The 230686-nt window shown below is 55.6% G+C and carries 193 protein-coding genes and 6 pseudogenes (2 of these 199 only partly in view); 79 read left to right on the top strand and 120 right to left on the bottom strand.

All coding sequences use genetic code 11. From position 1 onward, the window contains the following. The 3 genes in view from LH86_RS15305 to LH86_RS15295 are tightly spaced (each overlapping or abutting the next) and all read left to right on the top strand, a layout consistent with a single transcriptional unit that may run on beyond the window. Positions 1–39, top strand: the 3' portion of a protein-coding gene (locus LH86_RS15305) for a dipeptide ABC transporter ATP-binding protein (protein WP_039302986.1). Its footprint begins 1581 nt before the window's first position; the window shows 39 of its 1620 coding nt (coding positions 1582–1620); its start codon lies off the left edge, out of view; the stop codon is at positions 37–39. Further along, a complete protein-coding gene (locus tag LH86_RS15300) occupies positions 36–1082 on the top strand; it encodes a putative FMN-dependent luciferase-like monooxygenase (RefSeq protein ID WP_039302984.1) in 1047 nt (348 codons plus the stop codon). The genes LH86_RS15305 and LH86_RS15300 overlap by 4 nt, the downstream gene beginning before the upstream one ends. Next, the gene (locus LH86_RS15295) at positions 1079–2170 is read left to right on the top strand and encodes an alkylhydroperoxidase domain protein (protein WP_039302982.1); all 1092 of its coding nucleotides are present in this window, start codon (positions 1079–1081) and stop codon (positions 2168–2170) included. Before LH86_RS15300 ends, LH86_RS15295 begins: the two co-directional genes overlap by 4 nt. Positions 2171–2238: 68 nt before the next feature. On the opposite strand, the gene paaK is transcribed toward LH86_RS15295, so the two are convergent. The 11 genes from paaK to paaA are packed head-to-tail and all read right to left on the bottom strand — an operon-like array spanning position 2239 to position 11753. Continuing rightward, positions 2239–3555: a phenylacetate--CoA ligase PaaK gene (paaK, locus tag LH86_RS15290; protein ID WP_156107030.1), complete on the bottom strand. Its 1317-nt coding sequence runs from the start codon at positions 3553–3555 to the stop codon at positions 2239–2241. Positions 3556–3578: 23 nt separating this feature from the next. Next, a complete protein-coding gene (gene pcaF / locus LH86_RS15285) occupies positions 3579–4787 on the bottom strand; it encodes a 3-oxoadipyl-CoA thiolase (protein ID WP_039302981.1) in 1209 nt (402 codons plus the stop codon). Beyond that, positions 4784–5209, bottom strand: a complete 426-nt coding sequence (paaI, locus tag LH86_RS15280; RefSeq protein ID WP_039302978.1) for a hydroxyphenylacetyl-CoA thioesterase PaaI — start codon at positions 5207–5209, stop codon at positions 4784–4786. Before paaI ends, pcaF begins: the two co-directional genes overlap by 4 nt. Beyond that, the gene (locus LH86_RS15275; RefSeq protein WP_039302977.1) at positions 5199–6623 is read right to left on the bottom strand and encodes a 3-hydroxyacyl-CoA dehydrogenase; all 1425 of its coding nucleotides are present in this window, start codon (positions 6621–6623) and stop codon (positions 5199–5201) included. Before LH86_RS15275 ends, paaI begins: the two co-directional genes overlap by 11 nt. A gap of 2 nt (positions 6624–6625) precedes the next feature. Next, complete coding sequence (paaG, locus tag LH86_RS15270) at positions 6626–7414, bottom strand: 2-(1,2-epoxy-1,2-dihydrophenyl)acetyl-CoA isomerase PaaG (protein WP_039302975.1); 789 nt, start codon at positions 7412–7414, stop codon at positions 6626–6628. Continuing rightward, the gene (gene paaF, locus LH86_RS15265; protein ID WP_039302974.1) at positions 7414–8181 is read right to left on the bottom strand and encodes a 2,3-dehydroadipyl-CoA hydratase PaaF; all 768 of its coding nucleotides are present in this window, start codon (positions 8179–8181) and stop codon (positions 7414–7416) included. Before paaF ends, paaG begins: the two co-directional genes overlap by 1 nt. Beyond that, entirely contained in the window at positions 8181–9248 is a 1068-nt protein-coding gene (gene paaE / locus LH86_RS15260) for a 1,2-phenylacetyl-CoA epoxidase subunit PaaE (protein WP_039302972.1), read from the bottom strand. The genes paaF and paaE overlap by 1 nt, the downstream gene beginning before the upstream one ends. A gap of 7 nt (positions 9249–9255) precedes the next feature. Then, on the bottom strand, positions 9256–9750 hold the full coding sequence (gene paaD / locus LH86_RS15255; RefSeq protein WP_039302969.1) for a 1,2-phenylacetyl-CoA epoxidase subunit PaaD: 495 nt from the start codon (positions 9748–9750) through the stop codon (positions 9256–9258). 10 nt (positions 9751–9760) lie between these two features. Further along, a complete protein-coding gene (gene paaC / locus LH86_RS15250; RefSeq protein ID WP_039302964.1) occupies positions 9761–10516 on the bottom strand; it encodes a 1,2-phenylacetyl-CoA epoxidase subunit PaaC in 756 nt (251 codons plus the stop codon). Positions 10517–10524: 8 nt separating this feature from the next. Beyond that, positions 10525–10812 carry a 1,2-phenylacetyl-CoA epoxidase subunit PaaB gene (gene paaB / locus LH86_RS15245; RefSeq protein WP_008461407.1) on the bottom strand — a complete coding sequence of 96 codons (288 nt, stop codon included), beginning with the start codon at positions 10810–10812 and terminating at the stop codon, positions 10525–10527. A gap of 11 nt (positions 10813–10823) precedes the next feature. After that, a complete protein-coding gene (paaA, locus tag LH86_RS15240; RefSeq protein WP_039302962.1) occupies positions 10824–11753 on the bottom strand; it encodes a 1,2-phenylacetyl-CoA epoxidase subunit PaaA in 930 nt (309 codons plus the stop codon). Positions 11754–12037: 284 nt separating this feature from the next. Here paaA and paaZ point away from each other — a divergent pair, with 284 nt between their 5' ends. Both paaZ and tynA read left to right on the top strand, forming a co-directional pair. Beyond that, entirely contained in the window at positions 12038–14083 is a 2046-nt protein-coding gene (paaZ, locus tag LH86_RS15235) for a phenylacetic acid degradation bifunctional protein PaaZ (RefSeq protein ID WP_039302960.1), read from the top strand. A 311-nt stretch (positions 14084–14394) separates the two neighbouring features. Next, positions 14395–16668, top strand: coding sequence for a primary-amine oxidase (gene tynA / locus LH86_RS15230; RefSeq protein ID WP_039302959.1), 2274 nt, complete (start codon positions 14395–14397; stop codon positions 16666–16668). Positions 16669–16712: 44 nt separating this feature from the next. Here tynA and LH86_RS15225 read toward each other — a convergent pair whose 3' ends face one another. Further along, positions 16713–17402 carry a class I SAM-dependent methyltransferase gene (locus LH86_RS15225; RefSeq protein ID WP_039302956.1) on the bottom strand — a complete coding sequence of 230 codons (690 nt, stop codon included), beginning with the start codon at positions 17400–17402 and terminating at the stop codon, positions 16713–16715. A gap of 454 nt (positions 17403–17856) precedes the next feature. Between LH86_RS15225 and LH86_RS15220 the strand changes: the two genes are divergently transcribed. Continuing rightward, the gene (locus LH86_RS15220; protein WP_039302955.1) at positions 17857–18708 is read left to right on the top strand and encodes a hypothetical protein; all 852 of its coding nucleotides are present in this window, start codon (positions 17857–17859) and stop codon (positions 18706–18708) included. A 34-nt stretch (positions 18709–18742) separates the two neighbouring features. Here LH86_RS15220 and LH86_RS15215 read toward each other — a convergent pair whose 3' ends face one another. From LH86_RS15215 to LH86_RS15195, 5 genes and pseudogenes are all read right to left on the bottom strand, one after another. Next, positions 18743–19918 carry an HlyD family type I secretion periplasmic adaptor subunit gene (locus LH86_RS15215; RefSeq protein ID WP_039302953.1) on the bottom strand — a complete coding sequence of 392 codons (1176 nt, stop codon included), beginning with the start codon at positions 19916–19918 and terminating at the stop codon, positions 18743–18745. Then, a pseudogene (locus LH86_RS15210) lies at positions 19915–22094 on the bottom strand (type I secretion system permease/ATPase). Before LH86_RS15210 ends, LH86_RS15215 begins: the two are co-directional and overlap by 4 nt. Before the next feature lie 140 nt (positions 22095–22234). Next, complete coding sequence (locus tag LH86_RS15205; protein ID WP_039302951.1) at positions 22235–38464, bottom strand: Ig-like domain-containing protein; 16230 nt, start codon at positions 38462–38464, stop codon at positions 22235–22237. A gap of 137 nt (positions 38465–38601) precedes the next feature. Next, positions 38602–39945: a TolC family outer membrane protein gene (locus tag LH86_RS15200; protein WP_039302950.1), complete on the bottom strand. Its 1344-nt coding sequence runs from the start codon at positions 39943–39945 to the stop codon at positions 38602–38604. Positions 39946–40789: 844 nt separating this feature from the next. Beyond that, positions 40790–42292 carry an aldehyde dehydrogenase family protein gene (locus LH86_RS15195; protein WP_039302948.1) on the bottom strand — a complete coding sequence of 501 codons (1503 nt, stop codon included), beginning with the start codon at positions 42290–42292 and terminating at the stop codon, positions 40790–40792. 190 nt (positions 42293–42482) lie between these two features. Here LH86_RS15195 and feaR point away from each other — a divergent pair, with 190 nt between their 5' ends. Continuing rightward, positions 42483–43397 (top strand): transcriptional regulator FeaR, encoded by a 915-nt coding sequence (gene feaR / locus LH86_RS15190; RefSeq protein ID WP_039302946.1) that lies wholly within the window; start codon positions 42483–42485, stop codon positions 43395–43397. A 98-nt stretch (positions 43398–43495) separates the two neighbouring features. Here feaR and LH86_RS15185 read toward each other — a convergent pair whose 3' ends face one another. From LH86_RS15185 to LH86_RS15175, 3 genes are read right to left on the bottom strand one after another with little or no spacing between them, the layout of a single operon-like run. Continuing rightward, the gene (locus LH86_RS15185; protein ID WP_039302944.1) at positions 43496–43819 is read right to left on the bottom strand and encodes a YdbL family protein; all 324 of its coding nucleotides are present in this window, start codon (positions 43817–43819) and stop codon (positions 43496–43498) included. 14 nt (positions 43820–43833) lie between these two features. Continuing rightward, positions 43834–44025, bottom strand: coding sequence for a YnbE family lipoprotein (locus LH86_RS15180; RefSeq protein WP_039302942.1), 192 nt, complete (start codon positions 44023–44025; stop codon positions 43834–43836). Next, complete coding sequence (locus LH86_RS15175) at positions 44022–46667, bottom strand: YdbH family protein (RefSeq protein WP_039302938.1); 2646 nt, start codon at positions 46665–46667, stop codon at positions 44022–44024. Before LH86_RS15175 ends, LH86_RS15180 begins: the two co-directional genes overlap by 4 nt. Before the next feature lie 212 nt (positions 46668–46879). Between LH86_RS15175 and LH86_RS15170 the strand changes: the two genes are divergently transcribed. Both LH86_RS15170 and hslJ read left to right on the top strand, forming a co-directional pair. Beyond that, a complete protein-coding gene (locus LH86_RS15170) occupies positions 46880–47869 on the top strand; it encodes a 2-hydroxyacid dehydrogenase (protein ID WP_039302935.1) in 990 nt (329 codons plus the stop codon). Between the two features lie 120 nt (positions 47870–47989). Continuing rightward, on the top strand, positions 47990–48421 hold the full coding sequence (gene hslJ / locus LH86_RS15165) for a heat shock protein HslJ (protein ID WP_039302931.1): 432 nt from the start codon (positions 47990–47992) through the stop codon (positions 48419–48421). Here the strand turns inward: hslJ and LH86_RS15160 are convergent, their stop codons facing one another. Beyond that, a complete protein-coding gene (locus tag LH86_RS15160) occupies positions 48422–48688 on the bottom strand; it encodes a DUF333 domain-containing protein (RefSeq protein WP_008461385.1) in 267 nt (88 codons plus the stop codon). Positions 48689–49023: 335 nt separating this feature from the next. Here LH86_RS15160 and nifJ point away from each other — a divergent pair, with 335 nt between their 5' ends. Beyond that, entirely contained in the window at positions 49024–52557 is a 3534-nt protein-coding gene (gene nifJ, locus LH86_RS15155; protein WP_039302928.1) for a pyruvate:ferredoxin (flavodoxin) oxidoreductase, read from the top strand. A gap of 159 nt (positions 52558–52716) precedes the next feature. On the opposite strand, the gene LH86_RS15150 is transcribed toward nifJ, so the two are convergent. Continuing rightward, a complete protein-coding gene (locus LH86_RS15150) occupies positions 52717–53397 on the bottom strand; it encodes an ArsR/SmtB family transcription factor (protein ID WP_039302926.1) in 681 nt (226 codons plus the stop codon). A gap of 75 nt (positions 53398–53472) precedes the next feature. Here LH86_RS15150 and LH86_RS15145 point away from each other — a divergent pair, with 75 nt between their 5' ends. Beyond that, positions 53473–53832, top strand: a complete 360-nt coding sequence (locus LH86_RS15145) for an antibiotic biosynthesis monooxygenase family protein (RefSeq protein WP_039302923.1) — start codon at positions 53473–53475, stop codon at positions 53830–53832. Continuing rightward, positions 53825–54568: a sulfite exporter TauE/SafE family protein gene (locus LH86_RS15140; RefSeq protein ID WP_039302920.1), complete on the top strand. Its 744-nt coding sequence runs from the start codon at positions 53825–53827 to the stop codon at positions 54566–54568. The genes LH86_RS15145 and LH86_RS15140 overlap by 8 nt, the downstream gene beginning before the upstream one ends. Here the strand turns inward: LH86_RS15140 and LH86_RS15135 are convergent. Then, entirely contained in the window at positions 54565–54954 is a 390-nt protein-coding gene (locus LH86_RS15135) for a rhodanese-like domain-containing protein (RefSeq protein ID WP_039302917.1), read from the bottom strand. The genes LH86_RS15140 and LH86_RS15135 overlap by 4 nt on opposite strands. A 65-nt stretch (positions 54955–55019) precedes the next feature. On the opposite strand from LH86_RS15135, the gene ftrA reads away from it, so the two are divergent. The 3 genes from ftrA to LH86_RS15120 all read left to right on the top strand — a co-directional run bounded on the left by ftrA (position 55020) and on the right by LH86_RS15120 (position 56793). Continuing rightward, positions 55020–56024 carry a transcriptional regulator FtrA gene (gene ftrA, locus LH86_RS15130; RefSeq protein WP_156107029.1) on the top strand — a complete coding sequence of 335 codons (1005 nt, stop codon included), beginning with the start codon at positions 55020–55022 and terminating at the stop codon, positions 56022–56024. A gap of 121 nt (positions 56025–56145) precedes the next feature. Next, on the top strand, positions 56146–56241 hold the full coding sequence (gene mgtS, locus LH86_RS22605) for a protein MgtS (protein ID WP_039302915.1): 96 nt from the start codon (positions 56146–56148) through the stop codon (positions 56239–56241). Between the two features lie 192 nt (positions 56242–56433). Next, complete coding sequence (locus LH86_RS15120) at positions 56434–56793, top strand: RcnB family protein (protein WP_008459111.1); 360 nt, start codon at positions 56434–56436, stop codon at positions 56791–56793. Between the two features lie 45 nt (positions 56794–56838). Here the strand turns inward: LH86_RS15120 and LH86_RS15115 are convergent, their stop codons facing one another. Together LH86_RS15115 and LH86_RS15110 are read right to left on the bottom strand one after the other, a co-directional pair. Next, positions 56839–57096 carry a MafI family immunity protein gene (locus LH86_RS15115; protein ID WP_039293162.1) on the bottom strand — a complete coding sequence of 86 codons (258 nt, stop codon included), beginning with the start codon at positions 57094–57096 and terminating at the stop codon, positions 56839–56841. A gap of 148 nt (positions 57097–57244) precedes the next feature. Further along, the gene (locus LH86_RS15110) at positions 57245–58147 is read right to left on the bottom strand and encodes an alpha/beta hydrolase (RefSeq protein ID WP_039302912.1); all 903 of its coding nucleotides are present in this window, start codon (positions 58145–58147) and stop codon (positions 57245–57247) included. Between the two features lie 270 nt (positions 58148–58417). Between LH86_RS15110 and ydfZ the strand changes: the two genes are divergently transcribed. Then, positions 58418–58621, top strand: a complete 204-nt coding sequence (gene ydfZ / locus LH86_RS15105; protein ID WP_039296773.1) for a putative selenium delivery protein YdfZ — start codon at positions 58418–58420, stop codon at positions 58619–58621. Positions 58622–58660: 39 nt separating this feature from the next. Here ydfZ and LH86_RS15100 read toward each other — a convergent pair whose 3' ends face one another. Beyond that, on the bottom strand, positions 58661–58951 hold the full coding sequence (locus tag LH86_RS15100) for a hypothetical protein (RefSeq protein ID WP_039293158.1): 291 nt from the start codon (positions 58949–58951) through the stop codon (positions 58661–58663). Positions 58952–59017: 66 nt separating this feature from the next. Here LH86_RS15100 and tam point away from each other — a divergent pair, with 66 nt between their 5' ends. Then, positions 59018–59776: a trans-aconitate 2-methyltransferase gene (gene tam, locus LH86_RS15095; RefSeq protein ID WP_039302909.1), complete on the top strand. Its 759-nt coding sequence runs from the start codon at positions 59018–59020 to the stop codon at positions 59774–59776. Here tam and LH86_RS15090 read toward each other — a convergent pair. The 3 genes from LH86_RS15090 to LH86_RS15080 all read right to left on the bottom strand — a co-directional run bounded on the left by LH86_RS15090 (position 59773) and on the right by LH86_RS15080 (position 62678). After that, the gene (locus LH86_RS15090; protein WP_039302905.1) at positions 59773–60702 is read right to left on the bottom strand and encodes an AraC family transcriptional regulator; all 930 of its coding nucleotides are present in this window, start codon (positions 60700–60702) and stop codon (positions 59773–59775) included. The genes tam and LH86_RS15090 overlap by 4 nt on opposite strands. A gap of 1 nt (position 60703) precedes the next feature. Further along, positions 60704–62122, bottom strand: a complete 1419-nt coding sequence (locus tag LH86_RS15085; protein WP_039302903.1) for an aldehyde dehydrogenase family protein — start codon at positions 62120–62122, stop codon at positions 60704–60706. 100 nt (positions 62123–62222) lie between these two features. Further along, positions 62223–62678, bottom strand: coding sequence for a multidrug/biocide efflux PACE transporter (locus tag LH86_RS15080; protein ID WP_039302900.1), 456 nt, complete (start codon positions 62676–62678; stop codon positions 62223–62225). An 88-nt stretch (positions 62679–62766) separates the two neighbouring features. Between LH86_RS15080 and LH86_RS15075 the strand changes: the two genes are divergently transcribed. After that, on the top strand, positions 62767–63630 hold the full coding sequence (locus tag LH86_RS15075) for a LysR family transcriptional regulator (protein ID WP_039302897.1): 864 nt from the start codon (positions 62767–62769) through the stop codon (positions 63628–63630). 80 nt (positions 63631–63710) lie between these two features. Continuing rightward, on the top strand, positions 63711–64334 hold the full coding sequence (locus LH86_RS15070; RefSeq protein WP_039302895.1) for a LysE family translocator: 624 nt from the start codon (positions 63711–63713) through the stop codon (positions 64332–64334). A gap of 57 nt (positions 64335–64391) precedes the next feature. Here LH86_RS15070 and LH86_RS15065 read toward each other — a convergent pair whose 3' ends face one another. Further along, the gene (locus tag LH86_RS15065) at positions 64392–64580 is read right to left on the bottom strand and encodes a YdiH family protein (protein ID WP_008459131.1); all 189 of its coding nucleotides are present in this window, start codon (positions 64578–64580) and stop codon (positions 64392–64394) included. 117 nt (positions 64581–64697) lie between these two features. On the opposite strand from LH86_RS15065, the gene LH86_RS15060 reads away from it, so the two are divergent. Then, the gene (locus LH86_RS15060) at positions 64698–65087 is read left to right on the top strand and encodes an acyl-CoA thioesterase (protein WP_039302894.1); all 390 of its coding nucleotides are present in this window, start codon (positions 64698–64700) and stop codon (positions 65085–65087) included. A 32-nt stretch (positions 65088–65119) separates the two neighbouring features. Here the strand turns inward: LH86_RS15060 and LH86_RS15055 are convergent, their stop codons facing one another. After that, entirely contained in the window at positions 65120–65671 is a 552-nt protein-coding gene (locus tag LH86_RS15055) for an AAA family ATPase (protein WP_039306230.1), read from the bottom strand. 103 nt (positions 65672–65774) lie between these two features. On the opposite strand from LH86_RS15055, the gene LH86_RS15050 reads away from it, so the two are divergent. Continuing rightward, entirely contained in the window at positions 65775–66443 is a 669-nt protein-coding gene (locus LH86_RS15050; RefSeq protein WP_039302893.1) for an epoxyqueuosine reductase QueH, read from the top strand. 242 nt (positions 66444–66685) lie between these two features. On the opposite strand, the pseudogene LH86_RS15045 reads toward LH86_RS15050, so the two are convergent. Further along, positions 66686–66883, bottom strand: a pseudogene (locus LH86_RS15045) (M3 family metallopeptidase); the annotation flags it as partial. 113 nt (positions 66884–66996) lie between these two features. On the opposite strand from LH86_RS15045, the gene LH86_RS15040 reads away from it, so the two are divergent. After that, positions 66997–68073: a GmrSD restriction endonuclease domain-containing protein gene (locus LH86_RS15040; protein ID WP_039302889.1), complete on the top strand. Its 1077-nt coding sequence runs from the start codon at positions 66997–66999 to the stop codon at positions 68071–68073. Further along, positions 68066–68833 (top strand): HEPN domain-containing protein, encoded by a 768-nt coding sequence (locus LH86_RS21720; RefSeq protein WP_052045592.1) that lies wholly within the window; start codon positions 68066–68068, stop codon positions 68831–68833. Before LH86_RS15040 ends, LH86_RS21720 begins: the two co-directional genes overlap by 8 nt. Before the next feature lie 49 nt (positions 68834–68882). Here the strand turns inward: LH86_RS21720 and dcp are convergent, their stop codons facing one another. Then, positions 68883–70931: a peptidyl-dipeptidase Dcp gene (dcp, locus tag LH86_RS15030; protein ID WP_039302886.1), complete on the bottom strand. Its 2049-nt coding sequence runs from the start codon at positions 70929–70931 to the stop codon at positions 68883–68885. A 135-nt stretch (positions 70932–71066) separates the two neighbouring features. Here dcp and ydfG point away from each other — a divergent pair, with 135 nt between their 5' ends. Continuing rightward, a complete protein-coding gene (gene ydfG / locus LH86_RS15025) occupies positions 71067–71816 on the top strand; it encodes a bifunctional NADP-dependent 3-hydroxy acid dehydrogenase/3-hydroxypropionate dehydrogenase YdfG (protein ID WP_039302884.1) in 750 nt (249 codons plus the stop codon). A gap of 65 nt (positions 71817–71881) precedes the next feature. Here the strand turns inward: ydfG and LH86_RS15020 are convergent, their stop codons facing one another. Next, entirely contained in the window at positions 71882–72208 is a 327-nt protein-coding gene (locus tag LH86_RS15020; protein WP_039302881.1) for a YnfA family protein, read from the bottom strand. A 103-nt stretch (positions 72209–72311) separates the two neighbouring features. On the opposite strand from LH86_RS15020, the gene LH86_RS15015 reads away from it, so the two are divergent. The 3 genes from LH86_RS15015 (at position 72312) to katG (ending at position 75767) form a co-directional block, all read left to right on the top strand. Beyond that, complete coding sequence (locus LH86_RS15015) at positions 72312–72710, top strand: DUF1283 domain-containing protein (protein WP_039302878.1); 399 nt, start codon at positions 72312–72314, stop codon at positions 72708–72710. A 61-nt stretch (positions 72711–72771) separates the two neighbouring features. Next, positions 72772–73329, top strand: coding sequence for a spermidine N1-acetyltransferase (gene speG / locus LH86_RS15010; protein ID WP_039293119.1), 558 nt, complete (start codon positions 72772–72774; stop codon positions 73327–73329). A 263-nt stretch (positions 73330–73592) separates the two neighbouring features. After that, the gene (gene katG, locus LH86_RS15005; protein ID WP_039302875.1) at positions 73593–75767 is read left to right on the top strand and encodes a catalase/peroxidase HPI; all 2175 of its coding nucleotides are present in this window, start codon (positions 73593–73595) and stop codon (positions 75765–75767) included. A gap of 74 nt (positions 75768–75841) precedes the next feature. Here katG and LH86_RS15000 read toward each other — a convergent pair whose 3' ends face one another. Further along, positions 75842–76960: an S-(hydroxymethyl)glutathione dehydrogenase/class III alcohol dehydrogenase gene (locus LH86_RS15000; RefSeq protein ID WP_039293112.1), complete on the bottom strand. Its 1119-nt coding sequence runs from the start codon at positions 76958–76960 to the stop codon at positions 75842–75844. A gap of 28 nt (positions 76961–76988) precedes the next feature. Further along, positions 76989–77264: a metal/formaldehyde-sensitive transcriptional repressor gene (locus LH86_RS14995; protein WP_008459160.1), complete on the bottom strand. Its 276-nt coding sequence runs from the start codon at positions 77262–77264 to the stop codon at positions 76989–76991. A gap of 555 nt (positions 77265–77819) precedes the next feature. On the opposite strand from LH86_RS14995, the gene LH86_RS14990 reads away from it, so the two are divergent. Then, positions 77820–78578 (top strand): hypothetical protein, encoded by a 759-nt coding sequence (locus LH86_RS14990; RefSeq protein WP_039302872.1) that lies wholly within the window; start codon positions 77820–77822, stop codon positions 78576–78578. Between the two features lie 253 nt (positions 78579–78831). On the opposite strand, the gene LH86_RS14985 is transcribed toward LH86_RS14990, so the two are convergent. The 3 genes from LH86_RS14985 to LH86_RS14975 form a co-directional block, all read right to left on the bottom strand. Continuing rightward, the gene (locus tag LH86_RS14985) at positions 78832–79224 is read right to left on the bottom strand and encodes a tautomerase family protein (protein ID WP_039302869.1); all 393 of its coding nucleotides are present in this window, start codon (positions 79222–79224) and stop codon (positions 78832–78834) included. A gap of 202 nt (positions 79225–79426) precedes the next feature. Next, complete coding sequence (locus LH86_RS14980) at positions 79427–79978, bottom strand: dihydrofolate reductase family protein (protein WP_039302865.1); 552 nt, start codon at positions 79976–79978, stop codon at positions 79427–79429. A gap of 69 nt (positions 79979–80047) precedes the next feature. Then, the gene (locus LH86_RS14975; protein WP_039302862.1) at positions 80048–80992 is read right to left on the bottom strand and encodes a GlxA family transcriptional regulator; all 945 of its coding nucleotides are present in this window, start codon (positions 80990–80992) and stop codon (positions 80048–80050) included. Positions 80993–81109: 117 nt separating this feature from the next. Here LH86_RS14975 and LH86_RS14970 point away from each other — a divergent pair, with 117 nt between their 5' ends. From LH86_RS14970 to LH86_RS14950, 5 genes and pseudogenes are all read left to right on the top strand, one after another. After that, a complete protein-coding gene (locus LH86_RS14970) occupies positions 81110–81907 on the top strand; it encodes an SDR family NAD(P)-dependent oxidoreductase (RefSeq protein ID WP_039302859.1) in 798 nt (265 codons plus the stop codon). 209 nt (positions 81908–82116) lie between these two features. Then, the gene (locus tag LH86_RS14965) at positions 82117–82989 is read left to right on the top strand and encodes a ChaN family lipoprotein (protein ID WP_039302856.1); all 873 of its coding nucleotides are present in this window, start codon (positions 82117–82119) and stop codon (positions 82987–82989) included. Positions 82990–82995: 6 nt separating this feature from the next. Further along, positions 82996–83784: a cell envelope integrity protein TolA gene (locus LH86_RS14960; protein ID WP_039302853.1), complete on the top strand. Its 789-nt coding sequence runs from the start codon at positions 82996–82998 to the stop codon at positions 83782–83784. An 81-nt stretch (positions 83785–83865) separates the two neighbouring features. Then, positions 83866–85974, top strand: a complete 2109-nt coding sequence (locus LH86_RS14955; RefSeq protein ID WP_156107028.1) for a S9 family peptidase — start codon at positions 83866–83868, stop codon at positions 85972–85974. Between the two features lie 87 nt (positions 85975–86061). Beyond that, positions 86062–88328, top strand: a pseudogene (locus tag LH86_RS14950) (TonB-dependent receptor domain-containing protein). Between the two features lie 39 nt (positions 88329–88367). On the opposite strand, the gene LH86_RS14945 reads toward LH86_RS14950, so the two are convergent. Next, complete coding sequence (locus tag LH86_RS14945) at positions 88368–89255, bottom strand: SDR family oxidoreductase (RefSeq protein WP_039306223.1); 888 nt, start codon at positions 89253–89255, stop codon at positions 88368–88370. A gap of 124 nt (positions 89256–89379) precedes the next feature. Here LH86_RS14945 and LH86_RS14940 point away from each other — a divergent pair, with 124 nt between their 5' ends. After that, positions 89380–90228, top strand: coding sequence for an AraC family transcriptional regulator (locus LH86_RS14940; protein WP_039302850.1), 849 nt, complete (start codon positions 89380–89382; stop codon positions 90226–90228). 10 nt (positions 90229–90238) lie between these two features. Here the strand turns inward: LH86_RS14940 and cybB are convergent, their stop codons facing one another. The 29 genes and pseudogenes from cybB to LH86_RS14805 all read right to left on the bottom strand — a co-directional run bounded on the left by cybB (position 90239) and on the right by LH86_RS14805 (position 126335). Then, positions 90239–90775: a cytochrome b561 gene (gene cybB / locus LH86_RS14935; protein WP_039302847.1), complete on the bottom strand. Its 537-nt coding sequence runs from the start codon at positions 90773–90775 to the stop codon at positions 90239–90241. A gap of 144 nt (positions 90776–90919) precedes the next feature. After that, positions 90920–91713 (bottom strand): annotated as a pseudogene (locus LH86_RS14930) (YdcF family protein). Positions 91714–91799: 86 nt separating this feature from the next. Beyond that, positions 91800–92255, bottom strand: coding sequence for an N-acetyltransferase family protein (locus tag LH86_RS22460; RefSeq protein WP_419657185.1), 456 nt, complete (start codon positions 92253–92255; stop codon positions 91800–91802). Next, positions 92247–92645, bottom strand: a pseudogene (fos, locus tag LH86_RS14925) (fosfomycin resistance glutathione transferase); the annotation flags it as partial. The gene LH86_RS22460 and the pseudogene fos, both read right to left, overlap by 9 nt. A gap of 2 nt (positions 92646–92647) precedes the next feature. Further along, on the bottom strand, positions 92648–92926 hold the full coding sequence (locus LH86_RS14920) for a VF530 family DNA-binding protein (protein ID WP_039302845.1): 279 nt from the start codon (positions 92924–92926) through the stop codon (positions 92648–92650). Between the two features lie 124 nt (positions 92927–93050). After that, a complete protein-coding gene (locus LH86_RS14915; RefSeq protein ID WP_039302841.1) occupies positions 93051–94745 on the bottom strand; it encodes a methyl-accepting chemotaxis protein in 1695 nt (564 codons plus the stop codon). Between the two features lie 146 nt (positions 94746–94891). Then, on the bottom strand, positions 94892–96106 hold the full coding sequence (locus tag LH86_RS14910; RefSeq protein ID WP_039302838.1) for a VasL domain-containing protein: 1215 nt from the start codon (positions 96104–96106) through the stop codon (positions 94892–94894). Between the two features lie 44 nt (positions 96107–96150). Then, entirely contained in the window at positions 96151–96606 is a 456-nt protein-coding gene (gene tssE / locus LH86_RS14905) for a type VI secretion system baseplate subunit TssE (protein ID WP_039302834.1), read from the bottom strand. Between the two features lie 2 nt (positions 96607–96608). Continuing rightward, positions 96609–97151, bottom strand: coding sequence for a type VI secretion system lipoprotein TssJ (tssJ, locus tag LH86_RS14900; RefSeq protein ID WP_039302831.1), 543 nt, complete (start codon positions 97149–97151; stop codon positions 96609–96611). Next, positions 97129–98214 (bottom strand): type VI secretion system baseplate subunit TssG, encoded by a 1086-nt coding sequence (gene tssG / locus LH86_RS14895; protein ID WP_039302828.1) that lies wholly within the window; start codon positions 98212–98214, stop codon positions 97129–97131. The genes tssJ and tssG overlap by 23 nt, the downstream gene beginning before the upstream one ends. Further along, positions 98178–99932: a type VI secretion system baseplate subunit TssF gene (tssF, locus tag LH86_RS14890; protein ID WP_039302824.1), complete on the bottom strand. Its 1755-nt coding sequence runs from the start codon at positions 99930–99932 to the stop codon at positions 98178–98180. The genes tssG and tssF overlap by 37 nt, the downstream gene beginning before the upstream one ends. A 60-nt stretch (positions 99933–99992) precedes the next feature. Continuing rightward, positions 99993–101594 (bottom strand): type VI secretion system protein TssA, encoded by a 1602-nt coding sequence (tssA, locus tag LH86_RS14885; RefSeq protein WP_039302821.1) that lies wholly within the window; start codon positions 101592–101594, stop codon positions 99993–99995. Continuing rightward, the gene (locus LH86_RS14880; protein WP_071842838.1) at positions 101594–105052 is read right to left on the bottom strand and encodes an ImcF-related family protein; all 3459 of its coding nucleotides are present in this window, start codon (positions 105050–105052) and stop codon (positions 101594–101596) included. The genes tssA and LH86_RS14880 overlap by 1 nt, the downstream gene beginning before the upstream one ends. Before the next feature lie 78 nt (positions 105053–105130). Next, a complete protein-coding gene (locus LH86_RS14875) occupies positions 105131–106351 on the bottom strand; it encodes a hypothetical protein (RefSeq protein ID WP_039302815.1) in 1221 nt (406 codons plus the stop codon). Then, entirely contained in the window at positions 106351–106617 is a 267-nt protein-coding gene (locus LH86_RS22155) for a PAAR domain-containing protein (protein WP_071842837.1), read from the bottom strand. Before LH86_RS22155 ends, LH86_RS14875 begins: the two co-directional genes overlap by 1 nt. Further along, entirely contained in the window at positions 106614–107657 is a 1044-nt protein-coding gene (locus LH86_RS14870; protein ID WP_039302812.1) for a DUF6708 domain-containing protein, read from the bottom strand. The genes LH86_RS22155 and LH86_RS14870 overlap by 4 nt, the downstream gene beginning before the upstream one ends. Further along, positions 107658–110249 (bottom strand): T6SS effector BTH_I2691 family protein, encoded by a 2592-nt coding sequence (locus tag LH86_RS14865; RefSeq protein WP_039302809.1) that lies wholly within the window; start codon positions 110247–110249, stop codon positions 107658–107660. 25 nt (positions 110250–110274) lie between these two features. Further along, positions 110275–111111, bottom strand: coding sequence for a DUF4123 domain-containing protein (locus tag LH86_RS14860; protein ID WP_039302806.1), 837 nt, complete (start codon positions 111109–111111; stop codon positions 110275–110277). Between the two features lie 9 nt (positions 111112–111120). Beyond that, positions 111121–113493 carry a type VI secretion system Vgr family protein gene (locus tag LH86_RS14855; RefSeq protein ID WP_071842836.1) on the bottom strand — a complete coding sequence of 791 codons (2373 nt, stop codon included), beginning with the start codon at positions 113491–113493 and terminating at the stop codon, positions 111121–111123. Further along, complete coding sequence (tssH, locus tag LH86_RS14850) at positions 113490–116144, bottom strand: type VI secretion system ATPase TssH (RefSeq protein ID WP_039302803.1); 2655 nt, start codon at positions 116142–116144, stop codon at positions 113490–113492. The genes LH86_RS14855 and tssH overlap by 4 nt, the downstream gene beginning before the upstream one ends. 300 nt (positions 116145–116444) lie before the next feature. Next, positions 116445–116936: an Hcp family type VI secretion system effector gene (locus tag LH86_RS14845; RefSeq protein ID WP_039293006.1), complete on the bottom strand. Its 492-nt coding sequence runs from the start codon at positions 116934–116936 to the stop codon at positions 116445–116447. A gap of 3 nt (positions 116937–116939) precedes the next feature. Then, a pseudogene (locus LH86_RS14840) lies at positions 116940–118651 on the bottom strand (OmpA family protein). Continuing rightward, a complete protein-coding gene (gene tssL, locus LH86_RS14835) occupies positions 118648–119337 on the bottom strand; it encodes a type VI secretion system protein TssL, short form (RefSeq protein WP_039302800.1) in 690 nt (229 codons plus the stop codon). Before tssL ends, LH86_RS14840 begins: the two are co-directional and overlap by 4 nt. Further along, the gene (gene tssK / locus LH86_RS14830; protein ID WP_039302798.1) at positions 119334–120674 is read right to left on the bottom strand and encodes a type VI secretion system baseplate subunit TssK; all 1341 of its coding nucleotides are present in this window, start codon (positions 120672–120674) and stop codon (positions 119334–119336) included. The genes tssL and tssK overlap by 4 nt, the downstream gene beginning before the upstream one ends. A gap of 21 nt (positions 120675–120695) precedes the next feature. After that, complete coding sequence (gene tssC, locus LH86_RS14825; protein ID WP_039302794.1) at positions 120696–122243, bottom strand: type VI secretion system contractile sheath large subunit; 1548 nt, start codon at positions 122241–122243, stop codon at positions 120696–120698. A gap of 32 nt (positions 122244–122275) precedes the next feature. Then, the gene (gene tssB, locus LH86_RS14820; protein WP_039302791.1) at positions 122276–122773 is read right to left on the bottom strand and encodes a type VI secretion system contractile sheath small subunit; all 498 of its coding nucleotides are present in this window, start codon (positions 122771–122773) and stop codon (positions 122276–122278) included. 600 nt (positions 122774–123373) lie between these two features. Then, positions 123374–125023 (bottom strand): putative bifunctional diguanylate cyclase/phosphodiesterase, encoded by a 1650-nt coding sequence (locus LH86_RS14815; protein ID WP_039302788.1) that lies wholly within the window; start codon positions 125021–125023, stop codon positions 123374–123376. 106 nt (positions 125024–125129) lie between these two features. After that, positions 125130–125381: an HTH domain-containing protein gene (locus LH86_RS14810; RefSeq protein WP_039302785.1), complete on the bottom strand. Its 252-nt coding sequence runs from the start codon at positions 125379–125381 to the stop codon at positions 125130–125132. 396 nt (positions 125382–125777) lie between these two features. Continuing rightward, complete coding sequence (locus tag LH86_RS14805; protein WP_231562695.1) at positions 125778–126335, bottom strand: GNAT family N-acetyltransferase; 558 nt, start codon at positions 126333–126335, stop codon at positions 125778–125780. 171 nt (positions 126336–126506) lie between these two features. Here LH86_RS14805 and LH86_RS14800 point away from each other — a divergent pair, with 171 nt between their 5' ends. Both LH86_RS14800 and LH86_RS14795 read left to right on the top strand, forming a co-directional pair. Then, positions 126507–128804, top strand: a complete 2298-nt coding sequence (locus LH86_RS14800; RefSeq protein ID WP_039302779.1) for an FdhF/YdeP family oxidoreductase — start codon at positions 126507–126509, stop codon at positions 128802–128804. Positions 128805–128871: 67 nt separating this feature from the next. Further along, positions 128872–129528: an O-methyltransferase gene (locus tag LH86_RS14795; protein WP_039302776.1), complete on the top strand. Its 657-nt coding sequence runs from the start codon at positions 128872–128874 to the stop codon at positions 129526–129528. 33 nt (positions 129529–129561) lie between these two features. On the opposite strand, the gene hrpA is transcribed toward LH86_RS14795, so the two are convergent. Continuing rightward, on the bottom strand, positions 129562–133461 hold the full coding sequence (gene hrpA / locus LH86_RS14790) for an ATP-dependent RNA helicase HrpA (protein WP_039302774.1): 3900 nt from the start codon (positions 133459–133461) through the stop codon (positions 129562–129564). A gap of 213 nt (positions 133462–133674) precedes the next feature. Between hrpA and azoR the strand changes: the two genes are divergently transcribed. Then, entirely contained in the window at positions 133675–134280 is a 606-nt protein-coding gene (gene azoR / locus LH86_RS14785) for an FMN-dependent NADH-azoreductase (protein ID WP_008459208.1), read from the top strand. A 178-nt stretch (positions 134281–134458) separates the two neighbouring features. On the opposite strand, the gene paaY is transcribed toward azoR, so the two are convergent. The 8 genes from paaY to LH86_RS14745 form a co-directional block, all read right to left on the bottom strand. After that, on the bottom strand, positions 134459–135055 hold the full coding sequence (gene paaY / locus LH86_RS14780; RefSeq protein WP_008459210.1) for a phenylacetic acid degradation protein PaaY: 597 nt from the start codon (positions 135053–135055) through the stop codon (positions 134459–134461). 14 nt (positions 135056–135069) lie between these two features. Further along, positions 135070–135996, bottom strand: coding sequence for a phenylacetic acid degradation operon negative regulatory protein PaaX (paaX, locus tag LH86_RS14775; RefSeq protein WP_039302770.1), 927 nt, complete (start codon positions 135994–135996; stop codon positions 135070–135072). Between the two features lie 126 nt (positions 135997–136122). Next, entirely contained in the window at positions 136123–137310 is a 1188-nt protein-coding gene (locus LH86_RS14770) for a glycoside hydrolase family 5 protein (RefSeq protein ID WP_039302766.1), read from the bottom strand. A gap of 89 nt (positions 137311–137399) precedes the next feature. Next, entirely contained in the window at positions 137400–138218 is an 819-nt protein-coding gene (locus LH86_RS14765; protein WP_039302763.1) for a DUF2861 family protein, read from the bottom strand. After that, positions 138215–138877: a response regulator transcription factor gene (locus tag LH86_RS14760; protein ID WP_039302760.1), complete on the bottom strand. Its 663-nt coding sequence runs from the start codon at positions 138875–138877 to the stop codon at positions 138215–138217. The genes LH86_RS14765 and LH86_RS14760 overlap by 4 nt, the downstream gene beginning before the upstream one ends. Further along, entirely contained in the window at positions 138864–140282 is a 1419-nt protein-coding gene (locus LH86_RS14755) for a DUF3404 domain-containing protein (RefSeq protein WP_197061683.1), read from the bottom strand. Before LH86_RS14755 ends, LH86_RS14760 begins: the two co-directional genes overlap by 14 nt. Before the next feature lie 53 nt (positions 140283–140335). Further along, entirely contained in the window at positions 140336–141289 is a 954-nt protein-coding gene (locus tag LH86_RS14750) for a sugar kinase (protein WP_039302757.1), read from the bottom strand. 10 nt (positions 141290–141299) lie between these two features. Beyond that, positions 141300–142130, bottom strand: coding sequence for a DeoR/GlpR family DNA-binding transcription regulator (locus LH86_RS14745; protein WP_039302755.1), 831 nt, complete (start codon positions 142128–142130; stop codon positions 141300–141302). A gap of 316 nt (positions 142131–142446) precedes the next feature. Between LH86_RS14745 and LH86_RS14740 the strand changes: the two genes are divergently transcribed. Genes LH86_RS14740 through LH86_RS14725 form a run of 4 tightly spaced genes read left to right on the top strand, consistent with a single transcriptional unit; the run spans position 142447 to position 146450 of the window. Beyond that, positions 142447–143301, top strand: a complete 855-nt coding sequence (locus LH86_RS14740; protein WP_039302752.1) for a tagatose bisphosphate family class II aldolase — start codon at positions 142447–142449, stop codon at positions 143299–143301. A gap of 24 nt (positions 143302–143325) precedes the next feature. Then, the gene (gene pfkB, locus LH86_RS14735) at positions 143326–144240 is read left to right on the top strand and encodes a 1-phosphofructokinase (protein WP_039302749.1); all 915 of its coding nucleotides are present in this window, start codon (positions 143326–143328) and stop codon (positions 144238–144240) included. A 10-nt stretch (positions 144241–144250) separates the two neighbouring features. Further along, on the top strand, positions 144251–145675 hold the full coding sequence (locus LH86_RS14730; protein WP_039302746.1) for a PTS fructose transporter subunit IIC: 1425 nt from the start codon (positions 144251–144253) through the stop codon (positions 145673–145675). After that, positions 145662–146450: an HPr family phosphocarrier protein gene (locus tag LH86_RS14725; RefSeq protein WP_039302743.1), complete on the top strand. Its 789-nt coding sequence runs from the start codon at positions 145662–145664 to the stop codon at positions 146448–146450. Before LH86_RS14730 ends, LH86_RS14725 begins: the two co-directional genes overlap by 14 nt. A gap of 52 nt (positions 146451–146502) precedes the next feature. Here the strand turns inward: LH86_RS14725 and LH86_RS14720 are convergent, their stop codons facing one another. Next, positions 146503–147213 carry a YnfC family lipoprotein gene (locus LH86_RS14720; RefSeq protein ID WP_039302740.1) on the bottom strand — a complete coding sequence of 237 codons (711 nt, stop codon included), beginning with the start codon at positions 147211–147213 and terminating at the stop codon, positions 146503–146505. Positions 147214–147319: 106 nt separating this feature from the next. Between LH86_RS14720 and LH86_RS14715 the strand changes: the two genes are divergently transcribed. The 8 genes from LH86_RS14715 (at position 147320) to clcB (ending at position 156129) form a co-directional block, all read left to right on the top strand. Beyond that, positions 147320–147592 carry a DUF1161 domain-containing protein gene (locus tag LH86_RS14715; RefSeq protein WP_008459230.1) on the top strand — a complete coding sequence of 91 codons (273 nt, stop codon included), beginning with the start codon at positions 147320–147322 and terminating at the stop codon, positions 147590–147592. Positions 147593–147798: 206 nt separating this feature from the next. Continuing rightward, positions 147799–150240, top strand: a complete 2442-nt coding sequence (gene ynfE / locus LH86_RS14710) for a selenate/tellurate reductase subunit YnfE (RefSeq protein ID WP_039302737.1) — start codon at positions 147799–147801, stop codon at positions 150238–150240. A 90-nt stretch (positions 150241–150330) separates the two neighbouring features. After that, positions 150331–150957 carry a Tat proofreading chaperone DmsD gene (dmsD, locus tag LH86_RS14705; RefSeq protein WP_039302733.1) on the top strand — a complete coding sequence of 209 codons (627 nt, stop codon included), beginning with the start codon at positions 150331–150333 and terminating at the stop codon, positions 150955–150957. 312 nt (positions 150958–151269) lie between these two features. After that, entirely contained in the window at positions 151270–151986 is a 717-nt protein-coding gene (gene osmY / locus LH86_RS14700) for an osmoprotectant ABC transporter permease OsmY (RefSeq protein WP_039302731.1), read from the top strand. An 18-nt stretch (positions 151987–152004) separates the two neighbouring features. Next, the gene (locus LH86_RS14695; protein WP_039302728.1) at positions 152005–152910 is read left to right on the top strand and encodes a glycine betaine ABC transporter substrate-binding protein; all 906 of its coding nucleotides are present in this window, start codon (positions 152005–152007) and stop codon (positions 152908–152910) included. A 9-nt stretch (positions 152911–152919) separates the two neighbouring features. After that, a complete protein-coding gene (gene osmW / locus LH86_RS14690) occupies positions 152920–153558 on the top strand; it encodes an osmoprotectant ABC transporter permease OsmW (protein WP_039302725.1) in 639 nt (212 codons plus the stop codon). Positions 153559–153594: 36 nt separating this feature from the next. Further along, a complete protein-coding gene (osmV, locus tag LH86_RS14685; protein WP_039302722.1) occupies positions 153595–154740 on the top strand; it encodes an osmoprotectant ABC transporter ATP-binding protein OsmV in 1146 nt (381 codons plus the stop codon). A 96-nt stretch (positions 154741–154836) separates the two neighbouring features. Then, positions 154837–156129: a voltage-gated ClC-type chloride channel ClcB gene (gene clcB, locus LH86_RS14680; protein ID WP_039302720.1), complete on the top strand. Its 1293-nt coding sequence runs from the start codon at positions 154837–154839 to the stop codon at positions 156127–156129. Here the strand turns inward: clcB and bioD are convergent. The 3 genes from bioD to LH86_RS14665 all read right to left on the bottom strand — a co-directional run bounded on the left by bioD (position 156082) and on the right by LH86_RS14665 (position 159146). Beyond that, entirely contained in the window at positions 156082–156777 is a 696-nt protein-coding gene (gene bioD / locus LH86_RS14675) for a dethiobiotin synthase (protein WP_039302717.1), read from the bottom strand. The two genes, clcB and bioD, sit on opposite strands and share 48 nt — an antisense overlap. A 123-nt stretch (positions 156778–156900) precedes the next feature. Beyond that, positions 156901–158118: a sugar metabolism global transcriptional regulator Mlc gene (gene mlc, locus LH86_RS14670; RefSeq protein WP_039302714.1), complete on the bottom strand. Its 1218-nt coding sequence runs from the start codon at positions 158116–158118 to the stop codon at positions 156901–156903. A gap of 125 nt (positions 158119–158243) precedes the next feature. After that, positions 158244–159146 carry a LysR family transcriptional regulator gene (locus LH86_RS14665; RefSeq protein WP_039302712.1) on the bottom strand — a complete coding sequence of 301 codons (903 nt, stop codon included), beginning with the start codon at positions 159144–159146 and terminating at the stop codon, positions 158244–158246. A 99-nt stretch (positions 159147–159245) separates the two neighbouring features. On the opposite strand from LH86_RS14665, the gene LH86_RS14660 reads away from it, so the two are divergent. From LH86_RS14660 to LH86_RS14645, 4 genes are all read left to right on the top strand, one after another. Next, positions 159246–160496, top strand: a complete 1251-nt coding sequence (locus LH86_RS14660) for an MFS transporter (RefSeq protein ID WP_039302711.1) — start codon at positions 159246–159248, stop codon at positions 160494–160496. A 74-nt stretch (positions 160497–160570) separates the two neighbouring features. Further along, positions 160571–162055 (top strand): carboxypeptidase M32, encoded by a 1485-nt coding sequence (locus tag LH86_RS14655; RefSeq protein WP_039302708.1) that lies wholly within the window; start codon positions 160571–160573, stop codon positions 162053–162055. A gap of 152 nt (positions 162056–162207) precedes the next feature. Further along, the gene (gene asr / locus LH86_RS22150) at positions 162208–162633 is read left to right on the top strand and encodes an acid resistance repetitive basic protein Asr (RefSeq protein ID WP_008459254.1); all 426 of its coding nucleotides are present in this window, start codon (positions 162208–162210) and stop codon (positions 162631–162633) included. A gap of 294 nt (positions 162634–162927) precedes the next feature. Then, on the top strand, positions 162928–163734 hold the full coding sequence (locus tag LH86_RS14645) for a trypsin-like serine peptidase (RefSeq protein ID WP_008459256.1): 807 nt from the start codon (positions 162928–162930) through the stop codon (positions 163732–163734). Positions 163735–163737: 3 nt separating this feature from the next. On the opposite strand, the gene LH86_RS14640 is transcribed toward LH86_RS14645, so the two are convergent. The 4 genes from LH86_RS14640 to LH86_RS23030 form a co-directional block, all read right to left on the bottom strand. Next, positions 163738–165900: a bifunctional diguanylate cyclase/phosphodiesterase gene (locus LH86_RS14640; RefSeq protein ID WP_039302705.1), complete on the bottom strand. Its 2163-nt coding sequence runs from the start codon at positions 165898–165900 to the stop codon at positions 163738–163740. A gap of 133 nt (positions 165901–166033) precedes the next feature. Further along, on the bottom strand, positions 166034–166363 hold the full coding sequence (gene mdtI / locus LH86_RS14635) for a multidrug/spermidine efflux SMR transporter subunit MdtI (RefSeq protein WP_039302702.1): 330 nt from the start codon (positions 166361–166363) through the stop codon (positions 166034–166036). Then, a complete protein-coding gene (gene mdtJ, locus LH86_RS14630; protein WP_156107070.1) occupies positions 166350–166727 on the bottom strand; it encodes a multidrug/spermidine efflux SMR transporter subunit MdtJ in 378 nt (125 codons plus the stop codon). Before mdtJ ends, mdtI begins: the two co-directional genes overlap by 14 nt. Before the next feature lie 104 nt (positions 166728–166831). After that, complete coding sequence (locus LH86_RS23030) at positions 166832–166930, bottom strand: hypothetical protein (RefSeq protein ID WP_419655749.1); 99 nt, start codon at positions 166928–166930, stop codon at positions 166832–166834. A 254-nt stretch (positions 166931–167184) separates the two neighbouring features. Here LH86_RS23030 and LH86_RS14625 point away from each other — a divergent pair, with 254 nt between their 5' ends. Beyond that, entirely contained in the window at positions 167185–168219 is a 1035-nt protein-coding gene (locus LH86_RS14625) for an AI-2E family transporter (RefSeq protein ID WP_008459267.1), read from the top strand. 98 nt (positions 168220–168317) lie between these two features. On the opposite strand, the gene LH86_RS14620 is transcribed toward LH86_RS14625, so the two are convergent. Beyond that, the gene (locus tag LH86_RS14620; RefSeq protein WP_039302695.1) at positions 168318–168932 is read right to left on the bottom strand and encodes an alpha/beta hydrolase; all 615 of its coding nucleotides are present in this window, start codon (positions 168930–168932) and stop codon (positions 168318–168320) included. A gap of 187 nt (positions 168933–169119) precedes the next feature. On the opposite strand from LH86_RS14620, the gene LH86_RS14615 reads away from it, so the two are divergent. Together LH86_RS14615 and LH86_RS14610 are read left to right on the top strand one after the other, a co-directional pair. Beyond that, positions 169120–170625, top strand: a complete 1506-nt coding sequence (locus LH86_RS14615; protein ID WP_039302692.1) for an MFS transporter — start codon at positions 169120–169122, stop codon at positions 170623–170625. A 41-nt stretch (positions 170626–170666) separates the two neighbouring features. Further along, positions 170667–171248 (top strand): TetR/AcrR family transcriptional regulator, encoded by a 582-nt coding sequence (locus tag LH86_RS14610; protein WP_039302689.1) that lies wholly within the window; start codon positions 170667–170669, stop codon positions 171246–171248. Here the strand turns inward: LH86_RS14610 and LH86_RS14605 are convergent. From LH86_RS14605 to budA, 4 genes are all read right to left on the bottom strand, one after another. Then, positions 171245–173137 (bottom strand): potassium transporter Kup, encoded by a 1893-nt coding sequence (locus LH86_RS14605; protein ID WP_039302685.1) that lies wholly within the window; start codon positions 173135–173137, stop codon positions 171245–171247. The genes LH86_RS14610 and LH86_RS14605 overlap by 4 nt on opposite strands. A 143-nt stretch (positions 173138–173280) precedes the next feature. Then, entirely contained in the window at positions 173281–174051 is a 771-nt protein-coding gene (locus tag LH86_RS14600; protein ID WP_039302682.1) for a (S)-acetoin forming diacetyl reductase, read from the bottom strand. Positions 174052–174070: 19 nt separating this feature from the next. After that, entirely contained in the window at positions 174071–175750 is a 1680-nt protein-coding gene (alsS, locus tag LH86_RS14595) for an acetolactate synthase AlsS (RefSeq protein ID WP_039302681.1), read from the bottom strand. Between the two features lie 23 nt (positions 175751–175773). Then, a complete protein-coding gene (gene budA / locus LH86_RS14590) occupies positions 175774–176553 on the bottom strand; it encodes an acetolactate decarboxylase (protein WP_039302680.1) in 780 nt (259 codons plus the stop codon). A gap of 107 nt (positions 176554–176660) precedes the next feature. Here budA and LH86_RS14585 point away from each other — a divergent pair, with 107 nt between their 5' ends. Beyond that, the gene (locus LH86_RS14585; RefSeq protein ID WP_039302679.1) at positions 176661–177539 is read left to right on the top strand and encodes a LysR family transcriptional regulator; all 879 of its coding nucleotides are present in this window, start codon (positions 176661–176663) and stop codon (positions 177537–177539) included. A 114-nt stretch (positions 177540–177653) separates the two neighbouring features. On the opposite strand, the gene LH86_RS22145 is transcribed toward LH86_RS14585, so the two are convergent. Beyond that, positions 177654–177806, bottom strand: a complete 153-nt coding sequence (locus tag LH86_RS22145; protein ID WP_081943015.1) for a MerR family DNA-binding transcriptional regulator — start codon at positions 177804–177806, stop codon at positions 177654–177656. A 119-nt stretch (positions 177807–177925) separates the two neighbouring features. Between LH86_RS22145 and LH86_RS14575 the strand changes: the two genes are divergently transcribed. The 7 genes from LH86_RS14575 (at position 177926) to LH86_RS14545 (ending at position 186505) form a co-directional block, all read left to right on the top strand. Next, positions 177926–178543 (top strand): TetR/AcrR family transcriptional regulator, encoded by a 618-nt coding sequence (locus LH86_RS14575; protein WP_039302678.1) that lies wholly within the window; start codon positions 177926–177928, stop codon positions 178541–178543. Between the two features lie 77 nt (positions 178544–178620). Beyond that, positions 178621–179733, top strand: a complete 1113-nt coding sequence (locus tag LH86_RS14570) for an efflux RND transporter periplasmic adaptor subunit (RefSeq protein ID WP_039302677.1) — start codon at positions 178621–178623, stop codon at positions 179731–179733. Continuing rightward, positions 179733–182801 carry an efflux RND transporter permease subunit gene (locus LH86_RS14565; protein WP_039302674.1) on the top strand — a complete coding sequence of 1023 codons (3069 nt, stop codon included), beginning with the start codon at positions 179733–179735 and terminating at the stop codon, positions 182799–182801. The genes LH86_RS14570 and LH86_RS14565 overlap by 1 nt, the downstream gene beginning before the upstream one ends. A gap of 243 nt (positions 182802–183044) precedes the next feature. After that, entirely contained in the window at positions 183045–184022 is a 978-nt protein-coding gene (locus tag LH86_RS14560) for a DUF1852 domain-containing protein (protein WP_039302671.1), read from the top strand. A 25-nt stretch (positions 184023–184047) separates the two neighbouring features. After that, positions 184048–185079: a methionine synthase gene (locus tag LH86_RS14555; RefSeq protein WP_008459294.1), complete on the top strand. Its 1032-nt coding sequence runs from the start codon at positions 184048–184050 to the stop codon at positions 185077–185079. Between the two features lie 174 nt (positions 185080–185253). Further along, on the top strand, positions 185254–185547 hold the full coding sequence (locus LH86_RS14550; RefSeq protein WP_039292827.1) for a YciI family protein: 294 nt from the start codon (positions 185254–185256) through the stop codon (positions 185545–185547). A gap of 562 nt (positions 185548–186109) precedes the next feature. Next, a complete protein-coding gene (locus LH86_RS14545) occupies positions 186110–186505 on the top strand; it encodes an Imm63 family immunity protein (RefSeq protein WP_039302669.1) in 396 nt (131 codons plus the stop codon). A 207-nt stretch (positions 186506–186712) separates the two neighbouring features. On the opposite strand, the gene LH86_RS14540 is transcribed toward LH86_RS14545, so the two are convergent. Together LH86_RS14540 and LH86_RS14535 are read right to left on the bottom strand one after the other, a co-directional pair. Next, on the bottom strand, positions 186713–187195 hold the full coding sequence (locus tag LH86_RS14540; protein WP_039302666.1) for a glutathione peroxidase: 483 nt from the start codon (positions 187193–187195) through the stop codon (positions 186713–186715). Positions 187196–187275: 80 nt separating this feature from the next. Then, a complete protein-coding gene (locus LH86_RS14535; protein ID WP_039302662.1) occupies positions 187276–188178 on the bottom strand; it encodes a LysR substrate-binding domain-containing protein in 903 nt (300 codons plus the stop codon). A 245-nt stretch (positions 188179–188423) separates the two neighbouring features. On the opposite strand from LH86_RS14535, the gene LH86_RS14530 reads away from it, so the two are divergent. Then, positions 188424–189275: an MBL fold metallo-hydrolase gene (locus LH86_RS14530; RefSeq protein ID WP_039302659.1), complete on the top strand. Its 852-nt coding sequence runs from the start codon at positions 188424–188426 to the stop codon at positions 189273–189275. Here the strand turns inward: LH86_RS14530 and LH86_RS14525 are convergent. Continuing rightward, entirely contained in the window at positions 189251–190183 is a 933-nt protein-coding gene (locus LH86_RS14525) for a LysR family transcriptional regulator (protein ID WP_039302656.1), read from the bottom strand. The two genes, LH86_RS14530 and LH86_RS14525, sit on opposite strands and share 25 nt — an antisense overlap. A gap of 92 nt (positions 190184–190275) precedes the next feature. On the opposite strand from LH86_RS14525, the gene LH86_RS14520 reads away from it, so the two are divergent. Continuing rightward, positions 190276–191415, top strand: a complete 1140-nt coding sequence (locus LH86_RS14520) for a DSD1 family PLP-dependent enzyme (RefSeq protein WP_039302654.1) — start codon at positions 190276–190278, stop codon at positions 191413–191415. A 7-nt stretch (positions 191416–191422) separates the two neighbouring features. Here LH86_RS14520 and LH86_RS14515 read toward each other — a convergent pair whose 3' ends face one another. Then, the gene (locus tag LH86_RS14515; RefSeq protein ID WP_039302651.1) at positions 191423–192034 is read right to left on the bottom strand and encodes a TetR/AcrR family transcriptional regulator; all 612 of its coding nucleotides are present in this window, start codon (positions 192032–192034) and stop codon (positions 191423–191425) included. A 191-nt stretch (positions 192035–192225) separates the two neighbouring features. Between LH86_RS14515 and LH86_RS14510 the strand changes: the two genes are divergently transcribed. Further along, on the top strand, positions 192226–193314 hold the full coding sequence (locus tag LH86_RS14510) for an AbrB family transcriptional regulator (RefSeq protein WP_052045590.1): 1089 nt from the start codon (positions 192226–192228) through the stop codon (positions 193312–193314). Positions 193315–193321: 7 nt separating this feature from the next. Here the strand turns inward: LH86_RS14510 and LH86_RS14505 are convergent, their stop codons facing one another. Next, positions 193322–193939: a LysE family translocator gene (locus tag LH86_RS14505; protein WP_039302649.1), complete on the bottom strand. Its 618-nt coding sequence runs from the start codon at positions 193937–193939 to the stop codon at positions 193322–193324. A 119-nt stretch (positions 193940–194058) separates the two neighbouring features. On the opposite strand from LH86_RS14505, the gene LH86_RS14500 reads away from it, so the two are divergent. Continuing rightward, positions 194059–194964, top strand: a complete 906-nt coding sequence (locus LH86_RS14500) for a LysR substrate-binding domain-containing protein (protein WP_039302646.1) — start codon at positions 194059–194061, stop codon at positions 194962–194964. A 43-nt stretch (positions 194965–195007) separates the two neighbouring features. Here the strand turns inward: LH86_RS14500 and pgaD are convergent, their stop codons facing one another. Genes pgaD through pgaA form a run of 4 tightly spaced genes read right to left on the bottom strand, consistent with a single transcriptional unit; the run spans position 195008 to position 201249 of the window. Further along, a complete protein-coding gene (gene pgaD / locus LH86_RS14495; RefSeq protein WP_039302643.1) occupies positions 195008–195463 on the bottom strand; it encodes a poly-beta-1,6-N-acetyl-D-glucosamine biosynthesis protein PgaD in 456 nt (151 codons plus the stop codon). Further along, positions 195463–196791: a poly-beta-1,6-N-acetyl-D-glucosamine synthase gene (gene pgaC, locus LH86_RS14490; RefSeq protein ID WP_039302640.1), complete on the bottom strand. Its 1329-nt coding sequence runs from the start codon at positions 196789–196791 to the stop codon at positions 195463–195465. The genes pgaD and pgaC overlap by 1 nt, the downstream gene beginning before the upstream one ends. After that, entirely contained in the window at positions 196784–198799 is a 2016-nt protein-coding gene (gene pgaB, locus LH86_RS14485) for a poly-beta-1,6-N-acetyl-D-glucosamine N-deacetylase PgaB (RefSeq protein WP_039302637.1), read from the bottom strand. Before pgaB ends, pgaC begins: the two co-directional genes overlap by 8 nt. A gap of 8 nt (positions 198800–198807) precedes the next feature. After that, positions 198808–201249, bottom strand: coding sequence for a poly-beta-1,6 N-acetyl-D-glucosamine export porin PgaA (gene pgaA, locus LH86_RS14480; RefSeq protein ID WP_039302634.1), 2442 nt, complete (start codon positions 201247–201249; stop codon positions 198808–198810). Between the two features lie 706 nt (positions 201250–201955). Here pgaA and LH86_RS14475 point away from each other — a divergent pair. Next, complete coding sequence (locus tag LH86_RS14475; protein WP_231562694.1) at positions 201956–202504, top strand: helix-turn-helix transcriptional regulator; 549 nt, start codon at positions 201956–201958, stop codon at positions 202502–202504. Between the two features lie 42 nt (positions 202505–202546). Here the strand turns inward: LH86_RS14475 and cueP are convergent, their stop codons facing one another. After that, the gene (gene cueP / locus LH86_RS14470) at positions 202547–203095 is read right to left on the bottom strand and encodes a copper-binding periplasmic metallochaperone CueP (protein WP_039302629.1); all 549 of its coding nucleotides are present in this window, start codon (positions 203093–203095) and stop codon (positions 202547–202549) included. Positions 203096–203556: 461 nt separating this feature from the next. Here cueP and LH86_RS14465 point away from each other — a divergent pair, with 461 nt between their 5' ends. Genes LH86_RS14465 through yjiA form a run of 3 tightly spaced genes read left to right on the top strand, consistent with a single transcriptional unit; the run spans position 203557 to position 206949 of the window. Next, positions 203557–205710 carry a carbon starvation CstA family protein gene (locus LH86_RS14465; protein ID WP_039302626.1) on the top strand — a complete coding sequence of 718 codons (2154 nt, stop codon included), beginning with the start codon at positions 203557–203559 and terminating at the stop codon, positions 205708–205710. A 56-nt stretch (positions 205711–205766) separates the two neighbouring features. Beyond that, positions 205767–205970: a YbdD/YjiX family protein gene (locus tag LH86_RS14460; RefSeq protein WP_039302623.1), complete on the top strand. Its 204-nt coding sequence runs from the start codon at positions 205767–205769 to the stop codon at positions 205968–205970. A gap of 13 nt (positions 205971–205983) precedes the next feature. After that, positions 205984–206949, top strand: coding sequence for a GTPase (gene yjiA, locus LH86_RS14455; protein ID WP_039302620.1), 966 nt, complete (start codon positions 205984–205986; stop codon positions 206947–206949). Positions 206950–206959: 10 nt separating this feature from the next. Here yjiA and btsR read toward each other — a convergent pair whose 3' ends face one another. Continuing rightward, on the bottom strand, positions 206960–207679 hold the full coding sequence (gene btsR / locus LH86_RS14450; RefSeq protein ID WP_039302617.1) for a two-component system response regulator BtsR: 720 nt from the start codon (positions 207677–207679) through the stop codon (positions 206960–206962). Beyond that, positions 207673–209361 (bottom strand): sensor histidine kinase, encoded by a 1689-nt coding sequence (locus LH86_RS14445; RefSeq protein WP_039302615.1) that lies wholly within the window; start codon positions 209359–209361, stop codon positions 207673–207675. The genes btsR and LH86_RS14445 overlap by 7 nt, the downstream gene beginning before the upstream one ends. A gap of 502 nt (positions 209362–209863) precedes the next feature. On the opposite strand from LH86_RS14445, the gene LH86_RS14440 reads away from it, so the two are divergent. From LH86_RS14440 to LH86_RS14430, 3 genes are all read left to right on the top strand, one after another. After that, positions 209864–210886: a methionine ABC transporter ATP-binding protein gene (locus LH86_RS14440; RefSeq protein WP_039302612.1), complete on the top strand. Its 1023-nt coding sequence runs from the start codon at positions 209864–209866 to the stop codon at positions 210884–210886. Next, complete coding sequence (locus LH86_RS14435) at positions 210879–211547, top strand: methionine ABC transporter permease (protein ID WP_039302609.1); 669 nt, start codon at positions 210879–210881, stop codon at positions 211545–211547. The genes LH86_RS14440 and LH86_RS14435 overlap by 8 nt, the downstream gene beginning before the upstream one ends. Before the next feature lie 95 nt (positions 211548–211642). Next, entirely contained in the window at positions 211643–212458 is an 816-nt protein-coding gene (locus LH86_RS14430; protein ID WP_039302606.1) for a MetQ/NlpA family ABC transporter substrate-binding protein, read from the top strand. A 31-nt stretch (positions 212459–212489) separates the two neighbouring features. Here LH86_RS14430 and LH86_RS14425 read toward each other — a convergent pair whose 3' ends face one another. Beyond that, positions 212490–212918 carry a hypothetical protein gene (locus LH86_RS14425; RefSeq protein ID WP_039302603.1) on the bottom strand — a complete coding sequence of 143 codons (429 nt, stop codon included), beginning with the start codon at positions 212916–212918 and terminating at the stop codon, positions 212490–212492. 116 nt (positions 212919–213034) lie between these two features. On the opposite strand from LH86_RS14425, the gene LH86_RS14420 reads away from it, so the two are divergent. Together LH86_RS14420 and LH86_RS14415 are read left to right on the top strand one after the other, a co-directional pair. After that, on the top strand, positions 213035–213955 hold the full coding sequence (locus LH86_RS14420) for a LysR substrate-binding domain-containing protein (RefSeq protein WP_039302600.1): 921 nt from the start codon (positions 213035–213037) through the stop codon (positions 213953–213955). A 10-nt stretch (positions 213956–213965) separates the two neighbouring features. Continuing rightward, complete coding sequence (locus tag LH86_RS14415) at positions 213966–214505, top strand: shikimate kinase (RefSeq protein ID WP_052045588.1); 540 nt, start codon at positions 213966–213968, stop codon at positions 214503–214505. 27 nt (positions 214506–214532) lie between these two features. Here LH86_RS14415 and LH86_RS14410 read toward each other — a convergent pair whose 3' ends face one another. From LH86_RS14410 to LH86_RS14360, 11 genes are all read right to left on the bottom strand, one after another. Next, on the bottom strand, positions 214533–214775 hold the full coding sequence (locus tag LH86_RS14410; RefSeq protein ID WP_039302597.1) for a DUF2164 domain-containing protein: 243 nt from the start codon (positions 214773–214775) through the stop codon (positions 214533–214535). Further along, a complete protein-coding gene (locus LH86_RS14405; protein ID WP_039302593.1) occupies positions 214772–215359 on the bottom strand; it encodes a flavin reductase family protein in 588 nt (195 codons plus the stop codon). The genes LH86_RS14410 and LH86_RS14405 overlap by 4 nt, the downstream gene beginning before the upstream one ends. Before the next feature lie 55 nt (positions 215360–215414). Then, positions 215415–215810 (bottom strand): 4-amino-4-deoxy-L-arabinose-phosphoundecaprenol flippase subunit ArnF, encoded by a 396-nt coding sequence (gene arnF / locus LH86_RS14400; RefSeq protein ID WP_039302590.1) that lies wholly within the window; start codon positions 215808–215810, stop codon positions 215415–215417. Continuing rightward, on the bottom strand, positions 215810–216133 hold the full coding sequence (gene arnE / locus LH86_RS14395; protein WP_039302587.1) for a 4-amino-4-deoxy-L-arabinose-phosphoundecaprenol flippase subunit ArnE: 324 nt from the start codon (positions 216131–216133) through the stop codon (positions 215810–215812). Before arnE ends, arnF begins: the two co-directional genes overlap by 1 nt. Continuing rightward, the gene (gene arnT / locus LH86_RS14390) at positions 216130–217791 is read right to left on the bottom strand and encodes a lipid IV(A) 4-amino-4-deoxy-L-arabinosyltransferase (RefSeq protein ID WP_039302584.1); all 1662 of its coding nucleotides are present in this window, start codon (positions 217789–217791) and stop codon (positions 216130–216132) included. The genes arnE and arnT overlap by 4 nt, the downstream gene beginning before the upstream one ends. A 4-nt stretch (positions 217792–217795) precedes the next feature. Further along, positions 217796–218692: a 4-deoxy-4-formamido-L-arabinose-phosphoundecaprenol deformylase gene (gene arnD / locus LH86_RS14385; RefSeq protein WP_039302580.1), complete on the bottom strand. Its 897-nt coding sequence runs from the start codon at positions 218690–218692 to the stop codon at positions 217796–217798. Continuing rightward, positions 218689–220671 (bottom strand): bifunctional UDP-4-amino-4-deoxy-L-arabinose formyltransferase/UDP-glucuronic acid oxidase ArnA, encoded by a 1983-nt coding sequence (gene arnA / locus LH86_RS14380; protein ID WP_039302577.1) that lies wholly within the window; start codon positions 220669–220671, stop codon positions 218689–218691. The genes arnD and arnA overlap by 4 nt, the downstream gene beginning before the upstream one ends. Beyond that, positions 220671–221651, bottom strand: a complete 981-nt coding sequence (gene arnC, locus LH86_RS14375; RefSeq protein WP_039302574.1) for an undecaprenyl-phosphate 4-deoxy-4-formamido-L-arabinose transferase — start codon at positions 221649–221651, stop codon at positions 220671–220673. The genes arnA and arnC overlap by 1 nt, the downstream gene beginning before the upstream one ends. A gap of 1 nt (position 221652) precedes the next feature. Continuing rightward, a complete protein-coding gene (gene arnB / locus LH86_RS14370) occupies positions 221653–222792 on the bottom strand; it encodes a UDP-4-amino-4-deoxy-L-arabinose aminotransferase (RefSeq protein ID WP_039302571.1) in 1140 nt (379 codons plus the stop codon). A 369-nt stretch (positions 222793–223161) separates the two neighbouring features. Then, on the bottom strand, positions 223162–225126 hold the full coding sequence (locus LH86_RS14365; RefSeq protein ID WP_039302568.1) for a peptidase U32 family protein: 1965 nt from the start codon (positions 225124–225126) through the stop codon (positions 223162–223164). Positions 225127–225197: 71 nt separating this feature from the next. Continuing rightward, positions 225198–225737 carry a helix-turn-helix domain-containing protein gene (locus tag LH86_RS14360; protein ID WP_039302565.1) on the bottom strand — a complete coding sequence of 180 codons (540 nt, stop codon included), beginning with the start codon at positions 225735–225737 and terminating at the stop codon, positions 225198–225200. A gap of 94 nt (positions 225738–225831) precedes the next feature. Here LH86_RS14360 and LH86_RS14355 point away from each other — a divergent pair, with 94 nt between their 5' ends. Continuing rightward, complete coding sequence (locus LH86_RS14355) at positions 225832–226998, top strand: benzoate/H(+) symporter BenE family transporter (RefSeq protein WP_039302562.1); 1167 nt, start codon at positions 225832–225834, stop codon at positions 226996–226998. On the opposite strand, the gene LH86_RS14350 is transcribed toward LH86_RS14355, so the two are convergent. After that, on the bottom strand, positions 226978–227850 hold the full coding sequence (locus LH86_RS14350; protein ID WP_039302559.1) for a helix-turn-helix domain-containing protein: 873 nt from the start codon (positions 227848–227850) through the stop codon (positions 226978–226980). The two genes, LH86_RS14355 and LH86_RS14350, sit on opposite strands and share 21 nt — an antisense overlap. 172 nt (positions 227851–228022) lie before the next feature. Between LH86_RS14350 and LH86_RS14345 the strand changes: the two genes are divergently transcribed. Beyond that, on the top strand, positions 228023–228922 hold the full coding sequence (locus LH86_RS14345) for a DMT family transporter (RefSeq protein WP_039302556.1): 900 nt from the start codon (positions 228023–228025) through the stop codon (positions 228920–228922). A gap of 50 nt (positions 228923–228972) precedes the next feature. On the opposite strand, the gene LH86_RS14340 is transcribed toward LH86_RS14345, so the two are convergent. The 3 genes from LH86_RS14340 to LH86_RS22135 form a co-directional block, all read right to left on the bottom strand. Continuing rightward, positions 228973–229641 carry a DUF3313 domain-containing protein gene (locus tag LH86_RS14340; protein WP_039302553.1) on the bottom strand — a complete coding sequence of 223 codons (669 nt, stop codon included), beginning with the start codon at positions 229639–229641 and terminating at the stop codon, positions 228973–228975. An 88-nt stretch (positions 229642–229729) separates the two neighbouring features. Further along, entirely contained in the window at positions 229730–230053 is a 324-nt protein-coding gene (locus LH86_RS22830; protein WP_231562693.1) for a hypothetical protein, read from the bottom strand. Continuing rightward, on the bottom strand, positions 230035–230686 hold the 3' portion of the coding sequence (locus LH86_RS22135) for a MurR/RpiR family transcriptional regulator (protein WP_052045586.1). It continues 158 nt past the right edge of the window; 652 of the gene's 810 nt are visible here — the last part of the coding sequence; its start codon lies beyond the right edge, outside the window; the stop codon is at positions 230035–230037. Before LH86_RS22135 ends, LH86_RS22830 begins: the two co-directional genes overlap by 19 nt.

Below are 230686 nucleotides of genomic sequence, written 5' to 3'. Positions count from 1 at the left end.
ATTCCCGATATTGGCTTTGGCCATAAGGACGTTGCATGACCATTAAACGACTGGGCTTTTTTACCCGCCTGCTTGACCACGCCCCGGCCGCCGAACGCTACCGGCTGGCTACGGAACAAATTATTCACGCCGAATGGCACGGCTTTGACGCCGCCTGGGTGGCGCAGCACCACTTCCACGAAGCCGAAGGCGGCCTGCCCGCCCCGCTGGTGTTTCTCAGCCACGTGGCGGCGCATACCCGGCGCATACGTCTTGGCACTGGGATTATTACCCTGCCGATGGAATCCGCGCTGCGCGTGGCCGAAGACGCGGTTGTCCTGGATCTGCTCAGCGGCGGGCGCTTTGAACTTGGCGTCGGCTCCGGCGGCACACCGGGCTCCTTTCCGGCATTTGGGCTACAAAGTGCGGAAAGGGGCAAAATTTACGCCGACAACCTCGCATTACTGCGCTCAGCACTCAACGACGAGCCTCTGGCAGGCACCGATAACCATCTTTATCCGGCCTCTCCGCAGTTAAAAAACCGCATCTGGCAGGCGACGTTTTCCGTTGACGGCGGCGCTCGGGCAGGCAAAGCGGGCGACGGGCTGATGCTGTCCCGCACTCAACCTCGCCCGGCTGACGCGCTGGATACCCCGCTGGATGAGATACAAAACCCGATCATCGATGCCTATCTGGACGCCTTGCCCGAGGGGGTTGAGCCTCGCATCCTGGGCTCCAGAACCGGTTTTGTCACCGACGACGGCGAGCTGGCAAGGCAACTGGCGGCCAAAGGGCTACGCCAGCAGGCAGAACAACACCGGGCGCAGGGGCATCCGGTGTTGGGCGATACGCTGGATAGCCATATTGCCTCATTTGACGTTCACCTGGGCACAGCGCAGCAGGTCATTGCCTCGCTGGCACGCGACAGCACGCTCCAGCGCGTGACCGATCTTTCGTTCCAGGTCCACTCCATCGATCCGCCGCATGCCTACATTTTGCGTTCTATTGAACTGCTGGCGCAGCAGGTTGCTCCGGCGCTCGGCTGGGTTCGAAGCAGCGCCCGCCCAACCTCTACCTCGTCATTGTCTAAGGAGTCATTATGAGTCACTCGGATTTGCTCAACCATCTGGCGGACGTCATTCCCGGCACAGCGCTTGCAGAAGCGCGGGAAACCCGCGAAGCCGCCACAGTCCACGCCCAGGGCAGCTATGAGGCGCTTTTCGGCGATGCCAGCTTAAGTGACCTGACCCTGGCAGAAAGGCTGCATCTCGCCAGGCAGGTGGCAGAATGGCACGACGATGCCCGGCTCACAGATCATTACACCCAGCGTCTGGCAGGCAAACCCGCCAGCGAACGCTTTAGCACCTTGCTCCATCACGCCGAAAGACTGAGTTTTCAGCCGGTGCAGGCAGGCCCGCAGGACATCCAGGCGCTGATTCAGGCGGGCTTTAGCGAAGAAGAAGTGGTGACACTGTCACAAATAATTGGTTTTGTGGCCTTTCAGAGCCGCCTGCTGCGAGGTCTGCGCCTGATTGGCAGCCAGCCGGTAGACGGCGAACAGGTCCGCATTCCCGCCGCCGGCGAGTGGCACCGCCAGCCGTTAACCGCCAGCGGCAAATCCGCTCCGGTGGCGTTTACTCAGGCCGAGCTTAACTGGGAGCCCTGGATAGCCGCCCTGCCTTACGCGGAATACGGCCCGGAACAGCAGGAAACCCTGAAACGTTTCGGGCATCAGGATTCGGATTATTTCCGCCTGCTGGGCCGTAATCTGCCGGTACTGGAGCAGCGCACGCTCACCGATAAAGGCATTTTCTATACGCCGGGCGGTTTGCCCCGCGCCGAACGCGAGCTTGCCGCCACCGTTGCCAGCAAGATCAACGGCTGCATTTACTGCGCCTCCGTTCACGCCCGCAAGGCCAGCCAGCTGTCAAAACATAACGAAGCGATAGAACGTCTGCTCGCCATTGAGCCGGGCGGGACGCTGAGCGACGGGCAGTCGCCCCGCTGGCAGGCGGAAATTAATTTTTCTGCGGCGCTATCCGCCACTCCGGCGAGCGCCAATGCGCAACAGATACAGGCCCTGAGGGAATTGGGATTAAGCGAGCTTGAGTTGCTGGATTTGGTGCAGTCCACGGCCTTTTTTGCCTGGGCCAACCGTCTGATGCTGACGCTGGGCGAGCCGTTTAACTGATTGCAGGAAAGCAAAACGTGCCGGGGAGGATGATCCCCCGGCACGCTGAGTGATGTCGCCACGGACGATTAATGATTCGCCGCCTGGCGAAGATCGCACACCCGGATAGCTTTCCCTTCGGAGCGCGGCAGGCTGCCGCAGTTCACAATGGTAATATCCGTTGAAATCCCCACCATCGACTTAATGCGGTGGCGCAGCTCGTGGCAAACGGCACAGCGCTGTTCGTGGCTGAGATACAGGCTACTTTCCTTCAGCTCCACCTTGATCGCCAGGGTATCCAGGTGACCACGACGATGCACCTCCAGCTGATAATGCGGTGCCAGGTGCTGGAATTTCAGGATCTCTTCTTCCAACTGGGACGGGAACACATTCACACCCCGGATAATCAGCATATCGTCTGAACGTCCCGTAATCTGATCCATACGGCGCATGGTACGAGCGCTGCCCGGCAGCAGGCGCGTTAAGTCACGGGTACGGTAGCGGATCACCGGCAGCGCCTCTTTGGTCAGCGTGGTGAACAACAGTTCGCCTTGCTCGCCGTCATCCAGCGAAACGCCGCTCTGCGGATCAACGATTTCCGGGTAGAAATGGTCTTCCCAAATCGTCGGCCCACCGCGTGACTCCAGGCACTCCATCGCCACGCCCGGCCCCATCACTTCCGACAGGCCGTAGATATCCAGCGCGGTAATGCCTAAGCGACGTTCGATCTCCGCCCGCATCGCTTTGGTCCACGGCTCCGCGCCAAAGACCCCGACGCGGAGCGAACAGCCGCTGGCGTCGCCCCCCATCTGGCGCTCCAGCTCTTCAATCAGGTTCAGACACCAGGACGGCGTAACCATGATCATGTCCGGTTTAAAATCACGGATCAGCTGCGCCTGTTTTTCCGTCTGGCCGCCGGACATCGGGATCACTGTCGCCCCGAGGCGTTCTGCACCGTAGTGCGCCCCCAGCCCGCCGGTAAACAGCCCATAGCCGTAGGAGACATGAATTTTGTCTTTCGGCGTGCCGCCTGCGGCACGCAGCGAGCGCGCCACGAGGTTAGCCCAGGTATCAATATCATTTTGGGTGTAACCCACAACCGTAGGTTTGCCCGTCGTACCGGAAGAAGCGTGAATACGAACTACCTGCTCCATCGGCACCGCAAAAGTATCGAAAGGATAGTTATCGCGCAGATCCTGCTTGGTGGTGCACGGGAACAGGCGAATGTCTTTCAGCTCTTTAAAATCGTCAGGGTGTACGCCCACGGCGTCAAATTTGCGCTTATACATCGGGACGTTGCTGTAGGCGTGATTCAGCGTCCATTTCAGGCGCTGCGTTTGCAGGGCCTGAAGCTCATCCAGCGATGCGGTTTCAATCGGTTCCAGCTTGGTTTCAGAGGTTATCATTATTAGGGTACTCGCAGGTTTGACTAGCTCACACGCTCAAGAACCAGGGCAATGCCCTGACCCACACCGATACACATGGTGCAAAGGGCATACCGCCCGCCGCGCCGGTGCAGCTCCAGGCTGGCCGTTAACGCCAGTCTGGCTCCGCTCATCCCCAGCGGGTGTCCTAAGGCAATCGCGCCGCCGTTAGGATTCACATGTGGGGCATCATCCGGGAGCCCCAGTTGACGAAGCACGCCGAGCGCCTGCGCGGCGAAGGCTTCGTTCAGTTCAATCAGATCCATGTCGTGGATGCTTAACCCGGTCATCTCCAGCACTTTACGTACCGCAGGCACCGGCCCCAGCCCCATCAGGCGAGGCTCCACGCCCGCTGTCGCCATCGCGACAATGCGCGCCTTAGGCGTCAGGCCGTGCTGCAGCGCGGCGGCTTCGCTGGCGATAATCAACGCCGCTGCCCCGTCGTTCACGCCGGAAGCATTACCCGCCGTCACGACACCGTTCGCGCGGAACGGCGTTTTTAGCGCCGCCAGTTGCTCCAGCGTGGTTTCCGCACGCGGATGTTCGTCTTCCCTTACTTCCGTCACCGTGCCTTTGCGGCCGCTTAGCGTGACCGGCACAATCTCTTCGGCCAGAATGCCCTTTTGCTGTGCGAGAGCGGTACGCTGCTGGCTGCGAAACGCAAACCGGTCCTGGTCTTCGCGGCTTATTTTTAACAATTCCGCTACATTCTCTGCCGTTTCCGGCATGCTGTCAGTACCAAATTGCGCTGCCATGAGCGGGTTCACAAAACGCCAGCCAATGGTGGTATCAAACATCTCGGCCTGGCGCTGGAACGGCGAGCTGGCTTTGCCCATCACAAACGGTGCCCGAGACATAGATTCCACCCCGCCCGCCAGCATTAGCTGAGCGTCACCGGCTTTGATAGCGCGAGCGGCAAAGCCCACGGCATCCAGACCGGAACCGCACAGGCGGTTGATTGTGGTGCCCGGCACAGTCTGTGGTAAACCGGCCAGCAGCGTCGCCATGCGCGCCACGTCGCGGTTGTCTTCCCCGGCCTGGTTCGCGCAGCCAAAAATCACGTCGTCCACGGCGCTCCAGTCGAGATTGGGGTAACGCGCCAGCAGCGCCTTTAGCGGCAGCGCGGCCAGGTCATCCGCACGCACGCTCGAAAGCGCACCGCCGTAGCGGCCAATCGGGGTACGTACGCCATCGCAAATAAAAGCCTGACTCATAATTTTTCTCCTGAAACCGTCGTACCTATGCGATGGGCGCGGCCGCGAAACAGCGCCAGCGTCTTCTCGTCCTGATTAATGATTTCAATGTCGTAGACGCCGGTCTGCCGCCCCTGCTGGCGCACTCTGGCCACCGCTTTCAGTCGGTCACCTGCCTTGCCGGGACGCAAAAATTCGATGCTGCAGCCGGAGGCCACCGCCGCCAGCCCCTGGCTGTTGCAGGCGTAGGCAAAGGCCGTATCGGCCAGAGTAAACAGCTGCCCTCCGTGGCAGGTCTGGTGCCCGTTGAGCATGGCTTCGGTGATGGTCATGGTGAGCAGCGCAAAGCCGTCGCCCATCTCAACCACTTCGATGCCCATCTGTCTGGCGCAGTTGTCTCGCGCATACATCACGTGGGCGTTATCCCAGGCGTTAGTGCTCATGTTGGTTCTCCAGCAGCGCGCGCTGACGCAGTAAAGAGGTCGGGCGGTAGCGTTCTTCGCCGTAATGGCGCTGCAGGTTTTCCAGCAGCGTCAGAATGTTTTGCCAGCCCAGGCGGGCTCCCCAGGCCAACGGCCCGTGCGGATAGTTCACGCCGAGCTGCATCGCGGTATCGATGTCGGCTTCCGCAGCCACCCCTTTTTGCAGCGCATCCAGCGCTTCGTTGGCGAGCATCGCCACGGTGCGCCAGGCCAGCATGCCGGGGTAGTCACCGATCACCAGCACTTGTTTGCCCTGCTGTTGGAAGTAATGAATGACCTTCGCCAGCTGCTGCGGCGTGACCGAAGCCGACGGCGCCAACACTTCCAGCGGAGAGTCGGCCAGCTTGTCCCGCAGCACCACGGGGCGTTTAAGCTCAGCCGACATGGCGGTGGCCGTCATGCCACTGGTTATGGCGACAACGATGCCGTCAATGTCGAGGGTTTTACCGGACTGCGTGACCTGTTTAGCCGCCAGTTCGGCCGGCACTTGAGGTTGATATTCCGGCTGCGCCTCAAGCGGCCAGCGGTAAACGCCCTGCCCGGTTTTCTTGCCCAGCCGCTTGCCAAGCACCAGTTCCTGCTGGGCGAGAGAAGGCAGGAACCGGCGCTCCTGCCAGAAGGCGTTAAACACCGAACAGGTGACGGCGAAGTTGACGTCCTGACCGATCAGATCCGTTAATGCCAGCGGCCCCATCGGGAAGCCAGCCCCGTCGCGCAACGCGGCATCGATAGCCGCTGCAGGGGCAACCTGCTCTTCCAGCGCGCGCCAGGCTTCGGCATAAAAAGGCCGCGCCACGCGATTGACGATAAAGCCAGGCGTGGAATGGCAGCGCACCGGCTGTTTTCCCCAGCGCAGCGCCAGCTCGCAAAGCCGCTCGGCAATCTCCGGCGAGGTTTCCAGGCCGCTGACCACTTCGACCAGTTTCATCACCGGTGCAGGGTTAAAGAAATGCAGCCCGACCACGCGCGCCGGGTGGCTGATGCCGCTGGCGATGGCGGTGATAGAAATGGATGAGGTATTGCTGGCAAAGACGGTATCAGGGGCGCACACCGCCGCTAAATCACGGAAAATGGCCTGCTTGACGTCAATTTGTTCGGCGGCGGCCTCAATCACCAGCGCGGCCTGAGCCAAATCAGCCAGCGTCTCCGCCGGACGCAGCCGGGCAAGCGTTGACTGGCGAAGCGCCCCGTCAAGTTTGCCTTTCGCTACGCGGGCGCTGAGCGCGGTATCAATCCCGTCTATCGCGCGTTTTGCCGCACCGGGCTGAATGTCGTACAGCCACACGGCATGGCCCGCGCTGGCGGCCACCTGGGCAATACCTGCGCCCATGGTGCCGCTGCCAATCACCGCAATCACGGCCTCAGGAGTTAACATGCTTATTTCCCCTTAAAGGTGGCCGGGCGCTTCGCCAGAAAAGCCGAAACCCCTTCACGGTAATCTTCGCTGCGGCCAGCCAGGCGCTGATAATCGCGCTCCAGGTCGAGCTGGGCGTCCAGGGTGTTGGTTTCCGAGGCATAAAGCGCCTGCTTGATAAGCCCCAGGCCAAAGGTCGGCTGAGTGGCAAAGTGTTGGGCCAGCTGGCGAGCGGTATCGCTGAGCTGTTCGTCGTCCACGACCTGCCAAATCATGCCCCAGTCGTGCGCCTGCCCGGCGGTTAACGTGTCGCCGAGTAACGCCAACCCCATTGCCCGCGCACGTCCGGTCTGGCGGGGCAAGAACCAGGTGCCGCCGCAGTCGGGCACCAGCCCCAGCTTGCTGAAAGACATAATGAATTTTGCTGAACGCGCGGCGATAACCATGTCGCAGCCCAGCGCCAGCGTGGCTCCGGCTCCGGCGGCCACGCCGTTAACAGCAGCAATCACCGGCTTCGGTAATTTCGCCAGGCGGCGCAGCAGCGGGTTATAAAACGTTTCAACCGAGTAACCGAGGTCCGGGGCGTCACCACTTGGGTCAATGTTGCGGTCGTTGAGATCCTGCCCGGCGCAGAAGCCGCGCCCTGCGCCCGTGATCAGCAGGCAGCGAATGGTTTCGTCCCGCTCGGCCTGGGTGAGGACTTCCGCCAGTTGACGATGCATTTCATCGTTGAAGCTGTTCAGCCGCTCCGGGCGGTTGAGGGTCAGGGTCATCACCCCGCTTTGCACATCGCTGATAATAAAACTCATGATTAACGTCCTTTGAATTCAGCAGGTCGTTTTTCCAGGAAAGCGGCGATGCCTTCCTGACGATCTTCGGTGGCGGCGAGCAGCGTAAACAGCTGACGTTCCTGCAACAGCCCCTGGCTCAGGCCCGTGTTCTGCGCCTGTTGAAGCGCATTTTTGGCGGCCTGCAGCGCCAGCGGGGCATGGCGAGCGATACTGGCGGCAAGCTTCTGCGCGTATTCCAGCGTTAAGGCTGCGGGATGCACTTCGGCAACCAGCCCGGCGCGTAAAGCCTGATCCGCGTCGATAGCTTCGCCGCTCAGCACCATGCGGTAAGCCAGCGCTTTGCCTACGCTACGAATCAGCCGCTGAGTGCCGCCCGCGCCGGGCATAATCCCGAGCGTGATTTCCGGCAGGCCGAAGCGCGCGTTATCCCCGGCCACGATGATGTCGCTCAGGAGCGCCAGCTCGCAGCCAGCCCCGAACGCATAGCCGTTCACGGCGGCGATCAGGGGTTTAGGGAAACGCTCGAGGCGTGCCCAAAGCTGGGGCCGCGGGTCGTTGAGCGTGGCGGGCATATCCCGGCTTGCCATCTCTTTGAGATCGGCTCCGGCAGCAAAAAAACGTTCGTTGCCGGTAATGACGACGGCACCGATGGCGGCGTCCTGCTGCGCAACTTCAAGCGCTTCGGCAATCAGCGTCAGCAGCGCGTTGTTGAGCGCATTCCGCGCCTGCGGACGGTTTAGCGTCAGGGTTAGCACCCGGCCGTTTTGCTGGCTAAGAAGTTCGCTCATCACAACCCCTGCGCATCAAAGTCGAGAACCACATCGTCGCCCTTTGGCAGCGCCTGGCAGCTCAGCACGTAGCCTGCGGCCAGCTGATCCGGCTCCAGGCTGTAGTTGACGCCCATGTCCACTTCCCCCTGCAGCACCTTGCAGCGGCAGGTGGCACAAACGCCGCCTTTGCAGGCATACGGCAGATCCGCGCCCTGCCGCAGGGCCGCGTCGAGAATGCTTTCGTCCCCGGCGGTCAGGGTAATCTGGCGATCCACGCCGTCCTGGCGCAGGGTGACGGTTTTACCCGCCGCCTGAGCACGGGAACGAGCACCCGGCGCAATCCCCGGCGTGTTGAAATGTTCGAGGTAGATATCCTGCGGCGCGACGCCCATCTCTTTTAGCGCGGCTTCGGTGGCCTGCATCATGCTTTGCGGGCCGCAAATAAACGTGCGGTCAAAGCCTTTGACGTCCAGCAGGTGGTCGCCAAGCTGCTTCAATTTTTCACCGTCCAGTCGGCCGCTGAGCAGCTCGCTGTCCGACCTTTCCTGGCTGAACAGGTAAATCAGCTGCAGGCGCTGCGGGTAGCGGTCTTTCAGGTCGGCCAGCGCCTGGCGGAACATCATGCTGGCGCTGCTGCGGTTGCCGTAAACCAGGGTCATGCTGCTTTCCGGCTCGGTGGCGAGCGTGGCGTTGATAATGGCCAGCATCGGCGTGATGCCAGAGCCAACGGCGAGCGCCAGATAGTTGCCGCGAGTTTCCGCTTCCGGCTGGTAGCCGAACGTCCCCTGCGGCACCATCACTTCGAGCGACATCCCGGCGGTTAAATCGCTGACCGCGTATTGTGAAAAACGGCCACCTTCAATGGCTTTTACCGCCACGCATATTTCACCGGGATTCTCAGAGCGGCAAATAGAGTAGCAGCGGCGCAGCTCTTCCCCGCCCAGCCGGGCTTTCAGCGTCAAATGCTGCCCTGGGCGAAAGCGATATTGCCCGCGCAGCGCGTCCGGCACCGAAAAGGTAATCGCCACCGCCTCGGCGGTTTCGGGTTCGATACGTGCCACTTTCAGGGAATGAAACATTGTCATGGCATCCTCAAATACATTTAAAGTAATCAAAGGGTTCCCGGCAGCTGTTGCAGCGGTATAGCGCTTTACAGGCCGTGGAGCCGAATTCACTGATGAGCGATGTGTGTTCGCTCCCGCAGCGTGGGCAGGTCACCTGGGCGGCGACCGTCGCATGGCAGGCATGCCCCTGCGGCGGGCTGATGCCGTATTCGCGCAGCCGGGTTTTGGCCTCCGGCGACATCCAGTCCGTCGTCCAGGCGGGATGCAAAACCTGCCTGATATGCACCGGGCTTAGCTTTGCGCCTTCCAGCGTTTCCCGAATGGCGGCCAGCAAAAATTCAGTGGCCGGGCAGCCGGAATAGGTTGGCGTAAAACCGATGTGCCAGCCGTCCGCGCGGTGCTCGACGCTGCGCACCATCCCGAGATCGGTGATGGTCAGCACCGGGATTTCCGGGTCACTGATTTCACTCAGCAGACGCCAGACGTCGCGGACGGCGGCGGGCTGAAGCGTGGCGGTTTGCATCCTCTCCTCCTTACCACTGCTGGTTCGGGTAAGCGCGCTGCAGGTACTGCATTTCAGCCAGCAGCGGGCCGAGGTGTTCGGTGTGTAAGCCTTGCTTACCGCCAGTGCGGTATGGCTGCTCTGCCGGGGCCTGCAGCGAGGCATCGCTCAGCCCGGCGGTCACTTCTTGCAGCCATTCGGCTTTGAGGCTAAGCGGATCGACGGCGATCCCCTGCTCCGCCAGCTCGGTTTCCAACTCATCAGCAACGAACATTTCGCCGCTGAAGCGCCACAGTTTGTTCACAGCGCTTTGCGCTTTTGCCTGCGACAGCTCAGTGCCGTTGCCCAGGCGAATCAGCCAGCCGCGGCTGAAGCGCAGGTGATAGCGCACTTCTTTAATCGCTTTAGCTGCAATGGCCGCCAGCTGCGGATCTTTGCTTTCAACCAGCCGACCGAACAGCGAGACGTGCCACGCATCCAGCAGGTACTGGCGCACCAGCGTTTCGGCGAAATCACCGTTGGGCTGTTCCGCCAGCAGCAGGTTGCGGTATTCGCGCTCGTCGCGGCCAAAGGCCAGCCGGTCTTCGTCGAGGTGTTCGCCTTCACGCTCGGCGGCATAGGTCAGGAAGTTGCGCGCCTGGCCGAGCAGGTCGAGGCCAATGTTGGCCAGCGCCAGGTCAATTTCCAGCTCCGGCGCATGGCCGCACCAGGCGCTCAGACGCTGGGCCAGCACAAGGCAGGTGTCGCCCAGGCGCAGGCTGTAGGTCGCTACAGGATCGAGTGTCATCGGCGGCCTCACATGTGCTCGATGCCGTCAGGCAGCGTGTAAAACGTTGGGTGGCGGTAGACTTTGCTGTCAGCCGGGTCGAAAAATTCCGGGCGCTCTTCCGGCTGTGAAGCGACGATCTCGCTCGCTTTGACTACCCAGATGGAGCAGCCTTCGCTGCGGCGGGTGTAGGCGTCGCGGGCGTTTTCCAGCGCCATCTGGTCGTCGGCGGCGTGCAGGCTGCCGACATGGCGATGGGACAGCCCTTTTTTATTGCGAATAAAAACTTCGTACAGCGGCCAGTAAATTTTGCTCATCTCATACTCCTTCAGGCGGCGGTGCGGGCCTGTTGTTTTTCGGCATACGCAAGGGCGGCTTCGCGCACCCATGCCCCCTCTTCCCAGGCTTTACGCTTGGCGGCGAGGCGCTCTTCGTTGCACAGGCCGCGCCCGGCCACCACTTCGTTGAATTCCTGCCAGTCGATGTCACCAAAACGGTAGTGGCCGGTAGCCTTATCAAGATGCAGGTCGGGATCCGGCACGGTCATGCCCAGCAGCTCAACCTGCGGCACGGTGTTGTCGACAAAGCGCTGGCGCAGCTCGTCATTGCCGAAGCGTTTGATTTTCCAGGCAAGGCTTTGGGCGCTGTTCGGCGAGTTGTCGTCGTTGGGCCCGAACATCATCAGCGCCGGCCACCAGAAGCGGTTAATGGCGTCCTGCAGCATCTGGCGCTGTTCGGGACTGCCGTTCGCCAGCACGGTGCAGGCTTCAAACCCCTGCCGCTGGTGGAAGCTTTCTTCTTTGCAAATTTTCACCATCGCCCGGGCGTACGGGCCGTAAGAAGTCCGGCACAGCGCGACCTGGTTGACGATGGCGGCCCCGTCGACCAGCCAGCCAATCACGCCGATGTCGGCCCAGTTAAGCGTCGGGTAGTTAAAGATGGAGGAGTACTTCATCTTGCCGTCGAGCATCTTCTGGTAGATATCTTCCCGGGCGCAGCCCAGGGTTTCCGCAGCGCTATAGAGATACAGCCCGTGTCCCGCTTCATCCTGCACTTTGGCCAGCAGGATGGCCTTGCGGCGCAGGCTGGGGGCGCGAGTTATCCAGTTACCTTCCGGCAGCATGCCGACGATTTCCGAGTGCGCATGCTGGCCTATCTGACGGATCAGCGTTTTGCGGTATGCCTCCGGCATCCAGTCCTGTGGTTCGATGGCGGTTTCCTGCTGGATGCGCTCATCAAAGCGTTCTTGTTCTGTCACGGCATCACCTTATGATTCAATTTAACTCAACACACTGCGATATTACGAATCACTTCATGATTAAAAGTTACAGATAAGTTAACGAAGATCGCAAAGATTACACCGTATGTTTGTGAGGTCTATCACGTAAAATATCGCAAAAACAAGACTTATCATTGAGATAAATCAATAACAAAAAACACAACCCATCACGATGTTAACAATTTATTAAATTACAGCTTGATTTTTATGATTCATAAAACAAACACTGTAATGATTAAATGCAGCATGTAATGGAGAGTGAGATGCAACAGTTAACCAGCTATTTGTCCGGGACGTGGTTTAGCGGCCAGGGAAAAGAAAGAACTATTTTTCATGCCGTTAGCGGCGAGCCGCTGTGGCAGGTGACCAGCGAAGGGGCGGATATGGCGGCGGCAAAACGCTTCGCCATTGCACAAGGCGGCAAAGCGTTGCAGGCGATGACGTTTATTCAGCGCGCCGCGATGTTAAAAGCGGTGGCGAAGCACCTGCTGGCGCAGAAAGAAGCGTTTTACGAAGTCTCTTATCAAACGGGCGCCACCCGCGCCGACAGCTGGGTAGACATTGAGGGCGGCATCAGCACGCTGTTTGCCTACGCCGGAATGGGTAACCGCGAACTGCCGGACGACACGTTATGGCCGGAAGATGAATTGATGCCGCTGTCAAAACAGGGAGGATTCGCCGCCCGCCACGTGCTCACCTCGAAGTCGGGCGTGGCGCTGCACATCAACGCCTTTAACTTCCCCTGCTGGGGGATGCTCGAAAAACTGGCACCAACCTGGCTGGCCGGAATGCCCGCGATTATCAAGCCCGGCACGGCGAGCGCGCAGTTAACGCAGGCGATGGTGAAAGCGATTGTTGAGTCAGGACTGGTGCCGGACGGGGCGATAAGCCTGATCTGCGGCGGCGTGGGCGATTTGTTCGAGTATCTGGATGAGCAGGACGTGGTGACCTTCACCGGCTCGGCCAGCACCGGACAAAAGTTACGTTGTCACTCAAATATCGTTGCCCGTTCAATTCCCTTCACCATGGAAGCGGACTCGCTTAACTGCTGCGTGCTGGCGGAAGATGTCACGCCTGAACAGCCTGAATTTGCGCTGTTCGTGCGGGAAGTCGTGCGCGAGATGACCGCCAAGTCCGGGCAAAAATGTACCGCCATTCGCCGGATTATCGTGCCGCAAAACCGGCTGGGTTCTGTGGTTGAAGCGCTGAAAGCGAAACTGGAAAAAATACAACCCGGCGACCCGGCGGCGGAAGGCGTGCGCATGGGGGCGCTGGTCAGCCTTGAACAGCGGGATGATGTACAGCGTAAAGTTGACCAGCTGATTGCCGCCGGGTGTGATGTCCTGCTGGGCGGGAAGGCCGATACTGCGCAACAGGGCGCGTTCTTCCCGCCTACTCTTTTGCTTTGCCAGCAGCCGGACGAAACGCCAGCGGTGCATGAGCTTGAGGCCTTCGGCCCGGTTGCCACCGTGATGCCTTACCGGGATGCGGAACATGCCATGGCGCTGGCTCGCGCTGGTCAGGGTAGCCTGGCGGGTACGCTGGTGACCGCCGATGAGCAAACGGCCCGTCACTTTATTCTCGGCGCGGCCCGTGCCCACGGACGCATTCAGGTGCTGAACCAGGAATCGTCGGTGGAGTCCACCGGGCACGGTTCTCCATTGCCGATGCTGGTGCACGGCGGCCCAGGCCGCGCGGGTGGTGGTGAAGAGCTCGGCGGCCTGCGGGCGGTCAAGCACTATATGCAGCGCACCGCTATTCAGGGCAGCCCGACGATGCTTGCCGCCGTTAGCGGGCAATGGAACTACGGCGCAAAAGTTCACGAAGACGCAGTGCATCCGTTCCGCAAACATTTTGAGGAGCTACGCATCGGGGAAAGTATTCTGACTGCCCGTCGCACCGTCACCGAAGCCGATATCACCAACTTCGCCAACCTGAGCGGCGACCGGTTCTACGCCCATACCGACAAAATTGGCGCGGCGGAGTCCTTCTTTGGCGAGCGCGTGGCGCACGGTTACTTTGTGGTGTCTGCCGCCGCCGGGCTGTTTGTCGATCCCGGCGTTGGGCCAGTGATTGCCAACTACGGCATGGAAAACCTGCGCTTTATCGAGCCGGTAAAAATCGACGATACCATTCAGGTGCGCCTGACCTGCAAACGTAAAACCGCCAAGCCGCAGAAAACGGCGGAAGATAAACCGGTTGGCGTGGTGGAATGGGCGGTGGATATCACCAACCAGCATCAGCAGATTGTTGCGCGCTACTCGATTCTGACGCTGGTGGCCCGTCTGCACGGTGATTTTGCCTCATAAGACTTCGTCACGGATTCTGGTTTTTTTACCCTCACCCTAACCCTCTCCCTAAAAGGGAGAGGGAATAAAAATCTTCCCATCGTTTATTTTCTCCTTCTCCCTCTGGGAGAGGGCCGGGTTGAGGGCTGAATTTAACCCGACGCTTATCAATCCGGAGCCACAATCCTCACCAATCCTACATTCTGGCAACCACAGCAAAACGCCTGGCAGGGAGCACAAGGGAAGCCCAGGCGGAAGTTGTTATGTTGAATCCGACAGTCTTTATCCAGCACGCACATAACAACACAACGCACTTTTAAGGTGAGAAAGCGATGACAATGAAAACTGGAAAAAAAGCGCTGGCGCTGGCTATTGCGCTCCTGATCTCGGCGGGAACTAACGCCCCCGCTTTTGCCCACGGCGGCGAGGCACATATGGTGCCGATGAAAAAAACGCTGACGGATTTTGGCGCCGACGTCCAGTGGGACGATTACGCGCAGATGTTTACCCTTGTTAAAGACGGTGCCTATGTGAAGGTGAAGCCTAACGCCACCTCCGCCATCGTTAACGGCAAAATCCTCAAGCTTGAAGTGCCGGTGATTTTTAAGGGCAAAACGGCGTTTATCTCCGAAGGGTTTATCAATGAAGTTTTCCAGTCCGGGCTGGATCAAACCTTTGCCGTTGAGAAAAAGCCGCATCCGCTTAACTCGCTAAGCGCGGATGAGATCAATAAAACCGTGTCGATTATTAAAGGCGCGCAGGATTATAAACCTAATATTCGCTTTACCGAGATTTCGCTGCGAGAACCGCCTAAAGAGCAGGTCTGGAAGTTTGTGATGGATGGCACCAGCGTCAGCCAGCCGCGCGAGGCGGACGTCATCATGCTGGATGGCCGCCATATTATTGAAGCCACGGTGGATCTGGCCGCTGGAAAGGTAAAAAGCTGGAAACCTATCGAAGGCGCACAGGGTATGGTGCTGCTGGACGATTTTGCCAGCGTGCAGTCAATCATCAACAACAGCAAAGAGTTCGCGGAAGCGGTGAAAAAACGCGGTATCAGCGATCCGTCAAAAGTGGTTACTACCCCGCTCACCGTCGGCTATTTCGACGGCAAGGACGGCCTGAAGCAGGATCAGCGCCTGCTGAAAGTGGTGAGCTATCTTGACGTTGGCGACGGTAACTACTGGGCACATCCGATTGAAAACCTGGTCGCGGTGGTAGATCTCGAGCAGAAAAAAATCATCAAAATTGAGGAAGGCCCGGTCATTCCTGTGCCAATGACGCCCCGCCCTTATGATGGCCGCGACCGGCAGGCCGCCAACCTCAAGCCGCTGGATATCATTGAGCCGGAAGGGAAAAACTACACCATTACCGGCGACACGATTCACTGGCAAAACTGGGATTTGCACCTGCGCCTGAATTCCCGCGTTGGCCCGATTATTTCCACCGTGACCTACAACGACAACGGCACTAAACGGAAGATCATGTATGAAGGGTCGCTCGGCGGGATGATTGTGCCGTATGGCGACCCGGATATTGGCTGGTATTTTAAAGCTTACCTGGACGCCGGGGATTACGGCATGGGCACGCTCACGTCCCCTATCGTGCGCGGCAAAGATGCACCGGCTAACGCCGTCCTGCTGGACGAAACCCTGGCCGATTACACCGGTAAACCCACCACCATTCCGCGAGCTATCGCCATTTTCGAGCGCTACGCCGGGCCGGAATACAAACATCAGGAAATGGGGCAGCCGAACGTCAGCAGCGAACGTCGCGAGCTGGTGATCCGCTGGATAAGCACCGTCGGCAACTACGACTACATCTTTGACTGGGTCTTCCACCAGAACGGCACCATCGGTATTGATGCGGGCGCAACCGGGATTGAGGCAGTAAAAGGCGTGAAGGCCAAGACCATGCACGATGCCACGGCGAAAGAAGATACCCGCTACGGGACGCTGATCGACCACAATATTGTCGGCACGACGCATCAGCATATTTATAACTTCCGTTTGGATCTCGACGTGGACGGCGAAAACAACAGTCTGACCGCGATTGACCCGGTGGTGAAACCAAATACCAGCGGCGGCCCGCGCACCAGCACCATGCAAACCAATGAATACGCAATAAAAAACGAGCAGGGCGCAGCCCAGAAATTCGATCCGGGTACCGTTCGCCTGCTGAGCAATCCGAACAAAGAAAACCGCATGGGCAACCCGGTGTCCTACCAGTTGATTCCTTACGCTGGCGGAACGCATCCGGTCGCTACCGGCGCGAAGTTTGCCCCGGACGAGTGGATATACCATCGCCTGAGCTTTATGGATAAGCAGCTGTGGGTGACCCGCTACAACCCGGATGAGCGCTATTCCGAAGGGAAATACCCGAACCGCTCCGCGCACGACACCGGTTTAGGGGCTTACAGCAAAGACAATCAGTCGCTTGAAAACACGGATAACGTTGTCTGGTTAACTACCGGCACCACGCATATCGCCCGCGCCGAAGAGTGGCCCATCATGCCGACCGAGTGGGTTCACGCTCTGCTGAAACCGTGGAACTTCTTTAACGAAACGCCAACGCTTGTGAAGTCAGAAGATAAAGAGAGTAAATAGTACAGTTTGCGGCGTGCTGTTCCGGTACGCCGCAGTTCTTTCATTTAAGACTTAATCGCCTGCCAGCCGTGGATCAGCAGCGACTGGAAGAACGGTTGCGCACTGGCAAACCCGGCTTCGCGCAGCAGAGCTTCGGTCTGGCGAGGCGGCAACAAGAGCAGCCGCTGGTTGAGCTCAGCTTTCACCTCGGCAATATCCCGCTGGCGTTGGGTATAAGCCTGCTGCAGCGCAACCCAGTTTCTTAATTGCCCGTCAAAATCGGGATCCGCCATATCTCCCGCTATTTCAGCGGCGATCAGCTGCCCCGCAGGTTTTAGCCTGTCGGCGATGTGCTGGTAGATACCTCCGCGCTGCGGATGCTGAATAAAATGCGCCACCAACAGGCAGAGCGCAGCATCGAATGGATGCTGCTCCGGCACGTCAACGACGTGACCTTCAATCAGCGTGCAGCGGTCACTCAGCCCTTCCCGCTCAAGTTTTTCTGCGCAAACGGCCAGCATATCGGGGGAAGGATCGACCCCGGTAAAACGCCATTCAGGATGCTGCTTTGCCAGCCGGACGATTTCGGTGCCGGTCCCTACGCCAACGCAAAGCACTTTCGCCTCCGCCGGAAGATCCCTGAGAAGCAATGACAGCAAGGCGTGCAGGTTGTTAGATATCTCTTTCAGACGTTCGCTGCTGGCATCGTACTGGCGGGAAAATTCGGCGTTAAAGATATCGTTTGTGTTGGTCATGATTTCACCTTTTGAGGGCGAATGAGCTCTAATTTCGGCCATCCGCGAAAGACAATCGAGCAAAAATCGCCCATATCACGTAACTTACAATATAACATGATATTACCAATGAAAAGACATTTCTTTTCTTCCCTTCAATCTATCATCCGATTGCTTTTTATTCAGTTCATGCCGCTGCGACAAGGAAATAACCCCTCCTCTTAACGGAAGTATTATTTCCACTACATGTAGAAAACGCCAAATGAGAAAAATAAGCATTTTTGGTTAATACAAATTAAAAACAAGAAAAACACAGGATGTTATTTTTAACTTTGAAATAAACAGTGATATACTCAAAAATGATATCAACTTGCAATTACCAAATAAAAAGCACGTATAACGTGTATTTTATCTCTGCCTTTAGCACTCGTTTTATGGGGCATTTGCGCCATAGCTGAATACCGAGAAAAACAATATGACACGACACCAACTCCAAGACACCATCGAAAGATACAGCCAACAAGTAAAAAAACATCCTCGTTTTCGAGAAGCTATACAGCATCATTATGATCACCTGTTAATTACCTATAAAAAACAGCCGCTTTTTTATAAAACCATTCTGCAAAGCTCCCGCTTTCATGTGGTTCTGGCCCTGCTTTGTTTTCACTACGGCGATCGCCGGGCAGTACTCGCAGACATCAAAGAGTTTTGCGTTAAAATGGAGTTGACCAGCCTGAACACCGTGAACTCTCTGGTCACGCTCCTGCGTATCACCGGCAGAATGTCGCTTGAAAAAAGTGAGGATGACCGCCGGGTACTGTTGTATTCCCCGAGCGTAAAGGGCCTCAATGAAACCCGCAGCTATATGCAAATATCCATCCCTTCATTGAAATTTTTACTACCGGAAAATACCCTTCCGTTTCATGCTCTGGAGGATGAAAAAACATTTTCGAATTTTTTCCGGCGCAGCGGCAACCTTCTTTTTGACGAAGTCATTTTAAGCCGACTGGTACCCAACAGCGCCATGTTTGTTGACAAAGACGCCGGGCATATCATTATGTTGAGAATATACCTGGGGGCAAAAATGGATGACGATGGCCGCTGGTTCCTGAAGCCTAATTATAATAAAACGTCCAAAGATCTTTTTGTGTCGAGAATGCATCTGAGACGCATTGTTAATTGCGGCATTATGGCCGGATTATTCAGTGAAGACAGTGAAGGCACACTGGAAATACATAAGACTTTTATGGAAACGGCAGAGTCTTATTTTGGATATTATTTTTCCTTTATCATGTATGGTCTGGATATCGACCCGACGATATTTTAAGCAACATTAAGCCGGCATTCGCCGGCTTTTTTGATTATCGTTCTCTGAGCGCTTCCTTCGTTTTATTCAGTGGTTTCAGCAGGTAATCGAGCACCGATTTGCTACCGGTTTTGATATCCACCGTGGCGATCATCCCAGGGAAAATAGGGAACGTTTTGCCTGCCTCGTTTTCAAGCTGGCTGACATCGGTGCGGATATAGACCCGGTAATAATAAACATCACGCTTGACCTCATCCTGAAGGGTATCCGGTGAAATTGTGGTCACCACGCCCTTGAGCCCACCATAGATGGAGTAGTCGTAAGCGGTGATTTTCACCAACGCCTTTTGGCCGGGATGAATAAACGCCACGTCGCGAGGTGAAATCTTTGCCTCAATCAGCATTTGATCGTCGAGCGGTACCAGCGTCATTAATTTTCCATTGGGCGGGATAACGCCGCCAACGGTGGTGACCTCAATGCCCTTCACTATTGCCCTGACCGGCGCGGTAAATTTGAGCCGGGTTAACGAGTCTTCCCGCCCGCGCATTACCGAACGCTGGGTTTCTATTTCCTCGTTAGTTTTCGCCAACTCTTCACGCGCGCGCACGTAATACTGGTTCTGCATTTCGGTGATTTTGTTTTCCAGCTCGTTTTTTTGTCTCTGTAGCCGTAAAACTTCCACGCTGCTGGCCGCCCCCTGTTTAACCAACGGCTGCGTCATCGCCAGTTCGCGCTGCACCAGCGAGATGGCTTCCCGTAGCCCGGCAACCCCTTTCTCCAGGCTACTGCGGCGCGAGTTATAAAGCGCCGTCTCCTGCCGAACAAGTTCGCCATCGCCGGGTAACATGTCGGGGAAAACCAGCGGCGTGGCCCCCACTTCCGCCTTCAGGCGGGCTGCGGTGGCCATAGCGGCATGCAGTCTAGATTCACTTTCCTGCACGCCAGACTCGGTTTTCGTGCGATCCAACTGGGCAAGGATTTGCCCTTTTTCCACGATGTCCCCTTCATGCACGTCCAGCTTATAGAGGATCCCACCTTCCAGAGACTGAATGACCTGCTCACGAGAGGACGGCACAACTTTGCCAGCGCCAGTCGTCACTTCATCCAGGGTAGAAAAGTTAGCCCACAGTACAAAAGCGAGCAGCATCAGTCCAAGTGCCCACGCCACAAGGCTTGCGCGCGGCAGTGCCGGCTCTTTCAATCGGCTGTTATAGCGCGTGATATCGTTCATGCCCGAACCTCCGTGTTACCTGCCGGTTTTAAGGTCGCGGTTCTGCGAGGGGCAGCTTTTTTTTCCATAAGGCCGTGCTGCTGCAAGATCTGGTCCCTTGGGCCGTCCATCACGATGCGGCCGTTATCCAGCACGATGATGCGGTTAACCAACTGCAAAATTGGGATGCGATGCGTGGCCACCACCAGCGTGCGGTTGCCGAGCCACGGGCCAAGCTGCTGGATAAGCTGCTGCTCGCTGACCTCATCCAGCCACGCAGTAGGCTCATCCAGTAATAAAATTTGCGGCTGCAGGATTAGCGTTCTGGCCAGCAAAAGTGCCTGCCGCTGGCCCCCCGATAAGCCACTGCCGCCTTCGCTGATCGTGTAGTTGAGGCCGTTTTTCTGTTTTTGCACAAATTCCAGCGCCCCGCTTAGCGTCAGCGCCCGGTGGATTTCTTCGTCCGTGGCTAACGGGCGCCCCATGGTGAGGTTGTCACGTATTGAGCCGAAGAACAGCCGCGCCTGCTGACCGAGCAGATTCATGTCGCGTCTCAAATCGGCAGTGTCTATTTGTCCGAGGCTGGTGTCGTCCAGCAAAATCTGGCCGTGCTGCGGCGTTTGCATCCCCGCCAAAAGCTGTAGCAGCGTGCTTTTACCCGAACCGTTTCGCCCGAGCAGCGCAATTTTTTCCCCGGCGCGGATCGTCAGGCTGGCAATGTCCAGATCGTTGACCTTCTCTTCTTCATCGTAATAAAACGCCGCGTAATTGAGCTGGTAGTTCCCCTGCAGATGGGCTTTATGCACTTTTTTGCCCTGCTCTGGGTCGTCCAGCGGGCGCTGCATCAGGTCGTCCAACCCTTTGCGTGCCACCTTCGCCTGCTGCCAGCGCGAAAGCACGCCAGAAATCTGCGCCAGCGGCGCGATGGTTCGTGAAGCCAGAATCGAGGTACCCACCAGGGCACCGGTGGTCATGTCACCGTTAATTACCAGATAACAGCCGACGAGCAGCACCACGGCGTAAACTATGGACTGCACTTCCTGTGTCCAGGTCATGAGCAGGCTGGTCAGCCAGCGCTGTTTCATTCCAACTGCCGCGGCAACATCGTTGGTGTTGTTCCACTGGTTCTGGAACCGCTGTTCAGCGCGCAGCAGTTTAATGTCTTCGATGGACTGCACGGCTTCTACCAGCGTGGCGTTACGAATGGCGGACTCGCGCATCCCCTCATTCGAAAGGTGCGCCAGCGGACGCTGTACCAGTAAACCAGGGATCAGCAACAGCGGGATGGCCAGCAGCACGACGAATACCAGCGGGCCGCCTATCAGCCAGAGAATAAAAACAAACAGCAGGAAGAACGGGATATCCGATACGGTGCTGATGGTGGTGGAGGTGATCAGTTCGCGAACCGACTCCAGCTCACGAATTTGCGAGATAAAAGAGCCGGTGGATTTTGGCCTGGCGCTATTTTTAATGCGCAACGCCCTGGCGAAAACCCTGTCGGAGATGCGCAGGTCGGCCCGCTTGCCGACCACATCGGCAATATGCACGCGCAGCATACGCATCGTAAACTCAAAGAGAATAGCCAGCATGACGCCGCCAAACAGCACCCACAAAGTGGGAACCGACTGCGACGGCACCACGCGGTCATACACCTGCATGGAAAAGATCATCCCGGCCAACGCCAGCACGTTGGCTGCCATCGCCACCAACATGATGTCGCCGTAGCGTTTCCAGTCTTTCAGCGCCAGCGTCCAGAACCAGTTTTTCTGGTAGGGCTTAACGTAATCATCGACGCGCGCATCGGGAATTGAATTCAGCGGGCGCAGCACAACCAGGCTTTTTAGCCTTTTGGCCAGCACATCCCGAGTGACCACCGTCTCCAGACCGCCATCGCCGCTGAGCTGCAAGCTTAGTTGCCCGTGATTATCCATATGGGTAACCACCGCTATTTGGCCCCCTCAAGCTCGGCCACCAGCGGCAAGCGCCACGGGTCGATAAGCGAGACGTCAGCCGGGGCGCGGCGCATCGCCAGGCCAAGCTGGCGAGCCATATCTTCCAGGACCAGCTGCTGCGGGCTTTGATTCTCCTGATTAACCACCACGCGGACATGCTCTTCCGAGAAATCCAGCCGATAGTGGCGCGCGACGGCCAGCATGGCCTGCAGCCAGGGCTCGTAGCTTGTATTCGTTGAAGTCATGGTGTTTCACATCCTGCGAAAATGGCAATAAACGCCTGTGTTGTCCTTTCCGCGGCTTGTTTCATAAACATGTTTTGTACCGGGTAATAAAAGTTAAGCGGCTGATACTCCGCCGGACTTAAGGCCCGGCGGAATAACGGCTAGATAACTAACAGTTGGTGATTAGCCAGCAGCGTGGCGAGATCGGTTTGTACCCCGTTGAGCGTGACTACCGTGGTCGGGTCAAAGACGCCGCCCTTGCCGTCGCGGTCAATTTGAATCTCAGTGCTGCTGCCGTTTTGCACCACTTTGATGAAGTCGCCGATATTGCCCGCCCCGGCCCCCAGCTGCGCAACGCCATTGATATAGTGCGCCGACGCATCCCCGGTGTAGCCGCTGCCCTGCAGCAGTTCGCGAAGGTCAATGCGATCGCTGTCCGCCGTGCCTTCCCAGGTCCCCACGCTGAAGCCGTTCACCACATCATGGCCGTTGCCGCCGGTAGCATCCGAGCTGTTCAACAGCTTGTAGAGCAGCGTATCGTGGCCACCGCTGCCGATATTGAAGGTGTCGTTGCCGCCGCCACCTTCAAAGGTGTTGTTCCCGATATTGCCGGTGATCACGTCATCATGGCTCGACCCGACTATCCCTTCGATGTTGGTGAAGGTTGCCGTATTAAAACCGGTGTTTTGCGCCCCGGTTTTGCCCAGATCAACGGTGATGCCTACCCCGGAGTTACGGAAGTCAACCACGTCCATCCCGCCCGTCGCGCTCCACGTCTGGTGGTCTGAAGACGTTTCCCAGCCACCGCCGCCGTTGTAGACGTAAGTTCCCTGCTCGGCGATAAACGTATCGTTATAGCCAGTGCCGTTCAGCGTGCCGCCGTGAACGCCGGTCGCCGCCTCCGCTGTCAGGGCATAACTTTCTTTACCGTCTCCGGCGGTCAGCCCGTTCCAGGTCACATTGCTCGAAACGCCGTTGATCGCCCTGACCAGCTCGGCATGGTAGGTTTCATTCGGGTTGAGGCCATAGAAGCTCACCAGCGCCGAAGCGTCGTTCGCGCCAATGCCCGACTGGGCGTTGATAATCTGCGTTGACACCAGCTTCCCGGCAGAGTCGTACAGCCTGACGGTATTGCCGTAGAAGACGTTGATCCCTTCACTGTCGACAATGCGCAGGTGCATCGCGGTACCCGGTGCGATGGTGTTGGTGTTGGCAACCAACACCACTTTCCCATTTTGCTGAGAAACCAGCAGATCCTGAGTGCCGTTCCAGTCGTAGTCAGCCACCGCGACACCCGTGACGTTAACCAGCCCTTTCGCCAGTTGGCTTTCGGTCCAGTTCTTGCCCGTCCCGTCGTTGCTGAACAGACGTGCCGTCTGGCTGGTGCCGTAGGTGGAAAACTTCACAATGTCCATGTCGCCATCGCCATCCCAGTCCACGGCCACGGACATATAGCCCGCGTTAGCTGCCGTAGACGTGGACTCCACGCTGGTGTAGTTGCTGTTCAGCTGGCCATTGCCATCGTTATAGAAAATCTTCCCGCTGTAATTCACCGTCGCGGAGGTCACGCTCCGGCCGGTGGCGATATAGAGATCCAGATAGCCATCACCGTTGAAGTCGGCCCACGTCATGGAGGCTGCCGTCGTGGTATTCGCGGCGTTATCGACAAACACGTTGGCAATAGACTGCAGCGTCGTCAGCTTGCTGCCGTCGTTTGAAATCACGCTCAGGGCGCTGGTCCCGTTGCTGTTGGTGTGCTGAACAATGTCGACGTTACCGTCATTGTTGATGTCCACCCCGGAAAGCTCGCGGTAGCTGACGCCGGTCAATCCACCGTTGCCGTTGGTCCCGTCGGCCACCATGCTACCTTTGTTGTTAATCAGGTAGGTTCTGGAATCGCCCCCGGCATCACCGTAGGCCAGGTCGACATAACCATCACCGTTTTTGTCATAAGCAATGACGCCGCCGTACCAGATCGTGGTGCCGTTGGCCTGGGTACTGGTGGTATAGGTGCCGTTGGCGTTGGCAATCCACATTGTCTGTACCGCATTGCCATAAGTCGTTTCCGTGCCGTAGATATCCACGGTGCCGTTACGGTCAAAGTCCAGCGCGGTGTAGCTGACGGTATTCGCACGCGTATTAGGCAGCGACGTCTGGGTGTAACTGTTCAGATCCGTGCCGTTATAGACCGAGGTATTGGTCACCAGCGTCCACAGGCCATTGTTGTTAAGCATTAACGTGCTGGCGCTGTTGTTCGCATTCCCCGCCGTGCTCGCCCAGCTGGTGTCATTGGCCGTTTCGGCATGCACGACCAGCGATCCGGTCTGGATCCCGGTGTTGTTGCCGTTACCCGCACTGCTCTTCACTTGAGCGGTCACGTTGTAGCTGCTCAGCCCCAGCAGATCGCTGTCAGGGATTTGCAGATACCAGCGGTTAGACGAAGGATCGACCACCACCGGGCCACCACGTTCGGAGCTGTACGTTTTGCCATTCACGGTGACGACCACGAATTCGCCGTTAACCAGTTTCGCACTAACATCACCGGTAAGGATCGGAGTGGTGTCCGAAGTCGATACCGCATCTACGTGGGCAATTGTCGTCGGCACCGAAGTATCCACCGTCAGCGTGAAGTCGTTCGACTCGGTGTAGTTCCCCGCTTTGTCCGTGACACGCAGGACATAGTGGTAATTCCCGTCCAGCAGGCCAGAGTCGGCAAAGGTCCAGCTTGTACCGCCGGTGAGAGTCACCTTGCCCACCAGCACGCCATCGCGGAAGATCTGGGCAATTTCACCGTCGGCCAGCGCCTGGTTCAGCGTGCCGTTCAGCACCGGCGAGGTATCGTCGGTGGAATAGCTGCTGTCGAAATTACCGGTACGCTCGCCGTCATTATCCGTATAGCTGACGATGGTACCGACGGTATCCGGCGCCACGGTGTCGACGGTAACAATCTGGCTTGCTTTGGAGCCAATATTGCCGGCCTGGTCGATAATGCGAACCTGATAAACATAATCGCCGTCAGCCAGTTGGCGACCATCGACGTAGTGCCAGGCGGTACCGTTTACCACGGCATCAATCCATTTGTTGCCACCGTCGAGGCTGATTTGCACACGTTCGTCGCTGGCAAGAGCGTGACCCAGCGTGCCGTTGATCGTCAGCGTGGTGTCCATGGTGATGAAGTCGCTGGCGCTTTGCCCGGTATCATCCGAAATACTGTCGATGGTGATGCCGTAGTCCGGTGCGATGGTGTCTATCGTCACCGTTTGACTGGTTTTAGCGCCCTCGTTTCCGGCCAGATCGACCACGCGAACCAGATAAGTGTGGTTGCCGTCCGCCAGTTGACGACCATCGGTGTAGCTCCAGCTGGTGCCGTTAACCGAGGTGGCGTATTGCCAGCTAACGCCGCCGTCAAAGCTAATCTGAACGAATTCATTTTTACCCAGCACCGCCCCCAGGGAGCCGTTCAGCGTCAGCGTATTATCGTTGGTGATAAAGTCGCTGTTGCTGAAGCCGCTGTCGTTGGTGATGCTATCCACGGTCACGGTGATAGCCGCATCCGGCGGCGTGGTATCTACCGTCACCGTCTGAGAAGCGCTCTGGCTGGAGTTGCCCGCATCGTCAACAACGCGGACATAATATTGATACGTCCCGTCGGTTAAAGTTCGTCCGTCAGTAAAGTACCAGGTGGTGCCTACCGTGGTGACCGTTTTCCAGGTCACGCCACCATCCAGGCTTATCTGCACGTATTCGCCGTCCAGCAGTGAAGCGCCCAGAGAACCGTGGATCGTCAGCGAAGTGTCGCTGGTGACAAAGTCGCTATTGCTCAGGCCAGTGTCATCGGTGATGCGATCGATAGTGACAGTTTTGCTCGCATCCGGTGCCACGGTATCCACGGTGACCAGCTGGCTGGTGGTTGCTCCGATATTGCCCGCATCATCAACCACGCGCAGCTGATAAAGATGATCCCCGTCCGCCAGCGTGCGACCGTCAACGTAGCTCCATGTCGTGCCGCTAATACTCACGTCACTCCAGGTTTTCCCGCCGTCAATGCTGATCTGGGCATGTTCACCGGCCGCCAGAGGCGCACCTAATTTGCCGCTGATCGTCAGGGTATTGTCGCTGGTAATAAAGTCGTGATCGCTTAAGCCCGTGTCGCGGGAAATCCCCTCTACGGTGATGCTCTTGCTGGCGTCCGGCGCGACGGTATCAATGGTGACGTTTTGGCTGGCCGTCGAGCCGACGTTGCCGGCGTTATCCACGACCCGAACGTGATATGTCACGGTCCCATCCTGCAGAGGGCCGTCCGCATAGGACCAGGACGTCCCCACCACCACCAGATCGACCCAGGTTTTTCCTCCGTCCAGGCTAATCTGTGCCTTTTCGTTATTGCCCAACGCCGCGCTCAGAGAGCCTTTCACCACCACCTGATTATCTGCGGTAATGAAGTCAGTCTGGCTCAGCCCGGTATCGTTTTGCAGAGCGTCAATGGTAATGGTCATCTGCGGCGGCGTGGTATCCACGGTGACCGTACGGTCTGCTCCCGCGCTGTTGCCGATGCTGTTGTTGACGCTGGCATGAATCACATACGAGCCACCATCAACCAGCGAGGAAACCGCACCGCTGCCCAGGGTATAGCTCCAGGTACCGTCGCTATTGACCGTGGTGGTGTAGGTCTGGTTATTCAGGGTAATTGTCACCGTTTGGCCCGCAGGCGCATTGGTCACGCCGCTGATCACCAGCGGAGTGCCGTGTTCAGCGGCGCTGATAATGTTGTCCTGCGCGAAGTCATTGACGCTGATGGTCGGCACTTCGCCGTTCAGGGCCACCTGCTTATTCGCACTGTTGCTGTTCCCGGCTTTATCGCTAACGCTGGCGGAAATCTGGTAATTGCCGTCTGCCGCGCCCAGGAAGTCCTGGGCCGGAACCATCACGGACCATGTTCCGGTGTCGCTCACTACCGCTTTATAAGAGTGATTATTGAAGGTGACGGTCACCATCTGCCCAGGCTGAGCGTCAGTGGTGCCGCTAATTACCTGGCCCGCCTGCTGCTCGGCGCTGTTGATGATGTCGTCCCCCGCCACTTTGTTAAAAGTGATGGTTGGCGGGGTGGTGTCTACCGTCAAAATACGATCCGCGCTACCCGGGTTCCCGGCCTTATCGTTAACGGAGGCGCTAACCTTGAAATCACCGTCGGCAAGCTTCGCCAGATCTTCGGCCGCAACGGTCACGCTCCAGGAACCATCCGCCTGAACGGTAGCTTCGTAGCTCCCACTGCCCAGCTTAACGGTCACTTTTTGCCCGGCTTCCGCGCTGCTGGTGCCGCGAAGGGTTAACGGCTGCTGTTGTTCGGCCGCGTTGATCACGTTGTCGCCGGAGATATCGGCGAGGGTGACTACCGGCGCAACGGTGTCGATGGTGATGTTATGGCTTACCGACGTGGCGTTATTGGCACTGTCTGTCGCCGATGCCACGACCGCGTAGCCGTTGCCATGCACCAGGTTTTGCACTTGACCTGCTGGCACGGTAACGCTCCAGCCGCCGCCTTGCTGAACAGTGGCGTGGTACTGTGCGCCGTTCAGCGTAACGGTCACCTGAGTGCCTACGGCCAGCGCGGTGCTGCTGCCGTTTATCACCAGGTCCTGACCCGCCTCAGCGGCGTTGATCACATTGTCATCGCTGATGGTGTCGATGGTCAGGCCAATACGAGTGGCATTTACCTCGACGTTATGCGAGGCATATCCTTCGTTGCCTGCGCTGTCGGTAAGGGTAGCCGTCACGGTCGTGGTTCCGTTTTTCAACGCGGAAACGGCCGTGGCGGGCACGCCAATGCTCCAGTTGCCGTTCGCATCGATCTGCGTACTGTATTGCACCCCATCCAGGGTAATAACTATTTTACTCCCTGCTGACGCGCCACTGCTGGATCCGGAGATGATCTGCGCCTGAGCGTGCTCCTCCAGGTTGATGATGTCATCCCCGGCAATCGCGTGGAAGGTAATGGTTGGGGCGGTCGTATCCAGAGTGATGGTTTTGCTGCTGGCGGCGCCGTTACCTGCGGCATCACTCACGCTAACGTTCAGCTGATACAAGTTATCCGCAAGACCTGCCAGAGTCGCAGCATCCAGCGTGATGCTCCAGGTACCGTCGGCTTTGACTTCGGCGAAATAATCCTGATTGTTGAGCGTCAGCGTGACGCGCTGCCCGGCTTCCGCGTTTGATGTCCCGGTCACGATCACGCCGGTGCCGGCCTCAGCGGCATTGATCACATCGTCTTTCGCGATGAGGTCAATGGTCAACGTTGGCGCGGTAGTATCCACGCTGAACGAATGTTCAGCTTCAGCCCCGTTGCCGTTGACGTTGGTCACGCTGACTTTTACCGTGGCGTCGCCGTCTTTCAGGCCGGCCATATCGCCCGCAGGCACCGTGTACTGCCAGCTGCCGTCATCGCCAACCTGGGCGGTGTATTTATGCCCGGCAAAAAAGACAGTGACGGTTTGCCCCGCCTCAACGTTCTGGGTCTTCCCGGAAAGTACCAGGTCCGCCCCTTTTTCCTGGGCATTCAGCACGTTGTCTGCGGTGATATTCTCTACGCTGACGGCAACCGGGCTCAGGTCTACGGTAACAATGCGGTCAATGGAGACCGGGTTTCCCGTACTGCTGCTGCCCGCGGCGGTAACAGTGATATCGCCCGCTGGCCACTGGCTCACCACATCGGCCTGAACTGCCGCAGTCCACGTCCCGTCTGCGCCTACGGTCGCCAGGTAGTTTGCGCCGTTAATGGTGACGGTGACGGTGCTGCCTTCGCTCATGCCGCTGGCGCTGCCGCTGATAATCAGGTTCTGCTGGTGCTCAATGGCATTGATGACATCGTCACCCGCAATGCTGTTAATGCGGATCCCCGGCAGGCTGGCGTCAATGGAAAACGCATGATCCACCGACCCGCTATTACCGTGGCCGTTGGTAACCGAAACCGTGGCGGTCAGTTTGCCGTTTCCGAGCGCCGTCAGGACATCAGCAGGCAGAGAAAGGCTCCAGCTCAGGTCGCTTTGGACTTTGACGGTATACTCTACGCCGCCAAGATGTACGGTCACTGTGTCGCCTGCTGCGGCATTACTCACTTTACCGCTCAAGGTTTGCCCCGCCGCGACTTCCGCCGCATTCAGGACGTTATCTGCCGTGACCGGATTGACGGTCACGGTCGGCAGCGCTGTGTCCACCAGCAGATTCGTGCTGGTGCTGGCGCTGTTGCCGATGGCGCTTTCTGCCGTCGCGGTCAGCGTATAGCTAGCTTCGCCCAGGCCCGCGAGGTCTGCAGGCTGAACATCCACGCTCCAGTTGCCTTGATCGTCAGTAATGGCGGTGTAACTTTTATTGTTGAGCATAATCGTGACGCGAGTGCCCGGAGCCAGATTGGTGCTGGTTCCGCTCAGGGTTAATACTTCCCCTTTTTCACTGGCGTTAAGCACGTTGTCTCCGCTTAACGGATTGAATCCGATCGACGGTAACCCCGTATTGACCACGATCTCATGGCTGCCGAGCCCCGTATTACCTGCGGCATCAGTCAGGCTCGCGTGAATGGTGACGCTGCCGTCCGCCAGTTGGCTGACGACGTTTTTCGGCACGCCAATACTCCAGTTGCCGGAGGCATCAACGGTAGTTGTCCAGCTGTTGGAGCCAATGGTCACGGTGATTTTGTCGCCTGCCGCTGCCCCGTGGCTGGAGCCAGAGACAATCTGCGCCTGGCCGTGCTCCGTCAGGTTGATGACATCATCCCCCGCGACGATTTCAAATGAGATCGTGGGTACGGTGACATCAACGTTGAGATTATGGCTGGCAGAACTGCCGTTGCCTGCCGCATCGTTAACGCTTGCCGTGACGGTATAGACGCCGTCGCCCAGGGCTGAAGCTTTGTCAGCCGGAACGGTGACGCTCCACGTCCCGTCCGCCTGCACTTCTGCAGTGTACGTTTCGTTGTTCAGCTTAACGGTGACCGTTTGCCCGGCTTCGGCGTTACTGGTCCCGGTAATGGCGAGCGGCTGCCCGGCCTCGGCGGCATTAAGCACGTCATCCCCGGCAATGATATTAATTTGCAGGGTTGGTGCTGCGGTATCCACGCTAATTTCACGCCCGGCAGATGCCCCGTTGCCGCTCACGTTAGCCACGCTGACTTCCACAGAGGTATCGCCGTCTTTCAGCCCTTTCATATCATTCGCCGGGACGGTGAATGTCCAGCTGCCGTCGCTTTCTACCTGAGCGGTATAAGTTTTCCCCGCAAAAGTGATGGTGATGGTCTGCCCGGCTTCCACATTCTGCGTCATCCCGGAGAGCAGCAAATCAGCGCCTTTTTCGGCGGCATTCAGCACATCGTCCCCGGCTATCTGGCCGATGGTAATCGCCACCGCGCTGAGATCGACCTTGACAGTGTGATCGATGGCAATCGGGTTACCTGAACTGCTGGCCCCTTCTGCCGAAACGGTAATATCCCCGGCCTGCCACTGGCTAACTTCGTCGCCCGGCACCACGGTCTGCCAACTACCATCGGCTCGAACCGTCGCCTCATAAGTTTTATTGTTCACCGTGACGGTGACCGTGCTGCCCACGCTAAGACCGCTGCTGGTGCCGCTCACGATCAGGTTCAGGCTATGCTCAATGGCATTGACCACATCATCGCCGGCAATGGTGTTGATCCGGATCCCCGGCAGTGCGGCGTCGATAGCGATATCCCGCGAGCCGGTGCCTGTGTTGCCCGCGCTGTCGGTGACTGAAGCCACAATTTTCAGCGAACCATCGCCCAGGCCGGTCAATACATCCTGGCCCAGCGTCAGGCTCCAGGTCAGGTCACCCTGAACCTTAGCGGTATAGTTCACGCCGCCAATGTTAATAGTTACGTCTGTCCCGGCCTGCACACCGGTCACGCGCCCGGTAATCGTCTGGCCTGCGGCCAGCTCTGCGGCATTGATAATGTCGTCAGTCGCGACAGCGTTGATGGTCACGCCCGGCAGCGTGGAGGATACTTCCAGCGTACTGGCTTCGCTTGCACTGTTACCCACGCCATTGCTGGCGCTGACGGAAACCTCATAGAACGCTTCCCCAAGTTTGCCAACGTCGCCTGCAGGAACGCTGGTGGACCATTTGCCGTCATCGCCCACGGTGGCCGTGTAGTTTTTACCGTTCAGATGCACGGTGACGGTGACCCCACTCGCCAGCCCGGTAGAGGAACCGCTGATGATGACATCCCCGGTTTTCTCATCGGCATTAAGGATGTTGTCACCCGCTATGATGTCGATAGTCAGGGTTGGTGCAGCCGTGTCTACGCTCACGCCGCGAGAAGCATCCCCGGTATTGCCTGCTTTGTCGGTGATGGAGGCGGTTACGGTGTAGGTGTTATCGCCCAGCGCGCTGATATCTGCCCGAGGTACGCCGACGCTCCAGTTCCCGTTCGCGTCCACCACGCCGGTATAGTTTTTATTGCCCAGCGTGACGGTGACAATGTCGCCTGCCTGCGCGCCGGTGCTCGTGCCGGAAATCACCTGCGCCTGGCCGTGTTCGGTCTGGTTAATCACATCGTCAGTAGCAATGGTGCCGATGGTGACCGTGGGAACGGTAATGTCCACCAGCATGTCCCGGCTGCCGCTGCCCGGGTTGCCCGCGCGGTCCTCGACGCTTGCCGTCACTGTGACGTTGCCGTCCGTCAGCTTACCGACGTCCAGCGCAGGAACGATGAGGCTCCAGCTACCGTCCGCATTAACGGTGGTTTCATAGCGCTGATTGTTGAGCATCACCACGACCGTTTGCCCCGCTTCAGCGGTTGTGGTGCCGCTGACGGTCAAATCCTGCTGCGCTTCAGCAGCATTAAGCAGGTTATCCTGGCTTAACGGGTTAAGCGTTAACGCCGGAGATTGTGTATCCACGCTGACGCCTTGCTCAGCCCCGGCGCTGTTCCCGTTTTTGTTGGTGACGCTGACCTGAACGCTGGTTTGCCCTTCTTTCAGGTTAACCATATCGGCGGCCGGCACGGTATAGCTCCAGCTACCGTCCGCTTGCACGGTGGCGGTATAGGTGTTGCCGCCGAAGGTAATCTGCACCTTCTGGCCCGCTTCGACGTTCTCTGTTTTCCCGGAAAGCTCGAGATCGGCCCCTTTTTCAGCGGCATTAAGCACGTTATCGCCGCTGACCGCGTTAAGGCTTATCACCACTTCGCTGAGATCAACGGTCACCTGATGTTGGATAGCGACGTCGTTGCCCGCACTGCTGCTGCCCTTCACCTCAATGGTGACCGCACCTTCCGCCCAGTGGCTGACATCTTCCCCCGGAACGGCAGCCTGCCACGAGCCATCCGCACGAACGGTTGCCGGGTAGTCGTTGCCATTAATCGTCACGATTACCGGGCTGCCCGCTTTTAATCCCGTACTGGTGCCGTTGATAATCAGGTTCTGGCTGTGTTCAATCGCGTTGATGATGTCGTCACCGGCGACGGTTGCCACGCGCAGCCCCGGGAGATTCGCGTCGATGGCGATCTCGCGGCTGCCGCTGCCCGTGTTGCCGTGCCCGTTGGTGACGGAGGCGGTAATGGTCAGGTCGCCGTTACCCAGGGCGGTCAAAATGTCTTTCGATACCGCCAGGCTCCAGCTCAGATCGTCCTGTACGTAGACCTTATAGAGCGTCCCGCCCAGATCAATAGTGACAACGTCACCTTTTACCGCGCCTGAAACGGTGCCGCTCAGCGTCTGGCCGCTGTTGATTTCGGTGATATTAAGAATATTGTCGCTGGTCACGCTATTGATGGTGACGGTGGGCAGTGCGCTGTCTACCAGCACGGTGTGGCTGTCGCTGTTGCTGTTGCCATAGATATCCGTGACCGAGGCAACAACCGTATAGCTGGCCTCGCCCAGCGTGCTGACGACGGATGCCGGGATCGTTGTGCTCCAGCTGCCATCGCTTTCGGTAATGGCGTGGTAATCGATGCCGTTCAGCGTCACGGTAATCACCGTGCCTGCAGGCCGATCGCTGGTTCCGCTCAGAACCAGGTCCTGGCCTTTTTCCGTGGCGTTAATAACATCATCCACCGCAATATCAGCAATGGTGATAGTCGGCAGCGCAGTATTGACGCTGAGGCCGCGATCGACGCTGCCGCTGTTGCCTGCGGCATCGGTCACGCTGGCAGTCAGGGTGTAGCTGCCGTCCGACAGGCCATTAATAACCGACGCAGGAAGACCGACGTTCCAGTTACCGTTGCTGTCCAGCGTTGTGGTGGTCGAGAAAATTTGCCCCTGGGCATTGGTGATGAAAACAGTCACCACATCGCCCACCGCCGCACCTGTGCTGGTGCCGCTCACGGTATGAGCCTGATGATGCTCACTGGCGTTGATGGTGTCGTCCACGGCAACGGGGGCAATGGTCAATGTCGGTACGGTGATATCAACCAGCATGCCTCGATCGGCATTAGCCGGGTTACCCGCTTTGTCTTCAACGGTGGCGTGCACATTCACTGTGCCATCGTTCAGCGCGGCAAGTGAGTCCGCCGGCACGCTAACGCTCCAGCGGCCATCCACGCCAACCTTCGCCGTGTAACTGACGTTATTTAGCGTTACCGTGACTTCCTGCCCCGGCTCTGCGCTGCTGCTGCCGCTGATAATCAGCGGCTGTTTTGCCTCGGCCGCATTCAGAATGTTGTTGCCGCTGAGCGGATCAATGGTCAGCCCAGGCGCGCTGGTATCGACGCTGTATTGTTGGCCGGCATCCGCCGCATTGCCGTTCACGTTGCTGACGCTGACGGTAATCTGGGCATCGCCGTCCTTCAGTTTGGCCATATCCGAAGCGGGCACGGTATAACTCCAGCTCCCGTCGTCATTCACAGTGGTGGTATAGCGATGCCCGGCGAAGGTAATGGTGACGGTCTGGCCTGGCTCAACGTTAGTCGTGTGGCCGGAAAGTAGCAGATCGTTGCCCTTTTCCGCCGCGTTAAGCACGTTGTCTGCGGTGACGCTGTTCACGCTGATGGAAACAGGCGATAAATCGACGTCCACGATGCTGTCGATGCTCACCGGGTTACCTGCGCTGTCTTTTGACGAAGCCGTCACCGTCAGCACGCCGTCCGGCCAATGGCTGACATCCACGCCCGGTACGGCGGCGCTCCAGCTCCCGTCGGCGTTAACCGTCGCCAGATAGTCTTTGCCGTTCAGCGTCAATGTCACCACGCTGCCTGCGTTGAGGCCGCTGCTGGTGCCGCTGACGATAAGATCCTGACTATGCTCCGCGAGGTTGATAACGTCATCGCCCGCGATAGTATTGATGCGCAAGCCTGGCAGTTGGGCATCGATCGTGATGTCATGCTCCGTGCTGCCGGTGTTGCCGCGCCCGTTGGTGGCGGAGACGTGAACGGTAAGTTCACCATCGCCCAGCGCAGTGAGCATCTCTTTGCTCAGCGGCAGATTCCAGCTCAGGTCGCTCTGTACGGTAACCGTATAGCTTTTGCCGCCAAGAATGACGGTAACTTCATCACCTGCCGCCGCGTTGATCACACTGCCGCTGAGCACCTGCCCGGCGTTAACCTCGGCCAGATTAATGATATTGTCACCCGCGACGGTATTAATAGTGATGATTGGCAGAGAGCTGTCCACCAGCACGTTATGGTGAGCCGTATTACTGTTGCCGTGAGCATCCGTTACGGAAGCGCTGACGGTGTAATTGGCTTCGCCCAGTTTCGCAACATCCTCAGCCGGCACCGTGACGCTCCAGACGTTACCGTTGACGGTGGCCGTATAGTTCACATTATTCAACGTCACGATGATTTGCGTACCGTCTGGCGTGTCGCTGGTACCGCCAAGGGTTAAAGATGCGCTTTTTTCTGCCGCGTTGATCACGTCATCCTGCGCAATAACATTGAGGGTGATTTGTGGCAGGCCAGTCGCTACGTCAAACGCCAGCGAGCCGCTGCCGATGTTGCCAGCTTTGTCGGTGACGGTGACGGTTGCGGTATATTTTCCGTCCGCCAGATTGCTGATGACGTCCGCAGAAAGGCCAAGACTCCAGTTTCCGCTGGCGTCCAGGACCGTTGAATACTCAACATTGTTGATAATGATTTTAACGCTGTCGCCTGCGGCTGCGCCGGTGACATTGCCCGACAGTACCTGCGCCTGAGCATGCTCAGACAGGTTGATCACGTTGTCGCCGGCAAACGGATTCAGGCTGACAACAGGTACCGTAGTGTCAACAAGCATGCCGTGGCTTGTGCTTGCCGGGTTACCTGCTACGTCACTGACGCTGGCGCTGACTGACCAGCTCCCGTCGGTCAGATTAGCCAGATCGGCGACCGGCACGGTGATGCTCCAGGTGCCATCGGCCAGAACCTGCCCGGTGTAGCTCTGGTTGTTGAGGTTAACTGTGACCTTTTGCCCAGCCTGTGCGGTACTGGTCCCGGTTATCGTCAGGTCTTGTGTCACTTCGGCATGATTAAGAATATTGTCAGCCGTGACGCTGTGGAGCGTGATTGACGGGGGCTGGGTATCGACCAGCACTTCCCTTGCCCCGCTGGCGCTATTGCCACTGGCGTTGGTAACGTTTACGGACACTTCGGCGCGGCCATCGATCATGTCACGCATATCCGCCGCTGGCACGATATACGTCCATTCGCCATTGTCATCGACGCTTGCCGTGTAGGTATGCCCGGCAAACTTAATGACCACTTTTTGCCCGGCTTCCACACCCTGCGTTTTTCCGCTCAGCGTGAGATCGGCCGCTTTCTCAACGGCATTCAGCATATCGTCGCCGCTCACGCTGTTGACAGAGATCGCCACGGCGTTCAGGTCCACGTCCACCGGACGGGAAGCTGCCACCGGGTTGCCCCATTCGTCAGCAGAACTGGCGCTAATTTCCAGCTTACCGTTCGGCCAGTTGGCCAGATCGCCTGCCGGAATCCCGATTTGCCAGGTGCCGGTAGCGCTTACGGCCGCCGGATAATCCACGCCATTCACGCGCACGGTAATAACAGTACCTACGCTGAGGTGCGAGCTGGAGCCATTAACCGTCAAATCCTGGTGCTGCTCGATGGCATTAATCACGTCATCACCGGATACGGTATTGATGCGTAGCCCCGGTAACTGAGCGTTGATATTAAAACTACTGTCACCGCGGCCGGTGTTACCGTGGCCGTTGGTCACGGACGCAACCACGGATACATCGCCATCCCCCAGAGCCTGCAGATCGGTCGCAGGTACAGTGATGCTCCAGGTCAAATCGCTTTGAACTTTGGCCGTGTAGTTTTTACCCCCTACGTTGAGAGTAACCGTGTCGCCTTCATGGGCACCGGTCACTCGCCCGCTTAGAGTCTGGTCGTTGGCAATTTCACTGTTATTGACGCGGTTATCGCCCGCGAAGGCAGAAACGATGACCGTCGGCAGCGCCGTATCAACCAGCAGCGTTGCGTTCGCCGTCCCTGTATTTCCGGTGCTATCCGTGCCGCTGACGCTCAACGTATAGGTGGTATCGCCCAGTTTGACCACATCCTCAACCGGCACCTGAACCTGCCAGACGCCGCCCTGAACGTCCGCGGTATAATCGACGTTGTTCAGCCTGACGGTAACGGTGCTGCCGTCCGGCAAATTGCTGGTGCCGCTCAGCGTTAACGGCTGAGTCGCCTCAATGGCGTTCAGCACGTTGTCCTGACTTATCGGATGGAATGCTACGGCTGGCGGCGTGGAACTGACAGTAATGTCATGCTCTACAAGACCGCTGTTTCCCGCCGTATCTGTGATAGTCACGGTGACGGTATTTCTGCCTTCCGGCAGCGATGAAATGACTTCTTTTGGTACGCCGACGCTCCAGCTGCCGTCCTGCTGCACGGTCGTATGGTAGGTTTCCCCCCCAAGAGACACGGTGACTTTATCCCCTGGGGATGCGCCCCGGCTGGTGCCGGAAATCACCTGTGCCTGGCCCTGTTCGCTGACGCTAAGGATGTTGTCATCGGCGATGTTATTAACGCTGGCCTCAGGCGGCGTGGTGTCGACCAGCAGAGAGGTGTTAGTGGTGGTGGTGTTACCGGCTTTATCGTTGACGCTCAAGTTCAGCGTATAGTTATTGTCCGCCATCGCCTGCACATCATCCGCCGGCACCGTCATGCTCCAGCTGCCGTCGGCGCCTACCGTTGCAGTATAGGTTTTGCCGTTCAGCTTAAGCGTGACCACCTGCCCGGCTTCGGCGTCGGTTTTACCGCCGATAATCACCGCCGCGCCATGCTCGGCCGCATTGATGATGTTGTCGTCGGCGATAGCATTCACCGTTAGCGCAGGCGCTTTCGTGTCCACCACCAGCGTTTCGCTGGCAGAGATCATGTTGCCTGCGGCATCTTTTCCGCTCACTGCCACCGTCCAGCTCCCGTCGGCCAGGTTTTTGGCATCAGCCGCCGGGAGGGTTACGCTCCAGCTACCGTCGCTGCCTACGGTGGTGTTATAGGTTTTCCCGTTCAGCGTGACAGTTAACGCCGTGCCGCTGGCCAGCGCCTGCGAACTGCCGCCAATGACGACGTCACTGGCCTGCTCAGCCGCGTTGAGCATATTGTCGCCTGCCGTCGTCGCGACGGTCAGTGAAGCCTGGGCGGTAACGACGTTGAGGGTGATATCCCCCGCAGAGGTGATTTTATTGCCGTCGATTTGTACCACGCTGTAGGTGTGCGTCCCGTCCGGCTGCTCGCTCAGCAACACTTTCCAGTTGCCGTTGCTGTCGACCATGGTGCTGGCAATGGTGTTCCCGTTGCTGTCTTTGACCTGAATGGTGGCTCCCGGCTGCCCGGAGCCGCTAAAGGTTGGCGTTGCATCATCGGTCACGGCGTTGCTGCTCAGCAGCCCCTGGCTGTCGCCTTTGTTGTCGGTCACCGTGAAGGTTGGCCGGGCGCTTTCGACCTCTTTGGTATTGTCGATAACGCTGGTGTGTGACTTCCCGCCGTCGTGCGCCAGCAATGCGCCAATCCCTACGCCCCCGGCCACGGCGCCTGCAACCCAACCCCACGGCATATCGCCGAGCACTGAGCCGTCGATGAACGGTTCAATGGATTCGATAGGCGTGACGGTTGCCGTTAACGCTGTGCCTTGCGTGCCAACAGCGGTGCCAGCTTCATCAAAAGTGATATGTGTCAGTGCCTTGCCGTCATCAAACACCAGTTCTGAATGGTGTCCCGACCGCCCTTCTTCCTCGACGAAATAGCCATTGCAGCGAATAACGCTGCCGTCTTTCATGTACACCAGCAGATCGTTGCCCTGACGCACGTAATGCGTCACCTCTTTGGCGCTGCCGTGAATCTGAATGATTGAGGGGGATGAAAGCGAAACAGAGAGATTCCCATCGCCTGTCACCAGGGTTTTCTCTGCGTCCTTGCGGGAAATAACTTCAAGAATCTTACTCATAGCACTTCTCCTTATATATGCCGGAACGAGGCATACGGTATTAATTTTTGGATGTGGACATCCCTGAGAATTCCAGCTCTCATTTCACATCGGCTTATTTTTCAGGTAGCGGGGCTAAGCCTCTACTCTCACACTGTTTATTTCAAATCTGGCAATTTCGAGGCGGCATTTTTTTCGACTCCTGTCAGGGGCAATAAATTATCAACGGCGGCAGCGTAATTGATCGCCGCCTGCCAGCCGTCGAAGTCCGCATTAATTTGTGCATAAGCCGCCTGGAACACATCCTGTTCCACGCTTAATAAGTCGTTCAGGCTGCGCTTGCTTAATTTATATTCATTTTTATAAACTTCTCGCGCGCGACGGGCATTTTCCAGCTGGAGTTTTCCCGCCGTTTCACGGCCTCTGGCCCCGCTCCAGTCAGCCATTGCCACAGACGCTTTTTGCAGCACGTCGAATTTCGCCTGCTCCACCTGAGAAGCGGCGATACGCCTGGCTCCCTGAGCCTGCTCAACCTGAGCGGAGACCGCGCCGCCCTGGTAGATAGGCGCATCCACGCTCAGCTGAATCTGGTCATCCCAGTAAGCGCTGTTGTTGGACTGGTAACGAGTACGCCCGCCTTTCAGGCTCAAGGTTGGCCAGTGGCCCGATTTCGCTTTATCTACCGCATACCCTGAAGACTCACGCATAGCCTCCGCCGCCAGCACGCTCGGGATCAGCGAATAATCAATGTTGTCCAGCGGTTCCTGTTCAAGCGCCAGACGTTCCGGCATGGACTGATATTGCGCGGCGCTGATCCCGGTTAATACCGCCAGCCTTGCTTTCGCGCTTTGTAGGGCCGCTTGATACTGCTCAAGCGTTGAGCGCATACCTGCGATGCGCGTCTGGGTTTGCAGCACGTCCGAACTCGAACTGAGCCCGGCATCCGCCCGCAGCTTTGCCATGGTGTTAACAGTTTGCAGCGCGGCAATACTCTCTGTCGTTGCCGTGACCAGCGCCTGGTTACGTTTCACATCGACATAGGCCTGTGCCGTTTTTTCTGCCACACCGGTCAACGTCGCCATCAGCTGGTAGCGATAGCTCTCGCGCTGGCTCTCCTGCTGGCTGATGTTGCTGCTGGTCTTGCCAAAGTCATACACCAGCTGCGTCAGGCTAAGCCCATAGGCAGCCGAGTTCTTAAGAGAACCGCTGGAGTCCGTAGTACGCGAATGCCCGGTGCTGCCGTTGAGGGAAACCTGCGGCATCCAGGCGCTGCGGGCTTGATCAATCTGTGCCTGGCCGATGCCGAACTGGGCTGCCTGCTGAGAGACAGAGGGATCCCGGTCAAGCGCGAACAGAATGCTTTCACCCAGCGTCAGGGTTGCCGTTTGTGCAATACCCGGTGCTGTAGCCCAGGCCGGTACTGGCGCGGCATTCACCCGCATGCCGCTGCCGAAAAAAATAACGGCTAGCATCACGACCGGCAGGGAATAAAACTGAGGCATAAACGGCGATATCCTTATCCATAAAATAATCAGGATGATGTGGTACCGTCCTGTATTTATAATAAACAGGCACGGAGGAGTCACTAATGTATTTAAACGACTGTAATAGTTAAATTAAAACGCCAGCGTTATAAGGCCCCATTTATTTCTGGAGCAAAACGTTCTGACTATAAAGAGGTAGAAAACTGTCTGTCGCTTTCGTTTCTTCTTAATAAATGAAGGTCATAATTTAACGCCATCTTTTATATAAAGACGTCACGCAATATGACTTATTTAATTCTGGGAATCAAACTGGTCACATCCTTTTCCCGAAATGTTTGTAAGAAAAATCCTACCAAAGAAAAATTAACCTCACCAATCATTTATTGTTAATGACATGTTACCCAAAAGAAAAGGCACTGGGGAAATAGATCGATTGACCCCGTAAATAACGCCATCATGATAAATAGCGAATAGTTATAATTCATAAACTTATGGCATAAGCATTGATTTACATCAATTTTACATTCCAGCGAAATCCTTCAGTAAATCCGGGCTGCTCATTTTTGGTTGTTTTTCCATAAATGTTACATTGTCGCAAGTTTTACGCAAAATAAGGACGTCGGACAGGTGTTAAATCAGGAGTGATAGTCACCGAAACAAATCATTTCATGACTAAAATAATGTCTTCTTGACAAAAAAATGCAAAAAAAAGACCGGGGGAAGCCCGGTCTGAAGGTAGCAACATTTCTTATCAAGATTAATGGTCAAGATCGGACAACGATCTTCCCTCGCGGGAGGGGACCTGCAGATTACCAGCCGCAAACCATTCCGGGACGTGATAGCTACCGAAATGTGCCAACGTTTAGTAACGCACGCACACGGTTTTGGTTTCGGTATAGGCATCAAGCCAGTCCGGGCCAAAATCACGCCCTGTGCCCGACTGCTTCATGCCGCCAAACGGCATATTCGCGTCGATCAGCGTATGGCTGTTCACCCAGACCGTGCCCGCCTGCATTCGCCCGGTGTACTGCATTGCCGCCTGCAGATTGTTGGTCCACAGACTTGCCGTCAGCCCGTAGTCGCTGTCGTTGGCCTGTCTCAAGGCTTCTTCCGCATCCGCGACGCGGACCAGGTTAACCACCGGGCCAAAGACCTCTTCTCTGGCAAGGCGCAGCGAAGCGGCAGGGTTCACCACCAGCGTTGGCGCAATATAGTAGCCGCTGCCCTGCGGGCCTGAATTCCCGGAGATTATCTCCGCGCGCTGCTCTTGCGCCTGGGCCAGATATCCGGCCACTTTTTCCTGTTGTACTTTCGATACCAGCGGGTTGATGTGGGCCGCTGGGTTCATCCCTGCCCCCACCTGCAGCGACTTCACCGCTTGCTCAAAGCCGCTCACCAGCGTGTCAAACAGCGGGGCTTCGATATAGATCCGCGAACTGGCGGCGCATACTTGCCCCTGATTGAGGAAACTGCCCGCCATTAAGCCTGCAATGACCATCGCCGGATCGGCGTCTTTCAGTACGATGGCCGGGTTTTTACCCCCCAGCTCCAGCGTCACGCGCGTTAACCTGTCCGCAGCTGATTTGGCAATGCCTTTGCCGGTCGCCGTCGAGCCGGTGAAGCTAACTTTGGCAATCAGCGGATGTTCGGTCAGGGCTTTACCGCAGCCTGAGCCGCTGCCAGTGACAACGTTAAATACGCCGTCCGGCACGCCTGCTTCTGTGGCTAGCTCAGCCATACGCAGCAGCGTTAGCGGCGTCGTTTCTGAAGGTTTGACGACTATCGAGCAGCCAGCCGCCAGCGCCGGCATCACTTTCCACATGCCAATCAGCAGCGGGAAGTTCCACGGCACGATCCCGGCCACGACGCCAACGGGTTCTTTGCGCGTCCAGGCCTGATAGCACGCCCCTTCCGGCATCGGGATAGATACATCCAGCGTCTTGCCGCTGATTTTCGTAGTCAGGCCTGCGGTATAGCGCATCCAGTTCAGCGTGCAGCCCACTTCAAATGCACGGGAGATGTTAATGGACTTACCCTGCTCCAGCGTTTCAAGCTGCGCCAGTTCTTCCGTGTTTTGCTCAAGCAAGTCGGCAAAACGCAGCAGGATCCGCTCCCGCCCGGCAGGCAGCATGTTGGCCCATACGCCGCTGCTGAAGGCACGCCATGCAGACGTTACCGCGAGGTCCACATCTGCAGCGCTGGCGTCGGCGCTGCTGGAAATTTGCTGCCCGTCTGCCGGGTTAAAGACCGGCAGTCGCCCTTCGCTGTCTGACGTCTGCCAGCGGCCGTCAATGTACAGCCCATGTGAACGCTGAAGAAACTGTCGCACACTGCCCAGCACGCTTACCGTTTCTGGCTCAGTCATAGCATCTCCTTATCAAGGTCATTATCGTGTAGCCCACCTTCATTCTAGGCGCTATGTTGAGGTTAGGGTTTTCTGCAGCTGACATTCGCTTTGCTGGCTGTGACACGCTACACAAATGTTGATGATGATTCTTTTTTTGAATCACGTTTACCTATAGTTATTGGCTTCTGGCAGCGATAAGTGAGGATGTATGGCAGAAAAACAGTACAACGAGCGATTCGAAAAATGGCTTGACCAGGTGAATCGCGCATGTGGTCGTTTTTCAGGTGCGGCGCTGGAGCAAGGATTTTACGGCAGCCTGAGAGAGCATCTTGCCCATGCTATCAAGCTCAGCGTGGTGGAGATTAACCAGGCACGTCTGCTGAGAACAAACCGTGAAGTCGCCCAAAGCAACGACGCCTGGTTCTATACCGTCTTCCAGTTGGAGGGCAAAGCCGTGATGGAGCAAGGCGAAAATCAGGCCGTTCTCGGCCAGGGAGATATCACTCTTATCGACGCCTCACGCCCCAGCTGTTTTACCTATACCCACAGCGCGAAGCAGGTTTCACTGTTACTGCCCCGCCATCTGCTGGAGCAGCACCTGCGGATGGGTGAAATTCCCTGTGCGCAAAGACTCCCTGCCGATATGCCCATGGTTCGCCTCAGCCAGGGTTTGCTGCGCGAAAGTATGGGCAGCGACAGTTTGACCGGCGGAGAAAGTGAAGCCACGCTGGAGGCGATAGCCTGCCTGCTTGCCCCGGCGCTCATTCGGCACAGCCTGCCGACCTCAAAGCGCGACCGCCACCTGCAGAAAGTTATGACGCTGATTGATGAGCATATTCAGTCTGAAACGCTGCGACCGGAGTGGATCGCCGCCGAGTCCGGGATGTCAGTGCGCAGTCTTTACCGCCTGTTTGCCGATAAAGGCCTGGTTGTGGCGCAATACATTAAAAACCGTCGGCTTGATCTCTGCGCCCAGGCATTGCGCACGGCCAGCCATAGCGAGAAGCTGGCGGGGATTGGTTACAACTGGGGATTTGCCGATCACAGCCATTTTTCAACGGCGTTTAAGGGCAGGTTTGGCGTGTCGCCGGGGGAGTACCGCAAGCGTTTTCAGTCTGCCTGAAAGATAACCCTCACCCCAGCCCTCTCCCAGAGGGAGAGGGGGAAAACAGCCGAAGGGGAATCTTGTTTACGCCCTATCGCAGAGAGAGAAGGACAAAGCTATTTCTTCATCCACTGCCCGTTTAGCCCGCGGACGTATTCCCCGGCAGGCGCTCTGTCCACCAGCTTCTGTCCCGCCAGGCGAGCAACATCATCGAGTGAGACATTGTTGGTGTCTGCCAGTTGCTGATAGTGCTGCGCGCGGCCTTCATTAATGCTTTTCACCAGCGCCAGCGTTTCCGGATCCTGCTTTATCGGCGCAATATAGCCGCTTAGCGTTTCGCCCACTCGCCCCTGCTCACGCGCTTCGCTCAGGGTCAGCGCCATCACGGATGTGCTGAACAACAGGCCAGCCAGCAGCACGCCTTTAATCATAGAGTTCATCGCCGTTCCCCTTCTCAGAACAGATCGCTACGGTTTTTAAGCAGGCTTTCAACGTCTTTATCCACTTTGATGTGGATTTCGTGTTCGATTTTGACGTTCATATTGATGGTGATCGGCTCTTTAGGGGCGGCCACTTCAATACGCGGCGTGCAGCCTGTCAGCAGCAGCGCCGCAGATGCCAGCAGCACAGGGATAAAATAGTTCATTTGGGTTCCTCACAGGCTTCGCCGGGTTGGGTGCAGCGAGCCTTTGGCAGCGCGGCGTTCTCTTCCAGCCAGGTTTGTAAATTATCGCCAAAGCGCAAACTGCGCCACAGGGTAAACAGGTTTTCCTGATGGGTATAGTTGAGATTGACGGTATTCGTTTTGCCCTCAACGTGGCTGATGCCGGTCACGCTGGAGCGCATTCTGACCACGCCCAGGTTGTCGAGGTCGATTTGTGTCCAGGAGCGCGAAATCTCCATATAGCGCAGCCAGTTGATTGCCGCGCCAGCCGCCATGTTGTTGTCCACGATGGCATCCGCCATATCTTTGTCCATGCGGAACGTCATTGGGCCAGGGTTGGTCAGCCAGCCGTCTTTGATAATCCACTGTGGGTGGTTGAGCCACAGCGGCAGCGCACCGTTAAAACGCCCGGACATACTGAACTGTTTCGGGTTGATGGCGGTGACGAGCTGGCTGGAGGAGAGCCCCTGCAGCCGTACAAGCGCCGCGTCCCGCTGGGGCATCCGCAATTGCTGCATAGAGATCTTGCCGCCCAGCACATCCGCATTGACGTTGGTCAGCAGCAGCGGCTGCTGCTCGCTCCAGGGGTACCAGCCTTCCAGATCGGCGGTAATGTTTTGCGCCGCTATCTGGTTGCGAACTTCAGCAATACGCAGCGTGACCGGCCTGCGCCTGCCAAAGTGCCAGGTTGAATCGCTAAAGCGGAACGGCAGCACAAAGTCGACGCCGTTAATCTGGTTATCCGGCATCCACAGGCTGCCGCTTTTGACCACGCCGTGGCCCCCGGCTTCAAAGCCCTGACCGGCCGCCGCGGAGAAGGCCACCTGGGCGTAGAGATCGCCCCCTTTCAAATCCATTTTCCAGTCAGGAGGCAGCAGCGGCTGGAACACGGTGAGCGTCTGTTTTGGCCACCACGCGTTGCCTCTCAGGCGCTCCCCGTCCCAGCGCCCGACCACTCGCACCGGGCCAATCTTCCCGGCGTGCAAATTGCCTTTGAACAGGAAAGCGGTCGGGTTTTGCCCATCCACGCTAAATTTAAGCGTCGAGGGCGGCAAGGTGCTGCCGCCGCTAAAAGTGGTCGCCCCCGCGTCCAGGGAGAAATTGCCTGTGAAGACCTCTTTTTGTTCGTTCCGCTCCCAGCGCAGCGGGTTGTCCAGGCTAAGACGAGGCTTCGACATCAGCATCGAGCCGTATTCAAGCTTGTCGAAACCGGTGGACAGCGAACTCAGTTCAATGGCGCTGTCACGCCATTCGCCCACGCCGCGAACGTCCCATTTCGCCTGCATCGGCGTAAAGCTGCCTTTGCCCCAGTAGCGCCATTGCCACAGCCCGGCGTCCGGCAGGAAGTCATTGGCTTTACCGTCCAGATGCAGTTCCACAGCGCCCATTTCATTGTCGTGGGCACGTAAGATCGCCTGCAGCCTGCCGTCGATGCCTTTACTGGAGACTCGCACCCCGGCCAGCGGCCAGCGCACATCGTCAATATTCAGCGTTTCAATCAGGCGGCCACGGGACCGCAGCAAGGCCCCCGGATGGAACAGCAGCGTCGGGTCGGTCAAGGCGCCCGTCAGTTCACCGGGCAGCACTGCATAGAAAATCAGCTGGTCCTGCTTCGCCTCTCCGGTGAGCTGCAGCGGCAAAGCGCTGTCGGTCAGGCTGAGTTTGCCGGGGCCGATGTTAAGCACGGCGTTGCCCTTCCCGGCTTCACCCTGAGTCAACACGTTCAGCCGCCCGGTGAAGATGGCGTTATCCAGCCCGCTCTGCCAGTTATCCACCTTCAGCGACACCCCGCCACCCAGCGGGAAACCTTCATAAGGCCAGCGCCACTGCCCGGCGTTAATCTCAAGGGTGTTTTCGCTCAGGCGCCAGGGAATGCTCAGCAGCGGGGCCTCGTCGCCTGATAATTTTTTCACCGTCAGGTTGCCGGCATTAGTGTGCCAGTTCAGGGCCACGTGCAGTCTGTCCGGCTCCTGCGGAATTTGCACCTGCGTGGCCACTTGCCCGTCCGTCGGCAGGCCATCCGGCACCAGCGGGAGCGTTAAGTCACCCACCAGCTCGAGCGGCGGAAGCCCTTCGAATGCCCCGACTTTCAGGTCGCTAATTTTCAGGTTTTGCCCTTTAAGCGTGGCGGAAAGCGTGAGCAATTTCCCCTGATAATCCAGCTGTTGCTGCTGCGGGGTGAGCGAGAGATGCAGCGCGCCCGCATACTGCAGCCACGGCGTGACGTTAAGCTGGTCGATAGTCAGCCAGGTGTTCGGCAGCATTTTCTGCCATTCTTCAAGGGTGCGCGGTGCGGCGGGAGCCACATCATCGGCGGGGATCTTGCTGATGCAGTCCGGGTTGAGATTCAGCTCCGCGAGGTGAAGCCGCCAGCGGCTCTGATGGCTGAGGCTTGCATCTTTGAGGCTCGCAAGCTCGCACTCCCCGGCGAGATAACGAAGATCGGGGATAATAATCGCCCCGTTGTGTAGACGCGGGCTGGCCTCCAGCGCAATACGGGTGCCCTGTGGCAGCCAGATCCCGGCGAGCGTCGGCAGCCAGTACGCCACCGTGAGCAGCAGCGACAGTGGCAGCAGAATCAATGCAAGTATCAGCGCAAGCGCGGCTTTATATTTACCCTTCATGGGTGGTTAATATCCTGATTCAGCGACAATTTAAGCCGAAATATGTCATTATTCTGGCACGATTCAGGCCGGGCGTGAAGGCGGCGGCTGTAGTAAGCATAGCCTGCCCGGAAAGTGAAATAGTCACCTGCCGTTAAAATTTCAGTTTATAAATTGTATGATTATTTTAAGCATGATAGTTTTGGAACCAACCCTTTCTGGAGATAAGTCTTATGAAACTTGCGGTTTATAGCACAAAACAGTACGACAAAAAGTATCTGGAGCAGGTTAACCAGGAATATGGCTTTGATCTTGAATTTTTTGACTTCCTGCTAAGCGAAAAAACGGCCAAAACCGCCAACGGCTGCGACGGCGTGTGTATTTTCGTTAATGATGATGGTAGTCGCCCGGTGCTGGAAGAGCTAAAAAAACATGGCGTTAAGTTTATCGCGCTGCGCTGTGCCGGCTTTAACAACGTCGATTTAGACGCAGCGAAAGAGCTTGGCATGCCGGTGGTTCGCGTTCCCGCTTATTCGCCGGAAGCCGTGGCCGAACACGCTATCGGGATGATGATGTGCCTTAATCGTCGCATTCATCGCGCCTACCAGCGCACGCGTGACGCCAACTTCTCGTTGGAAGGCTTAACCGGCTTCACCATGTACGGCAAAACGGCAGGCGTGATCGGCACCGGGAAAATCGGCATTGCCGCGCTGCGTATCCTGAAAGGGTTTGGCCTGCGTCTGCTGGCGTTTGATCCGTATCCGAGCGCAGCGGCGCTGGATTTAGGCGTGGAATATGTCGATCTCGAAACGCTGTTTGCGCAGTCCGACATTATTTCCCTGCACTGCCCGCTCACCCCGGAAAACTACCACCTGCTGAACCAGACCGCCTTTGATCAAATGAAAGACGGCGTGATGGTGATTAATACCAGCCGCGGCGGGCTGATTGATTCCCAGGCCGCAATCGACGCCCTCAAGCACCAGAAAATCGGCGCGCTGGGCATGGATGTGTACGAGAACGAACGAGATCTGTTCTTTGAAGATAAGTCTAACGACGTGATTCAGGACGACGTGTTCCGCCGCCTTTCAGCCTGCCACAACGTGCTGTTCACCGGTCACCAGGCATTCCTGACGGCGGAGGCGCTGACCAGCATTTCTGAGACGACGCTTGAGAACCTTCGTCAGCTGGAAAAAGGCGAGCCTTGCCCGAACCAGTTGAATTGATTTTCCGCCCGTCTCTCGCAGGGGCGGGCTAATTTTAAGAATATCCTTACTGATTCATGCGCCACATCCTGCGAAAGTGGCGCGCTTTCATTGATGACACATAAACCTTAGGGAGAAGAGATGAAAAAGTTTGCTTCACTGATGCTGGCAAGCGTTGTGCTGGCGGGCTGTGCCCAGCCGGCGGATAAAGGCAGCGTGACTGCACAAGATTTGCAGCACCACCGCTTTGTGCTGGAGAGCGTGGACGGTAAACCTCTGGACGTGAAAAACAGCAAGCGCGCGCCTGAGCTTAGCTTCGGTGAGAACATGCATATTTCTGGCGCGATGTGTAATCGCTTTATGGGCCAGGCAACACTCGAGAACAATACGCTGAAGGTGAAAGGCCTGGGCATGACGATGATGCTTTGCGTTGAGCCGCAGCTGAACGACCTGGATCACCGCATTAATGACATGCTGACCAGCGGAGCCAAGGTTTCTCTGGCTAACCAGCAGCTGGTGCTGAAGAGCGGCCAGCATACGCTGACGTACAAACTGGCCGATCTCGTTAATTAATCAGTAGCTTCCACAGGTGCCAGCGGCAAGCGAGTTTTCGTTACAGCGCTTGCCGTTCGGCATGGCACACATGCCAATCGCGCTGCCATCCAGCTGACGCGCCACGCTCATGGTGCCGCCAATCATCGCACAGTTCGCTTCGCCCTGGCTGGACATTGCCGCCCTGAGCCCTGGCGGTACGTGGGCCGCAGTGGCCTGTTGAGGGGGTTCATTACTGCAAGCTGATAATAACAGTGCGGCACAACCGGCTAAAAACGCAGCGCGCATGGCTTCTCTCTCCCGTCTGAATATGCAAAACCTTTGCATAATGGCGCATGGCTCCTGCTGCGTCGAGTCCACAAAGCAATAAAATGTGTTGTTTTTTGTGGCAAAGATCACCTTTCAAGCCAAAACATCGGAGTTTTCTGAGCGTCTTTAATTCCCTTTATGATTCAGCGCAGTGCGTGACCAGGTTATTTCACTGTTAATCGTGGATCAATTTGTGCACTCGGCAGGCCCATAACTTCTAATGCCTAAGGTGGACACACTATAATTGAGGAATTACAACGGGGCTCCAGGTTTTCAGACGAGTCCCTTTATTTTGCGCAATGTAAGGGTGTCTTATGATCACTATCGACGGCAACGGCGCAGTCGCCTCCGTGGCGTTTCGTGCCAGCGAAGTAATTGCCATCTACCCCATTACTCCCAGCTCGACAATGGCAGAACAGGCGGATGCCTGGTCCGGTGACGGCAGGAAGAACGTGTGGGGAGATGTTCCTCGCGTAGTCGAGATGCAGTCAGAAGCAGGCGCGATTGGGGCGGTGCACGGCGCGCTGCAAACCGGGGCGCTTTCCACATCGTTTACGTCATCGCAGGGCTTACTGCTAATGATCCCGACGCTGTACAAGCTTGCAGGCCAGCTGACGCCATTTGTTCTCCACGTTGCCGCGCGCACCGTGGCCACCCATGCACTTTCCATTTTTGGCGATCATTCCGACGTGATGGCCGTACGCCAGACCGGCTGCGCGATGCTATGCGCCAGCAGCGTCCAGGAGGCGCAAGACTTCGCGCTGATTTCCCATATTGCGACCCTGAAAAGCCGCGTGCCGTTTATTCACTTCTTCGACGGCTTCCGCACCTCGCACGAAATCAACAAAATTGTGCCGCTGGCGGACGATACCCTTCGCAGCCTGCTGCCGCAAAAAGAGATCGATGAGCATCGCGCCCGCGCCCTGAACCCGGAACACCCGGTGATTCGCGGCACGTCGGCCAACCCGGACACTTACTTCCAGTCCCGAGAAGCGACCAATCCGTGGTACAACGCGGTTTACGCGCACGTTGAACAGGCGATGAACGACTTTGCCGCCACCACCGGCCGCAGCTATCGTCCGTTTGAGTATTACGGCCACCCGGAAGCGGACCGCGTGATCATCGTGATGGGCTCCGCCGTCGGCACCTGCGAAGAAGTTGTCGATGAATTGCTGACCCGCGGCGAAAAAGTCGGCGTGCTGAAAGTTCGTCTGTACCGCCCCTTCTCCGCCGAACACTTGCTGGAAGTTCTGCCGCAAACCGCGCGCCAGGTGGCGGTGCTTGACCGTACCAAAGAGCCGGGCGCCCTTGCCGAACCACTGTATCTCGACGTGATGACCGCGCTTGCCGAAGCCGTGAGCCGCGGCGATCGCGAAACGCTGCCTCGCGTGATTGGGGGCCGCTACGGGCTGTCATCCAAAGAGTTTGGCCCGGAATGCGTCCTGGCTATTTTCAACGAGCTACGCGAAGCCAAACCGCGCCCGCGCTTTACCGTGGGCATTTACGACGACGTGACCAACCTGTCGCTGCCGCTGCCGGAAAACACCCTGCCGAACCGCGCCAAACTCGAAGCGCTGTTTTATGGTCTGGGCAGCGACGGCAGTGTTTCTGCGACCAAAAACAATATCAAAATTATCGGTAACTCCACGCCGTGGTTTACCCAGGGTTATTTCGTTTATGACTCTAAAAAAGCTGGAGGGCTGACGGTTTCTCACCTGCGCGTGAGCGAGCAGCCGATCAACTCCACCTACCTGATCGAGAAAGCCGATTTTGTTGGCTGTCACCAGCTGCAGTTTATCGACAAGTACCAGATGGCTGAGCGCCTGAAGCCCGGCGGTATTTTCCTGCTGAACACGCCTTACGCCGCCGACGAGGTGTGGAGCCGCCTGCCGCAGGAAGTTCAGGCGGTGCTCAACCAGAAACAGGCTCGCCTGTACGTCATTAATGCGGCGAAGATCGCCCGTGAATGTCATCTGGGTGCCCGGATCAACACCGTGATGCAGATGGCGTTCTTCCACCTGACGCAGGTCCTGCCTGGCGACACCGCGCTGGCAGAGCTGCAGGGCGCGATTGCCAAAAGCTACAGCAGCAAAGGGACGGAAATCGTCGAGCGCAACTGGCAGGCGCTGGCGCTGGCTCGTGACTCCCTCGCCGAAGTGCCTCTGCAGGACGTTAACCCGGCAAGTACGATGCGTCCGCCGGTCGTCTCCGACGCTGCACCTGATTTTGTGAAAACCGTCACCGCCGCGATGCTCGCTGGCCTCGGCGATGCCCTTCCGGTTTCCGCTTTGCCGCCGGACGGAACCTGGCCGATGGGCACCACCCGCTGGGAAAAACGCAACATCGCCGAAGAAATTCCTATCTGGAAGCCGGACATTTGCACCCAGTGCAACCACTGCGTTGCCGCCTGCCCGCATTCGGCTATTCGTGCCAAAGTGGTTCAGCCTGAGGCAATGGAAGGCGCCCCGGAAGCCCTGCAGTCGCTGGACGTGAAGTCCCGGGATATGCGCGGCCAGAAATACGTGCTGCAGGTGGCACCTGAGGATTGCACCGGCTGTAATCTCTGCGTAGAAGTCTGCCCGGCTAAAGATCGCCAGAACCCGGAAATCAAGGCGATTAATATGCTGTCTCGCCTTGAACACGTTGAAGAAGAGAAAGAGAACTATGACTTCTTCCTCAATCTGCCGGAAATCGATCGCACCAGCCTGGAGCGTATCGACATCCGTACTTCGCAGCTGTTAACGCCGCTGTTTGAGTACTCCGGGGCCTGCTCCGGCTGCGGCGAAACGCCGTACATTAAAATCCTCACCCAACTGTTCGGCGACCGCATGCTGATTGCTAACGCCACCGGCTGTTCGTCTATTTACGGCGGTAACCTGCCGTCCACGCCGTACACCACCGACGCTAACGGCCGCGGGCCAGCCTGGGCCAACTCGCTGTTTGAGGATAACGCCGAATTTGGACTGGGCTTCCGCCTGACGGTGGATCAGCACCGCGCCCGCGTCATGCGTTTACTGGGACAGTTTGCCGATAAACTTCCAGCCGAGCTTAATGAGCAGCTTCACGCGGAAGCGACGCCAGAAGTTCGCCGCGAACAGGTTGCCGAGCTGCGTAAACATCTGGCGGACATTGACGATGCCGATGCCGATGCCCGTCAACTGGTGACCGATGCCGACGCGCTGGTGGAGAAATCTATCTGGCTGATTGGCGGTGACGGCTGGGCCTATGACATCGGTTTCGGCGGCCTCGACCACGTACTGAGCCTGACCGAAAACGTCAATATTCTGGTGCTGGATACGCAGTGTTACTCCAATACCGGCGGCCAGGCGTCTAAAGCCACGCCGCTGGGCGCCGTCACCAAGTTTGGCGAGCACGGCAAGCGTAAAGCACGTAAAGACCTGGGCGTCAGCATGATGATGTACGGCCATGTTTACGTCGCGCAGATTTCGCTGGGGGCACAGCTTAACCAGACGATGAAGGCCATTCAGGAGGCGGAGGCCTATCCTGGCCCGTCGCTGATCATCGCCTACAGCCCTTGCGAAGAGCACGGTTACGATCTGGCGCTGAGCCACGATCAGATGCGCCAGCTGACCGCCACCGGCTTCTGGCCGCTCTATCGCTTCGACCCGCGCCGCGCGGACGAAGGCAAAGTGCCGCTGGCGCTGGATTCCCGTCCACCGTCAGATGCACTGGCCGATACGCTAATGAAGGAGCAACGTTTCCGCCGCCTGAACGCCCAGCAGCCGGAAGTCGCCGAGCAGCTGTGGAAAGACGCCGCCGCCGATTTGCAGAAGCGGTATGACTTCCTGGCACAGCTGGCGGGTAAAGCGGAAAAGGTTAGCGAGTAATCGGGAGAGTCACCCTCACCCCGGCCCTCTCCCTGAGAAGGGAGAGGGCGAAAACAAACAGTGGAGCATTTTTTATCCCCTCTCTCTTTTAGGGAGAGGGGCCACCTGAGTTGAAGGAGATATCCAGTGGTTACAGCTTAAATCACCTCAGTTCTCTCTCTAAAATACCACTCCAAATAGCCCCGCCAGCTTGCGTTTGCCGCTTTCGGACACGTGCAGCTCACGGCTGACCAGATCCCGCCGCATCCACCCTTTTTGCTCGCAGGTGTGCAGCAACGATTTGCCTAACTGCCCGCCCAGGTGCTCGCGTCTTTCGCTCCAGTCCAGACAGCCGCAGGCATAACGACGGCGCGAGGCCCCGTTTTCTACGTTTACGCCCAGGAGCTGAAATTGTTCTTTACCGAGGGCAGTCACGGAATACTCTTCCCCTTCCAGCCAGCTCAGGCGAAATAATGCATCGTGCAGCGCCACGGCGATTTCCCCTGCCATATGGTCGTAGCAGGTTCTGGCGTAGCGAAGATTGCCGGGGGTTTTGGTGCGCATTGCGGCGTCATCGCGGCCTACTAAACCCATTAATCCTTCCAGCGCCCCGGCAATTTGGCTGCTGTAAAGCCGGTAGTAACGGTGTCGCCCCTGCTGCACGCAGGCAATCAGCGACTGCTCCATTAACTTTGCCAGATGGCTGCTGGCCGTGGATGGTGCCACATTAGCCATGATGCTCAGTTCGGTTGCCGTCCAGGCCCGGCCATCCATTAACGCGCACAGCATGCTGGCCCGGGTTTTGTCCGCAATGGCGGCGGCAACGGCGGCAAGCCGGGTTTCTAGAAAATCTGTTTCCATATTTCGATGCTCAGCGAAGCGTCCTGTCTGACGATGGATTAGGGTTAGCACGACAGAACAATAAGGAGCCACCTGATGATCGCCGTAATCTTTGAAGTCCTGCCTGCAGAAGAACACTATAGCCGCTATCTTGAACTGGCGGCAGAGTTAAAACCCCTGCTTACCGATATTGATGGGTTTATTTCCATTGAACGTTTTCAAAGTCTTAGCGAACCGGGAAAAATCCTGTCGCTTTCGTTCTGGCGCGATGAGGCCGCCGTGCAGCAATGGCGCAATCAGGAATTACACCGCAGTGTTCAGCATCAGGGGCGTCACTCGGTCTTCAACGATTACCGGCTCAGGGTGGCAGGCGTGATCCGGGATTACGGTATGTTTGATCGCGAACAGGCTCCGCAGGACAGCCGCAGCGCACATAAGGAAAACACGCATGAATGATCTCAGCCTGAGTCTTGCCATTGCCGCTACTTTTGTGCTTGCTGGCACCGTCAAGGGCGTCACGGGGATGGGGTTACCTACCGTCGCGATGGGGATTTTAGGATCACTGATCTCTCCGGTCGCAGCCGCTGGCATGCTGCTTTTACCCTCTTTTCTGACCAATATCTTTCAGCTTTATGAAGGGGGCAACCTGGCTGCATTGCTAAAACGCCTGTGGCCGATGATGCTTACCATTGTGCTGGGTACCCTGGGCAGCAGTAACCTGTTGGCTTCGGGCAGCAGTCACGCAACGACCGTTGCTCTGGGCATTGCCCTGATCGTTTATGCGTTATGGACGTTGTTTGCCAGGCCACTGCATGTTCCCGCCAGCCACGAACGCTGGCTTTCGCCGCTGATCGGTTTTCTCACCGGTTTGTTGACCGGCGGAACGGGCGTGTTTGTGATCCCCGCCGTGCCCTATATTCAGTCTCTGGGGCTTGAGCGCGATGAACTGGTGCAGGCGCTCGGGCTGTCTTTTACCTTCTCGACACTTGCACTCGCCGCCGGGCTTTGGTGGCACGGCGCGCTGCAGGAAATCGCCATCAGCACGTCGGTTATGGCGGTTATCGCCGCGCTTATCGGCCTGTTTGCGGGCCAGCGTATTCGCAAACGCATCAGCCCATTAGCCTTTAAGCGCGGCTTCCTGATCTGCCTCGTTCTGCTTGGCGGTGATATGGTGCTCCGCGCGCTGATTTAGGCGAAAGGCAGACCTTCATCTTCCCAGCCAGTGATGCCGCCGGGCATCACTTTCACTCGCCTGCCGATTTGCGCCAGTTTCAGGGCCGCCCGGTCGGCACCGTTGCAGTGCGGCCCGGCGCAGTACACCACAAACAGCGTGTCGTCGGGCCATTCGGCCATGCGGGATTCTGTGATGAATCTGTGTGGCAAATGAATAGCCCCCGGCAGATGCCGCCGGGCAAATGTTTCATCGGACCCCACCACGTGCAGCAGCACAAAATCAAGATCGCCGCTCTGGATCGCCGCGTTGACGTCGGCACAGTCAGTTTCAAGCGACAGTTTTTGCAAGTAATGGGCGGCGACAGTTTCTGGGGCAGCCGCAGGGTAATCAGTCACGTAGCTCATGTTTATCTCCTTTTGATGTGTGCTTTGATTCTGACGCCGCGACGGAGGCTTGACAGCTGGCACGAATGACGATTAGCGTAAATATCATGACAAAATCATTCGCCTTGCCTAAAAACCCTCTCGTTGTCGCGCTGGCTTACGACGGCCTTTGCACGTTCGAGTTCGGCGTGGCCGTAGAAATTTTCGGCCTGCCGCGCCCCGAACTGGGCGAGAGCTGGTACCGCTTTGCCGTCGCCGGTATTGAGCCCGGTGAGCTGCGGGCGATGGGCGGTATTCGTCTGGCGGTGGATGGCGGGCTGGATTTGCTGGCTGAAGCCAGTTTGATTGTTGTTCCTGGCTGGCGCGGCATCAATGAGCCCGTACCGGAATCACTTATTGCGGCATTGCGGGCGGCACATGCGGGTGGCGCACGCCTGATGTCCATTTGCTCCGGCGTGTTTGTGCTGGCGGCAACAGGCTTGCTTGATGGCCAGCGGGCAACCACCCACTGGCGCTATACCGAAGCGCTGCAGGCGCGTTATCCGAAGATCGAAGTGATCCCGGACGTGCTTTATCTGGATAACGGGAATATTTTGACCTCGGCGGGCAGCGCGGCGGGCATCGACCTCGGCCTGCATCTGGTACGCCGGGATTTTGGTGCCGCTGCAGCCAACAGCGTTGCCCGGCGCTTAGTCGTGCAGCCTCATCGCGAGGGCGGCCAGGCGCAGTTTATTGAACAGGCCGTTCCGGTCGAGTACGAAGGCGAGCGATTTGCGCCGCTGTTTGATCACCTGCAGCGCCATTTAAGCGAGCGGCACTCCGTGGCAAGCCTGGCCGCCTATGTCGGCATGAGCCCGAGGACTTTTTTACGCCGCTTCGAAGCCGCGACGGGCATCACGCCCGCCGCGTGGCTGCTGCAAACCCGCCTTAAACGCTGCCGGGAACTGCTGGAAAACAGCACGCTGCCGATAGAACATATTGCCGAACGGACGGGATTTGGCTCGGCGGCGACGCTGCGCCATCATTTCCGGAAACATCTTCGGACGTCACCCGGCACATACAGAAACTCATTTACTTCACAAAACGAATAATTTACCAGCGGTTAGGGATTGTTTAAGTTGTGTACGGTATGATAGCTCCACTCATCTGAGTAAACCCTTTTTTATCACGCGAGGTATTTCTATAGAAATGCAGTAACCTGGAGGATTAACTATGTTAGGGAACATTAACGTATTTATGGCAGTACTGGGATTCATCTTATTTTCCGGTTTTCTTGCCGCCTGGTTTAGCCACAAATGGGATGACTAATGAACGGTGACCTTCCCCCACCTACGACGCCTCTCGCGAAATAAAATTTCCGGGAGGCGTTTTCATTTCTGCGCCACCGCGGTGGAGGATTTGCTAACAAAAAAATACAGCGCGTAATGAGTAAATCGGCACAATTTGTTGTCTTCCTATACGGAATCAACAAAAGCAGACTGGATTCACTCTGGAGAATTTATGCGCAAGTCAACAAAAGTAGCGGTATTAACAGCGGTATGGCTCGCGGGCGCGCTGCCCTCTCTGGCCTTTGCCTATTCAGGGGATAAGCAGCTAAAAGCGACGGCCCCGGGCACGTCGGCACAGTCCTATGAACTGAAAGAATTCTCCTCAGATTTCAAAATGTACAAGATCGGCGACATTGCGCCCGACATCTACCGGACCGAACCCTATAACATCAAAAGCTGGCAGCTTCGCCATCTCCCTGCGCCACAGGCCGGTAGCCACTGGACCTACATGGGTGGCAATTATGTCTTAATTACCGACGCCGAAGGAAAAATCCTTCAGGCAATGGCTGGCGATATATTTTATCAGCATTAAGGATAATCCAACCCTGAGGCCGGATATCCCTAACACCGAAAGGGTTTAATTTAATAAATTTCTCAGGGGATCGATTTCAGCATATTGATTATCGATCTCCAGTAGCCCCGCAATATCCAATACCTGCCTGTACTCATCAGGGCTAATACGCACCTGATAATTTGCGATATGTCCACATAGCGTTTCAAAAGCCAGTACATTTTCTGAGAAGTCGATATATTCCAGCGCGAAGTCAATGAGTGACGAATCGAGCCGGTTTTTAAGAGCCTCACCAAAGGTTTTGATTTTCTCGTTGATATCCATATTGACCACGTAAAGTTAATTGTTATTTGCGTGCCATCATTGGGAATGGGAAACGGCATCCTGCCGAAATACATCCCTATGGATATCGGATTGCGGGGAAATTTCTTGAGGGGGCGACGTAATACTTATTTTAAATACCGATCCAGCACTAACTTTTCGCCAACCATTTCGCGTAATGCTCGGGCCATTTCACGGTCGGTGTGCCAGGTTTGCCCATGCCAAAACCGTGACCACCGCTACTGTAGCGATGCATTTCAACCGGGACATGCTGCTGCTCGCAGGCCGCGGCCATAATCAACGTATTCTGCGGGTCGGAAACCGGGTCGTCTTCGGCCTGGACCAGGAAAAACGGTGGCGAATGCGGGGTGACATAATTCTGCACGGACCAGGTGGCGTTCTCGGCAGAAGAAGCATCCTTCCCGACCAGAACTTTATGCGTGGAAGTATGTTCGTACGGCTTCTCCAGCGTAATAACCGGATAAATTAACGCCGCCCGATCGGCAAAGGCGGGTTTATCGTCTAAACGATCCTGCTTTGGATACGAACGGTAATCAGGGCGCGTGGCGGCCAGGCCAAGCAAATGCCCACCGGCGGAAAAGCCCAGCACGCTGACGTTATGTTCCCGATCGCGCACAATTCTTAACGCGCGCTGCGCGTCCTGCAAAGCAACCAGATTGCCGTCCGCCCATCCTTCCGACGGCAAACGGTAGCTCAGCACATACGCGGTGTACCCCCGCGCTACCAGCCATTCTGCCGCAGGCCACGCTTCTGAACCCATTTCAATGCGCTTATAGCCCCCACCCGCAGCCACCAGCACGGCCTGGCCATTAGGTGACTCGGGTTCAATCACGGTCAGAATCGGGAGCGCAATATTGCTCTGCGCCCCGCGCGCCGACGTCTGAATACTCCCTGTCGGCCCACCGCCGCCGGGAGGCGTACCTTTCCACAACGGAATAACCGAACGCTTCACCCCTGATGCAGCAAAAGAAACGCCCGCTTTAGCCACGAGCAGTCCGGCGGTAACACAGGTAATAAAATGGCGACGATCCATAGTAAGCTCCTGAGAATACAGGTTAATCACTATGCCAAAAGAGTGTGTCTAAAGTCATATTCTAAACCAGCAATACGTAACCAGCCGTTTCGCTTGAGTTAATTATGGAGAAAAATCACATCCTGGAAATCAGACCGTCCAGTTTATTGGCCGCAAAATAATTGCCAATTCATCATACAATTTGATTTTGATTAATGAATCCTGCCTCACATCGGCCTTAAATAGTCTCCGGTCAAACTGTTTCATTCGTTAAGAGGAGTGCTCAACATGATGATGACCTGGGACCGCAACCGTAACGCCATTACTACCGGCAGCCGAGTTTTGATTAACGGCACAGGCAAAACCGGGCTGATTAAAGCCATTCACGGTGAAGGTAAGAATGCTGAACAAATTCGCCGCAGTAAATGCGTGGAAGTGGAAGGTTGCGAAGGGCAATTTGAACCGACGGAATTATTCCGCCTGGGCTTACACTAATTGCTAAAAATTACCCGGCCTGCCGCCGGGTAACTGATGTTATTTGCGCAGCGCCCTGACCTGCGAAAATCCGTGTTCAAACACGCTGTCAGCGGCACAGATAATCACGATAACGTCACCACCGGAGGCTTCATCCAGCAAACGTGCCAGCTCGGCATCCAGCTCACGGTTCATTTTCGGCATAGCAAGGTGCATTTCCCCCGGATAATCCTCGTCTTCGTCAGGCGGCATGTCTTCGATGCGGCTGCCCTTCACCACATAAATCAGCAGGTCATTGTCGTTATGGGTGAGCTCTAGTCTCAAATATTTGCCAACCGGATGTTTAGCCATGCGTTACCTTCAATAGCGTATAAAATAATTTGTCGGCAATGTTAGCAAAGCAACGAGGATAAAACGATGCAGGACTGGAACCCCGCGCTCTATTTGCAGTTTGAAGCTGAACGTACCCGCCCGGCCGCTGAGTTGGTTGCCCGAATTAACCACCCTGGCGCAAACACTTTTACCGATTTGGGCTGCGGCCCCGGCAACTCCACGGCGCTGCTGCGCAACCTGGCACCAAAGGCCACGATTACCGGGCTGGATAACTCCCCCGCAATGCTTGCCAAAGCAAGCGCCGCGCTACCCGACTGCCGCTTTGAAGAGGCGGATATCGCTACCTGGCAGCCCGCCAGGAAGCAGGATGTGATCTTCGCCAATGCTTCGCTGCAGTGGATAGCCAACCATAAGCAGGTCTTCCCGCACCTGGCGGCACAGCTGGCAGACGGCGGCGTGCTGGCGGTGCAAATGCCCGATAACTGGCAGGAGCCCACGCATACCCTGATGCGCCAGGTGGCAGATGAACTGGGGATCTCGCGTTCAAGCCGCGAAGCCTTGCTGACGGCTCAGGAATATTACGATCTGCTGGCCGAAAGTGGCTGCACGGTGGATATCTGGCGCACGACGTATTTCCACGTCATGCCGTCAGCCCACGCCATCATTGAATGGTTAAGCTCGACGGGTCTGCGCCCTTACCTGCACGGGCTGGACGCCATTCAGCAGGAAGCGTTTCTGGAGCGCTACCACCAGTTGCTGCAGCGCGCCTACCGCAAGCAGCATGACGGCAACGTGCTGATGCCGTTCCCCCGCCTGTTTATTGTGGCACGGAAAACGACCTAGAACGAAGTGCCCTGCTGGCGCAGGGCATCAATGTCCTGCAGCGGTGACGCGCCAAATGCCCGGCGGTATTCACGGTTAAACTGGGAGGGGGAATCATAGCCCACCTTCCAGGCGATGCTGGCCACATCGCCTTCGCAGCTCAATAAACGCCGGCGAGCCTCCAGCAGGCGAAGCTGTTTTTGGTACTGCAGCGGGCTCATGATCGTCAGGGCTTTGAAGCGGTGATGCAGGCTGGAAGCGCTCATGCCGACGCGCTTCGCCAGCTCATCAATGACCAGCGGCTCGGCGTAATTCTGTTTGATCCAGTTAATGGCTTCTCCCACGCCTTTGCCCTGCGCCCAGCCCAGCGCCTGTTTCCAGAATGAAGCCCCGGCGGGAGCGATGACCAGCCGGTAAAGTATTTCTTGCTTGATGAGCGGCGCCAGGGCATGCAGATGCTGTGGGCTGTCCAGCAGCGTAACCAGGCGCAGAAAAGCGCTCTGGAGTTCTTCTTCCGCAGCGGCGACCCAGGCCCCGGTTTTCTCCCCGTTGCCGTCCGGCAGCACCACGTTCATGTTCATGATCAGGTCGGCAATTTCTTTCCCGTCGAGATCGATGCGCACGCCGTAGTAAGGCTCGGCTTCGCTGGCGCGGGTTACCTGCCCGGATACCGGCATATCCACGGCGGCCAGCGAATAGCTGCCGGGACCGTATTCCGTGACGTTGTCACCAATAAGCATTTTTTTGCTGCCCTGCAACACCATGCACATGGACGGGGAAAGCATTCCGCGATTGAGCAATGTCGGCTGTTCGATGCGAATAAAGCTGAGCCACGGCAGCTCGCAGCTCAGCTCTTTCACCCCGCTGCCGCCCTCCGGGTAACGACGGGCTACGCGCTGGTGTAGCTCTTCAATAATGCGGCCCGAAGGCCGCTCAGGTTGTTGCATATTACTGCCCCATAATGGCTTTGGGTTCAAGATACGCTTCCAGCCCGTAAGTGCCAAATTCACGGCCAAGACCAGACTGTTTAAAACCGCCGAACGGCGCGAGCGGCTCGTCATAAACGCCGTTGACGAACACACGCCCCGCGATGAGCTGACTGGCAACGGCCGCCGTGCGCGCAGCATCTTTCCCGCTGACGTAGGCCTGCAGGCCATAAACCGTATCGTTGGCGATCTGTACCGCCTCTGCGTCATCACGGTAGGTAATGACCGACAGCACCGGGCCAAAAATTTCCTGCTGGGCAATGGTCATATCATTGCGCACGTTCACAAACACCGTCGGTTTCACAAAGTAACCGCTTTCCAGCCCTTCCGGACGCCCTTCTCCGCCGCTAAGCAGCTCCGCACCTTCGGCAATCCCGCTACGAATATACTCCTGCACGCGCTGATACTGGCGGGCGGTCACGGCGGCTCCGATGTTGGTTTTCGGATCCCGCGGGTTGCCTGGTACCAGACCAGGCAGATATTTGAGGATTTGCGCTTTGACCTCCTCCAGCTTGCTTTCTGGCACCAGCAGGCGAGTTCCGGCGATACAGGCCTGGCCGCTGTTCCAGCTCATCACCTGCAGCGCCAGCGGAATGGCGGTGTCCAGGTCGGCATCGTCCAGCAGCACGTTGGCAGATTTGCCACCCAGCTCGAGCGTCACGCGCTTCATGGTTGCCGCCCCGTCGCGAGCAATCGTTTTGCCCACCGCCGTTGAGCCAGTGAACGAGATTTTAGCCACGTCCGGATGGCGCGTGATTTCCGCGCCAACCACATTGCCCAGGCCGGTAACGATATTAATCACGCCGTCAGGCAGCCCGGCTGCGTGCAAGCATTTGGTGATGATCGCCGTCTGGCGGGCACTCAGTTCGCTGGGTTTGATAACTGCGGTGCTGCCGGAGGCAATCACCATCGACAGTTTTCCGGCGATAAAGCCGTAGTTCGCGTTCCACGGGGTAATGAGCCCAACCACGCCCAGCGGCTCCATGACGACTTTCGCCATTCCCGCCTGGGTTTCAAAGGCATAGTCTTTCAGCAGATCGATAGCCTGCAGGAAGCTGTTGTACGAGCGAGTCACTGTGCTTTGGGCGAAAGCGATCGGACAGCCGTATTCATCCACCATGGTCTCAACCAGCTCTTCTTCACGCGCTTTCACGGCGTCGTGCAGCAGTTGCAGCCAAATCATTCTTTGCTCACGGCTGGAAAGGCGCATTTGCGGAAAAGCGGCTTTTGCGGCGGCGATGGCGAGGCGGGTGTCTTCTTCGTCTGCCAGGCGAACCTGAGCGACAGGTTGTTCGCTGACGGGATGAATTAAGGTCAGCACTTCAGTGCCGTGGGGCGTGACGTGCTGACCGTTAATATAGAGGGTGTCGATGGTTTTCATTTTTGCGCTCCAGGGAGTTGTGTTTGACGCTTAAAGTGTCGCTGTACACGCCCGTTTTCCTGTAGCGCAATCCTGTTTGATGCTTGCACAATCCTGCAAATCAGGACTGTTTTTTCATCTCTCTGCTGGCCACGTTCTGAAAGCGTTTGGCACGCAGCCAGTCGTAGCACCAGTTATAAACCACGGTGTATGGCAGGAAGAACAGGAAGAAGCCTATCTCCACCATCAGCGCCTGCAGCAGGGTGACATTCAGCATCCACGCGGCGAGCGGCAGGCCAATCAGAATAAAGCCCCCTTCAAAGCCTAGCGCGTGCGCAACACGTAATCCCATGCCACGCTTGCGTGACGGCGGGTAAAATTTATCAAACCCGGCGTTGTAAATAATGTTCCAGACCATCGCGACGGTGGAGAGCATGATGGCCAGCGCCCCCATCTGGAACAGCGGTTTGTTCATCAGCCAGGCGGCGGTTGGCGCGCAGATACCGATGGCGATGGCCTCGAAGCCGACGGCATGCACAATGCGCTCAGACAGGCTTCTGTTGTTTTGCGATTTCATTTTGATGACTCCTTTTTCACAAGGACGCCATTATCATCGTAATTATTGATATGATATAGCTAACAGCCATCGATAAAAGCGATAGTTTATGCGTTACTCCCCGGAATCACTGGAAGCCTTTTTGCAGGCCGTTGAAACGGGCTCTTTTTCCGCTGCCGCGCGTAAGCTGAAAAAGAGCCAGTCCACCATCAGCAGCGCCATTGCCAACCTCGAGGCCGATCTCAGCGTGACGCTGTTTGACCGCCACGCCAGGCAACCCACGCTCACCCCGCACGGGCAGCGCGTTTTGCCCTATGTGCAGGCGATTTTTGCCGCCAGCGAGCGGCTGGATGAAGTTTCCGTCAGGCTGGCAGACAACGTCGAGCCTCGCCTGACGTTTGTGCTTTCCGACATGTGGCAAACCGCCCACCACGAATCCATCCTGCAGCAGTTTTCCGAGCGTTACCCGGACATCGAATTTGAATGCATCATTGCCGAAGATGAAGACGTGATTGATAGCCTGCAGATTGGCCGGGCCCACGTCGGCGTCCTGCGGGTTCAGGAGAGTTACCCGCCGGATATCACCGTCGCCCGCCTTCAGGTCGGCGCAGAAATGACCATTTTTATTCATCGCGATCACCCGCTGGCGAAGCAGACAGAGGTGCGGATGGATGAGTTACATACCGTTAGGCAACTGGTGCTTAAAACCTTTGTGCGCCCCGGCAAGGTCGCCGCGCACGGCCCCATCTGGTCGTCTCCGTCTTTACTGCTGCTGCTTGAAATGGCGGAACAGGGATTTGGCTGGGGGATTTTGCCGAGCTGGCTGGTTAACCAGTTTGGGCACGGCGTGCTTAAGCCACTGAAGGTGGAGGGCTGGCCGCAAAATCTTGAGGTGGATGTCGCCTGGTCGAACAAAACGCCGCCTGGGCCAGCTGGGCGCTGGATGATCGACCGGCTACGCGAGCGGCGGTAATAAATCGGCACACACTTGCGGTTGTCACCCGCGCGGCTTTCAGGTTAAAAAAATGTTTTTCCACCAACAGGATCCCGTAAATGAGCGTTATCACGCCCCTTTTTGCTATTACCGCCACCATCGCGTTGGGCGCCATGAGCCCCGGCCCAAGCTTTGTTTATGTCGCCCAGAATGCCGTGGCCCGTTCCCGTGCGCATGGCCTGGTGACCGCACTGGGGACCGGTGTCGGCGCTGCCGCGTTTTCACTGATGGCGCTGCTGGGTCTGCAGGCTTTTCTGCTGGCGGTGCCGCTGGCTTATACCGGGATCAAGATAGCCGGCGGGCTTTATCTGCTGTGGCTGGCCTATAAAATCATCAAACACTCGCGCGAACCGCTGCACGTGGGTGCCGTGGGAAAAAGCGATAAAAGCATGATGGCCACCTTCCGCGACGGGCTGTTCACCCAGTTGAGCAACCCTAAAACCGCCGTCGTGTTTGCCAGTATTTTTACCGCGCTGCTGCCGCGCGAGATCCCGGCGTTCTACTACGTCGTACTGCCGGTGCTGTGCTTTGTGATTGATGCGGGATGGTATTCGATTGTCACGCTGGTGCTCTCTTCCGAGAAGCCGCGCAATGCCTACCTGCGCTTTAAAACCGTGATTGACCGCTTAGCGGGCGGCGTGATGGGAATTTTGGGGCTGAAGCTGATTTTCTTCTCACGCTAAAAAACATAAAGCCACCGCTTGCGGTGGCTCTTGTGCATTACTGCTGACAGAGAGGGATCAGTGAATCCCCAACCGGTGCGCATGGAAAATCTCTTCACGCAGCTCGAGGTGGGTTAAACCCAGCAGATCGGCAAACTCCAGCTTGAGCTGCTGCAGGCGGATCAGGAATTGCGCGGGGGTTAACTGCTCTTGTTCACGACGAAGAAATTCAAACGCTAAGGTGGTTGGGGTTATCTCGGTGTCCATGGTAATCCTCTGTTGGGTTGTGAAATCAGTAGTATTGTACCACCAACAAGCTGTGCAAAAAATAGCCAGGGCAGGATTTCTGGCACTTAACTTTTATAACAACATCAGGACTGAAACATGTTTTCTAAGCATTATGAAGTGGATGAAAGCCATATTGATTTTCAGGGCGTAGTCGACGGCCTGTACTATCCGTTTTACATGGAGTGGACTCGACACGCCTACATGCGCGAGGCGCTCGGCATTGATATCGAGGAAGAGTTCCGGCAGGGCAAGCTCTACATGGTGCTGGAGTATTCCCTGCGTTTTCGTAAGAGCCTGCAGAAAGGCGACAGCGTTGAGGTCACCTGCCAGCTTGAGCGCAACGAAAAACGCAACCGCGTGAACTTCACCCAGCAGATTAAAGTCGACGGCGTGGTCTATGCCGAAGCGACGTTTGTCGCTACCTGCCTGGCCAATGGCCGCCCTTCCATGCCGGAAGCCGTGCTGAACGCGCTGGAACAGCTCTAACGTCGATTAGCGAAGGGCTACCGCGCTCTTCGCTAACGCTTCTCCAGCGCCTGGAGGATAAAATCTGTTCTCCACTCCACGCTCCCTGCCGGCAAGGTAATGATTCGATAACCTAGTTTGCTGTAGGTATCCTCCATAATCTCGGCCGTCTGTACCGCCTCTTCCCAGCTCTGCTTTCTTTCTGCATCCCCGGCATAAATAGCCTTCCAGGGCGGCGCCAGGAAAATATCAGAATGGTAGGAAAACCGTTTAACGGCTTCCAACAGATGATCGGGAATGGGCAACTGCATTAGAGTGAGATAGCCCAGAATGTCCGGCACGCCGCGATCGTAGAAACAATAACGTTGTTTTTCGTCTGCCCCATGCCAGGAACGCATATCCCAGCCAAGCATCTGCTCAGCAAATGCCGCAGGATCCAGCCAGGGTAAGGCATGACCGCCAATTTGCTGCTGATGCTGAATAACGCTCCTCCCGGCCTCCGGCTGACAGTAAAAGCCCCGGCGCTCCAGCGCATTAATCACGGTACTTTTCCCGGAACCAGGCCCGCCGGTAATCACCACGCGTTTCACCTGAATGCTGTTCATAAACCTCCCAAACATTAGTATCTTTACTGATTTATGGTGTTTCCTCGCCCCCGTTCCTGCTACCCTCTGGCAAAAAAGTGAATAAGCTTTAGGATCACCTGCGATGCAAGAATTTACCCGGCCAGTTTTACAGCTGCCAAACAACGAGAAGAAACTCCTGCTGCACTCCTGCTGCGCGCCCTGCTCGGGCGAAGTTATGGAGGCTATACACGCGTCCGGTATCGAATACACCGTGTTCTTCTACAACCCAAACATTCACCCGCAGAAAGAGTATTTGCTGCGCAAGGATGAAAACATTCGCTTTGCGGAACAGCACGGCGTGCCGTTTGTGGATGCGGATTACGATACCGATAACTGGTTTGAGCGTGCGAAAGGTATGGAGTGGGAGCCGGAGCGTGGGGTCAGATGCACAATGTGCTTTGATATGCGTTTCGAGCGTACCGCACTTTACGCGCATGAGCACGGATTTAATGTCATCAGCAGCTCGCTGGGTATTTCCCGCTGGAAAAACATGCAGCAGATTAACGACTGTGGGCACCGTGCCGCCGCGCCTTATGAAGGTATGAGCTACTGGGATTACAACTGGCGTAAACAGGGCGGCTCCGCGCGCATGATTGAAATCAGCAAGCGCGAACAGTTCTATCAGCAAGAGTACTGCGGCTGCGTCTATTCCCTGCGCGATACCAACCTGCACCGGAAAGCCAATAACCGCCCGATGATTAAAATCGGTAAGCTGTTTTACGGGAAAGACGACGAGTCAACGGAAGCGTAAAGCGAAGGGTGAAAATCCGGGAGCCTGCCGACATCGCTCAGGCCCCGTAATCGTTCAAAATAACCCAGAAGTACCCTGCATTTTCCCGAGCAGGTTTGCAAGTTATAGCCAGCAACCCTGCACATTGCACGGATATATTCTGTTTGATTTTTAAGGCACTTAACGCAAATCAGGGCTTTGCAGTTTGCGTTAAGTGCGATTTCACTGCGGCTACACTAGTGAGAGCGCTTTCTTCACAGTTATTACTCCGCCAGCCCCCGGTTTTTCAGCATCGGTTCGCTATGCGGATCGTGCCCTCGCCAGTCACGGTATAACGCTTCCAGATCGCTGCTGTTGCCACGAGAAAGAATTGCCTCCCGGAAGCGTTGGCCGTTTTCGGCGCTGAGCCCGCCCTGCTCCACAAACCACTGATAGCCGTCGTCCGCTAACATTTGCGTCCAGGCTTGGTAATTGATATACAAAATTAATTCGAAAATTTTTCTAACATATCATTACACATTGTCGCAGATAAGTAATAAAATTAGTGACCAAAAAAAATCTGAAGGGATACACCATGAGCAATCAAAACGAAGAAATTAAAGAGATTGAAACGGAAGTTGAAGTTGACGATATTCCTTTTGTTGAATTTGACATATCTGTCACACCAACAGATTCTAGTCTTGCGTTATTGTCAGACCAACTTGAAAATGGAGATATAATAATTCCATTCTATCAAAGAAATTATGTCTGGAAAATAGAGCAAGCATCTAAACTAATTGAATCATTTATTATTGGCTTGCCTGTGCCTCAAATATTTCTATATGTTAATGACAACGAGGTTTTAGAAGTAATTGATGGGCAGCAGAGACTTAAATCCATAAAATATTTTATGGAAGGTTATTTTGGTGAAGCCAAAGGAGGAAAAAGGAATGTATTCAGACTTAAAGGGTTATCTGAAGCATCTTCACTTAATGGAAAAACATTTCTAGAGTTGGACTCCAAAGACCAGAGAAAACTAAGAAACTCAACTCTCAGAGCCATTCACATTAAACAGTTATCTCCATCAAAAAGGACAGACTGTGTATTTCACATTTTTGAGAGATTGAATACTGGCGGAACACAATTACGCCCTCAAGAAATCAGAAATGCTGTATACAGAGGAGAAATTGTTTCAAAACTCCAAGAGTTAAATCAGAATAACCACTGGAAAAACATACTCCGCGTAAGGGAAAGTGATAAGCACCTTAGAGATATGGAATTCATTTTGAGAATTTTCTCTCTATTTGAAACATGGGAGGATTATGAAAAACCGATGGTTAGATATCTCAATGTAAATATGAGTGAAAATAGAGAATTTAATTCACCTAGAGCCAACAGATTCTTTGAACGTTTTCCATATGTTGTAAAACAGATAGATGAGAACATCCCTGATGCATTCAGACCTAGAGGGAAAGTTAATATGGCTGTAATGGATTCAATCATAGTTACTTTGCTTGAAAGTGATAATTTTGATTACTCTTATCTTAACGAAAAATATCAATCCTTACTCGCAAATAGTGATTACCTTGAGTCCGCCTCTATGTCAACTGCAGATTCAATTGTTCTTAAGAAAAGATTTCTCCTGGCAAGGGAGCACTTTGCTAATGTATAAAAGCATAATAACAAATCACTTTACTGAGGTTGACAGACTTTATCATGAATTAGATAAAATCGCTCCCTTAGGTGATGTAAAATCGTCTGCATTGAGGAGTCAATTTGCTGGTTTTTATGTGGTGTGCTTAGCAGCTACTTATGAGAATTCAGTTCGTGATGTTTTAATAAACTATGCTGATTTATTTCATAAAAAATTCGCTTATCAAGTGGAGAAAAAATACGAACACCTAAATAGTAAAATAAAATTCAATGATTTAAATACAATCATTAGTCATTTTGGAGGAAATTCAAAATGGTTTTCAAAAAAAACAAAATGCATTTCTAAAAACATTTCAATTGAAATAAACAAATCATATGATCAAATACTCAATTGGCGTCATGCCGCTGCTCATGCTAATAAATGCACTACATCATTAGAAGATGCTTTCAAAAACCACTCCTATTCTAAGTATGTAATTTATGCATTTGAAGAATCTTTGTTAGGGTATGTACGACATCAAAACCTCATTAATGCATTCACCTTATGTCGGCAGTGTAAGGATATTAATTCCGCCACAAGAGTCTTTTTCGACCAAATAGAAGACCAGCCCTTTCCTGTTGGAATACTAGATATAATAAATGATGAGGTCACATCAATATTGCAGAAGGATCGTAGAGAGATAGAAAAACCAGAAACAGCAATTGATATAGTCCAAAAGGCCGCTGCGCTCCTTGAAAAAGCAAAACAAATAAACACCAAAGTTAAAAAAGTTGCATAAAATCAATAAACTATGCAACCTTTTGAATTTAAAATATGAACTCTTTACGTTATTGCTCCGCCAGCCCTCTGTTTTTCAGCATCGGTTCGCTGTGCGGATCGTGCCCTCGCCAGTCACGGTATAACGCTTCCAGATCGCTGCTGTTGCCACGAGAAAGAATTGCCTCCCGGAAGCGTTGGCCGTTTTCGGCGCTGAGCCCGCCCTGCTCCACGAACCACTGATAGCCATCGTCCGCCAGCATTTGCGTCCAGATGTAGGCGTAATACCCCGCCGCGTAACCGCCGCCAAAAATATGGGCAAAATAGCTGCTGCGGTAGCGAGGCGGGACTTCAGCCAGATTGATATGCTCTTTTTCCAGCGCTTCGGCTTCGAAACGCGTCACGTCTTCAATGGCCGTGTCTGGCGCCAGGCTGTGCCAGTTCATGTCCAGCAGCGCCGCCGCCAGCAGCTCGGTCATGTCGTAGCCTTTGTTGAACTGTGCGGCTCGGAACAACTTGCTGCGCAGCGACTCCGGCATTGGCTCGCCGGACTGATGATGCCGGGCATAATTGGCAAAGACCTCGGGCTGGCTTGCCCAGTGCTCGTTAATTTGCGAAGGGAATTCCACAAAATCTCGCGGCGTGTTGGTCCCCGAAAGACTCGCATAACGCTGCGTAGCAAACAGGCCGTGCAGCGTGTGGCCGAACTCGTGGAACAGCGTTATAACATCGTCCCAGGAAATCAATGCCGCCTCGCCGCTGGCCGGTTTGGTGTAGTTACAAACGTTATAGATCACCGGCATGGCGTCAAACAGAGTGGATTGCTCGACAAAGTTCCCCATCCACGCCCCGCCGCCTTTGCTGTCGCGGGCGAAGAAATCACCGTAGAACAGTGCCATGCCGCGGCCGTCGTTATCAAAAATCTCCCAGGTGCGTACATCCGGGTGGTAAGTCGGGATATCAAAACGTTCCACAAAACGCAGCCCGAAGAGCTGGCTGGCGGCCCAGAACACGCCGTTGGTCAGCACGCCATTCAGTTCGAAATATGGTTTAATCTGCCCTTCATCGAGATCGTACTTCGCGCTACGCACCTGCTCGGCGTAAAACTGCCAGTCCCATGCCGTGGCCTGGAAGCCGCCGTTTTGGGCATCAATCACGTCCTGAATATCTTTCAGCTCGCGACGTGCGCGCCCGGTTGCCGCAGGGACAATATTCCGCATAAAGCGCAGCGCCGCATCAGGGGTTTTCGCCATCTGGTCGGCCATTTTCCATGCTGCATAGTTTTCAAAGCCCAAAAGCTGAGCTTGTGCAGCCCTCAGCGTCGCCAGACGAGCGACGATGGCGCGGGTATCGTTCGCATCGTTGCGCTGAGAACGCGTCCAGCCAGCCTCAAAGAGTGCTTCTCGCGTGGCGCGGTTACTCAGGCTTTGTAAAGCAGGCTGTTGGGTGAAATTCAGCAACGGAAGTAGCCATTTGCCCTGAAGGCCTTTGTCAGCCGCTGCTTGAGCCGCTGCTGCAATTTCCGCGCGGGTCAGGCCCTGAAGCGCCTCAGCGTGGTCAACCACCAGGCCACCGGCTTTGTCCGCCGCATGAAGACGATTGTTGAACTGGCTGGTGAGCTGGGCGCTCTCTTTATTCAGAGCTTTCAGCTGCGTTTTATCCTGCTGGCTTAACGTGGCACCCGCCAGCTTGAATGACTGCCAGGTCACTTCCACCAACCGCAGGGATTCCGCATCCAGGGTAAGATCGTGGCGCTGCTGATAAACGCTATTCAGCCGGGCGAATAAGGTGTCGTTCAGGCGAATTTCATCGGCAAGCTCAGCCAGTTCGGTGGAGAACTCTTCGTCAAGCTGCTGGAGGAAATCGTTGGTGTGTGCCGACGTCATGGCATAGAACACGGTGGTTACGCGGCCCAGCATCGCACCAGTTTTTTCCAGCGCCAGGTAAGTATTTTCAAACGTAGGCGCTGCCGGGTTATCGGCAATGGCGGCGACTTCTTCGCGCTTAATGCGCTTACCTTCATCGAAAGCCGGTCGGTAATGGTCGTTAGTTATCTCGTCGAAATGCGGGGCCTGATAAGGCAATAAACTCGGCTGGAAAAACGGGTTGCTCTGCAACATCCTCTACTCCCGGTGACCTGAAATGTGGGTTAGTTATAGCGCATTTAACCTCGTTTCTTAAAAGAAAAACTAAGATTACCGAAGCTCTTTAGCGTGCTAAGGTAGTGCCGGACAAAAGCGTTGAGGAACAGAGAGATGATTGTACTGGTTACGGGTGCTACCGCGGGCTTTGGTGAAAGCATTACCCGCCGTTTCGTTAAGAATGGTCATAAGGTTATTGCCACCGGCCGCCGTCAGGAACGCCTGCTCGAACTGAAAGAAGAGCTGGGTGACAACCTGTTTACGCTGCAGCTGGATGTACGCAATCGCGCGGCAATTGAAGAAGCGCTCGCTTCTCTGCCGGCCGAATGGCAACAGATTGATATCCTGGTCAACAACGCCGGGCTGGCGTTAGGCATGGAGCCGGCGCATAAAGCCAACGTCGATGACTGGGAAAACATGATCGACACTAACAACAAAGGCCTGGTTTACATGACCCGCGCCGTGTTGCCGGGCATGGTCGAGCGCAATCGCGGCCACATTATTAACATCGGTTCCACCGCAGGCAGCTGGCCTTACGCCGGTGGCAACGTCTACGGGGCGACCAAAGCCTTCGTGCGCCAGTTCAGCCTGAACCTGCGTACCGACCTGCACAAAACTGCCGTTCGCGTGACCGATATCGAACCAGGCATGGTGGGCGGCACCGAGTTTTCCAACGTTCGCTTTAAAGGCGACGATGACAAAGCAGGCAAAACCTACGAAAACGCCAACGCGCTGACGCCGGAAGACGTTACCGAGGCCGTCTGGTGGGTGGCGACGCTGCCAAAACACGTCAATATCAACACCCTGGAAATGATGCCGGTCAGCCAGACATTTGCCGGGCTCAGTGTTCACCGCGAAGGGTAATTCTGTCGGAAGCCATACAGAAACGGGGCCTTTGCAGCCCCGTTTTTTATCTGACCCCGGATCGATCAGGCCCGGCCCCAGCCAGCAACGATGATCAGCATCCCACAGAAAGCAATGCCTGCCCCGGTCCAGTCATAGAGACTAAGTTTTACGCCATCCACAACGCGCAGCCAGAGCAATGCCGTCACCACATAAACCCCACCGTAGGCTGCATAGACCCGCCCGCTGGCCGCCGGATGCAGCGTCAAAAGCCAGACAAAAATCGCCAGCGATAGCGCAGCAGGCAGCAACAACAGCGGTGAGCCGTTGCGTTTAAGCCACAGCCAGGGCAGAAAGCAACCAATAATCTCCGCCAAAGCGGTGGCAAAAAATAGCAGCGTTGTTTTGATCATATTGTCTTTTCTTCAGTAATAATGATGCCCACTAACTCTGGCATTAGGCACGAATCAAGCCCAATGATATGATTAGTTTTATTAAACTAAAAAGGAAATATCAATGAACTCAATCCTTCGTAAGTCTTTGTCATGGATGCCGTTAGCCTTGCTGGGGGCTGCATTCATGGTTTCTATGCCAACCCACGCCGATACTAACGTGGTCGTTGTTCAGGGCGGGACTAACGGCGTCGGTGGCCAGGAAAATTCCCTGACCCGCCAGCGTGCAGCGGAAGAAAAAGAGCAGTGGAACGACACCCGTACCCTGCGCCAGAAGATCAACCGCCATAACGAAAAAGTATTCGACCGTGAAGCTGCGCGCGGGGACAAAGACTGGGCCAAACAAGATGCCGCCCAGGACACCTTCGACAAATGCCAGCAGAGCGCCAACGTGAACGCCTACTGGGAGCCGAACACCCTGCGCTGCCTGGATCGCCGCACCGGCCGCGCGATTAATCCGTAACAGCTCCCGCCCCAAACGAGGCTTCTCTAAAGAAGCCTCACCATCTGCGCAAGGATTTGCTATGAGTAACGAACTGCCTATTCGTCTTCGCCCGCTTGAACGCGAAGATCTCCGCTTCGTTCATCAACTGGACAATAACGCCAGCGTTATGCGCTACTGGTTTGAAGAGCCCTACGAAGCCTTCGTGGAGCTTTCTGACCTGTATGACAAACATATTCACGATCAGAGCGAGCGCCGCTTTGTCATCGACTGCAACGGCGTGAATGCCGGGCTGGTTGAGTTGGTGGAAATCGACCACATTCACCGCCGGGCGGAATTCCAGATAATCATCACGCCGGAGTTCCAGGGCAAAGGGCTCGCCTCGCGCGCGGCCAAACTGGCCATGGATTACGGCTTTACCGTGCTCAATCTCTACAAGCTCTACCTGATTGTCGATAAAGAGAACGAAAAAGCGGTACATATCTATAAAAAGCTGGGCTTTATCGTGGAAGGCGAGCTGATCCACGAGTTCTTCATTAACGGCCAGTACCGCGACGCCATCCGGATGTGCATCTTCCAGCAGCAGTTCCTGGCACAGAAAACCCCGGAAAAAACCCTGCTGAAGCCGACGGCTCAGTAACCGCATTTCACAGATGAATGCCGCCCTGCACGGGCGTTCATCTGTCTCTCCCCTGTATATCCCGCCTCCTTCTTGCCGCTTCGTCTATTTTCCAGACAATCAGACGGGTTTTTCCTGCAAACCACTCAATGAGAACTAAAATAATAGGGCTGTAAAATTTTGCGTTTAAAAGGCAACGGCTATCAAATTCGTAGGCCCATCCAGATATTAATTATCGATCGTAGAGATTATCGTTGTCGGGCATACATATAACGGAGAGCAAAATGAGCAATTCTACTGACTTACACAATGCTTCCTCAGCGAGCGCAGGAAAGTGCCCATTTAACCACGGCCAGAGCACGGACATCGCCGGCGAGGGAACCAGCAACCAGGACTGGTGGCCGCACCAGCTGCGCGTCGACCTGTTGAATCAACACTCCAACCGCTCTAACCCGCTGGACGAAAACTTCAGCTACCGCAAAGAATTTAGCAAACTCGATTATTACGCCCTGAAAGGCGACATCAAAGCGCTGTTAACAGATTCTCAATCCTGGTGGCCTGCCGACTGGGGCAGCTATATCGGTCTCTTTATCCGTATGGCGTGGCACAGTGCAGGGACCTATCGCTCCCGCGACGGTCGCGGTGGCTCCGGACGCGGTCAACAGCGTTTTGCGCCTCTTAACTCCTGGCCGGATAACGTCAGCCTCGATAAATCCCGCCGCCTGCTTTGGCCAATTAAACAAAAATATGGCCAGCAAATTTCCTGGGCAGACCTGATTATTCTCGCCGGTAACGTGGCGCTGGAAAATGCGGGCTTCCGCACCTTCGGTTTTGGTGCCGGGCGCGAAGATGTCTGGGAACCAGACCTCGACGTTAACTGGGGGGCTGAGAAAGAGTGGCTTGAGCACCGCCACCCGGAATCACTGGCACAGGCCCCGCTCGGTGCGACCGAAATGGGTCTGATTTACGTCAACCCGGAAGGCCCTGAGCACAGCGGCGACCCGCTTTCCGCAGCGCCTGCTATTCGCGCCACCTTCGGCAACATGGGGATGGACGACGAAGAGATTGTCGCCCTGATTGCCGGAGGCCACACGCTAGGTAAAACTCACGGTTCTGCGGCCGCCACTCACGTTGGCGCAGACCCGGAAGCTGCTCCGCTCGAAGCGCAGGGTCTTGGCTGGGCAAACAGCTACAAGAGCGGCGCCGGTGCAGATGCCATTACTTCCGGTCTCGAAGTGGTCTGGACGCAAACGCCAACCCAGTGGAGCAACTATTTCTTCGAAAACCTGTTCGGCTACGACTGGGTACAAACCCGCAGCCCGGCAGGCGCCATTCAGTTTGAGGCGACCAACGGCCCGGATATTATTCCTGACCCGTTTGATCCGTCCAAAAAACGCAAACCAACGATGCTGGTGACCGACCTGACGCTGCGTTTCGATCCAGAGTTCGAGAAAATTTCTCGTCGCTTCCTGAACGATCCGCAGGCCTTCAACGAAGCTTTCGCCCGCGCCTGGTATAAACTGACGCACCGCGATATGGGGCCAAAAGCGCGCTACATCGGCCCGGAAGTGCCAAAAGAAGATCTGATTTGGCAGGATCCGCTGCCGAAAGCCACTCACGCGCCGTCCAGCGCCGATATCGACGCGCTGAAAAAAGCTATTGCGGATTCCGGCCTGTCCGTCAGCGAGCTGGTCTCGGTGGCCTGGGCATCAGCCTCAACCTTCCGCGGCGGGGACAAACGCGGCGGTGCCAACGGAGCACGACTGGCTCTCGCTCCGCAGCGCGTCTGGGAAGTGAACGCCGTGGCGGCCCGAGCTCTGCCAGTGCTCGAGGCGATTCAAAAGGCATCGGGTAAAGCGTCTCTGGCGGACGTTATCGTGCTGGCCGGCGTAGTAGGTATCGAGAAAGCCAGCCACAGCAAAGTACCGTTCACGCCGGGGCGCGTGGATGCCACTCAGGAGCAGACCGACATCGAGTCCTTCGAGCTGCTGAAACCGGCCGCCGACGGCTTCCGAAACTATCGCCGCATTGCGAATGCAACCTCAACCGAAGCGTTGCTGATCGACAAGGCGCAGCAGCTGACGCTGACGGCACCTGAGCTTACGGTCTTAATCGGTGGTTTGCGCGCGCTGGGCGTTAACTACGATGAAAGCCAACACGGCGTGCTGACTTCTCGCCCAGGTGAGCTGACGAATGATTTCTTTGTCAATCTGCTGGATATGCGCACCGAGTGGAAAGCGGCTGACGCAGGCTCCGAAGTGTTTGAGGGCCGCGATCGCCTTAGCGGGGAAGTGAAGTACACCGGTACCCGCGCCGATCTGGTCTTTGGCTCTAACGCGGTGCTGCGCGCTCTGGCGGAAGTGTATGCCAGCCAGGATGCCAAAGAGAAGTTCGTCAAAGACTTTATTGCCGCGTGGACGAAGGTGATGAATCTCGACCGTTTCGACCTGCAGCAATAAAACGAAAGGGAGGCTTTTAGCCTCCCCTGATTTAGCGCTATACGGGAAGGCCTTTCGCCTTCCCTTTTTACTGCTTACTCTTCGCCGAAATGGATCACAGTTCGAATCGATTTGCCTTCATGCATCAGGTCAAACGCTTCGTTGATCTTGTCCAGCGGCATGCGGTGAGTAATGAACGGATCAAGATTGATTTTGCCCGCCATTGCGTCTTCCACCATACCCGGCAGCTGAGTGCGGCCTTTAACGCCCCCGAACGCCGAACCGCGCCAGACGCGGCCTGTCACCAGCTGGAATGGACGAGTTTTAATTTCCTGACCGGCCCCGGCCACGCCAATAATCACGCTTTCGCCCCAGCCTTTGTGGCAGCATTCCAGCGCGGAACGCATCACGTTCACGTTGCCGATACATTCGAAGCTGTAATCCACGCCGCCATCGGTCAGTTCAACGATCACATCCTGAATCGGCTTCTCGTGATCTTTCGGGTTAATGCAGTCTGTAGCGCCCATTTCGCGCGCGAGGGTGAATTTCTCCGGGTTGGTATCAATGGCAATGATTCGTCCGGCCTTAGCCTGCACCGCGCCCTGAATCACCGCCAGGCCGATCCCGCCGAGGCCAAATACCGCCACGGTATCGCCCTCTTTCACTTTTGCCGTGTTGTGCACCGCGCCGATGCCGGTGGTTACACCGCAGCCAAGCAGGCACACTTTATCCAGCGGTGCCTGAGGGTTGACCTTAGCCAGAGAGATCTCCGCCACCACGGTATATTCGCTGAAGGTGCTGGTGCCCATGTAGTGATAAATTGGCTCGCCATTGTAGGAGAAGCGAGTGGTACCATCCGGCATCAGACCTTTACCCTGCGTAGCGCGAACGGCCTGACAGAGGTTGGTTTTGCCGGATTTACAGAACTTACACTCGCGACATTCTGCGGTGTAGAGCGGAATAACGTGGTCGCCCGGCTTCAGGCTGGTCACTCCCTCGCCCACTTCCACCACGATGCCGCCGCCTTCGTGGCCCAGTACCGCCGGGAACACGCCTTCCGGGTCATCGCCGGACAGCGTGAAAGCATCGGTATGGCAAACGCCGGTGTGGGTGATTTTCACCAGCACTTCCCCTTTTTGCGGGGGTGCGACGTCGATTTCAACAATTTCTAAAGGTTTACCCGGCCCAAAGGCCACCGCAGCACGTGATTTCATTGTTTTGTTCCTTTTGGTGAGGGTGTTTTTATTTTAGATAAGAGCGCAGCAAATTCCCGACTTCCGCCATCCGCAGCGCGCGCTGCTCTTCGGACGTGTCGCCGGTAACCAGCTCGTCTTTAAGGTGAATTTCCATCATTTCGCCCATCAGGCCGTTGGCCGCTCCGCGAACGGCCGCGATCTGCTGCAATATGGCGAGGCACGGATCGCCGTTTTCTAGCGCGCGCTCAAGCGCCTCTGCCTGGCCACGGATGCGCCTGACGCGGGTCAATATGCGTTTTTTGTCTTCTGGAGAGTGTGGCATAACCGCCCCTTAGGTACTGTAGGGGGGTATAGTACCGTAATTTTTAGGTTATTGATAATTTTTATATTTTAATTATTATTAATTTGTTAAAAGAAAAAACAAACAGACGCTTGGGGACATATACAGTCGTTGATGTGCCCCCAAATCAGCCCTCAACGTGATTTTGTCCCCAAAGTTGCCCCAAAATCGGACCTAAATCAGGTTTAAAAAGGCACTTTATTGACAGGAAATTGACACCGGGATGATTTTTTTCGATAAGTACCGTGTGAGCCGGGATGGCAGCATAGGTTAATGCCGTGCCGAAACCTTTGCTGCCATTGGTTCAAATCCAACAATAATAAAAAGGGGGATAATCGCCGCCTTGTAGGAAATACTATCGATTCAGTTTACAGTGAAGGCCTATATCTGAACGTCGATTCTCATAATTATTATCTGGATTTAATGCCACAAACAAGTCTGTATAAAATAAACACAACCAGAAAACAGAAAACAAAATTACTATCAATAGTACGGGAATGGCGCTATCAGTAGATAGCAGGCTGGACTCAGCCAGTTATGCCCGAATTATTTATTGAATCACAAATCCAATATATAGGGCAGTTTCTCCAACTTAGAAATACTGACGATAATGCCAGAACAATACGCCGACCAGGATACAACCAAACCTTACTGAAGATAAAACCCGAAATGAAAAATGTATGCAATAAACTATTTGCCATGGGCACCATTTTCGATAATTACACTGGGATAAAGAGACTCACTATGTTAAGGAAGTTGAATTTATCTGCAGGTGCTGCCTGCGCAATGCTTGGTTTGCTGACTGGCTGCACCGAAGGGGTACCCAAGTACAAAGAGCCTCCGGTAGCTACGGTCGCGGTCAAAAATAGCCAAGCCCGCATAGTCTTCCGCTCGGCTGGCATGCCCATGACAGTGAATTATGCAGTTAACTCTTCAACGCCGATCAGCGAAGGTTTTACACCTATTGGCCGAGTCTTCCATAGCGGACGAGAGGTGCTTTTGCCCTGGATTGCCACTATGACTGAAAATGCTAGTAAAACTATTTCCGGCGTGGAGTTGCAGATTGAGAAAACCGTCGATGCAGAGCACCGTATTCGGATCAGGGGTATGTCTGCCTGGTCTGATTATGACCAACAAATTCATACCTCTGGCTCATGTGGCCCCCTCTACTCTCAATTCATCCCCGAGGGAGGTAGTACCTACCTGGTGGAGTTCCGCTTTAAGGGAACCGATAGTTGCTCACAACAAGTCTACAAAATAGGCGCCAGTGAAGAACGGTTACCAGTGTCCTCTTAATTCATCAGGCTTCCTCGCTGTAGTTCCAGCGGCTGACCATGTCCGGCGTTATCGTTACCGACGCCGGTTACTTGCCGCTGACTGTCATTCCATCGCCCGCTAGCAGGAAAAACCTGTATCCGCCGCTCGGCATACTGACGACACCGTATTGTTTTGCCAGTCTGCTTAGCAGCGCTGCATCAGACTCCCGGACCTGATCAATATGCGTGATATTAATGCTGCTTAACGAGGGCGTTTATATACACGCCCGACCTCATTGAGACATCGAGACAGGCGATGCTCTTCTCCCCCCGCCAAATGAACTATTCAGACGATCGACCTCGCTGAAAAGCACCATCAGATCATTGCAGTCCACCCCGATCAGACCAAGTTCGTGAACCAGAGATTCAAGGAGCAGATGCTTACGGGAATCAGGAGAACCAGAGGAGAGTACGGCCTCAATCAGCACGAAATTGGCACTCCGCGGATGTTCAAGATCGGGATACGTTGGGTCCACATAGAGCGACTCGTCATTAAGGCTGATAAAGCGCTGGAACAGATCGTTATGGGGATAGCCGGTTGCCACCGTGGCGGCGTGAATGGCGGTCGAAATTCTTTTTTTATCTAACGTACCGCTTTTTCGCAGTGTGATAGTAAATACGGGCATGGTTTGACTCCTCGAGGTAGTAAAAGCAGTCTACTGCCTTCCGCTCCAATAGATAGCCTGAAAACTGTTTCCCACTGTAACTACTGGCTATTTTAAGCCTGAAGTTCTTCATCTCCCCCACACCTGAGGGCGTATCACCTGCGGCGGCTTATTCTGTCCTGCCAATCTAATGGCGGGCTCAATTGAAAAATAAACCCGCAGCCTAAACGGCCTCAGATGTCATATTCACATCAGCAATTAACTCGATAGCCCCGCTCTTTAGCACCCGTTGTGTAACAGGCTTAAGGCTCAACGCCTTGCTCACCGGCAGAAGCGGGATCCCAACCCCGATAATGACCGGGATCTGGGTGATAAACAGGCGCTGCAGCTCCCCGGCTTCGGCAAACAGGGCGGCGGTTTTGCCTCCGCCAACCAGCCAGACATCTTTGCCTTTGGCGGCTGCGCGGGCCTGCGCTGCGATGTCAGCGGCCTCGCCCTGCACCAGCGTGATATTTTGCCCCTCAGGAACGGAGAGCAAACGATGCGTGACGATAAATGCCGGAACATCGGCATAGGGCCAGGCTTCGGCTGAGTTTTCAAGGATCCAGCTGTAGGTTTCCGCCCCCATGATCACCGCCCCGACGGTCTGATAGAACTCATCGTACGGCGTTGCGTCATCCCCCAGCGGGAAGTTCATGAGCCAGTCCAGCTGATGCTTCTGGTCGGCAATGTAACCATCCAGCGTCGCGGCTACGTAATAGACTAAATTCGCCATACTTTCCCTCTCTGAAAACAATTATTCGCCTGATAATACAGAGATAAAAATACATCACCACTGCCAGTTTTAGGCTTGCAGTTCTTCATCCCCTCGCGCCTGGCGGCGTATCACCTGCGGCGGCTGGCCGTAGGTGCGCAGAAACGCCCGGCGCATTCTGTCCCGCTCGCCAAACCCGGTCTGGCGCGCCACTTCGTCGATGGAGCGGGCGCTGGTTTCAAGCAGCATGCGGGCGGACTCCAGACGCAGATGCTCTATGGCGCGGGCGGGCGACTGGCCGGTTTCAGCCTGAAAACTGCGGCTAAACTGACGGGGAGATAAATTGGCCACCGCCGCCAGCTCTTCCACGCTCAACGCGTTTTCCAGGTGCGCACGGGCGTAAGTCATCACTTTTTGGATGCGGTCCGATTTAGGCTCCAGTTCAAGAAGGGAGGAAAACTGCGACTGACCGCCAGCCCGGCGATGATAGAGCACCAGCTTCCGGGCGATGGTTCTCGCGATATCCGCCCCCAGATCGTCCTCAATCAGCGCCAGCGCCAGATCGATGGCCGCCGTCATCCCTGCCGAGGTCCAGTAAGGCCCGTCGCAAATAAAAATTTTGTCTTCTTCCACGCTGATGCCCGGAAAGCGCTGCTGCAGGTCTCGCGCGTACATCCAGTGCGTGGTGGCTCGTCTGCCCTCCAGCAACCCGGCCTCGGCCAGTAAAAATGTTCCCAGACAAGCGGCAGCCACGCGGCGCGCATAGGCTGCAGCCTGACGCACAAAATGAATCGTCGTGGGGGAAGCCTGCTCCATCGTGGCGCCAAACAGCAGGAGATCGTACTGCGTATCCGCCATCGACTCGGTCATCACGTCAAACCCGGCTGACGTTGTTACCCTGCCGCCTTGCTCTGAAAGTAAATGCAGTTCATACACCGGCTCGCTCGCCATCAGGTTAGCGACTTCAAACGCCGTGATAACGGCAAAGCCCATGGTGGAATATCCCGGAGTAACAACAAAACCGACCTTTTGCATGGGGCAGACCGCCGTAATTGATAATGTCATAAAAAGACGGTTATATGACATTTGAGACACAAAAATCCAGTGTTAATGTTGCCTTCGTCAATTAATCCCCTTTTCAGGAGTCACACAATGAGCAACGTATCTAAAGGCACAGCCCTGGTCACTGGCGCATCCGGCGGGATCGGCGCTGTCTACGCGGCCCGTCTGGCCAAACGCGGTTATAACCTGATTCTGGTAGCCCGCAACACAGACCGCCTGAACCAGGTTGCCCGACGCATTCGCGAGGAAAGCGGGCAAGCGGTGGAGGTCATTACCGCCGATCTGGGTAACGCGGCTGAACTGCTGCAGATCGAAACGCGGCTAAAAAACGACGAGTCCATTTCGCTGCTGGTTAACAACGCGGGCTTCGGCTCAAAAGAAAGCGTGCTGGAAGCCAGCGTGGATGAAATGACCGCGATGATAGACCTCAACGTCACCGCGTTAACCCGCCTGACCTATGCGGCAGCCCCGGCAATGGCCGCCCGCCAGCACGGCACCATTATTAACATTGCCTCGATCGTCGCCATTGCGCCTGAATTGCTGAACGGCGTGTACGGCGCCAGCAAAGCGTTCGTGCTGGCATTGAGCCACTCTTTGCAGCAGGAGCTGACGGAGTCTGGCGTGCGTATTCAGGCCGTACTGCCTGGCGCCACGGCCACGGATTTCTGGAATATTGCCGGCGTGGGCGGGCACGAAAATCTGCCGCAAAGCTGGGTGATGAGTACCGAAGATATGGTGGACGCCGCGCTGGTCGGCCTTGATGCTGGTGAGAAAGTCACCATTCCTGCATTGCAGGAAGGCAGCGAATGGGATGAGTGGGAGGCAGAACGCCGGGTGATTAGCTCGCATCTGAGCGCTTCTCAGCCAGCGCCGCGTTACACCCGCTAACCGCTCACGCTACTTTGCCCTACAGATGCCGCCCTCAGGCGGCATTTTTGCTGCTATGAATGCGGTCTGCCGCTCAAATCACCTTCTGGTAAAAATATTTAAATGATAATGAGTATCATTTAAATTTTATATTTGTTAACATCCTGCCCGCGGTAAATTGATCGACATCAAGACTAACAGCCAGTGAAGGCTACCTCCGGGCAAAAGATATGCATAAAAAATTGATCCTTACGTCTTTGATAGCGTTAGCCAGCCTGGGCCTCAGCGCCTGCAGCCAAACCACTCACTCTCCTCAAGCAGCAAACCATGTCGCCGTCACGCATGGGCAAATCATTGCTTTGCAGAGCGGCGAAACGCTGACTGAAAGGCAGTTGCTGGCCAAACTCGCCAGCGCTCAACGGCTTATTGTCGGCGAAAAGCACGATAACGCCAACCATCATCAAATTGAACTTTGGCTGTTGCAAAATCTGCGAAAAGAGCGCCCTCAGGGCAGCGTCTTGCTGGAGATGCTAACCGCTGACCAGCAGCCACGTGTCAACCAGGTCAAAGCCTGGCTGAAAGAGGATCCGCAGGTGCGCGACAGCCGCATTCAGGAACTGCTTCACTGGCAAAAAGGCTGGCCGTGGGAGATGTACGGCAGTGTCGTGACCGAAGCCCTGCGCGCCCCCTCACCTTTGCTCAACGCCAATATCAACCGCGATGAGATAATGCGCCTTTATAAAGCCCCGCGCTTCCCGGAAGGAAGAAAATCAACCGCGCCCGCCGTCCAGGCTGCGCTGAAAGAAACGATCGTTGCCATGCACGGGGGCAATATCGAAGGCCAGCAACTGACGTCAATGCTGGCGATTCAGCAGCAGCGCGATCGCTATATGGCCCAACAATTGCTGAGCGCCCCAACGCCCGCTTTGCTGATTGCAGGCGGCTATCATGCGTCCAGAAGCATCGGCGTACCGCTGCATATGGAAGACTTGTCTCCGTCGTCGCAACCGGTTGTGTTGATGCTGGCGGAAAAAGGCATGAAAATCACGGCGGATCAGGCTGATTATGTCTGGTTTGTTACGCCTGCTCCGGCAAAACGGTAACCGTGGATGACAGACACGTTTACACCTTCTCTGGCGGGCAGACGCGGCACGGGCTTTACGCTGTCTCTGCTTCTCCACGGAGGTCTTTTTTTAGCGCTTATCTGGCAAGTCTCAGACACACCACCAGCCCTGCAGCCCGCGCCAGCCGTCATGCTGGAATGGGCGGAGGATATCGAAGCCCCACCTGCACCCATCCCGCTTCCGGTGGGTATTACTCAGCAGGAGTCAGCTGCGGCAGAGGAAAAGCAGCAGGCTGAAGACAAGCAACAGAGGGCGCTGCCGATAGCCAAAGATGCGGTGATTGAAGTCACTCGTCGGAAAAAAGCCGCCGAAGGTGAGAAGAAAAAACCGCGTCCACCTCGCAACGTCCGGGAGCAAACCAGCGACAACAGCCAGGCGGCCATCTCGACCAATGCAGCCCCTCCGCCCAGCGTGGTTTCATCGCGAATTGCCGCGCCTTACCACAGCGATGCCGAGAAGCAAAATAGCCAGCAGGACGCCTGGGAGAGCCGGGTCAAAGGCCATCTCAACCGCTTTAAACGCTACCCCGGAGACGCCCGCCAGCGCGCCAGAACGGGCATCGCGGTGGTGACATTTACCGTGGATGCTGCAGGCACAGTTATTGCGAGTTCGCTGATCGGATCATCAGGAACGCGCTCGTTGGATCGGGAGGCCGTGGCCGTTTTAGAACGCGCCCAGCCGCTGCCGAAACCGCCCGCCGAGCGCTTAAAGGGAGGCGTGTATAACGTCACAATGCCAATCAATTTCGACCTGACGGAACTTAGCCGAAGCTAGCGCTAAGCCCCACAACCTGAACGTTAACTTTATGCTGAATATTCGGCAGGGCGCCCCATCGCCCGACATTAAGGACGCATCATGGAAAAACTATGGAAAGCCACGCCGCTGCTCCTCATCTGCTCGCTGCCAGCCAGTTGGGCAATCGCCGACGTGCCACAGCCCCCGGCTACGCCCAAAATCCCCCATCAGCTTATTGAGCATGGTGACATCCGCGTGGATAACTATTTTTGGCTCAGGGACGACAGCCGCAGTGACGCGAAAGTGCTGCGCCACCTCGAGGTGGAAAATAACTACGCCCGCGAGGTATTGAAACCGTCTGCCGCGTTAACGGACACGTTGTATCAGGAAATGGTCGCGCGAATGAGCCCTGAAAACCGCTCGGTGCCCTTCCAGCGAAACGGCTATCGCTACCAGGATGTTTATCTGACCGGACAAGAATACGCCGTTAGCCAGCGGCAGCCCGTCGGGAACAAGGGTGACTGGCAAACGTTAGTGGACGGCAACCTGCGTGCCAAAGGCCAGGCCTATTACCAGCTAAATGGCCTGGTCGTCAGTCAGGATAACCAAATGATGGCGATTGCCGAGGACACGACGGGCCGCCGGCAGTATCGCCTTTCGCTTCGCGATTTAAAGAGCGGGCAATGGCTCCCCGATGCGCTCGAAAACACTTCCGGGAATATGGTCTGGTCTAATGACGGGCGCTACCTGTTTTATATTCGCAATAACCCGCAAACGCTGGTGCCCTCACAGGTCTGGCGGCACCGCCCTGGCACACCTGTTGCCGAGGATGTGCTGGTCTATCAAGAGGCTGACGGCGGCTATTATCTCGGGCTTTCCCGTTCGGCTTCGGATCGCTATTTAATTATCACGCTTAGCGCCAGTACATCATCGGAAGCTCGCCTGATCGACGCGGATAAGCCTGAAATTCCCCCGGTACTTTTTGCCACCCGCAGGCCTGGGGTTGAATATTATCTCGACCATTTTGAGGGGGAGTTCTACCTGCGTGCAAACCAGGAAAGTGCCAATTTTGGGCTGTATAAAAGCCACGCGCCCGGCGACAAGTGGCAGGCAGTGGTTGCGCCCAAACCCAATAAAATGGTGGAAGGGTTCACCTTGTTTAAAGACTGGCTGGTGGTGGCTGAACGCCAGGACGGGCTGAGCCAGATACGCAAGATTAACTGGCTGACCTGCCGAGTGCAAACGCTGAAATTCGATGACGCCAGCTATATGGCCTGGCTCGGCTATAACCCGGATCCTCAGTCCGGTAAGCTGCGCTATAGCTACTCTTCGATGACCACGCCCACCAGCACTTATGAATGGGATCTGGCCAGCGGCGAACGCACCCTGCTAAAACGCCAGGAGGTCAATAACACCTCGCCGGAGAATTACCACAGCGAGCGAATCTGGGTCACCGCGCGTGACGGCGTGAAGGTGCCCGTCTCGCTGGTCTATAACAAGAAAATGTTTAAACCGGCCCACAGCCCGCTGCTGGTTTACGGCTATGGTGCTTACGGGATGAGCATGGATCCGGCCTTCAGCGCAAACCGGCTTAGCCTGCTGGACCGCGGTTTTGTGTTCGCTATTGTGCACGTTCGCGGCGGCGGTGAGCTGGGCCAGCAGTGGTATCAGCAGGGGAAACTGGAAAACAAACCCAACAGCTTCAGTGATTTTCTCGATGCGACCCACGGCCTGGTTAAGCTGGGCTTCGGGCAGGCTGGCAGACTTTACGCCATGGGCGGAAGCGCCGGGGGCTTGTTGATGGGTAATGTCATTAACCAGCAACCCACGCTCTTCAATGCCGTGGTCGCGCAGGTGCCCTTTGTGGACGTGGTGACAACCATGCTGGACGAATCCCTGCCGCTCACCGTGGGCGAATATGACGAATGGGGCAACCCGCACCGTGAAACGGACTATTTGCGGCTCAAATCCTGGAGCCCCTACGACAACGTTAAGCCTTCTCACTACCCAAATCTGCTGGTGACCAGCGGCCTCAACGACTCGCAGGTGCAATACTGGGAGCCCGCAAAGTGGGTCGCGAAGCTACGTGAAAACCAGCGGGGGACGGGCAAAATCCTCCTGTTGACCGAGATGCAGGCCGGGCACGGCGGTAAATCAGGCCGAATAAAACGTCTGGAGAATACCGCCCTCGAATACAGTTTTATTCTGGAGGCAGATAAACAGCACTAACCTGGAAGCCTTCCCTTAATGGGAAGGCCAGCTCAGGTGAAATAATAAAAATAACTTTTATTTTATTACAATACTTCAAGGACACGTATGAACGTTAATAAACTGGCCGTAACTCTCGGCTCGGGCATGTTATTGCTCAGCGCCAGCGGATTGGCAAAAAATAATGATGAAATAACTAACGGGGACAAAAAAGGCTCGGCGGTATTTAGCCCACTGAATGTTTCCGCCGGAAATATTACCCCTGAGCAAGAGGCGCTGGAAAAACCTGGCGCAACCAGCTCCCGCGCCACGGATAAAAACCTGCAATCTCTGGATGCCACGCTCCGCAGCATGCCTGGCACCTATACCCAAATCGATCCCGGCCAGGGCACGGTTAGCGTGAATATTCGCGGGATGAGCGGCTTTGGCCGGGTTAACACCATGGTGGACGGCATTACCCAAAGTTTTTACGGCACTACTACATCAGGCACAACCGTTCACGGCTCCACTAACAACCAGGCTGGCGTACTTATCGACCCGAATTTCCTGGTCGGCGTAGACGTTACGCGCGGCGACAGCAGTGGCTCAGCGGGAATCAACGCTCTTGCAGGCAGCGCAAACATGCGCACTCTGGGCGTGGATGACGTGATCTTTAAGGGAAATGATTATGGGTTGCGGTCGCGCTTCTCGGTAGGCAGCAACGGGATCGGGCGCAGCGGGATGATTGCGGCGGCCGGCAGAACAGACGCCTTTACCGACACCGGGAGCTTTGGCGCAATGGCCGCCATCAGCGGCAGCTCTATTTATTCTAATTTCTCCAACGGCTCCGGCATTAATAGTGAAGAGTTCGGTTACGATAAATTCATGAAGCAGAACCCGAAATCCCAGCTTTATAAAATGGATATTAAGCCTGATGAATTTAATAGTTTCGAACTATCGGCCAGAACCTATGAAAATAGATTCTCCCGACGGGACATCACCAGCGACGATTATTATATTAAATATCACTATGCCCCTTTCTCTGAGCTGATTGATTTTAACGTCACGGCCAGCACCAGCCGTGGCGATCAGAAATACCGGGATGATTCGTTGTTTACTTTTTACAGCACATCCGCGCAAAACCGCTCTGATGCGCTGGATATAAACAACGTCAGCCGTTTTAGCCTGGGTGATAACGATCTGGCGTTTACGCTGGGCAGCAAGCTAATGCGTACCCGATATACCAAGGTTATTAACTCTGCCGCAGGCGATGAGAAAACCAATCAGGAGGCGATAGAAAATAACCCGTTCGCCCCTTCCGGGCGGCAGGACATTTCGGCGTTATATACCGGGCTTCAGGTGAAGCGCGGTATCTGGCAGGCAGACTTGAACCTCAACTACACGCAAAACAGAATCACCGGTCACAAGCCGCCCTGTGACGAGCGCGTTATCTGCGTCCCGCAGGGAAGTTACGACGTCGATGAGCGGGAAAGCGGCTTTAATCCGTCGGCACAGCTGTCGGCTCAGGTCACCCCCTGGCTTCAGCCGTTTGTCGGCTACAGTAAGTCGATGCGTGCGCCAAATATTCAGGAGATGTTTTTCTCCAACTCCGGCGGCGCGTCCATGAACCCGTTCTTAAAGCCTGAGCGCGCGGAAACCTGGCAGGCCGGTTTTAATATCGACACCAAAGATCTGCTCGTTCAGCAGGACTCTCTGCGCTTTAAGGCGCTGGCCTACCGCAGCAGGATCCAGAACTATATTTACAGCGAGTCTTACCAGGTCTGCTCCAGCGGACGAAAATGCAGCATGACCGAAGTACTTGGCAATGACTGGGCGGACATCAGCGACGAATACAGCGACAATATGTACATTTACGTGAACTCGGCCAGCGGCGTTAACGCCCATGGCGTGGAGCTGGAGATGGACTACGACGCAGGCTTCGCCTTTAGTCGCCTCTCCTTCAGCCAGCAGCAGACCGACCAGCCCACGTCCATCGCCAGCACCTACTTTGGCGCGGGGATATTACCGAGCTGCCAAGAAAGTACATGACGCTGGATGCCGGGGTGCGTTTCTTCGATGAATCTCTTACCCTCGGGACAATTGTCAAATACACCGGGAAAGCCCGTCGTCTGTCTCCTGATTTTGAAACCGATGAACGTACAGGCGCCATCGTTAAAGAGGATTTGCCGCAGATCCCAACGATTATCGATCTCTACGGCACCTACGAGGTGAACCGCAATCTGATGCTGAAGCTTACGGTGCAAAACCTGATGAACCGGGATTACTCCGAGGCGCTGAACAAGCTCAATATGATGCCTGGGCCGGGTGATGATGCGAGCCGGGCCAATACAGCACGCGGCAGAACCTGGATCTTTGGCGGCGAAGTTCGCTTCTGATCGTCACCGAATCGCCCGGATGCTTCCGGGCGATGTACGTTAGCGGTACTTCATGTGCCGCAAATCCTCAATCAGCCCGGGGCCAACGGGCCGCCAGCCTGTTTTCTGCTGCGTCTCAAGGCTTGAAGCCGACATATCATGCGCAGCAAAGTTACCGAGCCAGCCAAAATGATCGCTGGCTTTGTCGGCGGCAAGGCTGCATACCGGCACACCAAGCCCCTGCCCGATCGTTTCGGCGATGGTTTTAGTGGCGATCCCTTCTTCCGCCACGGCGTTGTAGCGCTCCCCGGCCATGCCTCTTTCTACCGCCTGAACATACAGTCGGGCGGCATCGCTCAGATGCACCGCCGACCAGCGGTTTTCTCCCTCGCCAAGATAAGCCGCCACGCCTTTGTCGCGCGCAAGCTCGATCAGCGGTGTAATAAGCCCCTGCCTGAAGGTGTCATGTACCTGCGACAGCCGTACAAACGAGGCGTTAACGCCCCGCTCAAGCTGGCTGACTCCGGCAATTTCCGTGGCCTTACGTGGGTTGGGCGTCAGAAGGTTATACCCCGCTTCCGTCGCCGGTTGGCCTGGTTCAGTCGCTCCCATTGCGACAAAAGAGGTAATCACCATCGGGCGAGTCGAGCCCACCAGCGCCTCCCCCATAGCGGCAATCACTTTTCCGTCAGCCTCACAGTTGGCGACAAAGTTAGAAAAATCATGATTAAAAGCGGTGTGAATCACCGCGTCAGCAAGATCCGCCCCGTGCTGCAGGCTGGCGAGATCATCCAGGTCGCCATAATGTGCTTTTGCCCCCAAGGCTGATAAAGCTTCGGCCCCACGCTGAGAACGCGTTAGCCCCAGTACCTGATGCCCGGCGGCAAGCAGCTGTTGCACGATGACAGAGCCAAGAAAACCGGTCGCACCGGTGACAAAAATACGCATAGTCATTACCCCAAACTACAACTGAGGACTGAGTTGCCGTCCGACGGGATTTACTGTAAACAGAGAAAGAAAGACGAACAATGTTCAAAAGTCGCCATTTTTGGTCTTATCGTCCGGAGTTATTATGGATCCTCTGTCTGAACTGCTTTCCCTGCTGAAACCCCAAAGCTATGCCTCCGGTGGCGTGGCGCTGCATGAAGAGATGGCTATTCAGTGGCCCGAGCATGCCGGCATCAAGTGCTATGCCGTGGTGTCAGGCCGCTGCTGGCTTTCGGTTGAAGGCATGAGTGAGCCGCAGTTGCTGCAGGCGGGCGACTGTTATCTTCTGCCCCCGGGGCCGCCTTTTTGCCTCGCGACCGGGCTTGATGCCGCACCTGTAGATTTCTACACGCTGCGCCAGGCGGGGAAGCTTGGGCCTGACGTTGTCCCTGGCCAGCAGGAAAGCTGTTTCCTGGTCGGCGGCCATTTTGTGCTGAGCGGGGAAGCGGCCGATCTGCTGCTGAATTCTTTGCCGCCGGTGGTCTGCATTCAGCAGCCTGAAAGTAAGGCCGCCATGCGCTGGGCGCTTATTATTCAGCAGCTCGCCTGGATGCTGTTGATTCAGGCTTTGAGGCTGCACTTAGCTCAACAACCCGCCGTGGGCTGGCTGTACGCGCTGGCGGATAAACAGCTCAGTCTGGCCCTGACCTGCATGCATAAAGAGCCCGCTTTCAACTGGACGCTGGAAAAACTGGCGGAGCGCGTGGGAATGTCGCGGTCGGCGTTTGCCGCCAGGTTCAAAACGGTGACGGGTGCGTCCGCTATCGATTACCTGACACGCTGGCGCATGATGCTGGCCTGCGACAGGCTGCGCCAGTCGGGTGATTCTCTGGCGCGTATTGCAGTGGCATTGGGGTATGAATCAGAAAGCGCGTTCGGGAAAGCTTTTAAGCGGGTGATGGGCTGCTCACCCCGGCAGTATTCCAAAGGCTAGCGGCAGGCGGTCAGGGCTGCTGGCGCTTGCCGGGCATCATTCGCAGCAGCGTGTTGTCTTTCCAGACGTAATGGTGAAACAGCGCGCCGAAGGCGTGGAGGCCAATCACGAAATAACCGGTGTTGGCGATAAGTTCATGCCAGGACTTGAGACTAAACTCCATGTCTTCGTCCGGTACCGCCGCCACCGGCATCTGTAGCCCAAAGGCCACCCAGTCGCTACCGCGATAGTACATTGCCAGGAAGCCCAGCACCGGCAGCGCAATAAACATCAGATAGACAATCGTATGGACCAGATGAGAGATGCCGGTTACCGCCGGATGCGGCTTTGGCACAATGGCCGGGGCGCGGTATTTGATGCGCACCAGTAGACGGGCAATCATCAGCACGAGCACGGAAATCCCGCAGGTGAAATGAATAGAATTAATGAGCGGCCGGTAGCTGCGTGGGGCAAAGCCACGCAGTTCCATAGCGCAATAAGCCCCCACGACCAGCAGAAAAACCAGCCAGTGGATCGAAATCTGTACCGAGGTGTATTTAGTCCGCATAAGAGACCCTGCCCTGAAATAACGTTGAATGCCAGGATAACGAAGAAACATTAAAAGAGCATTAACATCAACGAATTATGGACGTTAATTTGTTTCAGCGTGTAATTTTTTAGCCTTAACGTTTATCAGGGCAAGATCGGGGGATTACAGTCCCCGCTCGCGAATCAATGCGCTTAGCGCCATGTCCTGCTGGAGCGCATGCCAGGCGGCCATTACCTGCGGAGGAATATCGACGTGAACGATAAAGTCTCGCCCCTGCGGACCATAACCGGTTGCATCGTCACGTAAGCGAGGGATTTCACCCAGCGCCAGCGAAACATAGCGCTCAATCGGCCACAAACCTTCTGCCTGTCCGGCAAAAATAGTGCCCTGTTCTCCCTCGACTAACTCAGGAGTCACGCCAGGCCAGCTTAGCCATTCCGGTGCCTGCGCATTGCCCTGCCAGACGCGAGCAAAAGTCGCAACGGTGCGGCGCTGCATGGTCGGATCCTGAATAATCAGCACACGCTCGGGATCAGGCCAAGGTCGGCCATTTTCTCCACGCTAAAGCGCGCGTTTTCCCCGCAGTTGGTCGACTTCTCTTCGGTAATAATTTTCTCGTTCGGGACTTTCCAGAACTGGTGGGCAATGTCTTTGATGATCGCCGCTTCGGCACGGCCGGTGGTTGGAATCGTGTTGTAGCGCGGGTGGCGGGCGATTTCCGCGTAAAGATACGTTGTGGAATGGCCTATGCCACCAGTGATGAGCAGCGGTTTTTCGCTGTTGGCGGCAAACTCACACGCGGCTTCGAGGGTTGGGATCACGGCGTTACCGGCCAGGATAATCAGATCGGCATCCTGTGCCTGCGGCGCGCCTGCAAAATCGCTTTGCGCCAGCCACTGGCCGAGCGTATTAACGGCCTGAATTGTCGGCTGACTCAAGGTTGGGGATGTCATCATGAGTGGGATCCTCCCGATTAAAAACCAGCATGTAGCCTAACCTTGCCACGGTTACATACCTATCAGATGCGACTGAAAGGGCTGTTTCAGGCTGCCAGAGACTTTTGTAGCAACAGGCGGTAATCGTCCGGGTCGCCCTTCGGCTCAATCTCAATAAGCTGATAGCCGTTTTTAAGCAACATCATTAGCATGCCGCGAAATTTATTGCGGGTTTTCACGGTTAGCTTGCGGTAGCCCTGTTCCTTCGCCCATTTTTCCTGCTCGACCAGTAAAGCCTGAGCGACGCCGTCCCGCCTGAACTCAGGCAAAACGCCCCCGAGCCAGCTGTAAAACTCCGTCTCACCGAGCGCGTAGCCGAGTTTAAACCCGGCGGGAACGCCGTTGACACAGGCGATAAGTTGGCTGGTTTGGTTCGCTGCGAGACGAGTCTGAAGATCTGCCACAGTTCTACAATCTCCAAATTCGGGCAGGCGGTGATAAAGCGCGAGGATCTCCTCCAGCGAAGCATGGCGCACCGTCAGGCCATCGCCCTGAAAATCCATACCTTGATAAGGTTTTGCCCGGCAGGCCACAAGCCGACTGGCTAAATCCCCGACGTGCAGCTCAAGCTGGTGGTTATCCGGGTCAAGAAAGTAGAAGGAATGCCCTTCGCTGCGGTTGTCTTTCCAGACCCGCACGCCTTGCTGCTCCAGCGCCTTAACCGTTCGGGGAAATGCCTCCGCGCTTACGCTGAACGCGTAATGAGTATAATGCGCGGGCCGCTCACCGGCCTTTGCGTCCAGCGAAAGACAAAGCCATAAGTCACCGCAGGAAAGATAGGCCCCGCTGTCCCAGCGCGCATGCAGCCTGATGCCCGGCAGGCTTTGGTAAAACGCCAGGCTCCGCGCCAGATCGCGCACCGCAAGCGTCAGGTGATTCAGGCCGGTTAGCATGATTATTCCTTATTTTTGGCCTGCCAGTTAGCCCACGGGCTGTCCGCAGGTAAGTCGTTTTTGTTCTCAGGCTCATCCAGAGAGGCGATGTACATCTCTTCCACTTCTTTGCGCGCCCAGGGCGTGCGGCGCAGAAACTTCAGGCTGGACTTTATAGTGGGATCGCTTTTAAAGCAGTTGATATTTACCTGCCGCGCCATTTCGGCCCAGCCGTAGCGTTCAACCAGGGCGTTAAGCAACGCTTCAAGCGTCACGCCGTGCAGCGGATCTTTTGAACTCATGTTTTTTCCGGCTATTTCGTCAATTTGCGCACACCTTACTGATTCTGCAGATGAGGCGCAACAGCGTGCGGAGCGAAACTAAAAGAAGTGAGAGGCGGCCCATTGCTGAGCCGCTGGAGGTAAATCAGAAGGTTTCCCAGTTGTCGGCAGAGGCCGTCGCCGGGCGAACCGTAGCGGATGTTGGGGAAGAAATGGCGGGATGTTTTTGCGGCGCAGCGGCTAAGCTTGTTGCCAGCCGGAAGGTACCCACCGCCTCGGTCAGGCGAGCGGCCTGCTCTTCCAGAGAAACGGCGGCGGCGGACGCCTCTTCCACCAGCGAGGCATTTTGCTGCGTGACGTTATCCATTTCGTGTATCGCCTGCCCAACCTGCTGAATGCCCCGGCTTTGCTCATCCGAAGCGGCGGCAATTTCCAGCATAATATCGGTCACGCGGCGAACGGCTTCCACAATCCCGGTCACGGTGGTACCGGCCTGCGCCACCTGGCGGGAGCCGCTGTCGATCAGCGACACGGATTCGCTGATAAGCCCCTCAATTTCTTTCGCCGCCTGGGCGCTACGCTGCGCCAGCGTTCGCACCTCGCTTGCCACCACGGCGAAACCTCGCCCCTGCTCCCCCGCCCTTGCCGCTTCCACGGCGGCGTTCAGCGCCAGAATATTGGTCTGGAAAGCGATGCTGTTGATCACCGCGGTGATCTCAGAGATTTTCTTCGAACTGGCGGAGATGTTGTCCATTGTGCTGACCACGCCCGACACAATACGCCCGCCGTCGCTGGCCTTCTGGGAGGCATCTTCCGCAAGCTTTGTCGCGTGATGAGCGTTGTCGGCGTTTTGTTTCACCGTAGCGGTCAACTGCTCCATGCTGGCGGCAGTTTGTTCGATAGCGGCAGCCTGCTGCTCGGTGCGGGAAGAAAGATCGGTATTGCCAGCGGAAATTTCACTCGAGCCCTGATAAATCGCTTCGGCACCTTCGCGCACCGTGCTGACGGTGCTGACCAGTTGCTGCTGCATATGCTGCAGGTGCTGGCTGAGTTTGCCAATTTCGCTGTTGCCGGTCGCTTCCGCAGAAAGGGTCAAATCGCCCTCGGAGATATGCTCAATGCGCTTCGCGGCGCGCTGCAGCGGGCCAATCACCACACGACGCAGCATGATGAAGGTGAACACCGTCATAAACAGCGCAATCGCAAAGGCCCCGGCCATCAACGCCACGCTGGTACGGGTGCGGCTGTCGGCCTGCTGTCTAAGAGCGTTCGCCCGATCGGTACGAATATTGACAGCCTGCTGGAGTTTGGCATCGTAATCGCCATCCAGCTTGCGCACCACTTCGCTTTCATGGGTGATGATCGCCTCAAACATGCCGTTTTTGGCGAACTTCAGCATCGGTTTCATCCCTTTTTCGAGATAGGCCGCAAAATCATCCTGCAGCCCTTTGTCCAGCGCCTGGTCAGCTGGCGTTTTCACTTTTCTCGCCATGTAGGCACTGAAACCAGCCTGCGCCTGCATGATAAGCCCTTCGGCGTTGGCCACGTTCTGCTTCACTTGATCCATATCCGCCACGCGGCTTGCAGCCCCGGCGTTGATCAGGTTGATACGCGCCGTACGCAGGTGGTTTGCACTGTCCGCCAGCCCCATTCGCACCTGAATTTCTTCGGTAACGTCCTGAAGCGCGCGATCGCTCTGAATGAGAAAATAGCTCGCGAAACCGATGCATAGCGCAAACAGCAGCAGAATGCCGCCGAGAATAGAGGAAAACAGCGGCACCAGCCTGATGTGATGCCAGAAGCGCACGCCGTTTTGCGGGGTCAGAGTTTTTATCGACATGTCCGTGACTCTCTTTGTATGGGGAATTCCCTTCAAAGGTCATCGGCCCCGGCGCGAAAAAACATTACGCGCTACGTCACAGATTTGCGTTAATGACGCTAAAGAACTCCCGGAGAGTTAAGTGGATCACAGGTTTGTGCCAGCCGCTATTCTGCCTGACTTTTTATCAGCGCATAGCGGTTCAGTAATTGCCTGAACTGCATATCAGTTTGCGCCAGTTGTCCGTCTGGCAGCGGCTCGCCTGCCGGGACCTGGCTCAGTAAATAGAGGCGTTCTTCCAGAGGTACGCTACGTGAAAAATGCTGCGTAATCGTGAACACCATGGATTTTAGCTCGGAGCCGGTCAGGTATTTGCCCTTACGTTCATCCAGCGCATTCAGGCGGCGAGTCAGATTGCTCAGGCCGTCCATTCCCTGATGCCAGCCGCTAAGCGCCTCCCCGGTCAAGGCGTTGCCGCTTATCTGTCGGGTCCATTGCGCTTTCAGGCCTTCAACTTGTTCAGGCGTGCCCCGTTCTGCCAGCGCAAAGCCATAATCCTGCAGCCACAGTGGCGGAAGCTGGCTAAGTTTTTCCAGCGCGGCTTCATTGGGTACCAACGGCAGCGGGCTGAGCTGCCGCCAGCCCAGCAAACCTGCCGCGCCAATCAGCAACATAGTCAACATGCCCGCAGAGAAGCTTTTCCATACTTTGCGTGAAACAGAGTCTGGATTGACCACGGCAATGCGGGGCGAAGAGATCTTTTCGTGGGTGACATAGATCAGCGGTTCATGTCGCGCTGGCTCGCTGAGGCTTTGCGACAATGAAACAGGTAACACCACGGCGGGGCTTTCACCGTGCCCGACTTCAGCGTTTTCAAGCCTGACGGCGGCAGTCTGCATAAACCGGCAGGGTCCCTCCATCTGGCTGGCATTTTTCAGCTCCAGCCGCTGCAGGACGTCACGCAAAGCGTTCAGGTGCTGTTCCGCCTGGTAAACCTGAGGCAGATCGCTATATCGAAGGGCTAGCGTTCGCAGCTGCGCCTGCAGGCGATGGCTGAATCCGGCCAGAATTTCCATCCGGGCATGCACTGGCTGCGGCCACATGATCCCCCATTGATGCACGAGCAGCGCCTCCAGCAGCGCCAGTCCCTCATTCAGCCCCGCAAGCGCGTTCAGCCGAGTGCGCGCCAGCGTGTACCAGGCTGCCGTTTGCAGCTCAACGCCGTTCTGGCGGAAAAGCGACAGACTGAGCTGTTCCACCCGGTTCCAGTCCACGTCCGGCCTGGCGGGATGGGAAAGTTTAGCCAGTTCATCACGCAGCAGCGCATAGTCCGGCAAGGCGCGCGGATCGCCGCCGGTTTTAATTTGATGGGATTTATTCACGGGATTGTTCTTCTGGTGATTGACAGAAAATGACAGGTCGCAGCTCAGAGGCTGGTTTTGCTATCCAGATATTGCTGCTGTTTCAAATGGCGTAAAAGCACCCGGCCTTCCGGCATAAACTCGGTGCCGTAACGCACGAGACCGAGTCCTTTAAGTTCCGCGTCAATAGCGTAACGCAGTTCGCCGGGCTGGGTTTGATCAAGCAGCGCCACGTTGATGCTCTGCAACCGTGGCTCATATTTCAGCAATACGCTGGCAAGGGCGTTGATCAACTGGTGAGCCGTGCCCGGCATCCCCTGCAGGATTTTCGTCATGTCCGGCAGGCCGTAATCCGGCAGATGGGCCAGCGTCCCCGCGCGGCAGTTGAGAATGCGCTGCATGTTATCCAGCACGGACAAAATAACCTGGTTGTCTTCGCTGACCTGCTGGAGCGGGAGTTCACCGGAAAAGTTGCCGAGCAGCATGTCATACAGTGACGGCGTTCGATGAGACTGTGGCATAGCTACTCCTTCTCCGGGATCGGCGTCAGTTGGTTGCTCCCGGCTTCAATCACGCGGGGTTTATCAGGGTCCAGCGCCTCACGGTCGAGGATCAGTTTCCAGGTGTTTTTTTCCTGGTCCGGCTGACGGAACAACCCCACGATGCCAACAAAGCGGGTGTTTGTTTCCATAGGCATATCGAGGCTGACGCTCCCGCCCGGTTTGAGCACCACATTCCGGCTTGCCAGCAGATCGTCTTTGAGGAGAACATCGCCTTCTTTTACCAGCTGTTGATAAAGCATGTTTTCGAATATTTTGGTGTCTCTGAGCTGGTAAATACGCACCAGTACCGGGGCTGAAAATGCGTTGCTTTCGCGGGTATCCGTGTTCAATTCTTCACGGGCCACGAAGTCCAGATGCAGCACCTTAATTTTTTTGTAGAACACCGAGCTAAAGGCGGATGTTGTGCCGTCGCTGACGCTTTGTGTCAGGCCGCAGCCCGTGAGACTGAGCGCCAGCAGGGTTAGCGGCCAGCGCCGAATTTTAGTCAAACTGGTATCTAACACGCCGATTTCCTTGTTGTTGTTTCGCGGGCTGAAGGCCGCGGTAATAACCCAATTCCGTGGTAAAACTTTGGGGCATATCGTCCGGGATTGTTTCTCCGTCAGCACCCAGTACGCCGTTCATGCCCAGCCAGAAAGGCGCGTCGCCCAGCGGGGGCACGGCCAGCAGCCGGGTCGCGGTGGTCAGGGTAATTTTTGCTTTAAAACGCCAGCCGAGGTAAACCCGCAGCATCACGAGAAAATCCTGATAGAGCTGGCCGTCCGGTTTCCAGGCCCCGGACTCCAGTGCATTGTCGGTGGACAGCGCGATCAGAAGCTGACTACTGGCATCCTGCGCTTCATCCCCAAGCGGCGTGTTGCCGTCCAGCAGAAAGTCCTCATCGCCGTGAAACCCCAGCGGCTGGCTAATTTCCACCGGCCGCAGGCAATACGGGCTGACCCGAACCGTGGTATCGGGCGCCAGCAGTCTCACCAAAGCCTGAATACCTTCTTCTGTTTTTCCAGGCTGGCGCAGCACGCCGAGTAAGGCTAAAAACCGCGATACCGGCGTGGCGATATGGTTTGCCGTGCCGGGGATCCCCAGCCCAACCAGCCCCAGCAGCGACTGCGAGATCGTATCAGCCCCGACGGGTTCGAAGGTTGCCGGGTAAGAGTATTTCCGCCAGATGCGATAAAATTGCGTCAGAAAACGGTGGTTGAAGATATCCAGAAATCCCTGCAGCGCCTCATGCCCTTCCCGCCGCTGGGTAATGTCGTCGAGATAGGCGGTCGGCAGCGGGGAATCAACCCCGTACAGCCCCATAAATGTGGTACGGATGCGCGGCGGCTGGTTGATATCTTCCGCGTTATATTCAACGGATTTCAGCTCGCTGGTGGGAAAGCCCATTCCGGGATGAGGCGCAAAGCGCACCGGATCGTTAGCCGGATGGCTGGTCGACCCCAGCGGGAGTTTATCTGCATTGCGTTTCTCCAGCAGTTGGCAAAATCGGTAAAAATTGATCCGCTGTAAGTCGTCTTCCAGACGTGGGATCAGCCGGGGATGCGACGGCTGTGTTTCTCTTCCCATTCGAGACGCTCTCCGGTTGGCTGCAGAATAATAATCAGGCGGTTAAACAGATAGATATCGGTATACAGCGCAAAGAAGCGACTGAGCATTTCACCAAACAGGCAAACATCGCCTCGCCCGGCGAAGCCGTGGCTGTCAAGCGTCACCTCAATCTGCACGCCGCGCACCAGGAAGCCCTGCTCGAAGCGCTCGGTTTCGCCGTGCTTCACGTCGACAATTGCCTCCAGCCGGCGACGGTTCATTTCACTGTTCGTCCACTCATACAGTGCCAGCGTGCCGCGCAGCACTTCCGCATTGTCCATCATCGAAAGAAAACTGCTGGCGAGATGGCTGAGCACGCGCCAATGAAAGCGGTCCTGCACCGGGGGATAGCAGGGCTGCGTTGGCGCGCAGAGGTTACGCACCGTCATGCTGGTCGCGGGCGTTTTCATCACCGTGTCGAGCACCGTACTTTGTAACGCGCGCCGTGGAAGCTGGCCGTTGGTGCCCGTCAGCGTCAGCGACAGGCTTTCATTTTCCGGCACGGTGTGGTTATCAAACGCTTCACCGCCGAGCACAAGCCAGGTGTTGTGCAGCCCCGACGGGCCTCGGCGGATGCGGGTGTGGTAGTAATACTCCGGGGCTTCATGGCGCATCATGCCGCCTTTGTGGCGGAAGCTTGAGAACGGTACGTAGGTATGCTGGCTGGCGGACATTACCGAGTCCACGGCATAAATCTCGGTATGCCCATCCTGCACGCGCATCGGGCGCAGCAGATATTCCGTTTGCAGGGAATTCAGAGTCAGCGGGTCAGACTCCAGCGGGAACAGATTCACCACCGGGACACAGTTCAGCCGCAGATGTTTTTCGGTAAAACTGAAGTCATGCTCCCACCGCTCAGCCAGCACCACATCGATTTCAAACCACGCAAGACCGGCCGGGAGGACGATATTTTCCAGCCCGGACAGGCCGGTAAACATGAATTTTTCGCGGAAGGTAAAGTATTCCAGCAGCAGCTGGTAGCCGCTAAAACTGCTGTTGCCCTTCGGCCATAAAGTATCGCCTTCACTAAAACCCCGGGCGGTGAAATGCCCGTCAAAAGGTTTGCCATCCGTCTCTCCCGGTAGACGCAGACGCATTCGCTCGACGTTCAGGGTGAAGGCTTCATGCATCGCACAGGCCAGCGGGGCATCGGCGTTGAAGTACAGGGCAAGATCGCTGAGGTCGATGCGGCTCCAGTCCGCCAGGCTGCCGCAGTGAAAACGCAGCGTGATCACCGAGCGGCCCTCCGGGTCCGTCGCCAGCCGGACCTTCTCCAGCGAGAGCGGCTGAAGATGCATTTCCTGGGTGGTGGTGTAACGGCAGCGCGTGCCTTTTTCGCCGATTGGCCTGGAAAGGACCTCAAAACCTTTGGCAATGCGCACAGGTTCTTTCATTTCACGCCAGTCCGGCGAAAACTCTACCACCGACATCGACGGAATGGTGCGTAAGTAATGGGGCCACAGCAGGCTGACCAGTCCTTCCGTCAGCTCGGGCAGGTCGTCATCCAGTTTTTCGCGAAGTCGGCCCATCAGGAAGGCAAAGCCTTCAAACAGACGTTCCACGTACGGGTCGCGCGCGCCCGCTTTGTCGAGATTAAGCATCGCCGCCTGCTCGGGGTGAGCACGGGCAAATTCTTCCCCGGCTTCCAGCAGGTAGCGCATTTCGGCGTCGTAATAACGCAGGGTTAAGTCGTCCATAATTTTCTGTGCGGAGTAAGTGTTTTTTGATGAAAAATAGCCCAATCACCTGAAAGGTAATCAGATGCACAACACGGCAGAACTGGCCGGGTCGAGCGTAATAAGGCCGGAGAGAAGTTGGTCCATCTCCGGCTGAAGGCGTGATTTGTCGGTTTCACTGCGGGCGGCTTTCATGCGCAGCAGTCGGAGGCGGCGGGATTTGACTTCGTACAGTAGCGCGGGCGTCCAGTGCGCGAGCGTAATGGATTGTGCTGAAAAGTCCAGTTCCCCCAACAAATGCAGCGCCAGTTCGTTTTTACCTTTCTGTTCAGCCACGCGAGCCATCAACAGGCGAAGCAGCCATTTATCTCTGGCCGAATCCGTGCCCGGACGCGTCTGCAGCCACTGCAGCGAGGCCTCCAGACCTTCGCTGTCCGCTTTTTCCACCGCCTCTGGTTCAAGCGCCAGAATATCGCTGTCAACTGCACTGACGCCGCTGACCAGCTCATCTTTATAGCCAGCAACATCGGCCAGAACGTGCTGGTTAATCCAGTTCAGCGTCACCTCGTCGGCAAAGGGCGTGCCGTCATTAAACGCCAGCGTTTCTATCCCGGTGAGCCGGCGAAGAAACCCTTTCAAATCGGCAATAACGACGCCAGCCAGTACATCCTGCCCCGACTTCTCCAGTGCCTCATGGATATACCACTGCAGGTCAAGCCACAGGTGGTTAGCGCCTCGGGAGAAGTTGCTGTCGGCTTGCTCAAGGATTTCCGACCAGCTTTGCTGCAGGTAGAGACGCTTGAGCATTGCCCGCTGATCGGCGCGCGGCGGTTCGATGCGGGTATTCCCCTTTCCGTCGGGGGCCGGAATCTCTTGCAGCGTGTCGTGGCGAAGGCTTTTCATCAGCCGATGAGCCGCCAGCCAGCCCCCGGGTTGCTCGCGCAGATAGCTAGTCAGAATGCGGGCCTGAGCTAAAAGATCCTGCCCGGAAGTAATGCGGCTGAGTACTGGCGGCGGGTTGCCTGCCTTTTCGGCGTCATACGAGGTTTGCACCGCGTCGCTGGCGTTTTGCGGTACCACGGCGTCCACACCGCCGGCCTTCACCAGGCGTGATTCCAGCGCGCTGTATAACGCATTCAGCTCCGGGCGGGATTCATCCGCCCCGCCTTCGAGGCTGTCGGCAATCAAAAGTAACGCGCCGAGAGTACGCTGTGCATCTTCCCGCCCCACTTCCGGATAGAGTGAGAGGCTGGCAAGCACGCGAGAACCGGCCAGCCACTCCAGCGCGGCTTTTCGACTGCGATCGCGCTGTGGATAAAGCAGCAAACCAAAGCGTTGCAGCATCCCCGCCAGCAGCTCCAGCCCTTCGGCGAACCCGCCTTCCCCTTTCTGGTGCAAACGAGCCCAACAGTAATAGGTAGCAACCCGGATATCTTTGGCGGTAGTGGTCAGCAGTTTTTCGGCTAACGTGCAAATCAGGCCGGTATCAATACCCGAGAGCTGGTTAACCTCTTCCCGGATACGCTGAAAATCATCGTCATAGCCGGGATCCTCTCCTGTTAACGCGGCGTCATTGATTGGCGTCAGCCAGTGATTCCAGTGTTCGATTCGGGCCTGCGCCTGTTGCCGAAGTAAAGTTTCCTCCACCTGGCAGGCTGAAACGAGATTGTGTAGAGAATGCATTAGTTCAGTTCATCCATGTTATGGCTACCAGCGCCTCCCATCGGCGCCTGTGCCGCAGCGTTGTTCACGCTCAATATCCGATCCGGCAGCGTAAAATTGCGCAAATCCAGCAGCGCCAGCGGCCCTTTGCCCAGTTGGGAGCGCAGCACCCATTGCAGGGTTCGCCCGTCCTGGGCCGTAAAACTCATCATCCACCGGCTGCTATCCAGTTGCTGCCGCTTGCCCTCCTCCAGCCAACGGATAAAACCCCACGTCCCGCTGTAATCACCAAATAAGCGAGCCCCGCCGCTGGTTGAAGTCCAGGTCAGCGTGGTGCCGGGTTTATATGTGTCTCCCGGCCAGCGAAACATTTGCCAGTCGGCCATCTGGTTAAAGTAACGCAGCTTTTGCCCGTCGAGGGTCAGGAGCGTTTCCACCACCTGCTGGGTCGGGCGGGCTTGCAGTTCAAAATTGATCCCCTGGGTGCCGTCGGTAAATAAAATCTCCGACAGCTGGCTCAACTGGTTCACGGCGCGAAGGAAAGCTGGATTGAAGGTTAAGCCCTGGCCGTTGATTTTATCCGGTACCCACTGGCTGCCTTCTTTATGCAGCACCCCATTCAGCTGCGTAGTAAGAAAACGCTCGATGCGGCCGCTGTCCCGACGCACAAACTCAGCCAGCATGGGCAGAGACACTTCACTTTTGCTGACCGCAAACGGATAACGGCCATCGAAAGCCGTATGCCAGTTCGCCACCACCGAACGACGCCATTTGTCGTTCAGGCTGGCGGACGAGGGTTGCAGGACCGTTTCCCAGGCCTGAGTCAGCGGCTGTACAAACAGGGTTTGCCCAAAGCCGCTCCACTCTTCTCCGAGGCTGGCGGCCATGAGGCTGCCGTACTGCTGCGTGTCCGTCAGGTCGATACTTTTGCCCTGAAAAACGGTTTGAGCCAGGGTCTGCATCATCTCCTGAGGATCGGATGAACTGGCGACCTGCTGCAGACGCAGGCGAACGCGGGTGATTCGGGTCAGATAGGTTTGCAGGCTCAGGGTGCTGTCCGCTGACATCACGCTGCTGGCTTTATTTTTCCCCATCAGCGTTAACAGAGGCCCGAAGGTCTCATCCAGCGGCCCCTCTGCACCCGCCGCCCGCTGATCAATCAGCGGCTTATTTTTCCCGCCCACCAAATCTTTCGCCGACTTGATGATGGACTCAGAAAGCCCTTCAGCCTTCTGCCCCGTTTCCCCCTGCCAGGCCAGGGTGTTCATCAGGGCGATTAAAGGGGACTGGCGGACATCGCTCATCAGCGTCAGCTGGTCGGCCACATCGGTAATATTATTGGCCGGATTCAGTCGCAGGCTGTTGAGGAAATTCAGCCACGTCCCGGCAAAGTCGGTGAAATAGCGCCGGGTAAGACGTGCTTTCAGTGCCTCCGGGGAGAGATCGGCCCCCACGCTGTGCTGGCTGTCGCTCAGCACCCAGTCGATCTCTTCTCGGCGAGACTTAGCCGCTTTTTCAATCGCCTGCTGAATACCCCCTTCCCACGCCTGGCGGGTAAACATCCCCGGCACCACTTCATCCGTCGAGAAAAGACGACGCGCATCGGTGCCGCTGGTCATGTCCTCCAGAGTCACATCGGCAAAATTACGCCGCACGGACTTGAGCATATTTTCATACAGCGTGCTTTCGGCATTTCGACGCCCAATCTGCTGCAGCAGCACCTGGCGGCTTTGGCCGATCAGCTGTTGATTCGGGGTTATTTTCCAGTGGGGCTGGTTCGGCAGCTCGGTGATGTAGAACGCCCACAGATCCGGGGAAAGGCTTTGCCACAGCCCCGGAGATATTCCGGTCCGCGCCGGCTCGACCACCTTCATGGTCTGGGCGAAAAACGCGCCATCAGCTTTGTCCGGGTGAGTCATCATCAACCACGCTTTGAGCTGGTCATAACCCGTTTGAGACAGCACGGCTCGTTTACCGCTATTGGGCGCAGAGTTAACCAGCGAGGTCAGTTTTTGCGTTAGCGCCGCATTTGCCGGGTCGCGTATCAGGCGATTATTGGCAACGCCGTACCAGGGCAACATGGCGTCAAGCAATGGCCGGGAATGATCCAGCCCGAAGCGCTGGTACCAGGGCGCACCGTTCAGGACATGATGCTGCAGGCGGCCAGCGTCATTTCGCAGGTCATGCAGAGCCTCTAACTGAGCATCAGACACGCGGGTCTGCTCCGCCAGGCCGTGGGCTTTAGTCGCGACGGAAGTGATTTGGTTATAGTTCAGGCCAAAAGAGAGCAACATCCCGGCGGCCCAAATCCCCAGCACGGTGATGAGGCTTAACGCCAGTGCCTGCTCCCACGGCAGCCCTACGCGGCGACCACGTACCCGCCCGCAGTCTGCGACGATCCCCTGCCAGGTAACCGGGATCGTCAGCGCATGACGCCGCAACGCAGGTATGGAAACCTCAGCATCCATATTTTCTAAGGTGTTAGCGGGTTGATTCTGGGGAAGACTGAACATCAGCCCCCGCAGTGGTACGCGCTGCTGGCTGGCGTAGAGCCAGGGCGTGAGCCGATCAACCCAGCCGCTGATGCCTCCATTTTTCAGCTGTTGCCCAAGGCGCAGCAGGAAGTCGTGGTTATTGTTGTCGACAATCTGGCTGACGCCCTGCGTTGTCAGGGCCGATAACAGGTTCGTAATCTGGCGGGCTACATCATCTGAATTGGCACGAGGCGGGAAATTTGCCCCTACGGCCTGCTCGGGGCGTTTCGCCTGCGACCACTTGCTTTCGCAAAGTTGCCACAGCCAGACCGGCGCGGAATAACGCAACAGTTCGCTGATTTTCTCCAGTCCACGCAGGTCGCTATCGCTGAGCTGCGGCGTAAGCTCGAGCGAGTGAGGCAAGACGCGAATAATGCCGTCCAGCGGGCGGCTACGGCGCAGTTTACGCAGCGCGGTGTATTTTTCGCGGTCCGGCTCCACCGAAAGGCCGCCGCCATAAATCAGAACCGTGCGGTTACCTTCCAGCCACTGGTTTTTCTGCAGGCCGGGGACCAACTGTTCTATCGCGGTTTCGTCGCCGGTGATGAGTAGCAGGCGGACTTTGTTACGCCAGAAGGGGGTGTAGCGGGCATATAAATACTTTTTCAGCTTATTCATCAATCTAACCACAGAAGAATCGCGGCTTTTGATTTCTGGAACCACCGAAGATTTATTGACTGCCCTATTTTTTCCCTTTCGATAAGCTTTTTTTCCAAAGAAATAGGTTGTAATAAACAAAAGCAGAATAAAAAATAGCAACCCTCCAGTTAAAATAAAAACACTAGAAAACAAAACTGTTTGAGTAACAGAGTCAGCAGCAATGCCAAATTGCACTGGATCCTTTATGATAATCAGGCAAACGACAACCCCAAGAAATAAAATAACAAATAAAATTAACCACAACTGAAAGGTTGTATTCTTTAGTCCCTGTATTATTCGCTTCACTATTTTCTCCCAACACGAAACGACTGAACACAAAAGCACGAAAATTTTGTAGGCATGATGAATATTCAGCAAACAACGTTAAGCAATTTTTCCAGCCGGATGAACAACCACCCACCAGGGCCGGCTATCCTTTGATACACTCATAACCAACTGAGGAAATGATAATGAGCCTGGCTGACCAGCAGCCAGAGCAACCGCTAGCCAGGGTGAAGTCACGCCTGTCAATCCTACCTTCATGTCAATATCGGTTATCTGCGCACTCGCCTTTGCACGAGGGAAATGCAGATGGTTTTCAGAGAGAAAGGATGGTGTTTTATTTTCAGTTCCCATGCCAGCAAACCACAGAGATTCGATATGCTCTGTATCAGTACCCCCCCACACTAAAGCCTGTTTAGCTGAAGCGAGTAGCGTTACCGTATCTTTTGAGTATTCTGGTCTGTGGAAACGAGCAGTACTATTTCTGTCAGTTTCAACAGCATTTTCTGTATGTAATAATAATGCAATAGCAGCCTCCCCCTCACCATCAGAAATGGTGGCCCGTATACAGACAGAAAGGAGAAGCAATAAATCTATACTCTTAGGTTTGTCCAGCCAGCCATCAATATCCGACAGGCCAAAATGTGGTGATAGATGAATATCTTCCACAGCCACACACTTAGTTATCTGCTTTTTAAGTATTTCCTGTTCATTTGTTGAAAGATGAACACTTGGATCTATTTGCAATATAATTTGAATTGAATTCGTGGTTTTATGTCTGAACAGTGCTGCTTTCAATGCAGGATCACTTAAAAGCTCTTGAAGTCGGTTTTGAATACGTTTAACTGAAGGTAAGTTATTATCACTAAACTGAGCAATATAACTTATGGTGTGTGTTTCAACATCAACAACCGAAGGTAACTCAATGCCCTTTGGCAGCAAAAATTGCTCAGTAAGTGCCCCTGATGTCACAATATGGGGTAAGCGAACACTTGCTGCACCCAGCACCAGGAAAGATTGCCCGCGCCGAATTTCATTCTTGATATCCTGCTCACGCTCATCATCCCAACCATTTGCTGGCCATACTGTAGTTAGCCATACGATCCAGCGAATACCAAATAATGCAGCCCAAATAATCGCCGGTACGCTAATGGAGCAATGCCAGAATAACGCCTCGCGAGTAACCAGGTTTTCTGGCCACAACCAGGAGGTAAGAAAACTGCCAAAGACCATAAAAATAAGCAAAAGAAATAGCCAGCGTTTTATTGATGGAGGATGCGCTCTGCTGGCGACATCAGGTATTGCAGTAAGATCAACTGGCATTATTTACTCGTTGTCGCATCGTTCAGAGATGATATAAGCCTACAGCCGCAGGAACATTCATAATCATCAAAGGCAACGGGAGCCCCGAAATCCTTCATTGTGGGATGACCTTGTGAAATATATGATGGACTATGCCCGTCGATAGGGCAGCTGACACGGTCGTTTATTCTGGCAACGCCAAGACCTTTAAATTTCATTTTTGACGAACCGGACAAAACTTTCCCTCCGCCCGTTGTTTTATCACCAACACGAATAATACCTTTCATCTTTTACCTTCATACCTGGCATCGAGCCGGGCTTTGATCTTTTGGTTCGCCGACGCCAGTCGCTGATTTATGGCGTCATATACGTCCCGTGTTTCATTGGCTAATACGGTTCGCCAGCGATGTACGGGGTTGTTTTCAGCGCCAACCTTAATCGGGTCATCGGGGTCTACGGCACACGCCTCAATAACCTCCTGTGACCACTGAGGGATTTTACTGGTCTGCATCCCGATATAGCGGGCAATACTCTCTATCAGTGACAGCGGGAGTAATAACAGGTTGGGGAGCCACTCCAGTCGGGAATCCATTTTTATCAAGGTTTGTAACCCGGTGATATATCCCTCTTTGCGTTTTTCTACCGGCGGGCAATATAAAACGGTCTCAGCCAGTTCTGCCAGACAGTCCTCTTCCATATAGCAGCGAATAAATTCCCAGTAGAGCGACAACTCTGCCTTTTGACCGACATGGCCAAAGCTAAAGGTGTTCAGCACAGTTTCGTTATCTTCAGCAAGAAGATGCCCGACAATGCAATAGCTAATTTTTTGCTTGCTGGTTGTGAAGAAAATTTCATTCCAGGGTACCGTGATTATCTCACCGCTCACTTGGTAAATATGGACTAACTGTTTTTTTCGATTAAACCTTACAGGGTAATGGGTTTTATTGAACCAATCTTTTAAAAGTGGTCTTCCGCATAAAAAACCAAAAAAAAACACCGCAGAAAGAGGCAGCATAAAAGCCCAACCCCCACCTTTAAAGTATGGTGAAATCAATGCTCCATAGGAAAACCAGACCATAACACCAATAACAAATGTAATCATACACATCATCGGTCCGGCGATAACTCCTTTAACTGGATAGAACTTATCCACAACCTCCAGATAAGACGAGTTCATCCGTATAACCGTATCTAAATCGAGAACAGTAGCCTCACCAGAATTTCGTCTTCTTTTGCCCTGCACAAAACGACTTTGTTTTTCCTCCTTAGTCAAAGCTCTATTAAATTTAAATGGAATATATAATCCAAGCGTGTGTGAAATTGCCATTTATGAGTTATTTCCAACCAGTTTCTGAAGTTGAGACATTTCCATCTGCATCGTCGGCCAGATAGCGGGGGTTTCATTTTCCCCCTCGGGGATCTGACGCCATAATGTTGCCGCCAGCCATTTTTGAATTTCATCCCGACTTTGCATCGCAATATAAATCGCAGAGCCAAGAACAAAGGTAATCGCTATTGCAAGGCCAATAGGGCCCAGAGATAGCGAACTAAACATTGCTGAAATGACTAATGTTCCTCCAGAAAATGCAGATAAAAAATACGCTGCACTTAAGCCAAAATTGCCGTTGGAAAACTCTTGACCACCATGATATACATCCCACCCCACGGCCACAAAACCAAATGCTGCACACGCCCTCCCCGCAAATTGCAGTCCCTTTTCAAGGCCAACCGCACCGGCGCGCCCAAAACTCAGTCGAACCAACGGTTTCAGACGCAGGCTTTTAAATTTAAAAATAACCCTCTCCACGGCATCCAGCAGTGTGCCCCCAGCCCCGATGGTATCAGCGATTAATTTAGACATCTTCTCTGCCCCCACGAGCTGCCCCTGCATCAGGCTGCTGGCGGATTTGCTGACGGCTCCAACCTGCATAACCATTGCAAAAACACATCCGGCAAAGGGCAGGCTTTGCGCACCATCATGCGCCAGCGTGTTGATCGTGCTGCCTTTCGCCAGCGCCAGCTTTTCCCTCCACTGACGCGGGAATAACGTACTGCCGACTTCATCTGCTGAGCGCATTGTTTTTGCAGCGGCGCTGGCCCGTCCGGCCTCTGGCAGTATTCGCGTCTGCGTGGCTTCAGCAATATCAATCAGTACCAGTGATTTCTGTCGGTGAATGCCCACCATCGACACACCGGCAATTTCCATTCTGCGTACTTCAATGTCGACATAATGCCGCAGTCGGGATGCGGAGATACGGCCTTCAAGATCGGTCATCTCTCCAAGCTGTCTCACAATGGCGCTGAGGAAATGTTTACGTTCCCCCGTGCTACTTATCGCCCTGAGTCCCATGCCGCAGGATGCAGCCAGTGCCACCAGAGAGGGCAGTACTCTGTCGGCTGCTTTGTCCAGCACCCCCGCCATCGCGCTGCTGACAGCATTGAGGTAGCCTTCCAGCGAAAACTGCACACTCTTTACCGCTTTATCCGTCAGCTTCGTATAGACGTCGATTAACTTATCTTTCCAGGGGACACCGCTATAGTCTTTGTACACACTTACCGTTTCGTTAACCCTGAGGGTCCACTGCGCGTTATTCATCACCGTGGCACGGAGAAGAATATTTGTTGCCCCTATTGAGGGGCGGGACAGCTGCGCCAGGAACCAGTCCGCCACATCGGGTTTATCCTGCATATGCTGCACGCAGTGCATCACCGTCTGGGTGAACAATGCACCGCTGCCAATATCTTCCGGGTCAAAATGACTGTCCAGATAGTCCAGCAGGGCCTGACTTTTCAGCCACGCCAGGTACATCCTCACCATCGGGGATATCACCTGCTGGGCATAACCTGTGAGCGCCGCCTCGTATTCCTTCAGAAACGCCTGCTCTTTTGCCCGGTCAATGTATTTTTCGTACTGCGACCAGTACACCTGCACCTGCTGCGGCAGTGACTGATTATTATGGCCGTACAGCGTATTTTGATGCGCGCTCGCCAGAGTGGGTAACATCACCCCCGCCTTCACGGCAATTCCACTCCGGGCCTGCTCCTCCATACCCTGGTCGAGGGTCAACTGGTCCCGTTCAAACTGCGTGCAAAGCACATCCTGCAGCGCACTCAGCATGGATGACAGCGCCAGCCCCCGGGAGTACTTCGGGTTGTGCGAAAATTGGTTTTCAATTCGGTGACCGGACAGGGCTGAAATATCCTGGATGACCGCCACCGGGTCGGGCAGCACGAGAATTACGCCTTTTCCGGCATACAGTGTTTCGGCCGCCCGAATCAGATGCGACCCTTCCTGAGGTCTGGTCTTTTTGAAGGGTGCCGGTGACCACAATTTATGGGCACAGGACGCTGCCGCCGGACTGTATTCCGCCACCGTGGTGGCCAGCCCGGAAAGCGGCAATGCCTGCTCCCCACTGCTGCCATTGACCCAGGCATCCATATCAAACCGCTGCATGTACTGGCTGCGGTATCCCGCATCCTCATGCTTCTTACGCGTCGCCTCCGTCCATTCCACTTCTGACCACCCCAGCCAGAAAACGCCATTTTTCATCCCCGCCGGTTTGACCGGTAAGGTGATTAATGACGCCATGGCCAGCTCCGCCGGCTGACTGACGCAGGGTTTTCGTGCCCCGGACACGATATCGACAGGCACCTCCCCGGTCTCTGGCAGCGGATAGTAATAACCGTCCCCGGTCACATAATAATTAATCCACCGGGACCCGGCCTCAGACCAGATATTCAGGAATCCGGCCCGGAGCAGCCTGCCCGTATAAGCCGTCTGCCCCTGGGCCGGCACCGGGAGGGTAATGTCAGCCGGCAGCGCCGGCAGGCAATCATTATTCGCCATTACCGCGGGACGGACAGGAAGCACCGGCAGTCCGTAACGGCGGCAAAATTTACAGCCTTGTTCTGAAGTCATTTTTCGTTCCTTCAACTGATATAACTTAGCGCTGAGTCATGGCGTGCCAGCGTTTTTCATCCCATAACTGGGTTTCATCATGGAAAAAATTGGGTGTTTTTTTTGCCAAAAGCAGGAGGCTTGCCATTTGAGGTGATGTCCAGAATGCATCCCTTAGTCTGAGACCATGAAATGCAAACGCCACCTTGTCTTCATCCGTGGGTAATCCCAGCGCTGCTGCCTTCACCAACAGGGCATCTATTCGCTGACTCACAAGCTCTCGCTGGGCGAGATCGCGATAAAACTCGCATTTGCTCAGTACCTGATTAATTAACCCACAACGCTGTAGTTGGTGACGGGAGAGCGGATGAACGTCACCCGATAGCGGTATATTTGCAGAGGAAAAGCTTACCGTATGCCAATGGCCTTCAAGCCAAAAAGTCCAGTAGTCGATCGTCTGAGGAGAAAACGTTTGAACAAGCAATCCGGGCGACAGCATCCAGCACAAATGGAACAATACGCGCGGATCGTAATAACGAAGAATGTGGCCCTGATGTTTTTCATCAGTAAAATAAAGCGACCTGATGAGTTGGTTCCTAATTTCTGACGATGATTGCTCGCTGCGAAGTAACAGGCAGGATACCGGCCTCGTTTGAGGAGCATCAGCCTTTACCAACCCTTGCATTAACGCTTTCCACTCCCCCGCACTCAACTCTTTTAAGGGTAAAAGCCAGGGATAAAGATGAGCCTGCGGTTTAAGCATGGGTGAAACCAGCTCAAGCACGGGCCATGTTTTACTGATGTCCGGGTATTGCAGCCTGTCGATTAGGGCAAAATCATGCTCGCCGGGATCTATCGGTTTTTCCAGATAATAATGACTCATTATCTTTCCTCAACTGAGCGGTAAGGTTGCATCGCCCCTGGTCAGAGCTTCGGATGCAGCATTTTCACATGCGGAGAATTTGGGGAAAGGTGCTTCCTGCGTTGCCGGCCCGCCATAATCAAAGTCAGCACTTTTGACATAAAAATGTCCGCCCGTACCATTCTCAATTTTTGTCGGATCGATCGTGATATACGAACCACCACACTGAAGCGTTATTTTTTTCTTCGCACTGATAATGATTTCGTCATCAGTGCTCGTTATCGTCAAGGCGTTACTGGCGATAATATCCATTCCGTCACTCTGAGCCTGAATTTCAACCTTCCCTTTAGCTGCCACCAGCTTCATACCCAGCTCCTGAACAAATGCCACAAATCCTGTTTTGGCAGAAAGAACCATTCGCTTTAATGCACTAATTTCTGTAGTGCCTCCAGAAGTCAGCATCTGATTCTGGTTTGCACTAAGTTGGATATGTTGCGGGGTTGACAGGGCAATGCCGCCCGGTGCGCCAGCTACGATGACGGGCTGCTGCAGTTGCTCCACATTCTGTTGGAGAAACTGTTGCTGCGTCCTGTTATCCAGGCCTTCAATCTGTGCCGTTTGTAATAACCCAGATAAGGAGTCCGCCAGTGACAGGGCATCTGACAACTGACGTTTGATCTCCTCCATACTCAGTTGCTGATCCATTGCTTTCGGCTGAGCCTGTGCCGTTAGCAATAGCCCTTTACCGCCTCGAACAGCAACCCAGTTATCCGTTCTTAACTCGGCCCCCTCCCCGCGCGGCTGCCTTTCGCTGTCGACCAGATGGCCCAGATTCAGCTGGCTCTTGCCGCCGTACTCGGTGGAGACTTTGATGTGCTCTTTGCCGCGCTCATCGTCGAGGCGGATTTTGTTGTTCGCAGGCGTCCGCAGCACGTTCCGCCGGTAGTTGCGGATGGTGACGGGGTCCGGGTGGGCCGAGTCGTGCAGAACCCCGGCGATATAGGGCCTGTCCGGGTTGCCGTCTTCAAAGCCGATGGCCACTTCCGTGCCCGCCAGCAGCGGCAGGTGCAGGCCGTAAGTATCTCCGGCGTATGGGCGGGACTGGCGCACCCACAGGCTTTCAAACCCGCTTTCCCAGCTGGCGCGGTCAAACAACATACTGACGCGGTAGCGGCCGTCTTTGTCTATATGGCCGTAAGTGTCGTTTTCTGTCGTGCTGGTCACGCGCGCCGGAAGCGTGCCGGCCATCACCGGACGGTTGCCGGGGTCGGGGCGGAACCCAAAATCTGTACTGTCCGGGATGCCGTGAAAATTCACCACAAAACTTCTGTCACGGCGGGCATGGCTGGTCATCGCCGTGATGAGCACGCCCTGAGTGAACACCTCCGCCACCTCATAGCCGCCGGTGACGGTCAGCACCTGACCCGGCGAGAGCCCCGGGCTGCTGGTGAGGGCCTGGACCTGCGTCTGCGCGTTCAGGTAGCGTTCGTGGCGCATCCGGGCGTAAAACCCGCCCGATTCAGGCGCCGGATTCGGGTCGTAGGCGCTGCCTGCCGTCAGGTAGTTGTCGGCCCAGCGGTAGTGCTCCCCACAGGTGGTCGTGTCGCCCCGGGTCACATCCACCTGCGCGGCCATCTCTGCTGTGGCCTGCCGGTAGTTGTAATCCCGGGTGCTGACCTGCGCCGGCACCACGCGATGGTGGCACACCATCTCCCACACCGAGTCCATCCCCTGTGAATGCTGGCCCGACGGCGGCACCGAAGGCAGAGTCAGGCCTTTTTCATAGCCCTGCTGGCTGTCGTAAAACTCCACCACGTCGATGTTGAGCCGCGTGTCGGTGGTAAAGCAGAACCAGATGCCCACCCCGCCCAGCAGGCGGGTGATGAAGTGCAGGTCGTCCTCGCCGTACTGCATCACCTGCTCGCGGCGCGGGTACTCTTTTGCGAGTGAAAACAAAAAGTCCTGGCCGCGCATGTTGTGCCGCTCGCGCAGGATTTTTTCGACAATCTGCGGGACGGACATGTCCTGGTAGATGGCGTTCTGAACCGAGCGGTCGAGCAGCGCCAGCCGGGGCTGCAGCGTCAGGGCATAATGAGTCTCGTCTCTTGACGTGTTCAGGCGCTCAAAGCCGCTGACCACGCCCTGAATCACCCGCACCGGCTGCTGCATCTTAATGCCGTAGCCCTGGTCTACCGGGGCCAGAAGCGTCAGCGAGCCGGGCTGCATCAGCATCATTTCTTTACTGATGGCGTGGTTCTCGCTGGTGAATTCAATGCGGTAGCTGAACGGTTTGCTCAGGGCTTCTTCGCCGGTAAACGCCAGTACGTCGAGGGCCGGTTCGCAGCCCTTAACCGCGAGCTGATGGTGGTTGTGGCTGTATCCTGCCGGGGGATTATTGCTCATTCGTTGACTCCTGCCGTCCGGTCAAACTCCAGCGTAATGCCCTCTGCATCATCCCAACCAAACGTGAGATTTTTGGGCTTCTGCTGTACCGCCATATGCATCAATAACTGCTGGCTCAGCACCGGCAGGATCTGCTGGTTGAGCAAGCTGTCGACGTTGCGGGCGCCGGTGTCCGGCAGCAGGCAGGCAGCGGTTAGAGCGTCATACAAACTGTGTTCTATGTGCGTGGTCAGGCCATAGTGGCGGTGCAGGCGCTGGCTCACCTGCGCAAGTTTCATTTCCACAATGGTGCGCATTGCCGGAGAGCCTAGCGGGCGGTAAATCACGGTTTGGAAACGCGCCAGCAGCGCGGGCTGGAAGTGGTCACGCAGGACTGGCCGCAGCAATTCGTGCAGATCTCCTTCAGTGGCATCCGGCTTTTCGTCCAGCAGTTGCATCAGGCTGTCGCTACCGAGGTTGGATGTCATCAGAATGACGGTGTTACGGAAGTCGATTTCGCGGCCTTCACCGTCGCGCATAAAGCCACGGTCAAAAACCTGGTAAAACAGATTCATTACATCGCGGTGGGCTTTTTCTACTTCATCCAACAGCACAATGCTGTAAGGGCGCTTGCGCACGGCCTCGGTCAGGATCCCACCCTGCCCGTAACCCACGTAGCCCGGGGGCGATCCCTTGAGCTGTGAAACGGTGTGCGGCTCCTGATATTCGGACAGGTTGATGGTAATCAGGGATTTTTCACCGCCGTAGAGTACATCCGCGAGCGCCAGCGCCGTTTCGGTTTTCCCCACGCCGCTCGGCCCTACCAGTAGAAATACGCCCTGTGGTCCGTGTTCAGACGTTAGCCCCGTTTTGGCAGCTCGTAGCCGTTGAGCCAGCGCGTTAAGCGCCACGTCTTGCCCCACAACACGCTTGCCGATAGCGTCTTCCAGCATCAGCAGCTCAGCCTGTTCATCTTTCATCAACGAAGAAAGAGGGACGCCAGTCCAGTCGGCAATCACGTTTGCCACAGTGCGGGTATCGACGTCAATCTGCAGCAGCGGATTCCCCTGCTGCAGCGACGCAAGCTGCTGTTGCAGGCCAGCAAGCTCAGCCTGGCGACTGATGTCCTGACGACATTCCACAACCTGCAGCGCCAGTAACTTTTCCTGTTCAAAGCGGTTCTCCAGGGCCTCTAGCGTGCTTTCCAGTTGGCTAAGCTGCGTTTCGATAAGCTCAATCCGCCCGCCGTGGCGGTGGCAGCCGCTGGCAATGTCTTCCAGCAGCGCCTGCTCCTCCAGCTCAAGGGCGGTTCGCTGTGCTTTCAGAGCCACGATGTTTTCCGGGAGAGTATCCAGACTCATGCGAACTCGCGCCGCCGCGGTGTCCAACAAATCAACGGCTTTATCCGGCAACTGACGACCCGTGAGATATCGACGTGACAGCGTCACTGATGCACGAACGGCATCATCACTAATATGCACACCATGATGCTCCGCATAGCGGGATTTCAGGCCGCGCAGCATCAGGCTGGCGGTCTCATCATCCGGCTCATCCACTTTTACCATCTGGAAGCGGCGTTCCAGCGCGGCATCACGCTCAAAATACTGTTTGTATTCACTCCAGGTTGTTGCAGCGATAGTGCGCAGCTCGCCACGCGCCAGGGCCGGTTTCAGCAGGTTGGCAGCATCGGCTCCACCAGCCTGATTGCCAGCGCCGATAATGGTGTGTGCCTCATCGATAAACATCAAAATCGGCTCCGGTGACTGCTGCACGGCCTCAATTACGTTTTTCAGACGCTGCTCAAATTCACCCTTCACGCCCGCACCAGCCTGCAGTAGCCCAAGGTCGAGAGTACGCAACGTGACAGACTTGAGGCTTGTCGGGACGTTCCCTTCCGCGATACGCAGCGCCAGGCCTTCTACCAGCGCGGTTTTCCCCACGCCAGGTTCACCGACCAGGATCGGGTTGTTTTTGCGGCGTCTCGAGAGAATGTCCACCATCTGGCGGATTTCCGTGTCGCGCCCAAAAACCGGATCAATTTTTCCTTCCCGGGCTTTGGCGGTGACGTTGAGAGTAAATTTATCCAGCGCATTTTGCAGCGCAGGGCTAAGCCCGTCCTCTTTTATTTCTTCTTCCACCGGGCGACCGATAAACTCGACTTCGCTGCCGCGATTATGTGCCAGTTCAGCCTCAAGCTGAGCTTCCGGGCACTCGTCGGACTGCGCATCGAGCAAGGATCGCAGGCGGTCTAACTGGCTTCGACCCAGCGTCAGCAGCGGCCAAAGCCCGTCGCAGCGCAGCAAATTCTGTTTATCCACCAGCGCCATCAGCAGGTGTACGCTGCGAATATGCGTTTCTCCAGCAAGAGAGGCGATCAACCATGCATCCTGCATCAGTGCCTGAACACTTTCTGAGAGGCGTGGACGATGACGAACGGAACGAGGCTCCCTGTCCAGCCAGCCCAGCAGATCCTGCCAAATGGCGTCCATATTCCATTCATAGCGCCGCGCCAGCACCGTCAGATCGCCTTCGCCCTGCTCCAACAGCTTTAAAATCAAATGCTCGGGCAGAATTTCCGACTGTGCCCGGGTCTGGCACAGGGATGCAGCCCCTTCCATCGCCCGGGCACAGTAAGGGTTAAGACGACGTAGCAGGCTGGCTGGATTTTCCATATTCTATTCTCTCCTGAAGGGTGCCTGGACACGCTACCGCCCATCGCCATTTCCCTTAAAGGGGACCAAAGCGCATACGGTCGGGCTGGCAGATTGTGGGTTTCTTTGCTCAACGCCCGCGCGGACAGACGTTCAGCAAAAAAATAGCGGACAGAAAAACTCTGCCCGTCGGCAGTTGCTCTAAATAGTTCGTGCTGTAGCAAGGCGACAAGCGAGTGCAGCCCCGGGAGCTTACTGAAGTAAGTAACCGGGGTGCATGAACGCAGCCAACGCCGCTACAGCGCGAAATATGACGAGCAATTACGCGGTGGCGCGTTCGTTCCAACTATCGGAATGAATGATGTTGCCGTCTTTGTAGGTCCAGGTGATTTTTTCGTAGCGCAGCTCTACGCGCTCGAGATGGTTGTGTTTCTCTTTTGAAGGGTCTTTCACGTCGTACATTTCAGGGTTGACCTTCACCACTTTCACGTTTTCCAGTTTGGTGTTGAAGTACTCCACTTCCTGACCCGCATCGTTGATTTTGTACCACTTAAATTCAGCCGATTTCAGGGTTTGCCCGGTGGTGACCGCTTTGTACAGGTACGGGCTTGAGGAGTCGATTTCCTTGGTGAACCTGAACGGGGTGTGAATACGGGTCCCGGTCAGTTTGCCGGTGTTGTTATCGGTCGGGATGTACAGATTATGTTCCTGAGCAACAATTTCGATGCTGCCTTCGCGGTTCTCGACATCCACAGATCCTTTGATATCCGCACCGCCGTCGTCTTTCAGCCAAAGATAAACAGGAATTGCCATGGTTTACTTCTCCTTTTCATTGTGTAAAACGTCATCATCCTGCGATGACGCGGGGATTTCGCCGGGTAACTGGCAGGCCAATGCCTGCGGAACCAGACTGATTTCGACACGCCGGTTTAGCGCACGGCCTTCCGGGGTGTCATTCGTTGCAATCGGACGGTTTTGACCAAAGCCCTGCACCGCAAAACAGCTTTCCGGCACATCACCGGTGTCAAGCATCCAGTCACGAACAGCTTCTGCTCGTTGCAGGGACAGCGTCTGATTCAGTTTCGGGTTGCCGGTGTTATCGGTATGGCCGGACACGACAATCAACCAGCCTGGCTTCGCTTTAATGCCCACCAGCGAATTCACCAGCATTTTGGTAGAACCAGCCTTCAGTACTGATTGGCCAGAACCAAACAGGGACATGCTGTCGAGACGCACAGTTTTAGGCATCGATTTTGGCTTCGCTAACGGTTTGGTCGGTGGCGGTGGGACATAGGAACGGATAGCGTCCAGCACCGGGATCCGCAGGCGCTCTCCCTGGTACAGGCCCAGGCTTATACGAGCCGGGATGCCATTCCTGGCCCAGTCATCAAGCTGCGCGGCGTCTGTACGTAGAGCCGAGACAGCATTGGCCTTAGGCTCGTAATCGTTCATTGAGAGGGCATTGTACTGAGAGATATCAAACCCAACCTGCTGCAGAAGTTGCCGATTGTTCCAGCCGCTGCATAGCAGTGCCGCAGCGGCCGCCAGCGTGAAAAACACCAGCGCATATCGCCCCGCCCGGCCCGCGAAGTCAGCCCTTTCCCCTCAGGCAACAGCGGCAGGATAAAGTCCGGAAGGGGTGAAATGACCGAGCTGTCCGTGCCTGTCGGCTCCCAGCCTGCGGCCTGATGCATGGCCGTACGCCGAGAGAGCCATATCGACCAGACCGATGAGGCCAGGTTTCCGGCAAGTATCGGGCCGGCTCCCCACAGCACGGCAGAGGGCGTAATCGCCGGAAAATCAGGATTCTCATCCACAAATACCGCCTCAACGTGTTGACGGCACCAGCTCATCAGGCTGTTGATCAGCACCTGCTGATGCAGGGCTATAGCGCCGCCTGTGCTCACCCAGGCCGCAATCGAGCAAGGTGCAGCGGACTCGTGCCAGACTCTGATGCCGTCTCCCGGCATTGCCACCTGCCAGACCTGGTCACCCATCATCGCACTGCCTATATGCGCATTGAGCACCAACGGCAGCGTGTGGCCTGTGCTCTTACGCATCTGGCAGATTTGCCAGCGCAGGGTCAGCAAGGCGGTGGTTAGCCGTTCGCCGTCGGCGTGCTGCTGCGGGCAAATGTTGACCATGACCGACAGCTGACGCCCCCAGTCCGGGCGTTGGGCCAGTATCTGATCAACTGTCTGCGGCAGATCCTGATGGGGTTCAACCCTGATCCAGCAGCCATGAGGAACGATTAACACGGGTTCCTGGTGCGGCCAGACCCGAGGCAAGTCGCCACAGACCAGCACCACCGGCTGACTAAAAGTGGCTTCAGGAAGCTTATCCAGAAGCAGTGAGGCGTCATCCACGATGCGACGACTGGCCGCGTACCAAAACGCGCCAATAACGCCCAATGCAGCCAGAAAAACCAGCACAGAAAGCAGACGTGAGACAGGCAAAAAAACCAGGCACACCACCGCGCTTAACGCGGCGGCCCAAAGGGCCAGCATTCGCTGCTGGGCTGCACTCATTGCAACGCTCCCGGCAGCAATGTAGCCAATACCCGATCGAGCCCCCGATCCAGGCCCCACCACAGAGCAACAAGAACGAACACGCTCAGCCCAATACATAATGGCCACGATGCCAGCCAGCCTGCCAGTGCACTTCCGGCAGGGCTTTCCGCCAGCACGGGATGGGATTGCGGATAGCTGAATGGGGGGACATGCTCACCGAGAGCATTAATGAGCTTTTGACGTTCAGGATCGTTCAATGAACTGAAGCTGCCGCGAAAGCCCAGCATCATAACCCGCTGGAAACAGGTCACGACCGCACGGTCAGGTGACGGCTCACGCAGTACTTCCCACATTCTGTCGCACAGCGTATCACCGGCATCCATCGTGCCAAGAAAATGCCCTAGCAAGGGAATGTCATACCACTGCACGCAGGCATCATCTTCCTCACCGCGACTTTTAACCGCCTCATCAAGCAGTGCGCACTGTGCGGTGAGAATATGCTGGCAGCTGGCGTCACCAAGGCCGCAAGCCTTCAGCTCACGCTGGACGTGTTCTACATCAGCGACGCAGCGCTCCCACAGAGTTCGGCCTTCCCCTGGCTGAAATCGAGGGCCGTGCCGCAGGCTAATCACCTGCAGCCAGGTATCCTGCAGCAACAGATCAATATCAACTTCTACGGCGCGGCCGCGTTTTGGCTCATTCATGTTCTCAGTACCGCAAAGAGTTCAAGCTCTGGCTCACCGAGCATTCCCGGCACGTAAAACATGCAGGTGCCGCTCTGGAGCATGTCGATGGCCAGAGGATCGGAGACATTAAGGCTGAAGTATTGATTCTCCAGACGCAGCGGGATCGCCGCTGGCACATGGCGCAGCGGCGTCAACGGAACGCCCACGCGCGAGGAGTTCACCAGGCTTCTGACGAGATCCGGGCTGCCCACCTTGCACTGTCTCGGGAACTGCTCCTGCATTTGCGCCACCGGCAAAGATGAGCGGACGGAAAGGTAGTAATCCGCGTCCTCCCGCAGACGCGGGTCATGCAGGCGGGCCTGCCAGAAGCGAAGCCGGGGATCATATTCAAGCGTGATGGGCACCACTCTTGAAGGCAGGCTGGCTTCCAGCAGGTCGCCAAGTAAGTCAAACAGCGGCGGGAAAACGGCGTTCAGTCGATCATGTTGATAAGCCGGGATCGCGCTAACCTGATGCTCCAGCGAGAAAGTCAGCAAGCTGCCGGCCAGGCGTGCAAGTTCCGGATACAAGCGCTCTGGAGGACTTTGCTGATGGCGTTGAAGCTGCCCCAGCACGGGCTCTGCGCTGTTCAGGGCATTAAGAAGCCAGAAGAGCGAGACATCGGCAACCGCAAAGTCGGCCATGCGTTCATTACTTTCCCGGCGCATTGCCATCAGGCGGCCCAGTCTGGCTCGCAGCTGCGTCATCAATTGTTCGAGCTGGGTGACCAGCCAGCGGCTGCCCTGTAACGCCAGCAGCGGCGGCAGAAAAGTCTCGTCCAGCCCCCAGACGCCCTGGGAGTCCTGTCGCAGGCTAGCTACCGGGCAAGTCAGATAATCGCTATTGTCCTGGCTGGCAAAACGCAGCGTTAACTCCGGCTGTATCACCGCAATCTGGCGGGTGTCTTCCCCGAAGAGATTACGAACGTCCCGCCAGCGCTGGCGAAAACGTACCGGGCGCTCGGCAACTTCATCGGGTTTCAGGCAGTTACCGCCGTTGGATCTCAGCAGCGGGAGGGCCAGAACGATCTCCGTGCCCAGAGATTCACCTCCAAGAATGAGGGCTGGGGGCAGAGCGTCTGTGTTGTCCGTGTCAATCAGCGTGCCGTCCTGAAAACGGATGTGCAGATGGCGGGCCTGAAGCCGCCCCAGTTTCAGCATATCCGGTTCGAAAATGGCTTCAATAACGCCCCATGGATGGGAAAGGCCCTGTCGGGCAATACACTCCGCAGACCAGGCCGCATAAGCGACCTGTTGCTGGAAGTGCTGGGGAGAGACCATCTGGCCCCTGCCCCATAACGGTTGTTCCGTTTTCATCGGCTTCCTGCCTTAAGTACGTTACGCTTTCGCCTTCGGCATCTGGGAAACCAGTGACAAATTGACGTCCATGCCCTCGACCTGGAAATGCGGCACGGCATACAGCTTCACGCGGAAGAAACCCGGGTTATCCTCGATATCTTCCACCACCACTTTGGCATCGCGCAGCGGGTGGGAAGCCTGCAACTCGTCACCTGGATCGGTCATTTCGGTGACCAGACTGCGAACCCAGGTATTAAGCTCCAGCTCCAACAGGCGGCGGTCTTTGGTGGTGCCGATGTTTTCACGCTGAATAAGCTTCAGGTAGTGAGCAATGCGAGAAAGCAGGAAGATGTATGGCAATCGCGCATTGATACGACTGTTTGCCGTAGCATCGGCGGTGTCATACAGGGCCGGTTTCTGCGTGGAATTTGCCGAGAAGAAGCACGCGTAATCGCGATTTTTATAATAAGACAGTGGGATGAAACCGAGATTAGCGAACTCAAATTCCCGTGTTTCCGGGATCATGACTTCCGACGGAATTTTCACCTGATTGCCGGTGCCAAGATCGTACAAATGAATCGGCAGATCTTTTACTGCTCCCCCGGCCTGCGGGCCGCGAATTTGGACGCACCAGCCGTTATGGATAAAGCTGCGCACCATGTTGGCGGCAAAAGCAAACGATGCATTAGTCCACAGGTACTTATCATGGTCCGGGCCTTTTACTTCTTCCACATAGTTGAAGCTGCGCACCGGCACGGTATCCGGCCCATAAGGCAAGCGGCCAAGCACGCGAGGCATCACCAGGCCGATATAACGGCTGTCATCGGTATCCCGGAATGACTTCCACTTGATGTATTCGGCGCGATCGAAGTAGTTGCCAATATCTTTGATGGCGGCCACGTCTTCCATCGATTCTTTCAGGAAGAATTTTGGCCCGGCAGAGCCGATAAACGGCATGTGTGCTGCCGCAGAAACTTTGGAAATATTACGTAAAAGTGCCACATCCTGAGCAGAGGCATCGAACTCATAGGCCGAGACGAGTGCGGCTATCGGCTCACCGCCAGGCGTGTCGTACTCTGCCACATAGGTTTGCAGGTACAGCCCGCTCTGGATAATTTCCGGGGCATCCTCAAAATCCTGGCGCAGGTCGTCTTTGGAGAGATCGAGCAGCTCAATTTTGACGTTCTGGCGGAAATCGGTTTTATCCACCAGCGATTTAACTCCCCGCCACAGGGATTCCACGGCCTGAAACTCATCGTGATGCATGACTGCATCCAGCTGGCGGCTGATTTGGAAATCCAGCTCAGCAATGTGGTGATCGATAAGCGCTTTGTCGAGTTTATCAACCTTTGAGCCCGCCTTGCTCAGGCACTCAAGAAACACCTGCATCCCCGCCGTCAGTCGCTCATCAGCGGTGGCATCGGACATTGCCTGAGTGTCCTGCCAGATATCCAGGGCGCTTATGGCCGACACCGGGCTGAGGTTGATTTTTTCAAACAGAGAAGCATAAACGCGCCCAGCCTCAGGCTGTTCAAGTACGATACTTTCTGCGTTAGCAGTATTTTCATTTTTTACAGACATCAGCATTCCTCAATTAATCCATTAAATAACGCGATTGCTCATGCCTGTTTTGGCGCCAGAGCAGAAAGTTCCGCACGAAGCTCCGCGCTCAGCACCGGGTCAATCAGGATTTTTTCCAGTTCTTTTCGGAAAGACTGGTTATCCAGTAAATTGGCTTTTAAATCGCGCAGCAGATTACGCATGGCCAGCATCGCTTTTAGCTGGGGTATTTGGCGCGCAACCTCTTCCGGCGTGAAGTCTTTCATTTCACGAAAGACAAGATGGATATTTTCTTCGCCGCCGTCATCGGACAACATATTCTTAACGGAAAGATTAATTTTTGGGGAGTATTCAGAAAGAACGCTGTCAAAATTATTTTTATTAACGCTTGTTTTTACTCTTTCAGATAACGGGGCCGTTTCTTCCCCATGACTAAAATCGCCGGTAACCATGAGCTTTAGTGGAAGCTCCGTTTTCTTTTGCGCCCCCCCTGTGTGTAAATCCAGTTTTAAATTGATACGAGCCTTGGGCACCTCGCCCTGGAAACTGTCAGCCATCTTCTCATCCCTCTGTTTTCGCCGCATGGTATTTTTGGCGCTACGTTACACCGTGCAAAATAATAGAGCAATGAACAAAGTTGGATCAATTTTTTTTATTAAAAACAGATGAAAAATATTAATTATAGGAATTTTCATCACATTTAATCGCCAATGACGCTCATTCTATTTCAGCTGAAATTTAATTCCCCCCTCCTTAACTAATGAGTTAAAAAAACTATTTATCGACAGAGGGACGGATGAATACATTCTAAATCTTACAAAGTTGATTTGAATCAACGCAAACAAAAATAAACGCGCACTCAAATGAAAAGCCAAGGGTTTTTCATAAAGTTAGTGAGTTATTCTTAATTCAGAAGAAGAAATACCCTACATTTTTCTTCGCCATGGCCTTCACATTTTGGCACAACATTGAAGAAGCAAAGACGGCTCAATACAATAATAACGAAAGGATATTATCACTTTTAAAATCATCTGCTGAACAGCATTTTCCTGATGAAGAAACGCTAAACGCGCAGATCAACTCAGGACAACATCAATAAATATATCATGTATCCTGAGGAGATTACGGCAGCACAGTTTTTTGCGCTGCCGCCCTTTTTATCGATGGATGTTTTTAATATCTACCGGCTGACCAAACAAAAATCCCTGAATTTCAGTACATCCTTCTTCCTCCAGAATACGTAACTGCTCGTTGGTTTCCACTCCCTCGGCAATGAGCGGCGTATTGATGGAGTTACCGAGCGAAATGATCGCCCGCACGAAGGAACGTGCCTGGAAGTTACTTTCAACGTTCGTCAGGAAGCTACGATCCAGTTTAATAACGTCAAAATGGAACTCCCGCAGCGTGCTTAAAGAAGAATATCCGGTACCAAAATCATCCAGCGCGATGCTGATCCCCATTTTCTGGAACTGATGCAGGATATTAAACGTCAGCTTTTTATTAATGATGAACGCCGTCTCCGTCACCTCAAACTCAAGCAGAGTTATTGGCCACGCCGTTCGCATTAGAATGTCACGGACATTGTCGATAAAGCTGAGATTACGCAACTGCACTGGGGAAATATTGATCGAGATTTTTTTGTCCAGTTTGTTGGCAAGCGACTCTTTACATACTGTTTCAATCACCCAATAGCCCAGCGGAACAATGGCCCCGCTTTCCTCGGCAATAGGGATAAATTCATCAGGCGGAATCAGTCCTTGTTCAGGGTGATTCCAGCGAAGCAGCGCCTCATAACCGGTAATGGCCTTATCTTTCAGCGAGCGTTTCTCCTGGTAATGAATGAAGAACTGCCCTTCTTTGATGCCACGGCGAATATCCGCGGCCATCAGGTTCCGCAGCCGCGTTTTTTCGTCCATATCTTTTTCATACCAGCAGATCTTGTTATCCAGATTAGCTTTGGCACGGTACATCGCCAGATCGGAATTACTGATAAGCGTATTAATATCCGTGGCATCATCGGGGTAGATCGCCACGCCGATACTGGCGCTCACGGTGATTTCACTGTGGGCAAAAATCTGTTTGCCGACGAAACAGCCATGTAAGCGCTCGGTGAAATTACGCAACTCATCGTCGTGGTTGTAAGGCTTGGCTGCAACAAATTCGTCGCCACCGAAACGGGCAACAATCTCGTCTTTTTCCATCGCTTTAAGTACCGAGGACGACACCCGCTGCAGAAGCTGGTCGCCGACCAGATGCCCTTCGGTATCGTTGATCTCTTTGAATTTATCGAGATCAACCGTACAAATCGCGATGTGGTTATAATCAGACTCAGTGAACAATTTCTCCACGAAGCTAAAGAATTCGACTCGGTTAGGAAGCCCGGTCAGCGCATCGTAGCGGGCAAGCCATGAGATTTTATCGATCACGACCTTCTGCTCGCTGATATCGCGGGTAATTTTAGCGAACCCAAGCAGCGTTTGGTGTTCATCATAGATCGCATCAATTACCACGTGAGCCCAAAAACGGCTCCCGTCTTTGCGGTAGCGCCAGCCCTCCCCTTCAAATTTTCCGTTTTTCAGCGCGATATTCAGATTACGCTCGGGCAGGCCATTTTTTTGTTCAGCTTCACTGTAAAAAACGCCAAAGAACTGCCCCACAATCTCCTCGCGCAGATATCCCTTCGCTCGCAGCGCCCCCTCGTTCCAGGTGGCTACGGTGCCATCAATGTCCAGCATGTAGATCGCGTAATCTTTTACGCTCTCCACAAAGTGACGATAGGCGATATCAGTTAAGCTTTCAGTACGCATCTTACCCTTGAGTTAATTGTGGTTACTTTGTTAATAAAAAGAATAATTTATCGCATTATCGGCGGCGGAGCCACGAAGCTTTAAGTCCATTATCGCTGGCAGCCGATCATTTTCCCCGCTTCACTCGCTGCAGGTAACTTTCCAGTTGCTGGGTAACTTCCAGACTGAGGGCGTACTGATCGTCCCCCACATGATAAACATAGTTGCTTAGCCGCCGGAGATCCCGGTATATCGTCCGTTCACTTACGCCAAATTTACTGGCCAGTTGATGGCGGGACACGCGCTCACAGCTCAGCATTTCACAAAAAATACCGGCAATTCTGTTGGCAAGCTGCGTGCTTTTTTCGGGGGGGGTCATGAGTGTTTCTCCTGCAAGTCGGTGTCAGGAATGTTAGCGCGAACAAATGACAGGTCGTGTCAGCCATTGACAGAATATATCGCGCGTCTGCTGGGTAATTATTACGCAACATTATGACAAGACTAGATTTTTTTGAATGAAAATTAACCCCCGTGGAGATCGGACAACATATTGACGTCTTTGCAGGGTATAATCGCGCCTCACAATAAGTAGGCAGACTATGACCGTGAGTAAACATCGGGTAACAAGGCCAGATGAAATTGAGATGAAACAACGGCCTGGCATCAGGCACGACGGGCCATCCTGAGCGGCAGACCCGATGTTGCGCCGCTGACGCCTCCCTCGACGCTGTACGAAGAGCTGGCCATCGGCTACCACATCCGCCAGCTTACGCGGCTACAAAAATGGTTTACCGACCGGGGACTTCCCCTCCCCGAGTAAATACCGCATTGCGCAACGGGGTAAAATCATCAAGCCTTCTTCGCGCTGGTGTGCCAGGCAGCAGGTAAGCGCTGGCGTTAACTCCGCATCATTCATAACGACAAAACCGTGACGTCCGTACCACGGACCATTCCAGCTCACATCTCTGTATGTTGTCAGCGTGATTTGGCTTACGCCAAGCGCCTGCCCCATGCGTTTAACTTCAGCCAGCAGCATTGCGCCCACACCCTGACGCTGGAAATCCGGATGGGTGGATATCTCAGCCAGATAAAGCGAATCCTCGTACAGCTCGCAATAGCAAAAACCTTTGATCCTGCCATCACTCCCGGCCACTTTCCAGGCGAGCTTATTTTCGATGGCGGCGGCGTGAGTCTGCCTGTCCGTCACCCCTGCGCTGGCAAGAAAAGCAAGCTCGGGCACGGCAAGAAAACGGCGTGCAGCGGCTGTCTCAACGTGCTGCAGTTCTTCAATATCCCTAATATCACTGGCATACAACATCAGTATTCCCTTCATTTATTGGCATTCATGCCACGCAGTTTAGCAGCCTGCTTGCATACATCCCGGCCGTTTCGTTGACGGCCGATTGACGTTAGCGCTTCCACAAATGTTAATCAGGAGTAAACTAAAGGTAAGCAACTCATCTGTGTTATTGCGCAATCAACCATAACAAGTGACACCTGCCATATGAAATTCAAATCGGCGATTAAGCCTTACCAGGCCGCAGCGGGCGGCTGGGGTTCTCTCGAAGCGACCACCCGCTTCGTCATCGACAGCAAACATGCCCTGAAAAACCTGCGCAACCTGATGCGCATGAACAAAGCCAAAGGCTTTGATTGCCCGGGCTGTGCCTGGGGGGATGATAACAAAAGCACCTTTAGCTTCTGCGAAAATGGCGCCAAAGCGGTCACCTGGGAAGCGACCCGCCGCTTTATCGACAGCGACTTTTTTGCCCAGCACAGCGTCAGCAAACTCTATCAGCAAAGCGACTACTTTCTCGAATATCAGGGCCGCCTGACCGAACCGCTCAGCTACAACCCACAAACCGATCGCTACGAGCCTATCAGCTGGGCCAGCGCGCTAAACCTGATTGCGCAACATATTCAGGCGATGGATAACCCCAACCAGATTGAACTTTACACCTCCGGCCGCGCCAGCAATGAAGCCTCTTATCTTTATCAACTTTTTGGCCGCATGTTGGGCACAAACAATTTCCCGGATTGCTCAAACATGTGCCATGAAGCCAGCGGCAGCGGGCTAAAACGCAGTATCGGCGTCGGGAAAGGCACCATCCGGCTGGATGATTTCGACAAAGCCGACGCCATTTTTGTATTTGGTCAGAATCCCGGCACCAACCACCCGCGAATGCTGCACAGCCTGCGCCATGCGGCAGAAAACGGGGCGCAAATAGTCACCTTCAATACGCTGCGTGAGCGCGGCCTGGAACGCTTTGCCGATCCGCAAAAACCGCTGGAAGTGATCACCCCGCTGGCGGGTACCATCAGCACCAACTACTACCAACCGAATCTGGGCGGCGACATGGCGGCGGTGCGCGGCATGGCAAAAGCGCTGCTGGAAACCCACCGTCGCCTGATCACTGAAGGTGAAGATGGCGTGTTTGATCTGGCGTTTATCGAGGCCCATACCCACGGCGTTGAGGCCTGGTTTACCGCCATCGATGAAACCAACTGGGAGAAAATTACCCGGCAGTCCGGCCTGAGCGAACTCCAGCTTCGCGACGCCGCGGCTATCTGGCAGCATTCAAAGCGGGTGATTTTCACCTGGGCTATGGGCATCACCCAGCACAAACATTCGCTGAATACCGTGCGGGAAATCGTCAACCTGCAGCTGCTGGGCGGTCATTTAGGCCGTCCGGGCGCGGGCCTTTGCCCGGTGCGCGGCCACAGTAACGTGCAGGGTAACCGCACAATGGGGATCGATGAAAAGCCGCCGGTCAGCCTGCTCGATAATCTGGCCAAACACTTTGATTTTACGCCTCCGCGCGAACATGGTCACAATACCGTTGAGGCCCTGGCCGCGATGCTGCGCGACGAAATCAAAGTGCTGATTGCGCTGGGCGGAAACCTCGCCGCGGCGGCCCCGGACAGCCCGCGCACGGAAGAAGCCATTAGCCGCTGCGGCCTGACCGTGTTCATCAGCACCAAGCTGAACCGCAGCCATCTGGTACCGGGTAAAGCCTCGCTGATCCTGCCGACGCTTGGTCGTACCGAAGAGGACATGCAGGTTTCCGGCCGTCAGTTTGTCACCGTCGAAGACTCCTTTAGCATGGTTCACGCCTCCGAAGGCATCGGCAAGCCGATTGCGGACACCCAGCGTTCTGAAACCGCAATTGTGGCCAGCATCGCTGATGCCGTTCTGGGCAGAACCAAACTGGACTGGCTGGCGCTGGCCGACGACTACAACCTGATTCGCGATCATATCGCCGCCACGTTACCGGGCTTTAAAGATTTCAATCAGCGCTGTGAAGAGCCGGGTGGCTTCTACCTGGGCAACGCGGCGGCAGAACTGCGCTTTAATACGCCAAGCGGCAAGGCTGAATTCAGCAACGCTCCGCTGCCGGATTCGCTGTGGCAAGGTGTGGAAGCCCCGTTCACGCTGCAAACGTTGCGTTCTCACGATCAGTACAACACCACGATTTATGGCCTCGACGATCGTTATCGCGGCGTGTACGGCCAGCGTGAAATCCTGTTTATTCATCCTGATGATATGGGTAAACTCGGCCTGAACGATGGCGATAAGGTCGATATAGAAACCATCTGGCATGACGGCATCACCCGTAAAGTCAGCGGCTTTAAGCTGGTGGCGTATGACATCCCGCGCGGAAATCTCGCTGCCTATTACCCTGAAACCAACCCACTGGTGCCGCTTGGCAGCATCGGGGACGGCACGGGCACCCCGACGTCAAAATCCGTACCGGTGAAAATCACCCGCAGCGAAGCGGAGAATACGCGACGAATTGCCTGATCGGGAATCACATTCCCTCTCCCGCAAGGCGAGAGGGAAAACGTTATCTCTAAACATGGAGTAAGCGATGCAGAAAAAATGGTCCGATGTTGATGAGTACCTTGTTCATTCCCTGATCCCTTCCGATGATATTTTCCAGCAAATTCTCGCCAATAACCATGCCGCCGGGCTGCCTGCCCACGATGTGGCCCCGAACCAGGGGAAATTCCTGCAATTGCTGGTGGAGGTTACCGGCGCGAGAAAGATTCTGGAAATCGGGACGCTCGGCGCATACAGCTCCGTGTGGATGGCACGAGCATTGCCCGCTGACGGCAAACTTGTCACGCTTGAAGCTGACCCTCGTCACGCCGAAGTTGCGCAAAGGAACATTACGCTGGCCGGGCTGGAAAAACAGATTGAGCTGCATGTTGGCCCAGCGGCAGAAACGCTGGCCGGTTTAGGTCACGACGCACCGTTCGATGTGATTTTTATTGATGCCGATAAGCCGAATAACCCGGTTTATCTTGAGTGGGCATTGAAATATTCGCGTCCAGGCACGTTAATCATCGGCGATAACGTGGTCCGTGACGGCGAGGTTGCCAACCCTGAAAGCATTGATGACCGCGTTCAGGGTGTGCGCACCTTTATCGAGCTGATGGGCAACAACCCAAATCTGTCTGTCACCGCCCTACAGACGGTCGGCAGTAAAGGTTGGGATGGTTTTACGCTGGCAAGGGTGAATTAAGACCAGGCCCTTTCCTGGAGAAAGGGCCTGGTATCAAAGTGACACCTGCTCCATGGCCTGCAAAATACGCTTATCGGAAATCGGGTACGGGGTCCCCAGCTGCTGAGCAAAATAACTGACGCGCAGCTCTTCAATCATCCAGCGGATCTCCTGCACCTCTTCGTTTTCACGACTGGCCGGCGACAGCTTGTTCAGCCACTGCTGCCAGGCCTGCTGCACGCTTTCGACTTTCAGCATCTGCGCGCGGTCACGGTGCGGATCGATAGCCATTTTTTCCAGCCGTTTTTCAATTGCCTGCAGGTAACGCAGCGTATCGCCAAGGCGTTTGTAGCCGTTGCCGGTGACAAAACCACGATAAACCAGGCCACTCATCTGCGCCTTCACATCCGACAGACCAAGCGCCATGGTCATGTCCACGCGCCCTTTCAGCCGTTTGTTGATGTTAAACACCGCCGTGAGGATCTGCTCCACCTGTTTGGCAATCTCAACCACCGAGTCGTTCAACTCGGCGCGCACTTTCTCGTGCAGTGCGGCAAATCCTTCTTCGCTCCAGACTGGCCCGCCGTTTTGCGCGATCAATTTATCAATGCCGCAGGAAATACAGTCGTCGATAAGCTCCAGCACCTTACCGTAAGGGTTAAAGTAGAGGCCCAGCTTGGCTTTGTTCGGCAGCTTTTCGTGCAGGTATTTCACCGGCGACGGGATGTTCAGCAACAACAGACGCCGCAGTCCGCGCCACATCGCCTGCTGCTGCTCGAGCGGGTTATCAAACAGCTTAATCGCCACGCTCTCTTTTTCATCCACCAGCGCCGGGAAGGCTTTCATCCTGTAGTTGCCGCGTTTCTGCTCATAGCTTTCCGGCAGCGAACCAAAGCTCCAGATGTGCAGCCCGCTCTGCTCAATGCCGTCATCCGCTACGGCGGAAAGCGTCTGCTGTACTTTATCCTTCAGGCCGCCTTTCAGCTCGCTGAGGTCTTTGCCCTCTTTCAGCTTCTTGTTGTGCTCGTCCACCACGCGGAAAGTCATTTTCAGGTGATCGGGCACCTGATCCCAGTGCCAGTCTTCCCGGTCGATGGTGACCCCCGCCATGCGGCGGAATTCGCGCTCGAGGCTGTCCAGCAGCGGCAGTTCCAGCGGCGTAGCCCGGCCTAAAAACGCCTCTGCGTAGTTCGGGGCCGGCACAAAGTTGCGGCGCACCGGCTTCGGCAGAGATTTGATCAGAGCAATAATCAGTTCGCGGCGCACGCCAGGGATTTGCCACTCAAAACCAGACTCTTCAACCTGGTTCAGCAGCGGCAGCGGAATATGCACCGTCACGCCGTCGGCGTCCGCACCGGGCTCAAACTGGTAGGTCAGCCGCAGCTTAAGGTTGCCCTGATGCCAGAAGTTCGGATAGTCCAGCTTGCTGACCTGTTCCGCGCCTTCCCTGATCAGCATATTTTTTTCAAAATTGAGCAGATCCGGCGTTTCGCGGCTGGTCTTTTTCCACCAGCTGTCGAAGTGGCGCGCGGAAATCACATCATGGGCAATGCGCTGGTCATAAAATTCAAACAGCGTTTCGTCATCCACCAGGATGTCGCGGCGACGGGACTTATGCTCCAGATCTTCGATTTCCGCCCGCAGCTTGAGGTTGTCGCGGAAGAACGCGTGACGGGTTTGCCAGTCGCCTTCGACCAGCGCATGGCGAATAAACAGCTCGCGGCACAGCGCCGGATCGATATCGCTGTAATTCACCTTACGCGCCGCCACAATCGGCAGGCCATACAGAGTCACTTTTTCCTGCGCCATTACCGCGCCCTGGGCTTTCTCCCAGTGCGGTTCGCTATACGAGCGCTTAATCAGGTGCTGCGCCAGCGGCTCAATCCACTCCGGGTCGATCCGGGCGGCAATGCGCCCCCACAGGCGACTGGTTTCCACCAGCTCGGCTACCATCGTCCACTTCGGCGGCTTTTTAAATAAGCCCGAGCCTGGGAAGATGGAGAAGCGAGCGTTGCGCGCCCCGGTATATTCCTGCTTTTCCGTGTCCTTCTGCCCGATATGGGACAGCAACCCCGTCAGCAGCGCCGAGTGCACCGAGCGGAAGTCACCCGGTTCGCTGTTCACCGGCAGGCCAAGCTCTTTCACCACCTGTCGCAGCTGGGTGTAAATATCCTGCCATTCGCGCACGCGCAGGTAATTCAGGAAGTCCAGCTTGCACTGGCGGCGGAACTGGTTCGAAGAGAGCGCTTTTTGCTGCTCGCCAAGGTAATTCCACAGGTTCACGTAGGCCAGGAAGTCAGATTCTTTGTCGTGGAAGCGGCGATGCTTCTCGTCCGAGGCCTGCTGTTTGTCCATCGGCCGCTCGCGCGGATCCTGAATCGACAGCGCGGAGGTAATGATCATCACTTCACGCACGCAGCCAAATTTCTGCGCTTCCAGCACCATTTTGGCGAGGCGCGGATCGACTGGCAGCTGCGAAAGCTGGCGGCCCGAGGCCGTCAGTTTGTAAACGCTATGGTCTTCATCGCTGGTAATGGCGCCCAGTTCTTCAAGCAGGCGCACGCCGTCCTGAATGTTGCGCTTGTCTGGTGCCTCAACGAACGGAAACGCCTGGATATCCCCCAGCCCCAGCGCCGTCATTTGCAAAATAACTGACGCCAGGTTGGTGCGCAGAATTTCCGGGTCGGTAAATTCCGGGCGTGACAGGAAATCATCTTCGGAATAAAGGCGAATACAGATCCCTTCCGATACGCGACCGCAGCGGCCTTTACGCTGGTTGGCCGAAGCCTGAGACACTGGCTCAATCGGCAGGCGCTGAACCTTAGTGCGGTAGCTGTAGCGACTAATACGTGCCGTACCTGGGTCGATAACGTATTTAATCCCCGGCACCGTCAGCGACGTTTCCGCGACGTTGGTCGCCAGCACAATGCGCCGCCCAACGTGCGACTGGAAAACACGGTTCTGCTCGCTGTTGGACAGGCGCGCATAGAGCGGCAGAATTTCCGTATGCGGCAGGTTGAGCTTCGTCAGCGCATCAGCGGTGTCGCGAATTTCACGCTCGCCGCTCATAAAGATCAGGATATCGCCCGAGCTTTCTTGGCCCAGCTCATCCACCGCGTCGAAAATGGCCTGCAGCTGATCGCGATCGACATCGTCGTTGTCTTCCACCATTGGGCGGTAGCGCACTTCCACCGGATAAGTGCGCCCTGACACTTCGATAATTGGCGCGTTATTGAAGTGGCGAGAGAAACGCTCCGGATCGATGGTCGCCGAGGTAATGATGATTTTAAGATCGGGTCGCTTCGGCAGCAGTTCACGCAGGTAACCCAGCAGGAAGTCGATATTCAGACTGCGTTCGTGCGCTTCATCGATGATGATGGTGTCGTACTGCATCAGCAGCCTGTCCTGCTGGATTTCCGCCAGCAGGATCCCATCCGTCATCAGTTTGACCATCGTGTTGTCGCCGACGTGGTCGGAGAAACGCACTTTATAGCCTACGCAGCCGCCGGGTTCGGTTTGCAGCTCTTCCGCAATACGGTTGGCCACGGTACGCGCCGCCAGACGGCGAGGCTGGGTGTGGCCGATCAGCCCTTTAATACCGCGCCCCAGCTCCATACAAATTTTTGGCAACTGAGTGGTTTTACCGGAGCCAGTTTCCCCCGCCACGATCACCACCTGGTGGTCGCGCACGGCGTTCAGAATGTCCTGTTTTTTCTGGCTAACGGGCAGGTTTTCAGGATAGGTAATCGCCGGACGAGCGGCTTCGCGCAGCAGCACTTTACCTGCCGCGACGTCTATTTCTGCGGCCAGCGTGTCGAATAAGGCCTGCTGAGAGTCAGCATTTTTAATTTTCTTCGCGCCATGCAGGCGGCGAGAAAAGCGTTGTCTGTCGCGGAGCATCAGCCCGTCAAGACGGGCGAACAAAGAGGACAGCGAGGGTTTTGTCATTTCCATTTTATCTATCGTTATTTCGCTACCGGGCACAACCGGATAAGTCACGGCGTTAATTTCCGCTATTTTATCACACCCCGATTTCGAGCGCCTTGTTCAATAAATTCGAATATAGGGTTCGATATATTGCGCTATCTCTGTCATCGGATTGTGAATACAGTAAGTCCTAGCGAACGGGCACATTGCCCGACAGACCAAACACTAAGGAATCACCCCATGAGCAAAGTATTAGTTCTGAAATCCAGCATCCTGGCAGGTTACTCTCAGTCCAACCAGCTGTCCGACTATTTTGTTGAACAATGGCGTGAAAAACACAGCGCTGACGAAATCACCGTTCGTGACCTGGCGGCAAACCCAATTCCAGTGCTGGATGGCGAACTGGTCGGTGCTCTGCGCCCTTCTGATGCCGCACTGACCCCACGTCAGCAGGAAGCTCTGGCGCTGTCTGATGAGCTGATTGCAGAACTGAAAGCGCACGACGTGATTGTCTTCAACGCGCCAATGTACAACTTCAACATCCCTACCCAGTTGAAAAACTATTTCGACCTGGTGGCTCGCGCTGGCGTGACCTTCCGCTACACCGAGAAAGGCCCTGAAGGCCTGGTAACCGGTAAACGTGCGCTGGTTGTGACCAGCCGCGGTGGGATCCACAAAGATACCCCAACCGATCTGCTGGTGCCTTACCTGAACGTGTTCCTGGGCTTCATCGGGATCACCGACGTGAACTACGTGTTTGCTGAAGGCTTTGGCTATGGCCCGGAAGTGGCGGCGAAAGCACAGACTGACGCGAAAGCAGCTATCGACAGCATCGTTGCTGCGTAAGATTTGCTCTCTGAGTGACTGACCCTCACCCTTCCCCTCTCCCTAAAAGGGAGAGGGGATAAACAATATTCTTCAAGTCCGCTTTCTCTCTCGCCCCTATGAGGAGAGAGGATAAACAATATTCTCCAAACCAGTTTTCTCCCTCGCCCCTTTGGGGAGAGGGCCGGGGTGAGGGGAATTAACAGCTCTTCTTAGGCTGGTGCAAATCCTCAAACACCAGACGCTTCCGCCCCGCCTCAACCTCCCGCAACGGCTCCACCTGATGCATCGTTTGCTGGCAGCGAATCACTAAATCCTGATACTCCTTCGTGCCCTGTTTCTTCCAGGCCAACTCTTCAGGTCGTAATTCACGTATCGCTTTCGCCGGGCTGCCGATGATCATCGTATTCGCTGGAAATTCCGCCTTGCCTTTAACAAAAGCCGCTGCGCCGACGATCGAATTCTCACCAATTTGTGCCCCGTCCAGGATCACCGCGTTCATGCCGACCAGCGCATTTTTTCCAATCCGGCAGCCGTGCAGAATGGCTCCGTGGCCGATGTGGCCGTCCTGTTCAACAACGGTATCTTGTTCAGGGAAGCCGTGCATCACGCAGTTGTCCTGCACATTCGCTCCGTCTTCGACGATAATCCGCCCAAAATCCCCGCGCAGGCTGGCATTGGGGCCAATGTAGACGCGGTGCCCAAGAATAACATCGCCGATCAGCACCGCGGTCGGGTGAACATAGCTGTCTTCCGGGACGACAGGCGTCAGGCCATCAATCTGATAAATGGACATACGGGCTCCTTATTTTAGGGGGTGAGTCCACCGAATCGCTTCTGGTAACCGCTCACCGGGGCAGGCAAGTCGCCCACTGAGGTTTCGCCCAGCTCGCTGACGTAGGTAAGCGCGCCGGCGGCGACCCGCTGATAGATATTGATACACAGCTGGCGGGCGTTCTGCCCCAGCCAGTGCGGCGGCAGCAGTTCATCCGGCAACAGCGGATCTTTCAGCACGACGCGGCGGTAGAAGTGGATCAGCAACAGCTGAATGTGAAAACAGCGCTGCGGCGTTAGCTCCTCGCTTCCGGCCTCGCGCAGCAGCGGTAAAAGCGGGCGAAAAGAGTTGATAAATTCAGCGTAACGTTCGTTTTTGTCGGTCAGCAACCAGCACTCTTCCACGCGGGATCTCAGCGCTGCGCGGGACGTTTGCAGCGGGGATTCAGCCTCAAAACAGATGACCTGTTCAGCCACGCCCGCCTCATGCAGCAGGCTTTGGATATCCGCAAGGTTTTGCGATGGCGAAGCCATCAGGTTCGGCGCGAGCGCCCCAAAACCCTGCCAGATAAGCTGTTTCTTCACCTGCTGTAGCGTGGTTTTTTCAAGCCCTTCGGAAAGCAGCAGCAGCCACTTTCCGTCCCAGGATGGCTGCCCGGCGCGATAAATTTTCGACTCGGCACGCCGGGTCATTCTCTGGCCCATGTCGGTCAGGCGATAAAAACTGCGACGTCCCACTCGCTCTACGTCCAGCCAGCCTTCTTTATTGAGGCGAAAAAGCGACGTTCTCACAAAACGCTCGCCGAATCCCAAAGGCTCAAGCATCGCTGCGAGACTACCCAGCCAGATCTCGCCGCCGCGATGAGCCAGCGCATCGCCGTACAAAGAGACAATCAGCGACGTGCCGCTGATGGGCACGGCGCTGACGGCCTGCTGAATAAAAGTATCGAGTTTGCTGCTCATCCTGCCTCATTGCCGCTATGGGAATTTCAGAGAAAAAACATAGCATAATAAAGCGAGCTCCCTACATTGAATTAGTAAATATGATTCAAAAAAACTCAAATTTACCGCCATGATGTAACAGATAACTCAGTGTACCGGCATCCCCATACGACGGCTAATCGGCTCAAACTCAGGCGTGGCATGGCGCGGTAAAGTGTCCGGCTTATGTTCATCCATCGCCTGCCAGTACGACCAGGGCACTTTCCTTTTTCCCAATTCATAATCCATGCCGTCCCAGGCGTCTTCGCGAAAGCTGTAGAACGCCCAGTGCGCCTGCGTTTTATCCAGCGCGCTGAGGACATCCTCGAGATACTGGCGACACCCGGCCAGCTGGCGCATACAGCCAAACTCCCCCGCCACCATACGATTCTGCGCCACTCCACGCTGTTTAGCCCACCAGAACGGCTGCTGAAGATACCCGGCCACGCGCTCCCCGTTCCATGTTTCCTGTTTGCCGCCAAAAGGGACAACGCCGGGATATTCGTAAGGCTTCAGGCGTTTGAGGTTGGGCGCGCTGGTCGCGTCGTAGGGTTCGTACATGTGAAAACTGTAAAGCACGCGATCGTCACTCAGGGCGGAAGGCCAGTAGCTAAAGCTGTCGGCGGCGGCGTACCAGCCGCTGTCCACCATGATGGGCGTCGTCTTATCCACTTCGCGAATCGCTTTGATCACGGTTTGATAGAACGCCGGCAAGTCTCTGGCCGTACCCTGGTGCGTCTTGTACCAGACCTTCATTTCTTCCAGCGAGGCATGTTCCGGCAGGCCACCCCGCTTCTCCGGCGCAGGCTCATTGACCAGGTTATAAGCGGCAATCGCCGGGTTATCTTTGAGCTGCCCGGCCAGGTCACGCCAGAACTGCGCGCTTTGCCGCCAGTAGCGTTTATCCTGCCACAGTCGGTCGTCAAAGCGGCCATCATTGTTTTGCGCCCAACGCATACCTGGCAGCGACAGCGGCGTAATCACCACTTTGAGTCCGGCGGCGTGAGCACGCGCCAGCGTCTCTTTGAGGGTGCGAAGATCCTGCGTCATCAGCCCCTGATAGTGGTCGGCATTACCCAGCAAAAAATCACGCTGTGCCGGCTGCCATTTGTCCCACGAAAGCCGCACCCAGCTGGCGCCGTAGCCTTTGAGGGCGGTGAAATAGGCTTGATCGGGCGGCAGGCGGTTAAAGCTGTTGCCGCCGTGCTGCGGCGAGTCCCAGAAGGCGATGCTGTCCATGGCAAAGGCGGAAGTAGAGAGCAGCGCCAGCCCCGCCCATAGTGCTTTGAGTTTCATGACAAATACCTCAGTAACGAAAGAGGCTGCAGTATTGCCGGTTAGCGGGCGTCGATTGTCAGAGGAATGTCAGGATAGCGGTATGGGCCTTAGTTTTTCATCGCCGACAGCGGACCGGCGAGGCGGTGTTCAGTTCTTACCGTCACGCCGCCCCGGTTTTCCGCACTTACCACGGCCACCGTGGCCCATATGTTTTCGGCTGGCTTCGAAGGCCAGGGCACCAGCGTCAGCTGGTCGCTTTTCGCCCACCAAAGCTGGTTATAGTCGCTGCGGTTAAGCAGCGTTTGCTCAAGCCAGGGTTTGGGGCAAGCAGGAGACACCTGCGGCGTAGTGAACGAAATGGCACGATCGTGAAGCTGGATCTGCGTTAACCCGTCAATGCCTTGTAACGCCAGAGGCTGCTGCCATTGCTGCCCGCCGCTCGATACGGTCAGCATATAACCCCCTTCGCTCAGCGGCTGCGTAAACTCTTCGCTTTCAACCCGAAACTCACCTGCCGATTCATACTGCACCGGCATTGCGGCGAATGCTTTTTTGCCATCAGGCAGCCTCAGAGCAACGTTAATATCCTGGCGGGGGCTGTTTCCGCTCAGGGTAATGCGATAAATGCGGTTAAGCGGCATATCACGCTGCATCAACGTGAGCGTTAAGTCGTCCAGCCACTCAGGAACCGCCGGAGTAAGATCTTTACCGCATTGCCGGCTGACCACGGCCTTAAGCGCCTCTTTCCAGGCCTGCCGCTGTGCCTCACTGTTCAGCCGCGGCCAGACATCAATCAACTGACTGTTAGCAAGGTCGCCTCGCTGGTTAAATAGCTGATGATATACGGGCTCCAGCGGCGTTTGGGGCAACGTTGCACCGACGCTGAACGCGGAAATGATTAGCAGAGCTGACAGGGGCAGTTTCATTCCGCCAGCTCCAGCCGATAGCCAATCCCGCGCACGCTCGCAATCGGCAAGCCCGGCAGTTTTTGCCGTAACTGTAAAACATGCGTATCGACCGTTCTGGTTGACGGAAAACTTTGATAGCCCCAAACCTGATTGAGCAGTTCATCCCGGGTAAACACGCGCCCCGCCATCTGCATCAGCATCGCCAGCAGCGCAAATTCGGTTGCCGTCAGCGCGACCTCTTTTCCCTGCCAGGTAGCCATTTGTCGCGCCGGAAGTAAGCTGAGTTCCCCGCAGATCAGCAATCCGTCGCCTAGAGGGCGAAGCTGAGCCCGGATGCGGGCCAGCAGTTCAACGTGGGCAAAAGGCTTGCTCAGGTAGTCACGCGCGCCCGCCTCCAGCCCCGCCACCCGCTCTTCAACGCTCACTTTTGCCGTCAGCACGATCACCGGCAGGGCTTTTTTTGCCAGCCACTGAGGCAAAAGCCGGAGGCTGTCGCCTTCGGGAAGCTGGCGGTCAAGAATCGCCAAATCTGCCTGATACCAATGGTCGAGAACAGTCTCACTGCTGCGCAGCCAGCGGCAGCTGAACCCCTCCTGCTGCAAAAATGTCGCCAGCCCTTCGCCCAGCGCGATATCGTCCTCAATTAACAATAAAGTATGCGCTTTAGTCGGGATCATACGGCAACTCCAGGGTAAACGTGGTTGGTGCGGGGCTGAACGTCAACCTGCCATTGAGCCGACGAGCAACCCGCTGAACAATGGTCAATCCAAGTCCAAGGCTGCTGTTTGACCAGCGTAAACGGCGGCCATTCCGCAGCGGGTTTTGAGTGATGTTTCCGCTATCGCTGACCTGAAAAATAAGGTGCGTTTTACTTTTATGCACCGTCAGATGCGCGGGAGGCTTTCCGTGGCGACACGCATTATCCAGTAAGTTCGTCAGGCACAGGCTGCCCCAGTAGAGCGACACACCCGCGGTTATGTTTTCTTCCAGGCAGTACGTCAGCCCATCCCGATCCGCACAAAGGTGATCGAGCCAGTCGCTGAGCCGGACCTGAGTGGGCGTTTCCAGCGCCTCCCGCTGATGCTCCGCTATCAGGTAGTGTTTGCTGGTTTCAGCCATCTGACGCATCCGCTGCAGCGAGTCGGCCAGAGCCACAAAATTAATCTGGGCGCCTTCCGGGAGCTGGTCGAAGTCACGGCGAAAATGTTCGACCACATTGCTTAGTTGGGCGATAGGCGTACGCAGCTCATGGGTCAGCATTTGCGTAATAAATCGCTGACGCTCGCGCAGCTGCCTCCGCTGCCAGGCCATCCATATCAATCCCGACGCGGTAAACAGCGCCAGCAGACCAAAAAGCCAGCGCCAGACATCGCCGTAACCTTCCCGAACATTGACGCACAGCGCCCCTGCCCGCATATCGCAGCGTCCCCCTGTATTGACGAGTTCGATATCTGATTGTCGGGCTAGCGGCTGCCAGACTTTTGCCTCATAACGCTGCCAGTGCTGCTGGCTGAATCGCCAGAGTTGGCCATTTTGCAGCAGCCAGTGCTGGCCCCCAAGCAACGCCTCAAGATTGTCATCGGACAGCCTCCCAATGCCCGCCAGGTCGTCCGGCCGTTCCCGCACATGCAGCGAGTTTTTTAGCGCGGCTGCCGCCCCCGGGTGACGCAAGATGTACTGCCAGGCACTGCTTCCCCCAAGCGGATAGAGCGGATTCGCGGCGAACCAGGATGCAGGCGGCATGTTCGGCTGACATAAGGCTGCAAGAAATGATTTCACTGAGGATGATAACTCGCCCCCGCTGGCACAGCGCTTATCCAGCCGGTAAAACGCCGTGAGATCCGGCAGCGACCAGGCCTGAAATTGAGGATACATGGATTCGGGCTTGAGCAACGTAGCATCAAGCTGCTGCAGGGTTTGCAGCGAGACCTGCGCCGCAGGGGGCGCCTGGCTTAGCGCCTCGCTAAAGCGGTTCAGACTCTCGTCGAGCTCCGCCGCACGAGCCAGGCCAGCTTGCAGCCAAAAAATGCCGCACAGCGAGAGCAATATGTAACGCAGAACAGGGGCAAGTCGTCGGGTCACCAGAAACCCCTTAATCTGTAAAGGGTCGAAAAATTGCCCCGTTGCCAGCATGTTTATCCCGCCGATTGCGCCGCAAGAAAGGCTTCAATTTGCGAGCGGGTGGACGTGCCTTCCATCGGGCCACGCTGCGAAATCGCCAGCGAGCCGCTGGCATTGGCCCAGGTCAAGGCTTGCTGAGGCTGCACCCCGGACAAAAACAGACTGACAAACGTGGCACCAAAGCAGTCGCCCGCCCCGGTAGGATCAACCACCGGCACGTTGAAACCAGGCACATGCCAGGTCTGCCGATCGCTGAAGTAGCTCGCCCCTCGCGGCCCTCGTTTGATCACCACGTGTTTCACTCCACGCTGGAGCAGATTATCCACCAGCCGCTGCTCATCCTCCCCCTGATGCCGTCCGAAGTAATCCAACTCCCCGTCGCTCGGTAGGAAAATATCGGTGTAATCAAGAATATATTCAAAAGCCTGCGACATTTCAGGAATGTTAAGCATCTCTTTACGGATGTTAGGATCGAAGGAGACGGTGCCGCCCCGCGACTTCACGTTTTCAATCGCCTTTCGCATGGCGTCAATAATACGGAACGAAAACAGCGACGAGCCCATAATATGGAAATGATTGCACTGGTTAAGCAAGGTGTCGTCGATATGGTCGGCGGTCAGCAAGCCGCAGGCGCTGTTTGGCAGATTAAAAATAAAATCACGCTGCGATTGGGTGCGGTAACTCACAAAGGCGCTGCCGGTGGTGGCCTTTGGCAGGACAATAATACCGTTCACGTTAACGCCGTCTTTTTCCAGCCGGGCAACGTTCATCTCCCCGAAGGCATCGCTGCCGACGCAGCTGAACAGCACCGAACCGAATCCTAATTTAGCCACCTGATCGGCAAAAATAGCCGGCGCACCGCTGGGATAAGGCCCCCAGAACTCCCCCGGCTGCGAAAAACCCTGATTTTCTTTCTTGGCCAGAAACTCCACCAACAGCTCACCGATGGTACATATCGTCACGTTCATCACCGCTCCTTCATTTTGCTTTTTGCAGCGCCGGGTTGAGCCACGTCAGGCACTCATTGTTGGTGTAGCTATTGCTCAGCCCCGCAGCGAGAAATCGGGAATGGTATTCCGCCGCCACAACCTGGGGCGTAATAAGGCCGCTTGCCTGCGCTAGCTGGCCAACGGCATAGCGTTTTTCGCCGTAAACGGGTCTGCTGGCGACGATGGCAATCAGGTGTTTACTTTGCCCCACGGCCTCACCCAGCAGACGCGCGCTTTCTGCATTTCTGACGCTCAGCGTGCCATCTTCTGCAATATGGTCGACGGCAATCAGCGTGCGGGTCGGGCGGTAATGACGAAGCGCATTTAATGCCACCTCACCCTCTACCCTGTTTCCCTCCCCGCTCAATACGCCGCCGAGCAGGATCTTTTCGCCGGGAAGAAACTCTTGCGCAAAACAGACGTGCGCCAGATCGTTCATCAGCAGACGCAGATCGCCATAGCCTGCGAGGAAAGGAATAACTTTACGTACAATGGCGCCAGGGCCTAAAAATACGGTTTCATCCTCGCTGATTAAGGCCGCAGCCTGGCGCGCCATTTCGGCTTCCAGCACTTTATCCCCAACGGCGGCAGGTTCCCTCGGCTGAGCCACCGGCGCCCCCTGCTGGGCGGTATAAATTGCGCCACCAAACGAGCGCTTCAGGTAGCCTTGCTGCTCCAGATAATTGAGATCGTTTCGAATGGTGACGCCAGACACGGCAAGCATCTCCGCCAAATCATCTACTTTAATTTCGCCGTTTTTACGGACGATCTCTGCAATATCTAAGCGTCTTTTCAGCAGGCTGGTTGACGGTTTTGCCACAGTAGAGTGCCTTTTAAGTCATTCGAGTAATAACTTTCATTTTTAAATTTATCTTTTCTCTTGTCAAACTCCCGACCATCACCCGGCGAATAAAATCAAACAAACAGTCTTTATTTCAATACATTAAAAAATTTTACCTCTAAACATTATGTTTAAAAACGAAGTTTATTAATGCCAGATAGTTTTCATTTAGTAAATAAAATCGCCGTTGTGTGGCTTCGATCACAGCTGTATGGGCATAGGATCGTTAAATTACTTTCAAAACATAAGAAATAACTCAATAAAATATTACATTTTGAAATTAAAAGGAGCGAATATGTATATTATTTCCAGCAAAAACATGTTGTTAAAAGCCCAGCGCCTGGGGTACGCCGTGCCGGCATTTAACATTCACAATCTGGAAACGATGCAGGTGGTGGTGGAAACGGCTGCTGAAATGCGTTCCCCGCTGATCCTTGCCGGGACGCCGGGCACTTATAGCTATGCCGGAACCGGCAACGTTGTCGCCATCGCCAGCGATCTGGCCAGGCTTTGGGATCAGCCACTCGCGCTGCACCTTGATCACCACGAAGATCTTTCGGATATCACCCGCAAAGTTCAGGCGGGGATCCGTTCAGTGATGATTGACGGCTCCCATCATTCTTTTGAAGAGAACGTCGCGCAGGTGAAAAGCGTAGTCGAGTTGAGCCACCGCTATGATGCCAGCGTGGAAGCAGAGCTTGGGCGGCTGGGCGGCGTAGAGGACGATCTGGTCGTTGACGCCAAAGATGCACTTTATACCAACCCGGAGCAGGCTCGTGAATTTGTCTCCCGTACCGGGATTGATTCCCTGGCAGTAGCTATCGGGACGGCTCACGGGCTGTATGCCGCCGAACCAAAACTCGATTTCGATCGTCTGGCCGCGATCCGTGAATGCGTGGATGTTCCCCTGGTATTACACGGTGCTTCTGGTCTGCCAGAGGGCGATATCCGCCGGGCTATTTCGCTCGGTGTCTGTAAGGTTAACGTTGCCACCGAACTTAAAATCGCGTTTTCAGACGCGCTAAAACAATATTTTATCGAGCAGCCTGAGGCTAACGATCCCCGGCATTACATGCAGCCTGCCAAAGAGGCGATGAAAGAAGTCGTCCGTAAAGTCATTCATGTCTGCGGTTGTGAAGGACAACGCTAACCAACGGCCGCAAGGAGCAATGTCGTGATCCATACCCTGACTTTAAACACCGCGATTGATATGAATATTTTTTGCGGCTCTCTGCAGCCTTCTGCCGTGAACCGTACCCAGCGCACGGAATACTGCCCTAACGGCAAAGGCGTTAACGTTTCTTTGGTCCTGAAGCATTTTCAGCAGCCGACTCATGTCATGGGCATATTCGGCGGATTCACCGGGCGCTATATTGTGGAGGAACTTAAAAAACAAAAAATTAACGTTACCCCTTCCTGGGTGCAGGCCCCTACGCGAATTAATGTTTTTATTAATGACGGCAATAATGAATATAAGCTGGTCAATGCCGGGGCGCATATAGATGATGAATGTAAACAGCAGATCATTCAGAATCTGGACTGTATCCGCCCCGGGGATTATTTAGTGATTAGCGGCAGTTTGCCGCCGGGGATTGAGAGCCAGTTTTATGTGGAGGTTATGTCGCTGTGCGAACAGCGCGGGGGAAAAGTCATTCTGGATATCAGCCACCCTGCGCTACGGCAGTTACTTGAACTTAATCCCCTGCTGATCAAACCTAATGACGATGAATTAAAAGAAATATTCAATCTTCAGGTGGAAAATATCCAGCAGGTGCGCGAGGCGATGCAGACCTTACATCAGTTGGGTGCACGTAATGTGTTATTAACCCTCGGCGCAAAAGGGCTCTATTTTTCCAACGGTTGTAAGCTGTGGTTCGCCTCCGCGCCCGAAATAGAGCTGGTCAGTTCAGCCTGCGCAGGGGACGCCGCGCTCGGGGCATTTCTCAGTCATTGGCTGAATAGTGAAGACATTCCCGAGGCACTAGCCCTTGCCAGCGCCACCGGCGCGGACGTCGCCGCGTCTGCCGGTCTCGGGAAACTCAATCGTCTGGAAGCATTATTACAACAGGTTCAAATCGTCCAATTATAAAGGTCCGATTATGAAAAAGATCATTGCCATTACCGGCTGCCCTACGGGGATTGCCCACACGTTTATGGCTGAAGAAGCCTTAAAGACTGCAGCAAAAAAATTAAATGTCGAAATAAAAATAGAAACCAATGGCGCATCTGGCGTTGAAAATGAAATAACGCCGGAAGACTTAAAAAATATTTACGGCGTCATTATTGCCGCAGATAAAGATGTCAACGCCGAACGTTTTAATGGTTTACCGGTGATTGAAGTGCCGGTTAAAGAAGCAATTCATCACCCGGTAGACCTAATTAATAAAGTCATCAGCGGACAACTCTCCCGCCGCCAGGGAATATCTTCTGCTTCTATAACAGAGGAAAAATATGAACAAGAATCCTTCGGCAGGCAAATTTATAAACACCTGATGAGCGGCGTCTCCAACATGCTGCCTTTCGTGGTGGCAGGCGGCATTTTAATTGCCATTTCTTTTCTGTGGGGCATATATTCCGCCGATCCCAATTCACCTCAGTACAACGCCATTGCCGCAACTTTAATGCAGGTCGGCCAGCAGGCATTTTCCATTATGGTGCCCGTTTTTACGGCCTATATTGCCTGGTCGATTTCTGGCCGCGCCGGGATGGTTGCCGGGTTCGTTGGCGGCCTGCTGGCTAACGCCACCGGGGCGGGCTTTCTCGGCGGGATCATTGCCGGTTTCGCCGCCGGTTATTTTATGCTGCTTGTCAGACGCCTGCTCGACGGGCTGCCGCGTCAGTATGAGGGCTTAAAATCCATCTTCATTATGCCGCTGATTGGCGTGCTGGTGATTGGCGTATTGATGGTGCTGCTCGGCAAGCCCGTCGCGGCCATCAACAACGGCATGATGGGCTGGCTGAGCTCGCTGCAACAGGCTAATCCGATCCTGCTGGGTATTGTTGTCGGGGCGATGTGTTCCTTCGACTTTGGTGGCCCGGTCAACAAAGCGGCGTACGTCACGGGAACCTTACTGCTCGGCCAGGGGAACTTCTTCTTTATGGCTGGCGTGTCCGCCGCCTGTATTACGCCTCCGCTGGTCATCGCTTTGGCCACTACCTTTTTCCCCAAAGTCTTTAGCGAAGAGGAACGCGCTGCCGGGATGGTGAACTATATTCTCGGCTGCACGCATATCACCGAAGGCGCCATCCCCTTTGCGGCGAAAGATCCGCTGCGCGTGATCCCGATGATGATGATCGCCTCTTCCATCTCGGCCGTACTCAGCTACAGCATGCATATTGAAGTCCCGGCACCTCACGGCGGGTTCCTGATCCTGCCGCTGGTCAGCAAACCGTTAATCTGGGTGCTCTGCATCCTGGCCGGCTCCGCCTGCGGCGCGGTGATGCTGGGTACGTGGCGACTCTGGAATAACCGCAAACAGCCTACAGCCGGGCTGCAGACAGGAGGTCAGAATGCAACTTTGTGAACAGGATATTTTCATCAGTCATGAGCAGGTCGATAAAGTCACTGCGCTCCAGCAAGTCAGCGACAGGCTGGTATCAGCGGGCAATACCACGCCGGAATATCTGCAGGGCATGTTAGCCAGAGAAGCGCAGATTTCCACTTACCTGGGCCACGGCATTGCCATTCCCCACGGCACACCGGATACCCGTCATGCGGTGCTGAGCACTGGCGTGAAAGTGATTGTCTTCCCACAGGGCGTGGACTGGGGAGAAGATAATGTGGCGTATATGGTGGCCGGGATTGCCGCAAGGTCGAACGAACATCTCGATATTTTGCGTCAGCTCACCCGGGCGTTGAGCGATGAAGGCGTGCCGTACGCGCTGGCGAAGGCCACAACGCCGGCGGAGGTTTTAGCGATTCTGATCGGTAATAACGCCGAAAGTGAGCCACAAACATCCCACACGGAAGGAGAACAGGCCACGTTTGTGATCCGTAATCCTCACGGGCTACATGCCAGACCGAGCGCCGTGCTGGTGAAACTGATCAAGCAGTTTCAAAGCCGTGTCACCGTTGAGAATATGGACAGCCAGACCGGGCCCGTCGATGGCAAGAACCTGATGAAGATGGTTTCGTTGGGGGTAAAAACGGGCCACCGTATGCGGTTCACGGCGAATGGCACCGATGCCCGAAGTGCGCTGGCAGCCATTGGGCAAAGTATTGATCAGGGGCTGGGAGAAATGCCCGTCGCCCCACCAGCACAACCTAAACGCAGCTGGTTATCCCGTTTGTTCGGTTAACTTCCTATGCCGGGTGTCATTGTGGCATCCGGCATTTGTAACACCGACGCGATCAATAATACTCCACCGTATTTTTAATGGTGTAACGGTCCACCTTTGGCGGCGTGACGGAATCATCCGTCATTTCCAGATCGCAGGACAGCGAGTTGAAATGGCTGTCATAATCACAGCTTTGCTTTGCGACCCCGATGATTTTACCGTTCAGGCTGGTTGTCGCGCTGTAATCCAGCTTTTTCTTTTTATCGACACCCGCTTTCGCCACGATGGCAAGTTCGCTGTCCTTCGATTTGGTGATTTTCCCCAGCGGATAGCCTTCGCTGTCGTACTTATAGGTGACCAGCACATCTTTGCCTTTGGCGGCGGTCACAAAGTCGTTGTCGTCGGTGTCGTAGCTGATACCCGCGGCAGGCAATTCAGCCAGCTGGCATTTCCCCTGCAGCCGAACGCGTTTTTCCTGGCTGACCGCGTCAACATAGTAGTTTGCATCGAGCGTCAGCGATGCCCCGCTGTTGTTCTCCAGATCGTGAAATTCCAGCGTGTCGAAGCAGCCTTCTTCCGACAGCGTACCGCTGACCCTTTTCAAAACCTGGCCTTTTTCGTTCATTAGGGTCTGGCTAAAATCCTTTACCGGACCGCGCATCGGGTCGAAATCAAATTCGTTAGAAAAACTGGCCATTTCCGGCGTGTACGCCTGCGGCGACGTCGAGTTATCGCAGCCTACAAGGCTCAAAACCAGCGCACCGAGGGTAATGATTTTCTTCACGTTTTGCCGCTCTCCTGTTTTTATGTCATAACATGATATAAGCAAATACAACACTTTACACTAGAAGCGCTATTCTTAACTTTGAACTCAACAAAAGGAAGAGATGATGAAACGTACCGTTTGGTTAAGCACGATACTGCTGATCGCTGCCGCCCCGGCGTTGGCCGCACAGGGCAGTTGCGAAAAAGTGAAAGCGGATATTCAGCAGAAAATTGTCAATAACGGCGTGCCTGAGTCAGGCTTCTCGCTCACTATTGTACCGAACGATCAGGCAGACAAAGCCGGCGGCCAGGTCGTCGGCCACTGTGCGAATGACACGCAAAAAATCGTTTATACCCGTATCGCGGGTGGCGCTGCGCCGGAAAATGAACCGCAATAATCCCCTGCAGGGTGCCGGGCACCCTGCTTTCCCTCATCTATTTCCCCTCAACCACCGCAACTTTGACTGGCGTTAATAACGACTACTCCTAATTAAGTAACACTCTTCCCCCGGGCGCCCCCTGACGGGCAGCCTCAGCAATCACCGATCCACAAAAAATACAAATAATAACGTCTTCCACACGACAAAAAGTCATGGAGAGAGCGATGTCGAACCTCAATCATCCAGGCGGGATTAGCCGCCGCAGCCTGGTAAAATCATCAGCCATTGGCGGCCTGGCCCTCGCCGCAGGCGGCATTTCGCTGCCTTTTGGTATGCGTAGCGCAGCCGCCGCGGTTGCCGACGCTCTGTCGCCGGAAAATAAAGACAAAGTTGTCTGGGGAGCCTGTTCGGTTAACTGCGGCAGCCGCTGCGCCCTGCGGCTGCACGTTCGCGACGAAGAGGTTTACTGGGTTGAAACGGACAATACCGGGCTGGACACCTATGGTGACCACCAGGTTCGCGCCTGTCTGCGCGGGCGCTCCATCCGCCGCAGGATCAACCACCCGGAACGTCTGAATTACCCGATGAAGCGCGTGGGCAAACGGGGTGAAGGTAAATTTGAACGCATCAGCTGGGACGAAGCGCTGGAGATTGTCAGCCACAGCCTGAAGCAGACCGTTGAAAAGTACGGCAACGAAGCAGTCTACATTAATTACTCGTCCGGCGTGGTTGGCGGGAATATCACCCGCTCTTCCCCTTACGCCTCGCTGGTCGCCCGGCTGATGAACTGCTACGGCGGTTTTCTGAGCCACTACGGCACCTACAGCACCGCCCAAATCGCCTGTGCCATGCCGTACACCTACGGCAGCAATGACGGCAACAGCACTTCGGATATCGAAAACAGCAAACTGGTCGTTCTGTTTGGCAATAATCCAGCAGAAACACGTATGAGCGGCGGCGGTATCACTTATTACCTTGAACAGGCTCGCGAACGCTCCAACGCCCGCATGATTGTTATCGACCCGCGCTACACCGATACGGCCGCAGGCCGGGAAGATGAATGGATCCCTATTCGCCCCGGAACGGATGCCGCGCTGGTGGCCGGGCTTGCCCACGTCATGATTAGCGAAAACCTGGTCGACCAGCCTTTCCTGGATAAATACTGCGTCGGCTATGACGAGACAACGCTGCCGGCCGATGCCCCGCGCAACGGCCACTACAAAGCCTATATTTTAGGTGATGGCGATGACGGGACAGAGAAAACGCCGCAGTGGGCCTCCGCGATAACCGGCATCCCGGCGGACAGAATCATCAAGCTGGCACGCGAAATTGCGGGTGCAAAACCGGCCTACATTGCCCAGGGCTGGGGGCCGCAACGCCAGGCTAACGGCGAGCTGACCTCACGCGCCATCGCCATGCTGCCGATTCTGACAGGCAACGTGGGGATTAACGGCGGCAACAGCGGCGCGCGTGAATCCACCTATACCATCACCATTGAACGTATGCCGGTGCTGGAAAACCCGATCAAAACCCAGATCTCCTGCTTCAGCTGGACGGACGCCATCACTCGCGGCCCCGAAATGACGGCCAAACGAGACGGCGTACGCGGAAAAGAGAAGCTGGATGTGCCGATCAAGTTCATCTGGAACTATGCCGGCAACACGATTATTAACCAGCATTCCGACATCAATAAAACCCACGCCATTTTGCAGGACGATAAGCAGTGCGAAATGATTGTGGTGATTGAGAACTTTATGACTTCGTCGGCGAAATACGCCGATATCCTGCTGCCTGACCTGATGACCGTCGAGCAGGAGGACATCATTCCTAACGATTACGCCGGTAATATGGGCTACCTGATTTTCATCCAGCCCGCCACCGCGCCTAAGTTTGAGCGCAAGCCTATCTACTGGATGATGAGCGAAGTGGCTAAACGCCTGGGCGACGGGGTGCATCAGGCCTTCACGGAAGGACGAACCCAGCGCGAGTGGCTGCAATATCTGTACGCGAAAATGCTGGCGAAAGATCCGGCGCTACCTGCCTATGAAGATTTGCGAGCGATGGGCATTTACAAGCGTAAAGATCCGGCTGGCCATTTTGTGGCTTACAAAAAATTCCGCGAAGATCCTCAGGCCAATCCGCTCAAAACGCCGTCCGGGAAAATTGAAATCTATTCCAGCAAGCTCGCCGGAATTGCCGCCAGCTGGGAGCTGGAAAAAGACGAAACCATCAGTCCGCTGCCGGTGTATGCCTCGACGTTTGAAGGCTGGGACTCTCCACAGCGCAGCGAGTTTCCTCTCCAGCTGTTTGGTTTCCACTACAAATCCAGAACGCACTCAACCTACGGCAACATTGACGTCCTGCAGGCCGCCGCGCGTCAGGAAGTCTGGATTAATCCGCTTGACGCTAAACGTCGCGGCATTGCCAACGGCGACAAAGTCAGCGTGTTTAACGGGCGCGGTGAAGTGCATATTGAAGCGAAAGTTACCCCTCGCATCATGCCTGGCGTTGCCGCGATGGGCCAGGGCGCCTGGCACGATGCCGACATGAACGGCGACCGCATTGACCACGGCGCCTGCATCAATACGCTAACCACGCACCGCCCTTCGCCGCTGGCAAAAGGCAACCCGCAGCATACCAATCTGGTTGAAATTAAGAAGATTTAAACGTAATGGCAAAGGCTTGTTGCTTTGCCTGTATTCACCTGGCTCCAGTGACATATAGCGGAGCCAGGTGCCCGACCAAAAGGAATAAAAATGCTCTCTGAACAACAACGCCTGTCGGCGATAGCCCTTAGCGGCCGGGTGCTCGGAGCCCTGTTTTATCATGCCCCCAGCCACCCGGACAGCACCGCGCTGATGGCGATGTTTGCGGCACCGGACTGGGTGAGCGAATGGCCGTTCCAGACCCCAACGCTGGCGGCAGTTGCGCCCCTGATGGCTGCGGGCCAGGCGGACAAGACCACGCCGGTAAAAGAAGAGTTCCAGCGCCTGTTTATCGGCCCTTATGCGCTTCCGGCCCCGCCGTGGGGCTCCGTATACCTCGACAAAGAAAACGTGCTGTTTGGCGACTCGCTGCTTGAGCTTCGCCAGTGGATGCGCGACCAGGGTTTTGCCCCGCAGACGGAACAAAACGAGCCTGAAGATCATTTTGGCTTAATGCTGATGCTGGCGGCCTGGCTGGCCGACCAGGGGCAGCGGCAGCCACTGGATGAGCTGCTGGCCTGGCATCTGCTGCCCTGGGCCGATCGTTATCTGAGTCTGTTTACCGAAAATGCGGCGAATGATTTCTATACTGGCCTGGGTGAGCTGGCAAAACTGACCCTCTCAGGCTGGCAAAACGGCATGTTGATGCCCGTTGCCAGTAAAGAACTCCATTTCTAAGAATCCTGGGCTTTCAGGAAGCCGGATATCTCCGGTTTCCAGAAAAAACGAGGATTTCTGCACCCACCAAATGTGACAATGTCACTTTACGTTAACATTTTTAAGACAAATCTTTACTTTTCTTCCACAGGCCAGAAGCTATCAGGCCTGAGCAGCAGTTTATCGACTAAATCATTAGCCTCTTAATTGTCCCTTAAACTGGAATCCTTCCCGCTGCGTTGCTATAGCTCCAGACACCCTGCCGACACATGGCATAACAACAGGCCGCCTCCCCGGCGGCGATAACGCGTGCACACAGGGAGACACACTGCAATGCAAAACGCATCCTTCACAACACGGTTTTTACTTGGGCTGGTGGCGCTGATTTTAGTGCTTGCTCTGGTGGTTTGGGGCATCGGCCTCGATACCCTTAAAGCCCGGCAGGTCGATTTACTCTACCTCGGGCAGCAGCACCTGATTCTGGTGTTCAGCTCAATGGCGCTCGCCCTGCTGGTCGGTATACCCAGCGGAATATTGCTCAGCCGCCCTGCGGCTCGCCGCTGGGCCGAGTATGTCATGCAGATTTTCAATATCGGCAACACGCTGCCGCCGCTGGCGGTATTAGCGCTGGCGATGGTGATTATCGGTATAGGCGACAAACCGGCGATCATTGCCCTGTTCCTCGCCTCACTGCTTCCCATCGTCCGGAATACGTATGCCGGGCTGTGCAGCGTCCCGGCGTCACTTATCGAAGCCGCCAACGGGATTGGCATGACCAAACTGCAGCGGCTGCGTCAGGTTGAAATCCCTAACGCCTGGCCGGTGATCCTTTCCGGCGTGCGGATTGCCACCGCCATCAACGTCGGCACCGCCCCGCTGGCCTTTCTTATCGGTGCGAGCAGCTACGGAGAGCTTATTTTCCCGGGAATTTACCTGAACGACTTTCCAACGCTGATACTCGGCGCCGTGGCGACAGCCCTGTTTGCGCTCATTCTCGACTTAGCGCTTGCCAGCCTGGGCCGGGTGCTCAGTCCCCACACCGCCCAATAACAACAATAAGGAGCGAGCATGAAACTGCTTTCACGGATGCTGACGACGGCGTTTGCCGCGGCCTCCCTTATCGCCACTCAGGCCCAGGCCGCACCGCTGATTCTGGCGACCAAAAGCTTTACCGAGCAGCATATTTTGTCGGCCATGACCACGCAGTATCTGGCTAAAAAGGGCTTCCAGGTCACGCCACAGACCAATATTGCTACGGTGATTTCCCGCAATGCGATGATCAATAAACAGATTGATATGACCTGGGAGTACACCGGCACCTCACTAATTATCTTCAACCACATCAATAAGCGAATGACGCCGGAAGAGTCTTACAACACGGTCAAAAAACTCGATGCAAAGCTGGGCCTCGTCTGGCTTAAACCGGCGGAGATGAACAACACCTACGCCTTTGCCATGAAGCGCGAGCGGGCAGAAAAAGAAGGTATTACCACGATGTCGCAGCTGGTAGAGCGCATTGAACATATTCGCCAGACCGACCCAAAACATAACTGGATGCTGGGCCTGGATCTGGAGTTTGCCGGGCGCAGCGATGGCCTGAAGCCACTGCAGCAGGTTTACAACACGCCGCTGGACCGTCCGCAGATCCGCCAGATGGACCCCGGCCTGGTCTACAACGCCATCCGCGATGGCTTTGTTGACGCCGGTCTGATCTACACCACCGACGGGCGCATGAAGGGCTTTGACCTGAAGGCGCTGGTGGACGATAGGGGCTTCTTCCCAAGTTACGCTGTCACGCCCGTGGTGCGTAAAGACGTGCTGGACTCGCATCCGGGCCTTGAGGAGGCGCTGAACACCCTGTCGTCCGAGCTGAACAATGAGGTGATAACAACCCTGAACGCTAAAGTTGATATCGACCATGAAACCCCGCAGCAGGTGGCCCGTGAATTCCTGCAGCAGAAAGGCTTGCTCTGAGGAGGTATCGTGGAAACGTTACATTATATGATTGATAACGCAGGGTATATTGGCTCCCTCACCCTGCATCACCTGTGGCTGGTGCTGATCGCCGTCGGCCTCGCAATCCTGATTGGCGTGCCGCTGGGCATTCTTATCGTGCGCCATAAATGGCTTGCCACGCCGATACTCGGCTTTGCCACTATTTTGCTCACCATTCCGTCCGTGGCGCTGTTTGGCCTGATGATTCCCCTGTTTTCGCTGATCGGTCAAGGTATTGGCGTAGTGCCTGCGGTGACGGCAGTGTTCCTGTATTCGCTGCTGCCTATTGTCCGCAATACCTACACCGCGCTGGACAGCCTGCCGCCGGGGCTACGTGAAGCCGGGCGAGGCATCGGCATGACGTTTTGGCAGCGCCTGCGATGGGTGGAAATTCCTATGGCGCTGCCGGTGATTTTTGGCGGAATTCGAACCGCAGTGGTGATGAACATTGGCGTCATGGCCATTGCCGCCGTCATTGGCGCGGGCGGCCTGGGCTTGCTGCTGCTTAACGGCATCGGTGGGAGTGATATCCGTATGCTGATTGCCGGGGCGGTGATGATCTGCCTGTTAGCTATCGTGCTCGACTGGTTGCTGCATCGCCTGCAGCTGCATTTCACTAAATGGTAACCGGGCCGTGAAGCCGTATTCAAAGGAGAGTTAATAATGATAAAACTTGAAAACCTCACGCGACAATTTGTACAGAAAAATGGCCAGACTTTTAACGCTGTCGACAACATCAGCCTGAACGTGCCCGAAGGTGAAATGTGCGTGCTGCTCGGCCCGTCCGGCTGCGGTAAAACCACCACGCTGAAAATGATCAACCGCCTGATAAAACCCACCGGCGGCAAGATTTTAATTAACGGTCAGGACACCAACGACCTGGATACCGTCACCCTGCGCCGCAACATCGGCTACGTTATCCAGCAAATCGGCCTGTTCCCTAACATGACGATAGAAGAAAACATTACCGTCGTGCCCCGCATGCTGGGCTGGGACAAAGCGCGCTGTAAAGCACGTGCCCAGGAGTTGATGAGCATGGTCGCCCTCGACCCTAACCGCTTCCTCAACCGCTATCCGCGCGAAATGTCGGGCGGCCAGCAGCAGCGTATCGGGGTGATTCGTGCCCTGGCGGCGGATCCGCCGGTACTGCTGATGGATGAGCCTTTTGGCGCGGTGGACCCGATTAACCGCGAAACGATTCAGAACGAGTTTCTGGAGATGCAGCGCCAGTTGAAGAAAACGGTGATGCTGGTCAGCCACGACATCGACGAGGCGCTAAAGCTGGGCGACCGGATTGCGGTCTTCCGCCAGGGCAAAATTGTACAGTGCGCCAGCCCGGACGAGCTGTTGGCGAAACCGGCCAATGACTTCGTCGGATCGTTCGTTGGCCAGGACCGCACGTTGAAGCGTCTGTTGCTGGTGCAGGCCGGGGACGTGACCGACCAGCAGCCCACGATTACGGCTCGAGAATCCACGCCGCTGGCGGAAGCTTTCGCCACCATGGATGATAACGACATGCGTTCCATCACCGTCGTTGACGCCGGAGGTAAACCGCTGGGCTTCGTTAAGCGGCGCGAGGCACGAGGCGCGACAGGCACGTGTACCGACCTCATTCACCCGTTCCGCGTCACCGGCCGCGCAGAAGAAAACTTGCGCATCGTGCTCTCTAAACTCTATGAGCACAACATGGTCTGGATGCCGATCACCGACGAAGATGGCCGCTACAGCGGGGAGATTTCACAGGATTATATTGCCGATTATCTCAGCTCGGGCCGCACCCGTCGGGCACTGAATATTCAACAAAGTTAATTAACCTGATGCGCTGCTTTACGGCGGCGCATTTTCCTTTGAGCTTATCCGCGTTCTCCCCCACAATAGCGCCATTCCCCCGCGACCTTTTGCGCTATGCACCGAATACACGCCTTTCCTGATATCCGTGAGATGCTTCGCCGCCTGGTGATTGCGGTCTTTATTGGCCTGGCTTCCGCGCTGGTGGTCTGGCTTTTTCGTCAGGCCATGTACCTGCTTGAGAACGTGTTTCTCGGCGATCATGGCGGCAGCCTGGTTGCAGCCGCTGCGGCACTCGAGCCCTGGCGACGCGCCCTGACGCCTGCCGCAGGTGGCCTGCTGGCAGGGCTTCTGCTCTGGAGCTGGCAGCGAGCCACTCGTCAGCGCCCTTCTGCCCCCACCGACTACATGGAAGCCATTGAAACCGGGGATGGTCGCCTGGACGTGCCGTCCAGCCTGGTGAAATCCGCCGCTTCGCTGGTCGTCGTCGCCAGCGGCAGCGCAATCGGGCGCGAAGGGGCAATGATTCTGTTAGCCACCGTTTTTGCTTCGCTGTTTGCCCAACGCTTTACCCCGGACAAAGAGTGGAAGCTGTGGGTAGCGTGTGGTGCAGCGGCCGGGATGGCGAGCGCCTATCATGCGCCGTTGGCGGGCAGTCTGTTTATTGCGGAAATACTGTTTGGCTCACTGATGCTTGCCTCGCTGGGGCCGGTGGTGATTGCCGCCGTCAGCGCCCTGCTGATGACGCATTTGCTTAACGGCGGCCAGGCTCCGCTGTATATAGTCACGCTTCTTGATCCCCCACAGCCTTCTCATTACGGGCTAATGGCGCTGCTCGGCTTAACCGCAGGCGTTATCGGCCCGCTGGTGCTGTGGCTGCTGGCGCAAAGTAGCGAGCTGTTCCGTTCACTTAAGCTTTCGCCGCCGCTGCAGCTGGCGCTCGGCGGGTTGATTGTCGGCCTGCTCTCACTCGTGACCCCGACGGCCTGGGGCAACGGTTACAGCGTAGTGCAGTCATTTCTGACCAGCCCACCCGCGCTGCTGTTTGTGGCCGGGGTATTACTGTGCAAACTGCTGGCGGTGATGGCAAGCAGCGGCTCCGGTGCGCCAGGCGGTGTATTTACGCCCACGCTGTTTATGGGGGCGGCGCTGGGGATGGTGTTTGGCCAGGTTTGTGGTCTGTGGGGCGGCGGTGAACCGCTGATGATCCTGCTGGGGCTGACGGGCATGGCGTCTTTACTGGCAGCTACCACGCACGCGCCGATCATGGCGACGCTGATGATTTGTGAAATGACCGGGGAATTTACCCTGCTCCCCGGCCTGCTGCTGACCTGCGTGATCGCCTCAACGCTTTCGCGCTGGCTACGCCCGCAGTCGGTCTACCGTCAGAGCGCTACGCAGCCGGGTTAGGTCGATATAGGGTCCCAGCTCACGCTGTTCGGCCCGGGGCAGATACGGCAGTTCACCGACCAGCGGCCCCGGCAGTTTTTTGCTCAATACTTCGATAATTTCCGCGTAGTGCGCAAGACCAGGGTTGATACGGTTTGCCACCCAGCCAATAAACGGCAGCCCGTCGTTGGCAATCGCCTGCGCCGTCAGCAGCGCATGGTTAATGCACCCTTCCTGAATCCCCACCACCAGCAGCACCGGCAGCTGCTCTTGTACCACCCAGTCAGACAGCGGACGAAGATCGTTCATCAGGCTGCGCCAGCCGCCTGTGCCTTCGACGACGACGTGGTCCATTTGGTCGGCCAGCCTTTGCAGGCCGCCTGACAGCAGCGAATAGTTAATCGGCCCGTGATGGCTGATGCTGCTCTCTTCCTCGCTTAACGCGATAGGATTGATCGCTTCATAGGGCAGTTTAATCGTGGAGACGCTTTGCAGTACCAGCGCATCTTTATTGCGCAGCCCGTCTGGCGTCTCTTTACTGCCCTTCGCGACAGGCTTGTAGCCAACGACGCTTTTCCCGCTGGCCGACAACGCCTGCAGTAAGGCTCGTGACACCACCGTCTTCCCTACGGCAGTATCCGTACCCGTTATAAAGAAACGCTTAAGCATGGCTGTCTCCCGAGGTAATGCTAGCCAGATAAATAAAGAGAAAAACTAACGCGGGAAAGTCTAAAAGAATGGCGCTGTAGCCAGATTGAGATAGCGCAATTTTTGGTGAATCAGGGCCGAAGATTAGCCCTGCAGCAGACGAATTAATAAAGAGCCGTTATACATTGCATCTTTTACCAGCGCTGCACCTGCCATAGTGCCACGGTTATCAAACTGCGTCCCTTCGACCACCGTATGGCTGCTATAGGCGGGTAATGCCTGCTGGCGAATACAGTCCGTAATCGCTGGGTGAAGGATGGCGGCGGCGCGGTTAAGCGGCGAACCGATAAGAATTTTTTGCGGATTAAACAGGTTAACCATGATGGCCAGAATGCGGCCCACGTTTTGCCCGACGCCGATAATAATATCTTTTGCCAGCAGATCGCCGCTGAGCGCGGCATCGCAAAGGGACTCCACGCTCAGCGGCTGGCCGTGCAGCATCGAGCCCATTGACTGGCTCATACGCTGCTGCGCCAGTTCCAGCACGCTTTCGATGCTGGCAATGGTTTCAAGGCAGCCGTGGTTGCCGCAATAGCAGCGCTTCCCGTAGGGGTCGACCTGCGTGTGGCCAATCTCCACCAGGCTGCTGCTGCCCGCGTGAAGCAAACGCCCATCGGTGATAACGCCGGCGCCAACGTTGTGATCAATCACCACCTGAATCACATCTCTTGCGCCCTGAGAGGCACCAAACAGCCCTTCCGCCATGGTCCAGGCGCTAATATCGTGCTGGATAAAAATCGGCACGCCGGTGTGATTGCCCAGCGCTTCGCCCAGCGGCATATCGCAGATATCGTAAAACGGCATACGGTGAATTACGCCGCGAACGGTATCAATGATGCCCGGCAGGGTAATGGCGATGGCGGTGAGGCGTTCGAGCTTTTGCTGATGGCGAATAAAAAATTGATCGACCTGAAAGATGATGCGTTCCAGCAAAGGCTGCGGGTCGTCCGTCGGCAAGTCTACCGTGTCTTCCACCACCAGTTTGCTGCTAAGGTCGCGCAGCCCCAGCGAAATTTCACCGCGGCTCAGGCGAATTGAGAGGTAATGCCAGGCTTCTGTTTCAAGCATTAAGCCCACGGCAGGGCGGCCACGGCTGCCAGGGTCCTGAATCTCCGTTTCCTGTACCAGATGCGCCTCAAGCATTTCCCGCACAATTTTGGTGATACTGGCCGGGGCCAGCTGTGCCAGGCGGGAAAGATCGATTCGCGACACCGGACCGTGGGTATCAATCAAACGATAAACAACGCCGGCATTGGTTTGTTTAATCTGATCGATATGGCCCGGTTGACTATCAGCAACCACGTGGTACTCCCTTTATTTTCGCGCTTCGAAATAAACTTTTAGGCTATGGTGAAACACTTCAAGTGGGGTCGTCAAATATTTACGTAGGGTTGTGATTTACCGCACATATTCCCGCCACATTTGCCCTATTTTAACGCCCACGAGGCCTCGGTCAGCAGCGCCGAGATGCGCTTCGCCGCTTCCGATAATTCCCGATGCTTCGGCCAGACCAGCCACAGTTCAGACTGCGCTTCCGGCTCGTCAATGGGGAGCCAGACCACATCACTCAGACGAATGCGCTGGAACGAAGCTGGCAGAATGGAAACCCCCAGCCCGGCGGACACCAACCCAATGATCGTCATCGCCTCGCCAACTTCCTGGGTGATGTACGGCACGATGTTATAGCGGCGGAGCAGCCCAATAATGTCGTCGTACAGCCCGGTGCCAACGTGCGGATCAAAGAAAACAAACGGCTCCTGTGCAAGCTGCGTCAGCGATATCGACCGGCTGCTGGCCAGCGGATGATCGCGATGCACCATCGCCAGCAGCGGTTCACGCAGGATCAGCGTCCAGTTCAGAGTATCCGGCAGACGCGTATTGCGCATCAATCCCAGCTCCAGCTCGCCCTCATTCAGGGGGGCAATTTGCTCCCGGGTGTTCACTTCCCGCATCTGGAGATGCACGTCAGGGTAGCGCTTGCGAAAGCGGGACAGGCTGTCAGAAACGGCCTTAATAAACGGTACGGAGGAGGTAAAACCAATGCGTAGTTCACCGGTTTCCCCCTGATGCAGCCGGGCCGCACGCGCGGCAGCGGCATCCACCTGGCCGAGGATTTGCCGGGCGTCGGAGAGGAATTGTTGGCCCGCCGCGGTCAGGTTAACGCTGCGGTTGGTACGCGCCAGCAGGCGAGCACCAATTTGCTCTTCAAGGATCTGAATTTGCTGGCTAAGGGGCGGCTGGGAGATCCGCAGCCGTGCAGCCGCCCGGCCAAAATGCAGCTCTTCGGCCACGGCGATGAAATAGCGCAGATGGCGCAATTCGATATTCATATGTTTAAAGTATCATTTGAGATTATTAATATATTAGACATAACATTTACACTTTTCTACTCTGTAAAGAATAAGTTAACACCTGCGTAAGGATCTCCCTTGAGTCGTACAACTACCGTCAGCACAGCCCCGACAGAGGACGTTGACGAAAGCCGGTCTGTCCCTTCTGTCAGCTATATCAAACGCGGTACCCCTCAGTTTATGCGCGTCACGCTGGCGCTGTTTTCCGCCGGGCTGGCTACCTTTGCCCTGCTCTATTGCGTCCAGCCTATTTTACCGGTGCTCTCTCATGAATTTGGCGTCAGCCCGGCAAGCAGCAGTATTTCGCTGTCGGTTTCTACCGCCATGCTGGCTATCGGGCTGCTGTTTACCGGCCCGCTCTCGGACGCCATTGGCCGTAAACAGGTCATGGTTACCGCTCTGCTGCTGGCTTCCTGCTGTACTTTGTTGTCAACGCTGATGACCAGCTGGCACGGCATTTTAATCATGCGCGCGCTTATCGGCCTTTCCCTTAGCGGCGTCGCTGCCGTGGGCATGACCTACCTCAGCGAGGAGATGCACCCGAGCGTGGTGGCGTTTTCGATGGGCCTGTACATCAGCGGGAACTCAATCGGCGGAATGAGCGGCCGCCTGATCACCGGGGTACTCACCGATTTCTTTACCTGGCGCGTGGCCGTTGCGACTATCGGCTGTTTTGCCCTTGCCTCAGCGCTGATGTTCTGGAAGATTTTGCCGCAGTCGCAGCATTTTCGCGCCTCCAGTCTTCGCCCCAAAACGCTGTTTATTAACTTCCGTCTGCACTGGCGGGACCAGGGGTTGCCGCTGCTGTTTGCGGAAGGCTTCCTGCTGATGGGGGCGTTTGTCACCCTCTTTAACTACATTGGCTACCGCATGATGGAAGCCCCGTGGTTTCTGAGCCAGGCGGTGGTGGGCCTGCTGTCCGTCGCCTACCTGACCGGGACATGGAGCTCACCGAAAGCAGGCGCAATGACCGCGAAATATGGCCGCGGCCCCGTGCTGATTGGCTTCACGGCCATTATGTTCCTTGGCCTGACGCTGACCGTTTTCTCCTCGCTTATCGTCATTTTTGCCGGAATGCTGCTGTTCTCCGCCGGTTTCTTTGCCGCCCACTCGGTGGCCAGCAGCTGGATTGGGCCACGTGCACGTCGGGCCAAAGGCCAGGCCTCGTCACTGTATTTGTTCAGCTATTACCTGGGTTCCAGCCTGGCGGGTACGCTTGGCGGCGTGTTCTGGCACCAGTTTGGCTGGAACGGCGTGGCGGCGTTTATCGGCTCGCTGCTGCTGGTCGCCCTGCTGGTTGCCGCCCGTTTGCACCATAAGGCGCACTAACCTGCTGCCGCTCTCGTGTTCAGGTAAGCTTAATGCTATTTTCTTTGGCGTTAACAACCTGTTCACGAGGCCATATGGAAAAGCAAAACTATAATCACCTGACCCGTACCTTCCAGCGTCTTTCCCGGTTTGATCATCTGTCGGCCATTGCCGGCTGGGACATGTCCACCATGATGCCCGCTAACGGCAGCCAGGCGCGCGGCGAGGCTCTCGCTGAACTTAGCGTGCTTAAGCACCAAATCCTGACCGACAAGAAAATTGCCACCCTGCTCCAGGCCGCAGCTCAGGAAGATCTGTCCGATGTGGAGCGTGCCAACCTGCGTGAAATGACTCGTCACTACCAGGAAGCGGTGCTGCTCCCGGATGCGTTAGTAGAAGAGAAATCGCTGGTAGGTACGCGTTGCGAACACGGCTGGCGTACCCAGCGCCCGGCCAACGACTGGCAGGGTTTCTCCACGAACCTGAAAGAAGTCGTGCGCGTCAGCCGCGAAGAGGCTCGACTGCGCGCGGAGGCAAAAGGTATTTCTCGCTATGATGCGCTGCTGGATATCTATGAACCCGGTATGACCAGCGCCAAGCTCGACGTGCTGTTTGGCGACCTGCGCGGCTGGCTGCCGGATCTGCTCCAGAAGGTGGTTGATAAGCAGGCCAAAGAAAAAATGCTGACGCCACAAGGTCCTTTCGCCACTGAAACCCAGCGTCAGCTCGGGCTGGATACTATGGGGCTGCTTGGCTTTGACTTCAACGGCGGCCGCCTTGACGTCAGCGCGCATCCCTTCTGCGGCGGCGTGCCTGAAGATGTGCGAATCACGACGCGTTATAACGAAGAAGAGATGTTCAGCTCGCTGTTTGGCGTGATTCATGAAACCGGCCACGCCCGCTACGAGCAAAACCTGCCGCGGGAATGGCTCGGCCAGCCCGTCGCTCTGGCGCGTTCTACCGCCATCCATGAATCTCAAAGCCTGTTCTTTGAGATGCAACTTGGCCGCAGCGCGCCGTTCCTGAAACTGCTGCTGCCAAAAGTCATTGAGCGTTTTGGTCCGCAGTCGGCGTTCGAACTCAACAACTTTATCAACGTCAACCAGCAGGTGGAGCGCGGCTATATTCGCGTCGATGCCGATGAAGTGAGCTACCCGGCGCACGTTGTGCTGCGGTATGAAATTGAACGGGCGCTGATCGACGGTGACATCGAGGTGGACGACATCCCGGGGCTGTGGAATGAGAAGATGCAGTCCTGGCTCGGCCTGTCCACCGAAGGCAATTACCGTAATGGCTGCATGCAGGATATTCACTGGACAGACGGCGCGTTCGGCTACTTCCCGTCCTACACCCTGGGCGCGATGTACGCGGCGCAACTCTTTAGCGCGGCATCACGCGCGCTGCCGGATCTGGACCAGGCGATCGCCAGTGGCAATTTCACCGCATTATTTGACTGGTTGAAGCAAAATATCTGGCAGCACGGCAGCCGTTTCACCACGTCGCAGCTGATAACCAACGCGACCGGAGAAGACCTTAACCCATTGTATTTCCGCAAACATTTAGAGTCGCGTTACCTGTAAACCCCTCGTGCCGGGTCGTCTGTACCCGGCGTTGTACATTACGTTACATGCCGATACCAATCACTCACTGAACACTTTGATTCCCCAGCCTATAGTTCATTTCAACGGCCCCGCAGTGGGGTTGACACACAAACAAATTCGAGGATTTCGAAATGAAAAAAGTATTAGCTCTGGTTGTTGCCGCTGCTATGGGTCTGTCTTCTGCCGCTTTCGCTGCTGACACCACCGCTACCGCTCCAGCTGCTGCTCCAGCAACCACCGCTGCTGCTCCTGCTGCTAAAGCGCCAGCTGCAAAAGTAACGCATCACAAGAAACACAAAAAAGCTGCCGCTCAGAAAGCTCAGGCTGCTAAAAAGAAACACAAAAAAGCCGCTAAACCAGCGACCGAGCAGAAAGCTCAGGCTGCTAAAAAGCACCACAAAAAAGCAACCAAACCAGCTGCTCAGAAAGCCCAGGCTGCTAAAAAACACCACAAAAAAGCAGTAAAACCAGCTGCACAGAAAGCTCAGGCTGCTAAAAAACACGTGAAAAAACATCACAAAGCCGCTGCTAAACCAGCTGCACAGCCAGCAGCATAAGTTCAACGGGGCGACCCGTTAGCTTGAAGCGTTTACATAAACACCCGGCTTGCCGGGTGTTTTATTAGGAATAAGGCACAGCCTTTAGCACGTACTTATTTCTGGAGTGCGGATAATGTTGCGACGCTACAGTTTCGAGTTAATCCTCGCCCTGCTGATCATCTGCGGTATTATTACGCTGAGCTTCTGGCTCTGAGAGCGTAGTCTGCTGTTTTCACTCCCACTTTCGGCCCGTTCCGACTATAGTTACTGCATCTATAAAAACCATAATTATTAGCCCCTTCAGAGAGTGCTATGCGCAAAAGTGTTGTGTTGTTTTTAGGAGCATTGATCCTTTTACCTCAACTCGTTCACGCGGACGAAGACGACAGCCCGGCGAACGTTAAAACACTGTTCTTCGGCAAAGATGACCGTATTCGCGTGACCAACCCTGAGGACGCCCCCTGGGATGCCATTGGCCAGTTGGAAACCGCCAGCGGCAACTTATGTACCGCCACCCTGATCTCACCGCATCTGGCCTTAACCGCCGGACACTGCCTGCTGCAGCCGCCGCGCGGTAAGGCAGACAAAGCCATCGCCCTGCGCTTTATTTCCCACAAAGGGCAATGGCGCTATGAGATCCATGATATCGAAGGCCGCGTAGACAAATCCCTCGGTCGCCGCCTCAAGCCGGACGGCGACGGATGGCTGGTCCCGTCTAACGCGGCACCTTATGATTTTGGTCTGATTATTATCCGCAACCCGCCTTCAGGCATCACGCCGTTGCCGCTGTTTACCGGCGACAAAGACGCGCTAACCGAAGCATTGAAGGCACAGGATCGTAAAGTGACGCAGTCTGGCTATCCGCTGGATCACCTCGACGACCTGTATACCCACAGTAACTGCCTGGTTACGGGCTGGGCGCAGGCGTCCGTGCTGTCTCACCAGTGCGATACGCTCCCCGGCGATAGTGGTTCCCCGCTGTTACTGAAAACCGATCAGGGCTGGCAGCTGATTGCGGTGCAAAGTTCCGCCCCGGCAGCCAAAGACAGATACAGAGCTGACAACCGCGCCATCTCAGTCACCGGCTTCCGCGACAGACTGGAAGCGCTGGCACAATAAGCGCTAAACCTGATGCCGCTGTCGCAGCATTAATACTGCCTCCAGCGGCTTAGGCGGGCTGAAATAATAGCCCTGCAGCCGGTCGCAGCCAGCCTGGCAAAGCAGCCTGAGCTGCTCTTGGTTTTCCACTCCCTCTGCCGTCACCGCCATACCCAACGCGGTGGCAATGCGAACCGTCCCGTTCACCAGCGCCAACGCTTGTTCATCGCTGTCCACTAGTCCGGCCAGGGACTTGTCTATTTTGATGGTGTCAAAGTTAAAACGGCGCAAATAGCCGATGCTCGAATAGCCGTTGCCGAAATCGTCCAGCGCCACCGCCGTACCCTGAGACTTAAGATTTCGAATGGCCGCCAGGGCGCGCTCCGGGTTTTCGAGCACATAGCTTTCCGTCACTTCCAGCTCAAGCCTTTGCGCCGGAAACGCCGTGTCCTGTAGTACCCGGGCAACCTTGTCTTCAAACTCCGGGTCGCGGAACTGCGCCGGAGAAATGTTTACCGACAGCCGCAGATCCTCATGGGAAGCTAAATCACAGCACGCCCGGCGGAGCACAAACAGTCCGAGCGAATAGATAAGACCGCTCGTTTCAGCCACGGGAATAAACTCATCTGGCAACAACTCTCCACCAGGGCGACGCGGCCAGCGCACCAGCGCTTCCACACCGGCTATCGCCTGGCTACGTGCATCTATAATCGGCTGGTACCAGACCTCAAACTCATCCCGAACAAGGCCCGCGCGAATGTCATTTTCGATGGTTAAACGACGTTCGCGAACGTTATTTAACGCCGCATCATAATAAGTCGTGCGGCCTTTTCCGGTAATTTTAGAGTGATACATAGCGATATCGGCCCGGCGGAACAGCTCCGAGCTGCTGCAATCCACCAGCGAGCCCGAAGCAATCCCGATGCTGGCGCTAATATGTATGGTACTTTCCCCCACGGGGACAGGCTGGCTCAGAAAATCCAGAACCGAACCCGCAAAAGCGGCTGAGCGTTCCCCGGCTCTCTCCCCGCCGATCATCATGGCAAATTCATCTCCTCCCATGCGCACCAGCATGCCGTTTTGCGGCACGCGATCGCGAAGAGCATGAGCAATGGTCACGATTAACTGGTCGCCTTTATCGTGCCCGTAAATATCATTCACGTCCTTAAAACCATCGAGATCGATAAATACCACGCTTTTTTCGTCGCTATCACCCCGCTTGCTGATGGTTTCCAGCCGCTCGATGAGCGCTCGTCGGTTAGGTAAATGGCTGAGCCAGTCGGTCAACGCGATATTTCTCGCCTGCTTTTCACCTCGGGCCAGCTTGTACAGCCCCAGGCTGCTGATGACGATAAAGACCAGTATCAACACCGCCGCAAGCATCGTAATGCGCAGGATGTCCGCCGAAGCAGCACGCGCCGCCTCTGCCCCAGGCAACCGTGGCTGCCAGCTAAGGTATCCCAGCGTTTCACCTGAGGCGCTGTTCAGCGGGACACTTGAAGAATCAGATGGCGTGGACGTCAGGCGTAGGTTTTCAATCTGAAAAGTGTTTCCCAGCTCTTTTAGCATCGCGTTATTAATCTGACGGCCAATCACCAGGTAACGGCGCGTGGCGTCGTGAACGTGAAGTCGCCCCAGCATTGGCCGGATCAGCCCGATGCCGATAAACGAAACACCGCTCTCGGTTTGCGTGATCCCGGCAAATATTTTTTTGTCATCTCTGAGCGTTTGCGCGTTCTGGTAGACGAGGGACTCAAACCCCTTCCCAAGTTGAGAAATCTTTTGCCCCGTCACCCGTTGCCCACGAAACGAGCCCCAAAGCACATTGAACCCTTCATCCAGCACATACACGCCGTCATAGAGGTTATTGATTTTGTAACCCGCGCCCCAGGTGTTATATAGCCAGTTAACGTCCAGCTCAGGGCGATAAACTTGATTGACGGCATCGTCCCAGACCGCATTATCAATCACCAACGCCCACACGCGGTTGACCGAGGTCTGTATGGCCCCCTGCACCGACAGTGCGCTTCGGTGTTCATCTATCTCATTGGTTTTACTGCTAATAAGGTGAAGTGAAAGGTAGAGGAGCGCGATGATAGACACGATCAGTCCGATGCCTGCCATAAACACCATGGTAAACAAGGCTCCAGCAACGGGCGTGCTTTTCCAGCTAAGAGGATTACGCAATTTCAGCTCTCTTCTAAGTGAAATAACGTGAAGGTTTTCGGCTTTTGATTTAGAGAAGTGCTTTTACCGTAAAATAAGCGTAATACACCCTGAGGAAAGCGCTGCCCGAATAATTAACGGGCAGCGTGATGGATCAGGCAATTTTGATAATAATCATCCCTATCAGCAACAAGCTGATGCCAACCCAACCTTTGCGGTTAAGGCGCTGGCCGAAGAGGATCCAGCCCGCGGCCACGGTGGCGGCGATACCAAACCCGCCCCAGAGCGCATAGGCGACGGATAACTCGATGCCTTTAACGGCCTGAGCCAGGGCACTGAACGCGGCCAGCACGGCCAGCAGAGACAGCACGCCGTAAATCGGGCGTTTGAAACCATCAGATTGTTTTAAAAAGATATTGGCGACGATTTCCAGAATAATGGCTAACGCTAGCCACAGGGCGTGTACCCACTCAAACGACAGCATGATGCTCCCCTTTCTCTGACATCACCGGGCGTGATTTTTTTTCTCGCGTACCCGATTTAATCAGCGCGATACCAATAACCAGAGTAGTTAAGCCAAGTATTTTTAGCGGTGAAATGGACTCATCAAACAGCATGACGCTGAAGAGGGTAATAAACAGAATACCGATGCCTTCCCACATGGCGTATGCCACACCAAGGGCGATTTTTTTAACCGAAAACGCCAGAAAAATATAGGAAACTGCGATCATGACCAGCATGAAAATATAACCCATATTACTTTCGTTTACGCTTGACCATTTCATTGACAAGGTGCCGGTAATTTCGGCAACGATGGCTAATCCCAATAAAATCCAATAAATCATGATTTCTCTCCTGACAGAGAAAATAAATATGCAAAAAACCGACAAGCCACGTCACACGACGAGCAAGGGCAAATTAAAGAACCAGAAAAATTGTCAGAAGAAAGGGACTAAAGCGCGTTGCGCCAGTGCTGCTCACCAGAGAGTGAAGAAGTAGATGTGATAAAAATAGAATGCTGATTGAATGAAATGCTGAACGTATTGTCCATAATATTTCCAACTTATCCGCGGTGTTGCTTCTCGTCAGTTGCGGATAGAAAATTGTCCTCAGTAGTTAAACACGGCAATTTTATACCATAATTCGGCATGTTAGCGCCTGACCTTTACACTCCTTTACGATTAACGACAGCAAAAACACAATGTATTAAACTGTTTTTAACGTTTAAAATAACGTAATAAAGGGATGACTATTTTAACGGTGGTGTATTATTCCCCCTCCCCGCACACTGGAGAACCCGCCACAATGGCAAAACCAATTATTACACTCAAAGCACTGAAAGCCGTGATTATGCTGGGCATGCTGGTCATTATTCTGGTGGGTATTAAAGCGGCGGCCGACATCATCGTGCCATTTATTCTGGCACTATTTATTGCCGTTATTCTCAACCCGCTGATTCGCCGTCTTGAACGGCTGCGGGTGCCGCGCGTGCTGGCCATCAGCCTGGTGATTGTCGTCATTATCCTGAGCATGGTGCTGCTGCTGGCCTATCTCGGCACTTCGCTTAACGAACTGGCGCGGACCCTGCCGCAGTACCGCTCTTCATTGGTGGTGCCCCTAAAAACCCTTGAACCCTGGCTGCAGCGCGCGGGCATCTCTGTGTCTGTCGATGAGTTAATGAAGTATGTCGATCCTAATGCCCTGATGACGCTGGTTACCGGTCTGCTGACGCAGCTTTCCAACGCCATGACGTCTATCTTTTTACTGCTGCTGACCGTGGTGTTTATGCTGATTGAGGTACCTCAACTGCCGCGCAAGCTGCAGCAGCTGATGGCTCGCCCGGAAGAAGGTATGGGTGCCATTCAGCGTGCGCTGGACAGCGTCAGCCATTATTTGGTGCTAAAAACGGCCATCAGCATCGTTACCGGCCTTGTCGTCTGGGGGATGCTTGCCGCCCTGGACGTCCGCTTTGCCTTTATCTGGGGGCTGCTGGCCTTCGCGCTCAACTATATTCCCAACATCGGCTCGGTGCTGGCGGCTATTCCTCCCGTGGTGCAGGTTCTGGTATTTAACGGGTTGTACGAGGCCCTGATTGTCGTGGCAGGTTATCTTCTGATTAACCTGGTATTTGGCAATATCCTGGAGCCGCGCATGATGGGCCGAGGGCTTGGGCTCTCTACACTGGTGGTGTTCCTGTCGCTCATCTTCTGGGGCTGGCTGCTTGGCCCGGTCGGTATGCTGCTGTCTGTTCCGCTGACGATTGCGGTAAAGATTGCGCTGGAACAAACGGAAGGCGGGAAGAGTATTGCGGTGCTGCTGAGTGATATGAGTAAGTCCTGAAGATTTTGCCCCTATCCCCAAAAGGGGTGAGAGGTAAAATCACATGCAGTATTTTTATCCCCTCTCCCTTTGGGAGAGGGTTAGGGTGAGGGAAAAAATCACTCCGGGTCTAACTCAAAACGCTCCGCAATATACCCCAGCGCCTGCGACACGCCATCCGCGCTAATGGTATGCACCACACCAGGTTCAAACAGCGTTTCAACTTCCGCTCCGGCTTCAATTAGCGCCGCGGCGGCCGCTTCACTTTCAGCCCACGGAATCACCTGATCCGCCATGCCATGAATCAACAGCGCCGACGCATCTGCCGCCACGTGATACGGTTTGGGTGAAGCAAGACGCCCGGAAAACGCGACCACGCCCGCCAGTGGAAAACGGGAGGTAGCCAGGACATCCAGGGCCATAATAGATCCCTGCGAGAAGCCCAGCAGGATGACCTGATCTTTACCCGGCGTCACATCATGCTGCTTAAAAATAGCTTCCAGCGTTGCATCAAACGCGGCCCGGGCCTCTACGACACGCTGCGGGCGGTTTTGTGCGGTCACGCCTTCCAGGCTGAACCACTGCCAGGCATCACCGCCGCCGTCAAAAGGCTCGCTGCCGTTCGGGGAAGCAAATAGCACTTCAGGCATGACCTGCTGGACGAAAAGCCCCAGCCCTTCGAGATCCGCCCCGGAACTTCCTACGCCATGTAACATCACGATCAGTTTTTTCATTTCCCTGCCCTGTGCTCAAACCTGAATGAATATCCTCGCAGGCGGCTACCTTATCGCGATCTCTCCCTTCACAACAAGTCAACCGCCGCTAAATACGTGGCAACGTCGATCTTGTTTTTGAGCAACCGCTCAAGTATATTTCGCGCTTGAGCAACCGCTCAAATTTGGCTTTTTTAGAGGCATTCACATGCGCTTCACTAACCGCTGGCTGATTCTGGCGATCCTGACCAGCACCCTTTTCCTGATCATTATTGATATGACAGTGCTGTACACAGCCCTGCCGAGGCTCACCCAGGCCTTAAACGCTACGGCGTCTGAAAAACTGTGGATCATTAATGCCTACCCGCTGGTGGCGGCGGGCCTGCTTCCTGGCGCGGGCATGCTGAGTGACCGCCTGGGCCACAAGCTGCTCTTTATGTCCGGGTTACCTGTTTTCGGTCTCGCTTCGCTCTGCGCGGCCTATTCGCCCACGGCTGAACTGCTGATCGCTTCACGCGTGTTTCTGGCTATAGGTGCCACGATGATGATGCCAGCCACGCTTGCCATCGTGCGCCAGGTCTTCACTAACGAGCGCGAGCGGGCGTTGGCCATCGGCATTTGGTCTGCCGTGGCTTCTGCCGCGGCCGCGCTTGGCCCGGTTATTGGCGGCGTGCTGCTGGAATACTTCTGGTGGGGATCGGTCTTCCTGATTAACGTGCCGGTCGTCTTACTGGTTATCATTTTTGCCTGGTTCCTGATCCCACGGGATGCGGGGAACGCCAGCCGTCCCTGTGATTTCACCGCTTCGCTGCTAATTATGCTTGGCCTTGTCGGCGTGATATACGCCCTCAAGGAACTCAGCAAGATGGACGCCTCGTGGCTAACCGTGGCCGGATCTTTGCTGGCTGGCGTCGTGTTTTTAGCGCTGTTTGTTCGTCGCCAACAGCGGACTGAGCATCCGATGATCGATTTCTCGCTGTTTCGCAACCGCATGTTTGCCAGCGGCATCAGCGTGGCGATTATCACCATGATCGCGCTAACCGGCATTGAGCTGGTGCTGACCCAGCGCCTGCAGCTTGTTCTGGGCCTGACACCGCTGTTAGCCGGGCTGTCGATTCTGCCTATTCCGATTGGCTCCGCCCTCGCCTCTCCGCTGGCGGGCGTCGTGCTGCCGCGCTGGGGCGGTGCAAAACTGATGGTCTTCGGCCTGCTGGTGACAGCTATGGGCATGACCGGCATGGCTTTACTGGCCGATTACAGCCTGGCGCCACAGCTCGCCGCGCTATTTGTCATCGGGCTTGGGCTTGGCGTGGCGTTTACCGCCGCATCAACATCCATCATGCTAAATGCCCCGGAGGAAAAAGCCGGTATGGTCGCCGCGATTGAGGACGTCTCATGGGAAATGGGCGGCGTGCTTGGCGTCACATTGCTGGGTGGCCTGATGACCGCGGTATACAGCGCCAGCCTGGTGTTGCCTGAAGGCCTGGTCGCGGGGAACAGCGCTTACGACAGCCTGGATGAAGCGCTGCATCTTGCAGGCTCGATGAGCACGGCCAGCGCCGCCCTGCTGAAAGAACTGGCGCGAAATGCCTTCAGTCATGCCTATCTGACGGTGATTATCTGCGCCGCCGTGCTGGTCGCCGTCAGCACTGCTATCTTGAAATATGTGCTGCGCCAGCCGGAAAAGCTGTCCAGCCAACAAGTTAAAAACTGATAAGATGCCCCACCAGCGATTCAGATAACCGTGGAAACGTCATGAAAGAAGCACCGGACACGCTAAGAAGTAAAATCCTGAGCGGGGCCATTGAGCTGTTCATTGAGAAAGGCATTGAGAAGGTGACCACACGCGAACTCACCGAGCGGGTGGGCATCTCGCGAAGCCATATTTACCACTACTTCAGCGACTGGCAAACGCTTTGCATTGAAGCCATGACGGCGTTTTTGATGGCCGACCTGAACAAGTTTACCGACGAAACCAAAACGTTTTCCCCGGAAGATAAGCTGCAACGCCTGATCCACACTTATCTCCCTCACGCGCCGGACGCGGTGTGGCAGCTTTACGGCGCGCTGTGGCACCAGGCGGCACACAGCAGCGTGTGGGCCGATCTTGCGCTGGTGATGACGCAAAAATGGGAAAAGGTGCTGGCCGATATCGTCGATGACGGCATTGCGGCTGGCGTGTTTAAAGCGGTGGATGCCGCCAGAACCACACGCCAGTTCAGTGCCCTGCTTAACGGCTATGCCGACAAACTGCTGGTCGCCTCAGCCCCCGCCGACAGGCAGCTGGCGCTGGACGACATCGACAGTTTTATTCGCCTGGTCCTGCGCGCAGGCTAAATCGCTATCCGGCGGCTGATCTCTACCACGCTGTCGCTCGGCAGGCGGTAATAGTGCGTCACGTGCGTAGCGTTTCTCACCATAAACGCGAAGCACTTGCGCTGCCAGCCCGGCATACCCTGTCCGTCCTCACGCTTAACAATGGTTTCGTGACCAAGGTAATAGGTCACGTCTTCCACGCGGAAGGCACACGCCATCTCCCCCAGTCTCGCCATCAGTTCAGGAACATGCGGTCTTTCCATAAAGCCGTACTGGGCGATACCGCGCCAGTAATTCGGTGCCTGCTCCACGATCACCAACCTCTCTCCAGCCGGTACGCGCGGGACGTTCATGATTGAAATAGTCAGCGAAAGCACCTGTTCCTGCAGCGCGTGGTTGCGCGCCACGTGCCACCGCATCACAGGTGGAATACCGTTGCGCGTTTTGGTCAGAAACACCGCCGAACCCTGCACGCGCGGAACACCACGCTCTTTCAGCGCGGCGAAGAAGGTGTTCACATCGATCACCTTTTCGTTCACCGCCCTGGACGCCGCCGCCGCACCACGGTGCCAGACCAGCATCGTCGTACAGACGATCGCCGCCAGTAGCAGCGGAATATAGCCGCCCTCCAGCACCTTGATTAGATTAGCGATCAGGAAGCTGGTATCGACAATCAAAAAGCCCCCCGCCACCAGCGCGCTGGTCAGCCGCCGCCACTGCCAGATATGGCGCATCGCCACGTACAGCAGCCCGGAGGTCATCAGCATGGTGAGAGATACCGCAATCCCGTAAGCCGCCGCCAGGTTCTCGGATGACTTGAAGAACACCGTCAGGAACAGCGTGACGCCCATCAGCAGCCAGTTGATCACGCCGATATAGATTTGCCCGTAGCTCTCCGCCGCCGTCTGGCGAATGCGCAGGCGCGGCAGCCAGCCCAGCTGTATTGCCTGCCGGGTCATCGAAAACGCGCCGGTGATAATCGCCTGACTGGCAATAATGGTGGCCAGCGTGGCAAGGATCACCAGCGGGATCAGCAGTGCCGGTGGGCAAAGACGGAAGAAGATATTCTGAGTGATATCAGCCCCGGAAAGGATCAGCGCCGATTGCCCCGCGTAGTTCAGCAGCAGGCTCGGGAAGACCACGCCGTACCACGCCATCCAGATAGGCTTTTTACCGAAATGCCCCATGTCGGCATACAGCGCTTCCGCCCCGGTAACGCACAGAAACACGCCGCCCAGCACCATAAAACTGACAAACCCATTGGAGACGAGAAACTGCAGGCCGTACCAGGGGTTGATGGCCAGCAGCACGGCCGGATGCTGCGCAATACCCCAAATCCCAAGCCCGGCGATAGAAATAAACCACAGCGCCATAATCGGCCCGAATACTTTACCGATTTTAGCCGTGCCGAAAGGCTGCACGGCAAACAGCAGCACCAGAATCGTCACCGCAATCGGCAGCACCCAGGTTTCAGCCTCGGGCAGGATCATATTCAGCCCTTCAATGGCAGAGAGCACTGAAATCGCGGGTGTAATCGCCCCGTCACCGTATATCAACGCCGCGCCCAATAAAGCCGCCAGCACCACCCAACGCGAGCCTTTGTCCCTCGCCACCAGTAGCGACATCAGCGCCATAATGCCGCCCTCACCGTGGTTATCGATACGCATCGCAAACATCGCATACTTCACCGAGGTGATAAGGATCAGCGTCCAGATGATCAGCGACAGCAGCCCCAGGATAACCGACGGAGTCGGATCGTTGCCGGATAACAGCAGTACCGTTTTCAGGGTATAAAGCGGGCTGGTGCCGATATCGCCAAACACCACGCCAAGGGCGCTTCCGGCAAGGATAAATTTATGCGGCGTTGTCCCGGCGGCTTCCGCGCCGTCCGTCTGCGACAGGTTTGTCATGTCCAGTCCTTCCTGTGATTTTTCTGGCTGTTGCCATGACAAAGTATAGAGGTGGATAAAAAACTTAAGATAAACAGGGGCAAATAAAAAAGGCCCAACGGTTCGCCGCCAGGCCAAAAGGTACTCCACATTAAAACGCTTTTTTAATTAAAGACCATCCCGCCGTCGATAAGCAGCGACTGCCCGGTCATGTAGTCAGAGTCCGCGCTGGCCAGGTAAGACACACAGGCAGCCACATCTTCAGGCTCGGACAGACGCCCCAGGGTAATACGCCTGGCGAACTCAGCTGTGCCATAGCCCAGCGGTTTCCCCGCCGCTTCAGACACCTGGCGGTCGATTTCAGCCCACATCGGGGTTTTGACGATCCCTGGGCAGTAGCCGTTCACGGTAATGCCCAGCGGGGCCAGGTCGCGCGCTGCGGTTTGAGTCAGACCGCGGACGGCAAATTTGCTAGAGCTGTAAACCGCCAGTTCAGGGTTACCCACATGCCCAGCCTGGGAACAGGCATTAATGATTTTCCCGCCGTGACCTTCTGCTTTGAAAGCTTTAACCGCGGCCTGAATGCCCCAAATCACACCTTTCACGTTGATGTTGTAGACCTTATCGACGATTTCCGGGGTGATGTCCTCGATAGGGGTAGAAGGGGCTACGCCTGCGTTGTTGACGATAACATCAAAACCGCCCAGTCCTTTGCGGGCAGCCTCAACGGCGGCGAAAACCTGATCGCGGTCGGAGACCTCCGCAGTCACTTCCAGCGCGTGGCCGCCGTTGCGGTTAATTGCGTCCGCCACTTCTTTTGCGGTTTTGGCGTTGTAGTCCGCCACGGCGACGGCAAAACCGTCTTTTGCCAGACGCAGCGCGATTGCTTTCCCGATCCCCTGACCGGCGCCGGTGACCAATGCTACTTTTTTCATCACAATATCCTTCTGTAGTTTAAAGAATTTGGCTGAGGTGCAGCTGACTCATCAACAGATGGTTGTCGCTGTAATCAACCGGAATCGCTACCACCGCCGGACCATTCACATCCATAGCGGCGCGTAAAGTCGGCTCCAGCGCCTCCGCGCTTTCCACCGCAAAGCCTCGAGCGCCAAAGGCGTCTGCGTAAGCCTTGAAGTCCACCGGCCCGAAGTTCACCCCGGACAGACGCTGGTATTTTTTCTCTTCCTGAATCGCCACCATGTTGTAGGCGTTATCCACCCAAATGATGTGCAGCACGTTAGCACCCAGACGCACCGCCGTTTCCAGCTCCATGCTGGACTGCAGGAAGCCGCCGTCACCGGAGACCGAAACCACCTTACGGCCCGGATTCACCAGCCACGCGCCAATGGCCCACGGCAGCGCTACGCCCATGGTTTGCTGGCCGTTAGAGATCATCAGTTGACGCGCGCGGAAGCTATAGAGGTAACGGGCGATCCAGATGTGGAAACTGCCCATATCGACGGTGAGGGTCACGTCGTCGTTCACGATGTCCTGCATCGCCCGGACGATACGCAGCGGGTGAAGAGCAAACTGGTTCAGCTGCGCACCCCGGCGGCTTAAAAGCTCGCGCTGATGCTGCCTGTCCACGAGGATTTCTGACGCACGCGGGCTAAGCACCAGCGGTTTTTCTATGCGGGCGGTGAGCTTATCCAGCGTGCTGGCGATATCGCCTACCAGCTCGACGTCCGGCACGTAGTTACGTTCTTCGTAAGCTGGCAGAACGTCGATATGCACCAGCGTGGCGTCGCCGGTATTCCACATCGCCGGCTCATACTCCACCGGGCTGTAGCCGATACAGACAACGAGGTCGGCAAGCTGTAACAGGCGGTCACCGGCCTGGTTATTAAACAGCCCCACGCGCCCGGCAAAACGAGCAAAGTGCTGCTGATTCACCGCGCCAGCGGCCTGATAGGTGCTGGTGACGGGGATATGGCTTTTTTCCAACAGATGGAACAGCGCCGCGCTGTTTTCCTGCTGGCTTGCCATCAGCCCAAGCAGGAATACAGGATTTTTGGCCTGCGAGATAAGTTTCGCCACATCGTTAATAGCGGCGTCCGGCGCGGCACCGGCTTTCACCGATCCGTTAGCGGGCAAAATATTCCCGGTTGCCGGGCCGTCGCTAATGTCCTGCGGCAGGCTGACAAAAGCGCTCCCGGGGCGACCATGCTCGGCGGCGCGGAAAGCGTTCGAAACCACCTCGGCAATGGCGTCCGAAGAAGGCACTTCCACCGAGTATTTCGTCACCGGGCTGAACATCGCCACGGTGTCCATGCTTTGGTGTACCTGTTTGGCTTTATCGGAACGTTTGACCGCGCCACCCAGCGCCACAACCGGATCGCCTTCGCTGTTGGCCGTTGCCATGCCCGTTATCAGGTTTGAGCAGCCGGGGCCAGAGGTCACCAGCGCTACCCCCGCTTTCCCGGTGATGCGCCCCACCGCCGCCGCCATAAAGGCAGCGTTAGCTTCGTGGCGTACCGGAATAAGTTCAATCGGCGAGTCGTTCAGCGAATCAAAGACCTTATCGATCTTCGCCCCAGGGATCCCAAAGACGTGCTTCACGCCCTGAGCTTCAAGCTGGCTGACCACCATGTCAGCGCCGTGCGCCCACTGACGCAAAGGTTTTTTGTTATTCATGGCTCACATCTCCTCAGGGAACGCTAGTTTTCAACCGCGCGAATCGCCGCGTCGAGGTTGTCTGGGTGCAGGTTGGCGTTAAGAAATGCGCTGTCTGCCGGAAGGTCGATCATCAGTTTGTGGATCTCGCCGAAGGTCAGCAGCCCCTGCTCCAGCTGATAATCGAGCAGATGCCCGCCGCCCTGGCGGTCATCGGTAATAAAGTGTTCGTGATAGCCCGCCACGTTAATGCCCTGCATATGTTGCGGGGTGCGGAACCCCACCAGCACGCCTTTACGACCGTTAAAGCGGAATACCGGCTGGTCATCCAGCACGTCAGTCATGGCGCGGTAGGGTGGCTTCTGGCGTGGAACAGTGCGGGTATGCGCATGGCGGAAGTGGCCGTCGATGCGGAGGGCACAAAACAGGTTATCGGAGGGAATTTTTGCATCGATAATCTCGTGCAGCTTCTGGCGGCTGGTCGTACTGTCAATGCGCAGGCGGTATTGAGGTTTAAACCAGGTCATCACCGCAAACGGCGTTTTCTGCTGCGGGCTGGCCGCCCTGGCGCTGCCGTCTGACCGCAATTGATACACGTTGCTGTTGAAGGCGATCATCTCGCCATCCAGCTCGTTAAATGTCCCCAGGCCAAAGTCGCCGTGTTTCAACAGGTCGGCCATGGTGGTTTCCCCTTCATAGACACCGCTCAGTAATGCGCTCATCAATGAAGTCTGATATATCATGTTTTCTTTATTGGCTGCAGCGAAGGTCTCGACCATCTCTAAAAGACTTTCTTTGCAGGAACATAGAGTTAGATCGCTCATGGCGTCTGTCACCTCGGGCTGAAGGTTAAGAAACTTTAATTAAATGTTGACGTGATCCAGCTCACAGTTCCAATATAAAAGCCCTTCTGGTTTGAGACGTTTTCGATATGGAACTTCGCTATCTCCGCTATTTTGTCGCCGTCGCCCAGACGCACAACTTCACCCGGGCAGCCGAGCTGTTGGGTATTTCTCAGCCTCCCCTCAGCCAGCAAATTCAGCGCCTGGAACGTGAAGTAGGCACGCCCCTGCTGCACCGCTTAACCAGAGGTGTGGAGCTGACGGATGCGGGAGAAGCGTTTTATCAGGATGCCTGTCAGATTCTGGCCCACAGCGACGCCGCGCTGGAGAAAGCCCGCGGCATTGCGCGCGGTATTAACGGCAAGCTGTCGCTCGGGATAACCAGTTCAAACGCATTTAATCCAAAGATTTTTTCTCTGCTGCGCCAGTTTCAGGCGCACTATCCGGCCATCGAACTGTGCCAGCGGGAAACAAATATGGCGGGCCTGATGCAGGAGCTGGATGAAGGCTTGCTGGACGTGGCGTTTGTGCGTCTACCCTGCGAAAGCAGCAAGCGGTTTACGCTCAAGCTGATTGACGAAGAACCGATGATGATTGCCCTGCACAAGGACCATCCTCTTTCCGGGGAGGAAGAACTGGCCCTGCAGGCACTGGCCGATGTGCCGCCGGTGCTGTTCCCGGAAGAAGTGGCCCCAGGGCTTTATGAACTGATGTATAACGCCTGCCTGCGGGCGGGCATCGATCTGACAAGCGCCTGCCAGGCATCACAAATCTCGTCCTCGTTAAGCATGGTCTCGGCAGGCTTCGGGTTTGCCCTGGTTCCCCAATCGATGACCTGTATCTCGTGCCCGGACGTCACCTTCCACGCGATTCGCGGTGACCAGGTGAAAACGGACATTGCGCTGGCCTGGCGTCAGTTTGAGCGCTCTCCATCGGTGAAACGCTTTATCCAGCTGTTCGCACACTGAGACAATTACCGCTGGTGGCTTGCTATCCACTTACGATACATTTTGGCTCTTAACATATTGTCAGTCTGCTGCAACAGTAGAGCCCACAATGGAGAAACAGCGGCGTTGGGACGTTTATTCTCCCCCATTCTGCGCAACTGATATTTTACCAAAGCCATATTTACCATTGGACTGCCGCTTTATGGCTTTCAGCAAGCCAACGCGTTCGTAAAACCGAATACGTGAGGCGTTCAGCCCGGTCATTCGGGCAAGTTCACCGATATTCATTCGAATAATTCCCCACGCTGTTATGCCATACCTGATGTTTTAAAGCTTATAACATGCCGCTCGAACTGACCTAATGCTACAATAGTCACCATTCACAAATCCGAACACAGGGAAAAAGCATGTCTGAAACTCACGTTCAGGGCGGGGAAACCAGAGGGCCTGCGGAACACAGCGTCAGGGAACAGATCATCGAGGCGGCGACCGAGTTCTTCGGCCACTACGGGTTTGAAAAAACAACGGTATCCGATCTCGCCAAAGCCATCGGCTACTCCAAAGCCTACATCTACAAGTTCTTCAAATCCAAGCAGGAAATCGGCGAAGTTATCTGCGACAACCGCCTGACAAAGATGATGGCAATCGTCAGCCAGTCGGTGAATGACGCCACTGGCGCATCGGCTAAGCTGCGGGCGATGTTCAGTGCCTTAATCGCCGCGGGCAGCGACCTGTTCTTTTATGACCGTAAACTGCACGACATCGCCATTGTTTCCTGCCTGGAGAACTGGCCCTCGGCCGAACGCTACAAGCTGCAGCTGCGGGAAGTGCTTACCGCCATTATTCATGAAGGCCGCCAGTCCGGTGAGTTTGAGCGCCGTAGCCCGATGGATGATACCGTGAACGCCGTTTTTCTGGTCATGCTGCCATTTATCAGCCCGGTGCAGCTGCAATATAACCTTGAGCTGGCTAAGCAGGCCGAACAGCTTTTGCCCGCGCTGATCCTCAAAAGTTTAATGCCCTGACCGCATTTTGTGACCATTGACTAAATTGGTCACTTGAATAATTATTGCGTTCCTGCTCCGCGTTTATAAGGGAACGTATGTTTCGTCTTCAGCCTTTTCCTGCCGCTGTGGCGCTGCTGTGCTCGGCGCTCACCGCCTGCGGTGACTCATCTCAGCCAGAGGATCCGCGCACTCAGCCCCCGCTGGTTCGCGTTGTCGCGGTTCAGTCCGCCAACGATGACGCCCGGGCTTTTACCGGCATTGTCGCCTCCCGAATCCAAAGTGACCTCGGTTTTCGCGTCCCTGGCAAAATCCTTGAACGCCTGGTGGACAAAGGCCAGACGGTGAAAAACGGCCAGCCCCTGCTCCGACTCGATCCTCAGGACTTAAGCCTGCAGGCGAAAGCGCAGGATCAGGCCGTGGCCGCAGCCAAAGCCCGCGCTAAACAGGCCGCCGCCGATGAGGCCCGCTACAGAAGCATTGTCAGCAGCGGCGCGATTTCGGCCTCGCAGTACGATCAAATCAAGGCCCAGGCCGACAGCGCCAGAGCGGATCTGCAGGCGGCCATTGCGCAGGCCAATGTGGCTAAAAACGCCATGAATTATGCGGTGCTGACGGCAGATTCTGACGGCGTGATTATGGATACCCTGGCCGAGCCGGGCCAGGTTGTCGCCGCTGGGCAAGCGGTGATTCGTCTGGCCAGGGCCGGCCAGCGTGAAGCCGTTGTCGATTTGCCGGAAACGCTGCGCCCTAAGCTGGGCACCGTCGCTCAGGCCCACCTTTACGGTTCAGATATTGCTCCCGTGGCCGCTACCTTACGTCAGCTTTCAGACGCGGCTGACCCGCAGACCCGCACATTTGAAGCGAAGTTTGTGCTCGCGGGCGCGCTTGCTCAGGCACCTCTCGGCAGCACGGTAACCATTGATATCCCGGATGCAGGCACTACCACACCAAATATGATCGTGCCGCTGGCCTCGCTCTATGACGCCGGGAAAGATAAAGGCACCGGCGTTTGGGTGGTAAGCGGTAAGCCAGCCAAAGTGAGCTGGCACCCGGTGAGCATCCGCCGCATCACCGACGAATCCGCCATTGTTGCCGCCCAAATCGACAGCCACGCCAGCATTGTCGCCCTCGGCGCACATCTGCTGCATGACGGTGAAGAAGTCAGGCCGCTGGCACAGGCCGCTACTGACCTGGCGGGAGCACCGTAATGAGCGACTCCCGCTTTAACCTTTCCGCCCTCGCGGTGCGTGAGAAATCCGTCACGCTGTTCCTGATCCTGCTCATCACGCTGGCCGGGATCATCGCCTTCTTTAAACTGGGCCGCGCCGAAGATCCGCCTTTTACGGTGAAACAGCTGACGGTGATCACCGCCTGGCCGGGTGCAACCGCGCAGCAAATGCAGGATCTGGTGGCCGAGCCGCTGGAAAAGAGAATGCAGGAGCTGGACGACTATGACCGCACCGAAACCTATACCCGTCCGGGCCTTGCCTACAGCGTTGTCTCCCTAAAAGACAGCACGCTGCCCGCCAATGTGCCGGAGGAGTTTTACCAGGCGCGGAAAAAAATCAGCGATGAGGCCAAAAATCTGCCGGATGGCGTGATAGGCCCGCTGGTGAACGACGAGTTCTCGGACGTGACTTTTGCGCTGTTTGCCCTGAAAGCAAAAGGTGAGCCGCAGCGCCTGTTGGTGCGTGATGCCGAAAACCTGCGCCAGCAATTGCTGCACGTCCCCGGCGTGAAAAAGGTGAATATTATCGGTGAGCAGGCGGAACGCATTTTTGTTTCGTTCTCTCACGACAGGCTCGCCACGCTTGGCGTTTCGCCGCTGGATATTTTTCAGGCGCTGAGCAACCAGAACCTGCTCACCCCCGCAGGCTCGATAGAAACAGCTGGCCCGCAGGTGTTTATCCGCGTGGATGGCGCGTTGGATCAGCTTTCAAAAATTCGCGATACCCCCATTGTGGCTCAGGGGAAAACGCTGAAGCTGTCAGACGTGGCTGACGTCGAGCGCGGATACGAAGACCCCGCAACGTTCCTCGTCAGAAACAACGGCGAGCCAGCCCTGCTGCTAGGCGTGGTCATGCGCGACGGCTGGAACGGGCTTGATTTGGGCAAAGCCCTGGATCAGGAAACCCGCAAGATCAACGAGACGATGCCGCTCGGCATGACCCTCAGCAAAGTCAGCGATCAGTCGGTGAACATCAGCTCAGCCGTAAATGAGTTTATGGTGAAGTTTTTTGTCGCCCTGCTGGTGGTAATGGTGGTCTGTTTTGTCAGCATGGGCTGGCGAGTGGGCATCGTGGTTGCCGCCGCCGTGCCGCTAACGCTGGCGGTGGTGTTTATCGTCATGGCCGCCACCGATAAAAACTTCGACAGGATAACCTTAGGGTCGCTCATTCTCGCGCTGGGACTGCTGGTGGATGACGCGATCATCGCCATCGAAATGATGGTGGTGAAAATGGAGGAAGGCTACAGCCGCGTGAAAGCCTCCGCCTACGCCTGGAGCCACACCGCCGCGCCCATGCTGGCGGGTACGCTGGTAACCGCCATCGGCTTTATGCCGAACGGCTTCGCCCACTCCACCGCCGGGGAGTACACCAGCAACATGTTCTGGATTGTCGGCATCGCGCTGATAGCGTCCTGGCTGGTAGCCGTGGTGTTCACACCTTATCTCGGAGTGAAATTGCTCCCGGATATGCATAAAGCCGCGCTGGCAGAACACGCGCTGTACACCAGCAAAAATTACAATCGCTTCCGGGCATTGCTGAAAAAAGTGATTGCCCGCAAGTGGCTGACCGCCGGTTCGGTCGTCGGTCTGTTTGTGCTGGCAATAGCCGGAATGGCCGTGGTGAAAAAACAGTTCTTTCCGATCTCCGACCGCCCGGAAGTGCTGGTTGAAGTTCAGCTGCCTTACGGGACATCTATCGAGCAAACGACGAAGACTACCGAGCGCATTGAGCAATGGCTCAGCGCCCAGAAAGAGTCCAAAATCGTCACCTCCTACATTGGTCAGGGCGCGCCGCGCTTCTACCTGGCCATGGCACCTGAATTGCCCGACCCTTCATTCGCCAAAATCGTGATCCTCACGCCCGACCCCGATGCACGAGAAGCGTTGAAAATGCGGCTACGGCAGGCCATCAGCGGTGGTCTGGCACCGGAAGCGCAGGTGCGCGTCACCCAGCTGGTCTTCGGGCCTTATACCCCCTACCCGGTGGCGTTTCGCGTGATGGGGCCAGACCCGCACGTGCTCAGAACGATTTCGTCGCGGGTTGAAAAAGTGATGAATCAAAGCGGGCTGATGCGCACCGTGAACATCGACTGGGGTTCCCGGGTTCCCACGCTGCATTTCACCCTGAACCAGGACAGACTTAACGCCGTGGGCTTAAACACCGCTTCCGTCTCGCAGCAATTACAGTTTCTGCTTTCCGGCGCGCCATTGACCGAAGTACGAGAAGATATCCGTTCCGTGCAGGTTACCGGGCGAGCGCGAGGCAGCGTGCGGGACGATCCGGCGCAGCTCGCCGCATTAACGCTCATCGGCGCGAACGGGCAAAAAGTGCCGCTCTCGCAGATCGGGAAGGTTGAAGTTGTGATGGAGGACCCGGTGCTCCGGCGTCGCGACAGGACGCCAACCATTACCGTGCGCGGCGATGTCGCTGATGGCCTTCAGCCGCCAGATGTGTCGACGGCGATCGCGAAACAAATTCAACCTATTATGGCTGAGCTTCCGGCAGGGTACCGCATAGAAGAAGCGGGAGCCATTGAAGAATCCGGTAAGGCCACGGCGGCCATGGCCCCGCTGTTCCCGATCATGATCGCGTTAACGCTGCTGGTGATTATTCTTCAGGTTAGGTCGATCTCAGCCATGCTGATGGTGTTTGCCACCAGTCCGCTGGGGCTTATCGGCGTGGTGCCGACGCTGCTGATTTTCAACCAGCCGTTCGGCATCAACGCCCTGGTGGGGCTGATTGCGCTTTCGGGGATTTTAATGCGCAACACGCTGATCCTCATCGGCCAGATAAAGCATAACGAGCAGGCTGGACTGACACCTTTTGATGCCGTGGTTGAAGCGACGATCCAACGTTCACGCCCTGTGCTGTTGACCGCCCTGGCGGCGATTCTGGCGTTTATTCCCTTGACCCATTCCGTGTTCTGGGGAGCGCTGGCCTACACGCTCATCGGCGGAACGTTTGGCGGCACCTTTATGACGCTGCTGTTCCTGCCCGCCATGTATGCAATTTGGTTCAAAATCCGCCCGCCAAAGGTCGATAACTGACCGATTTATCAGGCCCGGAGGAAACCTCTCCGGGCCATATTCCAAATCATGAACACTGCTCATGTTCTAATGAAATTAAATCACTTTTACTAAAACTGTGACTCAGGCATAAAAGATGCAATATTGTTAACGACATGCAATGTGAAGATTACTGACAGGTAAAACCACAGCTAACCAAAGGTTATCTGTGAGAAATCAAGCAGTAGATACAGGCAAAAAACAGAATTAAGGTGCCGGATTACCATGACTAAAGCGTTTACTTTTACTCTTAAGAGCATTGTTTTTGATGAGAATTACAACCCATCAGGGAATACGCGCATCACAACCAATTTTGCTAACCTGGCCCGCGGCGAGAAGCGTCAGGAGAACCTGCGTAACGCTTTGATCATGATTGATAACCGCTTCAACTCTCTGGCGAACTGGGACAACCCAACCTCCGACCGCTACGGCGTTGAACTTGAAATTATTTCCGTTGAACTGGATGTCGAAGGCAAGGGCAACACCTTCCCGGCGATTGAGATCTTAAAAACCCACGTGCTGGATAAGAAAACCGGCCAGCGCATCGAAGGCATCGTCGGGAACAACTTCTCTTCCTACGTTCGCGACTACGATTTCAGCGTTCTGCTGCCAGAGTACAACCAGGATCGTGAAAAATTCACCATTCCGGAAAACTACGGCGACCTGCACGGGAACTTGTTCAGACACTTTGTTGACTCAGACACCTACAAAGAAAACTTCAACAAAGCGCCGGTGATTTGCCTGAGCGTATCCAGCAAAAACGTTTACCGCCAGACCGGGAACCGCCATCCGGTGCTCGGCATCGAATATGAGCAAGATTCATCTTCCCTGACCGATCTCTATTTCAACAAAATGGGGCTGAAGGCTCGCTACTTCATGCCGCCAAACAGCGTGGCACCGTTTGCCTTCTACCACACGGGCGACCTGGTGAATGACTACTCGAACCTCGAGCTTATCAGCACCATCAGTACCATGGAGACGTTCCAGAAGATCTATCGCCCGGAGATTTACAACGCGAATTCTCCGGCCGGGCTGTGCTTCCAGCCAAGCCTGAACCACCAGGATCATTCATTTACTCAAATTGTTTACGATCGTGAAGAACGCAGCCGTTTGGCCATCGAACAAGGGAAGTTTACTGAAGAGCACTTCATCAAACCGTACCAAACAATTTTAGAGCAGTGGTCTGCCAACTACCCTCTTTGAGACACCAAATACAAGGTTATTCGACATGAAAAGATTATTGCCTACGTCCACTGCCGGCAGCCTGCCAAAACCATCCTGGCTGGCCCAGCCTGAAACGCTGTGGTCGCCGTGGAAACTGCAGGATCAGGAACTGATTGAGGGTAAACAGGACGCCCTGCGCCTGGCGCTGCACGAACAACAGCTGGCCGATATCGACATCGTCAGCGACGGCGAACAGACTCGTCAGCACTTCGTGACCACCTTTATCGAACACCTGGACGGCGTGGATTTCGAGAAACGCGAAACCGTGCGCATCCGTAACCGCTACGACGCCAGCGTCCCGACCGTGGTCGGCGCCGTGGCTCGTCAAAAACCGGTGTTTGTGGAAGATGCCAAGTTCCTGCGCAAACAGACCGATCGACCAATCAAATGGGCGCTACCTGGCCCAATGACCATGATCGACACGCTGTATGACAACCACTACAAAAGCCGCGAAAAACTGGCCTGGGAATTCGCCAAAATCCTGAACCAGGAAGCGAAAGAGCTGGAAGCCGCCGGCGTGGACATCATTCAGTTCGATGAGCCAGCGTTCAACGTGTTCTTCGACGAAGTTAACGAATGGGGCATCGCCACGCTGGAGCGCGCCATCGAAGGGCTGAAGTGCGAAACCGCCGTGCATATCTGCTACGGCTACGGCATCAAAGCTAACACCGACTGGAAGAAAACGCTGGGCTCCGAATGGCGCCAGTACGAAGAAGCATTTCCAAAACTGCAGACCTCAAACATCGACATCATTTCGCTGGAGTGCCATAACTCCCATGTACCGATGGATCTGCTCGAGCTGATTCGCGGCAAGAAAGTGATGGTGGGCGCCATCGACGTGGCCAACCACGCCATTGAAACCCCGGAAGAAGTCGCCAACACGCTACGCAAAGCGCTGCAGTTCGTTGATGCCGAAAATCTCTACCCTTCCACCAACTGCGGTATGGCTCCGCTGCCGCGCCATGTGGCCAGAGGCAAACTGCACGCATTAAGCGCCGGGGCCGAGATCGTGCGTAGAGAAATTCTGGGTAAATAACCAGAAATTTATCTAGCCAGCCTGGCGATTGAGAGATCGCCAGGTTTTTTTATTCCGTTTGATAGCTTCTACTCTGACAGATTAAAACGAGCAACCTCCCGGGTTATGCATTCGTACGTCTGCCCATTTATTAATGGCCCACAGACCCGCTGTTTCTTACATAAGGCACTTATGATGAGCATCATTTACGTTGTTGTTCTGACTTATATAAAACCATTAGAAGAAGTTGACGCTCAAATTCCTGCTCATGTTGAGTGGCTGAAGAAAGGTTACGCAGAGGGAGTATTTCTTGCATCAGGCAGGCGAATTCCCCGTAATGGCGGCGTTATTCTTGCTAAATGTGACAGCATTGAGTCTCTGGAAGCCCGCCTTAGCCAGGATCCATTCCAGAAACTCAACATTGCTAAAGCTGAAATTCTGCCCTTTGAAGCCACAATGAAAACGCAGTTACTGGACGCTGTTTTTTAAGTTGAGCCCGAATCAGCATTCCAGCGATACCGAACATAATTGCGCATAACGTTTGATAACGACCAATATTGTCAGGTTGTGGTCATTGATTTTTTACCCGCGTCAGCAGTAGCATCCTGGTATTCAACATTCGAGAAGTTATAAGATGCTAAAAAAAAGAGACTTTATCCGAGCCTGGTACTCAGGTGCTACGATATTTACTTGTTTTACTCTGGGAAACGAGATTGGCAATCGTTTCTTTTATGGTTCAAAGATTCCCTGGTTGATCAGCATCATCATCGCTTTCGTTATCTGTGGTTCGGCACGCTCCTATTTTTCGTCGAAAAACTAATTTCAAATCAGGGCAAGTTAAATATGTCTCGTGATTTCGGTGTTTATTTACATACGCACAACCTACCGACGCCTGAAGAGTGGAAAGAAGAGATATTACAGCAAGGGTTTCCCTGTGAACTTGACAGCGATATCGCCTTACTAACGTTCAGTGGATTCCTTCCCTGTTCAGTAAACGGCGTAATTTCTGGCTTCGAATATTACGCCAGCGACAGGGATAACGAATGACTCAATGAAAACTATCGAAACGCTGAGAGCTGAGCTTCTGGCTATTGGCAAGCAACTCGGGGGCGGCGTCAGGCCAAACCATTACTTTATTATTCCTGATAAGCCTGACTATTTCGCGACACCCTACCTTGAGATTCATGACCAGGAATATCATTTTGTGGTAAACGAGCGAGGTATGGAGACCACACGAAAGGTAACGCCAAGTGATGAGGAAATTCTTTATTGGTTTACTCGTTGCGGCGTCAATGCGTTAGCTTCAAGTTACGCTGCTACACACGCCTCGCCTGATGAAGATTTCAGGACGGCGTATTTTAGAAAGCGGTTTTACTTGATGCTTTCAATAAAAACAGCGTGGGCAACCAGAGAGAAAAATGAAATCAAATCTCATCTTCACGTATAACCCCTGGAATAGTCATTATTCACCTTAATGGTATTACGCTATAGGCTACTTCCGGCCAGGGGCCGACAAACCTTCCGAGGCCGGGCTCTTGTGCAACGTACATCCGCAACACTTGATTGAAAGATCGCCAGTTTTTTGCATCACCCTGTTCTTCGCTTAGCCCTTTACACGACACAGATGGCATTATTTTTCCAATGGCGGACACGCTCAAATTTTAAGTGCAGCCACGATTGCGGCTTCCATTTTCTCCGGGGTCGTGAACGGTGCAAAACGCTTCAGCGGTTTTCCGTCCCGGCCAATCAGGAACTTTGTGAAGTTCCACTTGATGCGGCCCCCCAGCACGCCTGGCAACTCATTTTTCAGATAACGAAACACGGGATGCGCGGCGGTTCCGTTGACTTCGATTTTTGCGAACATCGGGAAGCTCACGCCGTAGTTAATATGGCAGGTCCGCGCGATGTCATCGGCGTCACCAGGTTCCTGCTTGCCAAACTGGTTACAGGGGAAACCAAGCACCACCAGCCCTTGCTCGGCGTATTTCTTATAGAGAGCCTCAAGGCCTGCGTACTGCGGCGTAAAGCCACACTGGCTGGCGGTATTCACCACCAGCACCAGCTTACCGGCGTAATCGGACAGGGTAATCTGCTGGCCAGTCAGACTGGTGGCCGTCAGTTGATGAAATGGATTCATGTTGGAGTCCTTAGCGCTCGCTTATGTGATGCTTTCAATAAAAACAGTGTGGGCAACCAGAGAGCAAAATAAAATCTCTATTAGCGGAATGTCCCTGTTTGCGGATTAATTTCGTCCAGTAGCCAGCACTCAAAATCGATTAATGCAGATTCGTTGATTCCCGTTTCCACCGGTTTCACTAAACAGAATTTTTTACTCAACGAGTCTGATTCCGGCCAGGGGGCGACCAGTCTTCCGCTATCGAGTTCTTGTGCAACGTACATGCGTGGTACCAGGGCAACACCTTGCCCAGCCAGTGCGGCAGCAATGGCCATTTCATGAAGATCGTACCGGGCCCCCTGCGCCAGATTATCAAGGCTTATTCCCGTTGCACGGGCATAGTGATGCCATGCATCCGGGTTCAGGCGTCTGTGAATTCTTGGTAAATCCTTCAACTGCCCCTTTCCCTCATGATCTGTTAACAACCCCGGGTGGCATACGGGAACCAGTTTTTCCTCAAAGAGAAATTGCACGCGCATCCCGGCCCATGCGGCATGTTCAAAATGCACTACGGCATCAAAACCGCTTCCGCTCAAAACGAAAGGATCGGTTCTGGCGGCAATATTTAACGTGATGTCCGGATGTAAAGCAGCAAAACGGCTCAGCCGGGGGATAAGCCACCGGCTCGAAAATGTCGGTGGCGCGGCAATATCCAGACTCCTGCTGTCCCTCGGCATACCCATGATGTACTGAGTATCTCTTTCAATTCGCTTAAGCGTTTCGCGAACATGGGAGGCATATCGCGTACCGACAGGGTTGAGTTTCACGCGGCTCCCTGTCCGGTCAAACAGTCGACAACCCAGTAACGATTCGAGGCGTGCAATCTGGCGACTAATGGCCCCTTCCGTCAGCGAAAGTTCCTCGGCTGCCCGGGCAAAATTACCGTGCCGGGCCGCCGCCTCAAAAGCCTGCAGGGATGTACTGCTGGGAATTTTTCTACGCATACGCCTCCAGGCAGACAATCAACAATCAGTGACTAAATATCACCGATCGATGAAATATTATCGATTCATTCGCGGAAGTATAACCAGTAGCATGACAAAAAATCATCAAGCCGATTTACTGATTTATGCCTGCGGTGATTAGTCGATGCCATGTCTCTGGAAGTGAGCAAGCGTCGAATGATTTTGCCCCACCGCCGTCAGGCATAAAAACCGGGTCTGTCTCCTGAACTCCTCCTGAGGTCTTTATGAATTATTCATCTTTTCCGTCCTGCCAGATTGGCGATTTTCTGGTTACCGCCTTAAGTGATGGCTCCATGCCCGCCAGCCTGGATTTACTCTCTGGCATCGACATCGCTGAAGCAGAAGCCATCCAGCAGAGCGCAGGCCTGGCCGAGCCCGGCAATATTCAAATTAACGCTTACCTGATCCGCGGGCAGGGACTCACCCTGCTGGTGGATACAGGTACGGGGGGACGGAATAACGTTGGCGGGCAATTGAGAACAAATCTTGCCGCTCTGGGTGTCGGTCCAGATGACGTGGACATGGTTTTGTTGAGTCACTGTCATCCTGACCATATTGGCGGCCTGCTGGATGCAGAAGGAAACCCTGTCTATAGACAGGCGGAACTTCATTTGCACCCTCTGGAAGCAGAGTACTGGCTGAATGATGAAAAACAAAGAGGCGCCAATGAGCGGGGCAAACTTAACTTCAGGCTGGCACGTCAAACATTAGAGGCCTATGCACAGAACCTGCATTTTTTTAGCCAGCGTGAAATCACGGCGGGTATCCTCCCGGTTTGGTTACCGGGTCACACGCCGGGCCACACTGGCTTTCGCATTGATGCGGACGATAAAAGCTTACTCATATGGGGGGACATCGTTCATTACCCCCACATTCAATCTGCGCAGCCCAGCGCCTGTATTCTCTTCGACGTTGATCCGGTGCAAGCCGAACAAACGCGGAAAAACCTGCTGAAACAAGCCGCAAGGGAAAAACTGCTTATTGCAGGTATGCATCTGGACCGGACCGGCTTTGCTACCCTTGGCATGGTTGATGATGGGGATGCTATTTCCTATGCCCTTGCGCCAATAGCATGAGCATATTCCCCCCAGGGCCTACCCGCCAGCCGCAGCTTAAGCAGTTCGATAAACTTTTGCGCCCTGGGGCTTCGTTCCGCCTGCGGAGTGCCGCTCAGCGCCACGATGTCGGCATCTGGCAGCGTGTATTCCGGCAGTAGTCTCAACAGTTCGCCACTGTGGATTTGCGGCAGCACATCCCATTCGGAGCGCATAATGATCCCCCTGCCCGTCAGCGCCCACTCTTTTACCACGCGTCCTTCGTTGCTCGATAATTTGGGCGAGATCCGCTGCGGGCAGTCCCCTTTTGGGCCGGAAAAACGCCACAGCGTCACATCTTCGCTGTTTTCCCGCAGCGCAATGCAGTCGTGCTCCACAAGCTGTTCCGGTGTTAGCGGCGTGCCCTTTCGGTTCAGATATTCCGGCGAAGCACAGATAAAGCGTTGGTTGGGCGCAAGCTTGATGCAGTGCATGCTCGAGTCGCGCAACTCGCCGATGAAAACAACCAAATCCCACTTGTGTAGCGTGGCCCAATGCGGGTCGTCGGAAAGCGTCAGCTCCACTTCGAGGTTTTCATGCTGGGCGGCGTATTCCCCCAGCAACGGCGCAATATAATCGTTGCCAAACCCCAGCGGGGCCAGCACGCGCAGCTTGCCCCTGACCTGCTGCCGCCTGTCATCCAGGGCAGATTGCAGACCCGCCAGTTCGGTGAGAATCTTCTCCGCCCGGCTCAGCAGCAGCGAGCCTTCATCGGTCAGCGAAACCTGCCGCGAAGGCCGCAAAATAAGATCAACACCAAGTTTTTGTTCCAGCCCGCGCAGCCGCTGCGTAACGGAGGGCGGCGTGACGTTCATCGCCCTTGCGGCAGCGGCCAGCGTGCTATGGGTGGCAATAGTGCGGAAAAAAGCCAGATCGTCGCTGTTTATCATTAAGTAAAACCTAATTGTTCATTGCTTTTATATTAATTTATACCTAATTAGCTGAATGGCAACATGGCCTCTCACCCAACAGGAGACCCGCTATGTCCGCCGAATGGCTCACCACCCGTGATACCCCCTTTTTGCTGATCGAGAAAAGCAAATACCTGCGCAACATTGAGCGCCTTTACTCGCGCATTCATGCCCTGGGCAGCGAGGTTCGGCCCCACCTGAAAACGCTGCGCTCCATTGAGGCCGCCCGCTACCTGCTGAAGCAAAGCGATTCCCCGGCTACGGTTTCCACGCTCGCCGAGGCAGAAGCCTTTGCCGCCGCGGGATACACCAATCTGCTTTATGCCGTCGGCATTGCGCCTCACAAACTTTCCCGCGTGGCGGCGCTGATGGCTAAAGGCGTGAACCTGCACATTCTTCTCGACAGCGAACCGCAGGCCGCCGCCGTGGCCGAATACAGCCGGGCGCACAATCTGGCGTTTTCGGTTTTTATTGAAGTGGATTGCGACGGCCATCGGGGCGGTTTGCCGCCGCACAGCGATGAACTTTTGACCCTGGCCCGCCTCATTGAGGCAAGCAGCTCCACGCTGACCGGCCTGCTGGCTCACGCCGGGGAATCCTATAGCTGTCGCACGGACGAAGCTATTCTCGCGGCTGCCAGAGCCGAATGTACCGCGATTAAAGCTGCCGGAAATCGCCTGCGTGCGCAGGGCTATACTTGCCCCGTACTAAGCGTAGGTGCCACGCCGACAGCCCATTTTGCGGACGATCTCACCGGCATCAACGAAGTCAGAGCCGGGGTGTTTACCACCTTCGACCTGGTGATGAAAAACGTCGGCGTCTGCCGCCTGGAGGATATTGCGCTTAGCGTCGTCGCCACGGTAATCGGCCACAACAGGGAGAAAGGCTGGGTATTTATTGATGCCGGGTGGATGGCGCTCTCCCGCGACAGGGGCACGGCGGCGCAAAGTCAGGACTACGGCTACGGCCAGGTGTGCAGCCTGGACGGTAATCCCTTAGAAAAGCTGCTGGTCACCACGACCAACCAGGAGCACGGCATCATTATCTTGCCGGAAGCGTCAGCCTTTGCCGTCGATGATTTCCCCGTCGGCAGCCGGGTGCGTATTCTGCCCAACCACGCCTGCGCCACCGCCGCCATGCATCATCACTATCAGGTTCTGAGCGAAGATGGCGAGGGGCACGAAGTCTGGCAGCGGATCGTCGGCTGGTAACCTGCCTCTATTTCTTCGCCTGTTCCGTGGAAAGGTACAGCTCCAGCAGCGCCTGCGCTTCGGCGAGCACCGCTTTACGCTCTGCGTCATTCTGCAGATTGGCCGCCGCCGCACCTTTGAGCATTTGCAGGATAACAATGGTCATCAGGCTGGCACGCTCGGCGGATAAACTCGGGATAACAACCTGAAGGGCGGTGGAGAATCCGCCGCGCATGGCGTCCCTGAACTGGAGCCGGGCCGCTTCATGTTCGCCCCGCTCTTCCACCAGCCTCAGGGCAAAGGTTCGCTGTGACTGCAGCGAAAGCACAAAGCGGGTGAACAGATCCGCTGCGGTGGGAATATCCACCCCGGTGACGCTTGCCTCCAGCACTTCCAGCCTGTCGATCACTTCGCGGGTGTATTCCAGCAGCAGCGCGTCGGCCAGCGATTCTTTGTTGGGGAAAAACCGATACAGCGAGCCGATGGCCGTGCCGGAGCTGGCAGCGATCTCGGTCATGGTCACGGCATCAAAGCCCTTCTCGGCGAAGAGTTGGGTGGCCGCTTCGGTTATCGCCGCCACGCGAAGATGGCCGCGCAGGCGTTTAGGCTGGTTTGCCGCTAAGGGCGCTGGTTTCGTCATAAAATATTTCGTATCAATCCGCTAACATTTATTCGCATAACGCCCATTGAGATATGCGAGGGCATCCTCTAGAATCTGAGTTATGCGAGGACACCCTCTCATAACTTAACTCTCCCAGAGTTTAAGCCACGACTCCGGCGCGAGCCAGCTTAAACCGAATTTTCTTCCGCGCTGCGGGCGGCTATACAACGATGAAGAAACAAGATCCTGCCACACCTAAAAGTTACCGCCTGCTGTCACCGCAGCGCATGCAGTGGAGCACGCTGATTATTGCTACCGCGCTTTTTGGCGGGCTGCTTACCTGGCTGAATATTCCCGCCGCCCTGCTGCTGGGGCCGATGGCAGCCGGGATTGTTATCTCCCTCAACGGTGCAAAAATTCAGCCCAACGGCACGCTGTTCCTCATCGCCCAGGGCGTCATCGGCTGTATGATTGCCAGCAAAATGCCCCGCAGCCTCGCCGGCACCTTCGGCTCTCACTGGCTGCTGTTTATTGTCTGCGTCTTTTCGGTGATTTTTATTTGTATGCTGCTCGGCTGGATAATGACCCGCATGCGTATCCTGCCCGGGACCACCGCGCTCTGGGGGTTAAGCCCCGGCGCCGCCACCGCCATGACGCTGATGGCCGAAGCCAACGGCGCTGACACACAGCTTGTGGCCGCCATGCAATATCTGCGGGTGATTATGGTGGCAAGCGTCGCTTCGGTGCTTATGAAGGTCTCCGGCGAGCATGTCCCGGCCACATCGGCGGCGATCGATCTTTTTGCACACGGCTCTTACCTCGCGATGGCCGAAACCTTTGGGCTTATCGCTTTCGGCTGCATTGCGGCCAAACTTCTGCGTCTGCCTGCCGGCGCGCTGTTGATCACGCTGGTCGCTGGCGTAGTGCTCTCGCAAAACAACTGGATAGAGATCGCGCTACCGCAGTGGGTGCTGGTGCTGGCGTACACCATTGTCGGCTGGCGCATTGGGCTGAAATTTACTCGCCCGCTGTTAAAACACGCCGCCCAGGTCCTGCCGCGTATTGCGGTCAGTATTGTGATTTTGATTGCCCTTTGCGGGGTGATGGCGGCATTTTTGGTGGTCGTGGCCGATATCGACCCGCTCACCGCTTATCTGGCCATGAGCCCCGGCGGCGCGGATTCTGTGGCGATTATCGCCGCCTCCAGCAAGCACATCGACATCGCCTTTGTGATGTCGATGCAGATGACCCGCTTTATTATTCTGGTCGCCTTCGGGCCGATAATCGGCAACATCATGAAGCGGCAGGCGAAGAGGTGAATCATTTTCAAAACGAGAGCAGCGCCCGGGCATTGTAAACCAGGCCAAACAGCGCCACGGCAAGCAGAAACAGCGCTGAGATACGGTCGAGCCATTTACCGTGGCGCTCGGGCACCCAGCGCTGCACGGTGAGGATATAAAGCGCAAGGATCGCAAAATCCAGCGCAATCCACACCAGGGAGAGCGTGAGAATGCTGGCGCTAAAATCCTGGGTAACCGCCATAAACTGAGGGAAAAAAGAGACAAAAAACAGAATGTCTTTCGGGTTAGAGACGCCTACCACAAAGCCTTTTAAGAGTCCTCCCCCGTCGCTTATTGCCGTTTTTTCATCGCCTCCTTCATGCCTGCTTTGCAGGCTGACGATTGCTCCCCAGCCAATAAACACCGAGCCCGCCAGACCCAACAAAGACAAGTGCAGCGGCGAGAGAGAAACAATGCCCGCCAGCACCATAGCCGCAAAGGCAATCAGCACCAGCGAAGCGCTGTTGGTGCCGATAACGGTCAGAAACGCTTTTCTGCTGCCGTGTCGCGCCGCCGTGCCGGTCACCAGAGCAACAACCGGGCCGGGGGTCAGGATCAACATAAAGACAGCGAGCGTGTAGGCACCGAGCAGGGGAATATTCATAGTGTTAAATTCTCACAATCGTTTTTATTGTGATGCATTAAACGCTCTACTCCAGGCGTTGAAAAACGGAAAAAACTGCGATTCAATGTGAGTAATACTCACAATAGAGGCGCTCTGTTATGACGCTCCCCCCGCTGTATGCGCTGCGTGCATTTGAGGTTGCCGCCCGGTCAGGTTCGTTCAGCCAGGCCGCCGCGCAGCTAAACGTCACGCCCGGCGCAGTCAGCAGACATATCCGCACACTTGAAGCCTGGTTCGAATGCGAGCTGTTTCACCGTAATGGTCCCAAAGTAGAGATTACCGCCGCCGGTAACGCGCTGGCGATGCAGCTCTCGGAGGGCTTTCATCGGTTGGATCAGGCCTGCCATGCATTTCGCAGCGGCAACCGTAAACTGCGATTGAAATCGCCGTCGACGCTGACCATGCGCTGGCTGCTGGATGTGCTGAGCACCTTCCGGCAGCAGAACGCTACGCCGGAAATAGAAATGACCAGCGTGTGGATGGACACCGATAGCGTGGACTTTACGCGCGAGCCGTATGACTGCGCCATTCTGCTGGGTGACGGTCGGTTTGGTGCAGGGACGGAAGCCCGCCTATTGTTCGACGAATGGCTGGTGCCGATCTGCGCCCCGGCTCAGGTTGAACAGGCCCGCATGGACATGTCTCGCTGCGAGCTGATTCATCCCTCTCCGGATCGCCGTGACTGGCGAAGATGGCTAAAGCGCACCGGAAAATTCAACGAACTTAATATTGCGCGCGGCACGGTATTCGACACGCTGGAACAGGGCATTCGGGCGGCCATCAGCGGCCACGGCATTTCAATCGGTGATGCGTTGTTATGCCAGGCGGCAATCCAGAGTGGCCAGCTCGCGCTGCCGTTTGCCGAAGCGATTGCCAGCGGAGATGGCTACTGGCTTGTCTGGCCGAAGCACTCGGCGCGTTTAGCCCATATCACGCTGCTGGGCGATGCCTTAAAAGAAGCAGCACCTCAGCAATTGCCCGACACCTTGACGCTGCTACGCTAAAAGCTTCTGGCAAATAGGCTCCAGACCCCCATCTGATGGAAGTCTACACAGCCCCCTCCTCAGGAAAATCCGCCTTGCGCTCTGCACGATTATTTTTAAGCTCGATAATCTGCCCAATCTGGTCGTGATACACCGTTAACTGGTTATAGCGGCTCATCTCGGAAACCAGCTGCGTCGACAGGTTAAAGCTGCGGGCCAGATCGCCAGGCAGAAACGGTTTGTGTTCATCGCGGTACCGGTCGCTGTATCTGCGCAGGCTGTACTGATACCAGAGGATCAGCAGCCAGCCGTTGATGGCGGCAATCGCAAGGTACAGCAGCACGGAATTGAGCGACTGCGCGACGATTTCCCCGCGCTGGTCGGGCAATAACATCAGCTGCAGCAGCAGGTTTTTCCACACAAAATACAGAAACCCTGCCCAGGCAATGGCGGTTAGCAGGCCGTCGAAAAGCCTCGGCCCCAGTCGGTCTTCGGTTAATATCAGCGTATTGGTCTGCATCATATTCTTCCTTTTCCACGGTCAGGACTTACCCAGCGCGCGCGGGCGCGGCGGCGTTTAAGCATCACTTTCGGGAACGACACCAGGGTGGTAAACAGGCCTATCATCCAGTACATCAGCGGGAACCAGACGATCCAGAACAGCGATCCGGCAATCCGCTTTTCATAGCGCCGCTCAATGAACAGGCTGACGAGGAACTGCATCAGGCACATCACGCCCAGCAGCAGCCCGGTAAACTCAGGCGGAAACAGCGTTGCAACCACCAGGTTGGCCGGCAGTGTGGTCAGGTGGCTGGCGATAAACAGCAGGATGGTTATCGCATAGGCAAAGGCCCACACCGTCGAGAGTACGTACTCCATAAACAGCGGCCACATCCGGCGGTGTTCCCAGCGGAACAGGCGACGCAGGTTAACCAGGAACACCTCCGCCCCGCCCTGCGCCCAACGCAGACGCTGCTTCCACAGCCCTTTGAGGGTCTCCGGCATCAGGATCCAGCACAGCGCGCGCGGCTCAAAATAGAGCGTCCAGTGATGCAGCTGCAGTTTCCAGCTGATATCAATGTCCTCGGTGATCATGTCCGGGCTCCAGTAGCCGACATCTGCCAGCGCCTGGCGGCGAAAAGCGGCGATCACGCCGGAAACGGTAAAGACCCGGCCATAAATACGCTGGGTACGTTTAATCAGCCCGATTATCGAAGAAAACTCGCCGACCTGGATCCGGCCAATCAAATTCGTGCGGGTGCGGATCCGCGGGTTTCCGGTCACCGCGCCCACGTTAGGGTGGCGAATCAACGGCATCACAAGGTAAGCCGCAGTGTCCCGCTCCAGTAAGGCATCTCCGTCGATACACACCAGTAAATCCCCGCGCGCGGCGGCGGCCCCGGCTTTTAGCGCTACGGCTTTCCCCTGATTCGCCGCCAGATGAATCACTCGTAATTTTGGGTATTCCACCGCAAGCTGGGTCAGGATCTCGGCGGTGTTATCCCGAGAGCCGTCATTGATGGCGATAACCTCAATGTTGGTGTAGCGCTGGCTCAGCGCGGCTTCGATCGTTTCCCGGGCATTTTTGCCTTCGTTAAAGCACGGGATCAGAATAGAAATCAGCGGATTGCCTTCCAGCTGTGGCGGCGGGACGTCTTCACCCCACGGCCAGTGGCGTTCCAGCCGGTACCAGAAATAGAGCCCGCCGGTCATCCACAGCACCGACATAAACAGTGGCCAGAAGAACACAAAGTCCAGCAGAATTTTCCCGGTAAATACCGCCGCCATACCGAGCGGCAGCCCAAAGACCAGGCCCAGAATCAGTAAGGAGAGAAGACGATCAGTCATTGTTTGGATACCAGTAAGAGGAAATTTCAGGTCTGATATGTGAAATATCAGGCTGGTTATTGATGAAGTCGTCCGGGTAATAGCCGTAATGTTTCACCCCGTTCAGCTGTAGCAGCTGCATCCACTCCACCAGCTGTTTGTCCGCGATGCCTTTCTGCGTTTTGTGGTTCCAGTCGCGCGCCTGAAGCTCAAAAATGGTTTTATTCAATCCCGAAGGCTTCGCCGCCACGGCTTTGATCAGTCGTTCCAGCCAGCTATTGCTCTCTTCCAGCGGCACGGACTCCATCAGCGGCATCGCCATCGGCACCGTCCAGTCGTAAGCGGCCAGGAAATCGTCAATGTTCTGCGCGAACCACGCCTCGCTCTCTGGCTCCAGAATCGGTAGCGCAAAGATGTTTCGGGCGGTTTTTATCTGCGGGCCACGAATATTCCGCACCGCGTCGGTCAGCGTGCGGGTGAACTCAATCAGCGTCTGGCTTTTAAAGCGCGTCCAGCTTCGCAGTTCGGCAGGGTTTTGATGTATGTCGCCGATGCTGCCCTGGAACCCCGCCTGCCGGTAGGCGATCATGGCGTCCGGCCCGGCATCTTCAAAATCCGTGAGCAGCGCGTCGTCGTGGAAAAGAATGCCGTCAAACACCGCATGTCGGGCGAGATCTTCGTAGATGTCGACTATCTGGTGGCGAACCTGTCGGTTCCACGGGGAAAGCCGCAGATAAGGGCTGGTGGCCCGCTGCGTCTTCCCACTGGCGGCGTCCCAGCGTTGCACCCTGGGCAGCGTGGCGTTCAGATCAAAAGAAAGCACCGGCAGCCAGGCAAACACTTTGGCATCGCCTCTGGTGCGTAGCTGCCAGGCGACGAAGTTAAACAGATCGGCGCGCATCGGCAGCCAGCGGTTGGGGAAATAGAGCGACTTGATATTGCCGTCGCCGAGCGGGTCTGAGAACGCCTGCAAAAAGACATGGCTGATTTTCATGTCATACACCCGCTGCACCAGCGCATCGATATTCTTCGCCTGCTGCACCGGGTTCGGGTCGTAGACATAGTCGAGATCCACATGCATAACGCGCACCGGATCCGGCTCCCGGACGCGGCTCACCATGCTGGCGAACGCTTTGAGCGTTGGATTGCCGGAAATCAGCACTCGTGGAATGTTGTCCAGGTCGCGGGCGTCAGCGAGGCCATCATTAAGCGTGAACGCCATCTGGTAACCCTGCTTTTTGAGCACGCTGAGTGAGGTGCCGTTAGCCGCGCCATAAGGCCAGACCCAGGCACGAGGCACCTTCCCGCTCACCTGCTCAATTTTTTGGCTGATTTGGCGCGCATCGTCGCCAATACGCCGGGTGAACTGCTCGTCACTTTCGTACTGGCGGGTGGCTTTATCCCAAGCCCGGTTGGCGACCGCAGGTTCACGGCTACCCTGGGGATTCGCCTGAATGCCGTAATGTGACGCCCAGGTATGTGAGCCGATCTCAACCAGAGGCGACTGGCTAAGTTCACGTACCATATCCCAGGTGGCAAACTTATCGCGGGCGGTCATCAGCCCGCCAAAATCGACGTTCTTCCCTGCCGGGGTATCGACCCAACTGCCGACAGGGGCCCAGAGCGCAGGGACATTATAAGCCTTGAGCAGCGGCCACACGCGGGTGTAAAAGCTGCTGTAACCATCATCAAAAGTGAGTAAAAACGCCTTTGACGGCAACGGTGTGCCTCCCCGATGGGCGTCCAAAACCGCCTGCACGCTGACCGCGTGATAGCCGTTTTGCAACAGCCAGCTGATTTGCTCGTTCAGCGCGCTGGTGCGCACCGCCAGATAACGCTGATCGGGGTCACTGTCTTCGACATCATGGTAGGCCAACACCAAAAAATGGTTCTTAGGCCAGGGTTTATTGGCTTCAAGCTCTGGCCGTTCTTTTGGCGGTAGAAAATGAATTTCCTGCGCGTACAAGCCAGAAAAGGTCAATAACCAGCCAAAAACGATCAGGCCGAGGCGAAAACTGTTGGTCAGCATGTTTGTCCTTAAAATCGTAAATTCGCATCAAAAGCGACGGCGAAATGCGTTTCCCGCTTGCCGTCCCAGGGCCGTTTTTCCCAGTTCAGCATGGCCCCGGTGTCGAGGACGTTGTTCCACTGGATACGCTGGCCATATCCCAGGGTTGTCATCGCTCCCGCCCCGTAATTTTTTTGCCGGTAAATGCCCGCCCCGGCGCTGATCTGCTGGCTCCAGACGGTGTCATAGCGCTGGTACATCACGTGATTAACGGCGAGCGTCGGCGCGGCGGATAAATCCCATTTCGGGCTGTAATACACCGTGTCTGTCTGGCTGTTGGTGCTGTAAGTCACGCCGGGCTGCAGGTCGAGCGTGATCCGTGGCGTTTGCCACAGCCGCTCTTTGCCCTGGAAGGTATATTCCCGACGATGGTTATGGTCTGAAAACCAGCTGGTCGTGGTCGCGAGCTGATATTCACGCCGTTCGTTTTGGTGCCAGCGCACCCACAGGTTGGCCTGATTCGAACTTACCCCGTTGCGCAAAGCTCTCAGCGGCGTTGCCCGTGCCAGGCGTTCCACTTCGCCTCCTACTCGCCAGCTGTCGCTGAAGCTGTGCCAGGCCGAAACGCGCCCGCCTGGCTTATTGCCGCCGTTGAAGTTGTTGTTCGCCAGTTCAAGCTCGACCCAGCTATTGCGCGGCCGCCATTCAACGCCCCCGAACACGCTGCGGCTGAAGCCCTTACCTTCTTCAAAACGCCCGCTGTTAAAACGGTTACCGCCAAACAGCCGCCAGTTGTCGGCCACGGGTGGGCCGTAAATCGCCATATCCCAGCTAAAGTCGTGTGCGCCGCTGACGGGCGTATCAGAATGGATCCCCTGCTGACCGTTAATGCGCAGTTCGGACATTTGGTGAATCTCACGCGTTCGCTTCAAGCGCTGAGAACCGATATCCAGCGGGGCACGCAGCATCACGTCGTCCGTCAACAAATCCATTTGCCGCCACTCGTGGAGATCCTGCGCGACATAGGCCTGCTGTCGCTCAAGCTCGAGGTTGGACGGCTCAAGCACTTCCGCCTTTTTAAGCTCTCGTTCAGCCGCCTGCGGCAGCCCGCGCGCCTGCAAAACCCTGGCATAATCGATACGCAATCCCTGATTCCCCGGCGCAGTACTCGCCAGACGCTGGGATAGCGCTTGAGCTTCCGGGAGTGCATTGGTCGATACGAGGTACTGCAGGGAGAGCGTTTTTGCTTCCAGCCAGCGATCGTTCGGGACGGGGTTCGGGAAGCCCGGCACGTAGCGGCGGTAAGGCGTTACCTGGGCAAGATTTTGCAGATAGCGTCCGGCGGAGCCGTACTGGCCGCTGTCCAACAAGGCATAAAACATCGCCTGCTCGTTCTTGTTCGTCGCGCCGCTGAACAGCTGCGGCGTTAGCGCCTGCGCGTTTTCTACCTGCTTTTCTGCCAGGTAAGAAGCAATCACCCAACGTAAAGCCCAGGGCGGGACATGCACATATTCTGAGGCCAGGGCTTCATATTCCTGAATGACCTTTGGGTAATAATTGTGGGCATAGAGCGCGCCAAGCCGGTCTATCCGCGCCCGCGTGACGTCCTGCTGAGCCTGCGGATCGCGACGCCATTGGGCGAACAAGGCGTCGTAACGATCCAACGCCCGCTGCGCGACGGTAAAGCGCGCTTTTTCCTCTCCCGGAGAGATTTCGGCCATACGCACCATTTCAGCCAACGCGTTAAGTTCCAGACTTCTGCGCTCATTTGCCGGAAGTTCCGCTTCGTTGGCTAACGCCAGCGCCGTGGTATTCACCCGGTTCACGGTCAGGCTGGCTATCAGGTTTTGCAGAGCGATTTTATCTTCCGGGGCAAGTGCAAGGGCTCGCGTGTCGCTTAGCAGCTGATCCCAGGTTTTTCCCTGCCGCAGATAGACATAAGAGAGCGTCTGTAAATGTGCGAGGTCAGGCTTTTCCTTGACCAGACGCAGCGCCTCTTCCCTCGCCTGCCAGCGCTTTTGGCCGTCGGCCAGGGTTTTAATTTGCCCCATGCGATAATCATCATTGCCGGGTGAAAGCCTAAGCGCTTCTTCCCAGAGAGAAAGTGACTCCGTCCAGCGATGAAGATTACGCAGGGATTGTGCAGCGGCGGCGACGCCACGAGCCGGGATAGCAGTGCGCTCCTGATAACGCTGCCACACGCTGACTACCTCATCATCACGCCCTGCCCAGGAGGTGACCTGCAGCCAGTCTGCAACCTGTTCCGGGTTAAGTGCTTTTTGCTGTGCCTCATGTTTTAAGGCATCAAGCAGGGGTTGATAATCTCCGTTTCGCGCCTGTAATACCTGGCTGTCATAGCGCGATATTGCCCCCATCCCTTGCGCTGGGAGCAATCCCGGCATGATTAAAAATAACGAAAGCTTCACGCCACGATAAAAGAATAACTTAGTGATACTCAGCCTCTGTTCCATAAATATCTATTATTCCATTATGAATGAGCATGGTTTATCCGCCGCATTTGAATACCTGACACTGGCATTAGCGGATAAAATTCACACGGTAAAAAAACCATTGAGACCTGGGGCATTTATTTTCACAGACATATCTGTCCTGATGTTTTCCCTGCACCAGTCATTAGGAACAAACTCAAAATAACATTGATTACACATTAGGCCAGATAGCAGGAATGATAAGTCACCATGAATAATTTTGTGAACACACTCTGGCGGCCCAAGCCATGCTTTTAAGAATACTCTGCACCTGCCTTTCAATGAATGATTTGCCATACAAAACAAAGCACTCAACATATTGATTTATAGACACAATAAATCAAATAAAAAATATAAAAATGTTATAGATGATGTTTTTAACGATATTGCCAGGTGAAATTCAATGTATTAATCAGGAGATTTCCTGGCAAAAAATCCTAATTTAAAAACCAGTCCCTTCCCTCGTATTTCTTTTTATTTATAATTTTTATCACCAGGGATGAAAAAGGATACATTCACGACATCAGCACTTTACCAAACAATAAGTAAAAATACCGCCTAACTTACCTGAAGGTAAGTTAGCTCATTTTTCATGAAATAGAGAGAAGCGCCGCGCACATGGTTTCCATGATCAGGCATTTGGATTCGAGCAATATTAAAGGGATACGCTGCGGTGGATGCGACAATTTTGATCACACAAGATCGCTATCTTTATCAGGGAATAAAAAACTATTTTCCCGACGTCATTCTTCTGCACTCAGTGGGCAGGAGGAGTTTCAGCTACGGCTACAAAGAGTACGCTATCCTGGTGGATAGCCGGTTACCGCTGGCGCAGTGGGAAAATATTATCACCAGCGCAGAGAAGGCTGAGGCACCGGTGCGCTGCATCGTGCTGGATATGCGCCATACGGAACTTTTTCCGCTCAGGCAAAAGTGGAGCTTTGATATGTCGATGCCGCATCGGGAGGTTGAAGCGCTGTTCTGGGTGCTGCAAAAAGTGAAACTCGACCGTCAGGCCGGGGAATGGTTTTATGCCATGCGACTGACTCAGGAGGAGCGGCTGATGATGGCATGGCTCAGGAGGGGCCTGCCCATGGAAATCGTGGCGGAAAAAATCAACATATCACTAAAAAGTCTCTATCGCAGGCGGAATGAGCTTTACGAAAGATTGGGCCTGGCTAACTTTAACGAGGCCTGCCTGCTTATTTATACCGACGAAGAAAACAACTACCCGTAATTCAGGCGGCGGTGACGTCAGGATGGCCGCCGCCCGCCGGACTCAGGATTGCTGCAGCGGCAGCGTGGTCATGCAGGTTTGGCTGTCATCAAAGGTGGCGAAAGCAGAGTGCGCGGAGCGGCCCTGATAGCTGACGCTTACCGTCCCTTCGGTATTGCGCGGCAGCCACACGCCGATGAAGCCGTTCTGTTGGCTGGTCAGCGTTTTGTTCAGGAGGACTTTGCCAGCTTTGTCAGTAATTTTGACGTCGAAAGCCGTATTGGCCAGCTCGCCCTGGCAGCCGGAAAGACTGTGATTGAAGCAGGGATGCGTTTGCTGCAGATATGGCGCAAACGACAGATAGAACTTATCCCCCAGCGGATAGCTAAACTTCTGCTGCCCGTCCGAAAGTACCAGCGCACGGCTGGTGATCCCGGCGCTGTAGCCCAGTGGGCGAGCCTGCGGAGACTGGTCGATTGCCTCCACCATCTGCTCAACGGTTTTTCCCGCCAGCCCATGTTTGGCCAGAAAAGCATTGGCTTCAGGCGTTGCTGCCAGTGCTGCGCCGCTGAACGTTAGCGCCAGTAACGCCGTCATGATACGTGTTTTCATTCTGTTTCCTTTTCCAGAGTAAGGTTTAACAACCACTGACGCGGACGTTACACCTTCCCCCAGGGGGAAGGTCAAAGGCCTGACGGTAAAGAAAGGTAAGACCCTGTATTTAGAGAACTTTAATTGATTTTTATCAAATTTCCCCAGCGTTCCCGACGGAGGAGAATCGCGCTGACGCTTTATGGCTGATGAAGCGTATTGATTGCCCCATGACTTCAGCTGTTGGTTCTCCATGTGGGATCTAAATCACAATTTTCAGTGAGTTAGCGACAAGCTAAAACCGCTTAGCCTGTCCCACAACCGCTTAGCCCTGAATACGACCACTCGGCCACTCTTTTCCCTCTCTTGCTGCAAAAATCGTCACGCTATAGCTGGCCTATTTTTATGCCCTTCTTTTACAACAACCAGGTTCAGCGAAACGGCAATCAGGCATGGCGCCGGGGCTGACAAACGGATGAATTATGAATAAAAATAAATTTCTCAAACATATACCCTGGGTGATTCTGGGTATCATCGGGGCCTGCTGTCTGGCCGTCGTCGCCCTGCGACGGGGGGAACACATCAGCGCTCTGTGGATCGTCGTCGCCTCGGTGTCGGTCTATCTGGTGGCTTACCGCTATTACAGCCTATACATCGCCCAGAAGGTGATGAAGCTGGATCCTACGCGGGCCACACCTGCCGTCATCAATAACGACGGCCTGAACTACGTCCCAACCAACCGTAACGTTCTGTTTGGCCACCACTTCGCGGCAATCGCCGGGGCCGGGCCTCTCGTCGGTCCGGTGCTGGCGGCGCAAATGGGCTATTTGCCTGGCGTACTCTGGCTGCTGGCGGGTGTTGTACTGGCCGGGGCGGTGCAGGACTTTATGGTGCTGTTTATCTCCTCGCGCCGGAACGGGGCTTCCCTTGGCGAGATGATCAAAGAAGAGATGGGCCCGGTGCCGGGCACCATTGCCCTGTTCGGCTGCTTCCTGATCATGATTATTATCCTGGCCGTGCTGGCCCTGATTGTGGTGAAAGCGCTGGCGGAAAGCCCGTGGGGCGTCTTTACCGTTTGCTCGACGGTGCCGATTGCCCTGTTTATGGGCATTTATATGCGCTTTATTCGGCCAGGCCGGGTCGGTGAAGTGTCCGTGATCGGGATTGTGCTGCTGGTCGCTTCGATTTACTTCGGCGGGGTTATTGCCCACGACCCTTACTGGGGCCCGGCGCTGACCTTTAAAGACACCACTATTACCTTTACGCTTATCGGCTATGCCTTTGTTTCTGCCCTGCTGCCGGTCTGGCTGATCCTTGCCCCACGCGACTACCTGGCGACCTTCCTGAAAATCGGCGTTATCGTCGGCCTGGCGATTGGTATCGTTATCCTCAACCCAGAGCTGAAAATGCCGGCGATTACGCAGTACGTGGATGGTACCGGTCCGCTGTGGAAAGGCGCCCTGTTCCCGTTCCTGTTTATCACCATTGCCTGTGGGGCAGTGTCCGGTTTTCACGCACTTATCGCGTCCGGTACCACGCCAAAACTGCTGGCTTGTGAAACCGATGCTCGCTTTATCGGCTACGGCGCAATGCTGATGGAGTCATTTGTGGCCGTTATGGCCCTGGTGGCGGCGTCCATCATTGAACCGGGTCTGTACTTTGCGATGAACACGCCACCGGCGGGTCTGGGCTTTACCATGCCAAACCTGCACGAGCTGGGCGGTGAAAACGCCCCGATGATTATGGCGCAGCTGAAAGAAGTGACCGCCCACGCGGCCGCCACCGTCAGTTCCTGGGGCTTTGTGATTTCTCCTGAGCAGATCCTGCAAACGGCGAAAGATATCGGTGAGCCTTCCGTACTCAACCGCGCAGGCGGTGCTCCTACGCTTGCCGTGGGTATTGCGCACGTGTTCCACAAAATTGTGCCGGTCGCCGACATGGGCTTCTGGTATCACTTCGGGATCCTGTTTGAGGCACTGTTTATTCTTACCGCGCTGGATGCCGGGACCCGTTCTGGCCGCTTTATGCTGCAGGATCTGCTGGGTAACTTTATCCCGTTCCTGAAGAAAACCGACTCGCTGGTGGCCGGTATCATCGGTACCGCAGGCTGCGTTGGGCTTTGGGGCTACCTGCTGTATCAGGGCGTGGTCGATCCGCTGGGCGGCGTGAAAAGCCTGTGGCCGCTGTTCGGTATCTCCAACCAGATGCTGGCGGCAGTAGCATTAGTGCTGGCCACCGTGGTGCTGGTGAAGATGAAACGTACCCAGTACATTTGGGTCACCGTGGTACCTGCGGTCTGGCTGCTGATCTGCACCACCTGGGCGCTGGGCCTGAAACTGTTCAGCAGCAACCCGCAGATGGAAGGCTTCTTCTTCATGGCCAACCAGTATAAGGCGCGTATCGCCGCCGGTGGGGCGGATCTGACGGCACAAGACATCGCCAACATGAACCACATCGTCGTCAATAACTACACCAACGCAGGCCTGAGTATTCTGTTCCTGGTGGTGGTTTACAGCATCATTTTCTATGGCATTAAGGCCTGGAAAGAGGCGCGTAAATCCGACCAGCCGACGGACAAAGAAACGTCTTACCAGCCGGTGCCGAAGGAAGGCATTAAGATTTCTTCCGGCCACTGATCGCTTCATATTACAGCCCCGCATTAGCGGGGCTTAAATCACTAAAGGAGCGACGAATGTTTGATAACTTAGGCGTTGCAAAAAAATACCTCGGCCAGGCGGCGAGAATGCTCGTTGGCATCCCGGACTACGACACCTACGTGCTGCACATGCAGACAAACCACCCGGACCAGCCGCCCATGACCTACAAAGAATTCTTCCGGGAACGTCAGCAGGCGCGCTACGGCGGAGACGGTAAAGGCGGCATGCGCTGCTGTTAACAGGAAAAACGCGATGACACCGATTGCAGTAACCGTATTAACCGGCTTTTTGGGCGCAGGGAAAACCACCCTGTTACGCCATATCCTGCATACCCAGCAGGACGAGAAAATCGCCGTGATTGAAAATGAATTTGGCGAAACGCCTATCGACAGCCAGCTGATTGGTGACCGCGCCACCCGCATCACAACCCTGAGCAACGGCTGCATCTGCTGCACGCGCTCAAGCGAGCTGGAAGATGCGCTTCTGGATCTGCTTGAGAGCCGGGACAAAGGTGAAATTCACTTCGACAGGCTCATCGTCGAATGCACGGGCATGGCCGACCCGGGCCCTATCCTGCAGGCCTTTTTCGCCCATGAGATCATTTGCGAGCGCTACCTGCTGGACGGCGTAATCACCCTGGTTGACGCGGTACATGCTGACTCCCAGCTGGATCAATTCCCACTCGCCCAGTCACAAATCGGTTATGCCGATCGTATTTTACTGACCAAAACCGATGTGGCCGGTGAATCTGCTGCATTGCTTGAACGCCTGCAGCGCATCAACGCGCGCGCGCCGGTTTACCCTATCCTGCATGGCAATATCGATCTTGCGCTGCTGTTTAACACCCGCGGCTTTATGCTGGAAGAAAACGTCGTGGCGACAAAACCTCGCTTCCACCGCATTGCCCCGCAGCAAAATGAAGTCTCATCCATTGTGGTGACGCTGGACTACCCCGTGGCGCTGTCCGCCGTGTCTTCCGTGATGGAGAACCTGCTTTCCGGCTTCGCCAACAACCTGCTCCGCTACAAAGGGATGCTGTGGATTGAAGACCAGCCCTGCCGCCTGCTGTTCCAGGGCGTGCAGCGCCTATACAGCGCCGACTGGGATCGCGAATGGCAGCCTGATGAAACGCCGGAGAGCACGATGGTGTTTATCGGCGTCTCGCTCCCTGAGGCCGAGATCCGCGACGCCTTTGCAGGATTAAAACAAACCGCATAACACCGCAGCATTACAGCCCGACTGCCTCTTTCAGTGACTTCAAATAGCGGCGGCTCACCGGCACGGTGCGGCCATCTCGCAGCAGCAGTTCCGCCTGGCTGTTATCCTCCAGGCGGATCTCCTGCAAATAATTCATATTGACCAGATATTGCCGGTGGCAGCGCAGCAGCGGCGTGCGGCTTTCCAGCGTGCGCAGCGTTAATTCGGTAAACCCTTCTTTGCCGTCCCGGCTGGTGACATACACCCCGCTCAGCCGGCTGCTGACGTAGGCCACCTCTTCCATTTGCAGCAGCCAGATGCGGCTGTGGCCGCTGCACGGGATAAATTTTAGCGGCTGCTGGCTGTCCGGCAGGCGGGAAATATCCTGCGCTTCGTTTTCCTGATGCAGGCGCGCCAGCGTTTTTTGCAGCCGCTGCGCCTCTATCGGTTTGAGCAGATAGTCAAAAGCGCACTCTTCAAAAGCCTGCACCGCGTATTCATCATAAGCGGTGAGAAACACAATACGCGGCCGGTGGCGCTCATCGAGCATGCCCACCATTTCCAGCCCGCTAATGCGCGGCATCTGGATATCGAGAAACAGCACGTCCGGGCGCAGCTTGTTCACGGCGCTGATCGCCTCTATCGCGTTGGAGCACTCCCCGACTATCTCAATCTCGCCGTCGTTCTCAAGCAGGACGCGCAGGTTCTCACGCGCCAGCGGTTCATCATCCACAATCAACACTCTTAACATACCAACTCCTCGGCGGGCAGGCGCACGGTGATGCAGGTCAAACGGTCGGGATCGCAGCTTACGGCCAGGCCATAATCCTCCCCAAACTTTGCCCGTAGCCGCTTGTCCACCAGATTCATTCCCAGCCCGTTATCGTTCTCTTTTGGCCGATACAACCCGGCATTATCCTCAACATCCACCAGCACGTCTTTTCCCTCGGTACGGGCACGAATGGTAATCATGCCGCAGCCTAGCTGCTGGGAGGTGCCATGTTTAATCGCGTTTTCAACAATCGGCTGCAGCGTAAAGGCCGGTAAACGCTGATTAGCCAGCTCGTCTGGCACCTGCCAGTTCACCGCCAGCTGTGTCTGGAAACGCGCCAGCTCAATTTGCAGATAGGCATTCACGTGCTCAATTTCATCGGAAAGCGTGACGATTTCAGACGGACGCTTCAGATTTTTGCGGAAAAACGTCGAAAGGTACTGCACCAGCTGCCCGGCTTTGTCACCGTCGTGGCGAATAACCGCTTTCAGCGTGTTCAGCGCATTAAATAAGAAGTGCGGGTTCACCTGCGCATGCAGCAGCTTGATCTCGGACTGGGCCAGCAGCACTTTTTGTTGCTCGTATTTGCCCGCTAATATTTGCGCCGAAAGCAGCTGCGCAATCCCTTCGCCGAGCGTACGGTTGATTGAGCTAAATAACCGGTTACGCGCCTCGTAGAGTTTTATGGTGCCGATCACCCGCTGATTTTCGCCCCGCAGCGGGATAACCAGCGTCGACCCCAGCTTGCAGTTTGGGTGCAGCGAGCAGCGGTAAGGCACCTCATTACCATCGGCGTAAACCACTTCGTTATTTTCGATGGCCTGCCAGGTGTAACCCGACGAAATAGGCTTGCCCGCCAGGTGGTGGTCGGCCCCGGTGCCGATAAACGCCAGCAGCTTTTCCCGATCGGTGATCGCCACGGCGCTGATGTCCAGCTCCTGATGCAGCACTTTCGCCACCTTCAGGCTGTTTTGCTCGTTGAAACCTTGCCGGAGAATACCCTCAGTCAAGGCGGCGACTTTTAGCGCGGTGGCGGAGAACGCCGAGGTGTACTTTTCAAACATCGCGCGTTTATCCAGCAGGATGCGCATAAACATCGCCGCCCCCAGCGTGTTGGTGACCATCATCGGCGCGGCGATGCTTTCTACCAGGTGAAGCGCGTCTTCAAACGGCCTCGCTATCAGCAAAATGATCATCATCTGCACCAGCTCGGCCACAAAGGTTACCCCTCCGGCCACCAGCGGGTTAAACAGCTTATCTGTTCTGCCGCGCTTGATTAAAAAACTGTGGATCAACCCGCCGATCAGCCCTTCGGCGATAGTAGAGATCATGCAGCTCAGCGCCGTCATTCCGCCGAGGGAATAACGATGCAGCCCGCCGGTAAGCCCAACCAGCCCGCCGACCACCGGCCCACCGAGCAAGCCCCCCATTACCGCGCCGATGGCACGCGTGTTGGCAATGGAGCCTTCAATGTGCAGGCCAAAGTAGGTGCCCATGATGCAGAAAACCGAGAAAGTGATGTAACAGAGCAGCTTGTGGGGTAGCCGCACGGTGACCTGCATCAGGGGGATAAACAGCCGGGTTTTACTCATCAGCCAGGCAATGACCAGGAATACGCACATCTGCTGCAATAGCAGCAGGACTAAATTGAACTCGTACATCTGCAGACACTCTCCGTTCTCAACGGCGGGAAAGATACAGCGAGGACAATATAATTTCCGGGGTATAGCTCAGATTTGTTAAATTTGGGATGAAAAATAACAGCAAGAGCGGCACCAAAGCGTACCGATATAAAACTAAAAAAACCAAACAGAACAATTTTCAACCAATTACATATCGTTAATAAAATCGATTAATAGCCCGCCCATTATTTATCATTCGTACCCTTCGTTGATCATTATTCAAACACAATTAACCAATTTAAAGATAAGCAATGCCATATTTTTGCTAAAGAGTATTAATTCCGAGTAGAAAGGCGTCATCACTTATTTATATTTCTTATGGCTATAAGTCATATTTTTATATTCTTCTGACCAACGGCATTAGCAGGTAGTATCAGCCAAATAATAATGGCTCAACGCCATAACACCTCATGTACGCGCTAACCATCAGCATATCATACTGTTACGTTGCGAACATTTTCAGCAGTTAAGGACCAGGATAATGATCGTTCTTTCGGGCGTATCAAAAATATTTGCCAGCAAACATGGCGCCATTACCGCCGTAGACAATATTAATATCAACGTCAATAAAGGCCAGATTTACGGCATTATTGGCTACAGCGGTGCGGGTAAAAGCACATTAATAAGATTATTAAATGGGCTGGAAAAACCGTCGTCAGGATCAATCGTTGTCGCCGGGCAGGATATTGCCCAGGCCAGAGGTGAACAGCTCCGTCAGGCTCGTCTAAAAGTCAGCATGGTCTTTCAGCACTTTAATCTGCTGTGGTCCCGGACCGTTGCCGGGAATATTGCCTTTCCCCTGCAAATTGCCGGTGTCAATAAAAGCCAGATTCAGCAACGCGTTAACGAACTGATTAAGCTTGTGGGGCTGGAGGGGCGCGAAAACGCCTGGCCTGCTCAGCTAAGCGGCGGCCAAAAGCAGCGTGTCGGCATTGCCCGCGCGCTGGCAAATAACCCGGATGTTTTACTGTGCGACGAAGCTACTTCGGCGCTGGATCCACAAACGACTGACGCGATTCTGGATCTGCTGCTCGACATTAACCGCCAGCTCAACTTAACCATCGTGCTCATCACCCATGAAATGCATGTAGTGCGCAAAATTTGCCAGCGCGTGGCGGTGATGGAAAACGGCAGAATCGTTGAAGAAGGCCCGGTGCTGGATATTTTCACCCACCCGAAGCAGCCCATCACGCAAACTTTTGTGCGTCAGATTGCGGGGCAAAATACGCCCAGCGAACCGTTCAATCCGCTCTGGGTTCAGGGCATCAGCGGCAGCATTCTGAAGCTTATTTTCCCCGGTGGAGAAGCCCGACAGCCGGTGATTGCCGATGTCATTCAGCATTTCAACGTCGCGCTGAATATCCTGCATGGCAACATCACCCAGACGGTAGACGGCGCGTTTGGCGAACTGTATGTCCATATGGATGACGCCAGCCAGCTAGAAAATATTGTGCAATACCTGAATCAAAAGCGGGTAGAGACTGAGGTTATTCGACATGCTTGAGCAATACTTCCCGCATTTAAAACTCGACAAACTGTGGGCCGCCACGGGCGAAACGCTCTACATGACGGCCTGGTCCGGCGTGGCAACGTTAGTGTTTGGCATTGCACTCGGCGTGCTGCTGTTTCTCACTTCTCGTGGCCAGCTGCTGCAGAATCGGCTGGTTTACTCGGTGGTGACCGTGCTGGTCAACGTCTTCCGCTCGATCCCGTTCATTATTCTGATCGTGCTGCTGATCCCATTCACGAAAACGCTGATTGGCACCATTCTCGGCACCAACGCCGCGCTGCCGGCGCTGATAGTCGGGGCCGCCCCCTTCTACGCTCGCCTGGTGGAAATTGCGCTGCGCGAAGTCGACAAAGGCGTTATCGAAGCCACGCGTTCAATGGGGGCCAAAACCCACACGCTGATTTTCCGCGTGCTGCTGCCTGAATCCTCTCCGGCGCTGGTCTCCGGGATGACCGTCACTTTGATTGCGCTGGTGAGCTACAGCGCCATGGCCGGGGTTATCGGCGCAGGTGGCTTAGGCAACCTCGCCTATCTGGAAGGGTTCCAGCGTAACCATAACGACGTCACCCTGGTGGCTACAGCCACTATCCTGGCCATCGTTTTCATTATTCAGTTTATCGGCGACCGCATCACCAGCCTGCTCGATAAACGCTAACGGTTTCTACATCTTTCAGGCGACAGAGACGCACTCTGCCGCCTGGAATTCCACGGCAATGCACTTTTAATCACTAATCACGACTGGACGAAATAATGAAAAAACAGTTTATGATGTTAGCTCTGGCTTCTTTAACCGCGTTAAGTCTTCACGCCAACGCCGCTGAAAAACTGATTGTGGGCGCTTCCAACGTCCCGCACGCGGAAATCCTCGAGCAGGCTAAGCCGATTCTGGCGAAAGAAGGCATCGATCTTGAGATCAAAACCTTCCAGGACTATATCCTGCCGAATACGGCGCTGGCCGAGCATGAGATTGACGCCAACTACTTCCAGCATCAGCCCTATCTGGATTCGGTGCTGCAGGATCATAAAGGCGATAAAAACTACGATTTCGTCAGCGCCGGGGCTATCCACGTGGAGCCTATCGGCATTTATTCGAAGAAGTACAAAAGCCTGAAGGATCTGCCGCAGAACGGCAAAATCATTCTGCGTGACTCGGTGGCCGAAGAAGGCCGTATTCTGGCCATCTTCCAGCGCGAAGGCGTAATCACCCTGAAACCTGGCGTGAAGCCGGTTAACGCGCGCATCAGCGACATTGCCAGCAACCCGAAAAATCTGCAGTTCAAAGCGGATATTGAAGCCGCCCTGCTGCCGCAGATGTATGCCAACAACGAAGGCGATGCGGTGGTGATCAACGCCAACTACGCGCTGGATGCGGGCCTGAACCCAATTAAAGATCCGATTGCCGTCGAAAGTACCGAAGGTAACCCGTATGCCAATATCATTACCGTGCACAGAGCCGACGTGAAAAAACATGACATCGTCGAGCTGGTGAAAGTCCTGCACTCTAAGCAGATTCAGGACTGGATCAACGAGAAATATCACGGTGCGGTGGTGCCGGTTAACCAGTAATACAAAAAAGGGGCGCAATGCGCCCCTCTTCTTACCTGTGGGTTAGCGCCGTGTACTCCTCCGGGCTGAGGTAAAGTTCGCGATACTTGTCCTCAACCTGCAGCCACATCCGCTGGGAAAAATAGAGCGCCGCAGGCAGCGGATGGTGATGAATCATCAGCGAATCAGCCTGCCCTTGCTCATTAATATGCACCCACACTGCGCACTCCACGGCCACGCCGTCCACGCTTGCGCAGTAAGACTCCATAAAGAACCGTTCGTTGACATAATCCCGGTAAGTAAAGCGCTGGAAGTCATACAGCGGAATGGCCGCTTTCAGGATCTCCAGAATCGCCGCTTTACCCTGAACCGGCGCTTTCAGCACCACGCCTTGCAGGCTCGCCTCATCAGCAAGTATTGCCAGCCAGGGTGGCGGCCCCTGTACATCAAGCATGGGGGATGCGGTGTCATTAAATAACATAGAACTCTCCTGAAAATATCATTGGATAGCGTGCAGAGTAGCGGGTGTTATTCGGCGACAAAAATGATAAAACGTCCGAACATTACGGACCAAAACGCTCGAATAGAGGTATGACTATGGATCGCCTGTCCAGCCTGACCTATTTTGTTCGCACCGCTGAGTTGGGCAGTTTTGTCCGCGCCGGACAAGCTCTGGGGCTTTCCGCTTCGGCGGTGGGAAAAGGGATTACGAGACTTGAAGAACAGCTTGGGGTGAGGCTTTTTCACCGCACCACCCGCAGCCTGCAGATGACATCCGAAGGCAGGGTTTACTTTGAACGCTGCCGGCGTATTCTGCAGGATTTGGATGAAGCGGATGCCCTGCTCTCCCATGCCAGTGAAACGCCCCGAGGCCGTCTGCGAGTCAGCCTGCCCGCCGCCGCCCACATCCTTTTTGAAGCAGCCATTATCGCTTTCGTTCGCCGCTACCCGGACATCGATCTCGATCTGGATTTCAGCGACAGGCTGGTGAACTTGATTGACGAGGACGTGGATATTGCTATCCGAACCGGTGAACTTCCGGACTCTCGCTTGATGCGTCGCGCGCTGCCCTCTTTGCAGCTTATTCTCTGCGCTTCTCCGGCCTATCTTTCCCGGCATGGCGTGCCACAATCGCCCCGGGAACTGGAGGGGCATTGCGGAATTCGTTTCCGCTATGTGAACACCGGCAAGCTGCAGGCCTGGCCGCTGCGTGACTTATCTGAACTGGCGGACGTTCGTACCCGCACCGTGTTCAGTTCAAACAATATGGAGATGGTACGCAGCGCGATTATTAATGGCCTGGGTATTGGGGCCGTGCCTGATTTTATGATTGAACCCCAATTGGCGAGCGGTGTTGTGCACCCGCTGCTGGGTGAGTATTTGAAGGCGCCGGGGCAATTCCAGATGATCTGGACTTCAGGGAAACAGCTTTCGTCGAAGAACCGTGTTTTCGTCGACTTTATCAGCGATTTTATTCTGGCACAGCGGCAAAATAGCGACCTGGATAGTGAAGAATAAACGAGAAAAAATGCCTGATTTTATCTTTCTTATTGGTCCCGGCGGAGCCGGTAAAAGCACGGTGGGTACCAGACTTGCCCTGAAACTCGGCTACGGCGCGAAAGATCTTGATGATGAGTTTTGCCTTCGCCACATGAACATCCGCACCTTTATCTCCTCGCAGGGGTATGAAAGCTATCTTGAAGAGAATGCAAAGCTGCTGGACACGCTGCTCAAAGAAACCTACACCAGCACAGTCTTTATTCTTTCTTCGGGGTTTCTGGCGACCGACATACGGGCAGATATTGTGGCGGCAAATAAAAAACGAGTGCAGCAGACAGGTACTTCGGTACTGCTGATGCCCTCATGCGACTATCAAGAGGCGCTGAACATCATTGTTGCACGGCAGCTAAAACGGGGATTTGGCCTGCAAAGCGAAGGGGAAATCAAGAAATTCAGCCAGCGTTTTGCGCCTTACATGGCTCAGGGCGATATTCAGATTTTTTCGACCGCTGAACCGGATACTATCGCCAGTCTTATTGCCCAACGGCTGGCAGAGCGGAAGCACTAAGGTAAGCTCCCGCTTGCCCCAGGCAAACTAATCGACGATTTTTTCCAGATCCAGCAGCTCTTCCAGCGTCAGCATGTTGCTTTGGGCTACCGCCAGCGCATCGTCCAGCCCTTTGTTGTAGAGCGCGGGTGCCATTTTTTTCACCAGCTCATCCAGGAAAAACTCGGCTTCAAACTGCCCAATTTGCAGGTCGTGCTTGTCGTCCAGCCAGTCGGTGATAAAGTCGCTCAGCTTACGGTAGTCTTCGGCGGGTAATTCAATCTTCTTCATGACGCCTCCACTCCCGGTACCACCAGCGATTCGCCGATGGCGTAGAACTGGCCGCCGGCAATGTAGTGCAGGCTGCGGTATTCCGGTGGGGAGGATTCAAACGACCAGTGGCCATTCTGGAACACGCGATCGTCGGCCCAGGCAGCGATAATTTCACCGATAAACAGGTCGTGGGCCTGATGGTTATGCGGTTCGGGGATAAGCTTACAAACCATCCAGGCCGTACAGCCTGCGACCAGCGGTACGCTGTGGCCAGGGGCGCGGAACAGCTCCACGCCGGATTGTTCGAGCTTGTCGGGCATCTCTTTCAGGCTGTGGGTACCCAGAAAATGGGTCATTTTGAGCTGGGCGGCGCAGGGCACCTGAATCACAAAGGTGCCGCTGTTTTCGATAAGCGTGCGGGTGGCGGTCATTTTATCCAGCACCACCATCAGCTTGGAAGGGGTAAAATCCAGCGCACAGGCCCAGGCGGCGGTCATCACGTCATCCACACCATTGTGGTGGGCAGACACCAACACGGTTGGGCCGTGGTTGATCAGGCGGTAAGACTTTTCTAACGGCACTTCAATGATATGTGGGTTCATACTTCGCATCCGGTTTTCATCAGGTTGCCGTCAGTTTGCCTGAACAACTAGCGCATTACTTTTCCTTTTTGTGACGTAGCTGATGAGGCAGGCAAATCAGCACCAGGCCGACGAAAATCGCCGCCACGCCGAGAAGTTTGTCGGGACTGTATTCTTCGTTGAGCCACGGCAGATTAATGGCAGCAAACCACACCAGCACATAGCTCAGACTTAGAAGCGGATAAGCTTTACTCAACGGGATGCGCTTCAGAGCCATGTACCAGCAGCCCATGGAAAACGCGTAAGCCGCCAGCCCGCCAATCAGCGCCAGCAGCCCGTAACCGCCAAACAATACCGCCTCAATAAATTCAAGGCTCACCGCAGCGGGAGGAAACTGAATCATCGCCCATTTCATGCTGAGCTGCGCCCCGCTGACCAGCAGCACGCTCATTAACGCCCAGATATAACCCATCAGGCGTGCCCTCCCAGCGCGATAATCCCCAGAATGATCAGCATCACGCCCAGCCAGTGGTGCGCTGAAACTCTTTCTTTCCAGATCCAGCGCGCGGCAAGGGTGATAAAGATAAAGTTCAGGCTTAGCATGGGGTAAGCGATACTCACCTCGACGTGCTGGAGCACCAGCAGCCAGACGAGCATCCCAAGTCCTAATAACAGAACGCTCAGCCCAAGCCACAGCATCAGGTGGCGGCGCCCCGCCCCCTGAGCCGCCTGCTTCTGGCACAGCTGCCCGCCGCAGCTAAGCAAACTGGCCAGAATAATCAGCGCAATATTCATGGCTGCGCGTCGTACTCAAACAGTACGAAGCGCCCGCTGTTGGCCCGGTGATCCGGCTCCGGCAGCTTCAGGTCATTGAGATCGGTGTTATTCGACACCAGCAGCATCAGCGACACTTTGCCCTGCTTGCGGTGTTCTGCCAGCCAGGATTCGAAGTCCGCGCTGTAAACAAAGCGGTTAGACACATCAGGATAATCAAGGCCGTAGCGCAGTTCGCCCGCCTGATTATACAGATTGATATCGCTCCGCTTCAGCTCCCACGCCACCCCGGCGGCAACGCCGACGTTGTTGGTGAAGATGTAGCGACTGTCTTCCAGCTGCGGACGCATTTCATGAATGAACGCCTGCGGCTGCTTGGAATTTTCCACTTTCGATGGAATCACCACGCCCACCAGCAGCGCCAGACCCAGCGGGCACAGCGCCGCCCAGTACCAGCGTTTCGCAGTCTGGCTCAGGGTCAAAAGACCGAACAGCCCCCAGACGGCAAAGGCCACGCACGCCAGCACCACTTTCAGCGTTTCATTGGCGGCATACACCGGATGTCTTGCCAGCCCCCACGGCGCCAGGAAAAAGGCCACCGTGATCACGCAGGCCGCTCCAAACAGCAGGTTAATCCAGCCGTTGACGCGTAAAATAGCGGAGCCGCTTTTCGCCAGCTCAACAGCGTGGCGCGCCATCAGGATCGCCAGCGGTGCAAAGCACGGCAGAATGTAGGTCGGCAGTTTGCCTTTGGCGATGCTAAAGAACAGGAACGGCATTACAATCCAGCCCAGCAGATAGAACGCACCGCCCTGCTCACCCCGGTTTTTCCAGCCGCTTTTCAGCGCGCCCGGCAGCAGAGCAAGCCATGGCAGAGAGCCAGCAATCAGGAATGGAATGTAGTACCAGAACGGGGCTTTATGCTGCGCGTCTTTCTCCGCGAAGCGCTGAATGTGCTCCACCCAGAAGAAGTAGTGCCAGAAGTCAGGCTCGGCTTTGGCGATCGCAATCGCCCACGGCAGCGTGATTAACACGGCGCTCAGCACCGCCAGCGGCCCAAACAGCAATACTTCTTTCCAGCGTTTCTGTGCAATCACCCACGGCAGGACGCCAATGACCGGCACCGCCAGCGCCAGGAACCCTTTGGTCATCACGCCCATGCCGCAGGCCAGGCCCAACAGCACGTAACCGCCAATCTTGCCGCCGGTGGTTTGTGCGGTACTGGCCAGCCAGAAACTGCACATCGCCGCCGTCAGCCACAGGGTGATCATCGGGTCGAGCACGGAATACGTGCCGATGCCGTAGACCAGCAGGCAGGTGAGGAAAATAACCCCAGCCAGCACCGCGACCGTTTTATCGCGCCACAGGCGGAACGCCAGCCAGTAGGTCAGCAGCGCGCTCAGGGTCACCGAAAACACGGAACCAAAACGCACGGCAAAATTGTTATGACCGAAGATGAACTGGCTGATGTTGTTGATCCAGTACCCCGCTACCGGCTTTTCGAAATAGCGCAGATCAAGGAAATGAGGAACGATCCAGTTGCCAGACAGCAGCATTTCGCGGCTGATTTCCGCATAGCGCGTCTCATCCGGCTGCCACAGGTGACGAAACTCCAGAGGTACAAGGTAAAGCAAGGCAAAACAGACCAGAAGGGTCATTCCATATTTTGCAGATTTCATCGGTTCACGACTCTATAAGTTGTTGGCAACCCAGCCAGCCTTCGCGGCCTGGAATTGTCCCGCGCACAATTTTGCCTCTCGGCAGCGTGGATAAATCGTCCGGCAGAAGCTCGCTGAGCGGGCAGAACTGAACCCCCTCGGCGGCAGCCATCGCCAGCAATTCACTAAAGGAATCTCGCATCACCATCCCTTCGACTTCAGCATGGATGGTGTAAACCGGTGTGCCGCTGTCCTGGTGAATTTTATCCAGGATAAAACGGTTAAAGTTCTCTTTACTGACTTCGGTACCAATCACTTCGTCCCACGTTGGCAGCGTCACGGGAATTTGTACTGCAGCCTCGCTACCGTTAGACAAAACAGGGATAAACGGCGTGGTACCACGGCAATCGCTGTTGTACTGGAACGGGAACGCTGCTTTCGCTTTCACTACTCGCTGGTCTGCACGCCAGCCCGCCACGGCCGAGCAGTTTACAGGCTGCCCGACAATTTTCTGCAGCGCATTCAGCCCAAGGCGAATCTGCTGTTCGAGTTTGTCCTGTTCCCATACGCCCGCCCAGGCCTGCCAGGCATGGTGATCCCAGGCATGGAGGCCCACCTCATGGTGGTCCGCCGCGGCAGCGATAACCTCTGCGTTGCCTGCGCCAATCACGCGCCCGGGCCACGCGGTACCCGCCAGCAGAATGTCCCAGCCATACAGCGATGCTGCGTTAGAGCGCAGCATCTTCCACAGGAATTTAGGCTTGATCAGGCGCCACAAGTGGCGTCCCATGTTGTCTGGCCCAACGCTGAAGAAAAAGGTTGCCTGAGTCGAGTGTAAACTTAGCGTCTCCAGAAGGTTTGGCACCCCTTCACGGGTGCCTCGCCAGGTGTCGACATCAATACGCAGGCCGACTTTTCTCATGAAGCAGGGTCCGTCAGCTCAACGGTTTTCAGGAAGAAGTCCAGCGTTTCATCGATGGTTTTCTCCATGTGCACTTCAGGCGTCCAGTCCAGCAGGCGCTGGGCGTTGCGGATGCTTGGCTTACGGTGCTCAACGTCCTGATAGCCTTTGCCGTAGTACGCGCTGCTTTCCACTTCGCGGAAACCGGCAAACGGTGGGAACTGGCTACGCAGCGGATGACGTTCGAAGCTTTCCAGCAGCATTTCTGCCAGCTGTTTGATGCTCGCTTCGTTGTCCGGGTTACCGATGTTGATGATCTGGCCGTCGCAGTTATTGTTTTTGTTTTCAATAATGCGGAACAGCGCTTCGATGCCGTCGCCGATGTCGGTGAAGCAGCGCTTCTGCTTGCCGCCGTCGATAAGCTTGATCGGGGAACCTTCTACCAGGTTCAGGATCAGCTGGGTAATGGCACGGGAGCTACCGATACGCGCGGCGTTCAGGTTGTCCAGACGCGGGCCCATCCAGTTAAACGGACGGAACAGCGTGAAGCGCAGCCCTTCTTTTTCGCCGTATGCCCAGATAACACGGTCAAGCAGTTGTTTGGACACGGAGTAAATCCAGCGCTGTTTGTTGATTGGCCCAACGATCAACGGGGAGTTATCTTCGTCAAACGACTTGTCGGTGCACATGCCGTACACTTCGGAGGTGGACGGGAAGATAATGCGTTTTTTGTATTTCACGCAGTCGCGGATGATCTTCAGGTTCTCTTCGAAGTCGAGTTCGAATACGCGCAGCGGGTTACGGGTGTATTCGATTGGCGTCGCGATGGCTACCAGCGGCAGAACAACGTCACACTTCTTAATGTGGTATTCGATCCACTCGGAGTGAATGCTGATATCACCTTCCACAAAGTGGAAACGCTCGTTGCCGATGAAGCGAGAAATCGCGTCAGAACCGATGTCCAGGCCGAAGATTTCGAAGTTGTCATCACGCAGCAGACGTTCGGTCAGGTGGTTACCGATAAAACCGTTCACGCCCAGGATCAGTACGCGGGTACGACGTTTGATAGCGGAAACTGGTTTGCTGCTCAGAATCGCGCCGCTGACCAGGCCCAGAGACTGTGCCAGCTGGGAACCCTGCATGTACACGCCGTTTTCAGCCTGGCCGGTCACGACTTCCAGAGCACCGGTGCCACAGGCAATCACCAGCGGGTTAACGGAGATCACTGTCCCGGCTTTCGCTCCGTTGTTGCTTTCCAGCACACGGCTTTTCCAGATAATGAATTTGCCGCCGCCCACGTAGCTGAACGCGCCTGGCCACGGCTCGGTCACCGCACGCACCAGGTTGTTGGCTTCTGCTGCAGAGCCTTCCCAGCTGATCGCGCCATCCTTTGGTGAACGACCGCCGAAATAGGTCGCTTTAGATTCGTCCTGAGCGGTCTGCGGGAAGTGACCGGTTTTGATCACCGGCAGGCTTGTCGCCAGCAGGGATTTCGCGGTTTCGCACAGTTTGTGGTGCAGAGTCAGAGCAGTATCTTCTGCGGCAATCGCCACGCGTTCCTGAGCAACAATGTCGCCCGCGTCCGCGCGTTTCACCATGCGATGCAGGGTAACGCCGGTTTCGGTTTCACCTTTCACCAGCACCCAGTTCAGCGGCGCGCGGCCACGGAATTTAGGCAGCAGAGAGCCGTGGAGATTAAATGCACCGACGGAAGCACAGTCCAGGATCTCTTCGCTCAGCAGGTTGCGGTAGTAGAAGGAGAAAATCACTTCAGGCTGCGCGTCTTTAATGCGGTCAACCCACAGCGGGTGGTTCACATCTTCAGGAGCAAAAACCGGGATGCCGAATTCTGCCGCCGTGCGGGCCACAGAGCCGAAGAAGTTATTCTCAGCGGCGTTATCCGGGTGAGTATAAATTGCTGCAATGTCATAGCCTGCTTCAACCAGGGCACGAACACCCACACAGCCCATATCGTGATAGGCGAAAACAACTGCTTTCATTATTGATTTTCCTCTGAAGATAAAGCGGTTTCACTGCTAACTACGCGTTGAATAAAGTAACGAGGGCGAGCACGCACGTCGTTATAGATACGGCCAATGTACTCACCCAGCAGCCCCATTCCAATGAACTGGGCGCCAATAAAGGTGAACAGAACGGCGAAGAGCATAAACACCCCGTCTGCCGCCCACTGCGGGCCAAGAGCAAGACGTAACACCACCAGCAGTACCGCCAGCGCGAAGCCGGAGAGTGCGATAATGCTGCCAACGACGCTGAGCAAACGCAGCGGCGTCGTGGTCAGGCAGGTGATCAGGTCATACATCAGGTTGATCAGGCGCATGAAGCTGTACTTCGAGTCGCCAAACTGACGCTCGTCGTGGTGCACCGGGATTTCGATAGCGCGACGGGCAAAGGTGTTGGCCAGAATCGGGATAAAAGTGCTGCGTTCGTGGCAGTGCAGCATCGCGTCGATGATGTGGCGGCGGTAGGCGCGCAGCATACAGCCATAGTCACCCATCGCTTTACCGGTGGTACGCTGGATCAGGTGGTTAATCATTTTCGACGCCCGTTTGCGGAACCAGCTGTCCTGGCGATTCTGACGCACGGTGCCCACCACGTCATAGCCTTCATCGGCCTTTTCAACCAGGCGCGGGATCTCTTCCGGCGGGTTCTGCAGGTCAGCATCCAGAGTGACGATAAGATCGCCGGTGACGTGGCTAAAGCCCGCCATAATTGCCGAGTGCTGGCCATAGTTACGGTTCAGCAGCACCGCGACGATGTGGCTGTCCGGGGCTTCTGCCGCGCGGGTCAGCATCGCGGCAGAGTCATCGCTGCTGCCATCATCAATGAGGAGAATTTCGTAATCACGGTTCAGCTTTTGACACGCTTCAGTGGTACGGCGAAGCAGTTCAGGCAGGCTGTCCTGTTCGTTGTACACCGGGATCACAACGGATACTTTTTTGATCGTTTCCGGGGTCGTCATCTTAAAGTCCTGCTATTTCACGTAATGCGGTAATGACGCGGGAAGTGTCATCGTCGGTCATGGTTGGGAACAGCGGAATGGAGCAAATGCGCTCGCTGTTCCAGTCGCTGTTCGGCAGTTGAAGCTGCGGGTAGCGATCGCGGTAATACTTCTGGGTGTGCGCCGCGCGGAAGTGCAGACCGGTGCCGATGCCGCGCTCTTTCAGCGCCTCCATCAGGCCGCTGCGAGAAATACCGCAGGTGGCTTCATCCACGCGGATGATAAACAGGTGCCAGGCGTGGCGGTGCTGCCAGGTCGGCGTGGCCAGCGGCAGGAATGGCGTGTCGGTCAGCTCTTTGAGGTAGCGTTCGGCGATTTCCTGACGACGGACGTTGATCTGCTCCAGTTTGCCAAGCTGCACCAGCGCGATAGCCGCGTTGATATCCGCAAGGTTGTATTTGAACCCTGGAGAGATAACTTCAGCCTGCGGCGCACGGCCATGGGTCTGGCGGTCAAAGGCGTCTACGCCCAGGCCGTGGAATTTCAGGCTACGAATGCGGTTAGCAAACTGGTCGTCGTCGGTGACGATCAGGCCGCCTTCGGCGCAGGTCATGTTCTTAATAGCGTGGAAAGAGAAGATTGCCGTGCCCTTGCCGCCAACGTGCTTGCCTTTGTACCCGGTGCCCGCGGCGTGCGCAGCATCTTCAATCACCGGAATGCCGTGACGTTCACCGATGGCGCGAATAGCGTCGATGTCGGCAGGCGCCCCCGCGTAGTGCACGGGAATGATCGCTTTAGTGCGTGGGGTAATGGCCGCTTCAATGGCTTCTGGCGTAACCATCAGCGTATCGCGATCGACGTCGATCATTACTGGTTCGGCACCCAGCAGCACAATCATGTTGAGCGTGGAGACCCAGGTCAGTGAGGGGGTAATCACCTCGTCACCCGCCTGCAGCCCAAGTGCCATCAGGGTAACGTGCATCCCGCCGGTGGCTGAGCTTACCGCAATGGCATGTTTATTGCCGGTTAAGTCACAAAATGCTTTCTCAAGCGCCTGGTTTTTCGGCCCGGTGGTGATCCAGCCGGATTGCATGACTTCCGTTACCGCTGCAATTTCTTCCGCACCTAACGCCGGGCGTGAAAAAGGCAGAAAATCACTCATTACGTGGATTCCTTATTAAATCGCTAAACGCCAAAAGCTGACGGGATAATGAATCAGGCTAATTAAATAAAAGCACAACACTCGGGAAGTACGGCCTGTTTAGCTAAACATCTTATCAATGAAAAGAATTTAACAAAGAAATCTTAGAACAGTATTAAGAAAGTGAGATATAACGAAAAATCGTGAAGTTAAGCATTGCTGGCTGAAAAAGTGACTGAGATAGACAAAAATTGTCACCTGCTTGTCACGCTTAATGCCTATTTGTTTAATCGCGGAATAATTCCGGGTGTGACAAATAATAATTTATCCCCTACGAATGATTAAAAAAAAACCGCCTGATATAGACGGTTTTAATAATAAGCAGGGAAATTAACGCTTCGCTTTGCCCGGCAGCGTTTTCATCAAATCGTCCGGGCTGATGGACGCCACTACGCTACCCGGCAGCGGCATCTTCAGGATATGGTTCTTCATCTTGCCGATGACGTGCATTTCGCACGGGCGGCAGTCAAATTTCAGCGTCAGCACTTCATCGCCATGCACCAGCTGCATCGGGGTGGCCTTCCAGCTCTTAATATTGCCTTTCGCCTGTTTCGGGCAGAGATTAAACGCAAAGCGCAGGCAGTGCTTGGTGATCATCACCGGCACTTCGCCCTTCTCTTCATGTGCTTCATAGGCAGCGTCAATCAGTTGCACGCCATAGCGGTGATAAAACTCACGCGCTTTATGGTTATACACGTTCGCCAGGAAGCTTAAATGGCTGTCCGGGTAGACCGGTGGTGGCACGCTCACCGCTTTACGGGTGCCGCGCTGGTAGTTTTGCAGCCGCGCTTCGGTCAGCGCTTCAATGGCATCACGGCGCAGCTGGTTAAGCTGGGCGTTTGGCACAAATAAAGCTTCTTCCAGCAAGATGTTCACTTTCCGCGCGGAGTACATGGTCTGGCCCAGCCTGGTCAGGCCGTCACGCAGGCTGTCGAACGCTTTCTGCGGATTATTGGCGACATCAAACTGGCCGACGAGCGTTTGAGTAACGCTGACGCCCTCTTCGCTGGTCGCCTTCATCACCAGCTGCTGCTGGCTGCCGCTCAGTTCGATATCCACCGCCACGCGGCGCTCGCTGGAGGTTTTCAGCAGCGCCTGCTGCCAGTTGTGATCCAGGTTACGGTTCAGCGGGTGGTTAGGGCGCACCTTTTTCAGCGTTTCCGGCATTTCGTTTGGCCAGACGCGATACTGATTTTTCCCGGTTTTTTCCACCGTATTAGCGCGGAAGCCGACGATTTCACGCTTGATCAGCACGTTCAGGCCATCACCATTAGTCAATGTGTCGGTGGTAATGACGTCGAGGTGATCTTTGCTCACTTTCAGCACTTCGCCCACCGGCAGGCCAACAAATTTCGGTGAGTCAAATGCGCCGATGTCGATTTTGCGCTCGTTCACGAAGTAGTCAGTGCTGCCGCGGTGGAAAGTTTTATCCGGCGACGGGATAAAGTAGTGCGAGGTCACGCCGGAAGACGCACGAGTCAGGTCGCTGCGCCCTTCCATCAGCTCGTCCAGCAGCTGACGGTAGTAAGCGGTGATGTTTTTCACGTAGCTCATGTCTTTGTAACGCCCTTCAATTTTGAAGGAACGCACGCCCGCCTCGACCAACGCCGCCAGGTTGGCGCTCTGATCGTTGTCTTTCATCGAGAGCAGGTGTTTTTCATAGGCCACGACGCGGCCCTGGTCGTCTTTCAGGGTGTACGGCAGGCGGCAGGCCTGCGAGCAGTCGCCGCGGTTGGCGCTGCGCCCGGTCTGGGCGTGGGAAATATTACACTGCCCGGAATACGCCACGCACAGCGCACCGTGAATAAAGAATTCAATCGTCGCGTCGACATTCTGGTGAATGGCAGCAATTTGCTGCAGGTTCAGCTCGCGCGCCAGCACGATTTGCGAGAAACCTGCATCGGACAGAAACTTCGCTTTTTCCACACTGCGAATGTCGCACTGGGTACTGGCGTGCAGCTCAATCGGCGGCAGATCCATTTCCAGTACGCCCATATCCTGCACAATCAGCGCATCAACCCCGGCTTCGTACAAGTCGACGATCATCGAGCGAGCTGGCTCCAGTTCGTCATCATGCAGAATGGTGTTTAGGGTAACAAAAATCTTCGCCCCGTAGCGGTGGGCAAACGGCACCAGTTCGGCCAGGTCTTGCAGGCTGTTGCCGGCGTTGTGGCGTGCGCCAAAGCCAGGCCCACCGATGTAAACCGCATCCGCACCATGGAGGATGGCTTCGCGGGCGATGGCGGTATCACGGGCAGGGCTGAGTAATTCAAGTTGATTTGCGTGCAGGCGCATAAAATTTGTCGTGTTCTGTAAGGGCGAAAGGCGGCTATTGTAGTCACTTCCCCCGCGCAAAAACAGAGGGATTATGCCGTCGTCGCCGGATAGTGAATCAGCGAATGAAAATGCGTCTCATCGCCACCTGAATTACGGTAAGCGTGGGGGCGATCGCCGTGAAATTTCAAGCCTTCTCCGGCCTGCAACGTCCGCCATTCTCCGTCAACATTCATATCCAGCACGCCGCTTATCACCACCACATGCTCGATCACGCCGCTGTCGTGCGCCGATGACTCGCTGAGCGCCCCGGGGGCGAGGCAAATAGAAAAGTGGTCAAAACGCAGGTGCGGATCGTAAGGAAAAATCGGCACCACCACCATTTCCCGCTGCTGCGGGTCAAAAACCGGGCGCACGGGCGCGGAACCGGCTTCGAGGAACACAGAAAACGGCACGTTAAAACCGGTGGCAATCTTCCACAATGTGGCGACGGTCGGGCTGGATTCGTTGCGTTCGATTTGCCCGAGCATGGCTTTCGATACGCCGGTTTGTTTCGCCGCGAAGGTCAGGCTCCAGCCTCTGGCCTGACGCAGGCCTTTCAGGGTGTTAGCCAGATGTTGCGCTATGTCCATTCTCTCCTCCCGTTGAGGGCGCAGTATAGCGCCTTGTGCGCTATAACGCACGATGCTATATTCCCCGGACGTTATAACGCACAGCGAGCCAACCATGCGCCTTTCTCTTCCGCCGTTTCCCACTGTTCTGGCCGGGTTCGTTGCCGTCCTGGTCGGTTACGCCAGTTCCGCCGCGATTATCTGGCAGGCGGCAGATGCCGCAGGCGCTAACCCGCACCAAATCGCTGGCTGGTTAACAATGCTGGGCCTCGCCATGGGCATCAGTACGCTGGGGTTAACGCTGTGGTATCGCGAGCCGATCCTGACGGCCTGGTCCACGCCGGGCGCAGCGCTGCTGGCCACCAGCCTGCCGGGATACAGCCTGAGCGAGGCGGTGGGCATTTTTATTTTCGCTTCGCTGCTGATTCTGATTTGCGGCCTTACCGGCCTGTTCGCCAGGCTGATGCGGCTGATCCCCCCGACACTCTCCGCCGCCATGCTGGCCGGGGTTTTGCTGCGGTTTGGCCTCGATACGTTTACATCGTTACAGGGTCACTTTTTACTGTGCATCAGTATGCTGGCCGGCTGGCTGCTGGCAAAAGTGTTTGCTCCGCGCTATGCCGTGGTTGTCGCCATGCTGGCTGGCCTGCTGATTTGCTTTATCAGTGGCGAGCTTCACGCCGGGAGCGTCCCGGTTGCTGTCGCTGTGCCTGAATTCATAGCCCCCTCATTTAGTCTCGCCAGCCTGCTGGGCATCGGCGTGCCCTTCTTCCTGGTGACGATGGCCTCACAAAATGCCCCTGGCGTCGCCACGCTGGCGGCTTCCGGCTACAAAGTCCCGGTTTCACGGCTGATCGTCGTGACGGCGCTGATTGCCCTGCTGCTGGCGCCGTTCGGGGTATTTTCGGTTTGCATCGCCGCCATTACCGCCGCCATTTGCCAGAGCGCGGAAGCCCATCCCGACAAAGACAAACGCTGGCTTGCCGCCGCGGCTGCAGGGGGATTTTACTTATTGGCCGGAGTATTTGGCGGAGCGATCTCAACGCTGCTGACGGCCCTGCCGCTCGCCTGGATCCATACCCTTGCCGGGCTGGCTCTGCTGGGCACCATTGCCGGAAGCTTGCACCAGGCGCTGAACCACGAGCGCGACAGGGACGCCGCCATCGTAACGTTTCTGGTTACCGCCTCAGGTGTCAATCTGCTGGGCGTCAGCTCTGCATTTTGGGGCGTGATCGCCGGGGGGATTTGCTACACCGCGTTTTCAAGGCTGAAGCGCGCGTAGCTGCGAGGGCGTTGCGCCAAAGGCGCTTTTAAAGCGGGTACTGAAGTGGCTGGGCGAGCTAAACCCGCAGGCCATCGCGATCTCCGTCAGCGGCAGTGTCCCCTGGCGCACCAGGGTTTCCGCCTTCGCCATTCTGCACTGCATAACGTACTGATGAGGCGCCAGGCCGGTGGACTGTTTAAACATACGTGCAAAGTGGTATTCGCTGAGATCCGCCAGCCGGGCAAGCTCGCCAAGGGTCAGCGCCTCGCTCAGGTTCTGTTCGATATACGCCTGTGCATTGCGCAGTACCACAGGGGCCAGCCCGCCGCGCACCGTCGGCAGTTTCCACTGTACGCTGCTGTAATGCTGCACCAGATGCGTCAACAGCAGCGTAGAAGCCGTGCTTAACGTCAGGTGATTCGCTCGCTGCTGCCAGTCGCTGCTCAGCAGGAAGTGGCGATAAAGCTGGGTTATGCGCGGGTCGTCAGCAAAGGTTTTTTCATCAAGATTAATGGCCGCCGGGCTGCGGTCCCAAATCTGCGCGGCAATGTCTTTCAGATGCTCGTCGGTGCAGTACAGATGCACAAACGAGAAGTCATCCCGTACGTCCCAGGTTGATTCGCTGTCTTCCGGCATGATACAGAAGCGATCCGGGCCGCCGCCGTTGCGCCAGCCCGAAGCCGTCTTTTGGTACGTTTCATACCCTTCAGTCACGTACAGGCTCAGCGTGTGGTGATCGCAGCGTTGGGTAATGCAGTCATTTCCGTTGGACCAGGCGGCAAGCTGAATCCCTGAACCAAGCTGAACGCTGCCGTTCAGGCGGGCTTTGTGCTGCTGCAGGTTTTCAAAGGCGTGGTATGGCGCGGTCATAGCGGGAGTCGGCTTCTGGAACATAATGGCTAGTGTAAGGACTGCGCGCCGTCGTCGCCACTGCCGCCGTGAAAAAAAACCGCAAGAATATGCAAGTTGCCTGCCCATATGAAAGTCGCAGAGTCGGAAAAAATGGAGACTTGTCATCTGGTTTTGACTGACGAGAACAACAATGAACGCTGTACTTTATATTCTGGTGGTGGTGATTTGGGGAACAACCTGGATAGCCATTTATATGCAACAGGGAGTCGTTTCCGTCCCCGTGTCTATTTTCTGGCGCTTTGCCGTGGCGGCCGTGGTGATGCTTGTTGTGCTGCTTGCGCTGGGTCGCCTGAAACGCATCGGGCTGAAAGACCACCTGTTTTGCGTCCTGCAGGGTGCCTGTGTATTTGGCTTCAACTTCTTCTGCTTCTACCACGCGGCGGCCTATATCAGCTCCGGCCTGGAGTCGGTGATCTTCTCGATGGCGGTACTGTTCAACGCCTTCAACAATTTTCTGTTCTTCCGCAAGAAGCCGTCTCCCCGCGTATTACCCGCCGCCGCGCTGGGCATTGCCGGCATCGTGGCGCTGTTCTGGCACGACCTTGCAGCCACACAAATGGCACCCTCGCTGCTGATCGGCATCGGCCTTAGCGCGCTCGGCACCTTTGGTTTCTCGCTGGGGAATATGATCAGCGCCCGCCATCAAAGCCGGGGCCTGGAAACGCTGTCCACCAACACCTATGCGATGTTTTATGGCTCCGCGATTATGGGCGTAGTGGCGCTGGCGAGCGGCGAGTCGTTTATGCCAGATTTCACCGTGCGCTACATCGGCTCCCTGCTTTACCTGGCTATTTTTGGTTCGGTGATAGCCTTTGGTGCCTATTTCACGCTGGTAGGTCGCATCGGGGCGAGCCAGGCCGCCTACAGTACGCTGCTGTTCCCGCTGGTGGCGCTGACGCTGTCTACACTCTACGAAGGGTATGTCTGGCACGCTAACGCCGTGCTGGGGCTGGTGATGATCCTGCTGGGCAACCTGGTAATGTTCGCTAAGCCAGAACAGTGGCTGCCCTGGCGGAGAAAACTGGCGTAATAAAAAACCGCAGCTTGTTCAGGGCTGCGGTTTTTGTTTGCAAAAAAGCGTTATTTATTCGGCACGTCAAACATCGTGGCATCGGTGGCCAAATCATCCACGACCTGTTTCAGCGTATCGACGGTGACTTTGGCATTTTCGTTGCTCAGCGTTTTCCCCTCGCCCTTACGCACCACGCGCAGAACGGGCTTATTGGTCGCCGCATCAATCAGTTCACCTTCGAAATAGAGATCGGTATTCATGGTGCGGTGGCCGGTGGCCATTTGCGTGCCCGCAACGACCATCGCGATCGGGATCACTTCATAGAACTGCAGCCCTTCTTTGGTGCTGTCTACGCCGGTTATCGCGCCCCGGAAAATAAGGCTGTGCGGGCCTGGCGTCGTGACCAACGGTTTCCGCTGTGCCGCCGCGGCTTTTAGCTTGGTGTTGGTGTACGCCAGCAGGCCATCCAGCGTGTTCTGGCCTATTTGGGTCGTGGGCCTTGGCGTCGGATAGTAGACCACCGGATTGTAGACCAGGCTGTCGTAGTTGCCGGGTTTGAAGTTCGGGTCAACCCAACGCATGACTGTTTTACCGGTTGCCGATTTTGTCTCCTGCAGACCGGAATAATCTTTTAAAAACCCAGAGTATTTTTCCGGCGCGGTGGTTTTTGAAGCACACCCCGCCAGCGCTAATAAACCTGCCAGACAAGCCACTTTAAAATACGTTTTGCTACGCATCGTTTGATCCTGTTTGTGGGTATAAGCCATTCAGGTATAGCAAAAAACGATACATTGTGTGGGGATTAAGCCGCCTTGATGTCAAAACTCAGATCCTGCGCTCATCGTCGGGGGCGGCAAGGCCATCGCAAAGCAGGTCAACAATCAATAACGCGCCATAATGCCCTTCCCCTGGAGGCAGCCAGACATCTCCGGCATGGGCTGCGCTGGCGGGATCTTTCGTCACCATGACGATAGCTGCGCCCTGCCGCCGGGCCTGCTGCACCGCCGCTAACAAGGCGCTGTCCGGCGTCGAACTGGCAAAGACGATCATCGCCTGCTCGCGATTCAGCATTGAGGCGGTGAAGCTCATTAGCGCCGGGTCATAACAAACGCTGGCGGGCTGGCCCTGCGTCAGCAGTCGGTACTGCAAAAGGCTGGCAAAAGGCGTGTCTGCCCCACCCGCGCTGAAAATATGAATCGCTTTCGCTCGTTCCAGCAGCGAAACGGCGCGTAAAACATTATCCTCGGGATCGTTTCCAGCTGCTGAGTTAGCGCCTGCTGAATGTTGCTTAGCCGCTGTTGCCAGGAAGCAGGCAGCCCGCTACCCGGCATGGCGGTGCTGGCCTGCGCCAGCTTCATGCGTAAATCACGAATATCGTCGCAGCCTGCGGCTCTGGCAAAGCGCGTGATGGTGGCCGGACTGACGCCCGCCGCCTGGGCAAGCTGGTCGATTGTTGCCGACGACGCAAAGCCGGGATCGTGCAGGATGGCCTGCGCGACTCTCGCTTCCTGCTGGCTGAACTCCGCCAGACGCTGGCGGATGCGGCTGATAATGTCGCCCTCAGCATCCCGCCCGATGGAATGGGAAAAGCGCTCCAGCACGTCTTTAGCCACGCCGCCCCGGTTGGCCAGAAACTGCAGCGTGTCGTTGTCCACCCAGGTGGCATCCCCTAACATTTGAGACGGGGCGGCCAGCAAATCCTGTACCCGGCTGTCGTGCTGCTGGTGGCGAACCTGGCCGAGGAAATCATTCATATCGCTGCAGCCAATAGTGCGAGCGAAC

The sequence above is a fragment of the Cedecea neteri genome (genome assembly GCF_000758325.1).
GTDB classification, from domain to species: Bacteria; Pseudomonadota; Gammaproteobacteria; order Enterobacterales; family Enterobacteriaceae; genus Cedecea; species Cedecea neteri_B.
The sequence above is the reverse complement of the archived record's forward strand: the minus strand, read 5'-3'. Positions and strand labels throughout refer to the sequence as shown.

What these genes read in the sequence shown, in the direction of transcription:
- LH86_RS15300 (WP_039302984.1), top strand. Translation starts at nt 36, where the DNA reads ATGACCATTAAACGACTGGGCTTTTTTACCCGCCTGCTTGACCACGCC.
- LH86_RS15295 (WP_039302982.1), top strand. Translation starts at nt 1,079, where the DNA reads ATGAGTCACTCGGATTTGCTCAACCATCTGGCGGACGTCATTCCCGGC.
- paaK (WP_156107030.1), bottom strand. Translation starts at nt 3,555, where the DNA reads ATGATAACCTCTGAAACCAAGCTGGAACCGATTGAAACCGCATCGCTG.
- pcaF (WP_039302981.1), bottom strand. Translation starts at nt 4,787, where the DNA reads ATGAGTCAGGCTTTTATTTGCGATGGCGTACGTACCCCGATTGGCCGC.
- paaI (WP_039302978.1), bottom strand. Translation starts at nt 5,209, where the DNA reads ATGAGCACTAACGCCTGGGATAACGCCCACGTGATGTATGCGCGAGAC.
- LH86_RS15275 (WP_039302977.1), bottom strand. Translation starts at nt 6,623, where the DNA reads ATGTTAACTCCTGAGGCCGTGATTGCGGTGATTGGCAGCGGCACCATG.
- paaF (WP_039302974.1), bottom strand. Translation starts at nt 8,181, where the DNA reads ATGAGCGAACTTCTTAGCCAGCAAAACGGCCGGGTGCTAACCCTGACG.
- paaE (WP_039302972.1), bottom strand. Translation starts at nt 9,248, where the DNA reads ATGACAATGTTTCATTCCCTGAAAGTGGCACGTATCGAACCCGAAACC.
- paaD (WP_039302969.1), bottom strand. Translation starts at nt 9,750, where the DNA reads ATGCAAACCGCCACGCTTCAGCCCGCCGCCGTCCGCGACGTCTGGCGT.
- paaC (WP_039302964.1), bottom strand. Translation starts at nt 10,516, where the DNA reads ATGACACTCGATCCTGTAGCGACCTACAGCCTGCGCCTGGGCGACACC.
- paaB (WP_008461407.1), bottom strand. Translation starts at nt 10,812, where the DNA reads ATGAGCAAAATTTACTGGCCGCTGTACGAAGTTTTTATTCGCAATAAA.
- paaZ (WP_039302960.1), top strand. Translation starts at nt 12,038, where the DNA reads ATGCAACAGTTAACCAGCTATTTGTCCGGGACGTGGTTTAGCGGCCAG.
- tynA (WP_039302959.1), top strand. Translation starts at nt 14,395, where the DNA reads ATGACAATGAAAACTGGAAAAAAAGCGCTGGCGCTGGCTATTGCGCTC.
- LH86_RS15225 (WP_039302956.1), bottom strand. Translation starts at nt 17,402, where the DNA reads ATGACCAACACAAACGATATCTTTAACGCCGAATTTTCCCGCCAGTAC.
- LH86_RS15220 (WP_039302955.1), top strand. Translation starts at nt 17,857, where the DNA reads ATGACACGACACCAACTCCAAGACACCATCGAAAGATACAGCCAACAA.
- LH86_RS15215 (WP_039302953.1), bottom strand. Translation starts at nt 19,918, where the DNA reads ATGAACGATATCACGCGCTATAACAGCCGATTGAAAGAGCCGGCACTG.
- LH86_RS15205 (WP_039302951.1), bottom strand. Translation starts at nt 38,464, where the DNA reads ATGAGTAAGATTCTTGAAGTTATTTCCCGCAAGGACGCAGAGAAAACC.
- LH86_RS15200 (WP_039302950.1), bottom strand. Translation starts at nt 39,945, where the DNA reads ATGCCTCAGTTTTATTCCCTGCCGGTCGTGATGCTAGCCGTTATTTTT.
- LH86_RS15195 (WP_039302948.1), bottom strand. Translation starts at nt 42,292, where the DNA reads ATGACTGAGCCAGAAACGGTAAGCGTGCTGGGCAGTGTGCGACAGTTT.
- feaR (WP_039302946.1), top strand. Translation starts at nt 42,483, where the DNA reads ATGGCAGAAAAACAGTACAACGAGCGATTCGAAAAATGGCTTGACCAG.
- LH86_RS15185 (WP_039302944.1), bottom strand. Translation starts at nt 43,819, where the DNA reads ATGAACTCTATGATTAAAGGCGTGCTGCTGGCTGGCCTGTTGTTCAGC.
- LH86_RS15180 (WP_039302942.1), bottom strand. Translation starts at nt 44,025, where the DNA reads ATGAACTATTTTATCCCTGTGCTGCTGGCATCTGCGGCGCTGCTGCTG.
- LH86_RS15175 (WP_039302938.1), bottom strand. Translation starts at nt 46,667, where the DNA reads ATGAAGGGTAAATATAAAGCCGCGCTTGCGCTGATACTTGCATTGATT.
- LH86_RS15170 (WP_039302935.1), top strand. Translation starts at nt 46,880, where the DNA reads ATGAAACTTGCGGTTTATAGCACAAAACAGTACGACAAAAAGTATCTG.
- hslJ (WP_039302931.1), top strand. Translation starts at nt 47,990, where the DNA reads ATGAAAAAGTTTGCTTCACTGATGCTGGCAAGCGTTGTGCTGGCGGGC.
- LH86_RS15160 (WP_008461385.1), bottom strand. Translation starts at nt 48,688, where the DNA reads ATGCGCGCTGCGTTTTTAGCCGGTTGTGCCGCACTGTTATTATCAGCT.
- nifJ (WP_039302928.1), top strand. Translation starts at nt 49,024, where the DNA reads ATGATCACTATCGACGGCAACGGCGCAGTCGCCTCCGTGGCGTTTCGT.
- LH86_RS15150 (WP_039302926.1), bottom strand. Translation starts at nt 53,397, where the DNA reads ATGGAAACAGATTTTCTAGAAACCCGGCTTGCCGCCGTTGCCGCCGCC.
- LH86_RS15145 (WP_039302923.1), top strand. Translation starts at nt 53,473, where the DNA reads ATGATCGCCGTAATCTTTGAAGTCCTGCCTGCAGAAGAACACTATAGC.
- LH86_RS15140 (WP_039302920.1), top strand. Translation starts at nt 53,825, where the DNA reads ATGAATGATCTCAGCCTGAGTCTTGCCATTGCCGCTACTTTTGTGCTT.
- LH86_RS15135 (WP_039302917.1), bottom strand. Translation starts at nt 54,954, where the DNA reads ATGAGCTACGTGACTGATTACCCTGCGGCTGCCCCAGAAACTGTCGCC.
- ftrA (WP_156107029.1), top strand. Translation starts at nt 55,020, where the DNA reads ATGACGATTAGCGTAAATATCATGACAAAATCATTCGCCTTGCCTAAA.
- mgtS (WP_039302915.1), top strand. Translation starts at nt 56,146, where the DNA reads ATGTTAGGGAACATTAACGTATTTATGGCAGTACTGGGATTCATCTTA.
- LH86_RS15120 (WP_008459111.1), top strand. Translation starts at nt 56,434, where the DNA reads ATGCGCAAGTCAACAAAAGTAGCGGTATTAACAGCGGTATGGCTCGCG.
- LH86_RS15115 (WP_039293162.1), bottom strand. Translation starts at nt 57,096, where the DNA reads ATGGATATCAACGAGAAAATCAAAACCTTTGGTGAGGCTCTTAAAAAC.
- LH86_RS15110 (WP_039302912.1), bottom strand. Translation starts at nt 58,147, where the DNA reads ATGGATCGTCGCCATTTTATTACCTGTGTTACCGCCGGACTGCTCGTG.
- ydfZ (WP_039296773.1), top strand. Translation starts at nt 58,418, where the DNA reads ATGATGACCTGGGACCGCAACCGTAACGCCATTACTACCGGCAGCCGA.
- LH86_RS15100 (WP_039293158.1), bottom strand. Translation starts at nt 58,951, where the DNA reads ATGGCTAAACATCCGGTTGGCAAATATTTGAGACTAGAGCTCACCCAT.
- tam (WP_039302909.1), top strand. Translation starts at nt 59,018, where the DNA reads ATGCAGGACTGGAACCCCGCGCTCTATTTGCAGTTTGAAGCTGAACGT.
- LH86_RS15090 (WP_039302905.1), bottom strand. Translation starts at nt 60,702, where the DNA reads ATGCAACAACCTGAGCGGCCTTCGGGCCGCATTATTGAAGAGCTACAC.
- LH86_RS15085 (WP_039302903.1), bottom strand. Translation starts at nt 62,122, where the DNA reads ATGAAAACCATCGACACCCTCTATATTAACGGTCAGCACGTCACGCCC.
- LH86_RS15080 (WP_039302900.1), bottom strand. Translation starts at nt 62,678, where the DNA reads ATGAAATCGCAAAACAACAGAAGCCTGTCTGAGCGCATTGTGCATGCC.
- LH86_RS15075 (WP_039302897.1), top strand. Translation starts at nt 62,767, where the DNA reads ATGCGTTACTCCCCGGAATCACTGGAAGCCTTTTTGCAGGCCGTTGAA.
- LH86_RS15070 (WP_039302895.1), top strand. Translation starts at nt 63,711, where the DNA reads ATGAGCGTTATCACGCCCCTTTTTGCTATTACCGCCACCATCGCGTTG.
- LH86_RS15065 (WP_008459131.1), bottom strand. Translation starts at nt 64,580, where the DNA reads ATGGACACCGAGATAACCCCAACCACCTTAGCGTTTGAATTTCTTCGT.
- LH86_RS15060 (WP_039302894.1), top strand. Translation starts at nt 64,698, where the DNA reads ATGTTTTCTAAGCATTATGAAGTGGATGAAAGCCATATTGATTTTCAG.
- LH86_RS15055 (WP_039306230.1), bottom strand. Translation starts at nt 65,671, where the DNA reads ATGAACAGCATTCAGGTGAAACGCGTGGTGATTACCGGCGGGCCTGGT.
- LH86_RS15050 (WP_039302893.1), top strand. Translation starts at nt 65,775, where the DNA reads ATGCAAGAATTTACCCGGCCAGTTTTACAGCTGCCAAACAACGAGAAG.
- LH86_RS15040 (WP_039302889.1), top strand. Translation starts at nt 66,997, where the DNA reads ATGAGCAATCAAAACGAAGAAATTAAAGAGATTGAAACGGAAGTTGAA.
- LH86_RS21720 (WP_052045592.1), top strand. Translation starts at nt 68,066, where the DNA reads ATGTATAAAAGCATAATAACAAATCACTTTACTGAGGTTGACAGACTT.
- dcp (WP_039302886.1), bottom strand. Translation starts at nt 70,931, where the DNA reads ATGTTGCAGAGCAACCCGTTTTTCCAGCCGAGTTTATTGCCTTATCAG.
- ydfG (WP_039302884.1), top strand. Translation starts at nt 71,067, where the DNA reads ATGATTGTACTGGTTACGGGTGCTACCGCGGGCTTTGGTGAAAGCATT.
- LH86_RS15020 (WP_039302881.1), bottom strand. Translation starts at nt 72,208, where the DNA reads ATGATCAAAACAACGCTGCTATTTTTTGCCACCGCTTTGGCGGAGATT.
- LH86_RS15015 (WP_039302878.1), top strand. Translation starts at nt 72,312, where the DNA reads ATGAACTCAATCCTTCGTAAGTCTTTGTCATGGATGCCGTTAGCCTTG.
- speG (WP_039293119.1), top strand. Translation starts at nt 72,772, where the DNA reads ATGAGTAACGAACTGCCTATTCGTCTTCGCCCGCTTGAACGCGAAGAT.
- katG (WP_039302875.1), top strand. Translation starts at nt 73,593, where the DNA reads ATGAGCAATTCTACTGACTTACACAATGCTTCCTCAGCGAGCGCAGGA.
- LH86_RS15000 (WP_039293112.1), bottom strand. Translation starts at nt 76,960, where the DNA reads ATGAAATCACGTGCTGCGGTGGCCTTTGGGCCGGGTAAACCTTTAGAA.
- LH86_RS14995 (WP_008459160.1), bottom strand. Translation starts at nt 77,264, where the DNA reads ATGCCACACTCTCCAGAAGACAAAAAACGCATATTGACCCGCGTCAGG.
- LH86_RS14990 (WP_039302872.1), top strand. Translation starts at nt 77,820, where the DNA reads ATGCCCGAATTATTTATTGAATCACAAATCCAATATATAGGGCAGTTT.
- LH86_RS14985 (WP_039302869.1), bottom strand. Translation starts at nt 79,224, where the DNA reads ATGCCCGTATTTACTATCACACTGCGAAAAAGCGGTACGTTAGATAAA.
- LH86_RS14980 (WP_039302865.1), bottom strand. Translation starts at nt 79,978, where the DNA reads ATGGCGAATTTAGTCTATTACGTAGCCGCGACGCTGGATGGTTACATT.
- LH86_RS14975 (WP_039302862.1), bottom strand. Translation starts at nt 80,992, where the DNA reads ATGCAAAAGGTCGGTTTTGTTGTTACTCCGGGATATTCCACCATGGGC.
- LH86_RS14970 (WP_039302859.1), top strand. Translation starts at nt 81,110, where the DNA reads ATGAGCAACGTATCTAAAGGCACAGCCCTGGTCACTGGCGCATCCGGC.
- LH86_RS14965 (WP_039302856.1), top strand. Translation starts at nt 82,117, where the DNA reads ATGCATAAAAAATTGATCCTTACGTCTTTGATAGCGTTAGCCAGCCTG.
- LH86_RS14960 (WP_039302853.1), top strand. Translation starts at nt 82,996, where the DNA reads ATGACAGACACGTTTACACCTTCTCTGGCGGGCAGACGCGGCACGGGC.
- LH86_RS14955 (WP_156107028.1), top strand. Translation starts at nt 83,866, where the DNA reads ATGGAAAAACTATGGAAAGCCACGCCGCTGCTCCTCATCTGCTCGCTG.
- LH86_RS14945 (WP_039306223.1), bottom strand. Translation starts at nt 89,255, where the DNA reads ATGCGTATTTTTGTCACCGGTGCGACCGGTTTTCTTGGCTCTGTCATC.
- LH86_RS14940 (WP_039302850.1), top strand. Translation starts at nt 89,380, where the DNA reads ATGGATCCTCTGTCTGAACTGCTTTCCCTGCTGAAACCCCAAAGCTAT.
- cybB (WP_039302847.1), bottom strand. Translation starts at nt 90,775, where the DNA reads ATGCGGACTAAATACACCTCGGTACAGATTTCGATCCACTGGCTGGTT.
- LH86_RS22460 (WP_419657185.1), bottom strand. Translation starts at nt 92,255, where the DNA reads ATGGATTTTCAGGGCGATGGCCTGACGGTGCGCCATGCTTCGCTGGAG.
- LH86_RS14920 (WP_039302845.1), bottom strand. Translation starts at nt 92,926, where the DNA reads ATGAGTTCAAAAGATCCGCTGCACGGCGTGACGCTTGAAGCGTTGCTT.
- LH86_RS14915 (WP_039302841.1), bottom strand. Translation starts at nt 94,745, where the DNA reads ATGTCGATAAAAACTCTGACCCCGCAAAACGGCGTGCGCTTCTGGCAT.
- tssE (WP_039302834.1), bottom strand. Translation starts at nt 96,606, where the DNA reads ATGCCACAGTCTCATCGAACGCCGTCACTGTATGACATGCTGCTCGGC.
- tssG (WP_039302828.1), bottom strand. Translation starts at nt 98,214, where the DNA reads ATGGGAAGAGAAACACAGCCGTCGCATCCCCGGCTGATCCCACGTCTG.
- tssF (WP_039302824.1), bottom strand. Translation starts at nt 99,932, where the DNA reads ATGGACGACTTAACCCTGCGTTATTACGACGCCGAAATGCGCTACCTG.
- tssA (WP_039302821.1), bottom strand. Translation starts at nt 101,594, where the DNA reads ATGCATTCTCTACACAATCTCGTTTCAGCCTGCCAGGTGGAGGAAACT.
- LH86_RS14875 (WP_039302815.1), bottom strand. Translation starts at nt 106,351, where the DNA reads ATGCCAGTTGATCTTACTGCAATACCTGATGTCGCCAGCAGAGCGCAT.
- LH86_RS22155 (WP_071842837.1), bottom strand. Translation starts at nt 106,617, where the DNA reads ATGAAAGGTATTATTCGTGTTGGTGATAAAACAACGGGCGGAGGGAAA.
- LH86_RS14870 (WP_039302812.1), bottom strand. Translation starts at nt 107,657, where the DNA reads ATGGCAATTTCACACACGCTTGGATTATATATTCCATTTAAATTTAAT.
- LH86_RS14865 (WP_039302809.1), bottom strand. Translation starts at nt 110,249, where the DNA reads ATGACTTCAGAACAAGGCTGTAAATTTTGCCGCCGTTACGGACTGCCG.
- LH86_RS14860 (WP_039302806.1), bottom strand. Translation starts at nt 111,111, where the DNA reads ATGAGTCATTATTATCTGGAAAAACCGATAGATCCCGGCGAGCATGAT.
- LH86_RS14855 (WP_071842836.1), bottom strand. Translation starts at nt 113,493, where the DNA reads ATGAGCAATAATCCCCCGGCAGGATACAGCCACAACCACCATCAGCTC.
- tssH (WP_039302803.1), bottom strand. Translation starts at nt 116,144, where the DNA reads ATGGAAAATCCAGCCAGCCTGCTACGTCGTCTTAACCCTTACTGTGCC.
- LH86_RS14845 (WP_039293006.1), bottom strand. Translation starts at nt 116,936, where the DNA reads ATGGCAATTCCTGTTTATCTTTGGCTGAAAGACGACGGCGGTGCGGAT.
- tssL (WP_039302800.1), bottom strand. Translation starts at nt 119,337, where the DNA reads ATGAATGAGCCAAAACGCGGCCGCGCCGTAGAAGTTGATATTGATCTG.
- tssK (WP_039302798.1), bottom strand. Translation starts at nt 120,674, where the DNA reads ATGAAAACGGAACAACCGTTATGGGGCAGGGGCCAGATGGTCTCTCCC.
- tssC (WP_039302794.1), bottom strand. Translation starts at nt 122,243, where the DNA reads ATGCTGATGTCTGTAAAAAATGAAAATACTGCTAACGCAGAAAGTATC.
- tssB (WP_039302791.1), bottom strand. Translation starts at nt 122,773, where the DNA reads ATGGCTGACAGTTTCCAGGGCGAGGTGCCCAAGGCTCGTATCAATTTA.
- LH86_RS14815 (WP_039302788.1), bottom strand. Translation starts at nt 125,023, where the DNA reads ATGCGTACTGAAAGCTTAACTGATATCGCCTATCGTCACTTTGTGGAG.
- LH86_RS14810 (WP_039302785.1), bottom strand. Translation starts at nt 125,381, where the DNA reads ATGACCCCCCCCGAAAAAAGCACGCAGCTTGCCAACAGAATTGCCGGT.
- LH86_RS14805 (WP_231562695.1), bottom strand. Translation starts at nt 126,335, where the DNA reads ATGAAGGGAATACTGATGTTGTATGCCAGTGATATTAGGGATATTGAA.
- LH86_RS14800 (WP_039302779.1), top strand. Translation starts at nt 126,507, where the DNA reads ATGAAATTCAAATCGGCGATTAAGCCTTACCAGGCCGCAGCGGGCGGC.
- LH86_RS14795 (WP_039302776.1), top strand. Translation starts at nt 128,872, where the DNA reads ATGCAGAAAAAATGGTCCGATGTTGATGAGTACCTTGTTCATTCCCTG.
- hrpA (WP_039302774.1), bottom strand. Translation starts at nt 133,461, where the DNA reads ATGGAAATGACAAAACCCTCGCTGTCCTCTTTGTTCGCCCGTCTTGAC.
- azoR (WP_008459208.1), top strand. Translation starts at nt 133,675, where the DNA reads ATGAGCAAAGTATTAGTTCTGAAATCCAGCATCCTGGCAGGTTACTCT.
- paaY (WP_008459210.1), bottom strand. Translation starts at nt 135,055, where the DNA reads ATGTCCATTTATCAGATTGATGGCCTGACGCCTGTCGTCCCGGAAGAC.
- paaX (WP_039302770.1), bottom strand. Translation starts at nt 135,996, where the DNA reads ATGAGCAGCAAACTCGATACTTTTATTCAGCAGGCCGTCAGCGCCGTG.
- LH86_RS14770 (WP_039302766.1), bottom strand. Translation starts at nt 137,310, where the DNA reads ATGAAACTCAAAGCACTATGGGCGGGGCTGGCGCTGCTCTCTACTTCC.
- LH86_RS14765 (WP_039302763.1), bottom strand. Translation starts at nt 138,218, where the DNA reads ATGAAACTGCCCCTGTCAGCTCTGCTAATCATTTCCGCGTTCAGCGTC.
- LH86_RS14760 (WP_039302760.1), bottom strand. Translation starts at nt 138,877, where the DNA reads ATGATCCCGACTAAAGCGCATACTTTATTGTTAATTGAGGACGATATC.
- LH86_RS14750 (WP_039302757.1), bottom strand. Translation starts at nt 141,289, where the DNA reads ATGAACGTGACGATATGTACCATCGGTGAGCTGTTGGTGGAGTTTCTG.
- LH86_RS14740 (WP_039302752.1), top strand. Translation starts at nt 142,447, where the DNA reads ATGTATATTATTTCCAGCAAAAACATGTTGTTAAAAGCCCAGCGCCTG.
- LH86_RS14730 (WP_039302746.1), top strand. Translation starts at nt 144,251, where the DNA reads ATGAAAAAGATCATTGCCATTACCGGCTGCCCTACGGGGATTGCCCAC.
- LH86_RS14725 (WP_039302743.1), top strand. Translation starts at nt 145,662, where the DNA reads ATGCAACTTTGTGAACAGGATATTTTCATCAGTCATGAGCAGGTCGAT.
- LH86_RS14715 (WP_008459230.1), top strand. Translation starts at nt 147,320, where the DNA reads ATGAAACGTACCGTTTGGTTAAGCACGATACTGCTGATCGCTGCCGCC.
- ynfE (WP_039302737.1), top strand. Translation starts at nt 147,799, where the DNA reads ATGTCGAACCTCAATCATCCAGGCGGGATTAGCCGCCGCAGCCTGGTA.
- dmsD (WP_039302733.1), top strand. Translation starts at nt 150,331, where the DNA reads ATGCTCTCTGAACAACAACGCCTGTCGGCGATAGCCCTTAGCGGCCGG.
- osmY (WP_039302731.1), top strand. Translation starts at nt 151,270, where the DNA reads ATGCAAAACGCATCCTTCACAACACGGTTTTTACTTGGGCTGGTGGCG.
- LH86_RS14695 (WP_039302728.1), top strand. Translation starts at nt 152,005, where the DNA reads ATGAAACTGCTTTCACGGATGCTGACGACGGCGTTTGCCGCGGCCTCC.
- osmV (WP_039302722.1), top strand. Translation starts at nt 153,595, where the DNA reads ATGATAAAACTTGAAAACCTCACGCGACAATTTGTACAGAAAAATGGC.
- clcB (WP_039302720.1), top strand. Translation starts at nt 154,837, where the DNA reads ATGCACCGAATACACGCCTTTCCTGATATCCGTGAGATGCTTCGCCGC.
- bioD (WP_039302717.1), bottom strand. Translation starts at nt 156,777, where the DNA reads ATGCTTAAGCGTTTCTTTATAACGGGTACGGATACTGCCGTAGGGAAG.
- LH86_RS14665 (WP_039302712.1), bottom strand. Translation starts at nt 159,146, where the DNA reads ATGAATATCGAATTGCGCCATCTGCGCTATTTCATCGCCGTGGCCGAA.
- LH86_RS14655 (WP_039302708.1), top strand. Translation starts at nt 160,571, where the DNA reads ATGGAAAAGCAAAACTATAATCACCTGACCCGTACCTTCCAGCGTCTT.
- asr (WP_008459254.1), top strand. Translation starts at nt 162,208, where the DNA reads ATGAAAAAAGTATTAGCTCTGGTTGTTGCCGCTGCTATGGGTCTGTCT.
- LH86_RS14645 (WP_008459256.1), top strand. Translation starts at nt 162,928, where the DNA reads ATGCGCAAAAGTGTTGTGTTGTTTTTAGGAGCATTGATCCTTTTACCT.
- mdtI (WP_039302702.1), bottom strand. Translation starts at nt 166,363, where the DNA reads ATGCTGTCGTTTGAGTGGGTACACGCCCTGTGGCTAGCGTTAGCCATT.
- LH86_RS23030 (WP_419655749.1), bottom strand. Translation starts at nt 166,930, where the DNA reads ATGGACAATACGTTCAGCATTTCATTCAATCAGCATTCTATTTTTATC.
- LH86_RS14625 (WP_008459267.1), top strand. Translation starts at nt 167,185, where the DNA reads ATGGCAAAACCAATTATTACACTCAAAGCACTGAAAGCCGTGATTATG.
- LH86_RS14620 (WP_039302695.1), bottom strand. Translation starts at nt 168,932, where the DNA reads ATGAAAAAACTGATCGTGATGTTACATGGCGTAGGAAGTTCCGGGGCG.
- LH86_RS14615 (WP_039302692.1), top strand. Translation starts at nt 169,120, where the DNA reads ATGCGCTTCACTAACCGCTGGCTGATTCTGGCGATCCTGACCAGCACC.
- LH86_RS14610 (WP_039302689.1), top strand. Translation starts at nt 170,667, where the DNA reads ATGAAAGAAGCACCGGACACGCTAAGAAGTAAAATCCTGAGCGGGGCC.
- LH86_RS14605 (WP_039302685.1), bottom strand. Translation starts at nt 173,137, where the DNA reads ATGACAAACCTGTCGCAGACGGACGGCGCGGAAGCCGCCGGGACAACG.
- LH86_RS14600 (WP_039302682.1), bottom strand. Translation starts at nt 174,051, where the DNA reads ATGAAAAAAGTAGCATTGGTCACCGGCGCCGGTCAGGGGATCGGGAAA.
- alsS (WP_039302681.1), bottom strand. Translation starts at nt 175,750, where the DNA reads ATGAATAACAAAAAACCTTTGCGTCAGTGGGCGCACGGCGCTGACATG.
- budA (WP_039302680.1), bottom strand. Translation starts at nt 176,553, where the DNA reads ATGAGCGATCTAACTCTATGTTCCTGCAAAGAAAGTCTTTTAGAGATG.
- LH86_RS14585 (WP_039302679.1), top strand. Translation starts at nt 176,661, where the DNA reads ATGGAACTTCGCTATCTCCGCTATTTTGTCGCCGTCGCCCAGACGCAC.
- LH86_RS22145 (WP_081943015.1), bottom strand. Translation starts at nt 177,806, where the DNA reads ATGAATATCGGTGAACTTGCCCGAATGACCGGGCTGAACGCCTCACGT.
- LH86_RS14575 (WP_039302678.1), top strand. Translation starts at nt 177,926, where the DNA reads ATGTCTGAAACTCACGTTCAGGGCGGGGAAACCAGAGGGCCTGCGGAA.
- LH86_RS14570 (WP_039302677.1), top strand. Translation starts at nt 178,621, where the DNA reads ATGTTTCGTCTTCAGCCTTTTCCTGCCGCTGTGGCGCTGCTGTGCTCG.
- LH86_RS14565 (WP_039302674.1), top strand. Translation starts at nt 179,733, where the DNA reads ATGAGCGACTCCCGCTTTAACCTTTCCGCCCTCGCGGTGCGTGAGAAA.
- LH86_RS14560 (WP_039302671.1), top strand. Translation starts at nt 183,045, where the DNA reads ATGACTAAAGCGTTTACTTTTACTCTTAAGAGCATTGTTTTTGATGAG.
- LH86_RS14555 (WP_008459294.1), top strand. Translation starts at nt 184,048, where the DNA reads ATGAAAAGATTATTGCCTACGTCCACTGCCGGCAGCCTGCCAAAACCA.
- LH86_RS14550 (WP_039292827.1), top strand. Translation starts at nt 185,254, where the DNA reads ATGAGCATCATTTACGTTGTTGTTCTGACTTATATAAAACCATTAGAA.
- LH86_RS14545 (WP_039302669.1), top strand. Translation starts at nt 186,110, where the DNA reads ATGAAAACTATCGAAACGCTGAGAGCTGAGCTTCTGGCTATTGGCAAG.
- LH86_RS14540 (WP_039302666.1), bottom strand. Translation starts at nt 187,195, where the DNA reads ATGAATCCATTTCATCAACTGACGGCCACCAGTCTGACTGGCCAGCAG.
- LH86_RS14535 (WP_039302662.1), bottom strand. Translation starts at nt 188,178, where the DNA reads ATGCGTAGAAAAATTCCCAGCAGTACATCCCTGCAGGCTTTTGAGGCG.
- LH86_RS14530 (WP_039302659.1), top strand. Translation starts at nt 188,424, where the DNA reads ATGAATTATTCATCTTTTCCGTCCTGCCAGATTGGCGATTTTCTGGTT.
- LH86_RS14525 (WP_039302656.1), bottom strand. Translation starts at nt 190,183, where the DNA reads ATGATAAACAGCGACGATCTGGCTTTTTTCCGCACTATTGCCACCCAT.
- LH86_RS14520 (WP_039302654.1), top strand. Translation starts at nt 190,276, where the DNA reads ATGTCCGCCGAATGGCTCACCACCCGTGATACCCCCTTTTTGCTGATC.
- LH86_RS14515 (WP_039302651.1), bottom strand. Translation starts at nt 192,034, where the DNA reads ATGACGAAACCAGCGCCCTTAGCGGCAAACCAGCCTAAACGCCTGCGC.
- LH86_RS14510 (WP_052045590.1), top strand. Translation starts at nt 192,226, where the DNA reads ATGAAGAAACAAGATCCTGCCACACCTAAAAGTTACCGCCTGCTGTCA.
- LH86_RS14505 (WP_039302649.1), bottom strand. Translation starts at nt 193,939, where the DNA reads ATGAATATTCCCCTGCTCGGTGCCTACACGCTCGCTGTCTTTATGTTG.
- LH86_RS14500 (WP_039302646.1), top strand. Translation starts at nt 194,059, where the DNA reads ATGACGCTCCCCCCGCTGTATGCGCTGCGTGCATTTGAGGTTGCCGCC.
- pgaD (WP_039302643.1), bottom strand. Translation starts at nt 195,463, where the DNA reads ATGCAGACCAATACGCTGATATTAACCGAAGACCGACTGGGGCCGAGG.
- pgaC (WP_039302640.1), bottom strand. Translation starts at nt 196,791, where the DNA reads ATGACTGATCGTCTTCTCTCCTTACTGATTCTGGGCCTGGTCTTTGGG.
- pgaB (WP_039302637.1), bottom strand. Translation starts at nt 198,799, where the DNA reads ATGCTGACCAACAGTTTTCGCCTCGGCCTGATCGTTTTTGGCTGGTTA.
- pgaA (WP_039302634.1), bottom strand. Translation starts at nt 201,249, where the DNA reads ATGGAACAGAGGCTGAGTATCACTAAGTTATTCTTTTATCGTGGCGTG.
- cueP (WP_039302629.1), bottom strand. Translation starts at nt 203,095, where the DNA reads ATGAAAACACGTATCATGACGGCGTTACTGGCGCTAACGTTCAGCGGC.
- LH86_RS14465 (WP_039302626.1), top strand. Translation starts at nt 203,557, where the DNA reads ATGAATAAAAATAAATTTCTCAAACATATACCCTGGGTGATTCTGGGT.
- LH86_RS14460 (WP_039302623.1), top strand. Translation starts at nt 205,767, where the DNA reads ATGTTTGATAACTTAGGCGTTGCAAAAAAATACCTCGGCCAGGCGGCG.
- yjiA (WP_039302620.1), top strand. Translation starts at nt 205,984, where the DNA reads ATGACACCGATTGCAGTAACCGTATTAACCGGCTTTTTGGGCGCAGGG.
- btsR (WP_039302617.1), bottom strand. Translation starts at nt 207,679, where the DNA reads ATGTTAAGAGTGTTGATTGTGGATGATGAACCGCTGGCGCGTGAGAAC.
- LH86_RS14445 (WP_039302615.1), bottom strand. Translation starts at nt 209,361, where the DNA reads ATGTACGAGTTCAATTTAGTCCTGCTGCTATTGCAGCAGATGTGCGTA.
- LH86_RS14440 (WP_039302612.1), top strand. Translation starts at nt 209,864, where the DNA reads ATGATCGTTCTTTCGGGCGTATCAAAAATATTTGCCAGCAAACATGGC.
- LH86_RS14435 (WP_039302609.1), top strand. Translation starts at nt 210,879, where the DNA reads ATGCTTGAGCAATACTTCCCGCATTTAAAACTCGACAAACTGTGGGCC.
- LH86_RS14430 (WP_039302606.1), top strand. Translation starts at nt 211,643, where the DNA reads ATGAAAAAACAGTTTATGATGTTAGCTCTGGCTTCTTTAACCGCGTTA.
- LH86_RS14425 (WP_039302603.1), bottom strand. Translation starts at nt 212,918, where the DNA reads ATGTTATTTAATGACACCGCATCCCCCATGCTTGATGTACAGGGGCCG.
- LH86_RS14420 (WP_039302600.1), top strand. Translation starts at nt 213,035, where the DNA reads ATGGATCGCCTGTCCAGCCTGACCTATTTTGTTCGCACCGCTGAGTTG.
- LH86_RS14415 (WP_052045588.1), top strand. Translation starts at nt 213,966, where the DNA reads ATGCCTGATTTTATCTTTCTTATTGGTCCCGGCGGAGCCGGTAAAAGC.
- LH86_RS14410 (WP_039302597.1), bottom strand. Translation starts at nt 214,775, where the DNA reads ATGAAGAAGATTGAATTACCCGCCGAAGACTACCGTAAGCTGAGCGAC.
- LH86_RS14405 (WP_039302593.1), bottom strand. Translation starts at nt 215,359, where the DNA reads ATGAACCCACATATCATTGAAGTGCCGTTAGAAAAGTCTTACCGCCTG.
- arnF (WP_039302590.1), bottom strand. Translation starts at nt 215,810, where the DNA reads ATGGGTTATATCTGGGCGTTAATGAGCGTGCTGCTGGTCAGCGGGGCG.
- arnE (WP_039302587.1), bottom strand. Translation starts at nt 216,133, where the DNA reads ATGAATATTGCGCTGATTATTCTGGCCAGTTTGCTTAGCTGCGGCGGG.
- arnT (WP_039302584.1), bottom strand. Translation starts at nt 217,791, where the DNA reads ATGAAATCTGCAAAATATGGAATGACCCTTCTGGTCTGTTTTGCCTTG.
- arnD (WP_039302580.1), bottom strand. Translation starts at nt 218,692, where the DNA reads ATGAGAAAAGTCGGCCTGCGTATTGATGTCGACACCTGGCGAGGCACC.
- arnA (WP_039302577.1), bottom strand. Translation starts at nt 220,671, where the DNA reads ATGAAAGCAGTTGTTTTCGCCTATCACGATATGGGCTGTGTGGGTGTT.
- arnC (WP_039302574.1), bottom strand. Translation starts at nt 221,651, where the DNA reads ATGACGACCCCGGAAACGATCAAAAAAGTATCCGTTGTGATCCCGGTG.
- arnB (WP_039302571.1), bottom strand. Translation starts at nt 222,792, where the DNA reads ATGAGTGATTTTCTGCCTTTTTCACGCCCGGCGTTAGGTGCGGAAGAA.
- LH86_RS14365 (WP_039302568.1), bottom strand. Translation starts at nt 225,126, where the DNA reads ATGCGCCTGCACGCAAATCAACTTGAATTACTCAGCCCTGCCCGTGAT.
- LH86_RS14360 (WP_039302565.1), bottom strand. Translation starts at nt 225,737, where the DNA reads ATGGACATAGCGCAACATCTGGCTAACACCCTGAAAGGCCTGCGTCAG.
- LH86_RS14355 (WP_039302562.1), top strand. Translation starts at nt 225,832, where the DNA reads ATGCGCCTTTCTCTTCCGCCGTTTCCCACTGTTCTGGCCGGGTTCGTT.
- LH86_RS14350 (WP_039302559.1), bottom strand. Translation starts at nt 227,850, where the DNA reads ATGACCGCGCCATACCACGCCTTTGAAAACCTGCAGCAGCACAAAGCC.
- LH86_RS14345 (WP_039302556.1), top strand. Translation starts at nt 228,023, where the DNA reads ATGAACGCTGTACTTTATATTCTGGTGGTGGTGATTTGGGGAACAACC.
- LH86_RS14340 (WP_039302553.1), bottom strand. Translation starts at nt 229,641, where the DNA reads ATGCGTAGCAAAACGTATTTTAAAGTGGCTTGTCTGGCAGGTTTATTA.